This is a genomic window from Duganella radicis (genome assembly GCF_009720825.1).
In the GTDB taxonomy this organism is placed as follows: domain Bacteria; phylum Pseudomonadota; class Gammaproteobacteria; order Burkholderiales; family Burkholderiaceae_D; genus Rugamonas; species Rugamonas radicis.
In genome coordinates this window covers 517,310-747,995 of record NZ_WNKY01000001.1, presented here as the reverse complement: position 1 = coordinate 747,995, position 230,686 = coordinate 517,310, and the positions used below count along the sequence as shown (strand labels likewise).

Below are 230,686 nucleotides of genomic sequence, written 5' to 3'. Positions count from 1 at the left end.
GAGCGCGCCATGGCTGCGCGATCAGCAGTTCACCTCCGCCGATCTGCCGACGCTACACAAGCAAGTGGCAGCGGTGCAGCGTGACAAGCCGCTCAACCTCGTGATCGTGCTGGAAGAGAGTCTGGGTGCGACCTTTGTGGAATCGCTGGGTGGCCTGCCGGTCACGCCGGAACTGGAAAAGCTGAAGAAGGAAGGCTGGTGGTTCGAGCAGCTGTACGCTACCGGCACCCGATCGGTGCGCGGCATCGAGGCTGTGGTGGCGGGCTATCCGCCGACGCCCGCGCGTAGTGTGGTCAAGCTGTCGCTGGCGCAGCAGAACTTCTACACGCTGGCCGCAGGCCTGGGCAAACAGGGCTACCACACGGAGTTCGTGTATGGTGGCGAAGCACACTTCGACAATATGCGCAGCTTCTTCACCGGTAACGGCTTCCAGAAAGTGGTGGATCGCCGCGACATGAATCCGGTATTTGAAGGCAGCTGGGGCGCCTCGGATGAGGACTTGTTCGACAAGTCGCTGGAGCGTTTGAAAACCTTGCATGCCAGCGGCAAGCCGTTCTTCAGCCTGATTTTCTCGTCGTCCAACCACGAGCCGTTCCAGTTCCCGGACGGCCGCATCAAGCTGCACGATGCGGAAAAGCAGACCGTGAACAATGCCGTCAAATACGCAGACTATGCGCTGGGCCGCTTTATCGCCGAGGCGAAGAAGCAGGAATACTGGAAGGATACGGTGTTCCTGATCGTGGCCGACCACGATAACCGCGTGTATGGCGACAGCCTGGTGCCGATCAAGAAGTTCCACATCCCGGGCCTGATCCTGGGCGCGGATGTGCAGCCGAAGCGCATCACCACCATCGCCAGCCAGGTCGATCTGGCCCCGACGCTGCTGTCGCTGATCGGCCAGTCGACCGAGCATCCGATGATAGGCCGCGATCTGGCGCGCGATAGCGAAATGCCGGGCCGTGCGCTGATTCAGTTTGATAACTACTTCGCATGGCTGGAAGGTTCGTCCGCCACCATTCTGCGTCCGGGGCAGGCGCCGTTGGCTGGCCAGTACGACGCGGCGACCGGCGTGCTGACCACCGGCGGCGTGCCGGATGCGCAGCTGGTGGACAAAGCCATGTCGCATGTGGTGCTGCCCTCCATCCTGTACCGCGAGCAGCGCTACAAGCTGCCGCCTTCGGCGAAGTAAGTAGAAGGAAGCCGCCATGCGCTTGCTGCTGGTCGAAGACGATCCGATGATCGGCGAGAGCATCGAGGAAGGCCTGCGTGGCGAAAGCTACGCGGTCGACTGGGTGCGCAATGGCGGCGATGTTGAACTGGCATTGTCCGGCGTCGCCTATGACCTGATGCTGCTGGACCTCGGGCTGCCGGGCAAGCAAGGCATGGAAGTACTGCGCGCCGCCCGTGCGCGCGGCGACGACTTGCCGGTGCTGATCATCACCGCGCGCGACGGCACGCCGGCGCGCGTGGAAGGCCTTGACGCAGGCGCCGACGATTACCTCGTCAAACCCTTCGACCTGGATGAGCTGCTGGCGCGCATCCGCGCGCTGCTGCGCCGGCGCGTCAATCGCACGCGCTCCGTCATCGAGCACGGCGGCTTGAAGCTGGATCTTGCCAGTCATGAGGCCACGTTCGAGGGCCATCTGGTCAAGCTGTCGGCGCGCGAGTTCTCGGTGTTGCGCGCGCTGCTGGACCATCCCGGCAAGGTCGTCTCAAAGTCGCAGCTGGAAGAAAAGCTGTACGGCTGGAATGCCGAAGTGGAAAGCAATACCGTCGACGTTTACGTTCACCACCTGCGCAAGAAGTTCGGCTCGGACTTCATCAAGAATGTGCGCGGCGTAGGCTACAAGATCGCGGCGGTGCCGTGAAAACCATACGCCAGCAATTGCTGATTGGCTTGCTGGGCGCCACCGTGGTGTGCGTGTTGGGCGCCGGCGCTTTGCTGTATCGCTCTTTGCGGATGGAAACCAACGAACTGGCCGACCTGCAACTGCGCCAGCTGGCGGTGGCACTGCCTAACGAATTCGCGCCCGACAGTGGCTTGCCGGCAGCAGAAGATCCCGAAGAAGAATTTGTCCTGCAAGCCTGGGATGAGCAGGGCATGGAAGTGCATGCCACCCACGGCCTGCCGCCATTGCCGCGCTACGCGGTGCAAGGCTTCACCACCGTCAAGATCGACGGCCATCACTGGCGCCTGTACGGCGAGCAGCGGCGCGGACGCTATGTGCAGGTGGCGCAGCCGCTGGCGGTGCGCAACAAGCTGGCGGCGGAAATGGCGCTGCGTTCCGGTGCGCCGCTGATTGTGTTTGCGCTGGTGCTGGGCGTGTTGGTGGTCGTGGTGGTGGGGCGTGCCCTCGGCCCCTTGCATCGGCTGGCGCAAGCGGTGCAGGGGCGGTCGCCATCGGCGCTGGAACCGCTGCCCACCGACGATCTGTCGCCCGAACTGCGCCCGGTGGCGCTGGCGCTCAACACCCTGATGCGGCAGTTCGACGATGCCATGACCGCGCAGCGCACCTTTGTGGCCGATGCAGCGCACGAACTACGCTCGCCGCTCACCGCGCTGAAGCTGCAATTGCAACTGGTCGAACGCGCGCCCAACGATGAGGCACGCGCGCTGGCGCTGGCCAAGCTGGATGAGCGGCTGGACCGCAGCACCCATCTGGTGCGCCAGCTGTTAAGCCTGGCGCGCCACGAAACCTCACTGGCAGTGGCACCGCGCAAACCGGTCGATCTGGGCCAGTTGCTGGCCGATGCGGTATCGGATCATTCCACGCTGGCCGAGAGCCGCGACATTGACCTTGGCATCGAGGCGCCATGCCGGGTGCTGGTGGATGCCGACGAAGACAGTCTGCGCGTGCTGTTGAATAATCTGGTCGACAACGCCTTGCGCTATACCCAGCGCGGCGGCCGGGTCGATTTGCAGGCCGGCCTGGAGGAGGGCCGTCCGCTGCTGCGCGTGCGAGACAACGGTCCTGGCGTGCCGGCCGAATCCCGCAATCGCCTGTTCGACCGCTTCTACCGCCCGGATGGCCAGCAGGTGTGGGGCGCGGGACTGGGCCTGTCGATCGTGCGCAATATCGCCGATCATCACCATGCGGATATCGTTCTGGCCGCGGGGGACGGAGACCATGGTTTGAGCGTTACGGTACTGTTTCCCGCTACTCCGAAAATTTAATGCTGCGTTAATACTTGGTCAGGCAGAATGCCCGATCCTGAAATTAAGCGGTAGCGTTAAATGAAAAAAGTTCTCATTCTGGGCGTGAACGGTTTTATCGGCCATCACCTGTCCAAGCGTATCCTCGAAACCACCGACTGGCATGTGTACGGCATGGACATGAGCACGGACCGTATCGGCGATCTGCTGGGTCATCCGCGCATGCACTTCTTCGAAGGCGACATCACCATCAACAAGGAATGGGTGGATTACCACGTCAAGAAGTGCGACGTGATCCTGCCGTTGGTCGCCATCGCCACCCCGTCGACCTACGTGAAAGCGCCGCTGCGCGTGTTTGAACTGGACTTCGAAGCCAACCTGCCCATCGTGCGTTCGGCCGCCAAGTACGGCAAGCACCTGGTGTTCCCGTCGACCTCGGAAGTGTACGGCATGTGCCACGACGAGGAATTTGACCCCGAGAACTCGGAACTGATCTGCGGCCCGATCAACAAGCCGCGCTGGATCTACTCCAACGCCAAGCAGCTGATGGACCGCGTGATCTGGGGCTACGGCATGGAAGGCCTGAACTTCACCCTGTTCCGTCCATTCAACTGGATCGGCGCCGGCCTGGATTCGATCCACACGCCGAAGGAAGGCTCGTCGCGCGTGGTGACCCAGTTCTTCGGCCACATCGTCCGTGGCGAGAACATCTCGCTGGTCGACGGCGGCCACCAGAAGCGCGCCTTCACCGACATCGACGACGGCATCGACGCGCTGATGAAGATCATCGAGAACAAGAACGGCGCCGCCACCGGCAAGATCTACAACATCGGCAACCCGGTCAACAACTACTCGATCCGCGAGCTGGCCAACATGATGCTGGAACTGGCGCCGAAATACCCTGAGTACGCCGACGGCGCCGCCAAGGTCAAGATCGTCGAGACCACCTCGGGCGCCTACTATGGCGCCGGCTACCAGGATGTGAAGAACCGCGTGCCGAAGATCACCAACACCTGCGAAGAACTGGGCTGGAAACCAACCACCACCATGGCCGACGCGCTGAAGAAAATCTTCGACGCCTATCGCGGCCAGGTGGCCGCCGCCAAAGAACTGGTGAACTGACGCCGTGCGTTCGAAGACCGCGTGGTATCTGCTGGCCGCCGTTTTCATGGTGGCGTCGCTGCTCGTGCTCAACGTGCGGACCTTGCTGCCGCCGGATGAGGGCCGTTACGCTGAAATGGCGCGCGAGATGCTGCTCAGTGGCGACTGGATCACCACGCGGCTGAACGGCATCAAATACTTCGAAAAGCCGCCGTTGCATACATGGATGAGCGCCTTGTCGTTTGCGGTGTTCGGCATCGGCGACTGGCAGGCGCGTTTGTGGAATGGCGTGGCGGGCATTTTCGGCGTGCTGATGGTGGCCTATACCGGGACCCGCGTGTTTGGCGGCCGCGCCGGCGCGTATGCGGCCATGGTGCTGGCGTCGATGGTGTTCTGGGTCGGCGCATCGCAATTCAATTCACTGGATCTGGGTGTGGCCGTGACCATGGCGGCTGCGCTGTGTGCCTTGCTGATCGCACAGCAGGACGATGCCACAGTGGCGCAACGGCGGTGCTGGATGCTGGTGTGCTGGGCGGCGATGGCCTTGTCCTTGCTGGCCAAAGGCTTGATCGGCATTGTGCTGCCCGGCGGTGTACTGGTGCTGTATGCGCTGCTGAGCGGCGACCGAGGCATCTTGCGCCGCCTGCATATCGGTGTTGGCTTGCCCCTGTTCCTGCTGATCGCCTTGCCGTGGTTCCTGTTGGTGGCGGCGCGTAATCCTGAGCAGCCGGCGTTCTTCTTCATCCACGAGCATTGGGACCGCTTCTTCCTGAAAGAGCATCACCGCGAAGGCCCGTGGTACTACTTCCTCGTCCTGTTGCTGCCTGCCGCCACACCGTGGATCGCTATCGCGCCGGCCAGCGTGGCCGCCGCGCGCCACCGGCTGCCGGGGCGTTTTCAGCCGGCGATACTGCTGGCGATCTGGATCATCTTCATCCTCGTATTCTTCAGCTACTCCAGCTCCAAGCTGCCAGGCTACATGCTCCCGGTGTTTCCGGCGCTGGCGTTGCTGATTGGTCGTCAACTGGAATCCGCCTCGCGCGATACGGCGCTTGCGCTGGCCGTGCTGTTGGCTGTTATCGGCACCGCAGGCCTGTGCGGGGCGCTGTTTGCACCGGGCGTAGACAGCGTGCGTCACCTGCTGTTGGGCGCCAGCCTGGCGGCGCTGCTTGGGGCGGGCATGGCGTGGGCCGCTGAATGGCGTGGCATGCGCACGGCGGCGATCCTGTCCCTGGCGTGCTCCGGCTGGGCGCTGACGCAATTGTCGCTGGCCGCCACCGAGCCTTATGGCCGCGGCGAGGCGGGTGCCGCCATGGCGAAGGCTTTGCGGCCGGAGCTGACGCCGTCCACGCCGGTCTATTCGGTCGGCGCCTACGAACAGTCGATGACGTTCTACATGGCGCACAAGGTGATCACGGTGGCCTACACCGATGAACTGGCGTTCGGCCTGCAACAGGAGCCGCAACTCGGCATCCCGACGCTGGAGGAATTCATGGCGCGCTGGCGCGCCCGTGCCGCGCAGGGCCAGCCGCAGTATGCCATCATGCGGCCGGCCATGTATCGCGAACTGCGACAGCGCCAGTTGCCGATGCGCGTGCACGCCAGCGGCGAGCGGGTGCTGATCGTCGCATCGCTCTGAGATCAGCTTTTGATGCCACTGATCCGGATGTTTTCACCCGTGCAGCGTTTTGTCGATGGTGGCGCCGTAGAAATGTCAGTGCTATCCGGTGCGGCGTAGTATCTTCACGGAGAGTCTGTCTCGTTTTTTATCCAAAAATCTGCTTCAGTGTCTGCGCGGTCGGCAACGCATCGCTCCAGACTTCTATTTGTTCCAGGCTGGCTTGAGCGAGCTTCTTGCGGGTGGCTTGTGGTAATGCTCCGAAACGCCGCTCAAGTTGCCGTTCAAAAAGTGCGGCCGCGCCTTTCTTGCGGCCCGACTCCTCACCTTCCTGCCGACCTTGTTTGCGGCCTTGTTTGCGACCTTGCTTGACGCCTTGCTCGATGCCTTGCTTGATGCCTTGTTTCACGCCTTTTTTGATACCGTCGTCAACGAATGATTGCCACATTGGGCTAAGCACTAGTTTCATGGTCGGTTCCTTTCCAAATCGAAGGATGGCTTGCCGATAGCGTCGCTGGTACAGATCGGGTAAGGCCATCATCCAGTCGACTACATTGAGTAATACGATTATGCGCCGTTCGCGCCAGTCATGCTGGTACACCAGCCGTGTCAAGTACAGCTTGGCTGCATAGAGTTTGTCAGCATCATGATGAGCTTGCTGTGTCAGCAAGTGGGCCAGCGAGACCCAGGCTATCGGATTGTCAGACGCCGCCAGCGCCTGAAGATCCCCCGCATAGTCGAGTAGCTTGGCGGTGCCGAAGGAAAACTCAATCGTCGTTTCCGGCAATTGCTGATGAAAGCTGTTCGGACGCCAGTCGGGATCGTCGTCGGCCAATAGCACCAGGCTGGTTACCGGCAAGCCATACGTCTCCGCTATCCGATAGTTGTAGTCACGCATGCGTTGTGGCATTCGACATCCGCACAGTCTGCGCGCAGATCGTTCTCTGCTGTATGACAAAAGGCAAACAACTTTTTTGTCATGAGAGGTCTCGCACAGAAGGTGGGCTGCGGTGGGCAGACACTGTTCGTTCACTTTAAGGAGGACTCAATGGCTATCCGTTTGAAGAAACTCAGTTCACAAGTCATCGTCATCACCGGCGCCACCAGCGGCATCGGGCTGACCACCGCGCGCATGGCGGCGGGCAAGGGGGCGAAACTGGTATTGGCCGCGCGCGACAGCGAGGCGCTCGACAAGCTGGCCGCCGAGTTGCGCGCAGGCGGCCACGAGGCGCTGGCGGTGCCGACCGATGTCGGTTCGCACGACGAGATAGCGGCGCTCGGCCGTGCCGCCATCCAGCGCTACGGTCGCATCGACAGCTGGATCAACAACGCTGGCATTTCCATCTTCGGCCGCTATCTGGACGTGCCGCTGGAAGATCATCATAAACTGTTCCAGACGAATTTCTGGGGCGTGGTCAACGGCTCTCTGGTGGCGCTGAAGCTGATGCGCGAGAACGGCGGAGCCATTATCAATCTGGGCAGCGAGTTGTCGGAACGCTCGGTGCCGTTGCAGGGCATGTACTCCGCATCCAAGCACGCGGTCAAAGGCTTTACCGACAGTCTGCGCATGGAGGTGGAAAAGGAAGACTTGCCGATCTCGGTCACGCTGATCAAGCCGGCCGGCATCGACACCATGTTCGTGCCGCACGCGCGCAACTACATGAAGAACGAGCCGGAGCTGCCAGCGCCCTTGTACGCGCCAGAACTGGTGGCGGACGCCATCCTGTTCGCGGCCGAGCACCAGCAGCGCGACATCTTCGTTGGCGGCGCGGCCAAGATGGTGGCGCTGGAAGCGCAGGCCATGCCGCGCATGCTGGACAAAGTCATGAACCTGTTGATGTACCGTCAGCAGCAGAAACACCTGCCTTCGGCGCCGGACCGCAGCGATGCGCTGTACCAGCCTAACGGCATCGAGCTACAGCAGCGCCAAGGCGGCCACGAAAACCCGGTGCTGGAGCGTTCGGCCTACACCTATCTGACCACACGCGGCAAGCCGCTGGCGCTATCGCTGCTGGTTGGTGGCGCGGTGCTGGCGGCGTGGAAAATGAGCACGCCGGCAGCCGCACCCAAGTCGCAGACGCCTTAGAGCGCCTTGCTGCACAACTGGAATTCCGGATCGTCCTCGTAAGGACGCATCTGGAATCCCAGGCTGGTCATCAGCTTGAGCATGGGACGGTTCTTGCGCAACACCAGGCCGACGATCTCGGTCAGGCCGCGGTCGCGCGCCACGTCCATGATCTCCAGCATCAGGCGCGTGCCCAGGCCCTGGCCGCTGAATTTGTCGTCCACCAGCAGCGAGAACTCGCAGCTGCTGCGGTCCGGATTGGCGATGTAGCGCGACACGCCGATGATGCTTTCGGTCTCGTGGAAACTGCCGTCGTCTTCCACCGTGCGCGTGGTCAGCACCGCCACCAGCGCCATTTCCCGGTCATAGTCGATCAGCGAGTAGCGCGCCAGCATCTGCGCCGACAGTTCGCGCAGCGAGGAGGCGAAGCGGTTGTAGCGCGATTGCTCGGACAGGCCGCGCACCAGCGCTTGCAGCATCTCGGCATCGGTCGGCTGCACCGGGCGCAGGGCGTACTGGCCGCCGCCGCGCATCGGCCATTCGCTGGCGTAGTTGGATGGATACGGCATGATGGCCAACTGGTCGTAGCGCTGCGCCAGCGGCGGCGCGGCGCCGACCACCACGCGCGCATCCACCGCCAGCACGCCGTTCTGGTCGACGATCAGCGGGTTGATATCCAGTTCGCGCAGCTGCGGCAGTTCGCACACCATCTCGGATACGCGCAGCAGGATGTGTTCAATCGCTTGCAGGTCCACCGCCGGCGCGCCGCGCCATTCGCCCAGCGTGCTGGCGACGCGGGCGCGGGCGATCAGGCGCTGCGCCAGGAATTGGTTCAACGGTGGCAGTTCGACCGCGCGGTCGTTGAGCAGGTCGATCATGGTGCCGCCGGCGCCAAAGCCGATCACGGGCCCGAACAGCGGATCGCTGGCGGCGCCGATGTACAGCTCGCGGCCATCGCGCTTGCCGGCCATGCGCTGCACGGTCACGCCATTGATGCGCGCCTCCGGTTGCAGGCGCTGGACGTTGGCCAGCATATCGTTGTAGGCGGCAGAGAGGGCGGCGGCATCGCTCAGGTTCAGCACCACGCCCTGGACTTCGGATTTGTGGCTGATGTCGGGCGAGTCGATTTTCAGCGCCACCGGATAGCCCAGCTGCGCGGCGATCAGCTGCGCCTCGGCCGCACTGCGGGCCGGCATGGTGGGCGTGATCGGGATGTGGAAGGCGGCCAGCAGGGCCTTCGATTCCATCTCGGTCAGCACGCTGCGGCGCTCTGCCAGCACACTCTCGACCAGTCGGCGCGCACCATCCAGGTCCGGCTTGGCCAGCTGCGACAGCGGCGGCGGGGTTTGCTGGAGCAGCTGCTGGTTCTGATAGAACACGGCGATGCTGCTGAAGCCATCGACCGCCGCTTCCGGCGTGCGGAAACTAGCCAGTCCAGATTGCGCGATCAGGTGACGCGCCGGTGTCACGCGTTCGTCGCCCATCCAGCAAGTCAGCAGGGGCTTGCTCAGGCCACGTCCGGCTTCGGCCACGCCGCGCGCCACCGCCAACGGGTCGCCATCGAGCTTGGGCGAGTAGATCACCAGCAGACCGTCTATATTGGGATTCTGGGCGCAGGAGCGGATGGCGGCGGTGTAGTGTTGCGGGCCGGCTTCCTCGGACAAATCCAGCAGGTCGGTCAGGGTGGCGTGCTGCGGCAGCTCGGGCGCCAGCGCCTGCGCGGCTTCGGCGCCGGCCTGGCCCAGTTGCAGGCCCAGTTTCGCCAGCCAGTCGGCGGCCAGCACACCGGGGCCGCCGCCATTGCTGATCACCGCCAGGCGTGGACCCACCGGGCGATAGCGCGAGGCCAGGCATTTGGCGGCGGCGAACAGCTGGACGAAGGTGTCCACCCGCACCGCACCGGTACGCCGCAGCGCCGCGTCGAACACTTCGTCGCTGCCGATCAGGGTGCCCGAGTGGGTGGCCGCCGCGCGCGAGGCCGCCGCACCGTTGCCGGCCTTGATGATCACCACCGGCTTGGTGTTGGCCGTGCTGCGCAAGGCCGACAGGAAGCGGCGCGCATCGGTGATGCCTTCCATGTAGATGACGATGCTTTCGGTGGCCGGATCGGTGGCCAGGAAGTCCAGCGCCTGCGGCAGGTCGACCGCCGTATTCGGTCCCAGCGACACCACGGCGGACAGGCCGACCGCGTTGGAGCCGGCCCAGTCGAGGATGGCCGAGGTGAGGGCGCCGGATTGCGAGATCAGCGCCAGGCTGCCGGCTTGCGGCAGCTTGCCCGCAACGCCGGCATTCAAGTGCAGGCGCGGACGCTGGAAGCCCAGGCTATTGGGGCCCAGCAGGTGCATGTCATGCTTGCGGGCGATGGCGTGCAGTTCGGTCGCTTGCGCCGGCAGCACGCCGGTCGACACGATCAGCGCCGACTTGCACTGGATGCGGCCGGCCACTTCCAGCGCGAACGCCAGTTCATCGTTGGGCAGGGCGATCAGCGCCAGGTCGGCGCGCGACTGCACCAAGTCGGCCAGCGTGCCGGTCATGCTGACATCGAGGAAGGTCAGGCTGCCCTGGTAGCCGCCGTCGCGCAGCTGCGCGCAGATGGCGCGGCCGAACATGCTTTGGCGCTCCGGTTCATCGGGCGGTCCGGCAAATACCACGATGGATTTGGGCGCAAACAGCGGGCTTAGATAGTGCAGATCCATGACTTCCTTTTTCAACAGCGACAGGCAGACCACACTATACGACATCGTACGTCCTTCTTGCTAATGCAAGGTTCTTGCATTTGTGTATAATGCAGCCCACTTGCATTAATGAAAGGGATGTTCATGTACCGTACCGGGCTGGCTGTGTGTATCGCGGCTGTTTATCCTGTGTTGGCCGTGGCCGACGAGGTAGTGGAGATTGTGGCGCAGCGGCAGCCGTATCGCAGCCTGTCCGCCACCGGCGCCACCAGGACCGAGACCGACCTGAAGGACTTGCCGCAAAGCGCCCGTGTGCTGACGGCCGACATGCTGAACGACGCCGGCGTGAACCGCTTTGCCGATGCGCTGGATATGGGCAGCGGCATTTCGCGCCAGAGTAATTTCGGCGGAGTATGGGACAGCTACGCGGTGCGCGGCTTTACCGGCGATCCGAATTACGGCTCCGACTTTCTGGTCAACGGCTTCAGTTCCAGCCGAGGCTACAACGGCTTGCGCGACAGCGCCGATATCGGGAGCATCGAGATCCTGAAAGGCCCGGCTTCGGCGCTGTATGGACGCGGCGAGCCCGGTGGCATCATCAACATCATCACGCGCAAGCCGCTGTTTCAACCGGCATACACGATAGAGCAGTCGCTGGCATCGCACCATACGTGGCGCAGCGCGGTGGACTTGACTGGGCCGTTGAGCGAGTCGGTCGCGTACCGCCTGAACGCGGCGTATGAGAAAGGCGATAGCTTCCGCGATACCCTGTCTTCGCGGCGGCATATGGTGTCGCCATCGTTGATCTGGCGTTTGTCGGATCGGACCACACTATCGTATGAGCTGGAGGCTTTTGAGCAGCAGGCATACTTCGATCGCGGTGTGGTGGCGGTGAAGGGCGTGCTGGGCCTGATTCCGAACTCGCGCTTCCTCGGCGAGCGCGCCGACGGGCCGATGAAGGTCAGGTCCACCGGCCATCAGCTGTTTGTGCAGCATGACTTCAACGAAAACTGGTCGCTGCAAAGCGGTTTCTCGTACCGCGATAGTTCGATGATGGGCTTTTCAACCGAGGCCTCCACGTTGCAAGCGGACGGGCGCACCCTGTGGCGCCAGCGCCGCTATCGCGATTTCTCGGCGCAGGACTGGTCGGGCCGTATTGAGGTGCTGGGCAAGGTGGGCGCGCATCATATGCTGGCTGGGGTGGACGGCTATCGTTTCGTCGACGACCGCCTGCAACTGCGCAAGAGCCCCAATGCGGCGGCGCCTTACGCCATCGATATCTACGCGCCGGTGTATGGCGGCGTGCAGCCGGTGACGCTTGGGCCGTCGATCAATACCCGCGAACAGCAGTGGCAGACCGCGTTCTATGCCCAAGACCAGATTGATCTTGGCGCGCAGTGGAAGGCGCTGTTTGGCGTAAGGCGCGATGCGTATCGCCAGACCATCAGCAATTACAACCGGGGCGGCTTGCGGAATCACCAGGCGCTGGAGACCACCAGTCCTCGCTTGGGGATGGTGTATCAGCCGGACCGGCAGTTGACGCTCTACGCTTCGGTCGGCAAGTCGTTTCGGCCGAACAGTGGCATCGGCATCAACAACGAATCGTTCCCGGCCGAGAGCAGCCGCGCCTACGAAACCGGCGCGAAATACGATACGGCTGACGGCAAGGCAAGCGGCACGCTGGCGTTGTACTCGATCCGCAAGAAGAATGTGCTGACATTGAATCCGCTCGACACCAATTTTTCGCTGGCCGCCGGTGAAGTCGGCAGCAAGGGCGTGGAACTGGATGTGGCGGGCGAGATTGCGCCCAAATCGCAGCTGTCGTTCTCCTACGCCTATACCGACGCCAGGGTATTGCGCGACAACGTGCTGGCAGTCGGCGGTGCGCTGGCGAATGTGCCCAAGCAGAGCGCCAACCTGATGCTGGTGCGGACCGTGGGCAAAGCCACGCTGGGCGGCGGCCTGAATTACGTCGGCGAGCGCAATGGCGACGTGGCGATCAGCAGCACCTTCAGGCTGCCGGCCTACACCACGGCCAGGCTGGTGTCGTCATACTCGCCGACGCCGAAGCTGCGGCTGTCGCTCGACATCGATAACCTGTTCGACAAAGTGTACTACCCGAGTTCCTACCAACAAACGTGGGTGGCGCCGGGCGAAGATCGCCGCATCACTCTGAAAGTGCAGTACAAGTTATGAAACGTGTCGCCTCGATTGACGTGATGCGTGGCCTGGTCATGATGATCATGATGGTGGACCATGTGCGCGAAACCTTCTTCCTGCGCTGGCAGGTCAGCGATCCGATGAATGTGGCCGACACCGATCCGGGCTTGTTCTTCAGCCGTATCGCCGCGCATTTCTGCGCGCCGGTGTTTGTGTTACTCACCGGTTTATCGGCATGGCTGTATGCGCATCCTGCCAGCGGACCGCGTTCGCCGGCCGGTTTCCTGTTCAAGCGCGGTCTGTTCCTGATTGTGCTGGAGATTTGCGTGGTCAGTGTGGCCTGGTCGGGGCGCATACCGCCGCCCACCATCTACCTGCAAGTGATCTGGGCGATCGGATTGTCGATGATCGCGCTGGCAGTGCTGCATCGCTTGCCGCGCGGCGTGCTGATTGCGCTGGGGCTGATCATTGTGTTTGGCCACAACATGCTGACGCCGATCACCTTCCAGCCGGGCGACGCCGGCTACATTCCATGGACCGTCTTGCATGACCGCGGCTTCCTGGTGGCTGAAGGCGCCTTGAAGATCAAGGTGAGCTATCCGCTGCTGCCTTGGATAGGCGTGATTGTGCTGGGCTACGCAGCCGGACCGTGGTACGCGTCGGCCATCGCGCCCGAGCGGCGCCGTCGCTTGCTGGCCGGCGCCGGTGTGCTGGCGCTGGCGCTGCTGGCCGTGCTGCGAGGCCTTAACCTGTATGGCGAAACCTTGCCGTGGCAGCCGGGTGGGGATGCGCTGCACACCGCCATGTCCTTCCTCAACGTGACCAAGTATCCCCCGTCGCTGGCGTTCCTGCTGCTGACGCTGGGCGTGGGCATGCTGGTGCTGGCCTGGCTGGAGCCGCGCGACAACGCCTTCCTGCGCATCTGCGCCACCTTTGGCGGCGCGCCGATGTTTTACTATCTGCTGCACTTATTCGTGCTGCTGGCGTTGCAGACCCTGGCGGTCGCGGCGCTGGGCGCCAACCACGGCCAGCGCTATGAGTTCGACAGCCTGTGGCAAGTATGGGCCACGAGCGCTGTGCTGATACCGCTGCTGTACTGGCCGTGCCGCGCCTTCGGTAACTTCAAGCGCCGCACCGGCATGGCGTGGGTACGCTACCTCTGAGCATCCGTGGGCTGCCGCACATACAGGCGGCAGCCAGGCGGCGATGCTGTCTGTACTCAACACGGAAAGCTGCTGATGGATGACTGGCTCGACATGCTGCAATGGCCGGCGATGGTGGTCACGGTGGCGGCGGGGCTGCTGGTCGGCTCCAAGTCGCCAGGCCGCCGCATCGCAGGATTTTGTGTGTTCTTACTGAGTAATCTGCTGTGGGTCGTGTGGGGCTGGCATGACGATGCCTGGGCACTGATCGCATTGCAGCTTTGCCTGGCAGTGACCAATCTGCGCGGCATCTTCAAAAACGAAGATGCCGCTCCATGAATTCAACGCAGACGCGCACTTTGGCGGAACTGGCCAGCCGCTGCGGATACACTGCCCAGACATTGGCGCTCTGGGTGTACTGGGGCAGTACCTGTACAAGTTCGCCACTGTGCAGGTGCGGTTGGGCGTCCCACTGTGAACGCAGCACAATGCCGGCGCCGGCCACCGCCCATTGCAGCGCGATCTCGCCATGATTGGAGGATAGCGAGCCGGTGACCTTGACCGTTTCTTCGGCGCCGCCGGCGCTGCGCAGCGACCACACGCCGAACGGCAAATCGCGCTCCTTGATGGCCAGGCAGTTGTGTCCCGCCAGTTCCTGCAAATTGCGCGGCGTGCCGTGCTGCTTCAGATACGACGGCGCCGCACACAGGATGCGGTGGTTGGACATCAGCTTGCGGGCAATCAGATGCGGCGCGATGTCGTCGCCAATCCGGATATCGAGATCAAAACCCTCTGCCACGATGTCGACCAGACGGTCGAACACTTCAAACCGCACCTGTAGCGAGGGATGCGCCGCCACCAGCCGCGCCACCACCGGCGCCACCACGTTGCGGCCGAAGCCGAAGCTGCTGCTGATGCGCAGCAGGCCGCGCGGCACCTCGCGCCGCTCAGCCACTTCGTGCAGCAGGCTGTCGAGGTTTTCCAGTATCGTCATGGCGTGGGCATAAACCCGCTCGCCGTCCTCGCTGACCACCACCCGACGCGTGGTGCGGTGGAACAGGCGCACGCCCAGCGCGTGCTCCAGCAGGCCGATACGCTTGCTGACGTAGGCCGGCGACATGCCCAACTCCTCGGCCGCCGCCGCAAAGCTGGCCTTGCGCGCCGCTATGGCAAACACACGCAGGTCTTCGTTGTCGATTTGATTATTCACGATTCGTGGCTTATGGTATTACGATTTGACTGATTATAAACGCTGCCAATCGGTTTATGCTGTGGCTTTCCATGAGGGGAGCAGCCATGAAAGTACATAAAATCGCGGTGCTGGCAGGCGACGGCATCGGCAAGGAAGTCGCGCCGGAGGGCGTGCGGGCGGTGGAGGCGGCGGCGCGGCGCTTCAATTTCGCCGTCGAGTGGACCACTTTCGAGTGGCCCAGCTGCGAGTACTACCTCAAGCACGGCAAGATGATGCCGGACGACTGGATGGCGCAGCTGGCGGGCTACGACGCGCTGTTCTTCGGCGCGGTCGGCTGGCCGGAAACGGTGCCGGATCACGTGTCGCTGTGGGGATCGTTGCTGCAATTCCGCCGCCAGTTCGACCAGTACATCAATCTCCGCCCGGTGCGCCTGCTGCCCGGCGTGCCATGCCCGCTGGCGAACAAGCAGCCTGGCGATATCGACATGGTCATCGTGCGCGAAAATACCGAGGGCGAATACTCCAGCGTCGGCGGCCGCATGTTCGCGGGGACGGAGCGCGAGTTCGTGCTACAGGAAGCCATCTTCACCCGCACCGGCGTGGACCGCGTTTTGAAATTTGCGTTTGAACTGGCGCGGAAGCGGCCGAAGAAGCACCTGACTTCCGCCACCAAGTCCAACGGCATTTCGATCAGCATGCCGTACTGGGATGAGCGGGTCGACGCCATGGGCCTGAACTATCCGGAGATCAGGCATGACAAGTACCACATCGACATCCTGACCGCGCGCTTCGTGCTGTCGCCGGAACGCTTCGACGTGGTGGTGGCGTCCAATCTGTTTGGCGACATCCTGTCCGATCTTGGCCCTGCGTGTGCCGGTACCATCGGCATTGCGCCATCGGCCAACCTGAACCCGGAGCGGAATTTTCCGTCGCTGTTTGAACCGGTGCACGGCTCGGCGCCCGACATCTACGGCCGGAATATCGCCAATCCTATCGCCATGATCTGGTGCGGCGCCATGATGCTGGACTTCCTTGGCCACAGTGACGCGCACGATGCGATGGTGGCCGCGATCGAACGCGTGCTGGTCGAAGGCCCGCGCACGCCGGACATGGGCGGCACGGCCAGCACCACGGAGGTTGGCGCGGCCATCGCCGCACTCATTTAGTATCGATCAAGGGTTTGACGCTGAAGCCATGCACCAGTATCGACAGCATGATGACGCCGAGCGCGATGCCGGTCAGCTCCCGCGCCAGATTGGGCGGCAGGCCGGCCTGTATCGCAAACACCAGGTAGAAGATCGAGCCGATGCCGCGCACGCCGAACCAGCCTATCATGGCGCGCATGCGCTTGCTGACGCCACTGCCCATCAAACCAGTGTAGACAGCCAGCGGCCTGGCGATCACGAACAGGAAGGCGGCGACGCCGATGGTTTCGTAAGGCAGTTCTTCCAGCGAGATCATGCCGCCCAGGATCAGCACCAGCGTCAGCTCCGACAGGCGCTCAAGGTGCTCCTTGAAGACCAGCGCTTCGGCGCTGACCACCAGCGGCACTTCGCTGGCTTGCGCGACTTCGGATTTGGCCACGTCCGGCTCCAGCAATCCCTGACGGTCCTTGGGCGCGCCGGCCAGCACCAATTCGGTCTGGCGCAGCGCCACTGCCGCAAAAAACACGGCGAGGTAGCCGGAAGCCTTGACCATGCTGGCCACGCCGTACACGATGGCGATCAGGCCGAGTGCCACCAGGTCATCCATGATCTCGTGACGCGGCTTGACGATACGCAGCCGCCAGCCCAGGCGCGCCAGCCCGGCGCCGGCCATCACGCCCACCGCCACCGAAGCCGCCGTGGCCCAGATAACATCCACCAGCAGCCAGCGCAGGTGATGCTCGCCGGTGCCGCCGATGCCCAGCATGCCGAGACCCAGCAGCACGAAGGGGAAGGCGCTGCCGTCGTTCATGCCGGCTTCGCAGGTGAGGGTGAAGCGCAACTGGTCTTTGTCGCCGGGATGGCGCACTTGCACGTCGGTGGCCAATACCGGATCGGTGGGCGCCAGTATTCCACCCAGCAGGATGGCCGCGCCGGGTGGCATGTGCAGCACGTAGTGGGCAAACAGCGCCACCAGCGCCACGGTCAGCGTCATCGACAGCCACGCCAGCCGCAGCGGCGCATCCCAGCGTGACAGCTTGAACGGCACCGGCATCTTGATCCCGGCCGAGAACAGGGAGATCAGCAGGGCGATCTGCGTCATCATCTCCAGCAGGCCGGATTGCGCCGATGGATCGAAGCGCAACAGGCCGAAGAAACTGGGGCCAAGCAAGACGCCCACGCACAGGTAGACGATGGCCGAGGTGAACGGCGACCGTGAGATCGTCGTCGCCGCCAGGCCACGCGCCAGCATCAGCAGGCCGACCAGCAGGAACCATTGATTTGTGCTCATGCCGTCAGGCTAAGAGTATTTCTTCAACTTGTATGTGGGTTAGGGCACGGAGTAGCGGTTATACTCGGCCTACCATGAAAAAAATCCTGCTCTCCCTGTTTGGTGCGCTGCCGTTGATCGCATCTGCCGCGCCTTGCCTGCCTGCGCCCGCCCTGATCGAGCGCGATGCGCAATACGAAGAAGCGCTGCGCGTCGGGAACGTGCAGTTTTTGCAATCGCTGCTGGCGGAGGATTATGTGTGGGTGCACTCGCTCGGCTCGCAGATCGAATCGCGCGCCAGCCTGCTGGCTCGGCTGGCCAAGCCGGTGGTGTTCAAGGCGCGCGGCACCAGCGACGTGCATGTGCACGTGCAGGGCGATACTTCTGTTGTACGCGGCGTCAGCACCACCGAGCAGTGGAATGCCGACGGCACGACTTGGCGCACCAACCGCTACCAGTTCATGCGCACTTACGTCAACGTGAACGGTGAATGCAAGCTGCTGTCGGTCCAAACCATGAATCTGAAACAATGACGCGCGACGAACTGGAACAGCAACTGGCGCAAGGCGTGCGCCGTTTCGAGAATGACGCGTTTGACGATCAAGACCTGTCCCGGCTCGATCTGCAAGGGTGCGTGTTTGAGCGCTGTACCTTTGCCGGGACCTCGCTGTTTGCCAGCAAGCTGGCGCGTTCGCAGTGGCTGCGCTGCCGTGGCGGCGGCGCGGATTTTGAATCGGTCGATGCGGTGGATGCGCGTTTTGACGGTTGCGATCTGAATAACAGCAAATGGCGTCGTTCCAAGCTGGCCTCGGCCGCCTTCCACGGCTGCAAACTGACCGGCGCCTCGTTTGAAGAAGTGGCGCACCTCGGCATTCATTTTGAAGAGTGCTTGCTGGTGGGCGCGGATCTGCGCGGCTTCTCGTTCCGCAAGGCGACGTTGAAAGAGCTGGATTTTTCCGAAGCTTATCTCTCTGGCTGCGATTTTCGTGAGGCCGTGTTTGAAGGCGGCAGTTTGCGCAACGCGGTGCTCAAGCTGGCCAAGTTCCAGGGGGCCGACCTGCGCGCGGCCAGCATCGAAGGCGTGAGGCTGACCGAGGCAGGTTTGTTCAAAGGCGCGGTGATCTCGCACGCGCAGGCTGCCAGCTTCCTGCGCGAGCTCGATCTGATCGTGGTCTAAAGCCTACTCACAAGTGAAGTTGGCGGCGTCCTCGATGCTGCCGCTGCCCTTGTACTTGGCGGCTTTGGGATAAGGGCACAGCGGGCGGGTACGCGTGGCGGACCAGCCGGCCGGCAGGTCGGCATTGACGCCGCCCGCATTGCCCGCGCCGCGCACACTGGCCTGCACGCTGTCCGGCGCCTTGCCTTGCTCCACCCAACTGACCAATGGCGCCAGCATGTCGAACTGATCAGCCGTCGGGCCGCCGGCACAGTGGTTCATGCCGGGTACCGCGAAGAAGCGCGCAAAGTTGGACGCATCGCCGCCATTCGCGGTACGCAGCGCGTTATACCACGCCGTGGTATCGTCGCTGGAGAAGATAGGATCGCTGGTGCCGTGATAAACCATGATCTTGGCGCCGCGATTCCTCAACGTCGACAGGTCCGATGGATTCGGCGGCATCATGAACGACAGCGCGCTCTCGGTGAAGGTGGCGTTGGTCGCTCCCACCTTGGCCAGCATGCTGGCAAGGTCGCCGGTCAGCGCGAAATTCGGCCCGTTGAAGGTGGCCGGATCTTCCGGCGGCACCGACCAGATGATGCCCACCGCGCCGGTATCGAGCAGGAAGGAAGCGCTGAATTTCCACCACGCCCAGCCATCGGTCGCCAGCCCGGCGTCGTACGGGAAGCTCGAATAGATCTTCGCGCCGGCCGCCGTGGTGGCGCCGCTGAACAAGCCGCCGATGGCGGTCTTCTGCGTCGCGCTCAGGCAAGTGCCGTCGCGCGAGCCGCTGCAAGTCGGCACATCGCGATTCAGGTCGAAGGCCGCCTGGCAGGCTTGCGTGTTCTGCACCATGCCGTCGGTGGCGCCGTCGAGCGCATCGCACTTGGCCAGAATCGCCTTGGACACCAGCGTGCGCTCCGCTTGCGTGAAGCCGGTCGACAGGTCGCCCGGTGTGGAGGCCAGCGCATTGTAGGTCTTGGCGCCGGCGATATTCGCGATGGCCGCCAGCGGCAGGCGGAAACCGGGGTTCCCCACCAGGAAGCCGTCGTACTGGTCGCCGTAGCGCGCCGCCGCCACCATGGTGTGACGGCCGCCATTGGAGCAGCCGCCGATGTAGGAACGGTCCGGCTTCTTGCCGTAGGCGGTTTCGATGATGTACTTGGCCATCGGCGTCAGCTTGCCCACTGCCTGGTAGCCGTAGTCCAGCCGCGCCTGTGGATCGGTGCCGAAGAAGGGCGTGGCTGGCGCGTGGCCGGCGTCGGAGCTGATCACGGCGAAGCCCTTGTTGAGGGCATTATCGAGCACGCCGCCGCCACCCACTTCGCCGGTGGCCGTCACCACCGTGCCATCCACGCCGCCATTGGCCTGATAGAAGAAGCGGCCGTTCCAGTTGTTCGGCAGCCGCATCTCGAAGCCGATGGCGTAGCTCTTGCCGTCGACCGCGCTGGTGCGCTTGTACATCTGGCCCGTGACCTGGCAGTGCGCCGGCACCGGCTTGCCGCCGACAGTGAGCGTGCCGGCCGCGATGGCGTTGGCCGCCGTGATGGTGGTATTGGCGAAGTTGATTTTGCTCGCCAGGTCCGCGCAGTTGCTCAGCGTGGCGCCGGTGGCCGCGCTCAGTTGCGGCAGGCCGCCGGACGTGGTGGCTTTGGTGCCTGAACCGCCGCAAGCAGTCAGCAGGACGGCGACAGACGCCGCCACCGCGGTCAATCGGGTGTTTTTCATGTGGGTGTCTCCTCTATGCACAGGTGATGGACGTGCCGGCCCGCGCCGCCTTCTGTGGGCGGCGTCTGGACCGGCATCGGGGTACTACTCGGTTATCAGATCGGCGCGACGTCCTTGAGCACGCCGACAGGCTGGTTAATCAGCTTGCCATTGACCTTTTTCACTTCGCGGATGTACATGTTCTGCACGATGTCGCGCGTAGCAGGGTCGATGGAGATCGGGCCGCGCGGACTGTCCCACTTCATGTTGGACAGTATCTGCATGGCCTTGTCGCCGGTGACCGTGCCATTCAGCTTGCGGACGGTCTCGTAGATCATGCCCATGGTGTCGTAGGCGGCCACGGTGACGAAGGTCGGCGGCAGCGCCTTTGGCAGGGCGGCGGCATACGCGGCCAGGAAGGCTTTGTTGGCCGGGTTGTCCAGCGCGGTCGAATAGTTCAGCACCGTGACGGCGCCCAGTGCGCGATCGCCCAGGGCTTCCAGCGTCGGCGAATCGCTGGTCATGTCGCCCACGCCCAGGAACTTGATGCCTGCCTTGTCCAGGCCTTTGTCGCTGAAGGCTTTCAGCAGGGCGGTGCCGTCTTCGGCGCCCGGAGCGAAGAAGAACAATGCGTCCGGCTTCTCATCCTTTACACGCTGGATGAATGGGGAGTAGTCCGGATTCGCCAGCGGCACGCGCGAGGAGCCGACGATCTTGCCGCCGCCAGCCGTAAAGCCCTTGTTGAAGCGCGCCTCGGCGTCGATGCCGGTGCTGTAGTCGCTCACCAGGGTGTACACCTTGCCCACCTTGTTGGCCGCGCTCCAGGTGCCGAATGGCTCGGTCATCTGCTGCATGGTCATGCTGGTGCGCAGCATGTACGGCGACTTGGCGGTGATGCCGGTGGTGACGGCGTTCATCACGATCATCGGAATCTTGGCCTGGGTGGCGATCGGCGCCACCGCCAGTGCGCTGGGCGTCAGCGAGAAACCGATCAGGAAGCTGACTTTCTCACGCGTGATCAGCTCCTGTGCGGCGCGCTTGGACAGGTCGGCGTTGGAGCCGCCATCGTCGCGGTACACGATCTCGATCTTCTTGCCGGCGACCTTGTCGCCGTATTGCTGCATATAGGTCTTGATACCGTCTTCGAAGGGCTTGCCGATGTTGGCGAAAGGCCCGCTCAGCGCGGCGATGACGCCGATGCGGATGGTGTCCTGCGCGTGCACCACACCAGTCATCATCAGCGCCACGCCCAGCAATGCTACTTTTTTCAGTTTCATATTTGTCTCCTGTGGTTTTTATTTATGCAGCGATGATTACGTTGGGATCTGTACCTTCATAAAGCGATGCCACGATCGCCGCGCGCCGCGTGAGCACCGCCGCCTGGTTGATGGAACCCTTGTCGGTCATCTCGCGATGATCGATCGATGGCGGTTCCGCTTGCAGCAGCAGGCGGTCGATGCGCATCGAGGAACCGCTGGCATCCGCGTTGAGACGGTTCAGCAGCGACTGGAAGCGTTCGCGCACCGGTGCGCTGGCCAGTACTTGTTCCACGCTGGCGCCATCACCGAGTCCGGACAAGGTCTGGCAGTGCTCCAGGCGCGGGAACACCAGCAGGCCGATGGCGTTGCGGTCGATGCCGGTCACCACCACGTCCAGCACATGCGGTGCGGCCGCGCTGATCACGCGCGCGCGCAGCGGGCCGACGCTGACGAAGGTGCCGGTACTGAGCTTGAAATCCTCGGCGATGCGGCCGTCGAACATGAAGCCCAGTTCACGGTGATCGGGATCGACAAAGCGCAGCGCGTCGCCGGTGCAGTAGTAGCCGTCTTCATCGAAGGCGGCGGCGGTCAGGTCCGGCGCGCGCCAGTAGCCCGGCGTCACGTGCGGCCCGTGGAAGCGTGCTTCCAGCTTGTCGCCCGACGGCACCAGCTTGACCTTGCAGCCCGGCGCCGGCACGCCGACGTAGCCGGCCTTGATGATGCTGCCGGTGCCGAAGGTGCAGGATGGCGAGGTCTCGGTCATGCCCAGGCCCGTGATGATGCGGATCGATTCGCCCGATTCGGCGATGCCGGCTGCGTCGAGCCGGTCCCACGCCGCCTGCGACAGGCCGGCGCCGGCGCACAGGAACAGCTTCACGCGCGAAAAGAAGGTGGCGCTCAGCTGCTTGTCGGTGGCCATGGCGTCGGTCAGCATTTCAAATCCCTTGGGGATGTTGAAGTACATGGTCGGCGCGATTTCGGCCAGGTTGCGCAGCGTGGCGCCAAAATCGCGCGGCGTCGGCTTGCCGTCGTCGATGTACAGCGTGCCGCCGTTATACAGCACGATGCCGACGTTATGGCTGCCGCCGAAGGTGTGATTCCATGGCAGCCAGTCGACCAGCACCGGCGGCTCCTCGCCCATGAAGGGGAAGGTCTGCAACAGCATCTGCTGGTTGCTGCTCAACATGCCGTGCGTGGTGATGACAGCCTTCGGCTTCTTGGTCGAGCCGGAGGTGAACAGGAACTTGGCGATGGTCTGCGCGTTGACCTTGTCATGCGCCGCTTCCACGCTGGTCGGCTCGACGTCCAGCAGCGCGCTGAAAGGCGTGGCGCGCTGGCCAGCCACTTCGCCATGCGCCAGGATCAGTTCCGCATCGGACGGCATGACGGCGCTGATGGCGCGGGCGAAGGCATTGCCGTCGGAAGCGTACAGCGCGCCGGGCGTCAGTTGCGAGACCAATTCGGCCAGCTTGCCGTAGTCTGTGGCCACCAGCGAATAGGACGGCGACACCGGGGCATAGGGAATGCCCGCATACATCGCGCCCAGCGCCAGCTGGAAATGCTCAAGATCGTTACCGGACAGGATGAGCAGCGGGCGCTCGGCCGACAAGCCGCGATCGAGCAGCGACTGGCCGATGCGGCGCGCGCGCTCCAGCACTTCGGCGTACGACAGGCGTATCCATTCGCCGTCCGCGCCGCGGCGCGCCACCAGCGTGCGTTCCGGGTGCGCGATGGCGCCCGATTCCAGCCGGTCGGTAAAGCGGGGCGGGAAATCGCCTAGCGGCGTGACGGCGTCCACATGCCACAAGCCGTCGGCCTGATAGGCAGCGATCTCCGGGTTGCCCAGCTTGACCGGGCGGCGCCTGACTTCGGGCGCCGCAGTCCTTGCTTGGTTCATGCGCGGCTCCTTAGATCGGGTAGTGGCGTGGCGTGGTCTGGATGGTGATCCAGCGCAGGTCGGTGAACTCCGCGATCGCCGCCTTGCCGCCGAAACGTCCCTGGCCGCTGTGCTTCACGCCGCCGAACGGCATCTGCGCTTCGTCGTGCACGGTCGGACCGTTGATGTGGCAGATGCCCGATTCGATGCGCTTGGCCACCGCCATGGCGCGGCCGATATCGCGGCTGAACACCGCCGACGACAAGCCGTATTCGCTGTCGTTGGCGAGGCGGATCGCCTCTTCCTCGGTGTCGAAGCGCAGGATGGAGACGATAGGACCGAAGGACTCTTCCTGATACACCTTCATCTCGGCGGTGACGTTGTCGACGATGGCCGGCTGCATGATATTGCCTTGCACCTCGGACGAGGCTTGCAGCACGCGCGCGCCGCGCTGCCTGGCATCGGCCAGCATGGCGTTGACGCGTTGCGCGGCCGAGGAGTCGATCATGCCGGTCAGCGGTGCATCGGCGTGTGCGGCTTTCAGGCTGCGGGTCTTGGCTTCAAACTTGTCGAGGAAGGCGTCGGCGACTTTGTTGTCGACGATGATGCGGTCGGCCGACATGCAGATCTGGCCCTGGTTGAAGAAGGCGCTGAAGGCGGCGGCTTCCACTGCCTCGTCCAGATCGGCGTCTTCCAGCACGAGGAGCGGATTCTTGCCGCCCAGTTCCAGCAGCACCGGTTTCAGGTGCGTGGCGCAATGCTGGGCGATGATGCGGCCGACGTTGGTGGAGCCGGTGAAGTTGACGCGGCGGACAGCCGGCGCGGCGATCAGGCGTTCCACCACCTTGGGCGCATCCTGCGGCGCGTTGGTGATGACGTTGACCACGCCCGGCGGGAAGCCCGCGTCTTCAAACGCGGTGCCGATCAGGCGGTGCAGGGCAGGACACAGTTCCGACGCCTTCAGGATCACGGTATTGCCGCAGGCAAGCGGCATGGCGACGGCGCGGGTGCCGAGGATGACCGGCGCATTCCATGGCGCGATGCCCACCACCACGCCGCAAGCCTGGCGCACGCCCATGGCCAGCGAGCCCGGTACGTCGGACGGTATGACTTCGCCGCTGATCTGGGTGGTCATGGCCGCCGCTTCGCGCAGCATGTTGGCCGCCAGCGTGACATTGAACTGATACCACATCGGCGCGCCGCCGGCTTCTGCGACGCCGCGTTCGACGAATTCGGCGCGGCGCGCCTCCATCGCATCGGCGGCTTTCACCAGTAAGGCGCGGCGAGCGCCCGGCAGCATGGCGGACCACGCGGGGAAGGCCGCCTGCGCGGCTTGCACCGCGCGATCGACGTCCTCCAGCGAGGCGGCGGCGGCGCGGGTGGCCACTTCCCCGGTGGCGGGGTTGCGGCGCTCGAACACGGCGCCGTTATGGGCGGCGGCAGTGGCGCCGCCTATCAGCAGATCGGTATTGAACATGGCTGTCTCATCGTGTTTTTATTGTAGGGTTTAACCGCGTTTGTAGGTTTGCAGACCTGGCTTGATGGTCTTATCGTCCAGGAACTGTTTGAGGCCCTGGGCGCGGCCCTTTTCAGGATCGCGGTAGTTGGACTGGTCGACCTTGGCGTACAGGTAGTCTTCGTTCTGCTCCCAGGTCAGTTCACGGCAGCGTTTGAAACCGTTCTTGGCGATGCGCAGTACAGTTGGCGACTTGGCCAGCAGCTTGTCGGCCACTTCCAGTACAGCGTCGCGCAACTGTGCGCGCGGCACGCTCTTGTTGACCAGGCCCATGGCGGCGGCTTCCTGGCCGTTGAAGGTGTCGCCGGTCATGATGTAGTGCAGCGCCTGGCGGTGGCCCATGGTGTCGGCAACAGCCTTGCTGACCAGGTTACCCGGCGGGATGCCCCAGTTGATTTCGGACAGGCCGAACACCGCTTCATCGGCGGCGATGGCCAAGTCGCAGGCCACCAGCGGCGAGAACGCGCCGCCGAAGCACCAGCCATTGACCATGGCGATGGTCGGCTTGGAGTACATGCGCAGCAGCTTCCACTGCCATTGCGAGCAATCGCGGCGCAGGCGTTCCTGGAAAATCTCAGGCTTGCCGTCGTTCTCGCGGAAGTATTCTTTCAAATCCATGCCGGCGGTCCAGCTGTCGCCGGCGCCGGTCAGTACGATCACTTGCGCTTCGTCGTCCAGCTCCAGCGTTTCCAGCACGTCGATCATTTCGCGGTTGAGCGTCGGGCTCATGGCGTTGCGTTTTTCAGGGCGGTTGAGGGTGATCCAGCCGATGCTGTTTTCAATCTCGACCTTCACGGTTTCCCATCGGCCAGCGTATTTGGACATACAATATCTCCTGTGTGTGTGTAAGTTTGTTATCAGGCTGCCTGATATGTACCTTATACTATACCCACCTTTTACGTTTTTCAAGATGAATTTTTATGGTTAAAGCAAATTCCGATTCCAAGCCCGTGGGACTGGCCTATCTGGTGGGGCGGCTGGACCACATTTTGAACAAGCGCCTGCGCGATTGCGTGGCGCCGGCCGGGCTGACGGTGCCGCAATACACGGCCCTGTCGGTGTTCCGCGCGCACGGTTCGCTGTCGAACGCGCAGCTGGCGGTGCGCATCATGACCACGCCGCAGTCGGCCAATGAGATGGTGAAATCAATGGAGGGCAAGGGCTGGATCGAGCGCACGCCCGATCCGTCGCATGGACGCATCATCCAGATCACGCTGACCGAGGAGGGGCACGCGATCCTGGCGCAGTGCGATTCAAGGGTGCGTGAAGTGGAGATGCAGATGTTCCCCGGCACCACCGAGGAACAGCGCGCGCTGCTGCACGCGCAGTTGAAGGGCGCGGTGCGCGCCCTCAGTCTGGAGGGGATTTAAGCCAGCGCTTCTTCTTCGCGCAGTTGCACGCTCATGCCGTCGCAGCTGGCGGACCAGCGCGTCAGCCATTCCGGCAGCGCCGGCGATTGTTCCGGCATGCCGAGATCGCGCACGATATCGGCCGGCGGCACCAGGCCTTTCCCTGAACGGAATACGCCGCGCATCACCACCACGCCGGCGGCGCGGCCGTCCTTGACGAAGCGATGTTCGAGGAAGCTCCACTTGTCGTCCCAGCCCAGCATGCGGGTATGGATTTCAAACGTCTCGAACACCTTCAGCTCGCGCCGGAACTTGCCCCAGGCGTCGCCGACGATAGGCACGGCCTTGTGCCGTAGCGCGGTGCGGAAGGCGCCGGTTTTCAACACGTAGTCCATGCGGCCGATGTCGGCCAGCGTGAAGTAGCGGCCATTGGTGACGTGGCGGTTCAGGTCAAGGTCCAGCGGCCACACGCGCATGCGCACCACGGTGGTGGAAAAGGGATCGGCGCGCTGACGCCACGGGCGTTTCAGCAGCATCCAGAACAGTCGGAACCAGAGATTCATAGTGTACAGGTGAGTAGAGGATGGTCACCACTATAGGTGAGCGGAATCTGGTAAGGTAGGTGCGGAAATGACTTATTTCATGCGAAATCTGCCAATATGCACCTGACTTTGCTCTTTGCCGACCAGTGTTCGGCCGCCAGTGCCACCACCGCGCTGGAACTGCTCACCGCCGCCAATCTGTTTGCCGGCGAGCCGGTATTCGACGTCGTCACCGCTTCGCTGGACGGCAAGCCGGTGCGCACCCTGCGCGGCCAGACCTTGCAGCCGGAAGCGGCGCTGGCCGACATCACCCACACCGATCTGGTGCTGATTCCCGGCTTCCTGTTCACCCTGCGCGAAGCCTTGCCGGGCTTTGGCCGTTACAGCGCATGGCTGCGACAGCGGCACGCGCAGGGCGCGGTGCTGGCCACCATGTGCACCGCCACCTTCCTGCTGGCCGAAACCGGCCTGCTCGCGGGCACGCGCGCCACCACGCACTGGGCCTTCGCGGATCTGTTTCGCAAGCGCTATCCCGATGTGCGCATGGATGAACGTGAAACCCTGTGCGAAGACAATCGCCTCATCACCAGTGGCGGCGCCACCGCCGCCATGGACTTGCTGCTGCATCTGATCCGGCGCCACGGCTCGCTGGAGCTGGCGCAGAAATGCAGCCGCTACCTGTTGATCGATAACGCCCGCAGCGAACAATCGGTGTATGTGATGTGGTCCATGCCCAAGAGCCATGGCGATGCCGACATCCTGCGCGTGCAGAACTGGCTGGAGGAGCACTACGACCAGCCGCTATCGATCGACGAGCTGGCGCCGCGCTTCGGCTTCGGCGTGCGCAATTTCATGCGCCGCTTCAAGGAGGCCACTGGCTACACGCCGCTGTCCTACCTGCAAACGCTGCGCATCGAAAAAGCCAAGCACCTGCTGGAAGGCACGCGCATGAGCCTCGACAGCATTACCTTCAAAGTGGGATATGAGGACAGTAATTCGTTCCGCCGGCTGTTCCAGCAGCGGGTGGGACTGCTGCCTGCGGCGTACCGGAAAAAATTCCAGCCGCAGACAGCGTAGGGAGGGGCTTACTTGTTCAGCAGCGAGTGCTTGCGGGCGTAGCCGAAGTAGATCACCAGGCCGATCGCCAGCCAGATCATGAAGGCCACCCAGGTGAACCAGCTCAGGTAAGCCATCAGGGTGACGCAGAAGATCACCGCCAGCGCAGGCACCACCGGCACGCCAGGGCAGCGGAAGGCGCGCTTCAGGTCCGGACGGGTCTTGCGCAGGATGATGATGGCGATCGACACCAGGCTGAAGGCGGCCAGCGTGCCGATGTTCACCAGCTCATTCAGCACGTTCAGCGGCACCAGGGCGGCCAGCACGCCAAACACGATGCCGACCAGCCAGGTGCAGAAGAACGGGGTCTGGAAGCGCGGATGCACTTTCGACAGTTTGGCCGGCAGCAGGCCGTCGCGCGACATGGCGTAGATGATGCGGGTCTGGCCGAAGGCCATCACCAGGATCACGGTGGTCATGCCGAGGATGGCGCCCAGGTCGACGAAGCCGGCGAACCAGTTTTCACCGGCCTTTTGCAGCGCCAGCGTCACAGGGTGGTCGATGCCGAGGAATTCCTTGAATGGCACGATGCCGGTCATGATGCCCGAAACGATCACGTACAGCACGGTGCACACGGCCAGCGAGCCGATGATGCCGATTGGCAGATCGCGCTCCGGACGTTTCACTTCTTCCGCCGCCGAGGTCACGGCGTCGAAGCCGATGAAGGCGAAGAACACCAGCGCGGCGGCGCTCAGCGTGCCCTGCATACCGAACGGCATGAATGGCTGCCAGTTGGCCGGCGTCACGTGACGCGCGCCCACCAGGATAAACAGCAGCACCACGCTGATCTTGATGACCACCATGATGTTGTTCATGCGCGCCGATTCGCGCACGCCGATGCTCAGCATCGCGGTCAGCAGCATCATGATGCACAGCGCCGGCAGGTTGATGAAGGTGGTCACGCCCGGAATGGCGCCCGGCGCCGCGGTCAGCGCGACCGGCAGCTTCCAGCCGAAGCCGGACAACAGCGACTGGAAATAACCCGACCAGCCGACCGACACCGCCGAAGTGGCGAGGCCATATTCCAGCAGCAGGTCCCAGCCGATCATCCACGCGGCCAGTTCGCCCAGCGTGGCATAGGAATAGGTGTAAATGGAGCCGGCCACCGGAACGGTGGAGGCAAATTCAGCATAGCACAGCGCCGCGAAGCCGCAGGCGATGGCCGCGATCACGAAGGACAAGGTCAGCGCGGGACCGGCCGTGACAGCGCCCGTACCGGTCAACACGAAGATGCCGGTACCGACGATGGCGCCGATACCCATCAGGATCAGGTCAAAAGGACCGAGCACTTTCGCCAGGCCGCCCGGTTTTTGGGCAGTGGCGATCATGTCATCCAGATTCTTGGTTCTAAAGATGCTCAAAATGGCTCCAGTTTTATTGTGGTTATCGTGATTCCCGGCCTATGCCTTGTGAGCGTCGAAGGCCGGGCGACCGCAAATAATACAATATCGTGGAGCTGAAGTTGCCGATTAATCAGTGAAAAACACCCGCTATCGCCGGACGATGTTTCGTTTTAGTGACGGAATGTCCGTCAGGCATGACGATTGGTTTTGTATCACCGGCTGGTATCGGTGTTTTCGATAGTGAGCAGCGAGGAGAGGTACAGCAGGAAGCGGTCTTCCAGCCGGCCCATGTCCAGGCCAGTGATCTCGCCGATGCGGCGCAGGCGGTAATCCAGCGTATTGCGGTGGATGTGCAGGGCTTCTGCGGTGGCGGCGGGATGGCCGTCGTGGGTGAACCAGGTGTCCAGCGTGCGTCGCAGGAGTTCCCTGTTCTTGCCCAGTTTTGCGATGGGCGCGCGCAACTGCGCCGCCTGCCAGCCGGTGTTCAGGCCCGAGAGCAGTACAGGCAGGGCGTGGTCGTAGTAACTGTACAGCTGCTGGCCCTGACGCCCGGAAGTCCGGTCGTGGCCAGCGCGGGCGCGGGCGATGCGGGCGGCGGCTTGGGCGCTGCGGTAGGACGTTGCCACGCCGCCGGCGCCTTGCAGGGCGATGCCCATGGTGAGCGTGTGCGGCTGTGGGCAGATGGCGCGCAGGTCGGCGGCCAGTGCATGCAGCTGCCGGTCATGGCCGGGGCCGGGCGGATCGTAGAACTCCAGGATCGCCAGTTCCTGCGGGCCCGAGGCCGCCGTCAAGGCCGAGGGCAGGCGCGCTTGCAGGCGCAGTTGCAGTGCGTGCAGGTCGGCGCCATCCTCCAGTTCCAGCAGCGAGACCACGTGCATGCGCTCGAACTGCACGCCGAGGCGGTGTGCCCACGCCGCCAGATCGGCGGTGTTGGTCTGGTCGCCGTTGATCAGGTTCAGCACAAAGGCTTCGCGGTAGCGCGAATCGCGTTGCAGTTCGCCGGCCAGTTGTGCCTGTTCGAGGATCATTTCGGCCGTGAGCCGTACCAGTTCGCCGAACTGTCGCACTTCGTCCGGCGCGCCGCTCAGGCCTACCGCACCGCACAATTGGCCGTGTACCGTCAGCGGCAGGTTGATGCCCGGCTGGGCGCCATGCAGATTGCGGGCGCTGGCCTGGTCGATTTCAATGGTCAGTTTCTTGGCCAGAGCCAGCAGGGCGCCCGCATGCAGTTCACCGATGCGGGCCGGATTGCCGCTGGCGATGATGCTGCCGTTGGCGTCCATGACGTTGACGTTATAGGGAATGATGCGCATGGTCCGCGTAACGATGTCCTGCGCCAGTTCCGTGCTTAAAATATTCATGCTCGGTATTTTAGGGCATTTGCACAAGAATTGAAGGGGCACCGCTGTGAGATTCGGGCATCCGGCCAATGCTTTTTTGTGATCGATTCCAGATAATCGCCGTACCACTAAAAAAACATTGGAGACTCGTATGATCCTTGAAGGCGCATTCAAGAAAGCCAGCTGGCACCTCATTCCCTTCATCTTTGTCTGCTACCTGTTCAACTATCTGGACCGCGTGAACGTCGGTTTCGCCAAGCTGGAGATGCTGGACGCACTCAAATTGAGCAATACCGTGTACGGCCTCGGCGCCGGCATTTTCTTCATCGGCTATGTGTTGAGCGGCGTGCCAAGTAACCTGATCCTGCACAAAATCGGCGCGCGCCGCTGGATCTCGGTGATGATGATCGCGTGGGGCGGCCTGTCTGCCTGCATGCTGTTCGTGACCACGCCGACGTCCTTCTACGTGCTGCGCTTCTTCACCGGTGTGGCCGAAGCGGGCTTTTTCCCGGGCATGGTGCTGTACTTTACGCACTGGTTCCCGACCCGGAAACGCGGCCAGGTGATGGCGCTGTTCATGTCGGCGATTCCCATCTCGGGCCTGATCGGCGGCCCGCTGTCCGGCTGGATGCTGTCGCACTTCTCGGCCGGCCAGGGCGGCATGGCCGGCTGGCAGTGGCTGTTCCTGCTGCAAGGCTTGCCGACCGTGCTGCTGGGCGTGGGCGTCTACTTCTACCTGAACGACGGCATCGCCCAGGCCAAGTGGCTGAGCGCCGAAGAAAAAGCCGCCATGCAGGCCGCGCTGGCCGCCGACGAGCAGCAGCGCGCCGCCGCCAGCACCGTCGGCCAGTCCTTCGGCGCGGTGCTGCGCAATGGCAGCGTGTGGATGCTGGGCGTGATCTATTTCTGCATCCAGATGGGCGTGTACGCGATTAACTTCTGGCTGCCGTCGATTATCAAGTCGCTGGGCTTCGGGAACGCGGTCACGGTGGGCTGGCTGAGTGCCGTGCCTTATCTGTTGGCCGCCGTGTTCATGGTGTGGGCCGGCCGTTCCGCCGACAAGCACCGCGAGCGCCGCTTCCACGTCTCGCTGCCGATGGTCATGGGCCTGGTCGGCCTGCTGATGGCGGCCAACTTCTCCAGCAACGCGCTGGTCGTGATGATCGGCTTGAGCATGGCGACCATGGGTGCGCTGGCGGCGCTGGCGCAATTCTGGTCCCTGCCGGCGGCCTTCCTGGGCAGCGCCGCGGCGGCGGGCGGGCTGGCGCTGATTAACTCGCTGGGCCAGATCGCCGGTTTCGTCAGCCCCTTCCTGGTCGGCTGGATCAAGGATGCGACGCAAAGCACCGACATGGCGCTGTATATTTTGTCCAGTGTGCTGCTGCTTGGTGCGATACTGGTGCTGCGCATCCCCGCCAAACTGGTCAATCGTTAAGAGCATCCGATGAAAATAGTCATAGCGCCCGATTCGTTCAAAGAGAGCCTGACGGCGATGGCCGTCGCCAACGAGATCGAAGCCGGCTTCCGCGAGATTTTCCCCGACGCCGAATACCGCAAACTGCCGGTGGCGGACGGCGGCGAAGGCACGGTGCAAGCCATGATCGACGCCAGCGGCGGCCAGCTGCTGGCCTTGCAGGTCACCGGCCCGCTGGGCGAACCGGTATCGGCGTTTTACGGCTTGATGGGCGACGGCCAGACGGCGGTGATTGAAATGGCCGCCGCCAGCGGGCTGGAACTGGTGGCGCCATCGCAGCGCAATCCCCTGCGCACCACCAGCTACGGCACCGGCCAGCTGATACGCAATGCGCTCGACGCCGGTGCGCGCCGCTTCGTGCTGGGCGTGGGCGGCAGCGCCACCAATGATGGCGGCGCCGGCATGCTGCAAGCGCTGGGCGGCCGGCTGCTGGACGCGAACGGCGCCGAGCTGCCTGCGGGCGGCGGTGCGCTGAACCGATTGGACCGCATCGACCTGTCCGGCCTTGATGCGCGCATCGGAGACTGCGCGTTCGACGTCGCCTGCGATGTCAGCAACCCGCTGGTCGGCCCGCAAGGCGCCTCGGCCATCTTCGGCCCGCAGAAAGGCGCGACGCCGGACATGGTGGCGCAACTGGACGACAATCTGCGCCACTACGCCGCCGTCATCGCGCGCGACGTCGGGCAGGATGTGGCTGACGTGCCGGGCGCCGGCGCCGGCGGCGGCATCGGCGCCGCCATGATGGTCTTCCTCGGCGGCCGCCTGCGGCCGGGCAGCGAAATTGTCACCGCCGCCGTCGGCCTGGATGCGGCCATCGCCGATGCGGACCTGGTCATCACCGGCGAAGGCCGTATCGACGGCCAGACCATCCATGGCAAGACGCCGGTCGGCGTGGCGCGCGTGGCACAGCGCCACGGCAAGCCGGTGATCGCCATCGGCGGTTCGCTGGGCACGGGCGCCGAGGCGGTGCACGGGCATGGCATCGCCGCGGTGTTCGGCTCGGTCAGCCGTCCATGCACGGTGGAGCAGGCGCTGGCTGCCGCCGCCGGCAATGTACGCGCCGCCGCCCGTAACATCGCCGCCACGCTACGATTGGGAACCGGACTGCGCATGTGATAGAGTTGTCTCCCATGTAAGTGTGGGAAGGACTCTCATGGCGCGAGGCAGGCTGCCCTCGATTAAGGTGCAAATTTATAGTCTGGTATGGGCTTGCGCTTTGCCGGCCATCGTGGGCTTTGCGCTGCTCACCGCGCACTTCATCGACCGTGAGCGCGATCAGATCAAACGCGATACGCTGATCACGGCGCGCGCGCTGATACAGGCTGTCGACCGGGATCTCAACACCGGCATCACGCTGGCGTTGGCCTTGTCCCATTCTCCCAATCTGGACAGGGGCGACCTGGCTGCCTTCCATGAAGAGGCCAGGCAGGCCTTGCGTCCTGAATTCCCCGGTTTTAATTTCGTTCTCAGCGACCGCGATTCGGTGCAACTGCTGAATACCGTGTACCCCTACGGCACGCCGCTGCCCGATCCGGCCAGCGCGGCGCGCATCCGCAAGGTGTTCGATACCGGCAAGGTGGTGATTTCCGACGTGTTCATCGGCGGCGCCCTGAAACGGCCGCTGGTGGCCATCCATGTGCCGGTGCTGCGCGACGGTAAAGCCATCTACTGCATCTCGACCGCCTTCGTGCCCGAGCGGCTGGGGCAAGTACTGAAGGAGCAGCGCCTGCCGCCAGACCGCGTGATCGCCGTCTTCGATTCGCAGGGAGTGATCGTGGCGCGTTCGCTCGATCCGGAAAACTCGGTGGGCAAGAAGGGCGCGCCGTCGCTGCTGGCGCAGATGCCCGCCAGTATGGAAGCCGCCGTGGAGGCGACGACGCTGGAAGGCTTGCCGGTGTATTCCATGTACAGCCGTTCGCCGATGAGCGGCTGGGCGGTGGTGATTGGGGTGCCGCGCAGCGTGGTGTGGTCCGAAATGCTGGCCTCCGTCAAGTGGATAGGCCTGGGCGTGCTGCTACTGCTGCTGGCCGGCTTTTTCGCCGCCTGGATGTATGCCCGCAATATCAGCCGCTCGCTGGAGCAGGCCAATCTGGCCAAGGATGCTTTTGTCGCCAATATGAGCCACGAGTTGCGCACGCCGATGAACGCGGTGCTGGGGATGGCGCACCTGCTGGGCACCACCCAGCTGTCGCGGGAACAGAGCCGCTATCTGGAGATGATACGGGCTTCGGGCCAGTCGCTGCTCGGCATCCTGAATGACATACTGGACTTCTCCAAGATGCAGGCCGGGAAGGTGGAGCCGCATCCGGTGCGCTTCAAGCTCGATGAGGTGATGCACGCGGTGGCCACCATCATGAGCATGAGCGCCGGCGAAAAAGAGCTGGAACTGTGCATGGCGGTGGAGCCGGACGTGCCGCGCGTGCTGGTCGGCGATGCGCTGCGTTTGCAGCAGGTGCTGGTCAACCTGGCCGGCAACGCCATCAAGTTCACGGAGAAGGGCGAAGTCTCGGTGCTGGTGCAAAGGATGACGCGGTCGCCGCTGACGCTGCGCTTCTGCGTGCGCGACACCGGCATCGGCATGAACCAGGAACAGCTGGCGCGCCTGTTCTCGCCCTTCACGCAGGGTGACCTGTCGTTCACGCGGCGTTTTGGCGGCACCGGACTGGGGCTGACCATCACCAAGAACCTGATCGAGCTGCTGGGCGGGACCATTCAGGTGGACAGTGAGCCGGGCAAGGGCAGCGAATTCCGCTTCACGCTGGGGTTCACTGAGTCCACCGAGGCCGAGCCGGTGCGCACCCTCAACAAACTGCATGTGCTGGTGGTGGACGACAACCGCACCAGTCGCACCTTCATCAGCAAGACCATCGTATCGTGGGGCTGGAGCAGCGACCGCGTGGCGTCAGGCGAGGAAGCGCTGGCGCGGCTGCGCTCCGAAACACACTATGACGTGGTACTGGTCGACAGCCTGATGCCGGACATGGACGGCATGGCCACCATGCGCGCCATCCGCGAAATGGGGCCGGTACCGGTGATTTGCCTGGTCAACGCCTATGCGCGCGGGAAGCTGATGCAGGAAATGGCGGAATCCAGCGCGGCCGCCTTCCTCACCAAGCCGGTTACCGCATCCAGCCTGTTCGACGCCGTGCAAACCGCATTGGCGCCGGCAGCGCCGGATGGTGGCGATGCCGAGGCGCCACCGTTGCCGTCGCTGGATGGCGCGCGCATCCTGCTGGTGGAGGACAATCCAATCAACCAGAACGTCGCACGCGGCATACTGGAACAGGCGGGCGCCGTGGTCACAGTGGCGGACAATGGCCAGCTGGCGCTGGACGAATTGCGCGCCGGCGCCTTCGAGCTGGTGCTGATGGACGTGCAAATGCCGGTGATGGACGGCTTCACCGCGACCCGCAAGATCCGCGAGGAGCTGCATCTGACCCTGCCGGTGATCGCCATGACGGCCGGCGTGATGGAGTCCGAGCGCGAACAGTGCACCAACGCCGGCATGGACGACTTCATCGCCAAGCCGATCGACGTGGAGCAGATGTTCGCCACGCTGGCGCGCTACTTGTCAAGGCTGTAGCAACTCCACACCGTAAGGTTCGAGCGACACCGTCTTGCCGGCCTGCGTGACCTGTTGCGGCTTGGTGGTGGTATTGACGTACAGTGTGCGGCCCTGCACCTCGCGCGCATACACCCCTTCCGGCGTGACCGGTCCCGGCGCGATCCCGAGTTGCTGGTACAGGCTGCGGTAGAGCGCTTGCATGACCGGCCGCTGCGGCGCGGTCGCCACGTAGATGGCCTGGCCGCGTCCATAGTGGTTGAGCGTGATGGCCGGCGGCGCGCCGTCGGCATTAGTCAGGCGCGCCAGCACGCTGGCGCTGGCCGGCTCCAGCACTTCGTAGAAGGTGGTGGCGGTGACCAGTTTCTGGCCGTTGAACTCCACCTCCAGCGGGGTGGCGGCGTTATAGAAGGCGCTGGTACGCAGGCCGAAGACGTCGCTCAGGCTGCCGGGCAGGGCGGTGTTGAACCACTGGCCATGCTCATCGATCTTGGCCGAAAATGCCGTCATCACCACGGTGCCGCCGTCCTCGACATAGCGCCGCAGCGCGGCCGAGCTGCGCTGGTCCATCATCAGGCCGGCGGGAACCACCACCAGCTTGTAGCGCCGCAGGTCTTCGTGGCCGATATTGATGACGGCGGTATCGATATTGTCGTTGAGTACCGGCGCGAAGGCGTTGTGCAACTGATCCATATACGGCACGGAGAAGTAGTTGCGCATGGTGTTGGATGGACCGGGCGGCGTGGATGCGTTGCGGCTGTCGAACGAATAGGCGAAGGCGATCTTTGGCGCCGTGTAGCGCGGGAAGCCCATGCCTTGCAGGCGCTGGAATTCTTTGGCGATGGTGCCGAACTCGTCGAGCCGCCAGGATGGGCGGTCGTCATGGTCCAGCAAACCCATCAGCATCTGCTCCTCGCCGCCCAGATGGGAATTGAAGGTCCACGCCATCACGGCCTGCGATCCCAGCAGCAGGCCCAGGTGGGCCCACATGCGCGAGCGCCCCTTGGTGCCGTAATAGCCGGCCCCGCCTGCGGTAAATTCATTGAACCAGATCGGCGTCTCCATGCCGCCCTTCATCATCAGGGCTTCGAAGCTGGCGCCCACGGCGTCGCCCGGATAAAAGCCCATGGCGCCGTAGTGGGCGTACTGGCGATAACTGGACAGGTAGTCGAAACCCTTGCGCTGCGCGCTATCCCACAGGTTGGAGATGGCCGGCTTGTCGGGCGCATAGCGGGCGCGCACCTGTTCCAGGTCCTTCAGCACGGCGATGGTGTTGTCGGACCAGAAGCGGCGCAGGTCGAGATTGCGTTCGGCCGGGCCGGGACCGTCGGCATAGGGCAGCTCGACCTCCTCCCAATTGCCTACGCGGCGCGACCAGCGCTGGGTGGCCCAGGCGCGGTTGAGGGCGTCGAGCGTGCCGTACTTCCGCTTGAGCCAGGCGATGAAGCGGCCACGGTCGGCCCGCGAGTAGGACATGAAGGTGTTGCCGATTTCATTGTCGAAACCGATGGCGAACACCGCCGGGTGTCTGGCGTAGCGCTTGAGCAGGTGCTCGGCCAGGCGCACCGCCAGGCGCCGGTAGTCGGGATCGCTGATGTCCAGCATATAGCGCTCGGCCGGCTGCACCACGGCCCCCTGGGCGTTCACCAGATTGACTCCCGGATATTTACGATGCAGCCAGAGCGGCGCCGGCGTGCCCGGAATATCCAGGATCACCTTGATGCCATTCTCGCGCATCTGGTCGAGGATGCGGTCAAACGCCGCAAACGCGAATTTGCCGTCCTCCGGCTCAAAATAATCCCAGGACAGGTCGCCCATCCGCACCACGTTGAAACCGGCCTGCTTCATCAGGGCGATATCGGTGCGGATCTGTTCCGGCGTGCGGTCGACCGGCTGGTAGCAGGTGCCGACGTACAGCTGGCCGGGACCGGGCCAGCTTTGTTGGATCGGCGCGGCATCGGTGGCGGACCCAAGGGCACCGCCGCCCGTCAGCAAGGCCAGGGCGCAAACCATGGCGGCTGGGATCTTCATGTATTGACTCCTTTATATGTATTTTAAAGGTGTCAGCTTATGTTCCGGCCCTGCCTGAGACGTAGCGCCAGCGTGGCAATTCCTATCAAAATCCCGAAATTGCCATGATTTTGCCCGGAAATGCTAGCCGGCCTCGGCGGATTGCAGCGCCAGACTACGGAAGGCCTTGGGCGTGCAGCCGTATTCATCCTTGAACAGCTTGTTGAAGTAGGAGACGTTGGCGTAGCCGACCGAATACGCGATCTCGGCCACGGTGGCAGTGTTGCTGTCGGCCAGCAGGCGGGCCGCCTCGGTCAGGCGTAACTTGTTGAGGTAGGCGCTGAAGGTCATGCCCAGCTCCGCCTTCAGCACTTCGTTGACTTTTTTACGGTTGACGGCGGTTTCCGCGACCACGGTTTCAAGATCCAGCTCGGCGTTGGCATAGTTGCTGGCGATGAAGCGCAAGACGGCGGCCTTTTCCTTGTCGCGGTAAGGCTCAAGGGTCAGCTGCCGATAGGCCATCAGCGGCAAATCCTGCTTGAGCTGGGTATTCAGGCTGGCCAGCAATGCGCGCGCATGGGCAAAGAAAAACCAGACGCCAAAAGCCACGCCGCCGACCACCAGGAACACCACCAGCCCGGCGATATAGCGATAATCCCGGCCATTCAGTGAGAGCTCCGAGATTTCCACATAGGAATCAACGTTGCGCGGACTCTGGGAGCTGGTGCCAAAGCCGATCTTGGCCACACGCTCCAGCTTGTACATCTGGTGGGAGATATCCTGTTTCAGCATATCGAACCACCATTGCGGAATGTTCATGTGTGCCAGGTTCAGCTTGTTGCGCACACCTTGCTCATTACAGGCGAAAAAGGTCTGCGGGGACGGGTAGGTCAGCAGCTCGCCACGCCGCGAGAATTGCTCGTCGAAGGTGGGGATGACCATCGTCAGCGCATTGGCGGGGCTGCATTTTGCCACCAGTTCCACCGCGCTGTAGCGGGACAGGTCGATCAGCGCGGGCGCGCCGTTGCGGTCGATGAAGTGCAGGTCGGCTGAGGCGTATTCACCTTCGCCAGCTCCCAGGCTCGCGAGTCTGAAGTCGAAACGCAGTCTGTCGTTCCCGAGATCCACCCGGGCCTGGCGATTGCGGCCCTCCGACGCCAGCGGCAGGCGCCAGGGGAAGGGCGCAGCGTTTGCCGGCAGCAGGGAGGTACGAAGGTAGCTTTGATCAATGCAGACAGCTGTAACCAGCGCGTCCACAAGCAATAACAGCAGCAGGGCCACCAGGGCCCGTTTGTAAAACTTTTGCATAGTCCGGATCGGTAATTGTTTTCCTCAAACGCCTGACCGGATCATAACAGCATCGCTTACGCCACCGGGCGCCACTGCACGCGGTTGCGGCCTGATTTCTTGGCTTGATAGAGCAGGGTGTCGGCGGCGGTGAACAGTTCGGCGGCGGTTTCGGCGGCCGCGCTGTTGAGGGTGGCGCCACCGGCGCTAACTGTCAGCACCGGCGCTACGCCGGATGCTTCGTGCGGAATCTGCAACTCCGCGATCGCCGCGCAGATGGCGCCGACCACCTGCTGCGCCTGTGCCGCTTCGGTGTCTGGCAACAGCAGCACCATCTCCTCGCCGCCATAGCGGGCCGCCAGGTCGGCCGGGCGGCGCAGGCCGGATGCCGCCGTGCGCGCCACCGCCCGCAGCGCGCGGTCGCCAGCCGGGTGACCGTAGAAATCGTTGTACTGCTTGAAGGCGTCGATATCCAGCAGCGCCAGCGACAGCGGCCGGCCGCTGCGGCGGCTGCGCTGCCATTCTGCCTCGTACACCTCATCGAAGCGGCGGCGGTTGGCCAGCTCGGTCAGGCCATCGACGTGGGCCAGGTGCTCCAGCATGCGGCGCTGGCGTACCATCTGCAAGTGCATGGCCACGCGCGCCATCACCACGGTTTCGTTGAACGGCTTGGAAATGTAATCGGCCGCGCCCATCTTCAGGCCATTGGCCTCGTCCTCCGGCCGTCCCAGGCCGGAAATGAAAATCACCGTGATGTGCGCGGTTTGCGCGTCCGCGCGCAGGCGGCGCAGCACTTCGTAGCCGTCCATGTCCGGCATCACCACGTCCAGCAGGATCAGGTCCGGCAGGTGGCGCGCGGCGCGCTCCAACGCCTGTTCGCCATTTTTTGCCAGCAGCACGGTGTGTTCGGGCTTGAGCAGTTCCGCCAGCACTTGCCGGTTGACGATGTCGTCATCGGCCACCAATACTTTTTGGGTTCCCGCAAAATTCATCAGCTTACTTCCAGTTCGTTGTGCAGCGCCCGCGACAAGGCGCCCAGCGGCGCCAGCGCGCGCTGATATTCGATCTCGCCGACGGCCTGCTGGATCGCCGCCAGTTGCTCCGCATGGCGTAAGACCACCGGCAGCGCGCTCAGTTCCGCCAGCACGTCTTCGGCGCGCGCATCGTCGGTGCGCAGATAGGCTTCCAGCCGGGTGATCAGCAATGTCGCATCGCTGTCGCGATAGCGTGGCGGCGCCGCCGTTTCACCCAACTGCGCCAAACCGCCGACCACCAGATCGAGGCCATCGGCCAGCTCGCTGGCCAGCATGGCGATACGGTCGATGCGGTCATTGCGCATGGCCTGTTCCAGCGCCTGCGCCTGCGCGGCCAGATGCAGCGCGCCGATGTAGGCGGCGGTCGATTTCAGATTGTGGGTAAGACTGTACAGCACCTCATGGTGACCGCTGGCGATGGCCTCGCGCACCGTTTGCGCGGCCGGCTGGTACTCTTGCAGGAAGCCTCGGATGCGCTTGTCCAGCCGCCAGCGCTGGCGGTCCACGCTATCCAGCGCTTGTTGCCAGTCCACGCCCGGTACCGATGGCAGCGGCGCGCTGGCGCCGGCGTATTCGGCCGGAGGCGGCGCCATTTGCAGGGCGGCGCTGGACTGGGCACGGCGCGCGGCCAGGCGCGATGGCGGTATCCATTTGATCAGGGTGCGGAACAGATGTTCCGGCACGATAGGCTTGGTAATGTGATCGTTCATGCCGGCCGCCAGGCTCTTGTCGCGGTCTCCAGCCATGGCGTAGGCGGTCATGGCGACGATCGGCAGGTGTTTGCAGCGCTCGATGGCGCGGATGCGGCGGGTGGCGGTCAGGCCGTCCATCTCGCGCATCTGCACGTCCATCAGCACCAGGTCGTAATCGGTATGCTCGACCATGCGCAGCGCTTCGGCGCCATGTTCGGCGACGTCGATCTGCATGCGGGCTGCGGACAGGAAGTCCAGCGCCACTTCGCGGTTGTTGGCGTTGTCCTCGACCAGCAGGATGCGCGCGCCATCCAGCGCCGACAGATCGCGCAGCGCCAGGCCGGCGTTGTCCGAGCGGCGCAGTTCGCGCGCCGGCTGCTGGTGCTGGGGATGCAGCGGCCAGTCGACCGCCGCCGACTGCTGGCCGGCGATGCCGAGGCGGACGATGAAGCTGAAGCGGCTGCCGATGCCGGAGGTGCTCATCACCTGGATGTCGCCGCCCATCAGCTCCACCAACTGGCGCGAGATGCTCAGGCCAAGACCGGTGCCGCCGTATTTGCGGGTGGTGGTGGCGCCGGCCTGGTGGAACGACTGGAACAGGCCTTCCACCTGCGAAGGACGCATGCCGATGCCGGTGTCGCTGACCGAGAAGCGCAGCGCCACGATGTCCGCCGTCTTGTCCATCAATTCCACCGCGACGATGATTTCGCCGCGCTCCGTGAACTTGACCGCGTTGCTGGTCAGGTTGATCAGCACCTGGCTCAGTCGCAGCGGGTCGCCGACCAGGCGTGGCGGCACGTTGCTGTCCACGCGCATCTTGAATTCCACCCGCGCCGCGTCGGACTTGATGACGGTCAGGCTGGCCAGATGGTTCAGCATCTCCTGCAATTCAAACGGCACGGACTCCAGTCCCAGCTTGCCGGCTTCGATCTTGGAGAAGTCGAGGATATCGTTGATCACGCCCAGCAGATGCTCGCCGGCGGCGAGGATCTTGCCCAGATAGTTTTGCAGCTTGGGATTCGGCTCGGTCATCAGGGCCAGGCGGCTCATGCCGATGATGGCGTTCATCGGCGTGCGGATCTCATGGCTCATGTGGGCCAGGAATTCGGACTTGGTCCGGGTGGCTTCTTCCGCCCGCAACATGGCGCTCTGCATGGCCTTGGTGCGCAGGCCGAGGATGCGGGTGAAGATCAGCATGTCGAACATATTCCCGAACTGGAGCGCGTGCATGGTCCAGAAATTGGCGTCCACTTTACCGCTGATAACCTGGCTCAGTATCGCCGACGAAGCAAAGCTCACGCCCCAGCCAAGCAGGAAATAAATACCGACCGCGTCACCACGGCGCGCGCGGAAGTAGGCGCCCGGCAGGCCTAGCAGCATCGGCATCACGCCCAGCGTGCTGACCACCACCACCAGCGTTTCCACACTCATGATGTCGGTGACGTAGGCCAGTGCGCTGATCACGCACAGCGCCGCGCCGGTTTGCATCAGACGGCTGAAGATGCGGTCCTTGCCCGGCCGCGCCAGCGCCTCTTCCACGAACAGGTAGGCGCCGCAGGAGGCCAGCAGCGCGAAGATGCCGCCCGCGTGGATGCTCATCCAGGTATTGTTGGTCCACAGGTACTGGTTGCCAAGGCCGAAGAACTCGACCGAAAACAGGGTGGTGCCGAATACCAGCAGCGCGAACTTGCCGTACAGCGGCTCACGCAAGGTGCTCCACTGCGCCACGCTGTACAACAGCAGGCACAGACTCAGTCCGGTCAGCACGCCTTGCAGCATCTGCTCATTGAGCGCCGCGCCGTGGAAGTTGACCGGGCGCGCAAGGCTGATCGGCAAGATCATGGCGCCGACATTCTGCACCCGCAGCAGCAGGACATGCTCGGCGCCGGGCGCCAGATGCAGCAGCGCGGCCGGCACGCGGCCGCGTGCCACGCCATGGGCGTCCGGCTGCAAATTGCCGATCACCTGATGCTGGACGATCTTGCCGCTGGTGGTCACATAGACGTCGACGCGGTTGAGCACCGCATAGTCGATATTCAGTATCCAGTCGCCGTCGCTGTCGGCTGGCACCGAGACCGGAATGCGCAGCCACACCACATCCTTGTGCACGCCCAGCGTGGCGTAGGCGGAGTTGGGGACGGCGTAGTGTTCAACGGCGGCCAGCGCGGCTTCCGGCGCCAGCTTGCCTTCCGGGTCGCTCATGATGCGCACCACCGGCCACGCTTCGGCGTAGTCGCGCTGCGCGTCCAGCATCAGCGGTCCGGAACCCGCCCAGGCCGCGCATGGCGTCAGCGCCAGCGCGAAGATCAGCAACAAGTAGCGGGTCAGGTGGCGCAGCATGGGATCAGAAGCGGTAGTCCAGGCGCACGTCCACCGTGCGTGGGTCGCTCGGCGCCAGCATGCCGAAGCTGTCGATGTTGACCGGATGGACTTTGTTTTCGATGTTCTTCACGCGCGCGGTCACGCTCCAGACGGCGCCTTGCGGGCGATAGCGCACGGTGGCGTCGGTTTGCGTGTAGGCCGGCACGCGGTATTGCAGCAGCTGCGCCGGCACGGCGATGATGTAGGAAGCGCTGCGGCGCGCGCTGACGCCTGCCGACACTGGGCCGAAGCCGCGTTCATAGCCCAGTGTCAGCGTGCTGGATGGCGAGCGGTCCAGCTTATTACCGGCCCAGTCATGCACGCCATCCGGGCTATAGCGCACATAATGCGCATCCAGCAGCGACAAGGCGTAGTTGAAACGGTCGTGCGCGGTGGGCGCGAACTGGCCTTCAGCTTCCAGCCCTTTGACGCTGGCTTCACCGGCATTGCTGGTGACGAAGCGCGGCGCGCCGGCGACGATGGCGACGCTGGACAGTTGCAGGTTGTTGTAGTCGTACTTGAACACCGACAGATTCAGATTGGCCTTGTTGTCCCAGAAGCGCGTCTTCACGCCAGCTTCATGGGAGCGTACGGTTTCCGGCTGGTAGATCAGCGCCGCCGCCGGCACGGCCAGCGCGGCCGGGCAGCTCAGGCCCAGATGCGTCGAGCCTTCCAGGCAGCCGTCGTTAAAGCCGCCGGCCTTGTAGCCGGTGGAGATGGCGCCGTACAGCAGCGTGGCCGGCGCCAGGTCGTAATCGAGTCCGAGGCGCCAGGTGGTCTGGTGCGTGCTCATGGCGGCATCGTTCAACAGCTTGAAGTCGGTGGCCGGATTGAAGGCGGCGGCCTGCTGGAAGTTGGTCGAGCCCACGCGCGACTTGTCGTCGTTGGTGGCGCGCGCGCCAACGGTGGCGCGCAGCTTGTCCGTCACGCGATAGGTGGCCTGGCCGAACACCGCCTTGCTGGTGGCGATGGTCGGGCCGTGGTCGAACACGTAGTACGGCGGCAGGCCGATCAGATCGAGATCGCGGAAGGTGTATAGCTGTTTCGACTCTTCACGGAAGTAGTATATGCCCGCCTGCGCGCTGAGCGGGCCGTCGCCGTTGGTGGCCAGACGCAGCTCATGCGAATTCTGCGTGTAATCGCCGAGGAAGCTTTCGCGCACGTTGAGCGCCAGCGCTGGCTGCACGCGGTAGTAGAAGTTGGCCAGCTGGTCGTGATCGTAGTTGCGGTGCGAGCCAAGGTAATACAGCGTGGCCGCACCCAGGTCGAGCGTCAGGTCGGCGCTGATGCCGGAGGTGTTCTTGTAGCTGTGTGCCTGCACCGGCGGTGCGATGGCGGCGTTGGGCGCGACGAAGCCGTAGGTCAACTGCGTGTGGGTGCCGCTGCCGTAAGGTAGCGGATTGCCGCTGGCGACGCCGTGATAGAAATTGGTGTCTGGGACGTAGCTGTCGTTGTTGTCATCGACCTTGCTGCGATCGTAGCGCAGCACCAGCGTGGCGTCGCGTGTGATTTTCAGCTTGGCCGACAGGCGCGCCGACACGTCGTCGCGGTCCTTGCCCAGGGCGCGGCCGTTGTTCAGGCCATTGATCAAATAGCTGTCATGCCTGTTCCAGGACATGGCTGCACGCAGCGACAGCATCTCGTTGACGGGCAGGTTGACCATGCCGCTGATTTTGCGGCTGTCGTAGTTGCCGATTTCGGTGGCGATCCACGCTTCAAAGCGATTGACCGGCGTTTTCGAAATCACGCTGACCACGCCGGCGGTGGTGTTACGGCCATACAGCGTGCCTTGCGGGCCGCGCAGCACTTCCACCCGTTCCAGATCGTAGAAGCTCAGGTTCTGCGTTTGCGGACGCGCGATGTAGATCCCGTCCAGCAGGAAGGCGGCCGATGGATCGCCTTTCTCGGTGGTGTCGGCGTTGGAGACGCCGCGCATGGTGATGCGCAGGCCGTCGGTCGCGTAGTCCAGCTCCACGTTCGGCACGCGCGCGCCGATGGCGCCCGGCGTGTCGATGCCGGCGGCGTTCAACTGGTCGGCCGTCAGCGTGGTCATGGAAACTGGCGTTTTCGACTCCAGCGACGGCGAACGCTGCGCCGTGACGGTCACCTCCTGAATTTGCGCTTGCGCGGCACCTGCCAGCGACAGCGACAGGGCGATGATCTTGTTAACCATTGCTATTTTTAAACGATAGTTGCGTTTGAGATGCAAAGCCTGAGAGTGTATCAGCTTGCCTTGCATTTTCGTAGTTGATAAAGCAACTATCTGGATAAAAAACTCACAGTTAAAGCAGCGCCGGGTTCCGTTGCCAGATGGCGTAGCAGAGGCAGGTGGCAAAGCTCACCCAGCCGATGTAGGGAGCTAACAACACTCCGGCCCAACGGTCGCGCCGCCAGAACGCGACGATGGTGGCGGCGATCAAAAGCCACAGCAGGATAATGTCGCCAAACGCCGCCGCGCCATGATGCCAGGCGAAGAACAACCAGGTCCACAGGGCGTTCACCGCCAACTGCGCCACATACAGCGTCAATTCGGCACGCGCCGTACCGGGTGCCGCGACGCGCTGCACGCGCCACGCGGCGATGGCCATCAGCAGATATAGCGCGGTCCAGGCGGGGCCGAACAGCCATGCGGGCGGCGCCCATGACGGGCGGTCGAGCAGAAGATAGAAGTCGGCCGCCTGCGCGGAGGCATAGGCGCCAATCGCGGCGAAGATAAACGTCAGCAGCAGCCAGCCGGCGAGGGCGGGTAGATGCAAAGGGCGGTGTGGTGCGGTGGCGTGCGCAGTCATCGAGTGCTCCTCCTTGCGAATGGCTTAATGATGCGGCCCGTGGCACGGCGGGTCTGTGCGACATGGCACCCTGCGGGTCAACCGGGCCGGCGCCGCCACCAGGGCAGGCGATGGCCGGCATAAGCCGTGCGGGCCAAAAGCGTGATGGTAACGGTGGTGCCCGCATCTGGCGTACCGTCGATCAGCAGCGAGGCACCTATGCGCGCCGCCCGCTCGCGCATGCCGAGCAAGCCCCAGTGGCCGGGAGCCGCCGGCGCCGGCGGCATGCCGATGCCGTTGTCGCGCACCAGCAGCGTGAATTCGCCGGCGCCGTAACTGAGCTGGACCTCGATCTGCGTCGCCTGTGCGTGCTGATAGGCGTTGCGCACGGCTTCGCGGCCGATTTCGCTGATTTCCTCCGCCGCCTCTGCGCGCAAGGCCTGGCGCGCGCCGGTGACGCCGAGCGTGAACCGCACTCCCGGATAGCTGGCCGCCAGCAGGGCGGCGACGTCGCGCAGCTGGCATTCCATTTCATCGGCGCCGGCCGAGCGCAACTCATGTACCTGCGCGCGGCCCTCGCTGATGCTGTCGCGGGCGCTGTGCAGCACCGGCGCCAGCGCCTTGCGCGCGGCGCTGTCGTCGGGCAGGGCGTCGACCGCCGCATCGAGCCTGAGCACCACGCCCTGCACGGTTTGCAGGAAGGTGTCGTGCAGGGTGCGGGCGATGCGTTCGCGTTCGGCCAGCCGCACTTCCATGCGCTCCTCAAGCCGCGCCGTCACCACACGCAGACGGTACAGGTAGAGCGCATACAGCGCCGCCACCGCCGCCAGTATGCAAGCAGCCTTGAACCACAGCGTTTGCGTGAATCCCGGCGGAATTTCGACATCGACACTGGCCGGCTGCACGCTCCATACGCCGTCCTCATTGGCGGCGCGCACCTGGAAGCGGTAGGCGCCCGGCGATACATTGGTGTAGTAGGCGGTGCGGCGCGGGCCGGCATCCTGCCAGTCGCCATCCGCGCCATCGAGCCGGTACTGGAAGCGGACGTTTTGCGGCTGGCGCAAGCTGGCCGCCGAGTAGTTGATGTTGAAGTTCTGCGCGCCGGAAGGTAGCGTCAGCGCCGCCTGGCGTATCGGATAGGCCGCGCTGCCGGCGTGCACGCTGTGCAGGTTGACCACCGGCGCCACCGGATTGCGGGCGATGTTGCGCGTGTCAAAGCGCAGCAGGCCGCCGGTGCTGTTCAACCAGAGCTGCCCGTCCTTGTCCAGCTTTGCGGTGGGATGACGGTGTTCCAGCATGGCCTTGCCGACGTAACCGTCTTCCACGCCGAACAATTCGTAACGCAGCGGTAGGTCGGGGCGCATCAGCGCGTTGTTCCAGGCGTCGCGGGTGACGTGCACCAGGCCTTTGCCGCCGTTGAACCAGCGGTCGCCATCCGGCGTCACGGCCATGCCGGACACGTTTTGCAGCACTTCCGCATCATCCACTTGCAGCATGCGGAAACGGTCGCCGATCAATACCGCCACGCCTTGCTCGCCGCTGGCGACGATATCCTCGCCGGCGAACATACCGCGTCCCACGCCCAGAGAGGGAAGGGAATACGTGGTCAGCTTGTCGTTTTCGTCAATCAGGACCACTTGGCCGCCGGCGCAAAGCAACCAGGTCTGGCCGGGCTTCACACCGGGCGTGCCGAGGACGATCTTGTCCGGCAGGTTCATTCTGGCGCGCGGCACCCATGGGCCGTTGCCGGTCTTGATCACCAAACCTGTCTGGATGGTGACCAGCCAAAGCCGCTTGCCGTCGTCGGTCAGGCCCAGCACCATCAGGTTCTGCGGCTTGCCGTCCGGGCCTGGGAATTCGGGCATGGGGATTTTCTCCACCTTGCCCCGGTAGCGGTGTTCGATGTCGCGCGTCCATGGCAGCAGCAGACCACCCTCGCGGCTTTTTGCGGTGACCCATGCCGGCGTTGGATCGCGCTCCGGCTCGGCGCCGGCCCTCATCTTCCAGATGGTATTGGTATGGGGATTGGATACCCACAGCTGGCCGTTTTCATCGACCGTCATCATGTGCGTGGCGCGGCTGGTGGACAGGCGGTAGCGCTGCATGCGGGTATCGCGGTAACGGTCCAGTCCTTCCATGGTCGCCACCCAGATATTATGCTCGCGGTCTTCGATGATGGTGTTGCCCGCCAGCGCGGCGACGCCGGGCGCGATGCGCTGGTTCTCCGGCGCCGGCGGCGCCTTGATAAGGTTCGTCTTCTCGACCGCATGCGCTGGCGTCACGCACAAATCGCCGGGGCATTTCAGCTGCCACAGATTGCCATCGCGGTCAAAGCGCGCTATCCAGTTGGATCCGTAGCCTGGCGTGTTGATGATGTTCGGCGCCTGCATGGCGATGGAGGGATCGTCCGGCGCGGGCAGGGCTTCCACCTGATCGTAGTCGGCGGTCCAGATGCGGCCGTCGGGGGACTCGATCAGTTCCCCGGGCTTGGACAGTTTGCGCACCAGCTTGAAGCTATCCGTGGCCCGGTCATATAAATGTACGGTGTTCTCGCCGGCGGACCACAGGCGGTTATAACGGTCGATGCGGACATCGCCCGACACCACCGCCATATTGTTTTCGGGGACGTAGCGTTTGATCTGGCCCTTGCGTATGCGGAAAAGCCCAAGGGTGCTGGAGGCCCAGATATCGCCATTGCCGTCGAAGGCCAGCTGCGTCACCGGCGGCAGTTTGCCCAGCGGGACCAGCTCTTCCAGCTTGCCATCCGGATGCAGCACGGCGATGCCGCCAACGCCCGCATACGCGAGGTATAAATCGCCGTTCGGATGGGCGCGCACCATGCTGAATTGGAGGATGAGGCCTCTGTCGTTCAGCGGCATCTTGTACTGCTCGAAGCGCACGCCGTCAAAGTGGTACAGGCCAAACGGCGTCACCATCCACAGCCGGCCATCCTTGGCCTGCGCCATGCTGATGATGCCGGACGGCGCGCCGTCGCGATTGGTCCAGATAGTATGGTGATAGTCCGGCAGCGCGGTGTGTGGATTGAGCGCCTGCGCGAAGCTTGGGAGCAGGGTTAGCAGCAGGAGAAAACGAGATAGCATGATGAATCCCGAAAGACCGGCACGCGCCGGAGCATCCGGGATTCTAGCTTGAAAACGATATCAGGCAATTAAGCTTTTTTAACTCCCAGCTTATACCCCAAGGCCAGTACGCCCAGCCAGACCGGTATCAGATATACCGATAGTTGCAAGTCCGGCGTCAGATACATCACCACCATGATCCCCGCCAGGAAGGCCAGGCACAGGTAGTTGGTGAGCGGGTAGCCCAGGCTCTGGAACTGCGTGACTTGGCCTGCGGCCTTCTTCCGCGCGCGGAAGCGCAGGTGTATCCAGCTGATCAAGCCCCAGTTGATAATCAGGGCCGACACCACAAGCCCCATCAGGAAGCCGAAGGCCTTGGCCGGCATGAAGTAGTTGACCGCGACGCAGATGCCGGTGGCCAGCGCCGATACGCCCAGCGCCGTCAGCGGCACGCCGCGCGCGTTGACTTTCAGTAGCGCTTGCGGCGCATTGCCCTGCCTGGCCAGGCCATACAGCATGCGGGTGTTCGAGTACACGCCACTGTTGTACACGGACAGCGCCGCCGTCAGCACCACCACGTTCAGCGCATGCGCCACCACGTTGCTGTTCAGGGCATGGAAGATCAGCACGAACGGGCTGCCGCTGGTGACCACCTTCTCCCATGGGTACAGCGACAGCAGGATGCCCAGCGCGCCGATGTAGAAGATCAGGATGCGGTAAATGGCCTGGTTGGTGGCTTTCGGGATGGTGTGCGATGGATTGTCCGCTTCTGCGGCGGTGATGCCGATCAGTTCCAGCCCGCCGAAGGAGAACATGATGACGGCCATGGCCATCACCAGACCGCTGACGCCATTCGGGAAGAAGCCGCCGTGCTGCCACAGATTGGCCACCGTGGCCTGCGGGCCGGCGTCGCCGGAGATCAGCAGCCAGGCGCCGAACACGATCATGCCGACGATTGCCAGCACTTTGATGATGGCGAACCAGAATTCCATCTCGCCGAAGGCCTTCACATTAAACAGGCTGATGGCGTTAATGATGACGAAGAAGGCCAGCGCAGACATCCAGGTCGGCACCGCCGGCCACCAGTACTGGACGTAGATGCCGACCGCCGACAGTTCGGCCATGCTGACCAATACATACAGCACCCAGTAGTTCCAGCCCGCCATGAAGCCGGCCCAGTGGCCGCAGTATTTGTCGGCGAAGTAGCTGAAGGAGCCCGCCACCGGTTCATCGACCACCATTTCGCCCAGCTGGCGCATGATGAGGAAGGCGATCAGACCGGCCACGCCATACCCCAGCAGCACGGACGGACCGGCCATCTGGATGGTTTGTGCGATACCGAGAAACAGGCCGGTGCCAATGGCGCCGCCCAGCGCGATCAACTGAATATGCCGGCTTTTCAGGCCGCGCTTTAGTTCACTCATCTTCTTGCCTATGCGAGATTAAAAGTTGATTCTCGCATAACTCAGTCTTCGTGCACAGGCAAAGGCACGAACTTGTAATCGGCGCGCGCAAACTCGTGGCCGCGCTTCACGGTCAGCACCACGGAGCGCAGGTTGGCGATGTCCTGTAGCGGGTCCTGGCGCAGGAACACCATGTTGGCGTACTTGCCCACTTCCAGCGTGCCGAATTCCCGCTGCTTGCCCAAGGCTTCCGCGGCGTTGGCGGTGGCGGCGATGATGGCTTCCTGCGGCGTGAAGCCGGCGTACTTCACCAGTTTTTCCAGCTCGTGGTCCACCACCGGGAACGGGTCTTCGCCGGTGTTGTCGGTGTCGGTGCCGGCAATGATCTTGATGCCCGCCTTGTGCATGGCGCGCGTGATGTCACCGGCCAGTCCGATGTGGCAGTGCGGGCCGTCGCTCTTGTACACGCTCAGAGTGGCGTCCATGATGGTGCCGGACTTCGCCAGCGCGGCGATGTACCGTTGGATGCCCGGATCTTCCGCGTTCAGGCCTTCGTACGATGGCTCGCCGCTGTGGCCATAGGCCGATTTGCCGGCTTCGCGCACATGGCGCGCGATCATGCAGACGTGCGAGACGGAGGTCGCGCCCAGCGAATCGTAGGGCGAAGCAGGGTAGACCTGCATGTGCGTCCATACCGGGAAGTGCTGCGCTTTCGCTTCCGCGATCAGCTTGCGCACCAGTGTGCCGGGCAGGTTGGCGTAGATTTTCATGCCGGTGGCGCCGGTGCCGCGCGCCTGGGCGACGGCCAGCGGCAGTTCGGTCTTGTCGTCGACCGCGTACAGCCATGGCACAGTGCCCGGCTGCGTGCCCAGCGCCGCCACCACAGTGCGCGGGTCCTTGAAGAAGCTCGGGCCGGCCACCAGCGAGGCATAGAACACGTCCGGCGATGGAATGCGGTTTAGCAGCGCGTCGCGCGACAGGCCGGCCAGCTCGCGGGCATCGCCGGCCATGTCGCGCACGCCGGTCACGCCGCCATAAATATTGCGCTTCAATTCCGCTTCGGCGTAAGGGCGGTCCGGGTTGGTGGCGTAGTGGACGTGCGAGTCGATCAGGCCTGGCAGCACGTACTGGCCGCTGGCGTCGACCACCCGCGCCCCTTCGGCCTGCTGCGCTGTCAGCTGGGTGGCTGGCAGCACGGCTTCGATGCGGTCATCCTTGACGATGAGGGCCATGTGGGCGCGCGGCGCGGCGGCGGTGCCGTCGATCAGCGTGACGCCACGGTAAATCACGCGGCCCAGCGCCTTGCCATTCAGTTTATCGAGGCGTTCCTGCTGGGTGTTGGCCTGCACGCTGGCGCATAAGGCGGCGAGGGCGATGACTGCATATTTCAATTTCATCTTAGCTCCATACCGCATCGGCTACGCGCAGGAAGTTCGTGCCGAGGATTTTTTCAATGCGGCTGTTGCTGTGGCCACGCTTGGCGAGCAGGTCGGCCAGTTTCCAGAATTTGTCCCTGCCCACCAGGTCCGGCAGGAAGGGCACGATGTCAGGACGCTCGCCCGGGGCGCTGATGCCGGCGGCACGGCGCTGGCGCACTTCGTCTTCCAGATCCTTCATGTAAGTCTTCATGTCGTCGATCCGCGGCACGGTGCCGTCGGTGCCGATGCCAACGTGGTCTTCGCCGCAGATGTTGATGGCGTGCTCCATGTGGGTGATCAGGTCCGTCGCCATCGGCTGCCGGCCCACGGCCAGGAAGGGCATGAAGTAAATGCCGACAAAACCACCTTTTTCGGCGACCAGCCGCAGCTCCTTATCGGTCTTATTGCGTGGCAGGTCGGCCACGGCGCGGCAGCCGGTGTGGCTGATGATGATCGGCGCCTTCGACGCGGCGGCGGCATCGAGGCAGATTTGCTCGCCACTGTGGCTCAGGTCCACCAGGATGCGGTGGCGGTTCAGTTCCGCCACCACGTCATGGCCGAAGTCCGACAGTCCTTTGTTGGTCGGCACCATGGAGCCGTCGCCCAGCTGGTTCGGGCCGTTGTAGGTCAGTTGGATCACGCGCACGCCGCCCTTGGCGAAGACCTCCACGCGGCGCGCGTCCTTGCCCATCATGGCGGCGTTCTGGAAACCGAGGATGATGCCGATGCGGCCATCGGCCTGCGCGCGTTTGATATCGGCCGCGCCGCGCACCAGCAGCAGGTCGGCGGACTTCCTCTGAATGAAGGCGTTCCAGGCTTGTACATCGGCCAGCGTTTTTTCGTACGGATCGCCGTCGCCGAACACATAGCCGATGGTCATGTTGAAGGCGTTCAGGCCGGAGGCTTTTGCGTCCGCCAGTGCGCGCGCGTCGATGCCAAAATCGCTGGCGGCGCTATCGCGGATGGCGGCCGGCAGGTTGACGTTGTCGATGCTGCCCAGCGCATCGATGATGAGCGGGCGCCTGTCGCGCAGCGATGGGGCGGCGTGGGCGGGAATGCCCAGCGAGGCCAGGCCGGCGGCGGCTGCGCTGTGCAGGAAGGTACGGCGGTCGGTCATGCTTGCTCCGTTATTTATTTGTCGGTGCGTAGGCCACGCATTCCACTTCCACCTCGCCGCCCAGCGCCAGGCCGTTGGCGCCCAGCGCGCTGCGCGCCGGCAGGCGGCCCGGCTTGAAGTAGCTGACATAGACCTTGTTGAAGTCTCCCCACTTGCTCATGTCGGCCATCATGATGGTGCACTTGACGACATTGTCCATGCCCAGACCCATGCCCTTCAGGATGTCGGCCACGTTGTCCATGGCCTTGCGCGACTGCGCTTCAAAGCCGCCGGGCACCAGGCCTTTGTCGTCGGTGCCCAACTGGCCGGACAGGAAGACCAGATCGCCGGTGCGCACCGCCAGCGAGAACGGGCGTCCCGGTGGGTTGCCCTTGTTGTAGAACTCCGCATCGGCGGCGTTGGTGGCGGCTGTGCAGGTGAGCAAGGCCAGTGCGGCGGTGAAGTGTTTGAGTGTCATGACGGTCTCCTTTGGCAAAAAATTATAAACAGTTTGTTTAAAAAATGGGAAAATAAACGAATGAATCAACAAATTGTTGGGATGCGATGAAAGCTGTTTCATTAGCCGCCGAGCGCGCGGCTGTCATTAACGCCTTACGGCCGCTGGTGCCGATGCTGGCCGCCATGGCGGGGCCGCATCTGGAGGTGGTGCTGCACGATGTGAGCAAGCCCGAGAACTCGGTGATCGCTATCGCCAATGGCCATATCTCGGGCCGCGGCGTCGGCAGCTCGGTGCTGGAAGGACCGCAGAACGACAAGGGCTTTGCGGCGGCAACGCGCATCAAGTCGAAGGATGGCGCGGTACACAGCATCGTGGAGGATTATGTGACAGTGACGGCGGATGGGCGCGAGCTGCGCTCCGCCTCCGCCATCTTCCGCGATGCGGGCGGCGAGCCGTTTGCCACCTTGTGTCTGAACGCCGACCTGTCAGGCTTCCAGGCGGCGCATGGCTGGCTGTCGCAGATGCTTAAGCCGATGGTGCAGGCGGTGGCGCCGCCGGCGCCGGCGGCTGAATCGCAAATGGATGCGCTGATGCAGGAGATTATCAGCGCCGCCGTCGGTCCGGGCGGCAGTGCCGAGGCCTTGACGCGCGAAGGCAGGATACAAGCGGTGGATGCCATGCAGCGGCGCGGCCTGTTCATCGTGAAGGGGGGCGTGGAGCGTGCCGCAGCGGCGCTGCGCGTGTCGCGCTTCACCATTTATAATTACATGGAACAGTTGCGCCGCCGCGAATAAATCTCCGGCAAGCGGCGCCTTACCTGAGACAAGGAACAATGTATGACGAGTTTTGTTAAAGCGGTTCGCATGATCTGCGTGCCGCTGTTGGCGCTGTGCATGCAGATTTCAAACGCGGCCGAGGCGCCGCCGCAGGGCAACCTGCTGATCGCGGGCGGCGCGGTCCGTCCTGATAACACCATCATTTGGGAACGCCTGGTGCAGCTGGCCGGCGGCAAGGGCGCGCGCATCGCGGTCATGCCCAGCGCGGCCGGCAATCCGGAGCGATCCGGCACCAACCTGGTGAACACGCTGAATAAATTTGGCGCCACGGCTTTCGCGGTGCCAGTGGCGGTGAAGCTGAAGAACAGCGACTACCAGCGCGCCGCCGAAGACGAGACACTGGCACGTTCCATCCGCGAGGCGGGCGGCGTCTACTTCGCCGGCGGCGACCAGGGCCTGATCACCAAGGCGCTGGTGCGTCCGGACGGTTCGCGCACCGCTGTGCTGCAAGCGATCTGGGATGTCTACAACAAAGGTGGCGTGATCGGCGGCAGCAGCGCCGGTGCGGCCATCATGAGCAGCACCATGTATTACGAAGCGAGGACGGTGCTCGGCACGCTGGCGGCCGGCGTCAATGACGGCCGCGAACTGGCGCCGGGCCTCGGCTTCGTCGGCACCGACGTCTTCGTCGACCAGCATCTGCTGGCGCGTGGGCGCTTCGCCCGCATGCTGCCGGCCATGCTGAAGAAGAATTACAAGCTCGGTCTCGGCATCGATGAAAACACGGCGATGGTCATCAACGCCAAACGTGAAGTGGAGATCATCGGCTACCAGGGCGCGCTGCTGCTGGACCTGACCAAGGCCACCACCAACGGCGACATCAAGGAGTTCAACCTGACCAACGCCCGTATCAGCTACCTCGATCGCGGCGACCGTTACAATCTCGCCACCGGCCAGTACATGCCGTCGGCGGACAAGGTGGACGGCAAGCTGGACCCGGCCAAACCGTTCCTGAATGAGCAGGTCTACACAGCCGACATCCTGGCGCATAACATGGTGCTGGTGATGATGGAGAAGCTGATTAACAACACCAGCAACGAGGCGATCGGCATCGCCACCGCGCCGCCGGGCGAGGCGCGCGAGGATCTGGGCTTCGAATTCAAGCTGTCGCGCGACGCCAGCAGCGTCGGTTATGAATCCGCCACCACGGATGCCTACACCATCCTCAACGTGCGGATGGACGTGCGGCCATTGAAGATTACGCGCCCTTGGTATCGTTAAGGGATAATACTAGGTTCACAGTTGCCTGAAATGTACGTATGCTTACACCTTTTTAAGACAACTGGTGCGGCATGACAGCAGGTAGATCGGTTCCGACGGACGTCGCGTTTGTACAATCGGCGCTAGGCAAAGTGCTGGCCAGCGTGCGGGCCGAGGGCTCGGCCTCCCACCGCAGCATCGCGGATTACCTGATGCGCAACCCGATGCGCGGGACCGCCCTCAAGATCGAGGAGATGGCGGAGGGCTGCCAGGTTTCGACCGCCACCATCAGCCGTTTTGCCCGCGACATTGGCTTCGCCAGCTATGGCGCCATGCGCAGCGCGCTGGCCGAAACGCTGCACACGGCGATGCAGCCGGTTGAAAAACTGCGCACCTCGATCGCCCGCCGCAAGGCATCGCTGTCCGCCGGCGACGCCAGTCTCGAACAGGCCAAGGCCAATCTCGCCATCACGCATGGCGCCCATTCGCCGCAGGTGCTGGATGTGGTGGCCAATAAAATCAGCCGGGCGCGTACGGTGTATGTGCTGGGATTGGGCATGTCGTCCTGCCTGGCTTCGATGCTGACGCTGCATTTGCAGCCGTTCTGCCAGCATGTGGTGGAGCTGGCGGTGGCCGGCGGCACCGAGGTGGCGGCCGGCCAGCTGGTGCACATGCGCCGCGGCGATGTGCTGGTGGTGTTGTCCTTCCCGCGCTATTCCAGCGATGCCATGCGGCTGGCGCAGTTCGCGCGCAGCCAGAAGGCCAGCGTGGTGTCGATTACCGATAGCCCGTCGGCGCCGATGGTGAGCTTGTCGGATCATGTGCTGTACGCCAGCAGTTCGCACGGCGTGCTGCCGAGTAGCGGCGTGGCGGCGGTGGCCGTCATTGAAGCGCTGGTAGTGTCGCTGATGGTGTCGAACAAGGCCAATCTGAAGAAGGCGGCGCGCCTGAATGACGTCATTGCCGATTATCTTGTTTAGCTGATTTACTAAACATTCGCCCTTATTCGTTTTCCGGATTGACCGTGAACAGGGCAGGCGCTATAAAGTCGGGATGAGCGCGACTAAACTCCTTTCGGCTGGCGCGGCAGCGCTGGTCCTGGCCATTCCGGCGATCGCCACCGCCCAATCCACGCCTGCGGCGGCGGTCGATGTGTTCATCGGCACTGGCGGCGACGGCCACACCTTCCCCGGCGCCACGCGGCCGTTCGGCATGGTGCAGCTCAGCCCCGATACGCAGGTGCGGCCATTCCGCCAGAGCTATCCGTGGGCGGCCGGTTACCGCTACGACGACGATTCCATCCTTGGCTTTTCCCACACCCATTTTTCCGGCAGCGGCCATTCCGACCTGGGCGACGTGCTGCTGATGCCTTACAGCGCCGAGACCAAATGGGAGCCGGGCTATCCCGAGCGGCCGTTCAGCGGCTATCGCTCGCGCTTCAGCCACAAGGAAGAACGCGCGGAGCCGGGTTATTACGCGGTGCGACTGTCGGACAACGATGTGAATGTGGAGCTGACCGCCAGCGAACGGGTTGGCCTGCATCGCTATCGCTACGCCAAGGGGGCGGAGGCCAAGGTGATGCTGGACCTGCGCGCCAGCATTTACGATTACGCCGCCAAGAATCTGTGGTCGCGCCTGCGAGTGCGCGACAGCACGCTGATCACCGGCATGCGCGAGACGCGCGGCTGGGCGGCTGGGCGTCAGCTGTACTTCGCGATCCAGTTCTCGCATCCGCTGACCGCGCGCTCCCTGCGCAATATGGAGCGCGACGTTGAATACAAAGGCTTTGCCGGTCCCGCCACGCAGACCGTGGTGGAGGGCAAGGCGCTGGTCGGCGCGCTGGAATTCGGTGTGCCGGCCGATGGCCAGTTGCAGGTGAAGGTGGCGATATCGGGCGTGAGCGAGGACGGCGCCATCGCCAATCTCGCGGAGATGCCAGGCTGGGACTTTGACGCGGAACGCGCCAAGGCCAGCGCCGCATGGAATGAGGCGCTGGGCGCTGTGACCATCGAGGCCGGGCCGGAGATGCGCAAGATGGCTTACACCGCGCTGTATCACAGCATGCTTGCCCCCAGCCTGTTCATGGATCGCGATGGACGTTACCGTGGGCCGGACAATCAGGTGCATCAGGCGAACGGCTTCCGTTATCACTCCACCTTCTCACTGTGGGATACCTACCGCGCGCTGCATCCCTTGCTGACGCTGATCCAGCCGGAGCAGCGCAATGTGGACTTTGTGCGTTCGCTGGTGGAATCGCAAAAGCATAGTCCGTACGGCATCTTGCCGGTGTGGGCCTTCCATGGCCTGGAGACGTGGTGCATGATCGGCTATCACGCGGTGCCGGTGATCGCCGACGCGTACATGAAAGGCCTGAAAGGCTTCGATGCCGAAGAGGCGTTGAAAGCCATGACAGCCAGCGCGGAATATGGGCCTTACGGCGGTTTGCAGCACTACATGAAACTGGGCTACGTGCCGATCGACCTGGAGCCGGAAGCCGCATCCAAGACAGTGGAATATGCGTTCGACGACTGGACCATCGCGCGCATGGCGGAGAAGATGGGCAAGAAGGACATCGCCGCCCGCTACTACCAGCGTGCCCAGAACTACCGCAACTCGTTCGATGTGAAGACCGGTTTCCTGCGCGCGAAGAAATCGGACGGCAGCTTCCGCGAGCCTTTCAATCCGGTGCAATCCAACTTCGGTAGCGACTACACCGAGGGTAGCGCGTGGCAGTACTCATGGTATATGCCGCATGATAACGCGGGCCTGATCAAGATGCTGGGCGGCGACGCCGGCTTGCAAAACAAGATCGATCAGGTGTTCGACGCCAAGGTGGACGACAACGTCTACGCGCACATGGAAGACATCTCCGGCCTGATCGGTCACTACGCGCACGGCAACGAGCCGTCGCATCACGTGGCCTACCTGTACAACTACGCCGGCGCGCCGTGGAAGACGCAGCAGCGCCTGACGCAGGTGGTGGCCTCGCAGTACAACGCCACACCGGCGGGATTGTCGGGCAATGACGATCTGGGGCAGATGTCGGCCTGGCTGGCCTTCACCGCGCTGGGCTTCTATCCGGTAGCGCCGGGCAGCAACGAGTACGTGATCGGCCGCCCGTTCCTGGACAAGGCCGTGATGAACCTCCCGAACGGCAAGCGCTTCACCATCCGCGCTGTGGGCCTGAGCAAGGAGAACATCTACATTTCCGGCGTGACGCTGAACGGCAAGCCGCTGGCCCAGACCTATCTGCGCCATGAACAGATCACTGCTGGCGGCGAGCTGGTATTCACCATGTCCAGCCAGCCGAACAAGGACTGGGGCCAGGCGACCAATGCGCGGCCTTACACGCAAACGGCATATTGATTTTGTTTTTTTAGAACCTTTTCTGTGTTGTCTGGAATACACCGTTCCCATCAACGATATTTCGGATAACTGCCATGAAAAATTTCATTCTGAAGTCTCTCGCTGTCGCCAGTGTTGTTGTTGCTAGCAATGCGCAAGCGGTTGCTGATCCCGCCAACGATTTCCTGTCCGTCTACACTGGCAGCAAGGCTGCCGCTTTCGATGTGCTGTCGGCGGACGTGGGGTATAACGCCGCGACCAACGAGTTTGTGTTCCGCACCACCGCTGCGGGTGACATCGCTGGCGTGACGGGAGCGGCCTACGTATTCGGACTGGACGTCGGCGGTTCGACCAATGCGCCGTTCGCGTCGGTCGGCTTGCCTGGCGTGACTTTCAATTCGACCGTGACGTTGCGCTCTGACGGCACCGGCAACGCCGGCGCCAACGCTGTTACCACCCACATTGTCGGCAGCGAGATTTTCGCCACGGTTTCCGCTTCGCTGCTGCCATCCAAAGGCGCCGCATTCAGCGACTACACCTGGACTGTGTGGTCGATCGACAGCCGCGTTTCCGGCCTGGGCCGCCTGGCGGATTTCGCTCCGGACGCCAATATCAAAGTCAGCGCGGTACCGGAGCCTGGCGTCTACGCGATGCTGATGGCGGGCCTGGGCTTGATGGGCCTTGTCGCCCGTCGCAAAAAGCCGGGTTTGGACGCGTGAATTCGCATCACGCGGAGATTTCCGGTTCGCGGTTATAGAAGGTGAGGCGGTTGCCGGCCGGGTCTTTGATGGACATCTCGCGGCCGCCCCACGGTGCTTCTTCCACGCCAGGACGCGCGTGCTTGTATTCCTTGGCGATTAACTCGGCCTGATAGGCGTCGACGTCGGTGGTGGCGATGCGGATGGCGGCGCCGGGCGAGCAGTCGCCAAAGTGGCCCGACAGGTGCAGCAGGCAGCCGTCCTTGGATACCTGCATGTACAAGGGGAAGTTGCCCTCGAAGCGGTGTTCCCAGTCGACCTTGAAACCGAGGAAGTCCACATAGAATTCGCGCGTCATCGCTTCGTCGAAAATGCGCAGGATAGGTGTGACGGTGCCGAGGCTCATGGTGTCTCCTTGATCGAGGTTTATCGCAACGTCGCCCAGATGATGGCGATGCCGCCCATTAGTATCAGATAAAACAGCAGCGGCAGGATCAGGAACCATATCCGTGCCGGGTTTTTGTTGGCCGCGAATGCGGTGGTAGCCGCGCAGTAGCTGGTCCAGCATGACCACAGCAGGAACATCAGCAGGACGATGCCGTTGATATTGGTGGACTGCCACGCCTCGATGTAGTTATCGTAGCTGAACGAATCGACCAGCGTCCACACCATCAACGGCAGCACGTACACGAGGCCTTGCAAGGTGCTGACGGCGCGCGCGCGTTCCGGCGCCACCTCGGCGACACCCGACCATTCCAGCCGCTTGCGGTACCACCAGCCGCGGAAGTACCAGCTGATGACTGCACTGAACAGGCCCGCCACCAGCACCACAATCCAATAGTGCATCCACGACGAGGCGATCCAGCCGGCCAGCCCCTCCGCTCCTGCTTCGGCATTGCGGAAGTCCGCCTTGAGCAGGTTCTGGTCAATGCGTCCCATCACGTCGGCCATGCCGACGATGGCGGCGGCGAGCAGGATGCCGCGCTGGTCCGCCAGCAGGTCCGGCTGGGCAAAGTAGGCGCGGGGAGTGAGCAGCAGCGACACCAGGCGGTGCGGGCTGAAGACGGAAGGGGAGGATTCCGCGCCGGGGATGGCGCGGAGACTGTCGTCGCTGCTCATGGTTGCTAAATCCTGTACTGATGTTGGCAAGCTTAGCACTTTAGCAGCAACAGGAGGATTAATACACCTCAGGCACGATAATTTCTGGCGGTACCGGGCGGCGCACGTAGTCGTCGTGGTATTCGCGCTCCGGCAGGTGGATGGCCGGATGCTCGACTTCCTCGTACGGCATTTGTCCCAGCAGGTGGTGGATGCAGTTCAGGCGTGCTTTTTTCTTGTCCACGCCTTGCACCACCCACCATGGCGCTTCCGGAATATGCGTCCGCTCCAGCATGATTTCCTTGGCCCTGGTGTATTCCTCCCAGCGGCGGCGCGACTCCAGGTCCATCGGACTCAGTTTCCACTGCTTGAGCGGGTCGTGGATGCGGCCGAGGAAGCGCGCGTTCTGCTCTTCGTCCGAAATCGAGAACCAGTATTTGATGACCTGGATGCCGGAACGGACCAGCATGCGCTCGAATTCGGGCACGGTCTGGAAGAATTCCTCGTACTGGTCGTCGGTGCAGAAGCCCATCACGCGCTCGACGCCGGCGCGGTTGTACCAGCTGCGGTCGAACAGCACCATCTCGCCGGCGGCCGGCAGGTGCGAGACGTAGCGCTGGAAGTACCACTGCGTGCGTTCGCGGTTGTTCGGCGCCGGCAGCGCGGCCACGCGGCACACGCGCGGGTTCAGGCGCTGGACGATGCGCTTGATGACCCCACCTTTGCCGGCGGCGTCGCGCCCCTCGAAGATGATGACGACCTTGTGGCCGGTGTGGACCACCCAGTCTTGCAGCTTGACCAGCTCCGCTTGCAGGCGGAATAACTCGCGGAAGTAGAGGCGGCGGGCTTCCTTGGCCTCGTGGCTGCGCTCGCGCTCGACCACTTGCCGGGTGACCGGATCGATCTCGCGGTCTTCCAGCTCCATTTCCAGTTCTTCGTCGTAGCTGTCGGTCAGCTCGCGCTGGACGCGGTCCAGCAGGTCGTGCTCATTCAAATTCACGCAATACTCCTCATTTTGCAATGAGGAGCACCATACGCGAGGATTATGACGCGGTGATGACGATGCCCGGCAGCGCCGGTTCGGCCGGCTGCGGCGCGGCCACGTCTCCGGTGGCCAGCTCCAGTTCTCCGAAAGCGTCGTAGGTCAGCTGCATCAGGCGGTCCGGATCGGGTACCAGATCGGTGTCCACGAACAGCGCCAGCTGGATCTGGCCGGCGTAGGAGATGAAGGCCAGGCCGACACCCAGCTTGCCGGCCTGCGGCACCCAGCAGATCAAATCCGTCAGGCGCGAGCCGGCCAGATAGCGACGGCTGGACGGGCCTTCGATATTGGTCAGCACCACCGAGCCTTTGGAGGTGAACAGATTCAGCGCAAAGTGCTGTAAGGCGGTCGGCAGGCAGCCGGCGATCGACAGGAAGGCCATGGTGGCGCGCGGCTGGTGCGAGCGCTTGATGGCGGTCATGCGCTCGCTGGACTGGCGCAGGCGCAGCGCCGGGTCGTCGACATTGGTCGGCAAATCCACCGCCACCAGCCCGAACTCATTCCCGAGCTGGAAAGCGTTGGCTTTCTCGCGCAGATTGAAGGTGACGGCGGCGCGCAGGGCCCGGCCATCGGGACATTGTCCGCGTTCGCCCAGATACTGGCGCAGGGCGCCGGAGACGGCGGCCACCCAGACGTCGTTCAGTGTCACGCCCATGCGCTTGGACATGGCGCGCACCCGGTCCATCTCCAGCGGTGGCAGCCAGACCAGCTGCTTGGTGCCCGTCATGGGTGCCTTGAACTGCGTGTGCGCATCGGGCCACAGGATGGACAGGCGCGCCACGTGGGCGCCGATCTTCAGCCAGGACAGGCCGCGCACCACCGCCGAACACACTTTGTTGCTGGCGATGGCGCGGTGCGGATGGCCGACCGGCGACGGTGTCTTGCCATGCAGGCCATTGTCGTCGGTGAGATGGTTCAGCACATGCACCAGCCCCAGTCCATCGGTGATGCAGTGGTGGACGCGGAACACGATGGCATGGCCGCCGTTGACGCGGTCCAGCACCGTCATGTGCCACATCGGGCGGTCGCGCTCCAGCGGCAGGTGGGCCAGGCGGGTGAGATGGTCCTGCAATTCGGCGCGGTTGACATCGCGCTCCATGCGTTCCAGCTCGATGTGCCGGCGGATGTCGAACTGCTCGTCCTCCACCCAGTGCGGGCGGCCGCGCTGTTGCACCACTTTCTGCGTGAAGCGCGGATAGTTGGGCAGGCGGTGAGCGATGGTGGAGACCAGCCGCTCCATGTCCACCGGGCCTTCGAACAGCAGAATGCTGTTGATGACCATCAGATTCTTCTCCGTGTCCATGCGATGCCAGGCATAGTCGCGGCGCGTCATGGCGGCCTGCATGGCTTTGGATTTGCGCGGCCGCAGTGCGTAGCGGTTCAGGCCTGTCATGTGGATGCGGCCGAGATAATCGTGCCAGTCGATAGCGCTGGTGTCCACACTGTAACGCGCCCGGTCTTCGCTGCTGAAGCGCTGGGCCAGCGCTTGCAGACAGTCGTTCTGGAATACGTAGCGTGGCGCGGTGTAGAAGGAGAAGGTCAGGGCCAGCAGCTGCGTGGTGCGCAGCGCTTCCAGCTTGGGCGATTCGCCGGCGCCGAGCAGTTTGCGCACGGCGCTCCAGCCGCTGGCGCCAACGCGCATGGCGCGCAGCATCAGCAGGAACAGCGGTCGGCTGACCACGCGGAAGTCGTGTTTGGGCTCGTTGTAGAACAGACGCTCGTACTGGCGCCAGTTGCGCTGCGATTCGCCCTTGATCAAATCGATCACGCGGCCGACCGTTACCGGGTTGCTGGAGCCGGTGCAGGTCTGGTAAATCCGCGTGGCCGGCGCCGATTGCAGCGCCTCGGCGGCGGCCAGCACGATGCTGTTGGCCACCAGATCGGCAGGGATGATGTCCACCACCTCGTTCGGCCTGGCCGGGAAGAAGTTGGTCTTGCCGCGCGCGTAGGCAAGGATGATGGCGTCGGCCACCTTCACCCCTTCGATCCAGCCGGGCACCGGTTCCTGCAAGGTGCTTTCGATGATCGAAGGGCGCACGATGGTCAGCGAGCGGCCGCGCATGGCGGCCATGGCCAACTGTTCGCCCATCCATTTGGTGAAGGTGTAGGTGTCGTTCCAGCCGTGGTAATTGGCTTCGGCGATGCCGAGGTCCGTCAGGCGGCGTGCCAGTTCTTCGGGTTCGCTGGTCTCCGCGCGCACCAGGGCGATGCGATGGTTCAGATGCTGAAGCAAACTATATAAATCGTAATGGCCGTCGGCGTGGCGCGGAATGGCGGCGCGCGCCGGCGAGACGTTATGTTCATGCATCGCACCTCGGTTGTAGCCGTTGACGTAGCAGGTCGATACCTGAATCAGCGGCGCGTGGCCGGCGCGCGCCAGCTCGGTGATGTTTTGCACGCTGATGGTGTTGATGGCCAGCGCCTCGTCCAGCGCTTCGCGGAAGTTGACGCTGGCGGCGGCGTTGATAATCAGGTCGACGCGGCGCGCCAGTGCATGGAAGGCGTTGATCGGCAGGCCGAAGCCGGGCGCCGTCACCTCGCCGGTGACGCATTCGATCTTCTCGGCGAAGAACGCGGTCAGGAAGTCCGGGCGTTCGGCACGCAGGCGGTCGAAGATGGAAGAGGTGGCGATATCGCACTCAAAGCGCTGGCGGGCGTCGGCGCCGTTGCCGCCGGCGCGGATCAGCAGCACGATGCGGCCGATGTCGGGCACGCTGCGGATCAGCTTTTCCAGCACCACTTTGGCCAGGAAGCCGGTGCTGCCGGTAATCAGGACGCGCTTGCCCGAGAGTGCCGCTTGCACATTCAATGCTGGAGTCATAGGTTTCTCAGAAACGGTGTCAGAACTGCAATGAGCCGATCTTAGAGCGAAACCGCGGAGTGACTAGCTATTATGGACTGGCTTGGGAGGCCAAACGCATGGCGTGGGGAGTCAGCACTGGAGCGGCCGCAGGCGTGCGCCTGCGGCATTTGTACAACGGATCAGTTAGCGGCTACCGCGTCGAGGATGAGGTTGGCCACGTCATCCGGACGCGATACGTGAGGCGTGTGATCCGCCGGCAGGCTGACGGTCCTGGCTGAAATATTGCGCGCCATCGCCTTTTGCAATTCCGGCGCGATCATATGATCCTGCTCGCTCACCAGATACCACGACGGTTTGGTTTTCCACGCCGCCGCGCTCACCTTTTCCTGGAAGTTCAGGCCGCGTACCGGCACCTGGGTGGCCGCCATCATTCTGGTTTCCGCAACCGGAACGAACTGGGCGAGATGCTTCTGCACGCCTTCCAGGCTGAGGGTCAGGAAGCCTTCCTTGTCCGCCACCAGATGGGCGAAGCCTGATGGCGTTGGGTATCCCTGCGAGAGGGTGGTAATCGATTGGCCTTCGGCTGGTGCAAATGCCGCCACGTAGACCAGCGATTTCACGCGCTCATGCATGCCGGCCTCCGTAATGACGACGCCGCCCCAGGAGTTGCCGACCAGGACCACCGGGCCGGTCTGCATGTCGAGCACGCGGCGCGTGGCCGCCACGTCGTCGGCCAGTGAGGTGAGCGGATTCTGCACCGCGACCACGTGTAGGCCCTTGGCCTCCAGCCGGGTAATGACCTTGTTCCATATCGAGCCATCGACAAACGCGCCGTGCACCAGCACAACCGTCGGTTTCTGGGTGTCGGCCGCGCTGACTGGCGGCGTAGCGGCAGCCACCGCGCCACTCAGGGTGGCTGCTGCGATTGCTTTGGTGGCGATGTTTTTCATGGGATGTCCTTTCGGGTTCGTTGCGATGTATGCACTGTACATATGAAACGAATAAGGATAAATTGGCTAGTTGGATCAACATAGAAAACAATACATTTCAAATGGATAGACTGACGTGCATGCAGGTATTTGTCCGCGCGGTTGAGCTTGGCTCTATTTCCTCCGCCGCCGAGGATCTCAACATCTCGTCGCAACTGGCGGGCAAGCAGGTGCGCGCGCTGGAGCAGAGTCTGGGCATCAAGTTGCTGAACCGGACCACGCGCCGCCAAAGCCTGACCGACGTGGGGACGGTTTTCTACGAACGGGCCAGGACCATTCTGGCCGAGATGGAGGCGGCCGAAGCGCTGGTCGAGGACGCCCGTGCCCTGCCGCGCGGGCGGCTGCGCATCAGCGCGCCCATTACTTTCGGCAGTCGGGCGCTGGCGCCGGCGCTGGTGGAATATCTGCGCTTGTATCCGGACGTGACAACCGATCTCAGCTTGTCCAACCGGACCGTCGATCTGGTCGAGGAGGGGTTTGACGTGGTTTTCCGCACCGGCGAACTTCCGGACAGCAGCCTGGTGGCCCGCCGGCTGGCGCCGTACCGCATGGCGCTATGCGCCGCGCCCGCTTACCTGAAGGCCGCCGGAACGCCGCATAAGCCGGAGGACCTGCCGCGGCATGAATGTCTGGTGTTCTCCCACACGGCGCTGCGCACGCAATGGGAGTTTGACGGAGTGGAAGGGCGCGTATCGATTGCCATCAATGGCAGGTTCTCCACTGACAGCAGTGAAGCGCTGCGGGCGGCGGCCGTGGCCGGGCAAGGCCTGATCTTGCAGCCGCGCGAGCTGCTGAACGAAGACATGGCGGCTGGCCGGCTGGTGCGACTCATGCCGGATTACGAGCCAGTGGCGCGCGCACTGCACCTGCTTTACACCGCAGACAGGCGCATGACGCCCAAACTACGCAGCTTCCTCGACTTCGCCGTAGAAAAGTTCGGGCCGGTCAACGGCCAGGGAACAGTCCGTCCCACACTTCCTTGATGGTGGCGGTGACGATGCCGGTGGCGTCAGGGTCGCCGCGCAGCAGCGCGCGCAGGTAGTGGACCGCCTGCTTGGGCGAGACGTGCGGCGGCAATGGCGGCACGTCGGGGTCGGTCACCATTTCCAGCAGCGTCGGCACCGGCGATGCAAGCGCGGTTTCCCACGCTTCCGCGACCTGGTCCGGGTGGTTGACGCGGATGCCGCGCAGGCCCAGCAGTTCGGCGTAGGCGGCATACGGGAAGGTGGGCAGGTCCTGCGATGCCGGCAGCTTGGCGTCGCCTTCGGTGATGCGCTGTTCCCAGGTGACCATATTCAGATCGCCGTTGTTGAGGACCATGATGACCATGCGCGGATCGGCCCACTGGCGCCACAGGTGGGCCAGCGTGATCAGCGCATTCACGCCCAGCATTTGCATGGCGCCGTCGCCCAGCATGGCGATCACCGGCCGTTCGGGGTGGACACATTTGGCCGCCAGCGCGTACGGCAGTGCCGAGCCCATGGTGGCCAGGCCGCCGGATAGCGAAGCGCTCATGCCGGGCCGGATTTTCAAGTCGCGCGCATACCAGCTGGCGCAGCTGCCGGAATCGCAGGTGAGGATGGCGTTGTCCGGCAGGCGTGGCGACAGTTCCCAGAACACGCGCTGCGGGTTGAGCGGCCTGGCCTCGTTCATGGCGCGCGCTTCCAGCACTTGCCACCACTCTCTGACATTTTTTTCGACGCGCTCGCGCCAACTGCGGTCGGTTTTCTGTTCCAGCAGCGGCAACAGGGCCTCCAGCGTGGCCGCGCTGTCGCCGGTCAGGCAGACTTTCATCGGATAGCGCAGGTTGAGCATGCGGGCGTCGATGTCGATCTGCACGCCGCGCGCCTTGCCTTCCTTGGGTAAAAACTCGGAGTAGGGGAAGGCCGAGCCGACCATCAGCAGGGTGTCGCACTCGTTCATCAGGTCCCAGCTGGGTTTGGTGCCAAGCAGACCGATGGCGCCGGTGACGTAAGGCAGCGCGTCCGGCACGGCGGCCTTGCCCAGCAGCGCTTTGGCGATGCCCGCGCCCAGCTTGTCGGCGACGGCGATCAGCGCATCGGTGGCGTGCAACGCGCCGGCCCCGGCCAGGATGGCGACTTTCTTGCCGGTGTTGAGCAGGGCGGCGGCGCGTTGCAAGTCTTCGTGGCGCGGCGTGACGGCGTGGCCGGTGTAGCCGATGCCGCTGTGGACCGTGCCGTGTTCGCGCGGCGGCGTCTCGACCGCTTTCATCTCCTGCAAATCGTTGGGCAGGATCACGCAAGTAACGGTGCGGCGTTCGATGGCGATGCGCATGGCGCGGTCGATCAGGTGACGCACCTGTTCCGGCGTGGTGGCCATTTGCACAAACTCATGCGCCACGTCCTTGAACAGCGACATCAGATCCACTTCCTGCTGATAATCGCCGCCCAGTGCCATGCGGCTCTGCTGGCCGACGATGGCCACCACCGGCTGGTGGTCCATTTTCGCATCGTACAGACCGTTGAGCAGGTGGATGGCGCCCGGACCGGAAGTGGCCAGGCAGACACCGACTTCGCCACTGAACTTGGCGTGCGCGCACGCCATGAAAGCCGCCAGTTCCTCGTGCCGCGCCTGCACGAATTCAATGCCCGTGTCGCCATGGCCAAAGGCGCCGATCACACCATTGATGCCATCGCCCGGATAGCCATAAATACGCTTGACGCCCCACGCCGCCAGCCGCTTGAGTACAAAGTCGCCCACGGTTGCCATGACTCACCTCGCTTCGCTCGGATTGAGGCCCGATTCTAGCGAGGAAGACCACAATTGCGCAGCGATAACGTGCGCGGCCCTGCCGCACACTTGCTCGATTCGAGAAACAATCTGTCTCAGCCGCCGCTATTTCTGACGTGAATGAAAGCGGTTAAGCTTGCAAGCATTCTCCCGTAAAGGAACACCATGACCACCTTGCATTACATCTTTGATCCCCTGTGCGGCTGGTGTTACGCCGCCGCGCCGCTGATTTCGGCGGCGCGCAGCTTTCCCGGCATGCGCATCGAATTTCACGGCGGCGGCATGATGACCGGTCCGAACGCCCGCACCATCACCCCGGATTGGCGCGAATACGTGATGCCGCACGACCTGCGCATCAGGCAACTGACCGGCCAGCCCTTCGGCGCGGCTTACTTCGATGGCCTGCTGCGCGACACCACGGCGGTGATGGACTCGGCTCCGCCCACCACTGCCATCCTGGCCGCCCAGGAATTGGCCGGGCAGGGGCTGGACATGCTGCATCGTTTGCAGCACGCGCATTATGCCGAAGGCCGGCGCATCGCCGATTTGCAGGCTCTGGTTGAACTGGCGCTGGAAATGGGGTTGGACGAGACCGCCTTCGCCGCAGCCTTTGCGCGCCTGAGCGGGCCTGCGACCGATCGTCATTTTGCCGAAAGCCGCAAATGGCTGGCCCGCTGCGGCGGCCAAGGCTTCCCGACTGTTGCGCTCCAGCGCGACGATGGCGTGCTGGAGCGAATCGACCTGGGCCGCTGGCTGGGGCGGGTGGACGAATGGCGTGCCTATCTGGATAGCCAGGCGCCATCGGCAAGCCAGCCCTCGGCAGTCAATCCGGGGTGCGATACCGGCGGCTGCGCGATTTGATTGCTGCCCCGCAGCAACGTTGATAAATGCTCAAAACAACAACGGCCGCAAGCGCGGCCGTTGTTGTTTTTATGTTGCAGGAATGGTACTAGTTATCGCGGATGCTCCACGCGCGGTTGATGCTCAGCGCCGCCAGCGAGCTGACCGCGCCCGACAGCAGGTACAGGCCGGCATACGCCAGGCCGAAGTGCGAGGACACGCCCAAGGCCACCAGCGGGGCGAAACCGGCGCCCACCAGCCATGCCAGGTCCGACGTCAGCGCCGCGCCGGTGTAGCGGAAGTGCTGCGGGAAGTTGGAGGTCACCGCGCCGGCGGCCTGGCCGTACGACAAGCCCAGCAGCGAGAAGCCGATCAGGATGAAGGCGTCCTGGCCGTGCTCGCCACCATCGATCAGGAAGGGCACGAACAGGCTGAAGATGCCGATCATCGTCGCCAGCGTGCCCAGCGTGCGGCGGCGGCCGACGCGGTCGGCCACGTAGCCGGAGATGATGATGCCGATCGCCATCAGCGTCACGCCCACCATCTGCACTTGCAGGAAGCCCGCCAGCGAGCGCTGCGAGGTCAGGGTGATCCACGACAGCGGGAACACCGTCACCAGGTGGAACAGCGCATAGCTGGCCAGCGCGGCCAGCGCGCCGATGATGACGTTGCGCGACTGCGATTGCAGCAGCTCGCCCACCGGCACCGGATCGAGCTGGTGCTCGTCCAGCAGGTGCGAGTATTCATGCGTGGTCACCAGGCGCAGGCGGGCGAACAGGGCCACCACGTTGATGGCGAACGCCACGTAGAACGGGAAGCGCCAGCCCCAGTCGAGGAAGTCCAGCGAATTCAGCGTGCCCAGCATGTAGGAGAACAGGCCGGCCGCGATGACGAAGCCGATCGGCGCGCCGAGCTGACCCAGCATGGCGTACCAGCCGCGCTTGTGCTCTGGCGCATTCAGCGCCAGCAGCGAGGGCAGGCCGTCCCAGGAGCCGCCCTGGGCGATGCCTTGGCCGATCCGCAAAATTGACAACAAGATAATCGACCAGGTGCCGAGCGAGGCGTAGTCGGGCAGGAAGGCGATGCCGGCGGTGGACACGCCCATCACCATCAGGGCCAGCGTGAGCTTGGCTTCGCGCGTGAAACGGTGCTGAACTGCCATAAACGCCACAGTTCCAATCGGGCGTGCAATAAAGGCAAGCGCGAAAATGGCAAAGGCGTATAGTGTCCCGTCAAGTCGGCTTTCGTACGGGAAGAACACGGACGGGAACACCAAGGCCGAGGCAATGGCGTAGACGAAGAAGTCGAAATATTCGGAGGCGCGCCCGATGACCACGCCAATTGCTATTTCTCCGGGAGAGATATGCCCATCCCTGGCATTGATGCTGCGTGCACCAGGGCTCGTTTGATGATGTTCGTGGACGCCAGCTGCATGGACGTCACTGATAGAAGTCGTGTTAGCCATAGTCTCTTGTCTCGTGTTAGTTGTTATTACAAGGGCTGTCCAGGCGGGTAGGACAAAGTGTCCAATGGCAAGAACGGTCCTTAGTGATTACAGTAGCATGATCCCAACAATCTGTAACGTACATTACCGCATGATTCCTCCTATCGTTCGTCGTGGATTACTCCTCGCACCGTTAATGTGGCTCGCTGGCTGCGATACGGTCGTGCTGAATCCGTCCGGGGATATCGCAGCGCAGCAGGCACACCTTGTCGTTGTGTCAACCCTGCTGATGCTGTTGATTATCGTACCTGTCATGTTCCTGATCTGTCTGTTCGCTTGGCGCTATAGAAAGTCAAATACCGCCGCTGAATACAAGCCGGACTGGGACCACTCGACCAAGCTCGAACTGCTGATCTGGGGCGCACCGCTGCTGATCATCATCGTGCTGGGCCTGATCACCTGGATTTACACCCACTTGCTGGACCCATACCGTCCGCTGAGCCGCATCGATGAAAATCGTCCGGTCGCCGCCGGCGTCAAGCCGCTGGAAGTGCAAGTGGTGTCGATGGACTGGAAATGGATGTTCATCTATCCGGAGCAGGGCATCGCCACCGTCAACGAGCTGGTGACCCCGGTCGACGTGCCGGTGCGCTTCCACATGACTTCCACCTCGGTGATGAACGCCTTCTACATTCCTGCGCTGGCCGGCATGGTCTACACCATGCCGAGCATGGAAACGCAGCTGAACGCGGTCATGAACAAGGTAGGCGTGTACGACGGCTTCTCCGCCAACTACAGCGGTGCCGGCTTCTCGGACATGAAATTCAAGTACCACGGCGTATCGCAGGCGGACTTCGACGCCTGGGTGGCCAAGACCAAGGCCGGCGCCGGCACCCTGAACCGCGCTGAATTCCTGGCGCTGGACAAGCCGACCATCAAGCATCCGATCATGCACTTCGGTACTGTGGAAAAGGGTATGTACGACCTGATCCTGAACCGTTGCGTGGAAGAAGGCTCGGTCTGCATCAACACCCAGATGCACCAGGATGCCACCCGCATCAAGGCAGCCGCAGCAGCCAAGAAACTGCCAGAAGACGTGTGCGAACCGACCACCACCGTCGCCGCCACTGCTCAACCTACCCGTAAAGAATGACCATGTCTGATCTGAACCTGACCAATCTGATCATTGGACGGCTCTCGCTGGAAGCAATTCCGTACCATGAGCCCATCCTGATCGGCACCTTCGCCATGGTGGCGATCGGCGGCCTCGCGCTGCTGGCCGCCATGTTCAAATTCCGCCTGTGGGGCCCGCTGTGGCGCGACTGGATCACCTCCATCGACCACAAGAAAATCGGCATCATGTACATGGTGCTGGGTATCATCATGCTGCTGCGCGGCTTCGCCGACGCGCTGATGATGCGCGCGCAACAGGCCATCGCGTTTGGCGATAACCCCGGCTTCCTGCCGCCGCACCACTACGACCAGGTGTTCACCGCCCACGGCACCATCATGATCTTCTTCGTGGCCATGCCGCTGGTGACCGGCCTGATGAACTACGTGGTGCCGCTGCAAATCGGCGCGCGCGACGTCTCGTTCCCGTTCCTGAACAACTTCTCGTTCTGGATGACCACCTTTGGCGCCATGCTGACCATGGTGTCGCTGTTCGTCGGTGAATTCGGCAAGACCGGCTGGCTGGCGTTCCCGCCGCTGTCGGGCATCGCCGCCTCGCCTGACGTCGGGGTCGACTACTATATCTGGTCATTGCAGGTGGCGGGTGTGGGTACAACACTATCCGGTGTCAACCTGATCGCCACCATCGTCAAGATGCGCGCGCCCGGCATGTCGATGATGAAGATGCCTGTCTTCACCTGGACCGCCCTGTGCACCAACGCCCTGATCGTCGCGACCTTCCCGATCCTGACCATCACCCTGGCACTGCTGTCGCTGGACCGTATTGCCGGCTTCAACTTCTTCACCACCGAACTGGGTGGTAACCCGATGCTGTACGTGAACCTGATCTGGATCTGGGGCCACCCCGAGGTGTACATCCTGATCCTGCCGGTGTTCGGCGTGTTCTCGGAAATCGTCTCGACCTTCTCGGGCAAGCGCCTGTTCGGCTACACCTCCATGGTGTACGCGACCGTCGTGATCACCGTGCTGTCCTACCTGGTATGGCTGCACCACTTCTTCACCATGGGCTCCGGCGCGAGTGTCAACTCGTTCTTCGGCATCACCACCATGATTATCTCGATCCCGACCGGCGCGAAGATCTTCAACTGGCTGTTCACCATGTACAAAGGCCGCATCCGCTTCACCGTGCCGATGATGTGGACCGTGGGCTTCATGCTGACCTTCGTGATCGGCGGCATGACCGGCGTGATGCTGGCCGTTCCTCCTGCCGACTTCGTGCTGCACAACTCGCTGTTCCTGATCGCCCACTTCCACAACGTGATTATCGGCGGCGTGGTGTTCGGCCTGTTCGCAGGTATCAACTACTGGTTCCCGAAAGCCTTCGGCTACAAGCTGAACGAATTCTGGGGCAAGGTCTCGTTCTGGTGCTGGCTGATCGGCTTCTGGGTTGCGTTCACCCCGCTGTACATCATGGGCTTCATGGGCGTCACCCGCCGCATGAACCACTTCGATGACCCATCGTTGCAGATCTACTTCATCATCGCGGCGATTGGCGCGCTGATCATCGCCGGCGGTATCGGCGCCTTCATCCTTCAACTGTTCCTGAGCTGGAAAGACCGCGCCAAACTGCGCGACGTCAGCGGCGACCCATGGGATGGCCGTACCCTGGAGTGGGCGACCTCGTCGCCACCGCCAGACTACAACTTCGCCTTCACCCCTGTGGTGCACGACAGCGACAGCTGGTCGGACATGAAGAAGAACCACTACCAGCGTCCGCTGAAAGGCTTCGTGGACATCCACATGCCGAAGAACACCGGCGCCGGCTTCGTGATCTCGGCTCTGTCGTTCGCCTTCGGCTTCGCCATGGTCTGGCAGATGTGGATCCCCGCGGCACTGGCCTTCCTGGTCATGCTGGGTGCGATCATCGTCCACACCTTTAACTACAAGCGCGATTACTACATCAAAGCCGATGAAGTAACTCGTACCGAAGACGCACACACTCGTTTGCTGGAAAGCCATGTCTGAAATTAACGCTAACGGCGCCATGAGCGCAGATCCAAGCGCGCGTTACTACGTGCGTGAACACCATCCGGAGAACGGCACGCTGCTGGGCTTCTGGATCTACCTGATGAGCGACTGCCTGCTGTTCGCCGGCCTGTTCGCCACCTACGCAGTCCTGGGCCGCAGCTACGCGGGCGGCCCGTCGGGCGCGGAACTGTTCGACCTGCCGCTGGTGGCCCTGAACACCGGCTTCCTGCTGCTGTCGTCGATCACCTATGGCTTCGCCATGATCGCCTCGCAGCGCAAGAACCTGAAAGCCACCATCGCGTGGCTGCTGGTGACCGGCGTCTTCGGCCTGTGCTTCCTGTACCTGGAGGTGTATGAGTTCCTGCACCTGATCCACGAAGGCGCGGGTCCGCAGCGCAGCGCGTTCCTGAGCTCGTTCTTCGCCCTGGTCGGCACCCACGGCCTGCACGTGACCTTCGGTACCGTGTGGCTGGTGACCCTGTGCTTCCAGCTGGCCAAGCACGGCCTGACCCATGAAAACAACCGCCGCCTGATGTGCCTGTCGATGTTCTGGCACTTCCTGGACGTGATCTGGATCGGCGTCTTCACCTTTGTCTACCTGATGGGAGTCCTGCCATGAGCGCACCACACAACCACCATGAGCACGATGACCACGGCCATCACGGCCACGAGGGCGACGGCCACCACGGCAGCCTGAAGGACTACGCGATCGGCTTCATCCTGTCGGTGATCCTGACCGCGATCCCGTTCTGGCTGGTGATGACCCACCAGTTCGAAAAATCGAGCACCACCGCCATCGTCGTGCTGGCGTTCGCGGCGATTCAGGTGGTAGTCCACATGGTCTACTTCCTGCATATGAATGGCAAGGCCGAAGGCGGCTGGTCGATGCTGTCGACCGTGTTCACCGTCGTGCTGCTGTTCATCGTGCTGTCCGGTTCGATCTGGGTCATGTACCACATGAACAAGAACATGATGCCTTCCATGGGCAACGATGTTCACAACATGCAAGACATGCAATGATGACGGGCGCGAATAAGCGCCAACGTCCCCGCGCCCTGCGCGTCATCCTGGCCCTCGTGGCCGGGGTGATGTTTGCAGGGTTTTTTGCTTTAGGGACGTGGCAAGTCAGCCGGCTGCAATGGAAGCTGGCGCTGATCGAGCGTGTGAACCAGCGCGTGCATGCGGCGCCGGTGGCGGCGCCGGCCAAGGCGGAGTGGCCGAAACTGAACGCGGAGGCGGACGACTACCGCCGCGTGCAGCTGAGCGGCGTGCTGCTGGACGGCGCCACCACACAGGTGCTGGCGTCGCTGGAACGCGGCATCGGTTACTGGGTGGTGACGCCGCTGTGCACGGCGGATGGCATTGTGCTGATCAACCGCGGCTTCATCGAGGCGGGCGTGGGCGGCTGGAAGCCGCAGCCGGCGCCGCAGATGGCGGCGGCCGACGCCTGCGCCGCCGCTTCCGGGCCGACCGTGACCTTCAGCGGCCTGCTGCGGATGAGCGAGAAGGCAGGGCGCTTGCGCGCCAATGAGCCGGACCGCAATTACTGGTACACGCGCGACGTGCTGGCGATTGCGCAGGCGCGCGGGCTGGGCGATGGCACCGCTGTGGCGCCGTATTTCGTCGACGCCGACGCGCCGACCGCGCGGGCGGCGGGGGCGGTGGCTGGCGTGCAGCCGATCGGCGGCTTGACGGTTATTTCCTTCGTCAACAACCACTTGGTTTATGCTATCACCTGGTACGCACTGGCCCTGATGGTGGCCGCTGCGGTAGTCTGGGTTGTACGAGATGCGCGCAAACAAAAATCCTAATCCTTATGATCGTGGCCGGCCCGGCATGCCGGTGGTGGAGCCGCTGGCGGCGGTGAACGCTTCCGCCAACACCATCACCTCGGCGGCCGGCCACAAAAACATGCAGCAGCTGATCCAGCTGCGCTGGATCGCGGTGATCGGCCAGATCACCACCATCGCCACCGCCTCCATCCTGCTGGGTGTGCAGCTGCCGATGCCGGCCATGCTGAACGTGCTGGCCTGCCTGATCGCCTTCAACGTCGCCAGCATCCTGCGCTGGCAAGAGAACCAGGTGGTGTCCAACAGCGAACTGCTGCTGGCGCTGACGGTGGACGTGGCCAGCCTGACGGCACAGCTCTACCTGAGCGGCGGCGCCACCAATCCGTTCGTGTTCCTGTACCTGCTGCACGTGATCCTGGGCGCGGTGCTGCTGGAGACGTGGTCGACCTGGACCATCGTGATCGTCACCGGCATGTGTATCGCCGGGCTGGCGCTGTTCTCGGAACCGCTGCCGCTGCCGCAGGATCATGCGCTGGGCATCTTCAGCCTGTACGTGCAGGGGATGCTGATCTGCTTTATTCTCGATGCGGCGCTGCTGGTGGTGTTCATCACACGGATCACGCAGAACATGCGCGGCAGCGCGGCCAAGCTGGCGGACCTGCGCCAGCGGGCGGCGGAGGAAGAGCACATCGTGCGCATGGGGCTATTGGCATCCGGCGCCGCGCATGAGCTGGGGACGCCGCTGGCGACGCTGGCCGTCATCCTCGGTGACTGGAAGCGCATGCCGGAATTCAAAGGCAATCCGGAACTGCTGGAGGAAATCGCCGAGATGCAGACGCAGCTCAAGCGCTGCAAATCCATCGTCAGCGGCATCCTGCTGTCGGCTGGCGAGACGCGCGGCGAATCGTCGGCGGCCACCACCATCAACACCTTCCTCGATGAAGTGGTGGCCGAGTGGCGCGTGGGCCGGCCGGTGGTCGACTTTGAATTTGAAAACCGCATCGTGCCGGACCATCCGGTGGTGTCCGACTCCACGCTCAAGCAAATGATCTGTAATGTGCTGGATAATGCGCTGGAAGCGTCGCCCGCGTGGCTGCGCATGGAGACCAGCGTGGAAGGCGATACGCTGGTGCTGCAAGTAACGGACAAGGGCGCGGGCTTCGATCCGTCTATACTGGCGCAATTCGGCAAGCCATACAACTCCAGCAAGGGCCGCCCCGGCGGCGGGCTGGGGCTGTTCTTGGTGGTGAACGTGGCGCGCACGCTGGGCGGGGAAGTCACGGCGACCAACTTGTCGCAGGGCGGGGCGATGGTGCGCTTGACGCTGCCGTTGTCCGCCATCGAAATCGAATCGGAACAACAATGACGACAGAAGAAGAGCGCGTACTGCTGCTGGTAGAGGATGATGCGGCGTTCGCCCGTACTTTAGGGCGTTCTTTCGAACGGCGCGGCTACAAAGTGCTGCTGGCCGAGAACGTGGATGAGGCCAGCGCACTGCTGGTCGATAACTCACCCGGCTACGCGGTGGTGGACCTGAAACTGAAGGGCAACTCGTCCGGCCTGGCCTGCGTGCAGATGCTGCACGAGCATGACGAGGAAATGCTGATCGTGGTGCTGACCGGCTTCGCCAGCATCAACACGGCGGTGGAAGCGATCAAACTGGGCGCGTGCCAGTATCTGGCCAAGCCATCCAACACCGACGACATTGAGGCCGCGTTCGAACACGTGGCCGGCGCTGCGGACCTGGAACTGACCACGCGCGCAACCTCGGTGAAAACGCTGGAGTGGGAACACATCCACGCCGTGCTGGCGGAGACGGACTTCAACATCTCGGAAGCCGCGCGCCGATTGGGCATGCACCGCCGAACGCTCGCGCGCAAACTTGAAAAGCAGCGTGTCAAATGAGCCAGCAAGCCTCCCTGTTTGATTTCGAACCGCCGCCCAAGAACACCGACCGCCTGTTCTTTGCCGTCATGCCGGACCAGAATGCGATCGGCTCGATCCGCGCGCTGACGGCGGAACTCAAGGCGCAACATGCCATGAGCGGCCGGCCTATCGATGAAGCCAAGCTGCACGCCACCTTATGCGTGCTGGGCGACTTTCCCGGCATGCCGGATGCGCTGATCAAAACCGCCTCACGCGCGGCGGCGCTGGTGGCCGATAGCACGCTGCCGTTCAAAGTCAGCTTCGACACCGCGCAGACCTTCATCACCGGCCCGCGTCATCGTCCGCTGGTGCTGACTGGCGGCGACGGCGTCGTCGGCCTGAACGGCTTCTACAAAAACCTGTCCGGCGCGCTGCTGAAAACCAGTGGCCTGCGCAACCCGCCGGGCTACACACCGCACGTCACCATGCTGTACGACGACGTCACCGCGCCGCCACAAAGCGTGGCCCCGGTCGAATGGACCGTGCGCGAAATCGTCCTACTGCACAGCCACATCGGCCAAGGCCGCCCCTACAGCATCCTCGCCCGCTGGTCCTTTTAAAAAAAAACAACAACCCGGGGTCAGTTCTTGCAATCCAACACGAGCTCAACCGTAAGCTGCTTAACGGCTGTGCTCGTGTTGGATTGCAAGAACTGACCCCGGATTTGTGGTAGCGTTGGGGTGTCGATTTCTGTCGGGGGCATCATGCAAATCAGGCGTTGTGCTGTATTGTTTGTTGAGCCGCGCGAGGATCTGGATGTCGATTGGGCGGCGCTGTTTTCCGGCCGTGGCGCTATCGGCGCGACGGTGCAGTGGATCGCGCTGGCGCCGCATCTGGGCGAGGAGGTGGCGGTCGATGCCGCCGAACTGGCGGCGCTGGGCGGCATCAGTCTCACGCTGTGGCAGGATCGCGTGGCTTGCGAATCGCAATTCGGCGCCCGGCCGGTCGGACGCTTGCTTGAACTGGGCTTGCTGCTCAGCGATGCGCCCGAGGGCGCGGCCCTGCGCGAGCGCGATGAGGTGCTGCGCTCGCAGCATTGGCGTCCTTTGTCCGCCACCATCCACATGTTCAGCCGCTGGGCCGATATGCGCGTCGACAAGGGCATGCAGTTCCCCAGCTTTGAGGAGCTGGTCGATAATTACGGCACGCCGCCCGGTCCCACCATCGATCGCCGCGGCGACGGCCAGACCATCGTGCTGCCGCAGCCGGAACGCGCGCGCCTCGACGATACGCTGTTTCAACGCTACACCGGCCGCAATTTCGATCAGCAGGCGGTGCTGCCGTTGGCGACCGCATCGCGCCTGCTGCAACGCGCCTTCGGCTCGCAGGGTGAACGTGAAATGGCGCCCGATGCCTATGTGCTGAAGAAGCTCAGTCCCTCCGCCGGCGGTCTGCATCCCACCGAGGTGTATGTGCTGGCGCAGCGCGTTCAGGGCATCGCGCCCGGCTTGTATCACTATCAGCCGGTGCGCCATGCGCTGGAGCCGCTACAGGAGATGGCGCCGGCCGAAACCGAGGAACTGGCGCTGCGCATGGTGGCCGATCAGGACTGGTTCCAGCCGGCGCCGATGCTGGTGGTGCTGGTCACGCGGGTGGAGCGTAATTTCTGGAAGTACCGCAATCACGCCAAGGCTTACCGCGCCGTGCTGCTCGACGCCGGTCATTTGTCGCAGACGTTTTATTTGCTCGCCACCGAGGCGGGCATGCCGGCCTTCGTCACGGCCGCCGTCAACGAGATCGATATCGAACGCGCCCTCGGCCTCGATCCGCTCAAGGATATGGTGGTGGCGGTGTGCGGCTGCGGCCCGGCGTCCGGCGCGCAGAATACGGTGGAGTTACGCTACGAAGAATAAAAAAAGCCCGGTCCTGCAGGACCGGGCGTTCTGCCGGGAAGGAGCATTAACGCTGACCGGACAGGAAAAACGGAATCGCACCGGCGGCGTTTTCCACTTTGCCTTTGATGGCGTGGCGGCTGGCGGCGATCACTTCTTTCGCCGGCAGGCTGCGCGTGGTCGGGATCTGGCTGGCGTCGAGCTTGATGCCCAGGCCGCCCAAGGCCAGTTGCGGGTCTTTCAGGAAACTCTGGCGGAAGCTGTCATCGCCAGACAGTTTGGACAGCAGCAGGTCGAGATCTTGTGGGGAATGCGTGGCCATGTCTTACCTTTCGTATTGGGGAGGAGAACTATGCGTGTGGGGAACGCAACTCCATCGTAGGCCATGCACGATACGATCTCAAGGCATTTCGAGCCTTGCAAATTGCTAGGAAGCGGGGGCGGTTTCGGCCTCGTTCGGCGCCTCCTCATGCCGCGCGCTTTCCATGACAACGTCGAACGCCTGCACAAACGCGCGCAGCAAATCGGCCAGCGCCGCCGGCTCCTCTCTGAGACGGCCTTCCAGCGCGGTTGACGTTTTAAAAAGTTCGTTTGCAGAAAGATTACCCGCCGCGCCGCGGATTCTGTGCACCAGATCGGCCGCGCGCAACAATTCGCCGGAGTGGATTGCATCTTGAATCTGTTGCAAACTGGTGTCAAAGTCGTGGGCGAACACGTTGAGCAATTGCGACAGCAGGGCGTCCTGGCCGCCCAGCCTTTCCATGGCCGCGTGCACGTCGATGCCGGGACGCGGCGTTACCGGCGCGCTCGGCCGGCGCGGCAGTGGTTCGATCTCGGCCGCGGCCGCCCGGCTCAGGTCCGGCGTCACCCAGGTGGCCAGCACGGCGTACAGCGTGTCCGGATCGATCGGCTTGGTGACGTAGTCGTTCATGTCCATTTCCAGGCAACGCTCGCGGTAGCCGGCGACGGCGTGCGCGGTCATGGCGATGATGGGCAGCGCGGCATGTCGGGTCTCGCCGCGGATCAGCGCCGTGGCCTGGTAGCCGTCCATGTCCGGCATCTGGATGTCCATCAGCACCGCGTCGTAGCTGCCGGCGTTGACCATGCGCGCCGCTTCCTCGCCGCTGCCGGCGACGTCCGCGCGCACGCCCGCGCGGTGCAGGATTTCGCTGGCGACCTGCTGGTTGATGGCGTTGTCGTCCACCACCAGCACATGCGCGCCACGGATGCGCTGCACCGCCACCGGGGGCGGCGCTGTCATGGTCACCACCTGCTGGGCCGACTCCAGCCCCAGCGCCGACAGGATGGCGTTGCGCAGCAGCTGCGGATTGGCCGGCTTGTCGATGAAGGGCATGAGGCGGGTCTGTTCGATGGTTTTCTTGTCATGCTCGCGCGCATAGGCGGTCACCATCAGCACCGCCGGCACGGCCGCCAGTTCCGCGTCTTGCGCAATCAGGTGCAGGGTGTCGATGCCGTCCAGGTCGGGCATGTCGGCGTCGATCAGCAATACGTCGAAGCGTTCCAGCTGCATGGCCGCCACCGCCGCCGTGCCCGACGCCACGGCGCGCGCGTTCAGGCCCATGCCCAGCAGCTGGATCTTGAGCGTATGGCGCGTGGTCTCGCAATCGTCCACCACCAGGATGCGCTTGCCCTGGGCGGCGGCCGGCACCGGCGGCAGCGGCGCGGTCTGCTCCTGCGCCGCTTGCAGGTGCACGGTGAAGCTGAAGCTGCTCCCCACGCCCGGTTCGCTGTCGACCTTGATCTCGCCGCCCATCTTGCGCACCAGTTGCTGCGAGATGGCCAGTCCCAGCCCGGTGCCGCCGTACAGGCGCGTGGTGCTGGCGTCGGCCTGCGCGAAGGCCTGGAACAGGCGCGCCTGCTGCTCCTGGCTGATGCCAAGGCCGCTGTCCTCGACCGTGAAGCGCAGCACCAGCGGTCCGCCCGGGGTGACGTTGGGCGTGGCCGCGTCCAGTTCGACCCGCAGTTCGATATGGCCGCTGGCGGTGAACTTGAGTGCGTTGCCGACCAGGTTCACCAGGATTTGCCCCAGCCGCAGCGGGTCGCCCAGCAGGTTGGACGGGACGTCGGGCGCGGACCAGATCACCAGTTCCAGTCCGCGTTCGGCGGCGCGCCATGAGAACAGGTCGGCGATGTGGTTGAGGGTGTCGGGCAGGTCGAACGGCAGGGCCTCCAGTTCCAGCTTGCCGGATTCGATCTTGGAGAAGTCCAGCACGTCGTTGATGATCTGGAGCAGGCTTTGGCCGGCGCGGCTGATCTTGCGGAAGTAGTCGAGCGGCTGCGCCGGCAGGTCGAGATGTGTGCCCAGTCCCGCGAAGCCGAGGATGGCGTTCATCGGCGTGCGGATTTCGTGGCTGATGTTGGCCAGGAAGTCGCTCTTGGCGCGCGTGGCCGCTTCGGCGTTGGTGCGCGCCTGTTCGATCAGGCGCATGGAGCGCGCCTTGTGGAAGGCCGAGACGAAGGGTTCTTTCAGCGCCTTGAGCAGATCGAGGTCGCTGGCGGCAAACGTGGCCTGGTACTGGTAGTTCTCGAAAATGAGATAGCCCTCGACCTGGCCGTCGATCACCACCCGCACCGACAGCAGCGCGCATACGTCGCCCGGCAGCGAGTGCGGATGGTGCACTTCGAAGATGTCCGGCGCGATCATGTCCTGCGGCGGCGCGTAGCGCGTTTCGGCCTGGCGCAGGTCGATGCGGTAGGCGTCGGCGGCGGCGTCGATGCGGCCCCACGCGGCGCGCAGGGTGAGGGTCTCGCTGCCATCCTCGCGCACCAGTGCCAGCGCCGAGTCGATCCCTTTGATGATGGTCGATTCATGCAGGATGGTGTGCAGCAGGGCGTCGAAATCGATTTGCTCGTTGATGGATTTGACGATGGCGTTGAGTTTTTCCAGGTGCTGGGTGCGCGAGTAGACCAGTGCCTGCAAGGCTTCTCCCTTGCGGTGCAGCTGCCGCACGCGCCAGCGCACCAGCGCCCACGCCAGCGCGCAGGTGGCCAGGAAGTAGCCCAGCCATGCCCACCAGGTCTGGTGCCATGCAGGCAGCACCGCCACATGCATGGTCAGCTCGTCGGAATTCCACAGGCCGTCGCGATTGCTGCCGCGCATGCGCAGCAGGTAGTGGCCGGGTGGCAGGTGGCCGTAGTTGACGATGCGGCGCGTGGCGTCGACTTCGGTCCAGCGCTGATCGAAGCCCTCCAGCAGATAGGAATAGCGGTTGCGTTGCGGCGCCGAGAAGTCCAGCGCCGCCAGTTCCACCTCGAAGCCCTGCGCGCCGGGAGGCAGCACCAGCGTCGGCCCGTTCTTGTTCGCCAGCTCGGAGGGCGTCAGTGTGCGCTGGTCCAGCCGCACCGCGCTGATGACCAGCGGCGGGCGGTAGGCCCAGTCGCTCAGGCGTCCCGGATAAACCACCGCCATGCCGGCGGTAGCGCCGAATAACAGATCGCTTTCCTGCGTCACGGTGCTGGCGCCGATGTAGAAGGTGCGGAAGGCCAGGCCGTCCGCGCGGGTCAGGGCGCGTGCGCGCAGACTGCCGGAATCGATGACGGCGATGCTGTCCGAAGTGGCGGCCCAGATGCGGCCCACCGGGTCGGCTTGCAAGGCCATGATGGTGCCGTTTTTCAGCCCGGCCGAGGTGCCCACTCGCGCGAACACCGGCTCTCCCAGCGCATCGCGCCCGGTCATCACGCTGATGCCGGCGCCGTAGGTGCCGACCCACAGCCGGCCGCGCCGGTCCAGCACCAGTGAGCTGATGATGTCTTCGGCCAGCGTGGCCGGACCGGCCTTGACCTGTTCCACCTTGCCGCTGTCCGGATCGAGGCGGTTCAAGCCATTGCGGGTGGCGATCCACAAGGCGCCGTCGCCGTCGGGCACCACGGCGTGGATGCGGTTGTCGGTCAGGCCGCCGCCTTCCTGCTGCCCCTGCACGTAGCGCATCAGCGCACCGGTGCTTGGGTTGTAGCGCAGCAGTCCTTCGAAGGTGCCCAGCCATAGCTCGCCCTTGCGGACCAGAATGGTGCCGATGCGCGGATAGGGATTTTGCTGCGGCAGCGGCACGCGCTTGACGGCGGTGCCCTTGCGGCTGGTGCGGTACAGGCCCAGTTGGGTGCCGATCCACGCCTCGCCCGGTTCCGCCTCGGCCAGCGACAGCACCATGCGATTGGGCAGCGCGCTGTCCGGCTTGTGCGGATCGGGGCGTAGCGCGGCACGGCGCGCGCCGTTGGGCGGCACGATGTCGATGCCTTGGTCGGCCAGGCCGATCCAGACGTCGCCATGGCTATCGGTCATCAGCGCGGAGACGGCGGCTTCCTGCGCCCCTTCGGCGCCGAACACCGAATCGATCGCTTCGCTGTGCGGGTCGTAGATGTCGACCCCGCGCTCGGTGGTCACCCAGATCATGCCGCTGCGGTCGCGCAGCAGGGCGGCGGTGCGGTCGTTGCTCAGGCTGAAGGATACCGCCGGCTGGTGCAGGATGCGCATGCTGCGGTTGCTGTCGGTGCGGTACTCGATCACGCCGCCGCCGTAGGTGCTGGCCCACCAGATGCCGGGCGTGGTCTCGGCCACCGCCAGCACCATGTTGGCCTGTACGTCTTTCACGCCGCGCAAGGTGACGATGCGGCCGGCGTCGGCCACCGCGTCGACCAGGCCGATGCCGCTTTTCAGCGTGCCGAAGGCGATTTGTCCGCGGCTGTTCTCGCCCAGCGTCATGACGGTGTCGCTCCATGTGCCGGCGCCGCCGTCGGCGCTGACCGGGATGCTGGCGATGCTGCCGCCGGGCCGCATGCGCGACAGGCCGGTGGCGCTGCCGATCCACAGGTTGCCGGCGCGGTCGCGCAGCAGGGCGCGGATCTGGTTGTCCGGCAGGCCGGGCGTGTCCTCGTGACTGTAGCGGCGGATGGTCTTGTGGACGATATCGTAGTATTTCAGGCCGTTCGGTGTGCCGATCCACAGATTGCCCTTGTCGTCGCTGCTGATGGCGCTGACCAGGCCCCGGCTCAGCTCATCGTTGAGGCGGACGAAGCGTTCGGTTTGTTTGTCGTACATGGACAGGCCGGCGGCCGCAGTGCCGATCCACAGGCGGCCCGCCACGTCCACATGCAGTACTTGTATGAAGTCGCCGGGCAGGCTGGAGGGATCGCTGGCGTCGTGGCGGAAGCTGCGCACGCGGTAGCCGTCCCAGCGCGCCAGGCCGCTCTGGGTGCCGATCCAGATAAAGCCGTCGCCGTCCTGCGCCAGCGCCATGCCGACCGGATGCGGCAGGCCCTGGTCCAGTCCCAGATGCTCGAACAACGGCGTGGCCAGTTGGTCCCAGCGTTCGGCGCCGGCCAGGGCCGGGCCGCAAATGCCCAGGCAGGCCGCCAGCACAATGGCGGCCCAGGCGGTCCGGGTGAAGGTAAGAGCCCTTTCTATCATCATTCAAGCATACGGAAATGCTGACTGAAAGTCTATGAGGTACAACGGGAAATCCACAGCGCTTGTACAATCACCACAGGCAAACCGGAGTAGGTACGAATATGAAACCTGAAGTATTGGTCATGGCGGCCAGTCCATCGGCCAGCGTCATGGCGCAGCTGGAGCAGCATTTTCAGTGCCATCATTTGTGGCAGCAGCCGTTGGAGCAGCAGGCCGCGTGGCTGCAAGGCGTGGCGGGCGGCGTGCGCGCGGTGCTGACCACCGGTGCGATCGGCATCAACGCGGCGCTGCTGGCGCAGTTGCCAAAAGTGGAAATCGTCGCGGTGAATGGCATCGGCACCGACGCGGTGGACCTGGCGGCGACCCGTTCGCGTGGCATTTTTGTTACTAACACTCCCGGCGTATTGACCGACGATGTGGCCGACCTGGCCCTGACGCTGCTGCTGTCGGCTGCGCGCCGCCTGCCGGCGCTGGACTTCTACGTGCGCACTGGCGCATGGGAGGCGGGCAGGCCGCTGGCGCCGTCGCGCGCCCTGCGCGGTAAGGTGTGCGGCGTGTATGGCTTTGGTCGCATCGGCCAGGCGATTGCGCTGCGGGCGCAGGCCTTTGGCATGGAGGTGCGCTACTTCCAGCCGCGCGCCATCGGCGGCGTCACGGTGCCGCGCGCGGATTCGCTGCTGGCCCTGGCCGAGGCCAGCGATTATCTGGTGGTGGCGGCGCCGGGTTCGGCGGCCACGCGCCACACGGTGAATGCCGAAGTATTGGCGGCCTTGGGGCCGCAAGGTACGCTGGTGAACATAGCGCGTGGCTCGCTGGTGGACGAGGAAGCGCTGATCGCCGCGCTGCGCGATCGTACCCTGGGCATGGCGGCGCTGGACGTCTTCGCCGATGAACCGCGCGTGCCGGCCGCGCTGCGCGAACTGGAAAACGTGGTGCTGACGCCGCACGTCGGTAGCCTGACGGTGGAGACGCGCCACGCCATGGGGCAACTGGTGGTGGATAATCTGCTGGCCCATTTTGCCGGCCAGGCGCTGCTGACGCCTGTCGCATAATCGTTTCACTGCTGTGCTGTAATCATGATGTAAGTCATTGAATATGCTATATTTAACGCAATTAAATCGTTTCATATAGCGTTTCATATGGCTGATGTCTTGCAAATCCTCCGGCTGGCGCGGGTGATCACTGGCGCCGAGCTGCTGCTACGCTTGCAGAAAAGTCGCCCGACGCTCAGCCGCGCCACCATGATGCGCATGGTGCGCGAGTTGGGCGACAAGGTGGTGGTGCGCGGCGCCGCCCGCCGCACCAGCTATGCGGCGCGGCGCCCGCTGCGCGGCAGCAGCGCGTCGCTGCCAGTGTATCGTGTCGACCGCAAAGGACGCGGTGAGCAGATCGCCACGCTGGACCCCATCTATCCGGCCGGCTGCGCGCTGCGCTACGAGCAGCCGCTGGAATGGCCGCTGGCGCCCGAAATGCGCGACGGCTGGTTCCCCGGCCTGCCATATCCGATGGACGACATGCGGCCGCAGGGTTTTTTAGGCCGCAACTTCGCCCGCAACTACGCCAGCCTGCTGCAAGTTGGCCCGGACCCGCAGAAATGGCCGGAAGACGACATCCTCTACGTGCTGGCGAATCTCGGCCACGACACCGCCGGCAATTACATCATCGGCGAAGCCGCCTATCGCCGCCATCTGGAAGCCATGCGCCGCAGTCAGCAGCGCGTGACGGAACCGGATTATCCGCAACTGGCGGCGGCGGCCATGCAGGCTGGCGATGCCGGCTCCTCGGCCGGCGGCGAGTTCCCCAAATTTACCGCGTACCGCGAACTGGATGGCGATGGCGCGCACGTCATCGTCAAGTTCTCCGGCAACGATCACACGCCTGGCGTGCAGCGCTGGTCGGATTTGCTGGTGTGCGAGCACCTTGCGCTGGAAACCATCGCCGGCGAACTGGGATTGCCGGCGGCGCGCAGCCGCATCTGCCGCGCGGAGCACCGTACCTTCCTTGAAGTGGAGCGCTTCGACCGTCACGGCGAATTTGGCCGTTCCGCCGTCTGTACCTGGGCCGCGCTGGATGCCGCCTTGTTCGGCATGGCGGGCGAGAACTGGAGCAGGGCGGCGGCGCGGCTGCTGGCCGAACGCTTCATCAGCGCCGATACGCAGGCACGCATCAACCGCCTGTGGCACTTCGGCCGCCTGATCGCCAACAGCGATATGCACGAGGGGAACCTGGCCTTTGTGCCGGGCGCCGAAGGCCAGTCGCCGCTGCAACTGGCACCGGCCTACGACATGCTGCCCATGCTGTACGCGCCGGTGCGCGGGGTGGAGCTGCCGCAGCGCGAGTATGCGCCGGCCTTGCCGCTGCCGGCGGAGCGCGACGACTGGCTGGCGGCGGCCGATGCGGCGCTGGTGTTCTGGCATGCGGCCGGCGCGGATGAACGCATAGGCGCGGGCTTCCGCGCCGTCTGCAAGGCTAATGGCAGGGAGTTGAAGCGTCTGCGGGCGCTGGTGGTGTAGCGGCTTGCGTGGCCGGCAGCGGCAGCTGGGAATATACTTTGACGCAATTGCGGCCGGCGCGCTTGGCGGCGTACAGCGCCTCGTCGGCACGGCTGTAGGCCAGCTCGAAGCTGATGCCCATGGTGTTCCAGCTCACGCCTACGCTGGCGGTGATCTGGCGGTCGATCGGCGCCTCGAACACCTGGTCGGCGATGGCGTCGCAGATGCGGATGGCGACTTCGCGCGCTTCTTCCACATCGGACGTCGGCCAGATGACGGAAAACTCCTCGCCGCCCACGCGGCCCACCGCCACCTCCGGGCCAAGCAGCGTGCGCAGGCAGCTCACCACGGTTTTGATGACGGCGTCGCCGGCCGGGTGGCCGAAATCGTCGTTGATCCACTTGAAGTGGTCGATATCCAGCACGATCAGCGCCATGTCGGCGGCTTGCAGGCAGGCGCCGGCCTTGTCGATGACGGCGGCGCGGTTCAAGGCGCCGCTCAGCGGATCGTGGGTGGCGCGGTATTCCAGCTGCTGCGCCAGTTCGTGCAACTGGCGGTTCATCTGGTTCATGTCCAGCTCCGCGCGGTCGCTGCGGCGGATCAGGCGGCGGCTCTCCCGCATCAGGCGCTCGTAGTGGACGATCATTTCGCCCAGGGCCGCGCGCGGATCGGCACGCGGATCGTCATACGCCGCCCTGGCATTGGCCAGCGCGGCGTTTTCCAGCGCAAACAGGTCGGCGTCGGCCATGGGTTTCATCAGTTGCTCACTGCGTGGTCGTGGAAGTCGAGCGCGCCGAAATCGTCTTGCAGCTCCTGGCCGAATTCGAGGATGGTGTCGTCGTCCTCGTCGTGATACCAGTTCAGGCGCACCTGATTGCCGGCCATGGCGGCGTTGTTCAGCGCTTCAAAGAAGGTGAACAGCATCTTGGTGCTGGAGCTGTTGAAGTAGGCCAGCGAGACGTTGACGGTGATCTCGGCCTCCTTGCAGCCATCGAGCCATGCCTGCACGCGCGCGATCACCGGGCCGTAAAAGGCGGCGGCGTTTTCCGGATAGGATTCGCCCTTGATCGACAGCGTGTGCTGGTCGAAGCGGAAGTCGACTTCCGGCGAGGTGGGCGAGGCGGCGATAAAAAGTGGTTCCATTTGTCGTTCTCAGTATTTGGTTCAGATAATCGCTTTGATGCAGAAGATGGTCGAGTCGGGATTGCGCGCGTCCTTGACGAACTCGAACTCCAGCGGCTCGCTGGCGTCGCGCGCCATGGTCAGGAAGCCCAGGCCCGCGCCCTTGCTGTCGGCCGGCGTTTCATCGCGCAAGGCCTTCTTGTAGGCGGACTTGATCTCTTCCATGGTCATGGTGTGCAGCGGCTCCAGGCGGCTGCTGATGCGCTCCACGTTGCCGCTGTCGACCGGATTGGCGCACAGCAGGAAGAAGCTGTCGCCCTTCATGCCGATGCAGAACGAGCCGCGGCGGATCTGGTTCTCGGCCTGCTCGTCGGGCGTCAGCGTGTCGGACGAGTAGTGCATGATGTTTTGCGACATTTCGACAAACGACGAGAAGATGCGGCGGCGCGTCGGCCCGGCCGCGCCGGCGACGTCAAGGCGCGCCTTGATGGTCTCCGAAATGGCCGCCACCACGTGCTGTGAGAAATAGCCCACGTAGAAAAAGATGATGTGGCGCTTGCGTGCCACGTCAAAGAAGTCGCTGAATTCTTCGTACAACAAAACGTATTCCTCTCAGGGACGTAAACAGAAAAAGGTCAGGTCGTCGCGGCGCGGCTGTTCGCCTTGCCACGCCTGGTAGTCGTCCAGCATGGCCTGCGAGACGTGGCGCGCGCACTCGGTGCGTTTGGCCAGCAGCACATCGCGCATGCGGCGCTTGCCGTAGGCGATGTCCTTGGCGCCGCCGATCTGGTCGATCAGGCCATCGGTGGTCAGGAACAGCAGGCTGCCTTCGGGGATGTCGATGATCTTGTTGGTCCACCGGTAGTCCAGCGGCGTGTCGGTGTAGCCGACGCCCATGCGTTCGCCGTCCACCGTTTGCACCGCCTGCTGGTCCGGATCGAGCTGGAACAGCGACAGCTTGGCGCCGGCGAAGTGCAGCCGGCGGGTGGCGTTGTCGAACCAGAGGAAGGCGGCGTCCATGCCATCGTTGGATTCGGTGTGGCCGTGGCCTTCCACCTGTCCCAGCATGCCTTTGACGCCACGATTGACTTCCGCGATCAGCCGGGCAGGATCGCGCGGGCCCAATTGCTGCAAGGCCTGCGACAAAGTGGAGGACGAAATCAACGTCATGAACGCGCCCGGCACGCCGTGGCCGGTGCAGTCGGCGATGGCGGCGAACCAGCCGTCTTCGTATTTTGCGAAGTGATAGAAATCGCCGCCGACCACGTCGCGCGGCTGCCATTCGAGATGGGCGTCGTCCAGCGCGTCGGACAGGGCCAGGTTGGAAGGGCGCAGCAGCGAGCGCTGGATCACGCTGGCGTAGTCGATGCTGTGCATGATCTGGCGGTTTTTCTCGGCCTGCATATTGGCCACCACATTCATCAGCTGCAAACCGAAGCCGACACCGGCCAGCGCGCCGTCCCTGGTGACGATGAAGCCGTCGGCCAGCGCTTTCTCGCCGGATTCCACGGCGCGGAAAGTCAGCGCTTCGATGGTCATGGCGGCATCGACGATCAGCGGCTCCTTGTCCATGAAGGCGATGCAGCTCTTCTTGCCGTACAGCTCGTGATAGAAGGGCTTGGACATCTGCGACATGAAGATGTTACGACTGATCAGGCCGATGGGACGGCCGGCCTCGATCACGGGCAGGCTCATCAGGTCGCGGCGCTCGGGGAACAGGTCGAGCACGGCAAAGTTGGTGGTATCGGACAAGACAGAAATGGTTTCCACGCACAAATCGGCCGCAACCGACAAGCGAAAACGGGGCAGGTGCAAACGAGAGGCATTGAACTCCACGGGCGGAAACCTTTATCAATACAGAGCCATGGATGCTAGTAGAAAATTGTTACCCCTTCATTACATCTTAACTAGAAGAAAATACTGTTGTCGCAATTGCCTTACGGTAATGCCGCTGTCATATTCGGTGTGTAAATTGGAGAGATTCGTGCATTAGGCACTTTTCTTTTTTATCGAATTGTTATGAAATTCCCTCAACTGAATACGGGTATGCGTGTGGTGGCGTCGTTTGCGGTGCTGCTGTTGGTGATGGCTTGCATGTCGGGCGTGTCGCTGTGGCGGCTGCAATCGGCCAACGACACGGCGTCCAACCTGGTGAATGAGAAACTGGCGCGGCAGCAGCTGACCTCGGAACTGCTGGGCGTGACCGAGCTGAATGGCCTGCGCGCCATGTCGATCGGCCGCAGCGACAGTCTGGAGGTATCGGACATTTTCCAGGCCCAGCTGACCGCCGGCGAAAAGGTCGCGGCCGAGATGGAGCGGAAGCTTGCGGCCATGCCGGCTGAAGGCGACGAGGGCGCGCTGCTGCGCGCCGCCGCCGAGAAAAAAGCCGCCTTCCTGGCGCTGCGCGGCGAACTGTTCAAATTCAAGGACAGCGGCCGCATTCAGGAAGTAAGCGACCTGCTGGACAACAAATGGCCGGGCGTGTTCAAGGCCTACACCGGCGCGCTGGAAAAACTGCTGACTTACCAGACGTGGCAGGCCAAGGCGCTGGCGGAGGAATCGGCCAGCCAGTTTCAGGGCAGTCGCGCGTTGCTGATCGGCCTCGGCGTGGCGACCTTGGTGCTGGGGGCATTGCTGGCCCTGGCGCTGACGCGCAGCATCGTGCGTCCGTTGACGCAGGCGGTGGAGCTGGCCGAGCAGGTGGCTGGCGGCGAACTGCACGTAGCCATCGCCCACGGCCGCAGCGACGAAATCGGCCAGCTGTTCGATGCGCTGTCGCACATGACCGGCCGCCTGTCGGACACCGTGGGCCGCGTGCGCGATGGCGCGGTGGCGATCGATTCGGCCTCGCGCGAAATCGCCAGCGGCAATATGGACTTGTCGCGCCGCACCGAACATCAGGCGGGCGCGCTGGAGGAAACCGCGTCGGCGATGGAGGAACTGACGGCGGCGGTGAAGCAGAACAGCGGCAACGCGCGTCAAGCCAATCAACTGGCCATGTCGGCATCCGAAGTGGCGGGCAAGGGCGGGGCGGTGGTGACCGAAGTGGTGGAGACCATGGCCAGCATCAACGAGTTCGCGCACAAAATCGTCGACATCACCAGCGTGATTGACGGCATCGCGTTCCAGACCAACATCCTGGCCTTGAACGCGGCGGTGGAAGCGGCGCGCGCTGGTGAACAAGGGCGTGGCTTCGCGGTCGTGGCGGGCGAAGTGCGCAACCTGGCGCAGCGCTCGGCGGAAGCGGCCAAGGAAATCAAAAAACTCATCAACGACTCAGCCGAACGCGTGGCCAGCGGCAGCGAACTGGCCGCGACGGCTGGCGCGACCATGAGCGAAATCGTGACCAGCGTGCAGAAAGTAACGACCATCATCGGCGCCATCAGCGCCGCCAGCGCGGAGCAGGAACACGGCATCGAGCAAGTCAACGCCGCCATCAGCGAGATGGACGACGTGACGCAGCAGAACGCCGCGCTGGTGGAGGAAGCCGCCGCCGCCGCGGCAGCGATGCAAGCCCAGTCGCGCGCGCTGGCCGAGCTGGTCGGCTCCTTCAAAATCGAGACCCGGCAAGCCGCCATCCAGCACCTGCCGCAACGTGCCGCCTTGGCCCTCCCAGCAGCACCCCAACTGCGGCAGGCCGCCTAAAACCAGTTTCGTCATAAGGCGGTCATAAACGTTTGCTATCTTGCAAGCCTTTATAACAAGTCGGATTGACGATATGAACCGTAAGTCTCTTTTGATCGCCGCGTTGAGCGCTGCTTTCCTGGCTGCTTGCAGCAGCAGCGATAACCCGTCCACTTCCACGCCAACCACGCCGCCTGTCGCCGCCGCACCGAAGAATGTGATTTTCTTCCTCGGCGATGGCATGGGCATGACCACCATGACCGCCGCGCGTATTTATTCCGTCGGCGAAGACGGTGAGCTGACCATGGATACGCTGCCGGAGACGGCGTTCGTCAAGACTTTCTCCAACGACGCCCAGGTCACCGACAGCGCGCCTTCCATGGCCGCTTACATGACCGGCGTGAAGATGAATAATGAAGTCATTTCGATGTCGCAAAACACGGTCGCCATCGATCCGATCAACGATTCCGCCGGCAATAAGCTGGGCAACAACTGCGGCGCCAGCAACGGCACCGCCGCCACCACGCTGCTGGAACTGGCCAAGGCCGCAGGCCTGTCGGCCGGTGTGGTCAGCACCGCGCGCGTGACCCACGCCACGCCTGCCGCCACGTACGCCCACATCTGCCACCGCGATCTGGAAAATGACATCGCCGCCGCGGCCGTGCCAGGCGGCACCGGCTACAACAGCGCCCTCGGCACCACCGGTCTCGATGTGCTGATGGGCGGCGGCAGCCAGTTCTTCAAGCCTGTCAAGGACGGCGGCAAGCGCGCCGACGGCCGCGATCTGATCGCCGAACTGAAAGCCAAGAGCTACGCCTACGCCAGCAACACCACCGAGTTCAACGCCATCGACGGCACCAAGACCGACAAGCTGCTCGGCCTGTTCACCTCCAGCCACATGAGCTATGACCTGGACCGCGATCCAGCCAAGGAACCTAGCCTGGCCGAGATGACCACCAAAGCCATGGAGGTTTTGGCCCGCAACAGCAAGGGTTACTTCCTGATGGTGGAGGGCGGCCGCATCGACCACGCGCTGCACGAAACCACCGCCAAGAAGGCGCTGCAAGACACCGTCGCTTTCGACAACGCCATCAAGGCCGCCATCGCCAAGGCCAAGCTGACCGATCCAACCCTGGCCAACACGCTGATCGTAGTCACCGCCGACCACGATCACACGCTGGTCCTGAACGGTTACGCCAAGCGCACCGGCAAGACCACCACCGGCAACGCCGGCGTGCTGGGCGTGGTGAAGAATTACGTCACCGGCGCGGTCGACAAGGATCTGGACGGCGCGCCGTACTCGATTATCGGCTTCGGCAACGGCGAGAGCCGCGTGCAGGCCAGCCGCGCCAGCCAGTCGTCGCTGGACGACAGTGTCACCAGCGGTAACACCTACCATCAGGAAGCAGTGGTGCGCGTCGGCGTCGGCGCCGAGACCCACGGCGGCACCGACGTGTTCCTGGGCGCCATCGGCAAGGGCGCGGACACGTTCAACGGCACCATCGACAACACCAAGGTCTTTGGCCTGGTGAAGAGCGCAGCTGGCCTGTAAATCATTTAAGAACGGAATAACGCACATGAAACGCACTTTTATCGCAGCCGCGCTGACGCTGACTTTCGCCCAGGCTGCCCACGCGGCCGGCGAAGCCAAGAACATTATTTTCTTCCTCGGCGACGGCATGGGTCCATCGACCGTCACCGCCTCGCGCATTTACAAATACGGTGAAGCCGGCAGCCTGACCATGGATACGCTGGAACGCACCGCACGCATCAAGACTTATTCGAACGACGCTCAGACCACCGACAGCGCACCGTCGATGGCCGCTTACATGACCGGCGTGAAGATGAATAACGAGGTCATTTCGATGTCGCCGGAAACCGTGGCCACCAATCCGGGCAAGGACGCCAACGGCAATCTGGGCGTGAACAATTGCGCCACCACCGGTAACGGCACCTCGGTCCCGACCATCCTGGAACTGGCCAAGGCCAAGGGCAAGGCCGTCGGCGCCATCACCACCACGGAGCTGACCCACGCCACGCCAGCCGCCACCTACTCGCACATCTGCAACCGCAATGCGCAGTACCACATCGCGGCGCAACTGGTGCCGGGCGGCGCTGGCTTCAACTCGGCGCTGGGCGACGGCGTCGATGTGCTGATGGGCGGCGGCCGCAATCACTTCACGCCGTACGACGCCACCAGCAACAAGACCGGCCGCGCCGATGGCCGTAATCTGCTGGCCGAGCTGGCGGCGAAAGGCTATGTGGTCGCCGCCAACAAGACCGAGATGAGCGCCGCGGCCGCAGGCAAGAAATTCATTGGCCTGTACAGCAGCAAGAGCCATCTGGAATATGAACTGGACCGCACCGCCACGCCGCCAGTGGGCGAAGGCGCGGCCCAGCCTAGTCTGGCCGAGATGACGGTCAAGGCCATGGATCTGTTGTCGGCCAATAAGGACGGTTACTTCCTGATGGTGGAAGGCGGCCGTATCGACCACGCGCTGCACGGCACCAACGCCAAGCGCGCGCTGACCGATACCATCGCTTTCGATGACGCCATCAAGGCGGCGCTGGACAAGGCCAAGGCCACCGATCCGACGCTGGCCAACACGCTGATCGTGGTCACCGCCGACCACGATCACACGCTGGCCTTCAACGGCTACGGCAAGAAGGGCAATCCCATCCTCGATATCAATCGCGGCTACAAGGATAACCAGCCGAGCAAGGATGCCGACGGCAACACCTACACCACGCTGGTATTCGGCAATGGCCCGAACCGCCCGAACGTGCGCGCGAATCTGGACAGCGCAACCGTGCTGGCGGATAACTACCTGCAAGAGACCGGCGTGCGCCTGGCCAGCGAAACCCACGGCGGCGGCGACGTCAAGCTGTTCGCCACCGGCGCGGGCGCCAAGACCTTCAAAGGCACACTGGATAACACCAAGGTGTTCGCCCTGTTGAAATCTGCCTTTGGATTCTGATGAAGCGTCTGTATCTGTTGATGGCCGCGCTGTGCGCGGCCGGTTCCGCCGCCGCGACCGACCTGGATGTGAAGATCGCTTATTACAGCAAGGTGGTCACGGCGGAAGGTGTCACGCGCGAGGCGCGCTACGAGGAGAAAATGCTGCGCCGCGCCGGTCATGTGTGGACGGCGCGCGTGCTGCCTGCCCATGCCGACGATGATCACAAAGGGGGCGCGCACAAGCACTTCAATCACGTGGTGCTGCCGCGCCATGTGATGCTGGAGAATGGCAAACCGCGTGTGGAATTCATCGATGCGCACAGCCGCGAAGTGGTGCTGGTGCCGCCGGCCGAATACGACAACATCAGTTTCGACGGTTCGTGGGATCACGCTTACTATCTGCTGGACAGCAAGCGCCTGAAAGGGATGCCGTTGTCGTCGCGTGCGTCCACCGTGGCCGGCGCCCGCTGGCGTGAACGCGAAGAGAAAGGCTTGTTCGAGCGCGTGCTGTGGGATGATCAGAAGCAGATCCCGCTGGTGATCGAAAGCGGCGACAAGGCCGCCACCTTCTTCAATCGCACCGAGCTCACGGTGCAAGCCGGCGTCACGCGCGACCTGCCGTGGCAAAAGCTGAAAGGCTATTCGCAGAAAGAGTATTCGGACTTTCTCGACTGACGCCTTTCAGATGATGACATCGACCACGCCGCCGTCCACCCGCAGGGCGGCGCCGGTGGTGGCCGACGCCTGCGGCGAGCACACATAGACCACCATGTTCGCCACTTCCTCCGGCGTTGCCACGCGCTGGATGAGGGAGGTGCCGCGGTGTTCCTTGACGAAGGCATTGGCTTCGCGCAGCGCGGCGTCGTAGCCTTCGCCCGGCGCCACCAGATCCTGCACGCCTTCCGACAAGGTGGGACCGGGCAGCACGGCGTTGACGGTGATGCCGGTACCGGCCACGCTCTTGGCCAGCCCGCGCGAAATCGCCAGGTTGCCGGTCTTGGTGAAGCCATAATGGATCATGTCGGCCGGGATGTTGACGCCGGACTCCGACGAAATAAACACGATGCGGCCCCAGTTCTTTTGCCGCATGCCGGGCAGGTAGGCGCGGCTGGCGCGCACCCCGGACATGATGTTGATCTCGAAGAAGCGCGTCCATTCGGCGTCGGGAATCTCCTCGAACGGTTGCAGTTTGAAGATGCCGAGGTTATTCACCAGGATGTCCGCCACCGGTTCGGCTTTTTGCAGTACCGCGAAGCCTTCCGCGTTGCCCAGGTCCGCCGCCACGCCGCGCAGCTGTGCGCCCGGCACGGCGTCGCGCAGTTTGCTCAACGCCGCGTCGACGTCGGCCTGCTTGCGGCCGGTGATGACCACGGTGGCGCCGGCGCCGGCCAGTCCGGCCGCGATGGCGTAGCCAATGCCGCGCGTTGAACCGGTGACGATGGCGGTCTTGCCTTTCAAATCGATATGCATGGCGCGTCCTTTCAGATGGGATGAATGGTCATCCATCCTAGCTGAAAGAACGGGCGGGATAATCTGCCTTACGGCCTATGCGCCGTTTACCCTAGCGGGTCTGGATTGAGGCTTGCAATGAGATGGCACGCGGCGCCATCGGCAGATCGTAGGGCAGGCTCAGGCCCGGCGCCGGACTCGGTTCGCGCACGTCGGTGTTGAAGACGTTGCGCAGGGCCGCCGAGAAGTTCCACTGGTTGCGGCCATTGCGAGTGGCAAGCGTCAGATCCAGCGTGGTGTAGTCGTGCAGCGGCGCGCGCAGGTCGCCGGCGGCGCGTTTGCGTCCCGCCACCCAGTTCACCTGCGCGCCCGTTTGATAGCCGCTGGCGAAGGCCCACTCGCCACGGCCGTACAGATGGTTGCGCGGCGCGTAGCCGGCGTCGGTGTGGGTGGTTTCGTCGGTCGAGCGCTGCCAGGCGTAGTTGCCGGACAGGCGCAGGTCGCGGTTCACGGTCCAGGTGGACTCGACTTCGACGCCATGGCCGGTCTGGTTGCCGGTGTTGGCGTAGGTGGCGCCGGTGCCGGCCAGCGCGTTCGGCACGGTGCGGATGATGTTCTTCATATCGTAGCGATAGAAGGTCAGGTTGACCGTCGCGTCGTTGCGCGCCTGCCAGGCAAACGATAACTCGGCGGTCGCGTTGCGTTCCGGCTTCAGGTTGGGATTCCCCAGCGCCACCGGATTGGTGATGCCGTAGCTTTCCGCGAAGGCCGGCGCGCGGAAGGCGCGGCCGTACAGCAGCTTGGCGGTGAGGTCGAAGCTGGCGTCCCACACCAGCGCCATGCGCGGATTGGTGGTGCCGCCGAAGTCCGAATACTGATCATGGCGCACGCCGGCGGTCAGGTTCCAGTCGGCGGCGAAGTTCCATTCGTCCTGCAAATACACGTAGTCGATCTTGCGCCGCTGCGGACGGATGAAGGGCGTGGTGTAGGTGGTCTCCACCACGGCAGGCAGCGGGATCGGCGTGCCGTTGGCGGTGTAGTTGAAGTTGCGGTGCTCGCGCACCCGGTATAAATCGATGTCGTCATGGCCGGCGCCCAGGCGCAGGTGATGGCCTTGCAGCCCGCTGTAGTCGGCATAGACGGAGAAGCGGTAGGCGCGCTCCCAGGTTTCGGGCGCCGCGATCATCCCGTCCGGGAAGGCGCCGGTCGGCAGCACCGTGCCCGGCGGCAGCAGGCGATACAGGGTCGACATGTCCTGCGTATATTGCTGGGTACTCAGGCTGGCGCCCAGCCCGAGATCGCGCGTCACCTGCGGTTCGGTCCAGCTCAGGCTGGAGGTAATGCGTTCGCTTTGCTGGCGGCCGACCGGGTCGAGCGCCGAGGCGATGCCGGCGCCGCTGCCCATGTCGTAGCGGCGCTTGTAGCCAAAGCGCGCGCGCCATTGGCCGTAGATCAGGTCCAGGTTGGCGTCGATCGCCTTCAGCTGGTTATTCAGCTGGCCCGGCGCCAGCGAGGCGTGTGTGCCGAACAGTTTGTCGTTGCGGCTTTGCGCATCGGCTTCCAGGTTGCTATGGAAGCCGTCGGTCGAGCCCACGCGCAGGTAGGCCGCCACGTCCACCGCGCCTATCTTGCCGCCGTGTTGCACCCAGCCGTCGTAGGTGCTGAAGGAGCCGGCGCGGGCGCCGATCTCGGTGCCCGGGGTTTCGGCGGCGCTCTTGGTGATGATGTTGATCACGCCGGAGAAAGCGTCCGAGCCATACAGGGCCGAGCCGGGACCGCGGATGATTTCAATGCGCGCGATATGCTCGACCGGGTAGCCGCCCCAGATATTGCCCTTGTTGCCGACATAGGCGGTGGTGATCGGCACGCCGTTTTGCAGCATCAGGATTTGCGGCCCGTACGGGCTGATGATGCCGCGTACCACGTACAGCGGCGAATAGCTGTTGGGCGTGCGGTTGACGTGGATGCTGGCCACGCTTTCGAGGATCTGGTCCAGGTCCGTCGCGCCCATGGCGGCGATATCGGCCGCCGTGACCACCGACGCCACCGCCGGCGCGCGGCGCAGCGATTGCAGGTTGCCGGTGGCGATGCTGACGTTGTCGCCGGCGCCGTAGACCAGCGCCAGTTCGTCGTCTTCACCCACCGGGGCGGCATGGGCTGACATCAGCGGCAGTGCCAGTGCCGCCGTGGCGTACAGCCGTCGGGCGCGCGGCGTGTTCAAGAGGCTATCTCCCTGTTTATTTTTTTAATGACGCGCCGCGCCAGGTCTTCGAACTGGTCCGCCGGGACGGCCGGGCTAAGGTGGTAGCCCTGCATCAGATCGCACGAGCGGCTGCTGAGGAAGGCCAGTTGCTGGTCGGTCTCCACGCCTTCGGCCACCACTTCCAGCCGCAGGCTGTGCGCCAGCGCGATGATGGCGCTGACGATGGCCGCGTCGTCCGAATCCTGCGGCAGGTCCTGCACGAAGGAACGGTCGATCTTGATGATGTCGACCGGGAAGCGCTTCAGATAGGACAGCGACGAGTAGCCGGTGCCGAAATCGTCGATCGACAGGCGCACGCCCAGCTCGCGCAGGCGGTGCAGCGCGGCCAGCGTGTCCTGGGCGTTTTCCATCAGCGTGCTCTCGGTGATCTCCAGTTCCAGCAGATGCGGCGGCAGGCCGGTATCGGCCAGCACCGCTTCCACCGAGGCGGCAAAGTCTTTTTGCAGCAGCTGGCGCACCGACAGGTTGACCGCCACCCGCATCTCCGGCAGGCCGTTGCGGATGAACTGCTGGAGCTGGGCGCAGGCGGTGCGCAGCACCCAGTCGCCCAGCTGGTTGATGATGCCGGTTTCCTCGGCCAGCGGGATGAAGTCGGCCGGCGGTATCATGCCGCGCGTCGGATGGCGCCAGCGCACCAGCGCTTCCATGCCGATGATGTGGCGGCTGGACAGGCTAGCCTGCGGCTGGTAATGGACTTCCAGCTGGTGCTGCTGTTCCATGGCGCGCCGCAGGTCGCTCTCCAGCCGCACGTGTTCGGAGATGGAGTGCTCCATCGACGGTTCGTAGAACTGGAAGCCGGTGTTGGTGCGCTTGGCGCGGTACATGGCGCTGTCGGCATGCTTGACCAGGCTGGCGACGTCGCCGCCGTCATGCGGGAACATGGCGATGCCGACGCTGGCGGTGACGAAGATGTCGTGGCCGTCGATCGGGAAGGGCGCCGCCAGGGCGCGCACGATGTTGTGGGCGGCGGTGGCGGCCGCCGCCGGGCTGTCCAGCTCATTCAGCACCACGGTGAATTCGTCGCCGCCCAGGCGCGCCACCGAATCGGCCGAGCGCACGGTCTGGCGCACGCGCTGGGCCACGCCTTGCAGCAGGCGGTCGCCGACGTCGTGGCCCAGGTTGTCGTTGACGTATTTGAAGCGGTCCAGATCCATGAACAGCACCGCCACCTGCTGGCCAGCCGCGCGCGCGTGGTCGATGCTCTTGCCCAGCAGTTCGAAGAACAGGGTGCGGTTCGGCAGGTTGGTCAGCACGTCGTTGTAGGCCAGGTGGCGGATGCGCTTCTCCGCGCGGTTGGCCTCGATGATGCGACGCACGCGCTGCGACAGCACGGCGTAGTGGATCGGCTTGGGAATGTAGTCGCTGGCGCCGGCGGCGAAGGCGCGCTCCACCGAGGAGTTGTCTTGCAGCGCGGTGATCATCAGTACCGGGATGTCGGCGCCGTTCGGCAATTCCTGCATGCGGGCGCAGGCCGTGAAGCCGTCCATCACCGGCATCATGGCGTCCATCAGGATCACGTCCGGCTGGAAGCGGGTCAGCATGGCCAGCGCCTGCTGGCCGTCCGAGGCTTCCTCCACGCGGAAACCGTCGCGCTGCAAGGTGTGGCGCAGGGTGCTGCGGGTGCTGCGGTCGTCGTCCACCACCAGCACTTGCGGCGTGTCTTCGCTCAGGTGCAGGTCTTCCGGCTCGGCGTAGCTCAGCTCCGCGCGCAGGAATGCGGCCAGCGCCAGGAACTGTTCGTTCATTGGCTTCAACAGCGGTGTGATGTGTTCCGGTTTGCCGGCGGCGGCGAATTGTTCCGCCTCCAGCGCCAGTTGCGCCAGCACGGTGGCGCCGAAATTGCCGGACGAGCCCTTGAGCGCGTGGGCGCGGTTGCGGGCGGTGTTCATGTCGCCGCTGCGCACCGACTGCGCCAGTTCGTCCAGGCAGACCGGCGTGTCTTCCAGGTAGGGCGTGACGGCGTGCGGCAGCGAGTCGCCCAGTACTTCGCGTAATTTGTCGAAGATGTCCAGATCGACCGGCGCGTTGCCGGCGGCCCGCACGGCGTGGCGGCGGGCTGCTTGCGCGTGGTCCAGCACCGGCGTGCCGGCCGGCGCGCCGGCATCGTCGGCGCCGGCGCCGGCGGCACTGGTGGCACTGGTGGCACCACCGGGGGCGCCGTGCGGCAGCCATTTCTCCAGCTTGTGGCGCAGTTCGACCAGGGTGATCGGCTTGGCCAGATAGTCGTCCATGCCGGCGGCCAGGCATTTTTCGGCATCGCCGATCTGGGTGTTGGCGGTCATGGCGACCAGCGGCGTGCGCCGACCCATCGCCTGCTCGGCGATGCGGATGTGGGCGGTGGCTTCGTAGCCGTCCATCTCCGGCATGCTGCAATCCATCAGGATCAGGTCGAAGCGCTCGCGCTGGGCGGCGCGCACGGCTTCCACGCCGTCGGCGGCGAATTCGCACACGCAGCCGTTCATGGCCAGCATGCCGGCCGCCACCATCTGATTGGTGCGGTTGTCTTCCGCGATCAGCACGCGGAACTGGCGCTGCGGCAGGGCGCGCGGCGGCGCATGCGGCACGGTGGCTTGCAGCAGCTGCGCCGGCTGTATGGCTGGGGCCTGTTGCGCGGCGCGGCATGGAATCGAGAAGGTGAAGGTGGTGCCGCTGCCCAGCATGCTGCGCACGCCGATCTCGCCGCCCAGCAGTTCCACCAGTTGCTTGCAGATGGCCAGGCCCAGGCCCGTGCCGCCGTAACGGCGCGTGGTGCTGGGGTCGGGCTGCACATAGGCTTCGAACAGGCGGCGCTGCACCTCTTCGCTCATGCCGATGCCGCTGTCGCGCACCTCGAACGACAGCAGCAGCGGCTCGGCGGCGGCCAGCGATACGGTGATGGTCACTTCACCGCGTTCGGTGAACTTGACGGCGTTGCCGGTCAGGTTGATCAGGATCTGGCGCAGGCGCAGGGCGTCGCTGACGACGCGCGGCGGCACCGCGTCGGCCACCACCCAGCTCACGCCCACGCCTTTTTGCTGCGCCGGACGGGCCAGCAGCTCGGTCACTTCGGACAGCAGCACGGCCAGGCTGAATTCCGTTTCCTCCAGCGCCAGCTTGCCGGCTTCCATCTTGGAGAAGTCGAGAATGTTGTTAATCAGCGCGATCAGGGTGCGCGAGGAGTTCCATGCGACATCGACGAATTCCTGCTGGCGTTGGGTCAGGCGGGTTTCCTTCAGCATGTCCAGCATGCCGACCACGCCGTTGAGCGGGGTGCGCACCTCATGGCTGACAGTGGCCGCGAACTGCGCCTTCATCTGCGCCATGTTGACGGCGGCGTCGCGCGATTCCTTCAGCTCCGCCTCGCGCTGTTCCAGCACATTCATCATCTGGTTGAAGGCCTGGCCCATTTCGATCAGGTCGCGCGGGCCGGCCGGGGTGGCGCGCATGCCGGATTCGCCGGCTTCCGCGCTGCGCATCAGTCGCGACAAGGCGTTCAGGGGATTCAGCATGTGGCGCGTGAGCAGGCGCGCCAGCACCAGCAGAATCACGGCGAACGACAGCGTCAGGCCCAGGTTCCCCAGCAGCAGGGACCAGGTGAGCTGGTTCAGGGTTTCCTTGGACAGCTGGACGTGCACATAGCCCAGCAACTGCTGCTGGTGCTCCTGCAATTCAAACGGCGAGGCTTCGCTCTGGCCGCCGTACACCGGCGCCACGAATACCCAGCCTTTCGCGCTTTCTCCGACCATGCCGGCGCGCGATGGCGGCGCGGCGCTGAACAGCGCGGCATCCAGCTGGGCGCCGTTCTGCGCGCGCGACAGCAGCACCGCGCGGCGCGCGTCCATGATCTGCAAGCCGGCGACGTCCGGGAAGGCCAGCGTGGCGTTGACCACGTCGCGTGCGTTTTCGGCCGAATGGAACAACAGCGCCAGTGTGCTCTGGCGCGCCAGGTTGTCGGCAATGCGCTGGCCCTGGCCGACGAAGTGGTCGCGCATGCGCGAATTGGCGGCCCAGGCGTTCATCAGGGCCGAGAACACGGCCAGGCCGAGAATCGCCGCCGACACCATGATGGTCAGCTGGCGTTGGAACCCGGTGCGGCGTAAAAAATTGCGGAACATATTCATCGCGCTCAGGGTTGGGGATAGACGAAATCGAAGCTGCGCTGCTGGAGCGCGCCCAGATTCAGGCCGATATGGCTGGCGGTACGCAGGTTGATGGCGGTTTGCAGCTCGCGCAGCGGCACCAGCGGACGGCGCCGCACTTCGCCGGCGATCACGCCCATGGCCGATGCGGCCAGCGTGCGGCCCAGTTCCACGTTGTCCGGCACCATGGCGAACAGCGCGCCTTTTTTCACGTGCAGCACATTGCTGGAGAACAGCGGCAGGTTGCTGTTCCACGATTCGCGCAGCACCAGCGGCAAGATGGTGCTTTCCTCTACCGTGGTGCTGTCGTGCGGCAGCCAGACCGCGTCATGGCGGTTGTCGGCGGCGGCGATCAGCTGGCTATACAGCTTGGCGGCGCCGGCCAGGTCGCCCGCCACGTGGGCCGACAGTTCCAGGTTCTGCGCCTTGGCCGCCTCGCGCGCCAGCTTGATCAGCCAGTCCGACTTGGCCGGGTTGTAGACCACGATGATGCGGCGCAGCTCCGGCAGCAGCAGGCGCAGGCGCGAGAACAGCATGGCCGGATCGGGCGTCATGCTGATGCCCATGACGTTTTCCGATTCCGACAGCAGCAGCACGCCGCCGGCCAGCACCGAGATTTCGCGGTCGAGGCCGGCGGTGGCGTTCAGGCCCTGGCGGCCCAGCGCGATCACCACCTTGGTGCCGCTGCGTTTGAGGGTGTTGTTCAGTTCGGCGGTATCGACCCTGGGATCGACCGGATAGCTGCGCACCTTGAGCTTGATGCGGTCCTCGATGCCCTGGATCATGGCCAGGAAGGCGGAGCGGAACGGCTCCTCCACATTGGGGTAGACCACCGCGATGCTGCCCTTGTTGAGCGAAGCCTGCACCTCGGGGCGGCGCAACTGGTCCTCCAGCTGCGCCAGCGTGACCGGACGCACATCGGCGCGCAGCGGCGCCGGAATGGTGACCACGTCCATGATCGGTTCGATCAGCATGCCGGAATCGGCGGCTGTGGTGGCGGCAACGACGCTGGACTGTAGAGCGGAACCAGTCGCTAGCGCGGCCCCGCCCGGTGCCAGCAGCGCGAGGGCGGCGAACAGGGCAATTGTAATATTTTTCATCAGGCTATCGTTGCTGCATCCGTGGGCGGACGGCGCCCGCAAGATGCTTTCATAGTATAAGTCGAGTCTTTGCTAAATCGGAAACTAAATCGCCCCCATTGCGTTGTTGGCTGGCTACATGAGGTAAAGTAACGGAAGTTGCAATAATTCCTAAAATTCACTATGCCAGCCACCAAGCAGCCGATCCGCTCGCCGCCCATGTTCAACCTTGCGTGGCCTTTGCTGGTCGAACTGGGGTTGGCGATCGTCGCCAGCGTGGTCGGCACGGCGCTGGCCTCGCGCATTTCCGACGAGGCGGGCGGCGCGTTTGCCATCGCCAGCCAGGTGTCGGCGGCGCTGTTCATCCTGTTCCGCATCATCGGTGCCGGCGTCAGCGTGGTGGTCACCCAGAACCTGGGCGGCGGCCAGCGCGAGGCGGCCAACCAGGTGGCCTGCGCGGTGGTCGGCGCCAGCACCTGGCTGGGCGCCATCACCGGCCTGATCGCCATGCTGGGCGCCACGCCCTTGCTGCATCTGCTGAACACCCCGGCCGAAGTGTTTCCGCTGGCGGCGCCGTTTCTGGTGGCGCTGGGGCCGGCCATGCTGTTCGACGCCTGGAACGCCTCGATGGCCGGCGTGATGCGCGCCCACCTGCGCACGCGCGACACGCTGGTGGTGCTGATCATCATGCACGTCACCCATCTGCTGCTGGCCCTGCCGCTGATGTATGGCTGGGGGCCGCTGCCGGCGCTGGGCCTGCCCGGCTTTGCGTTCGCGCTGACCTTCAGCCGCATGGTGGGGCTGGCGCTGCACCTGCTGATGTGGCGCGTGCACCTGCATATCAGTGTGCGGCGCGATGACTGGTGGCGCCTGCCGCGGCGCGAACTGGCGGCGGTGCTGCATATCGGCCTGCCGGGAGCGGCCGAGAACATCGCCTGGCGGCTGGCCTTCATGGTCAGCGTGGCGACGGCGGCGGAACTGGGCGCCAAGGCGCTGGCCACGCAAGCCTATGTGCTGCAACTGATGGGCGGGGTGATGATGTTCAGTATCGCCACCGGGCTGGCGGTGGAAATCGTGGTCGGCTACCTGATCGGCGCCGGCCAGCTGCGCGAGGCGCACCGCGTGGTCAGGCGCTCGCTGGCGCGCGGCCTGGTGGTGTGCGTGCTGATTGCCGCCGCCGCCGCGCTGCTGGGCCGCTGGCTGCTTGGCTGGTTCACCCAGGATCATGAGATTATCGCGGCCGGCGCCACGCTGCTGTGGATCACGGTGCTGCTGGAGCCGGGCCGCACCTTCAATCTGGTGGTGATCAATGCGCTGCGGGCGGCCGGCGACGCGCGCTTCCCGGTGATGGCGGGCGCGTTCTCGATGCTGTTCGTGCTGGCCGGCGGCAGCTGGCTGCTCGGCGTGGTGCTGGGCTGGGGCCTGCCGGGTGTGTGGATCGCCTACGCCGCCGATGAGTGGATACGTGGCCTCATCATGTGGCGGCGCTGGCAGACCCACGCCTGGGTGCCGCATGCGCGCACTTCGCGCAAGCGGCTGCGGCCCGCCATTGTGGTGGAGGGCTAGGATTACGGCACCGTCAGGATCACCTTGATGCTGTCGTCCACCGCCGACTTCTCGATGTAGCCGATGGCGTTGGCGTCGGCCGCCACGGCTTTCTTCACCTCCGCGCTGGAGCCGTACTCCTTGGGCGCGGTGGCCTTGCCGGTGAACACCAGCTTGGACCAGATGGCCTTGACCTGCGTGGCGTCCTTGTCCAGCACCTTCTTGTAGAACTCGTTGCGCAGCGGGCCGTCAGCGTGTTCGACCGGCGTGAACAGCGTCGATTTGCCAAGAAAGAACTGGGCGGCCTGCTCGCTGAACATGCGGGTCGCGGGGTTCTTGGGATTGACGATGACCACGATCTCGGTCGCGAACGCGGGCGCGGCGGCCAGCCAGACGCCGGCCGCCAGCAGCAGTTTGCCGATAGTCGTATGCATGGCGGCCTCCTTAGAAGACGAAATCGACCGCGGCCGCGTAGACGGTCACGGGACCGCTGAAGCCTGGCTGGGTGTTGATGAAATAGCCGGCGCCGTCGCGCGGACGGACGCGGTCGATCTGCACCTTGAAGGCGGCCGACTTGTAGAAGTCCCAGCGCAGGCCGACGGCGTCGGTGGTTTGCAGCCCGGCCTTGATGGCGCCGTTGACGCCGGCGCTCAGCGCCGCCAGCGGTCCTGTGGTCGGCAGGCCGGAGAAGCTGCGGATGCTGTCCTGTTTGGCGTTGCCGTGCACGTAGTAGGGCACGAAGGCGCCCCAGCGGTAGCCCAGCATCAGATACCACGAGGTGGTGTCGGGGATCAGGCGGGTGTCGGTTTTGCGCTTGGCATACTCGGCCTGGGCCAGCACGTTCTTGTAGTCCATGATCAGGCCGAGCGAGGTGAACTTGCCGGTGAAGTCGATGACGTTCAACTGGTCGGCAATGCCGAGCCTGGCGGCCTTGACGCCGGCCACCAGTTGCTCCAGGGCGGGGCTGTGGACGCTGACATTGGCGCGCGCATGGCCGAGGCGATAGGTGAACGGGCCGTTCTCCAGTGTCAGTGAGGCCACCTGGGAGCTGGAGTTGACGGTGGTGCCGCCGCGCGAATGGTCCTTGGCGACGCCCAACGCGAATTGGGCGGTGGCGGTGGTATCGCCGAAACTATGCTGGTAGATCACGTCGCCGCCGTTGGCGTTGTCCAGCGGCACCTGCTGGTACACCTCGGTGGGCGGGCGCAGCATGGTGTTGGCAAAGCCGATGTTGCGCGAATCGGAGATCATGTAGATCGGCAGGCCAATGCGGCCCAGCCGCACCGAGAAATCGTCATTGGCCTTGAATTTGGCAAATGCCCAGGCCAGCTCGGCGGTGTACTGATCGGTGTCGCCATGCTTGCGCGCCAGCCCCTGCGCCGTGAACGAGATCTGGTCATTCCATTTGGCCGTGGCCTGCACGCCGAAATCGGAGTCGACCCCGGTGCGGGCATCCTTGCCGGCGCCGGCGGCCTGGCCGGTGCGCGCGAATTCACCCAGGTCGTTGTTGGTCTTGGTGAGTGCCGCCGTGCCGAAGCCGGCGATCGTAACGGGGGATGTGTCTTGCGCCAAAGCGGATGAGAAGGTGCCGCATGCTGCCAGGGTGGATATCGCCAGCGTGGTCTTGATCATTGTTTCCCTCCTTTGTTGTGGTCGCATCCCGGTTTTGGCCCGGGTGCGAGGTCAGTGTGGACCGGAGGGCAGCTTGTGTGTACTCTTTTCTGCGGAATTGTGACATTTCCGTTGTGGTCGGGCAACGACTGGCAACATGAAATCGTATTCACATGATGCAAACGGCAAGCTTGCCGCAAGGGTTTCCGCGCTAGCGGCCGGATGCCGCCTGGCGCGCGGCGGGCAGATTGCGGATGATGACGCGCAGCATTTCGTCGACGTCGATCGGCTTGGCGATGAAGTCATTCATGCCGCACGCGAGGCATTGTTCGCGCTCGGATTCCATCACGCCGGCCGTCATGGCCAGTACCGGCAGATGCAGTCCCAGTTCGGCGCGGATGCGGGTGGTGGCCTCGAAGCCGTCCATCTCCGGCATCTGCACGTCCATCAGCACCAGGTCGTAGCGGTGGGCGTCGGTGCGCAGACGGTCGACCGCGGCGCGGCCGTTGTCGACCGCTTCGATGTCGGCGCCGGCATGGGTGAGCATGCTGCTGGCCACCAACTGGTTGACCGGATTGTCCTCCACCAGCAGCAGCCGCACGCCGTCCAGGCGCTGGCCGCCGGTGTCGGCATCGGCGGAGGACGGGCTGCCAGCCGCTTCGCGCGCGCTGGCCTGCGCCTGTTGCAGCGTCTCGACCAGGCGGGTGCTGGTGACCGGCTTGAGCAGCACCGCATCGGCCGCCTGCGCGCCGTCGGTGTGCAGCAGCTTGCCCTGGCCGAAGGCGCTGATCATCAGGATCACCGGCAGGCGCGCGATGGCGCTGTCGGAACGGATGGCCTGCATGGTGGCCAGGCCGTTCATGCCGGGCATGTCCCAGTCCACCAGCACGCCGTCGTAGCGCACCGTCTGGCTGCGCAGCAGCGTCAATGCCTGTTCGCCGGTGCTGGCGCTGTCGCAGCTCCAGCCGCGCGCGCGGATGGTGCGGCACAGGTAGTCGGCGCTGGTGCTGTCGTCGTCGACGATCAGCAGATGCTGCACCGGACCGAGGGCGGGGGCGTGGTCGGCGCCGGCCTGCAAGGGCACGGTCAGCACGAACTCGCTGCCCGTGCCCGGCGTGCTGCGCACGTCGATCGTGCCGCCCATCAGCGCGGCGATGCGGCGCGAGATGGCCAGGCCAAGACCGGTGCCGCCAAAGCGGCGCGTCATCGAGGCGTCGGCCTGCGAGAACGGCGCGAACAACTGCGCCAGGCGGTCGGCCGGTATGCCGATGCCGCTGTCGCGGATGGTGAAGCGCAGCGTGGCCGGCGCCTCGGCCAGTTCCACCAGCACCGACACCGCGCCTTTTTCCGTGAACTTGATGGCGTTGCCGACCAGGTTGATCAGCACCTGCTGCAAGCGGTGGCCGTCGCCCACCAGCGCCTGCGGCACGCCCGGCTGCACGCCGATGGCCAGCTCCAGGTCTTTTTCGCCGGCGTTGACGGTCATGATGGTGGCAATCGCTTCCAGCATGGCGGCCAGCTGGAACGGCGCCGGCGCCAGCTCCATGCGGCCCGCTTCGATCTTGGAGAAATCCAGCACGTCGTTCAGGATGCTGAGCAGCGAGTTGCCCGACGACCGTATCATGTCCACATATTTGAGCTGCTCGGCCGCCAGCGAGGTATTGCTGAGCAAATGCGTCATGCCCAGCACCGCGTTCAGCGGCGTGCGGATCTCGTGGCTCATGTTGGCCACGAACTCGCTCTTGGCGCGGCTGGCCGCCTCGGCCTGGTCGCGCGCGGCGATCAGCGAGCTTTCCGATTTGCGCAGCGCCGCCGTCATCTGATTGGCCAGCGCCGTGGCATAGGCCTGGCGTGCCGTCAGCGCGCGCACCACGCCAAAGAACAGCAGGCTGATAATCACGCCGGCCAGCAGCACGATGTGCGATTTCTGGCGGTCGATGGAATTCTCGAACGAGGGCTGCGAGGCGAAACGCAGCGTCCACTGGTGCTGTAGCAGTTGCAGCTTGAGCGTGCGCCGATAGGGATTGGGATACTGCTGCGTATCGGCCGGCTCTCCCGCGCTGGCAAACAGCAGCGCACCCGGTGCGGTGCTGTCGCCGTCGAAAATCTCCGTTCGCACGGTCTGGTCGGCGGGGCCAAGCAAGTCCTGCATCAATTCGTCGGCGCGGATCGGGCTGTAGGCAAAGCCCTGCAAGACCGCCATGCGCTGCTCGATGTCGCTGTCGGCCTTCAACTGCGCCTGTTTGCGGTAGATCGGGAAGTACACGAGGAAGCCGGGCAGGCCGCCTTTCTGCTCCTCCTGCACCAGCACCACTTTGCCGGTCATGGCCGGCAAACCGCTGCGCGCCGCCTGCTGCAAGGCGACGCGGCGTATCGGCTCGGACATCATGTCGTAGCCGAAGGCGCGCAGATTGCGGCCGGCGAACGGCTCCAGGTACATGACAATGACCGAGGCGCCGGGATCGTCGGCGCCATTGTTGTTGTTCCAGATGTGGAAATCCTCATAGCCCTGGTAGCGGATCTCCCGCTCCGTGGCCGCGCGCTGGTCGGCGCGCAGATACATGCCGTAGCCCAGTCCCATCACGCCGGGGAAGTTGTTGTGCAGGTCCATGCCCTCGACGAAATCGCGCCACTGGTCGCGGGTTGGCTCCTGCTGCGCCTTGAACAGCGCTTGCGCACCGCGCAGGCCGGATTCGTACAGCACCATGCGGCGGTTGATGCGCTTGGCGATGTCGGCGCATTCGGCGTCGAATTGCTCCTGCGCGCGGCGCTCGGTGCCAACCGACAGCAGGTGCCACACCGCCACCGTCAGGCCGACGCCGATCAGCAGCGTGCCCCACTGGGCCGCGTTGTAACTGGTGGTGTCGTTGCCGGCGCGCTTGCGCTCACTGGCATCCGCGCACAGCACCATGGCGATCAGGCTGCACAACATGGTGAAGCTGGCCAGCGCGATCAGCGCGTCGTTCAAGGTGCCGACCGCGAACGGCCCGCGTCCGTGGATGGTGCCCATCACCGCGCTGCCGGCGGCGATGATGCAGACCATGCCGGCGCCGCGCAGCCCATGGCGGTACGACGACCAGGCGATGGCCAGCACAAACAGGTAAGGCATCCATCCCAGGCCGTCCTCGTAGGAGTAGCGGCGGCCGAACACCAGCCATGCCAGCCCCGCCAGCACCAGCAGCGAGACGGCGATTTCCAGTGCGCCGCGCCAGTTCCACCGCGGCGGGCGGCGCACGCACCAGATCAGGATCGCAGGGCCAAACAACAGCACGCCGGCCGTGTCGCCCACCCACCAGGTGAGGGCGATGGTGTTGTAGGCGGCTGCCGGCGCCAGGCCGAGTAGCACCAGGGTGCTGCTGCCGATGCCGGCGCTGACGGTGGACATGGCCATGGCGACCATGGCGAATTTGTAGACGTTCTGCTGCTGCCCCATGGGCTGCTTGATGTCGAAGTAGCGCCGCACCAGCCACACGCCGGACAGCGCCTCCAGCGTGTTCCCGCCGGCGATCAGTAGCGAGGCCACGGCCATATTCCCGCCGACAGGCAGGCCGTTGGCATGGAAGGCGGCGAGGTTGGCCAGCAGGGCGCCGGCAAAGATGGCCGGCCAGGCGCGATATCCCATCAGCAGCAGCGCCGCGAAGGCGATGCCCGATGGCGGCCACACCGGCGTCGCGTTGGTATGTGCGAACGCCAGCAGCAGGCTGGCGCGGGCGATCAAGGCATAGCACAGCGTGAGAAGCATCAACGCGCGCATGGCGGTTTCGTGGGGTTGTCAACGATGAGCCACTATAGCGTAAATATTGTCAGAATGGTTTGGCATTAAAGCCACGGCCGAGTTATATTTTCTCATCCTGTTCATAGCGAGTCTAAACCTTGTCCCTGCCTTCCAACGATGCGCTGATTGTGTCGGCATCCGTGCTATTCGCCACGCTGGTCGCGCTGCTGTCGGTGGTGAGCATCGCCCGCCAGAAGACCGAGCGGGAGGCGGCGCAGCGCCGCGGCAGCGAGAGCGAGCGGCGCGCCCGGGTGCTGGCCGATACGCTGCCGCTGCTGATCGCCTACCTGGACCGCGACCTGCGCTACCGCTTCGCCAACGCTTATTACCGCACCCAGTGGGGCATCGCCCCCGAAACCATGATCGGCAAAACCGTCAGTGAGGTGTTTGGCGCGGCGGCGGAGCCGTGGCTGGAAGAGCTGCGCGCGGCGCTGGACGGGCGCCGCTTGCATTTCGAGCGCGACTTCCACGGCCCCGATGGCGTGCACCACTTCCTGGTGGATCTGGTGCCGGATCTGGCGCCGGACGGCAAGGTGCTGGGCTTTTACCTGACCGCGATGAATATCACGGACCGCAAGAACAGCGAGCAGCGTGCCGAAGCGGCCAGCCGCGCCAAGAGTGAATTCGTGGCCAATATGAGCCATGAGATCCGTACGCCGATGAATGCGGTGCTGGGCGTGGCCTACCTGCTGGAGAATACCGCGCTCAGCGCCAGCCAGCAGGAGTACGTCGGCATGATACGGTCGTCCGGCCAGGTGCTGCTGGGGATTCTGAACGATGTGCTGGACTTTTCCAAGATCGAGGCCGGCCGCATGGAGCTGGCGCCGGCCGCGTTCCGCCCGCGCGAGGTGCTCGATTCGGTCGCCAATGTGATGACGCTGAACGCCAGCGCGCGCGGCATCGGCTTGTCGATCGGCGCCGATGCGGACGTGCCGCCGGTGCTGGTGGGCGACGCCATGCGCTTGCAGCAGATTCTCATCAACCTGGTCGGCAATGCGATCAAGTTCACTGAACGTGGCGGCGTGACGCTGCGGGTGGCGTCGCAGCCGTACCAGGGCGAGGGCGTGCGCCTGCGTTTCTCAGTGCGCGACACCGGCATAGGCATGGACACGGAACAGCAAAGCCGGCTGTTTTCCGCTTTCAGCCAGGCCGACGCTTCCACCACGCGGCGCTTTGGCGGCACCGGGCTTGGGCTGGCGATCTGCCGCCGTCTGGCTGAGCTGATGGGCGGCGACATCACGGTACGCAGCATGCAGGGCGCCGGCAGCGAATTCGTGGTGACGCTGCCATTTGTGGTCGGCGACGCCAATGCCAGGGTTGAGCCGCCAGTGTGGCAAAACGCGCCGACGCAAGGCTGGCTGCTGGACGAGCCGCAAACCCCGGCGCCAGCTCCGGTGGCGGTCGTGGCGCCGGCCATGGAAGACACGCCGCGCTTGCAGGGCGTTCGCCTGCTGCTGGTGGAGGACCATCCACTCAATCAGGTGGTGGCGCGCGGCATGCTGGAACACGCCGGCGCCAGCGTCGACCTGGCGGAAAACGGCCAGCTGGCGGTGGAGCGTTTGCGCGACCGTGCGGCCGATTACGACATCGTGCTGATGGACGTGCAGATGCCGGTGATGGACGGCTTCGAGGCCACGCGCCAGATACGGCGGCAACTGGGCCTCAAGCTGCCGATATTGGCGATGACGGCCGGCGTGATGCAATCGGAGCAGGACCAGTGCATTGCCGCCGGCATGGACGATTTCATCGCCAAGCCGGTCGATGTGGAGCAGATGCTGGACATCATTTCGCGCCACTGGGACGCGATTCGCGCGCGCTAGGCGCATTTCGTCGCAAGCCGGCGCGGACTGGCGCGGTGCTGGATAAAGTGGCATCACACTTCATCCACACAGGAGCCCAGCATGTCCAGGTTTATTCTCGCCGCACTGTTTGCGGCCGCCGCGCCGGCGTTTGCCGCCGATCTGACCATCAACGTGGAGGGCGTGTCCAGCGCCGACGGCCAGGTGATGGTCGCCATCTACAACTCCGCCGAGACTTTTCCCACCAAGCCGCTGCGCGCCCTGACGGCGCCGGCCCACGACGGCACGGTACAACTGGTGGCGGCGGAACTGCCGGCCGGAGAATATGCGTTCGCGCTGTATCACGACGCCAATGGCAACGGCAAGCTGGATCGCAATCCGGTTGGCATGCCGATCGAGGACTACGCTTTCAGTAACAACGCCATCGGCAAGCGCGGCGCCCCGCACTTTGAGGATGCGCGCATCGTGCTGCCGGCCGGCGGCGCCAGCACCACCGTCAACCTGCGCTAACCGGAGGCTGACATGACCAACCGCCGCCAATTCCTTGGCTTTGCCGCCATGTGTCTCGCCTCCTTCCCGGCGCTGGCCGACAGCGCCGGCGACTTGTCCGGCAGCGCCACCGTGCTTGGCCGCCTGCCGCCGGACCTGAACGGCATCTTCTACCGCAATGGGCCGGGGCGCTATGCGCTGGGCGGCGAACGCTATCACCATCTGTTCGATGGCGACGGCTTCGCGCAGCGCTGGCAGATCGCCGATGGCAAGGTAAGCCACATTGGCCGCTACGTCGCCACGCAAAAGTTTGAGGAAGAGAGCAAGGCAGGGCGCTTTCTGTATCCGGCTTTCGGCACCTATGTCGGCCGCAAGGGCGTAAAGAATAATGACACCATCAACGTCGCCAATACCAATCTGCTGCCGTTCAACGGCGGCTTGTACGCACTGTGGGAAGGTGGCTCGGCCACCGAGATGGACCCGCAAACCCTGGCCACGCGCGGCATCAAGACCTGGCGCAAGGATCTGAAGGCCATGCCATTTTCCGCGCATCCCAAAATGGACCCGGAGGGCGGCTTGTGGAACTTCGGGAATATGCCGGGCGCGGATCAGCTGCTCATCTATCGCCTGAACCAGCGGGGCGAAGTCACCCGCACCGCCATGATCCCGGTGCCCCAGCTGAACATGGTGCACGACTTCGTGGTCAGCGGGCGTCACCTGATCTTCCTGCTGGCGCCTTACGACATGCGCCCAGGCCCGGAGCGCAGCCTGGGCGAAAGCCTGTACTGGGAGGGCGACAAGCGACCGTTGCGCGCGGTGGTGGTCGCCAAGGACACGTTGACGCTACGCCAGGTCTTCGAGCTGCCGGCGCGTTCGGTTTTCCATCTGGGGAATGCCTACGAAGACGGCGCCTGTACGCGGCTGGACGCGGTGCTGCACGATGGCGACGCACTGGTCAAGACGGCGCTGGAAGTGCGTGGACAGATACGCCCGGTCAGCGCGTACGGCAGCAACACGGTGCAGATCACGCTGGATTACGCCAGCGGCCAGGCACGCGAGGCGCGCCTGTTCGGCGTAAGCGAATTCCCGCGCGTGGCGCCGCAAGTGGTGTCGGCGCGCCACCGCAAGCTGCTGGTGCTGGGCGCCAGCGGACGCGAACTGATATTGGACAGCGTGAACCTGATCGATACCGATAGCGGAAAAGTCGACGGCTACGCCTTCGGCGCCGGCTGGGAAGTGGAAGAGCATGTGCTGGTGCCGCGCCGTGGCGCGCGTTCGGAGACCGACGGCTACGTGGTCGGCGTGGCGCAGGACAAGCATCACGGCCAAACCGTGCTGACGGTGTTTGATGCGCACAACATCAAGGCCGGTCCAATGGCGTTGGCGCGCCTGCCATATCGCGCGCCGCTTTGCTTTCATGGTAACTTTCTGGCGACATGAAAAATACCGACCATATTCCCTCGCTGGCCCACCCGTTGGAGTTGATACCGCTGTTTCGCCGCTGGCCGCGTTCAACCGCCCGCGACATGCTGTACACCGTCATCTGGAGCAGCGGCATGGGCCTGACGTTTGCCGCGCTGGAGGCGGTGCTGCTGCGCCAGGACGCGCTGGCCGCGCAAAACATCTGGCCTTTGCTGCTGATGTCCAACCTGATTGGCGCCATGATTCATGCCGGCTCGGTGCTGTCCAACCGCTTCCTGCATGGCTGGCCGCGCCGCGCGCGCGGACTGCCGCGCGTTTTATTCAGCATGGCGCTGATGGGCGTCAGCGTCCCGCTGGGCATCGCGCTGGGGAACCTGATCTGGCGCGGCACCAATCCCCTCAAGCTGCTGACCAATCGCAGCGTGATGACCGAGGCGCTGGTGATCGGCGCGGTGGTGGCGCTGCTGCTGTATATGGTGCGCCGCGCCGCCGACCAGCGCGCCGCCAAGGCGGTGGAGGAGGCGCGCCAGAAGGAATTCCTCGCCTCCAGCGCGCGCATGCTGGCCGAAGCGCGGCTGCGCGCCTTGCAGGCGCAGATCGAGCCGCACTTCCTGTATAACACGCTGGCCAATGTGGTCAGTCTGATCGGCCCGCGGCCAGCGCAGGCGCAGCACATGCTGGAACGCTTCATCGATTATCTGCGTGCCAGCCTGGCGGCCAGCCGCAGCGAGGAAGCCACGCTGGATTCCGAGAGCAAGCTGATAGCGGCCTATCTGGATGTGCTGGCGGTGCGCATGGGTGAGCGCCTGCGCTACCGCATCGAACTGCCGGACGAGCTGCGGCAGTTCCGTATCGCGCCGATGCTGCTGCAACCGGTGGTGGAAAACGCCATCGCCCATGGCCTGGAACCGAAAGTGGAGGGCGGCGAGATCGTCGTCAGCGCGCGGATAGAGGGGGCGCAGGTCGCCATCCGCATCAGCGATACCGGCGCGGGACTGAACGAAGCGGCGTCGCGCAAGCCGGGCGGCGGCGTAGGCCTGAGCAATCTGCGCGAGCGCCTGCGCAGTTTGTACGGCGCCGCCGCTAAGGTAGAATTATCGGAAAATCAACCTTGCGGCATGACGGTGCGCCTGATGCTGCCTTTGAATGCGAGTCCAACATCGATACCATCCGTGCCCTGATCGCCGACGACGAAGCCCATTTGCGGGAATACCTGGAAGGCCAGCTGAAGACTGTGTGGCCCGAACTGCGCGTGGTGGCGCGCGCCGCCAACGGCATTGAAGCCCTCGGCATGATCGATACCGAAGCGCCGGACGTGGTGTTCCTCGATATCCGCATGCCCGGCCTGACGGGGATCGATGTCGCCGCACGGCTGGCCAGCGGCGCGCGGCCGCCGCACATCGTGTTCGTCACGGCCTACGACCAATACGCGGTGGAGGCGTTCGAACATTCGGCGGTGGATTATCTGCTCAAGCCCGCGAGCCTGGAACGTCTGGAGAAAACCGTGGCCAAGCTGAAGGCGCGCCTGGCCAGGCCGGCGGAGGCGGTGCCGGCGGCTGCCTTGCAGGCCTTGCTGGCGCAATTGAGCGGCGCCGCGCCGGCAGTCGTACCCGCCGCCGCGCCGCTGCAATGGATACGCGCCTCGCACGGCGATGAAACGCGCCTGATCCCGATCGAGGATGTGATCTACTTCCAGAGCAACGACAAATACACCAGCGTGTTCGTGGCGGATGGCGAAAGCCTGATACGCACGCCGATCAGCAAGCTGCGCGAGCAGCTCGACGAACAGCAGTTCTGGCAGATACACCGCAGCGTGATCGTCGCCGCGCGCCACGTGGCGGGCACGCGGCAGGACTTTCGCGGACGCTTGATGGTGCAGCTGAAAGGCCGCCCGGAACAGTTGGTCGTCAGCCGTAACTACGTCGATCTGTTCCGGGGGATGTGATTACTTCCTGATGACTGGCTTGACGCGCGATGCCGCTTCCTTGGCGTTCACACGCGCGGTTTCCACGTCGCCGGCGGTGGCCAGCGCCACGCCCATGCGGCGGCGGGCGAACGATTCCGGCTTGCCGAACAGGCGGATGTCGCTGTTGGGCACGCGCAGCGCATCGGCCACGCCTTCAAAGGCGATGCCCGCCGCTTCATGCTGGCCATAGATCACGGCCGAAGCGCCAGGCGCTTTCAGCGCGACGTTGACCGGCAGGCCGAGGATGGCCTTGGCGTGCAGTTCGAATTCGCTTTGCACCTGGGTCGCCATGGTTACCATGCCGGTGTCGTGCGGACGCGGGCTCACTTCCGAGAACCACACCATGTCGTTCTTGACGAACAGCTCGACGCCGAACAGGCCCAGGCCACCGAGGTCGCCGGTCACCTTGGCGGCGATGTCGCGCGCGCGTTCCAGCGCCACCGGGTCCATGCGGCACGGCTGCCAGGATTCGACGTAGTCGCCATGCACCTGCACGTGGCCGATAGGATCGCAGAACTGCGTCACCACCTTGCCGTCTTCGCCCAGCGAGCGCACGGTCAGCAGCGTGATTTCGTAGTCGAAGTCGATGAAGCCTTCAACGATCACGCGGCCGGAATCCACGCGGCTGCCGGCGGCGGCGTAGTCCCATGCGGCTTTGACGTCGGCGGCGGAGTCCACCTTCGACTGGCCTTTGCCCGACGACGACATCACCGGCTTGACCACGCAAGGGAAGCCCACTGCGGCGGCGCCGGCTTCGAGTTCTTCCAGGCTGCTGGCGAAACGGTAGGGCGAGGTGGCCAGGCCCAGCGTCTCGGCGGCCAGGCGGCGGATGCCTTCGCGGTTCATGGTCAGCTGCGCGGCGCGCGCGGTCGGAATGCAGGTGATCTTGCCGGCCGCTTCCAGCTCCGCCAGTTTATCGGTGGCGATGGCTTCGATCTCAGGCACCACCAGATCCGGCTTCTCCTGCTCGATCAGCGCGGCCAGCGCGGCGCCGTCGGTCATGTTGATGACGTGGGCGCGGTGCGCAACCTGATGGCCAGGCGCGTTCGGATAGCGGTCCACGGCGATCACTTCCACGCCCAGGCGTTGCAGCGCGATGATGACTTCCTTGCCGAGTTCACCGGAGCCCAGCAGCATGACTTTGGTGGCGGTTGGAGACAGGGGGGTACCGAGAGTGCGTGGAGTGTTCATGGATTTTCTTGAAGTTAGAAGGAGTAAACCAGCGTTACCGAAGTCTGGGTATCGGTGTTCTTTTTATCGGCCGGCACGTTGGTGTCGTTGCGGATGTTGTAGGCCGCCTTCATCTGCATCGTGCTGTTGATTTTGGTGAGCAGCGCGGTTTCGGCCATCGAGTGGATATTCGAGGTCCCGCGTTCGACGCTCATGGTCTGGCGGAACTGGGCGCTGTCGCTCAGCTTCCATTTCAGGTTGGCCGCGCCACGGATGGTCATGCCGTTTTCGGTATTGCCTTCCGAGCGCACGCCACGGAAGTAGCCCGGACCGATTTCCACGTCCAGCGTGTGGGTGTCCGATTGATAGGTCTGGGTGCCGTAGCCGACGCCGATGGTCGAGTAGCGGGTGTAGGCGCCGAAACGGTCGTCGACGTGGGTGGCGAGGGCGAACAGTTTGCCGTGATCGTCGTGCAGCAGTTTGTAGCCCGCTTTGGCGGACAGCGAATAGCGCTGCGCCGAACGCTCGCGGATTTTTTCGCCGTCGTCGCCGGTGACTTCCTCGTCCTTGAAGTAGCCCGACAGGATGTATTCATTGCTCCACTTGGCGGTTTCCTGCTTGGCGTCGATTTTGCCGGTGACCGAAGTGCCTACCGTGTTGCCCGAGGTGGAGATCGCGCCCAATTCCGCCGAGGTATTCCAGCCGTGGGCAGTGGCCGGGTCGATCGAATCGGCTGCCGCGTGGCCTGCCGCCAGCGCGCCGAGGATGAGGAGATATTTCATTGGGACCTGCGTCATGCTGAGAGAAGGCGATATTGTAACCGACATAGAGCGACAATGCCGCCTCATAGGCGTGCGGACTCGCACAGACGGCGGCCGCGCGCGGGCCGATGATAGTGTCACTTGTTAAAGGGGCATCGATCATGAAACTCATCTTATGCGCGGCATTGGCCGCGACGTGCGGCACGGCTGGCGCCGCGGTGAATAAATGCGTGGACCCGGAAGGGCATGTGTTGTACACGGATGTGGACTGCCCGCAGGGGGCGACCATGCAGGCGCAGGAGGACGAACGCCCGGACGTGCAGGCCGCGCCGCCGGTACTGCCGCCTGTGACCACGCCGGCGCCGCGCAGCCGCTGGGCCGATCTGCCGCGGCCATTGGTGCGCAAAGCCAGCATCGACATGACCACGCTGAAGGCCGCGCACGAAAACATGCAGTTGGAGGAAGCGCTGCACAAGTCGCGCCGGCTGCTCACTTCCCGTTGATGTAATCTTCCAGCCCGGCGGCCAGCGCAGTGTAGACGGCGGAGCAGGCCGGATTGCTGCGCAGGTTTTCGTGCATGGCGAGCCAGGTTTCCAATGGAATGGTCAGCAGGCCGGGAATCACGCGCACCAGCGACGGATCGCGCTCGGCCAGCCGCACCTGGCAAATGCCGATGCCGAGTCCAGCGCGTATCGATGCCAGATGTACCAGATCGCTGTCGCTGCGGACGGCATAGCTGCCGCCTTCCAGGGCGGACAGCAGCGGCATGATATTGCGCGTGCGCGCGCTTTCGCGATCGATGCCGATCAGCGCGTGCCGCGCCAGTTCCTGCCATGTGGCCGGCGTGCCGTGGCGTTCCAGATAATCGCGGTGCGCATGGAATCCCAGATCGATATTGCCGACGCGCCGCGCCACCAGCACATCCTGTTCCGGGCGCTGCATGCGCACCGCGATGTCGGCGTCGCGCCGCAGCAGATTCTCGATGCGGTTGGACACCGCCAGCTCAATCGTGATGCCGGGATGGGTGGCGCGCAGCCGCGCCAATATCGGCGGCAGCACTTCCACGCTGACCACTTCACTGGCGGTGACGCGCACCGAGCCTTTGAGTTGTGCATTTTCGCCGCGCCCCAGGCCGGAGGCGGCGCGCAGCAGAGCGGAGGAGGCGGATTCCAGCGTCTCCGCATATGGCAGCAGGGCGTGGGCGGCGTCGGTGGCGATAAAGCCGGCCTGCGAGCGGGTGAACAAGGACATGCCCAACGCCTGTTCCAGCGCATCGACATGCCGCCCGATCGTGGGTTGCGTCAGGCCGAGCGCACGCGCCGCGCCCGAGAGCGAGCCTTCCCGCAGCACGGCGAGGAAGGAGCGGTAGAGGTCCCAGTTTGGTTCGGTCATACGAAATTGTATAGCGGCTATGCGGCTTTCGGTAATTTTCTTTTAGCTCGCGGCGGGAGACACTGCCTGCATCGACAAACAAGGGAGATCATCATGGAAGCATTGGTACTGGGGGCGACTGGCGGCATCGGTGGCGAAGTGGCGCGTTTGCTGGTGGCGCGCGGCTGGAAGGTGAAGGCGCTGAACCGCGCGCCCAAACAGGGCGACGGCCTGCACTGGATCGTTGGCGACGCCATGAAGCGCGACGATGTCATCAGCGCGGCGCAAGGCGTGCAGTTGATCGTGCATGCGGTGAATCCACCGGGCTACCGCAACTGGGGCAGGCTGGTGCTGCCAATGATGGACAACACCATCGCCGCCGCCCGCGCTTGCGGCGCGCGCATCCTGCTGCCGGGGACTGTCTACAACTACGGCCCGGACGTGCTGCCACATATTCATGAAGATGCCCCGCAGCGGCCAATCACGCGCAAAGGCGTCATCCGCGTGGAGATGGAACGCCGCCTGAAGGACAGCGGCCTGCCGGTGCTGATCGTGAGGGCGGGGGATTTCTTCGGTCCTAAAGCCGGCAACAACTGGTTCGCGCAAGGCTTGATCAAGCCGGGCAAGCCGGTTACGGCGATCGCCAATCCGGCCGCACCGGGAGTGGGCCATCAATGGGCGTATCTGCCGGATGTGGCGGAAACCATGGTGCGGCTGGTGGAGCGCGCGGAAGCGCTGCCGCTGTTCGCCAACTATCAGATGCAGGGACACTGGGATGCGGACGGCACGCAGATGCCGGCGGCGATTGCGCGCGCCGCCGGCAAGCCGGAACTGCGCGCCAGCGCCTTCCCGTGGTGGCTGACACTGGTGGCCGCGCCGTTCGTGCCGGTGTTCCGTGAGTTGCGCGAGATGCGCTATCTGTGGCGCCAGCCGGTGCGCATGTCGAACGCGCGCCTGCTGGCGGTGTTGGGCAGCGAACCGCATACGCCTTTGGACGTCGCGGTGCGCCACACCCTGGAAGGATTGGGCTGCCTCACATCCGGGGTTCGCCCGTCTTACTGTTAACCGCGATGGTATTGCCCGGCGGCGTGCTCATTTGCACGCGGTGGTTCACGCCACGGTAGTTGTAAGTCACGTCCCAGTACTCGGGCGTCTGATTGGCGATGTTTTCGCAGCGGCGCACATCGCGCGAGTAGCTGTTGTTCTGGTTGGCGACGTTGTTGCCGATGGCCGCGCCGGCGATCGCGCCGCCGGCGGTGGCGACATCACGTCCGGTGCCGCCACCGACCTGGTGACCCAGGATGCCGCCGATCAGCGCACCGGCAATCACGCCGCCGGCGTTGGGACGCGACGGCTCCTGCACCTGCTGACGCTCGACCCAGCAGCGCTGCTCGGGTGTGCCGACCACCGCGCGCACCGAATCCACCGGCACCTGCACGATGCGTTCGCTCGGACGGCGGCGCCATTCGTAGCTTGGTTGCGCGATCGGTGGCGGCGCTTCGTTGTCATAGCGGTCACGCAGCTTCACCGGACGCACCGACGAGATGCGGTTGTTCAGGCCCATGCCGCTCAGCGATTCATAGCTGCCACGGCGCAGCACCATGCATTGGCCGCGGAAGTTGGCGTCTTCGCAGACTTCCCATTGGCCGCGATCCACCACGACCGAAGAGGCGCGGTCATTGAAGCCATTGCGCGACAGGTCGCGCACCTGGCTGTTGGCGGTGAAGGCGCGGCCGCGCAGCCCATCGCCTTCATAAAAAGTGATCTGCGCAAAAGCGTGCGCTGTCATGCCCATGGCGGCAGCCGCCACGGCGATCCTGATCGTCTTGTTCATTGTCTTCTCCTTGATGGGATGAAGCTTGAATATGGACGATATCGCCAGGGGACTCTGTACGCTTACGCACAATGTCAGGGTTCGACCGAATGGGTGCGCTTCAGGCAGCGCAGCACGAAGGTGGAGCGGCTGTGCTTCAGGCCCGGCAGCTTGTAGAGCTTCTTGCGCAGGAATTCCTCATAACCGGCGGTGCCGGCCACGGCCACCTTGATCAGGTAGTCGTAGTCGCCAGTCAGCAGGTAGGCTTCCATCACCTCCGGCAGCGTGGCCAGCGCGCGGCCGAATTTCTCAAAGATTTCGTCATCGTGCCGGTCCAGCGTGACTTCGATGATGACGGTGTCGGGGTAGCCCAGCGCGGTCTGGCTGATCAGCGCCGTATAGCCCTCGATCATGCCGCCTTCCTCCAGCGCGCGCACGCGGTTCCAGCAGGGCGTGGTCGAAAGACCGACCTTTTCGGCCAGCTTGGTGTTACTCAGGCGGCCGTCGTTGCGCAGCTCGCGCAGGATGCGGCGATCCAGTTCGTCGATTTCCATCAGGATGAAATTCCATTAAATTTAATCTGAATAGGAGAATCTACTACATCTGAGCGAAATAGACGTAAATTCAGGAAGCCTATTTTTTGGCTTTCTGGCTATGCTGGTAGCATGAATACCACACAAAAAAGCTACCGATTCCGCATCGAGCCGGATGCGCCCATCGCCACGCTGGAAGCGGCGTTGCAAGTGGTGCGTCGCTTGAATATTGAGTTGCGCGCCTTGCGCACCACCGCCGTTCCGCATGGAATGGAGGTACAGATGCGCCTTGCGGCCGAAGAGGAAGATATTCTGACGCTATGCCGCATGCGCCTGCATAACCTGATCGGCGTGCTGCCGATCAGGGAAATGCCGCCGTCAGGCCGCGACGTAGCTGTACTTGATCAGGAAAACCACCGCAATCACCCATACCACCGGCTTGACCTGGCGCGCCTGGCCGGTCAGCAGTTTCAGGCCGGCGTAGGTGATGAAGCCAAACGCGATGCCGTGGGCGATGGAGTAGGTGAACGGGATCACCAGCGCGGTGATCGCGGCCGGCACGCTTTCGGTGGTGTCGCTCCAGTCCACGTCGACCAGGTCGCGTAACATCAGGCAGGCCACGAACAGCAGCGCCGGTGCGGTGGCGTAGGCCGGCACCACGCCGGCGATCGGGGCGAACAACAGGGCCGCCAGGAACAGTAGCGCCACCACCAGCGCGGTCAGGCCGGTGCGGCCTCCGGCCTGCACGCCGGCCGCGCTTTCAAGATACGCGGTGGTGCTGGAAGTGCCCAGCACCGAGCCGGCGACGATGGCGCAGCTGTCGGCCAGCAGCGCCTTGTTCAGGCGCTCCATGCGGCCGTTGACCAGCAGGCCGGCGCGCGAGGCCACGCCCATCAGGGTGCCGGTGGCGTCGAACAGTTCAACCAGGAAGAACACCAGCACCACATTGAACAGGCCCAGATTCAGGGCGCCTTGCAGGTCGAGGTGGAACAGCGTCGGTGAAATCGACGGCGGCAGCGACATGAAGCCGTGGAAGGTATTCCCGCCGAAGAAGAAGCTCAGCACCGTCACGCTGACGATGCCGATCAGCAGCGCGCCCGGTATTTTCAGGCGGTCCAGCGTGACGATCAGCAGGAAGCCGAAGATGGCCATGATGGTGTGCGGGTTGTGCATGTCGCCCACGCGCACCAGGGTTTCCGGATTGGCCACCACCAGGCCGGCGCTCTTCATCGCGATCAGGGCCAGGAACAGGCCCAGACCCACGGTGATCGCCACCCGCAGCGAATGCGGTATGCCGTTCACGATATGTTCGCGCACCTTGAACAGGCTGACCACGATGAACAGGCAGCCGGAGATGAACACCGCGCCCAGCGCCGATTGCCACGGCACGCCCATGCCCAGCACCACGGCGTAGGCGAAGTAGGCGTTCAGGCCCATGCCCGGCGCCATGCCGATCGGGTAGTTGGCGTACAGGCCCATGATGATGGTGCCCAGCGCCGCGGCCAGGCAGGTGGCGACGAACACCGCGTCCTTGGGCACGCCGGCATCGCCCAGAATGGCGGGGTTGACGAAAATGATATAGGCCATCGTCAGGAAGGTGGTGACACCTGCGACGACTTCGGTACGGACGTTGGTGCCGTGCTCCGGGAGCTTGAAAAATTGGTTAAGTGACGGCATGCGCGCTCCTGCAAATACATCAAGGGCGAAGAATAGCATGGATGGGCGCAACACTAGGTGGTGTCAAAAGGATAAAAAAATGTGATAATGAGAAAATAGTTGTATAACGCACGCCAAGGCATCATTATGGAACTACAGCCAAAACAAGAGGGCCGCACGGTTGTCTTGAGCCCCGCCGGCCGCATCGATCACACCCATGCCGATGCTTTTAAACTGGCGCTCGACCCGCATCTGGCGGACTGCCGCAAGGACGGCGCGCCGCTGGTTATCGATTTTTCCGATATCAGCTACATCAGCAGCATCGGCCTGCGCGCGCTGATGGTGGCGATCAAGCAGGTCAAGGGACAAGGTGGGCGCATGGTGCTGGCGGCTTTGCAGCCGCTGGTGCTGGAGGTGTTCACCATCAGCCGTTTCGACATGCTGTTCGAGATTTTCCCTGATCGCGCGGCAGCCGTGTCGGCGGTGGCCGCATGAAAGCACGCATCTGGGGCGCGCGCGGCTCGCTGCCGGTGGCTTTGACCCACAAGCAGGTCCGCGCCAAGCTGGTGAAGGCGCTGCAAGGCGCTGTCGGCCGCGATCTCGATACGCCGCAAAAAATCGAAGACTACATCGATAACGACCTCGGTTTCGAGGTGGCCGGCACCTATGGCGGCAATTCCAGCTGTGTTGAAGTGGAGGCCTGGGATACGGACGCCATCCATGAACACATCGTGCTCGACCTCGGGTCGGGCGCGCGTCCGCTGGCCGGCTCCAAGCTGGCCAGGTACGGGCCGGGCAAGCCGCAGACCTATCACGTCTTCATGTCGCACCTGCACTGGGACCACATCATGGGGTTCCCGTTCTTTACGCCGGCTTACATTCCGGGCAACCGCATCATCATTTACGGCTGCCATAAGGATCTGGAGACGGCGTTCCGCCGCCAGCAGGAGCCGATCAGCTTCCCGGTGGCCTTTCATCAGCTGGGCGCGACCATCGAGTTTGTGACCATGGAACCGGGTGTGCCGCTGACGGTGCGCGATGTGACGGTGACCGCCAAGCTTCAGCTGCACGCGGGCGATTCGTACGGCTACCGCCTGGAGCACGGCGGCAAGACGCTGATCTACTCCACCGATTCCGAGCACAAGCTGGATAACGCGGCCGAACGCGTGGCCTTCGTGGACTTTTTCCGCGACGCCGATCTGGTGATTTTCGACGCCATGTATTCGCTGGCCGATTCGATTTCCGTGAAGGCCGACTGGGGCCACTCCAGCAACGTGGTCGGCGTGGAGCTGTGCCAGTTGGCCGGCGTGCACAAGCTTTGCCTGTTCCACCATGAGCCGATCTACGACGACGCGCAGATTTCGCGCGTGCTGGCCGAAACGCGGCGCTACGCGGAGATTACCGGCGAGGCCCCGCTGGAGATTGTGTCCGCCTACGACGGCATGGAAATCGAGCTGTAAGCGCCGCCATGCTGCGACGTTTGCAAACTCGCGCCTGGGGTGGCGTGCGTGCCGGGCAGGGTCGGCCTCTGGCCTTGCTGTTGGCGCTGGTGCTGGCTTTGCTGCTGGCGCGCGGCGGCGACGGGCCGCTGCCGGCCTTGCGGCTTGCCTTGTTCGATGCCTACCAGGTGCATCTGCCGCGTCAGCGGCTTTCCGGTCCGGTCCACGTTGTCAATATCGATGAAGCGGCGCTGAGCGAGTACGGCCAGTGGCCCTGGCCGCGTACCTTGTTCAAGGAGCTGCTGGCGCAGATCGCGACCCAGCATCCGCTGGCCATCGGCCTGGATATCCTGATGCCTGAGCCGGACAACACCTCGCCCGACGCGCTGGCTGCGCGCATGCCGGAAGGGCGTCTGCATGATGAATTGGCCAAGCTGCCGTCGCATGATGCGCTGTTGGCGGAGCAGATGCGCCACGCGCCTATCGTGCTGGGTACAGCAGGCTTCATGCATGCCGAAGCGGGCACCAGCGACGCCGTGCGCGTGTGGCCTATGCGCGTGCATGGCGCGGCGGCCGGCGGCAACGCGGCGCTGCCGGTGATGCGCTTCCCGCAGGCGATGTCCAGTTTGCCGATGTTGCAGGCGGCGGCGCACGGGCAGGGTTTGCTGTCGGCGAATCTGGAGAAGGGCATTGTGCGGCGCGCGCCGCTGGTGGGCGCGGTCGGCGAGACGCTGGTGCCGTCGTTGTCGATGGAGCTGCTGCGCGTGGCCACCGGCAGCCCGGCCATCGAAATCGAAGCCGATGCCGACGGCGTGCATAGCGTATCGGTTGGCGACCTGCGCGTGCCGACCCTGCCGGATGGCGCGGTGTGGGTGAATTTTTCCGCGCCGGCGCAAGACCGCTACATCTCTGCGCTGGACGTGATGCGCGGCCGTCTCGATCCCTCCGCCTTGCAGGACAAGATCATCATCGTCGCCATGACAGGACTTGGCCTGAGCGACTACAAGACCAACGCGCGTGGCGATCTGCTGCCCGGTGTCGACACGCACGCGCAAATGATCGAGAGCTTCTTCGACGGCGCTTTCCTGCGCCGTCCGCAGCGGATGCGCTGGTCCGAGGTGGCGGCGTTTGCCGCGTGCAGCCTGCTGACCATCTGGCTGCTGCCGCGCCAGCGCTTGCGGGTCGGCGTGCCGATGGCGATTGCGCTGGGCGTGGCCTTGTTCGCCGCCGGCGCCTTGCTGTTCTCGCGTGCCGGCTTGCTGTTCGACGCGGGTGCTGTGGCGCTGGGCTATGCCGCCATTTGTCTCAGCCTGTTGACCAGCATGCTGGCGGCGGCGGTGCGCGACCGCAAACTGTCGGAGCGCGCCTTGCAGCTGGCGCGGGAGTCGGCGGCGCGCACCGCCGGTGAGCTGAATGCCGCGCGGCGGATTCAAATGGCCTCGCTGCCGCAGGCCGCGACCTCATTCCCGGGCGAGCGGCGTTTCGAGCTGGATGCCTTGCTGGAGCCGGCGCGCGAAGTGGGCGGCGATTTGTACGACTTCTTCAAGCTGGATGACGACCGCGTGTTCTTCATGGTCGGCGATGTGTCGGGCAAAGGTTTGCCGGCCAGCCTGTTCATGGTGGTGGCCAAGGCGCTGTCGCGCAGCATCGCCTTGCGCGGCGAGGCCGATATGGCTGCCATCATGAACGGCGCCAATCGTGAGCTGGTGCGGGAAAATCCGGAGATGCTGTTCGTGACCAGCGTGGCGGGCATACTGGATGCCGCCACCGGCCAGGTCACGCTGTGCAACGCCGGCCACGATGCGCCGCGCCGCATCACCGCCGATGGCCGGGTCGAATTGCTGCAAGCGGCGGACGGCCCGCCGCTGTGCGTGATGGACGATTTTGAATATCCGGTCCAGCAATATCGATTGCAGCCGGGCGAGAGCCTGTGCCTCACCACCGATGGCATCAGCGAGGCCATGAACGAGGCAGGGGAGTTGTACGGGAATGAGCGACTGAACCAGCTGCTGGCGGGTGTCGCCACCACCGCGCCGGCCGCCGTGGTGCAGGCGGTGCGCGATGATGTGCGCCGTCACGTGGACGGCGCCGAGGCTTCGGATGATTTGACCTTGCTGGTATTGCGCTGGAACGGCCCTGCTTAACGCACGCGGATTTCGACGCGGCGGTTGCGCGGTTCGTCCACGCCGTCCGCGGTCTGGATCAGCAGTTCGCGCTCGCCGCGCCCCTGCACCACGATCTGGTCTGGCGCAATGCCGGCTTCCACCAGAATACGCTTCACGGTTTCGGCGCGTTTCAGCGACAGGGCATCGTTGTATTCGCGCTTGGCGACGGTGTCGGTGTGGCCGATGACGATGATTTCCGGCGCCGGGCGCGAAGCCAGTTGCTCCTTGATCTGCGCCAGCTGCGCCGACGATTCCGGCGTCAGGTTGTCGCTGTCGGTGAGGAAGTAGACGACGAACACCGCCGCGCGCTGCGGCAGGGTGTCCAGCAGCGCGCCATAGCGTTTTTTGATCTCCGCGCTATCGCCGTTTGTGGCAACCGCGCCATGGCTATCGACGGCGGCGGTTTGATACGGTTTGTCCAGCACCGTGTCCTTGCCGGCCGAGGTGATGATCACCGCGCTCGGTTTGCCATCCTGATTCGGCAGCAAAGTGATTTGCTCGGTCGGTCCGCGTTGTAGTTGCGAGACAGCGGCCAGCAGGCACACAGCCCAAAGCAGCAGGGCCATGGCTTATTCCCCATCCTTGACGTCGATCACAAACTCGGTGCCGCGCACGCCCAGGATCGAGGTCGGCGTGCGGAATTGCACCGCGCCTGGCGACTGCTTGGACAGCTTGCCCGAGATGACGCCCAGCGTCCCTTTCTTCACCGTGGCATCCAGCTTGCCCTCATGCGAGGTCGGATCGAAGGCGTACTTCTCCAGCCACACGTTGCTGTTCGGGCCTACAGCCAGCAGGGTTTCGTCGCGCAGCGTGATGCCCACGCTGCCGTCGGCGCCCGTCACCACGCGGTCGCTGGCCATCAGCGCGGCGCCGGTTTTGGCCGGCGTTTTCTGGCCTTCGCGTTCGATGGCGGCGTTGCCTTTGGCGGTTTTAATCATGCCAGCCGGCAGATCGGCGGCGTTTGCAAGCAGCGAGATGGAAGCTGCAAGCATCGTTATTATTGTTTTCACGGTTCTTCTCCTAGCATAAACATTCCGATAATATGCTTGAATGGACGAAAAAGAAACCGGTATCGCACATCTGCTGCGTTTTCCGGCACGGCTGGATGCTGTTCCCGGCGCCATGGCATTCGCCGCCATGGCCCTGACGCAGTCCGGGCTGGCGCCGGGCGCGGTCGCGCGCGCCGAATTGATCCTGGAGGAGCTGCTGCGTAACAGCATCCTGCACGGCTACGGCGGCGACTCCACTCATGACGTGTGGGTGGGCGTGCGCGGCCAGGTGTTGTGCTACGAAGACGCCGCACCGCCATTCAATCCGCTGACCGAAGGCCCGCCGCCGCCCGATCCGACCCTGCCGCCGGACGAGCTGCGGGTGGGCGGCATTGGCCTGCTGCTGATACGCCAGTTGGGCAGCGCGGTGGCCTATGCCTACAGCGCAGGACACAACCGCATCGAGATCACCTTACAATAACGTCCGCGATCAACATCACACAGGACCACGCATGACCGAGTTTTCCACCGATATCTACACCGAACCGCATCCCATCGACGTCAACACACTGAACAACCTTGGCCCGCTGGCGCCAATGGCCGGCATCTGGAAGGGCGAGCGCGGTCTGGATATCAAACCCAAGGCCGATGGCGCGCGCAAGCAAGCCTACGTCGAGCGCATCGAGCTCTATCCCATCGACCCTGTCACCAACGGTCCGCAGCTGTTCTATGGCTTGCGCTACCTGATCATCGTGAACAAGCCGGATAACGTGAAGACCTACCACGAGCAGGTCGGCTACTGGCTGTGGGAACCGAAGACCAAAACCGTGATCCAGACGCTGGGTATCCCGCGCGGCCAGATCGCCATGGCCTCCGCCGTGGTGGAGCCGGATGCGAAGGAGTTTGAACTGGTGGCGCGCCTGGACTCCGATACCTACGGCATCCGCTCCAATCCTTTCCTTGAATACGGCTTCAAGACGGTGGAGTACCGCATCAAGGTGACCATCAACGACGACGGCACCTGGGGCTACGAAGAAGACACCGTGATGCTGCTGCGCGGCGAGGAGGAATTCCACCACCGCGACCGCAACCTGCTGCACCGCGTGGCCGAGCCGGTGCCGAATCCGCTGGCCAGCGGCGTCCCGGCCTGATGCTGCGGGCGATTTTATGGGATAACGACGGGGTGCTGGTCGATACGGAGCGGCTGTTTTACGAGGCCAACCGGGAGCTGTTCCTGCCACTGGGGCTGGAGCTGAGCGCGCAGCACTTTTTCGACTGGTATCTGGCCGATAACTGCGGCGCATGGCATTTGCTGGAGCCGCGCCTGTCCGAGGCGCAGGCCGAGGAACTGCGCCAGCAGCGCAACCAGCGCTATGCGATACGGCTGGCGTCCGAGCATATCCCTGCCATCGACGGCGTGGCCGAAACGCTGGCCGCCTTGTCGCCGCGCCTGCGCATGGGCGTGGTCACCAGTTCCAATTGCGATCACTTCGAGATCATTCACCAGCGCCTCGACCTGCTGCCGTATTTCGAGTTCGTGCTGACGCATGAATCCTACACCCACAGCAAACCGTCGCCGGAGCCGTATCTGCTCGGTCTTGAGCGCATGGGCGTAAGCGCAGACGAGGCGCTGGTGATTGAAGATTCGCCGCGTGGCTTGCAGGCGGCGACGGCGGCGGGTATCCGCTGCATCATCCTGCGCAATGCGCTGACGCGGCATCACGATTTTCCCGGCGCCTGGCGCGTGGTCGACACCATGGCGCAGGTGCAAGCGGAAGTGGAAGCGCTGCTATGAGCCACATCCACCTGTGCTGGGAGCTGGGCGGCGGGCTGGGTCACGCCGGCCGGCTGAAGATGCTGGCGCAGGGGCTGCTGGCGCGCGGCCACCGCGTGACCATGAGTTTGCGCGATCTGATGGCGACGCACGCCATGCTGGCCGATCTGGACATCCTCAAGCTGCAGGCGCCGGTGTGGCTGCACGATGCGGTGGGTTTGCCGCCATCCGCCAATCTGGCCGAGATCCTGTTCAACTGCGGCTATCTGGAACCGGCCGCTCTGCGTGGCATGGTGGCGGGATGGCGCGCCATGTTCGGGATTTTGGCGCCGGATCTGGTGGTGGCCGATTACGCGCCCACCGCCTTGCTGGCGGCGCGCAGCATGGGCTTGCGCAGCGCGTCGGTGGGCAATGGTTTTTACAGTCCGCCACCGGGGCAGTCCCTGCCGGCGTGGCAGCAAGCGCCCGCGGAGCGGCTGGCGTCTTCGGAAGCGCGCATGCTGGCGACGGCCAATGCGGTGCTGACGGAATATGGCGCGTCGCCGTACCAGCATGCGGCCGATGTTTTTCTGGGCGATTTGCCGCTGCTGTGCACATGGCCGGAACTGGATCACTGCGAGCCTGCGTCGCGTGGCGCTGCGGAGTGGCTGGGGCCCAGCTTCGCGGCGCAAGGCGGCATCGCGCCGCATTGGCCCGAGGGCGAAGGGCGCAGGGTGTTCGCCTATCTGAAGGCCTCGCATGCGTCGCATGGCGCGGTGCTGAACGCCTTGGTGGAGGAGGGCTGCCGCGTGCTGGCCTACGTGCCCGAGGTGGCGGCCGGCGCGGCGCCGCCGCTGGTCAGCGATCGCGTGTTGTATGCGGATGCGCCGGTGGCGCTGCCGCAAGCATTGGCACAGGCCGACCTTTGCGTTTGCCATGCCGGCGAGGCCACGCTGGCGCAATCGCTGCTGGCCGGCGTGCCTTTGCTGATGCTGCCGTCGCATACCGAACAATTTTTAAGCGCGCGTCGCGTCGCCATGTCCGGTGCCGGCTACAACGCCGCGCTGCTGACGCCCGCATCGGACTGGCGTGCCACGTTACGGCCTTTGCTCAATGATGCGAGCTACCGCGAGGCGGCGCGGGCTTTCGCCGCCCGCCACCAGGGATTCAGCCAGCAGTGGATGAACCAAGCGCTGGCAGTACGGCTGGAGCGTCTACTGGCTTAACGCCACGGCGCCCGGCGCCACTCAATTTGAACACGCTGACCGCGCCCACCAGGTTCGACGCCTGCTCCTGCATGGTGATGGCCGCCGCCGAAGCCTGCTCCACCAGCGAGGCGTTCTGCTGCGTGCTCTGGTCCATTTCGGTGATGGCGCCGTTGATATGTTCAATGCCGGTCAGTTGCTCCTGGCTGGCGGAGGCGATTTCGCTCATGATATCGGTCACGCGGCGCACGCTGGCGACGATTTCTTCCATCGTGGCGCCGGCCTGGTCGACCAGCCGCGCACCCGCATCCACCTTGTCGACCGAGTCGCCGATCAATTCCTTGATTTCCTTGGCCGCCGCGGCCGAGCGCTGCGCCAGGTTGCGCACCTCGGACGCCACCACCGCGAAGCCGCGCCCCTGTTCGCCGGCGCGCGCCGCTTCCACCGCCGCATTCAGCGCCAGGATATTGGTCTGGAAGGCGATGCCGTCGATGACCGCAATGATGTCGACGATCTTGCGCGCCGAGGCGTTAATCGAGGCCATGGTGTCCACCACCTGCGCCACCACTACGCCGCCTTTGCCCGCCACGTCGGAGGCCGACATGGCCAGCTGGTTGGCCTGACTGGCGTTGGCGGCGTTCTGCTTGACGGTGGACGTCAGCTGTTCCATCGACGAAGCGGTTTCCTCCAGCGAGCCAGCCTGGCGTTCGGTGCGCTCGGACAGGTCGAGATTACCGGCGGCGATTTCCGCCGACGCGGTGCCGATCGAATGCGTCCCTTTGCGCACTTCGGAGACGATGGAAATCAGGCTGGTGTTCATGTCCTTCAGCGCGGCGGACAACTGGCCGATTTCGTCGCGGGTGCGGATCTGGATTTCGGAACTGAGGTCGCCGTCGGCCACGGTGCGGGCCACGCGCACGGCGTAGCGGATCGGCCGCACGATGGTGCCGGTGACGTACCAGCCGGCGAAAACGCCAAGCCCCGCGCCGGCCACGCCCAGCGCGATCATCAGCAGGCTGGCGTTGCTGGCGGTCGTCCCCGCGCTGGCGCCGGATTCTTTCATCAACTGCGCCTGGAATGCCACCAGCTTGTCCAGCGACGCCACGTAGGCCGCTTGCGCCGGACGCACTTTTTGCAGCAGCAGCGCGGTCGCGGTGGCCTTGTCGCCAGCGCGCGCCGCAGTCACCATCTGGTCGCGCAGCGGCGAATAGGCCGCGCGCGCGTCGTTCACCAGCTGGTACAGCGCCAGCGCTTCCGGGCGATGGATGATACCGCCCAGCTGGTCGAGCAGGGCGCGGATATCCTTGCTGCGTTGTTCGATGGCGGCAAATTCAGCGCCGGCGTCGGCGGCATCGAGCAGCAGCACGTCGCGCAGGCTGCTTGACTGCTGTGCCACGTTGTCCTTGATCTGGTTGAGCAGGCTGATTTTCATGTAGCGGTCGTTGACCGTCAGGTCAACTTCCTTGCTGGTGGCGCGCAGCCCCAGAGCACCGACCACGACCACCATGGTCAGCAACAAAGTGGTCAGGGAAAAGGCAATCGTCAGGCGGTGGCCAATCTTCAGGTTCGCAATGTTCATGAGAGATGGTAGTTGCTTATAGGAATACCAAATGTATATCGGAAAACACATGCCTTGTCAGCAATCTTGCTTAACAACATGAACATATGCGTGGATAAAGCAACAACGCTGATGTATAATGGCTACGTAAGTTATCGCATCAAAAGAAATATCAAAACATTGCCTCTGGTAGGGCTGGATGTTTGAAAGGGCTGGCGCCATCAAGGGCCGGCCCTTTTTGTTAGAATGCCCGGTCTGTAATGTTTCTAGGATGTTATGTTTCTGATTCAACGATCTTTGGCTGTCGCCGCCTTGCTGACGGCCAGCCTGGCCTCCGCCGGCGAATGCCCGGTTCACTATGTCGACGGCCGCCTGCCTGAAATCCGCAATCCCAAAATGACGGCCGCCACCACCGAGTTGTGCTACGGTGTATTTGGCGTGATGCATTCCGGGATCACGCGCACGCCGCTGTGGTCGGCCGAGCACCTGACCGCGCAAAACATCGATGCCGCCAAGACCCTGTCGCGCGAAAATTCCTTCCATCCCGAGGCACGCCTGCCAGCCCGGGCGCGCGCCGAGCTGGCCGATTACGCCCGCAGCGGCTATGACCGCGGCCACATGGCGCCGAACGGTGACATGCCGGACCGCGAAACCCAGCACGAAAGCTTCACGCTGGCCAACATGGTGCCGCAGGACTCGGAAAATAACCGCCACGTCTGGGCCGGCATCGAAGGCGTGGTACGCAAGCTGGCGCAGAAGGAGGGCGACCTGTATGTGATCACCGGCCCGGCCTTCATCGGCGGCAACCTGCAAAAGGTCGGCAACGTGCTGGTGCCGACGCATTTGTATAAACTGGTGTACAGCCCGCGCCAGCGCGCCGGCGCCGCCTTCTTCATCGAAAACCGTGGCGACGCGCAGTATGAAATGCTGAGCGTGGCGCAGCTGGAAGACAAGGTCGGCATCAATCTGCTGCCATCGCTGTCGCCGGCGCAAAAGCAGGTGATGCTGCGCCTGCCGAAGGTGAGACAACGTAAAGACGGGAGCAAAAGATGAGCAAATTCGTGCCTTACAAAAATGAGTCGGACGTGCTGCACATCGGCGGCCTGACCATCGAGAACCGGCTGGACCGCGTCACCATCGCCGGCGATATCGACCTGACCGCCGACCAGGCCGGCCTGAAGGACGCGCGCGCCTTGCAACAACTGCTGACCGAGGTGGTGGCCAAGCTGGAAGCGCAAAAACTGCCGGCCACGTTGCCGCCTGCAGCCAACACCATCGTCGCCAATCCTTTCGAGTAAGCTCAATCCGCGCCCGGCAGACTGATACGGTTGCGGCCCATGTGCTTGGCGCGGTACAGCGCCGAGTCGGCCGTCGCCACTAGCTGGCTGGGATCGTTCTCGGGCGCTGCCAGCGCGGTGGCCGCGCCTATGCTCACCGTCACCACATGCTGTTTGCTGCCGAGATTGGGCAAGTGCAGCTGCTCGACCCGGCAGCGGATGCGCTCGGCCACGATGGCCGCGCCTTTCAGTGACTGGTTGGGCAGGATCACAGCAAATTCCTCGCCGCCGTAGCGCGCCACCAGATCGTTGGCGCGCATTTCGCTGGAGACAGCGGTGGCGATGCGTTGCAGGCATTCGTCGCCGCCCAGGTGGCCGTAGGCGTCGTTGTACTGCTTGAAGTTGTCGACGTCCACCATCAGCAAGGACAGGGGCTGCTGCTGGCGCAAGGCGCGCTGCCACTCGGCGTTGAGGGTGTCGTCGAAGCAGCGGCGGTTGGCCAGTCCGGTCAGGCCATCGCGCGTGGCCAGCTGCTCCAGCGCCACCTGCGCGCGCTTTTCGTCGGTGACGTCGCGCAGGGTTTCCACCACCGCCACCAGCTTGCCGTCGCTGTCGAAGATGGGGCTGGCGTCGGCGGCCAGATAGCGGCGCCGGCCCACGCGCGGCATGTCGCACCAGTTTTCGGCGCACAGATTGTTGTCGGTGTCGTTGCGGCGCGCGTGCTGGCGGTACAGCCGGTGCAGGTCGGCGGCGCGGCCCTGGATCACCAGGTCGGCCAGGGTGGGGCGCTGCTCCTCATAGAAGCTTTTCCAGTGATCCGAGGTACCCAGCACTTCCCACGCCGCCACGCCGGTCAGGCGCTCGCACGCCAGGTTCCAGATGATGACCTTGCCGTTGATGTCGAGGACGAAGGTGGGGATCACCAGCAGCTCCATCAGCTTGAGCGCAAAGCCGTGCTGCTGGTCTGCCTGCGAAAACTCCATCAGGTGCTGGATTTTTTGTGTTCCACTCATGGACGCCGCCTTATATTATTGGATGGGGAAAGACATGGTGAGCGCCGTGCCCGTGCCGGGCGTGCTGGCGATATCGAAGCGGCCGCCGGCCTCGCTGACGCGCTGGGCAATGCCACGCAAGCCGTGGCCGCGCCGGGCCACCGGTTGCGGCAAGCCGACGCCGTTGTCGCGCACGGTCAGGCTCAGGCGCTGGCCGTGGCGGCACAGGCCGACGCAGACCTCGGAGGCGTGGGCGTGGCGGACAATGTTGCTCAGCGATTCTTGCAGTACCCGGTACAGCACGGTTTCCATGCCGTCGCCGGGGCGGGAGTCGAAGGCTTCCGGCTCGGCGTCCAGCCGGCAGCGGATGCCGCTCAGGCGCGAAAACTGGGCGATTTGCTGCTGCACCGCGTCTTCCAGCCCGGCGTGCAACGCTTCGTCCGCCAGGTCTTGCACCACGGCGCGCATGGCGCGGGTGGCCAGCTGGATGCGCTGGTCCAGCTGGATCAGCGATGCGTGCAAGGCCGGATGGCGGGCGGCCAGCGCGCTGGTGTCGAGGCTGAGCGCCAGCAGTTGCTGGCCAAGGTCGTCATGCAGGTCGCGCGCGATGCGGCGGCGCTCGGCATCGCGCAGCGAATGCTGACTGGCGCTGAGACGGCAGATTTGTTGGCGTGCCTCGATCAGTGCGCGCGTGGCGTGAACGCGCTGACGCCACCACAGCAGCAGGCAGGCGGCACAGGCCAGCACCCACGCGCTGGCGCAGACGATATCGATTTCAAGCAGGGGCGGCGCGTATCTCATGGTGTATCTTCCTGTGATGGCCACGAGTCAACATATCGTGCTTGCCCATTGGAAGCATTGTGAAATGTCAATATCAGGCGGTTCTAGCTGGAAACTGTGGTGTGGGATATAATTGAGGGTTGTCCTATCAGGAACTATCGTGACTTACAGCATCAAAGAGATTTTCTACACGTTGCAGGGTGAAGGCGCCCACGCCGGCCGCCCGGCCGTGTTCTGCCGCTTCTCCGGCTGCAACCTGTGGACCGGCCGTGAAAGCGACCGCGCCAGCGCCATTTGCCAGTTTTGCGATACCGATTTTGTCGGCACCGACGGCGAAGGCGGCGGCAAGTTCAAGACGCCGCAGGAACTGGCCGAGACCATCAACGCGCTGTGGCCGACGAGCTATACCGCCAGCAAATACGTGGTGTTCACCGGCGGCGAACCACTGCTGCAACTGGACAAACCGCTGATCGACGCGATGCACGCGGTCGGCTTCACCATCGCGATTGAAACCAACGGCACGTTGCCGGTGCCGGAAGGCGTGGACTGGATCTGCGTCAGCCCGAAAATGGGCTCCGAGCTGGTGGTGAAGAAGGGTAGCGAAATCAAGGTCGTCATCCCGCAGGCGAATCAGGACCTGTCGGTGTATGAACAGCTGGACTTCGAGAATTTCTACGTGCAAGCCATGGACGGCCCGCTGGCCGAGTTCAATACCAAACTGGCGATCGAAACCTGCAAGCGCAATCCGAAATGGAAACTGAGCCTGCAAACCCATAAACTTTTACAGATACCATAATGTTGACCATCACCCGCAAGCTGGAATTCGACGCCGGCCACCGCATTCCCGATCACAAAAGCCAGTGCCGCAACCTGCACGGCCACCGCTACACGCTGGAAATCACCCTGACCGGCAATATCATCGATGTTGAAGGCAATTCCGACAACGGCATGATCATGGATTTCTCGGATATTAAAGCGTTGGCCAAGGAGCATCTGGTCGACGTCTGGGACCACGCCTTCATCGTCTACGAAAAAGACGCTGCCGTGCGCGATTTCCTGGCCACGCTGCCGAATCACAAAACCGTGGTGATCGACCGCATCCCGACCGTGGAAAACCTGGCCCACGTGGCGTTCGCCATTCTGAAGGCGGCCTACAAGGACCGCTACGGCACCGGCCTGCACCTGCACAAGCTGGTGCTGCACGAAACCCCGAACTGCTGGGCCGAGATCACCGATGGTGTCTGATACGGCCTTCATGCGGCTGGCGCTGGAACAGGCGCAGCAAGCGTGGGACCTCGGCGAGGTGCCGGTCGGCGCCGTCGTCGTCAAGGATGGCGAGGTGATCGCGGTCGGTTGCAACCAGCCGATCGGCAAGCACGATCCGACCGCGCACGCGGAGATCGTGGCCTTGCGCGCCGCCGCCGAAAAACTCGGCAATTACCGCCTGCCGGGTTGCGAATTGTACGTGACGCTGGAGCCGTGCGTGATGTGCTCGGGCGCCATGATGCATGCGCGCCTGGCGAAGGTGGTGTACGGCGCCGCCGATCCGAAGACCGGCGCCTGCGGTTCGGTCGTCAACCTGTTCGAGCAGGAACAGCTGAATCACCACACCGAAATCGAAGGCGGTGTCATGGCCGAGGAGTGCGGCGCCATGCTGAAGAACTTCTTTGCCGCCCGCCGCGCAGCGGCGGCCGCTGCCAGACGCGCCACGCAGGAATAAAAATGGTATGCTAAATCCCAGGTTCGATCTGGGAGATGGTCTTGGCTACCGCGCAAGCAAACGGCATCACGATTGCCTATGAAACCAGCGGCAATCCGCTTGATCCACCGGTACTGCTGATCATGGGGCTGGGCATGCAGCTGATCGCCTGGCCGCAGGATCTGGTGGATGGCCTGGTGGAGCAGGGCTATTACGTGGTCCGCTTTGACAACCGGGATATCGGCCTGTCCAGCAAACTCCATCAGCACAAGAAGCCCAACCTGCTGTGGGCTTATGTCAAATCCTTGTTCGGCTTGCGGCCGGCTTCCGCTTACACTCTCAACGATATGGCCGACGATGCGCTCGGCCTGCTCGATGCGCTGGCCATCAGCCGCGCGCATGTGGTCGGCGTGTCGATGGGCGGCATGATCGCGCAAATCTTCGCTTCGCGCTTTGCCGGACGCACACTGAGTCTCACGTCCATCATGTCCACCAGCGGCAGGCGTGGCTTGCCTGGCCCGACAGCGGCGGCGCGCAATGCCATGATGCGGCCGGCCGACCCGAACGACCGCAAGGCCGTGGTCGAGCGGGCGCTGCATGTCTACCGGACGATAGGCAGCCCCTCGTTTCCGACGCCGGAGCGCACGCTGCGGGCCGGCATCGAACGCGCGGTCGAGCGCGGCACCAGCCCTGACGGCGTGGCGCGGCAACTGGTCGCCATCGTGGCTTCAGGCGACCGCACGCCGTTGCTGCGCAAGATACGTTGTCCGGCGCTGGTGATCCACGGCGCCGCCGATCCGCTGGTGCCGGTGGCGTGCGGCGTCGATACCGCGCAATCGATTCCGGGGGCACGCCTGCACGTGATCGAGGGTATGGGCCACGATCTGCCGCAGCAGTTGATCGAGCGCCTGCTTGCCTTGCTCGACCAACACCTGCACGGTAATATGACGCCGGAACTTCCCCCGCAAGCCGCGCATCGTGCCGGCAGCGGCACCCATCACTGACAGAGACATTTTGAGCACATCGACAATCGGCATCGCCATCGCGGCGCCCAGCGGCCGCCCGCCCGACATCGAGGCCTACAAGCTGGGCGTACAACGCCTGCAACAGCAGGGCTTCCTGGTCCACGACTACTACGACGACGACAAGAAATTCCAGCGCTTCGGCGGCACCGACGAGGTGCGGCTGGCGCAGTTGAATGCGGCGGCGGCCGATCCGGAGGTGCAGGTGGTGGTGGCGCTGCGCGGCTCGTATGGCATGTCGCGCCTGCTGCCCATGATCGATTTCCGCCAGATGGCCGACAGTGGCAAGCTGTTTGTCGGCTACAGCGATTTCACCGCCTTCCAGATGCCGCTGTTCAAGCAAACCGGCCGCATCAGCTTTGGCGGGCCGATGATGTGTGACGACTTTATCCGCCCGGAGCCGGTGCGGTACACGCTGGATCAGTTCTGGAACTGTCTGCGCGGCCCGGTGCACACGGTGCGCGGCGCGGTGGCCGAGGGCGGCGCCGACAATCCGCGCATCGATGTCAGCGGCAGGCTGTGGGGCGGTAACCTGGCGATGATGGTGAGTTTGCTGGGCACGCCGTATTTCCAGGCGCCGGAGCAGGGCATCTGCTTTATCGAGGACGTCGGCGAGCATCCGTACCGCATCGAGCGCATGGTGCTGCAACTGTTGTACGCCGGCGCGCTGGACGGTCAACGTGCGCTGGTACTGGGCGATTTCTCGGGCTACAAACTGAACCCGGTGGACAATGGCTATGATTTCGAGGCCGTGCTGGCTTATCTGCGCCAGCGCCTGCCGATTCCGGTGCTGACCGGCCTGCCGTTCGGCCATATCAAGGAACGCGCCACGCTGCCGTATGGCGGCATGGCGCAACTGGTATCGGATGCGCGCGGATTCGACCTGACGATCAGCGATTACCCGACGCTGTAATCACTGCACCCGGCGCACGCGCGGCGCCTGGTTGGCGCCTTCGATTTCCAGGAACATGGTGCCAATGCCGTTGCGGGTGATCTTGACCTTGGGATTTTCCACTTCGGTGACGTAGCCGCTGCTGTCGTCGGCCACGCGCCAGATCTGGCCGTTGGCGAGGCGGAACTGCGTGCTTGGGCTCCAACCTTCGATACGGCCGAGCAGGGTGCTTTCGATGGCGTTGGGCTCATCCGACTTGCGCATCTGGCTGGCGGACAGGCCGAAGTTGGCGGCAGGGTCGGCGGCCGGCGCGGCAACGGCCGCAGGGGCCGCGGTGGCGACAGGCGCGACAGGCACGGTTTTGGCAACTGGTGCGGGAGCGGTGGTGGCGACGGGAATCGCGTCGTAGCAGGCCACACGGCTGGAAACATCGGGGATGGCGCGGCAACGCAACAAGTCGGCGTCACTGGCCAGGGCGGAACCGGATACTGCGAGCAAAACAAGCAAAGCTTTCATCAAACTCTTTCCAGGTAACGGGCGCCGCGAGCAGCGGCGCCCTCTGTTCCGGATTATATCCAGAACAAGCCTGGCAGTCAGGCTTGACGGCGACGACGGGCAGCGAAGCCCACCAGGCCCAGGCCGGCGATCAGCATGGCGTAGGTTTCTGGCTCTGGAACGGCGGTGACGGTGAAGTCATAGCCGATCGAGATTTGCTGGCCTTTGGCCAGGTTGCCGAAGTTGTAGCCCAGCGCGATGCTGCTGTCCGAGTACGAGTCGCCGGTAGCCACGGTGGCCAGGGTGTATGGGTTGGTTTCCCATGGCTGGGTGATGCTGGCATTGGCCGACCAGCCGCCGGTGCTGCTCAGCGTCACGTTGAAGCCGGTGTTGTAGCCCAGGGCCGATACCGCGCCGCCCACGCCTTGGCCCAGGATGGTGTTCTGGGTGTCATACACGCCGTAGGTGTTGGCATCCTGGTCAGGGTCGAAGCCGACGCCATACGCCACGTTGTTCAACGTGCCGCCCGAAACGTTGGTCAGCACCACGTTGGTGTGGATGATGTTCGAGGTGTTGTCGAAGGTGATGGTCTGGGTGATTTTCAGGCCGTTGTAGGTGCCGCCCGAGGTTGCCACATAAGTGGTGCCAGCCAGCGCCAGGCTGCCGGTCCACGAGCCGAAGGTGTTCGAGCTACCGCTGGCGGTTGCGACCGAGCCGTCCACGCCCAGGGAGTAGAAGGCGAAGGGCGTGCCTGGGGTCAGGAAATCGACACCATTGCTGAAGTTGCCGGTGCCGCTAGGGTCATACTGCAAACCGGTAAAGCTGGTGAAGTCGATCAGCGCGCCGTTGTTGCCAACGCCGAACTTCAGATAATCGCCAGTCACCGTAATATCTGCTGCCATTGCCGACGCTGCGCCCATAGCCAGGACCGCCGACACCACTGCTTTGCGTAGAATGTTTTTCACTGCTGTTCCCCTTTAATTAACGTCATTAACATCGTAGGTGAGACTAGAAGTATCCTCGTTAACCCATAACGAGTAGCCATTGTCCAACAGGGTTTTAACTTTTACAACTAAAATATAGAAATGATAACGAATTTGTTTGCATAACGTTATTTGTTCGCCACAGTACATATAAAAAAGCCCGCCTTGTGACAAGGCGGGCTGAATGGCCTGAAAAAGCGGTGTTCAGGCTTGTTTGCGACGGCGGGCGGCGAAGCCCACCAGGCCCAGGCCGGCGATCAGCATGGCATAGGTTTCCGGTTCAGGAACCGCGCCGGCGATGGTGTAGTCATAGCCGATCGAGACTTGCTGGCCAGCGTGCATGTCGCCGAACTTGTAGCCCAGCGCGATGGCGTTGTCACCGTCGCCGACGTTGGTGACGCCGGAGGTCAGGAAGTAAGGATCGGTCTGCCAGTTGTTGACCGAGGCGGTGGTGTCCACCCAGCCGCTGGTGTTGCTCATCGTGACTTGCAGGCCGGTGTACGCGCCCAGTGCGGATACCGATGCGCCTACACCCTGGCCATTGATGGTGTTGATGGTGCTGTAGACCCCATAGCCCGGGGCGTCCTGGTCGGGATCGAGGCCGGTGCCGTACACCACATTTTTCAGCGTACCACCCGAAACGTTGGTCAGTACCACATTGGTGTGGATGATGTTGGAGTTCAGGTCGAAGGAAATGACCTGGGAGAGCTTCAGGCCATTGTAATTGCCGTTCGACGTGATGACGAAGGTCGTGCCTGCGCCGTTGAAGGTGCCGGTCGTCGAGGTAAACGGGTTGTAGGATGGGCTGTAGCCGCCAGCCGTGTCCCAGCCGCCGTTGACGCCGAGAGAGAAGTAAGAAAACGGGATGCCTGGCGTGATGAAGTCAGGGCTGCTGCTGAAATTGCCCGTCCCGGTAGGGTCGAACTGGATGCCGGTCAACGTGCCGAAGTCGATCAGCGAGCCGTTGTTGCCCACGCCAAACTTCAGATAATCACCGGACACCGTGACGTCCGCCATTGCCGACTGGGCCCCTAACAGCATGACCGCCGACACTACTGCACTGCGTAGAATTTTATTCACTTTGTTCCCCTGTAATAGTTGAAATCCTAAGTGAAACTGGAACTACCCTCGTTAACCCCCTTAACGAGCTTTGATTGTCCGCCTGAGTTTTAATTGATGCAACTAAAATGTACTAATGATAATGAAAATTAAGATAGAACGTCATATGTACGCCACATGACATACAGCAACAGGAACCCTTATAGATAAAGGCTTTCTTTGTTAGCGCTAGCCTCGTATTACGCTGCGGCAGCACTCGCGCGCCGGGGCGAAAGTCCGCATCGAATAAACTTCGTAAGTGCTTGTTTTATATATGGCCCGGCACGCGGTTTGGCGTGCTTGCTGTATAATTCCGCCTTTCCGCATTACCTAATCCGCAAAGTCCAATTCCAATATGCTCTCTACAGCAAACATCACGATGCAATTCGGCGCCAAGCCGCTGTTTGAAAACATCTCCGTCAAGTTCGGCGATGGCAACCGTTACGGCCTGATCGGCGCCAACGGCTGCGGCAAGTCCACTTTCATGAAAATCCTTGGCGGCGACCTGGAGCCGTCGGCCGGCAACGTGATGCTGGACGTGAACGAACGCCTCGGCAAGCTGCGCCAGGACCAGTTCGCCTATGAAGAGATGCGCGTGCTGGACGTGGTGATGATGGGCCACACCGAGATGTGGGCCGCCATCGCGGAGCGTGACGCGATCTACGCCAATCCCGACGCCACCGACGACGATTACATGAAAGCCGCCGACCTGGAAGGCAAGGTCGCCGAGTATGACGGCTACACGGCCGAAGCGCGCGCCGGCGAGCTGCTGCTGGGCGTGGGCATCTCCATCGACCTGCACCAGGGCCCGATGAGCAATGTGTCGCCGGGCTGGAAGCTGCGCGTGTTGCTGGCGCAGGCGCTGTTCTCGAATCCGGACATCCTGCTGCTGGACGAACCGACCAATAACCTGGACATCAACACCATCCGCTGGCTGGAAGATGTGCTCAACGAGCGCAACTCCACCATGATCATCATCTCCCACGATCGCCACTTCCTGAATCAGGTGTGCACCCACGTGGCCGACATGGACTACGGCACGCTGAAGATCTACCCGGGCAATTACGATGACTACATGCTGGCGTCGACGCAGGCGCGCAACCAGCAGCTGGCCAACAACGCCAAGGCCAAAGAGAAGGTCGCCGAATTGCAGGAATTCGTGCGCCGCTTCTCGGCCAACAAGTCCAAGGCCCGCCAGGCCACCTCGCGCGCCAAGATGATCGACAAGATCAAGGTGGAAGACATCAAGCCATCCTCGCGCGCCTATCCGTTCGTGCGCTTCGAAGGCGAGAAGAAGCTGCACCGCCTGGCCGTGGAAGCGGAAAACCTCAGCAAGAAATACGACCGCCAGCTGTTTAACAATTTCAGCATCATGGTGGAAGCGGGTGAGCGTATCGCCATCATCGGCGCCAACGGCGCCGGCAAGACCACCATGCTGCGTTGCATCGGCGGCGACGATATCGCCGGCCTGCATGCCGATCACGGCACCGTGAAGTGGGCGGAAAACGCCAATGTCGGCTACATGCCGCAGGATCCGACCGAGGACTTCGCCACCGATATCAACCTGACCGACTGGATGGGCAAGTGGACCAAGGAAGGCGACGACGATCAGGCCGTGCGCTCGATCCTCGGCCGCCTGCTGTTCGGCGGCGACGAGGTGAAGAAGTCGGTGCGCGTGCTGTCCGGCGGCGAGAAGGGCCGCATGATGTACGGTAAGCTGATGCTGGGCCGTCACAACGTGCTGCTGCTGGACGAGCCGACCAACCACATGGACATGGAATCGATCGAGTCGCTCAACATCGCGCTGGAAAAATACGCCGGCACCCTGATCTTCGTGTCGCACGACCGTGAATTCGTGTCGTCGCTGGCCAACCGCATCATCGAGATCAAAGAAAATGAAGTCGTCGATTTCCGCGGCGGCTATGAAGAGTATCTGACCAGCCAGGGTATCGCCTAAGCCATCATGCAAGCCATCGAGATCAAACCCGTCGAGTATGAACATCCACAAGACGGCGCCAGCTGCGTCGCCCACGCCTGGGCGCGCACGCCGGCCACGCCGACCGCCGAACAGCGCGTCGAGCTGAAAGAGCGCATCAAGCGCCTGTTGAAGGAAAAAGAAGCGGTGCTGGTGTCGCACTACTATGTCGACGCCGACCTGCAAGACCTGGCCGAGGAAACCGGCGGCTGCGTGTCCGACTCGCTGGAGATGGCGCGCTTCGGCCGCGATCACCCGGCCAAGACGCTGGTGGTGGCGGGCGTGCGCTTCATGGGCGAGACGGCCAAGATTCTCAGCCCGGAAAAGCGCATCCTGATGCCGGACCTGGACGCCACCTGCTCGCTGGACCTGGGCTGCCCGGTGGATGAATTCAGCGCTTTCTGCGACCAGCATCCGGACCGCACGGTGGTGGTGTACGCCAACACCAGCGCCGCCGTCAAGGCGCGCGCCGACTGGATGGTGACCTCGTCGATCGGCCTCGATATCGTCAAGCACTTGCACGAGCAGGGCAAGAAGATTCTGTGGGCGCCGGACAAGCATCTGGGCTCCTACATTCAGAAGCAGACCGGCGCCGACATGCTGCTGTGGCAGGGCTCCTGCCTGGTGCACGATGAATTCAAGGGCGTGGAACTGGAGCTGTTGAAAGCCCAGTACCCGCAGGCCAAGATTCTGGTGCATCCGGAATCGCCGGCCAATGTGGTGGCGCTGGCCGACGTGGTCGGCTCGACCACGCAGATCATCAACGCCGCCGTGGAATCGGACTGCGACACCTTCATCGTCGCCACCGACAACGGCATCCTGCACAAGATGCGCGCCGCCGCGCCGGGCAAGCGTTTCATCGAAGCGCCGACCGCCGGCAACAGCGCCACTTGCAAGAGCTGCGCACACTGCCCATGGATGGCCATGAACGGCTTGCAAAACCTGGCCGACGTGTTGGAAAACATGGACAACAGCAGCGCAAACGAGATCTTCGTCGATCCGGAAATCGGCCAGCAGGCCGTGACCTCGATCACGCGCATGCTGGATTTCGCGGCGGCCAAGAAGGCTAAAGTGCAGCCCGGTCCGGATCTGGCGAAAGAAGCTAAACTGTTTTCGGGAATCGGTCCTGCATGAGCACTTTGTTGAACAAGTTCGCGCCGTTTGACGACGCGCTGAAATCCGCCTTCGAAGCCAATCTGCTGGCGGCCTTGCTGGAAGACGTGGGCAGCGGCGACCTGACCGGCCTGTTGGTGCCGGAAGGCGGCCGCGCCCAAGCCCGCGTGATCGTGCGAGAAGACGCGGTGCTGTGCGGCGCGCCCTGGTTCGAAGGCATCATGAACTGCATGCAGGCCGGGATTGAAATCGACTGGAAGTACGCGGAAGGCGATTTGATGAAGGCCGACAGCGTGGTCTGCACCATCGTCGGCCCGGCGCGCGCGCTGCTGACGGCGGAACGCGCTGCCTTGAACTTCCTGCAATTGCTGTCCGGCGTGGCCACCGCCACCCGTAAATACGTGGACGTGATTGCCGGCACCCGCGCCCGCATCCTGGACACCCGCAAGACTTTGCCGGGCCTGCGCCTGGCGCAGAAGTACGCGGTGCGCGTCGGCGGTGGCCAGAATCAGCGCCTGGCGCTGTACGACGGCATCCTGATCAAGGAGAACCACATCGCGGCGGCGGGCGGCATCACCAACGCGGTGCTGGCGGCCAAGGCGCTGAACAAGGGCGTGTCAATTCAGGTGGAAGTGGAGTCGCTGGGTGAGTTGAAGGAAGCGCTGGATGCGGGCGCCGTCTCCATCCTGCTGGATAATTTCGACACCGGCATGATGCGCGAGGCAGTCACCATCAACGCCGGCCGCGCGCTGCTGGAAGCCTCGGGCGGCATCAACTTCGACACCGTGCGTGCCATCGCCGAGACTGGCGTGGACCGCATCTCGATCGGCAGCCTGACCAAGGACATCCGCGCCACGGATTATTCTTTACGTATTGTCGGGTAATCAAACTTTATTGTTGAGTTCGCCCGCGCACGATTGGAATTATCAAAAAAAGTATTAAATAAAACAATAAAATCTAGGCTCTTTTTAACAAAGGAGCAATCTAGATGAAACTAAAATACGTTGCGGGTGTAGTGGGGATGTTGATGCTGGCGGGCGTAGCGCATGCGGACAGCTTCGTCAACGGCGGTTTTGAGAATGGCGATACCAGCGGCTGGACCACCGGCGGCGGTTATCGCGGGCTGATCGGCAACAGCGATCTGACGCCCGCGCAGTTTCTGCCAGGCGGCACCCTGAACAGCGATGACGGCAGCCGCGGCGCCGTCATCGACGGCAGCTATGTCGATCCCCACCTGGGCAGCCTGCTCGGCTCGACCATCTATAGCGGCAAATACGCCTATCGCGCCGAGGACACCTCGACCGGCGGCTATGCCACCGCCATCAGCCAGAAAGTCAATAACTACACCGACTCGCAAATCGTTTTCGCCTGGAAGGCAGTGCTGGAGAACGGCGGCCACGAAGAGAACGATTCCGCTGTGATGAAGCTGACGCTGGTCGACGACACCACCGGCCAGTTGCTGGTCAGCCGCACCTACAATGCGGGCTATACCGGTTCGGGTGTCGATTCGCGCTTCCTGAACGACGCCAGCACCGGCTTGTTCTACACCCCGACTTGGCAGGTTGAAACGCTGAGCATCGACTCGTCCTTGGCGGGTCACAACTTCACGCTGTCGTTGCTGGCGGCCGATTGCAGCCCTACCGCGCACACTGGCTATGCTTACCTCGACGGCTTTGGCGCGGCGCTGCCAGTACCTGAGCCGACCACCTACGGCATGATGCTGGCCGGCCTGGGCATGCTGGGCATGGTGGCGCGCCGCAAAAAGTCGGCATAAAATAGTCTCCAGCCGGATCGCCCGGCGCGGGGAGGTCGCTTGATCATGCATGGTTCTGTCAGCCGGCGGCGTGCGTTGATAAGCCTGTGCGGCATGGCGCTTGGCGCCTTGCCGCATTTTTCATGGAGCCGTCCGCCGGCTGAACACGAACTGGTGGTGATCGGCACCCGCTTCGAAAATATTTACGAGCGCCGGCCCAACGGCGAATTCGGCGGCATGGGTGTGGATCTGCTGCGGCTCTTCGCGCAACGCCACGGCTACCAGTTGCGGTTTGAAATTTATCCGTGGCGGCGCGCGCAAGAACTGATCAACGGCGCGCGGGCCGATGTGCTGGTCGGGCCTTACAAAACGGTGGAGCGTACCCGCACCATGCTGTTCAGCGGCCAGGCCTTCTTTCAGGATCAGGTGGCGTTCTACGTGCGCGCCGATGCCATGCCGGTGTGGGAGGGCGATTACCACATGCTGCGCGGCCGCCGCATCGTCACGCTCAACGGCTGGAACTACGGTCCGGCCTTCACCAAGGCTGCGCCGCAGCTGAATATCAGCGTGACCAACTCTGTGGAAAACGGCTTGAAGATGCTGACTGCCGCGCATGTGGAAATGTTCGCCACCAACCGGCGCGACACCGACCCTGTGGTGGCGGCCTTGGGCATGCAGGACAAGGTGATGGCGCTGGCGCCGCTGATTGATGTGCAGGATGCGTATTTTGCGTACCCACTGTCGCCACGCTTTCGCGACATGCCGCGGCAGATGGACCAGATGCTGGCCGAGATGAAGGCGCGTGGCGAACTGCAAAAGCTGGCGCGCCGCTACGGCGTTATTCCACCTTGATGGATTTGCGCATTTTGGCCAGCGGAACTTTCACGTTATCCGGCAGATCCAGTTCGATGTGCTCGACCACCTCGAAACCGCAAGCCATGTAGAGCGGCACGCCAGGCATGGTGGCCGCCAGTTCCAGCGTGTGGAAGCCGCCGGTTGCCGCCGCGTCGGTGCAATGCTGGAGCAGCAAACGTCCCAGCCCTTGCCGCGCCGCCGATGGATCGACAAAGAAGGCGCGGATGCGGGCTGGCTCGCGTGCTGGATCGAGCAGGGGATCGGCGCCTTGCTTGGTGCGGTCGGCGCCGAACAAGGTGCTGCGCTTGCTCCAGCCGCCGCATGCCGCAAGCTGGCCGTTCTTTTCGATGACAAAGTAGGTCTGGTCCGCCACCAGTTGGGTGTCCACACCGAACACGTGGCGCGTGACGGCTTGTGCCTGTTCGGCGGTGTAGAAACCTTCACTCAACGCGATGCCGGAGCGCTTGATCAACGCTTCCATGGCAGGAATGTCGGCCGGGGTGGCGTGGCGGACGGCGATCGTCATTTGCGTCGCGGCGGCGTGAGGATGGTCGGCAGGGCCTTGGCCAGCGTCTCGGGATAGTCGCGGCTGAAATGCAGGCCGCGGCTTTCACGGCGCAGCAGCGCGCTGTTGACGATCAGGCTCGCCACCTCCACCAGGTTGCGCAGTTCCAGCAGGTCGTGCGTGACGCGGAAGTTCTGGTAGTACTCGTCGATTTCTTCCTTGAGCAGCGCAATGCGGTGCTGGGCGCGTTCCAGACGCTTGGTGGTGCGCACGATGCCGACGTAGTTCCACATGAAGCGGCGCAGTTCATCCCAGTTGTGGGCGATGACCACTTCTTCATCGGCGTCGGTGACGCGGCTTTCATCCCAATCCGGCAGGTAGGGCACTTCGCCTTTTTCGCGGCTGGTGATGTCCAGCGCGCAGGCGCGGCCGATCACCACGCACTCCAGCAGCGAGTTGCTGGCCAGGCGGTTGGCGCCATGCAGGCCGGTGCAGGCGGTTTCGCCGACAGCATACAGGCCTGGCAGGTCGGTGCGGCCATGCAGGTCGGTGACGATGCCGCCGCAGGTGTAGTGCGCCGCCGGCACGATCGGAATTGGTTCCTTGGTGATGTCGATGCCGAGCTCCATGCAGCGCGCATAGATGGTCGGGAAGTGCTCGATCAGCCATTCGGCCGGCTTGTGGCTGATGTCCAGGTGGACGTAATCCAGGCCGCGCTTCTTGATTTCAAAGTCGATGGCGCGCGCCACCACGTCGCGCGGCGCCAGTTCGGCGCGTTCGTCGTGCGACAGCATGAAGCGCTGGCCGGCGGCGGTGCCGGCTTCCGGCGGCAGCTTGAGCAAGCCGCCTTCGCCGCGAATCGCTTCAGTGATCAGGAACGACTTGGCGTAGGGGTGGTACAGACAGGTCGGGTGGAACTGGATGAATTCCATGTTCGACACGCGGCAGCCGGCGCGCCACGCCATGGCGATGCCGTCGCCGCTGGCGGTGTCCGGATTGGTGGTGTACAGGTACACCTTGCCGGCGCCGCCAGTGCACATGATGGTGTGTTCGGCGGCGAAAGTGTGCACCTGGCCGGTTTGCTCGTCTTGTACATACAAGCCGTAGCACTTCGGCTGGGCATTGCCTTTTTTGACAGGGTGCAGCTTGTCCGAGGTAATCAGGTCGACCGCGCAGTGATGCTCGAACAGGGTGATGTTCGGATGGGCGCGGACTTTTTCTTCCAGCGTGGTTTGCACCGCGTTGCCGGTGGCATCGGCCGCGTGAATGATGCGGCGCTGGCTATGGCCGCCTTCGCGCGTCAGGTGGAAGCCCAGTTCCGCCGATTCGTCCCTGGTGAAGGGGACGCCTTGTTCGATCAGCCATTCGATCGCTTCACGGCCGTGCTCCACGATGTAGCGGGTGGCGCCTTCGTCGCACAAGCCGCCGCCGGCGATCAGGGTGTCGTTAATGTGCTCGGTGTGGCTGTCGCCCGAATCCAGCACGGCGGCAATACCGCCCTGGGCCCAGTTGCTGGCGCCGTCCTTGAGGGCGCGCTTGGAAATGATCGCTACGGTACGGGTTTCGGCGAGGTGCAGGGCGACCGAGAGGCCGGCCAGGCCGCTGCCGACAATTGCAACATCAAATTTCATGATTACGTGAGTGATTAGACACTAAAGAAGTATGACTATAGACCATTTGTCATAGTCGCGTCACAAATAGCCCTTTTCTTGACGGGGAATGCGATACGGTTGTTGTCGCTCAAAACGGTTTGATACGGCCTCCTCATGATGAAAGTTCTGTCGGGGAGGCCGCCATGATCCGCATCTTTCATCATTATGTGTCCAGGATAGCGTTCATGCTGCTATTGCTGGAGTTGTCGATTCTGCTGGCGGCGGCCGTGACCAGCGCGCCTTTGTGGCCGGCGCTGGCGTTTGCGCTGGTGATGGTGGTCAGCATGGGCACACTGGGCATGTACCAGCACGACCAGTCGCGCGAGGATATCAAAAGTACACTGCTGCGCATTACGCCGTCGTTTGTACTGGGCTTTGGCCTGATGCAGCTGCTGGCCGGGCTGCTGCCGGGGATACGCCTGGGGAGCGTGGTATTCCTGCTGGGCGCCGGCGCGGTGCTGCTGGCGCGGCTGCTGGTGTTCACGTCGGCGCAATCGAGCATACTGGAACAGCGGCTGATTATCGTCGGCGATGGTGCCATCGCGCGCGAATGCATGGAGCTGGCGGGCAGCAGCATCGGCTTTCATCCGTTCCGGGTGGTGGGATTTGTGCCGGTGTCCGGCGAGCTGCGGGCGGTGCCGCCGGCCATGCTGCTACCTTCCGATTTGCCTTTGCTGTCACTGGCGCGGCGCTATGCGGCCGACGAAATCGTGGTGACGGTGGGCGATCGGCGTAATGGCGCTTTCCCCGTGCGTCAATTGCTGGAGTGCGCGCTGGGCGGGGTGCCGGTCACCGATGCCGCCACTTTCTTTGAGCGCGAGGCTTGCCAGATCAGAGTCGACTCGCTGCAACCGAGTTATCTGATTTTCGGCGGCGGTTTTGACCAGAGTCTGATGCGGGCGCTGGTCAAGCGCTTGTTCGATTTGCTGGCCAGCCTTGCCATCGGCTTGCTGGCGGCGCCGGTGATGCTGCTGACGGCCATCGCCATCAGGATGGAGGACGGCGGACCGGTGTTTTACCGGCAGGAGCGCGTCGGGCGCGGCAACCGCCTGTTCAAGGTGCTGAAGTTTCGCAGCATGCGGCAAGATGCCGAAAGCGACGGGCGGCCGCAGTGGGCGGCGCAGGATGATCCGCGCGTGACGGCGGTGGGCCATTGGATACGCAAGCTGCGCATCGACGAGCTGCCGCAGATGTTGAATGTCTTTAAAGGGGAGATGAGTTTTGTCGGCCCGCGTCCGGAGCGGGAGTATTTTGTCGAGCAGTTGTGCGGGCAGATTGCGTACTACAACGTGCGGCACGGGATCAAGCCTGGCATCACCGGGCTGGCGCAGGTGCGCTATCGCTACGGCGCTTCGGTGTCGGACGCGCTGCAAAAGCTGCAATACGATTTGTACTATGTGAAGAACAACAGCCTGTTTCTCGATCTGCTGATACTGGTGGACACGGTGCAGGTGGTCTTGTTCGGCAAAGGTAGCCGCTGATGCAATGGGGCGGCGTACCGGCGGTGGCGGTGGTTAGCCATGGCGCGGCGGTGCTGGCGTTTGGGGCGCTGGCGGCGTGGCTGCTGGTGTGTGGCCGAAGTGGCGCCGGTCGACCCATCTTCCGCACGCGCGGCCATGGTCAGCCTGGCCTCCGCAGGCGCGGTGTCGGCGGGCTTTGGGGCGGCCAGGATAGCGCCGTCGGCTGGGCGGCACTGGCGACTGCGCTTTGGGCGTCGCTGGCGATCGTCGCAGTGCTGAGCGAGGCCGCGGCTCCCGATATGTTGCTGAACGCCGCCGAAGCACTGCGCAGCGCCGGCTGGCTGGCGGTGCTGTTGCTGCTGTCCGGTGCGCGCTGGCGGGTGCAGGTATTGATCCTGCTACTTCCGCTGGCCGGCCTGTCGCTAATGGCAGCTGTGGACTTGCCGCCGTTGCTCCTCGCCGTGCCACCGCTGGCCTTGTCGGTACTGGGCATGCTACTGGTGGAACACGTCTACCGCGCCGCGCCGGAAAAGGCGCGCTGGGGGATTAAATTCGCCTGCCTGGCCATCGGCGCCTTGTTCGTCTTCGATTTTTACCTGTACAGCGACGCCATGCTGTTCCGCCGCCTGCATCCGGACATCTGGGCCGCACGTGGCATCGTCAACGCATTGAGTGCGCCCATGCTGGCCATCGCCATGGCGCGTAATCCAGTGTGGACGCCGCGCTTGCAGCTCTCGCGCCAGATCATGTTCCACTCGGCCGCCTTGCTGGGTTCCGCGCTGTACTTGCTAGCGATGGCGCTGAGCGCCTGGTATCTGCGCTTTGTGGGCGGCGCCTGGGGCGTTCTGATGCAGGTCGCATGCCTGTGTGGCGCGGTTCTGTTGCTGGCGGCCGTGCTGTTCTCCGGCACCATGCGCGCGCGTCTCAAACTCTTCATCAGCAAGCATTTTTACAAAGGCCGCTACGATTATCGCGAAGAGTGGCAGCGCTTCACTCACGCACTGGCCGATGATGCCGCCGGCTTGCCGGAACGCGCCATCCAGGCGATAGCGGGCCTGGTCGAAAGCCCGGCCGGCATCCTGTGGCGGTGTCACGACGACGAGAAATTCCAGCCTGTCGCACGCTGGAACATGCCCTTGCCGCAGGCTACCGAGAGCGCTAACGCGGATCTGTGTGCGTTGCTGGCATCGCGCAACTGGGTCATCGAAGTGCCGGAATGGCACGCGCAGCCGGAGCGCTATGGTCATCTGCCAGCGCCCGGATGGGCCGAGGAGCTTTGGTTGATCGTGCCACTGATGCTGGAACGCCGCCTGTTCGGCTTTGTGTGTCTGGCCCCGCCACGCACGCGGTTGCAGCTGAACTGGGAAGTGCGCGACGTGCTCAAACTGGCCGCCAGCCAGGCCGCAAGCTATATTGCCCATCGTGCTTCGGCCGACAGTCTGGCGGTGGCGCGCCAGTTCGAGTCATTCAACCGCATGTCCACCTTTGTGGTGCATGACCTGAAGAACCTGGTTTCGCAACTCTCGCTGCTGCTGGTGAACGCCGAAAAACACAAAGCCAATCCCGCCTTCCAGGACGACATGCTGGAAACCCTGTCCCACTCGTTGGCCAAGATGAGGCACATGCTGCTGAAACTGCGGCGCGACCAATCGCAGGACGTGAACGCGCCGCTGCATCTGGATCAACTGCTGATGCGCGTGATGCACGTCCATGCAGGTAGCGAGCCTCGTCCCTTGCTGGAGCTGCGCGCCACCGGCCTGACCGTGCTGGCGGATGCACGACGGCTGGAGCGCGTGATCGGGCATCTGATCCAGAACGCGGTGGAAGCCACGCCGCGCTCCGGCCATGTTCTGGTCTGCCTGCGCGTGGGCGAAGGGACGGCCGTGGTTGAAATCAGCGACACCGGCCATGGCATGAGCGAGCAATTCATTCACGAACGGCTGTTTCAGCCGTTCGTGTCCACCAAGGCCGCCGGCATGGGCATCGGCGTGTTTGAAAGCCGTGAATACCTGCGCGAGATCGGCGGCCAGTTGCAGGTCACCAGCGTGCCATCGCAAGGCACGACCTTTCGCGTGACGCTGCCGCTGCATAAGGAGCCTGACCATGGGGAAGAATAAATTGCTGGTGGTCGAAGACGACGCCGGCCTGCAAAAACAGCTGCGCTGGATACTCGACGCCTACGAGGTCGTCACGGCCGATGACCGCGACAGCGCGCTGGCGCAACTGCGCCGTCATCAGCCGGCGGTGGTTACCATGGACCTGGGCCTGCCCCCGGACCCGGACGGCGCCAGCGAAGGCCTGGCCTTGCTGTCGCACATCCTCGCCGCCGCGCCGGACACCAAGGTGATTATCCTGTCCGGCAACCAGGAGCGGGCGTTCGCGTTGAAAGCCATCGCCCTGGGCGCTTACGATTTTCACCAGAAGCCGCTGGATGCCGACACGCTGTCGCTGGTGATCGCGCGCGCCTTTTATCTGCACGCCATGCAGCAGGAGAACCGGCGCATGCTGCAAATCCAGTCCGATTCGCCGCTGGCCGGCATCATCAGCCGCGATCCGGTGATGCTGAAGCTGTGCCGTGTCGTCGAAAAGGTGGCGCCATCGTCGGCCACCGCCATGCTGCTGGGCGATTCCGGCAGCGGCAAGGAATTGATCGCGCGCGGCCTGCATCAACTCAGCGCGCGTCACGACAAGCGATTCGTCGCCATCAACTGCGCAGCGATTCCCGAGCATCTGCTGGAAAGCGAATTATTCGGCTACGAAAAGGGGGCTTTCACCGGCGCGCAGCGGCAAACGCACGGCAAGCTGGAATTGGCGCACGGCGGCACGCTGTTCCTCGACGAGATAGGCGACATGGCGATGGCGCTGCAAGCCAAGCTGCTGCGCTTCTTGCAGGAGCGGGTGATCGAGCGTGTCGGCGGGCGCAGCGAAATCCGTGTCGACGTGCGTGTAGTCTGCGCCACCCATCGCAACCTGAAAGCGATGGCGGCGGAAGGCGCGTTTCGTGAGGATTTGTATTATCGTCTCAGTGAAATTGTGCTGACCATTCCGCCGCTGCGCGAGCGCGCCGGCGACCGCGCCTTGCTGGCGCATCACTTCCGTAACAAGTTCTGCGCCAGCGAGTCCCGTTCGATGCTGGCCTTCAGTCCGGAAGCGTTGGCGGCGATCGAGGCCTACGCGTGGCCTGGCAATGTACGCGAGATGGAGAACTGTATCCGCCGCGCTGTCATTATGGCTGACGGGCCGCAGATCATGCCGGCCGATCTTGGTTTGCCGGACGGCGTGGAGGAGAACCTGAATCTGCGCGCCAGCCGGGAAGCCGCCGAATACCGCGTGATGGTGCAGGCGCTGGGGCGTTCGGACGGGAATATCGTCAAGGCGGCCGAATTGTTGGGCGTGAGCCGTCCCACCTTGTACGATTTGATGAATTACCACGGCCTCAAATAACTCACTCGCGCCATTCTCCGGCGGCTATCAGCTTGTTTTTCAGGCCAGGCAGCGGGAAACCCATGCCATAGGCCTTCTGCGCGCTGGCGCGGGCTTTGTCGTAATCCTTCCTTTTCACGTACAACAGACCGAGATTGTAGTGGGCCGTGGAGTTGTCCGGCTCCAACCGGGCGGCATGTTCCAGCTGTTCCAGCGCACTGTCGGTCTGGCCCAGCGCCAGCAGGTAGCTGCCGTACAGGGCGTGCACGCGGGCGTCGTCGGGTCGATAGCGCAGTGCGCGGTCGAAATAGCATTCGATGGTGTAACGGGCGCCGTTTGGCTTGCGGTTCTTGTCGCGCAGCGCGAGCCTGGACATGGCAGCCAGCGCGCGATGGTGATTGGGAAAGTGCTCCAGTGTGTAGCTGATGTCGGCACCCAGCGCGCCGGTGGCGCCGCGCACCAGTCGTTCCACGTTGGGCGTGAAATGGAAGTTCTCGACCACGGCGAGTCCCTGGCGGTCGTCGGCGTTGGTGTAGTCGCCACCGGGATCGTGCTTGACGTAGGCGGGGCAGTCATCGGCGGCGTAAGCGGCCGTGCAAAGCAGGACCAGGAGCAGGAAGAGGATTTTCATGATGGTTCCTTGTGATGGACGCGATCCAACAGCGCCGCCAGTTGACGGGTGCGAGCCGAGCGCGAATGGTCCTCCATCAGCGGCAACGGCACCAGCGGCGCTTGCCGTTCGCGACAAAGATGAAGGAAGCGGGGAAGCGTGGCGGCGATTTCCTCAGCGGAGTCCAGCCGGGCGATGGTGTCGATGCCGGTCCGTCGCAGGGCGCAGGCGGTGTCGCCGTCCGGATGCGTGAGCGCCAGCAGCGGGCGGTGGGCGCGCAGGTATTCATAGAGCTTGGCGGGAATCTGGTTGTTGCAGTTGGCGGCTTGCAGCAGGAGCAGACCGTCGGCGTCGAGCATTTCGGCCAGACCTTGGTTGTATGGCATCGGCGGAGCCAGTTCGATGATGTCTTCCAGGCCGCGCATCAGGCCTCGCAGATAATCGTCATGACCGGTGGCGCGCAGCACCAACCGGAAATTGGCGGCGTTGATGCTGCCGGTGGCGCGCAGCTTTTCCAGTGCCGCGAACAGGGCGCGCGGATCGCGTTCGGATGGGTAGATCACGCCGCTGTGCAGCAGGCGGAATGGTCCGTCTGACGGCCATCGGGGTGCGCGCATCACTTCGGCGGCGATGAAGCTGGCTTCATCGTAGCCGTTCTCGATCAAGGTGATCTGGCCGGCAGGTGCGGGGAAGCGGGCGTTCAAGTCGCGCACCGCGCCGGGTGTGGTGCAGACAACGGCGGCGCTGCGTTCCATAGCCTGCCGCTCTATCCAGCGGTGAATGCGGAAACGGCGTGGGTCCGGTGGATAATCGTGGTCGATCATCGGGTCGCGCTGGTCGGCAATCCATGGCAGGCCGCTGAGACGATGCAGGGTCAGGCCGATCAGGTGGGCGGTGGCGATCGGATAGCTGGACCAGATAACGACGGGGCGATAGCGGCGTATCAGCCGCAGGCCGGCTGGCACGGCGCTCAGCCACCATGACGCCCAGCGGTCCGGCTGCGCCAGCAGGGAGGGATACCGTCCGCGTATCGCCAGATGGCGCGCGGCGTCCAGCGCAAAGCTGCGGTGTGCCTGCACGCCGGCTGCGGTGTCATAGTCCGGATAGGCGTTCGGCGTCACCGTCAGCACCAGCGGCTCCCAGCCGGAACGGGGCAGATACTGCGTGAAGGACAGCGTACGCTGGATGCCGCTGCCGCCGCGCATGGGCGGGTAGTGATAGGCGATCATGAGCACGCGCTTTACCATGTTCCTATCCATTTCGTGCAGATGTCGGCCACTTCATCGCGCCAGATCTGGCGGGCGAAGGTGTGATTGGCGTTGGCGATGACGGTTTGTCGCATGCGCGGCAGGGCCAGCAACGTGCGCCAGTGCTTGTGCTGTCGCGGCAGTGCCATGAATTCGCGCGCGCCAAGATCGGCTCCGCTCAGGATGATCAGCACCTGGCCGCGAAAGCGCTGGAGCGCGAGGTGCAGGCGATCCGGCAGCGATGCGGCTTGCGGCGACGGGGCGCGCGCGGCGGCGCTGAGTTGGCGCAGCGAGTTCACCGCGCCACGCAAGCCGAAGCGACCACGCGCCAGCTTGCGCCAGAATTCGGCCTCGCGCAATCGTTGCAGGTAATAGTGGCGCAGCGTGGTGCGGGCCTGGCCTTGTTCCGTTCGCACCCATGGATTGGCCAGCACCAGCCCTGTGATGCGCGGATCGCTGGCGGCGTGGAAGGCGGCAGCGGTAGCGCCGTCGCACAGTCCCCACAGCACCAGTTCCTTCATGCCCGGCATGGTGGTGAAGAATTCGCCAATGGCCGCTTCCAGATCGTCTTCGATGGATTCGAAGTCGCGCATGTCGCCTTCGCTGTCGCCCATGCCGCGGTAATCGAAGCGCATGACCGGGATGTGATGTTCGGCCAGATGGCGCGCCAGCAGGACGAACTGGCGGTGGCTGCCGACCCGGTATTGCGGGCCCCCGGTCACAATCAGCACCCCGCGGGTCGATGGCTCGTCCGGCACATGCAGGATGCCGATCAGCCAGCAGCCCTGGCAGCGGAACCGGAGTACGCGTTGATGCGTCATCACGCAGGCTCCGCGCCGATGGCTGCGTTGCTGGCGTCCAGCAGAGAGGAGACCACGCCGATTTCGGCGCTGCTCCAGAATGGCTCGCCGTGCAGCGGATAAGCGTCAACCAGCGCGCCATCGCTGCGCCAGCGGTCGATCAACAGCGACGATGCGGCTTGCAGCGCAGGACGGGCACCGCCTGCCGCCGCCGCATAATCGGCCGCTGCGTCTTGTAAGGGCCAGCTCAGTTCCATCCACTGCACCGGGCAGCGCGGCGTCAGGGCGCCGGCATCCAACTGGTTGATGGCGTTGGACAGCGCAGGCGCCATCAGGTAGCCGGCGATTTCCGAGTCTTGCTCGACGGCCGGCGCGCTGGAAAACAGCCGCGCCGCGCTTTGCAGACGGGCGAACTGGTTGAGATGCGCGCGTCCGCTCAGCGCCGGCTGCCACAGGATCAGCGCCTGCGGGCGCACGCGCGTGGCCATGTCCAGCGCCAGCAAGGCGCCCAGCCGCAGCCCCCACAGGTAGCGCGGACCGAGGTTGCGCTCCGCCAGCCAGTGCCAGGCGCGTGTGAGATCGCTCAGCCAGATGTCCCAGCTGGCCTTGGACAGATCGCCGCTGCTGTCGCCGCAACCGTATAAATCGATTTGAAGCACGCCGAAACCCGCCTGCGCGTAGGTGCGCGCTTGCAGCGCCACCATGCGTCGGCTTTTGTTCAATTCTTCGGCAAAGGGATGGATGTAGAGGATGGCGCCGCGCGCGGGCACGCCTGGTTCCGGTTCGTGATACAGACAAAAGCGCTCGCCCTCGTCGGCGCTGAGGAAGAATGGCAGGGCGCTCAAGGAGGCCGCGTCCACGATCAGCCCATTTTGCTGGCGACGAAGCTCGCGAGCGAGCCGACCGTGGCGAAATGGCGGGCGCTGATTTCGTCGTCCCGCACTTCAAAGCCGTAGTGCTGTTCGAGTGCGATAATCAGGCTGGCCACCGCCATCGAATCCAGTTCCGGCATGGCGCCCAGCAGCGGCGTATGTTCGTTGAGCGGTTGCTGGCCCAGGCCCAGCGTGGTTCTCAGTATCTGGCAGACTTGTTGGATGAGGGGCATGGCGGCTCCTGTGATGGGATGTCGAACACCAGTTGGGGAAAGGATGCGGGATTGCGCGACAGGTGGAAGTAGGGATGCAGGCTGGCGATCATCCATTGCCACGCTCCGCAGCGCAGGAACACGGCGTGGCCGAGCCGCACCACACCGATCCGCGCGTGCGCGCGCAGCGAGGCGGCGTTGAAGGCGGAGATGCGGCTGCATGTCCAGTGCACACCGCGCCGACGCAAACGTTGCCGCGCCGCCTCCCACAAGCGGCGGAATACCCAGCCGAGACGCTGTTCCGGCCGCACCCACACGTCAAAGTCCCAGCCGGCGCGCGATGAGGCAAGGCGGTAGCGTACGCGCACTTCGTCCTCCTGATAGGCGTCCGCAATCAGCCAGAGGAAACCGGCCAGCTCCCCGTTGCGCCAGGCCTCCAGCGTTTGCGCGCCTTGCGCGTAGCGGTCGCGCACCACATGTGGTGGACGCGGATAGCCTGAAGGAAGGCCGTCGCCGGAGCGGCGCTCGCGGATGTGAATGTCGGCGCCGCGCATCGGCGTCAGTGGCATGTCGCTGATGTACTGGGCGACGAAAATGTAGCGCAACAGCGTCCAGCGTCCGCCGCTGAGCCGCGCCAGCAGGCGCGCCAGCACGTACCAGGCGGTATTCAACCATCCCAGTTGCGCGAGGGTGTAACGCAGGCCGGTCGTCATGTCTATCGGTCCAGTGAGGGCGGGATGTTGATTAGACTATGACCTCTAACGATCCGGTTTGCGCCAGCACAAGCGCGCGCATTGTTTGATCGACATCAAGAACGGCTGTGCCGATTGTCCGGATGATGGAAGACCCGTCCATCTTGAAGGCCTATCGTCATGGCGCAGCTTATCCACGAATTCATTTTATCTTCCGCGCGCGAGATGCCGGAGCGGCAGGCCCTGTCGTATCAGGGCGTGGGCCTGAACTACGCGGCGCTGGCGCACATGGTGCGGCAGGCGGCCGATGCCTGGCTGAATCACGGCCTCGGGCGCGGCGAGCGGCTGGCGGTGTTCCTGGAAAAACGCGAGGAGGCGGTGGTGGCGATGTTCGGCGCCAGCGCGGCCGGCGGCGTGTTCGTGCCGGTGAATCCGGTGCTGAAGCCGGAGCAGGTGGCGTACATCCTGGCCGATTGTAATGTGCGCATCCTGGTAACGTCGCGCGAGCGCTTGAACCAGCTGGCTGAGGTGCTGGCCGCCTGCCCGGACCTGCGCACCATCATCGTGATCGGATCGATGGAAGGGCTGGCGCCGCTGGAGGGCGTGCAGTTGCACTCATGGCGGGAAAGCATGGCAACGGCGCCGGCGCGTGCGGCGCATGCCTGCATCGATACCGACATGGCCGCCATCCTGTACACCTCCGGCAGCACGGGCAAGCCCAAGGGCGTGATCCTGTCGCACCGCAATCTGGTGGCGGGGGCCAACAGTGTGTCGAGCTATCTGGCCAACACGCCAGAAGACCGCATCCTGTGCGTGCTGCCGCTGAGTTTTGATTACGGCCTGAGCCAGCTGACCACGGCGTTTGCGGTCGGCGCCTGCGCCGTGCTGTTGAATCATCTGCTGTTGCGCGACGTGCTGGACGCTGTCGACCGCGAGCGTATCACCGGCCTGGCGGGCGTGCCGCCGCTGTGGATACAGTTGGCTGACCTGAGCTGGAATCACGCGCGGCGGCTGCGCTACATCACCAATTCCGGCGGCGTGATGCCGCGGCACACCATCAAGGCCTTGCGCCGCGCCTTGCCACATGTGCAGATTTACCTGATGTACGGGCTGACCGAGGCCTTCCGCTCCACCTATCTGGCGCCGGAACAGCTGGACATCCGGCCCGACTCCATCGGCAAGGCCATCCCCAATGCCGAAATACTGGTGCTGCGGCCGGACGGTTCTTCCTGCGCCCCCAACGAGCCGGGCGAACTGGTGCATCGTGGCGCGCTGGTGTCGATGGGCTACTGGAATGATGTGGCGCGCACGGCGGAACGTTTCCGCCATTTGCCGCCGCGCGACGGTTTGCCGCTGGCCGAGCTGGCGGTCTGGTCCGGCGACACGGTGCGCGCCGACGACGAGGGCTACCTCTACTTCATCGGCCGCAGCGACGACATGATCAAGACTTCCGGCTATCGCGTCAGTCCGGCCGAGGTGGAGGAGGTGGCCTACGCCAGCGGGCTGGTGACGGAAGTGGCGGCGTTCGGCGTGCCACATCCGCTGCTGGGACAATCGATTGTGCTGGTGGCCGTGGGGGATGCGCTGGACGGCGACGCCGTGCTGGCCGCCTGCAAGCGCGGCCTGCCAGCCTACATGCTGCCGGCCCGGATCGAGATGCGCAACAGGCCGCTGCCACGCAATCCCAACGGCAAGATCGACCGCAAGCTGCTGGCGCAGGAACTGGAGGTTCGCGTATGAGCCCGGCACACACGGAACAGCGGCAATTCCCGGTACTGGAGGATTGCCTGCAATTGGGCGGCATCACGCTGACACGGTTGGCCGAGCGGGTCGGCCGCACGCCGTTTTATGCCTACGAGCGCGAACACATCCAGTCGCGTATCGCGCTACTGCGCAGCACCTTGCCACCGGAATTGCAGCTGCATTACGCCATCAAGGCCAATCCCATGCCGGCGCTGGTGCAAATGATGGGCTCGCTGGTGGATGGCTTCGACGTCGCTTCCGGCGGCGAGCTGAAAACCGCGCTGGATGCAGGCATGCCACCGTCCCACATCAGCTTTGCCGGCCCCGGCAAGACCAGTAGCGAGCTGCGTTGCGCGATTGCGGCCGGCGTTTTGTTGCATCTGGAGTCGGAAGAGGAAATGGCGCGGGCGGCGCGCATCGGCGAACAGATGGGCCTGACACCGCGCGTGGCGGTGCGCGTCAATCCGGAATTCGAGCTCAAATATGCGGGCATGAAGATGGCCGGCGGCGCGCGCCAGTTTGGCGTCGATGCCGAGCGCGTGCCGGCCATGTTGCGCAAGCTGGGCGCACTGGGGCTGGATTTCCAGGGCTTTCACTTGTTTTGCGGCGCGCAGAATTTGTCTTCCCGGGCGATCTGCGAAGCGCAGCGCTTGTGCGTGGAGCTGGGATTGCGATTGGCCGCGCACGCGCCTGCGCCGCTGCGCGTGCTCAACATCGGCGGTGGCTTTGGCGTCCCGTATTTCCCCGGCGAACGGGCACTGGACTTGCCCGCCGTAGCCGATGGCTTGCACGAAACCATGCTCGGCCTGACCGCGGAATCGCCGCAAACCCGGCTGGTGCTGGAACTGGGCCGCTATTTGGTGGCCGAGTCCGGTGTCTATGTCTGCCGCGTGCTGGAACGCAAAGTTTCACACGGTCAGGTTTTTGTGATTACCGATGGCGGCATGCACCACCATCTGGCAGCATCCGGCAACTTCGGCCAGGTGATCCGCAAGAATTATCCGGTGGCGATCGGCAACCGCATGCAGGCGGGGCCGCGTGAAATCGCCACCGTGGTCGGCCCGCTGTGCACGCCGCTTGACACGCTGGCCGACAGCATGGAACTGGCACGCGCCGAGCCGGGCGATTTTGTGGTGGTGTTCCAGTCCGGCGCCTACGGATTGACGGCGAGCCCGACCGCGTTTCTCAGCCATCCCTTGCCGCTGGAGGTGCTGGTATGAGCGGCCTGTGCGGTTACTGGAATATGCCGATGCCGGTGGATGCCATCGCCGGGCCGGGTGGCCATCCACTTCTCAAGCTGAGAGACGGCCCCAGCGCGCTTGCTGTGGCGGCGCCTGGCGACAGCGTCAGCCTGCATCAGGCGCCAGGCCTGCTGGCGGCGGTTTGGGGACGGGCCACGCTGGATGGCAGCCGCGAGCAAGTGGCGGCGCGGCTGGCGGCGGCGTGGCGCGCGCGCGGAGCACAGGCTTGCGCCGAGTTGCACGGTCACTTTGCGTTATGCGTCATCGACAACGCGTCCGGACAGGTATTGCTGGCTGTGGACCGCAGCGGCGTGCATGCCATGCACTATCGGCGCGGTGCGCAGGGATTGCAATTCGCCAGCTCGGCCGACGCGCTGCCGTCGGGCGAGCTCGACCCACAGGCCTTGTACAACTACTTGCACTTCCACGTGATTCCGGCGCCGCGCAGCATCTACCGCCATCAGCATCGCCTGCTGCCGGGCGAATATGTGCTGGTGCGACGCGGCCGGATGGAGCGCGGCGTCTACTGGCGCATGCGGTTCCGCGAGGAGGCGGCATCGCCGTTCAAGGTGATGCGGCGGCAGTTTCTCGGCATCCTGAACGACGCGGTTCGCGACGCCGCCGATGGCGAAACCGGCGCCTTCCTCAGCGGCGGCACGGACAGTTCCACGCTGGCCGGCATGCTGGGCAAAGTCAGCGGGGTCGCGCCGCGCACTTATTCGATCGGCTTCGAGGTGGCAGGCTACGATGAGATGGCTTACGCGCGCATCGCCGCCCGCCATTTCCAGACCCGCCATCACGAGTATTATCTGACCGCTGGCGACGTGGCCGAGGCCATCCCGCGCATTACCGCCGCTTGCGATCAGCCGTTCGGCAACTCCTCGTTGGTGCCGGCCTATTTCTGCGCGCAGATGGCGCGTGCCGACGGCGTCACTCGGCTGATCGGTGGCGATGGCGGCGACGAGCTGTTCGGCGGCAACGAGCGCTACGCGCGCCAGGCCGTGTTTGCGCGCTATGAGCAACTACCGTCCAGCTTGCGGCAACTGGCGCTGGAGCCTTTGCTGTTCGGGCTGACGGGCAAGCTGGACTTGCGCCTGCTGCGCAAGGCGCGCAGCTACGTCGAGCAGGCGCTGGTGCCGATGCCGGCACGGCTGGAAACCTACAATCTGTTGCATCGCTACGGCCCCGGGCAAGTGCTGGAGGCGGATTTCCTGGCCGCGGTGGACGAAGGAAATCCGCTGGCGCAGTTGAACGCTTGCTATTGGGAATCTCACGGCCTCAGCCAGATTAACCGCATGCAGGCGCTGGATCTGCGCTACACGCTGGCCGACAACGATTTGCGCAAGGTGACCACGGCCTGCGATCTGGCCGGCGTAGAGGCGGCGTTTCCCTTCCTCAGCGACGACATGCTGGCCTTTTCGGCGCGTCTGCTGCCGCGCGACAAGCTGAACGGCACGCGCTTGCGCTATTTCTTCAAGCACGCGCTGCGTCACCATTTGCCGGCGGAGATCCTGCGCAAGAAGAAGCATGGCTTCGGCATGCCTTTCGGGCAGTGGCTGCTGAAAGACGGCCATCTGCGGGCGCTGGCCTACGACAGCCTGGCCGACCTGAAGACGCGCCGCATCGTACGTGCCGGCTTTATCGACCAACTGACAGGCAAGCTGGTGCAGGAGCATCCGGCCTACCACGGCACCATGGTCTGGGTGCTGATGATGCTGGAGCAGTGGCTACAGCATCACGCTACACCGCGTGCCAGCGTTGTTCCAGCAGACGCAGCAGAAACCGTGGCCGATCCGGCTCCCAGGGCGTGAAGCGCGGCAATTGCAGCAGGTCGCTGCCTTCGTAGGCGGCGCCAGCCACTGTGGTGACGGCGCCATCGAAGCCCAGTTCGCGCACCATGTCGACGTGGCGCTGGTGGTAATCGGCGCCCGGCTTGCCATTCGGGTAGGCGAACAGGCTGACCGGCTTTTGTGTGATGTTTTCCAGCTCGGTGCGGCCTTGCACAATGTCGGCCAGCGCCTCCGCATCCGGCACCGTGGCCAGGATGGGATGGCGGTGCGTGTGGGCGCCGATTTCCATGCCGGCCGCAGCCAGCTTTTGCAGTTGTGCCGTGGTCATCATCAATTCCTCGCCGCGCGGCGGCGCCATGGTGCGCGCGGCCCGCAGGCGCTGTTCGAATGGCAAATACTTGAGTTGTTGCAGCAACTGGTCCAGCGATTGCGGGCTGAGGCCGTTATGGCGCGCGTGCGCGATCACGTCGTCGTTCCACATCTGGCCGCCGTTGAGGTAGCCGCTGGCAATGAAGAAGGTCGCGCTCAGGCCGTGGCGTTGCAGGATGGGAAGGGCAAGCCCGGCGTTGTCGGCGTAGCCGTCGTCGAAGGTGATGGCGGCGGCGCGCGACGGCAGGCGGTTTTGTTGCAGGGATCGCACCGCCATGCTCAGCGGCAGCACGCGAAAATAGCGCTTGAGCAGCGCCATCTGGCGGTCGAAACGACGCGCGTCGGGCAAACTGGGCAGCAGTGGATCGGGCTGAGCCAGTACGCGGTGGTAGATCAGGATTGACAGGCGGGTCATGGCAAGGTCCCGGTTTTGCGCTGCGCCAGCCGCTGCTCGGTCAATGCGCGCAGGGCGACCACGGCGGCCATCAGATAGTAGGGAACATCGAAGTACAGCAAGCTGAGGAAGGCGCCGCCAACCGCAAAGCCGATCAGGCTGGACTGGATCATCTTGGACAGATTGCTGGCCCACACCAACTCCGGATCGTTGCGGCTGTTGCGCACCACCCAGGCTGCGGAGCGCCAGGTCAGCATCCCCACCAGCAGGTACAGGCCCAGACCGATAAAACCATGCTCGCCCAGCGCCTGGAAATAAATGCTGTGCGCGGCGTGCACATCGGCCGGATTGGGCGCGTACTGGTAGAACACGGACGGCTCGGCGATCTCGAAACCGCCGCCAAAGAAGCGGTCCCTGGCCAGGTTGAAGGCCATGTTCCAGGCGTTGATGCGGCCCATGGCGGAATTGTCGGCCTGATAGTCGCCGATGCTGTCCATGCGCTCGGTCCAGCGCTCGGGCATGAACAGCAGGGCAAACGGGGCGAAGACGGCAATCAGCAGCGCGCCCAGCATTTTCTTCTGGCTCTTCATCCACATCAGGCCCATCATGGCGGCGATGGCCAGCAGCGCGCCGCGCGAGTACGAGCCCAGCGCCGCCATGGCCGACAGCAGCATGGCGGCCGTCCAGCCACGCCTGACCCACAGCTGGTCGCTGCTTTGCTGCAAATAGCGCATCAGCGGAATGGCGATGATGAGCGCCAGCGCGATTTCGTTGTTGCCGCCGATGAAGGTGCCGGTCGGTCCCCAGACGCGGAAATTACCGCCTTCGCGCACGGTGAAGATGCCGCCTTTCACGCCGTAGAAGCCCAGTGAAATCGCCAGTACCCAGATCATGCGGTGCACGTCCTGGCGGCTGCGGATGACGATCATGGTCACCAGACTCATCAGCATGATTTTCATGACCTTGCCCAGTTGGAGCAGCGAGGCGGCCGGGAAGATAGCGAACAGGGTGGTGACGTTCATCCACAACACCATGGCCAACAGGGCGAAGGTGATGCCGCTGGCTGGCAGCAGCTTCGGCGCGCGCGAGGTGACCAGGCTGAAGATGGTGACCACAGCAATGATCTGAGCGAAAGGAAAGGTGGTGGCGAAGCCCCAGCCTTGGGTGTGCGGGTTCATGACGCTGATCCAGATCCACATCAACACACCATTGACGGGGTTTTTCAGGATCAGCGGCAAGCTGGCAAACACGATGAGGGTGATGAGGATGTCGCGCATGGCACTCATTGATGCGGCTCAACGATGCGTTTGAGCCTGTTAGTACACTGGCCTTTTACTCTAGCGATCTTAGAACAAGGGAGGCCAGGCTTTGTTGACCGTACTCATGGCAACGCGCGATGGCGCCGGGACTTTGCCCAATGTGCTGGAGGCATACTGCCGGCTGACGCCGCCGCCGGGTGGCTGGCGTTTGCTGGTGGTTGACAACGGCAGCACGGACCTGACCGCCACGCTGCTGGCGAACTACACGCCACGCCTGCCGCTGCGCCGTCTGCACGAGGCCGAGGCGGGCAAGAATCGCGCCTTGAATCGCGCGCTGGAAAACGCGCTGGCCATGCCGGGTAATGGCGGCGACCTGTTCATCTTCACCGATGACGACGCCGCGCCGGAGCCGGACTGGCTGCTGCAATGGCAGGCCTGCGCCGATGCCCATCCGGATGACAGCGTGTTCGGCGGCGCCATCGTGCCAGACTGGGCGGAGGCGCCGCCCTCTTGGCTTTTGCCACTGATTCCCACCGGATTGACCTACGGTCTGACCTCGCCTTCGCTGCCGGACGGCCCGGTGTTTCCCGGGCTGGTGTGGGGCGCCAACATGGCGATACGACGCAGGGTGTTCGAGGATGGCCACCGTTTCGACTTGTGCATCGGCCCCAACGGCGCGGATTACGCCATGGGCAGCGAAACCGAGCTCACGCGCCGGCTGGCGACGCTGGGCTATCGCGCCCGTTTTTGCCGCGCGCCGCAGGTGGCGCACCACATCCGCCCGCATCAGGTACGGATCGACTACATCTTGCAAAAAGCGCGGCGCTTCGGACGCGGCAAGTTCCGGCAAGAGCTGCCCGGCCGGTTTGCCGAATGCCGGGGCGTGCCGCGCTGGATGCTGTTGCGTTACTTGCTGGAGCTGGCGTCGTGGACTGGTGCGGCGTTGCGCGGCGACGCCGGCCGCAAGTTCCGACATCGCTGGGAGCTGGCCTTCCTGCGCGGATACTTTCATGAAGCCTGGCGGGGCGTACCGCGCGCGGGCGCACGGGTGCTGGTGACCAGCTACTCAGGCGAGCTGGGCGGCATGGAGTTGCGCATGGCGCAGGAAGTGCGCTATCTGCAACAGGCCGGCCACACAAGCATGCTGGCCTTGCGCCGCTTCGACGGGCTGGTGGAATGGACGCAGCGCCTGGCGCGCGAGCAAATTATTGCGGCGGAATTCAGCCCGCCGCCATTTTTCGAGAGCGACTGGCGCTGGCGACAGTGGCGGCTCCGGCGTGCACAATGGCTGGCGGCGGACCGCTTGCGTACCTTCGGTGCGGATCTGGTGCACGTCGCCATGTGCTGGACGCATTACGGTGCGTCCATGCTCTGGCTGGCCCGGCATTGCGGCGTGCCGGCCGTGATCAGCGTGCACAACGCGTTTCCAGCGCCTGGCCATACCGATTGGCACGATCAACTGCTGAACCAGGCCTTCGGCGGCGTGCGCGGAATTTATGCGGTGTCGGAATCGGCGATGGCGCATTTCTTGGCCGCATATCGGCCGTATATATTAGCGTCCACCCGGCTGGCGGTGATACCGAACGGCGTGGACGTCGAACGCTTCCGGCCGTCGGCGGCGGCACGAACGCTGGCGCGCCAACGGCTGCAACTGCCGCGGCAGGCCCTGGTGATCGGCACGGTGGCGCGGCTGTCGGCGCAGAAGCGGCCGCATTTGATGATCAACCTGCTGGCCTTGTTGCGCGAGCAGTTTCCCGAACTGCATCTGGTGCTGGCAGGCAGCGGGCCATTGGAGGCGGAGCTACGGACCCAGGCGGAACGCATGGGCTTGCTGCCGTGGATTACCTTCACCGGCTTCGTGGAAGCGGTGCACGAGCTGATGCCAGCGCTGGATTTGCATCTGCTGATGAGCCGCAACGAAGGCTTCGGCATCGCCACCATCGAGGCGATGGCGTGCGGCATCCCGGCGATCGCCACCGACGTGCCGGGTAGCGCGGATATTTTGCGCAACAGCCGGGCTGGCCTGCTGGTTCCGGCCGACGATCTGCAGGCTGCGGCGGCCACGGTCGTGCAATTGCTGGCGGACCCCGCACGCCGTGCCGTCATGGGTCGTCACGGACGGGAGGAAGCCGAGCTGCGCTACAGTCACGCCGTGATCGGACGGCAAGTAAGGGCGTTCTACGAAGGCCTGCTATGACGCCGCGCACCTCCTTCCTGTTCTCGTTTGCCGAGAAATACACGCTGCTGGTGCTGAATACGGCCGGCGCCATGGTGCTGGCGCGCTTGCTTACACCGGCCGAGGTCGGCGTCTATTCCGTCGGCGCGGTGCTGGTGGGGCTGGTACAAGTGCTGCGAGACTTCGGGGTCGGGGCGTATGTGATCCAGGAACAGGAGCTGAACCGCGACAAGCTGCGCGCCGCACTCAGCGTCAGCCTGCTGGTGGCGTGGCCGCTGGCCTTGCTGGTGCTCGTTGCCAGTTGGCCGGCGGCGTGGTTCTACCACGAGCCACGTTTGCGCTTCGTGCTGCAACTGCTGTCGATTAACTTTTTGTTGATACCCTTCAGTGCCGTTGCGCTGCCTTATTTGCGGCGGCAGATGCGCTTCCGATCGATTTTGGCGATCAATGTCAGCCAGTGCGTGGCACAGACCGGCTGCGCGGTGCTGCTGGCGAAGCTCGGCTGGGGTTATCTGAGCCTGGCGCTGGGCGCGGTGGCCGGCGCGGTGGCGACCTTGCTGACCACTTTGTACTGCCGGCCCAGGGATCTGCCCTGGTTGCCTTCATGGCGAGGTGTCCGCCAGATCCTTTCTTTCGGCACCATTTCCACCGCCGGCACCCTGATCGACGAAGCCGGCGTGGCCGCGCCCGACCTGATCATCGGCAAGCTGGCCGGCGTGGCGGAGGTCGGCATCTACGGCAAGGCCATGGGCGTCATCAATGTGTTCAACCAGCTGGTGACGGCGGCGATCTCGCCCGTGATTTTCCCGCTGTTTTCCGCCCAGGCGCGCGAGGGTAGGGATGTGCGGCGTGCTTATCTCACCACCGTCAGTTACATGACGGCGCTGGCTTGGCCGTTCTTCGGCATCGTGGCGCTGATGGCGCAACCGCTGGTGCGTCTGCTGTACGGCAACCAGTGGGACGCGGCCGTGCCGTTGATCCGCGTGATCTGCATCGGCTCGGCCTTGTACAGCATGTTCAGCATGGCGCGCTATCTGTTTGTGGCGATGGGCGAGGTCAGAGCGCAGGCGCGGCTGGATGCGTTCTCGGTGCCGGTGCGCGTGGCGGCGGTGCTGGCTGCGGCGCCTTTCGGATTGTACTGGGTCGGCTGGGCCGTGGTGGTGGGCGCGCTGTTCCGCAGCGGCCTGACGTATTTCTATCTGCGCCGCCTGACCGGGCTGCGCATCGGCGATCTGGCGGGCGCGACCTGGCGCAGCGTGGCATTGGCGGCCTGCTGCCTCGGCGCGACTGTGGCGCTGCAACGATGAGAGGCGGTTATGCGTGTTGGCATCTTGTCCTATCCCATGTTGTTCCAGCGCGAAGGTGGCTTGCAGGTGCAGGTGCGTTCGACCATTGAAGCGCTGCGCCAGTTGCCGCTCGACGTGGCTTTGGTCGATCCCAACCGCGAGCGGCTGGATAGTTTCGACGTGATTCACGTCTTTTCGGCAATCAATGGCAATTACCGGGTGGTGGAGCTGGCGCAGGAAATGGGCGTGCCGGTCGTATTGTCGGCCTTGCTGTCGCCGGGATGGAACCGCCACACGGCACTGCGGGCGCGCATTGCCGAGCGGCTGACCGGCCGGCTGACACAGTGGAGCGTGCAGACCAGCTACGCGCAGACCAAACGCGCGCTGCAACTGGCGCAGTTGGTGGTGGCGCTGGGGCCGGCTGAGCAGACGGCGCTGATCGAAGGCTTCAAGGTCGATCCCAGCCGCATTCGTTTGCTGCCAAATGGCGTGGGCGAGCATTTTTTCCGCGCGGAGGGGTATCTGTTCCGCAGCCGCACCGGCATTGCAGGGCCATTTGTTTTGATGGTGGGATCGATTTCTCCGTACAAAAATCAGCTGGGACTGGTGCGAGCGCTGGCCAGGCTGGACTTGCCGGTGGTGCTGGCCGGACAGGCACAACGCCAGCATCAGGACTATTTGCAGCAGGTGCTGCAATCCCCCAGGGTGCATTGGCTGGGCCAGTTGGATCATCGCGATCCGCTGCTGGTAAGCGCCTATGCGGCGGCTTCGGTGCTGGCCTTGCCGAGCCAGGGCGAAGTCTATCCCTTGTGCGTGCTGGAGGCGTTGGCTGCCGGCACGCCGGTGGTGATGACGGACGAGAGCGCCCTCAGCCTGCCGGGCAGCGACTTCGCCCTGAAACAGCTGCGCTGGAACGACACCGCTGCCCTGTGCCGGGAGATCCAGCAGTTCGTCGCCGCGCCGCCCAGGCGGCAGGAGGTGACGGCGCTGGTGCAGGCTTTTACCTGGCAGCGCGTGGCGCTGCGGATCGCTGACTGTTATCGGGAGCTGGCCGATGCTGTTTAACTCGTTCAGCTTCCTGTTCCTGTATCTGCCGGTGGTGCTGACCGGCTACTTCGCGCTGCTGCGTTGGCAGCCGCGCTGGACCGCGGGCTGGCTGGCACTGGCTTCGCTGTTTTTCTACGGTTATTGGGACGCGCGTTACCTGCCTTTGCTGCTGGGCTCGATCTTGTTCAACTTCTGGTGCGCGCAGCACCGGCGCTGGCTGCTGGTTGGCGTGGCGGCTGATCTGGCATTGCTGGGCTATTTCAAGTATGCCAATTTCTTCATCGACAGCATTGGTCTGCACGGGTATGGCTGGGCGATTGTCCTTCCGGTGGGGATTTCATTTTTTACCTTCACCCAGATCGCCTATCTGGTCGATTGCTATCGTGGCGGCGCCGGCGAATACCGGCTGGTGCAGTACACCTTGTTTGTCAGCTATTTCCCGCACCTGATCGCCGGCCCGGTGCTGCATCACAAGGAAATGATGCCGCAGTTTGACCGCCCGACGCGCTTCGATGTGGCCGATATCGGCATCGGCCTGTCGATTTTTGTGGTCGGGCTGGCCAAGAAAGTGCTGCTGGCCGATCCAATTTCCGTGCTGGTGGGGCCGGTGTTCGCGCCGCACGCGCAGCCGCAGCTGGTGGAGGCGTGGATCGGTACGCTGGCCTACACTTACCAGCTATATTTTGACTTTTCCGGCTACTCCGACATGGCGATCGGGCTGTCGCGGCTGTTTGGCGTGCACCTGCCGCTGAATTTCACCTCCCCGTACAAGGCCGCGAATATCAGCGAGTTCTGGCGGCGCTGGCACATGACGCTGTCGCGCTTTCTGCGGGACTACCTGTACGTCCCTTTGGGCGGCAACCGGCATGGTCCGCTGCAACGCTACCGCAATCTGCTGCTGACGATGCTGCTGGGTGGCTTGTGGCACGGCGCGGGCTGGACCTTCGTGGTATGGGGCGCGCTGCATGGCGTGTATCTGGTGCTGCATCACGCCTGGCAAGCGCTGCGGCCGGGACGGGCGCCGCGCTGGTGGGGGCACTGGCTGACGATGCTGGCGGTGATGCTGGCGTGGGTCGTGTTCCGTGCGCCGGATCTCGCCACGGCCGGCGAGGTGATGCAAGGACTGGCGGGGACCAACGGCGTGTCCTTGCCACGCGGTGCGGCGCCCTGGGCTGGTATGTTGTCGGCCTTGGGCTGGCACGCCAGCTTTGACGGCATCCGGTGGATCGATTTCAGCGGTCCGGCGGTGCCGGCGCTGTTGCTGGCGATGCTGCTGGCGTTCACGGCGCCGAATACACAGGAAATCTTCAGCCAGCCACTGCGCTGGACACCGGCAAAATGGCGCGGCACGGCGATGGCGCTGCTGTTTCTGGGCTGCCTGTTCAATATGAACCGAGTCAGCGAATTTCTCTATTTCCAATTCTGACCATGGACACTCAAGCCGAATGGCGCAGCTACGTCTTACTTTTTTGCGGCGTCAGCCTGCTGGTGACGGGCGCCGTGGGTACGCTCAATTATCAGGTCGATCCGTACCTGACGCATCAGTGGGACACGCCACACTTGCAGCGCCTGCTGCCGGGGCGGGAAAAGCTCAGCCCGTGGGGCAAGACCTACGCGCTGGCGCACTTGCGGCCACAGGTGCTGTATGTCGGCAATTCGCGCACCGAACTGGGACTGCCGGTGCAAACAGACTGGTTCGGCGGACGGCGCGTGTTCAATGCCGCGCTGTCGGGCGCCTCGCTGGGCGATGCGGCGGCGATGGTGCGGCATGCTGCCGCTGTCAGCCGGCTGGAGACTGTGGTCTGGGGCATCGACGCGCCATCGTTTTCCATGGAAATCGGCAATACCGACTTTGACCGCGATCTGGTGGCGGCGGATGGTTTTTATTTGTGGCGGCGCTGGCTCATCAACCTCAAGCGCGCGCTGAGTGTGGACATGACGCTGGATTCCATCCGTGTGCTGCGTGGCACGTTCGGACGGGTGTGCCAGTCCAGCCTGGCCCTGCTTGGCCAGCGCGACGGTCGTTGCGTGCGCGACCGGATCGACAGTCTCGGCGGCACCAGCGCCGCCATCCTGCCGCGCGTGGCCGATTTTGCGCGCGGCGGCGGGCCGACGCCGGATGCCATGCAGGAGCTGGAGCGCAGCGTCGCGGCGTTGTGCCGCGACGGCACGCAATTGCGGCTGTACGTGAATCCCACCCACGCCATGACCAGCGACGCGCTGTACTGGAAAGGCAAGTGGCCGGCGTTGGAATCATGGCAGGGCCGGTTGACGGCGCTGGCCGACCATCATCGGCGACAAGGGTGCGATGTGCGGTTGTTTGATTTTTCCGGTTTTAACAGCGTGACGACGGAAGCGCCGCCGCAGGTCAGCGGCCAGCCGGATATGACGAATTACTGGGAAACCTCGCACTACCGCGTGAATGTCGGCGCGATGATACTTGCCCGTATTTTCGGGCAGAAGGATTTTGGTGTGGAGCTGACGCCAGCCTCGCTGGCCGGGCATCAGGCCGCGCAGCGCGAAGCGCGCGAGCGGTATCATCGTGAACATGCCGCCGAGACCGCCATGGTCAGATCGGTTTTGTAAGCACGGCGCAGCCTTTTTCGCAGGTGCGCGTGGCATGGACCAGCGCCGGATATTCGCGCTGCCAGCGCTGCACGACGGCGGTTTCATCGCTGCGGGCGGCGTCATCGAGAAAGACGCTTGCTCCGGCGCTCAGACGTGGGAACAACAGGGGGCCGGCGGGATAGCGCGCCATGCTGCCGGTGGCTTGGGGCGGACCGTCGATTACCAGCAGGTCGATGCTCAGGCCGTCGGGCAAATCATCCGTGCCATACCAGGACCAGGCGTCGCCGCCCAGTGTGTGCTCCTGTAGCGGCGCCTCCAGGACCTCCGCCCAGTCCTGCAAGCCGTGATGCCGCAGTTGTGCGCGCGTTTGCGCGGCGTAATGGGGATCGTGTTCCAGACTCAGCACTCGGCCAGCGCCGTTCAGCTGCATGCAGCGCGCCAGCACCAGCGTTGAGGCACCGCTGCTGCATTCCACCACGCTCAGCGGCCGCGCGGTGCGTGCGTGGCGGGCCAGTTCCAGCAGAAAATCCGGCGACGCCGCCCAGCCACGTGTCGGCGGCAGGCTGGTTTTCAGGTCGAGCTCGGCGTACAGGCCTTGCAACGCTTCCAGTTGGCGGAACAGGTCGGCGTTGTCTTGCCGCGACTGGTCGCGCAGTTCAAACAGCAGCAGATGGGCGCGGCGCAGCTTGTGCAGGGTGTAAGCCAGCAGCAAGATGGTCAGGGTGCTGAGGATTAAGGGCATGAGGGCGCTCCCACTTTGCTGATGACGTAGCGATGTTTGCCGGAAGCCTCGGCCGGAATGACCGATACTTCTTCGATCACAATTTCCACCGACTCGCCGAGGCGCGCACGGAACTGGGTGACGATGCTGAGCCGCAGCGAGGGTGGCAGGCCGTCAACGCTCACCAGCAGCACACGCGTGCAGTCGAGGCTTTCCTGGATAATCTTGAAGGCGCGCACTTGCGGCAAGTCGCGCAGGATGTAGATCAGGGCCAAGCCGTGCATGACGGTGCCATCGCGGGCTACGACGAAATCGCTGGTGCGGCCTGCAACCCGTTGCAGCAGCGGCAGGCCGCGTCCGCACGGGCAGGGACGCGGATCGAGCGCGCCGACGTCGCCGGTGGCGTAGCGGATCAGCGGGAAATCACGGCTGGCCAGGTGGGTGATGACGATGGCGCCGTCCTGGCCGGGCGCGACCGGCTGGCCTTGCGCATCGAGAATCTCGACGATGATGTCTTCGGCCGTGATGTGCATGCCGCCCTCCGGGCATTCATGCGCGATGAAACCGGCGTCGCGGCCGCCGTAGCCGTTGGCGACCGGCGCGTTGAAAGCTTCGGTCAGCGTGGCGCGCTGTTCTTCATACAGGCGCTCGGCGGTGACGAACACCACACGCACGCCAAGCCGGTCCAGCGCGACCCCTCGCTGCCTGGCATGTTGCGCGAGCAGGCTCATCACTGACGGATAGCCGAACAGCATGGCCGGGCGCTGCTTTTGCAGGCGGGTGAGATATTCGTCCAGCCTTGCCGGGGACAGGTCGAAGGCAGGCAGCAGATCGCTACGCATCAGCCGGTCGCGGCGCGCGCGCCACAGGTCCTGGGCGTGTAGCTCAATGGGGGAGCCCCACATCACCGCCTCGCGGTCGCCAATGTCGACGCCCCACCAGCGCGTTGCGCGCCACTTGGCGGCCACGTCGTGGCTGATGCGCTGCTTGCCAAGGTAGAAAATCAGCGGTTCACCGCTGGAACCGCCGGTGGTCAAGCGCTTGAGCTCGCCCGCATCGTCCGCAATGAAGTCGTCGCGGTTGTCGTTGATGTGAGTCTTGCGCAGCACGGGCAGGCAGCGCAGGTCGCGCACATCGTGCACACGGGTGGCGTCGAAGCCGATACGGGCAAACATCTGGCGATAATAAGGCACATGTTCCGAGGCATTTAGCAACAGGGCCCGCAGGCGTTCGACTTGCAGGCCTTCGATGTGTTCAAGCGGCCACCACTGGCTGGCCTCCATCGGCCCCAGCAATGCCGCGCTGTCGTGGCGCTTGAAGCGTTCGTGCAACGGAAACAATAGGCTGGACACCAGCGCCGTATAGCCAGAACGCGGCGGACGCCGGAGCACGCGCCGATATTGGGCCTGCAATAGCGGCGCAACCCGTTGCCAGCTGTAGCGTTGCGCGCTTTGCCAGCCTGCCGTTGCCAATCGTTGCGCCTCCGGTGCGCTGGTCAGCAGGCGCAACATGGCGGCCGCCATGGCCTCGGCATCGCCGGGTGGCACCAGCAGACCATCCACGCCGTCGCGGATCAGATCCGGCACGCCACCGACATTGGTGCTAACCACCGGCACACCGCTGGCCCACGCCTCCAGCACGGAATTGGGCATGTTGTCGGCCAGGCTGGGATTGAGCGCGAGATCGGCCTGCCGGTAACGCGAGGCCATGGCGGCGCGATCAGCCTTGCCGGCAAAATGCACGGCGGTTTGCAGTTGCAGGCTGAGCGCCAGCATGCGCAAGCGTGGCAGTTCCGGGCCTTCGCCGCAGATGATCAGCCGGGCGTTTGGCAGGCGCTGACGTAGCAGCGCGAAGGCGTGCAGGGCAGTAGCGTGGTCGTAAAGCGGCTCAAGATGGCGGGCGATCAGAATCTGCGCAGTGCCGGGCCGGCGTGGCGCCGGCCGGAAGCGTGCCAGATCGACGACGTTCGGCACGATTTGCGTGCTGATGCCGTATCCCCTGAACAGCCGCGCCAGGTAAGCGGATGGAACAATGACGGCATGCGCCCGGCGCAGGCTGAAGCACACCAGGGTGGCGCTGCGCGCCATGAAGGCTGGCGCCTCGCCGCCGCGGTAATTGAGCACCACAGCCTTGCCGCGCAGCCACCCGACCCAGATCGCCGGCGCCGCTTGCAGATGCCAGGACCAGCCGGAATTGGCCATCACGTGCAGCAGCTGCGCCCGGCCGGCGGCGCACCACAGTTGCCAGAGATAGGGCGGCAGCCTCAGCGCAGCGCGCACGCCGCGTATCTGCGCCGTCCACGCCGGCCGCCAGGGGGGATTGACCTGCACCAGTTCCACCGTGGCGCCGGCTTCGCGCAACAGTGTGGCCAGTTGCAGGGTCTGATTGGCGATGCCGCCGGCTGGGGGCGGCAACGGACCAATCAGGGCGATGCGCAGGCCTTTCATGGCACGGGCGCCAGCAGGCGCTGGTAAATGCCGGCGTAGCGGCTGACGCTGGCGCTCCAGTTGCGCTCACGCTCGACGTAGTCGCGGGCCTGGCGGCGCAGCGCCGGCCACAGCTCGGTGTGCTGCGCCAGATGGATCACCTGGCTGGCCAGCGCTTCCGCATCGCCAGCCTTGAACAGCATGCCGGTTTTGCCGTGCTCGATCATTTCGCGGTGACCGCCAACGTCGGAAGCGACGATCAGCCGGCCTTGGGCCATGGCTTCCAGCGGTTTCAGCGGCGTGACCAGTTCGGTCAGGCGCATCGGCAGGCGCGGATAGACCAGGATGTCGATCAAGCTGTAGTACTCGGCGATCTGGTCGTGCGGCGCGCGGCCGGCGAAGCGGACTTTGTCGCGCAGGCTGAGGCGTTCGACTAGTGCCCGCAGTTCCACTTCCTGCGGACCGCCGCCGACCAACAGCAATTGCAGCGTCGGCAGGGCCTGTAGCATGCGCGGCAACGCTTGCACCAGCAGCGCCAGGCCTTCATAAGCGTAGAACGAACCAATGAAGCCGATCAGCGGCTGGCCGCGCAATTCCAGCAGCCGGGCCAGCATGCGGTTGACCGGCGGCGCGGCGCGGAAGCGATGGCTGTCGACCGCGTTGGGGATGACAGTGATGTGCGAAGCCGGGATGCCGCGCGCGATGATCTCTTCGCGCAGGCCTTCGCAAATGGTGGTAACTGCGGCCACACGGCGCAGGGCGTAGGTTTCCAGCGCGCGGCTGAGCCGGTAGCGCAGGCCGCCGGGGCGGCTGGTGCCGTGATCGGCGGCGGCGTCTTCCCAGAAGGCGCGGATTTCGTACACGACAGGAATCTTCAGCGCCCGGCCCACGCGCAGAGCGGCGATCGCGTTCAGCGAAGGCGAATGTGCATGCAGCAACTGCGGCTTGGTGGTGCGGGCGATTTGCAGCATGCGCCGGCTCAGGCCGCTGATGATAGACAACTGCCCCAGCAGCGGCAAGCGCGTCCACCAGCGCCGCGCCGGCGGAGTGCGGAAGAAGTGCCAGCCGTCGATTTCCTGTTCGCCGCCGTCCGGACCGTGTTTGGCGCTGGTCAGGTGGATAGTGTGCCAGCCCATCTTGCGCTGCTGGGCCAGGATGGACAGCGTGCGAAAGGTGTAGCCGCTGTGCAGCGGCGCGGAATGATCGAGTATGTGCAGGATGCGCATCATGCCGCCTGTCGTTCTGCGCTGTGCCCGGGTTCTTTCAGCAACTGGCGCAGGAAGGATTCAAACATCATCAGCGACCACAGGGGGGCGCTGTGGTCGCGCCGGCCGCTCTGGTGCTGGTGCAGCAGTTGCTGGATATAGCCGAGATTGAACATGTCGCAGCCGGCCAGCACCGGGCTGGCGAGGCTGGCTTGCAGGCGCGCTTTTAGCGGCCCCCGGAACCAGTCGGCCAATGGCACGGAAAAGCCCATTTTCTGGCGGTACAGCAAATCGCCGGGCAGATACGGCGTCAGCGCCTGCTTGAACAGGTATTTGCCGACGCCGCCTTGCAGCTTCAGGTCCGGCGGCAGCCCGGATATCCATTCGACCAGCTTGTGATCGAGCAGCGGCACGCGCACCTCCAGCCCGTGCGCCATGCTGGCGCGGTCGACCTTGGTCAGGATGTCGCCTGGCAGGTAGGTTTTCAGGTCAAGATATTGCACTTGCGACAGCGGATCGTCGGCCGGGCACGTGGCCGCATGGCGGCGCAACACGTCGATGGCACGGTACTCGCCGAGGTCGCGCTTGAGCGAGGAACTGAAGAGTTGCTCGCGCATCTCGTCTTTCATGATGCTGACGCCGTGGAAATAGGCCGCCACCGAATCGCGCGCCAGCGCCTCCAGCGTGCTCTTGGCACGCAGTGGCCGTGGCGCCCAGTCGGCCTTGGGATAAAGCTTGCCCAGCGCGCTGAACACCGGCTTGCGCAAGCCCAACGGCAACAGCGCACGCATGCGTTCCTCGTGCAAGTGCCAACGGTAGCGGCGGTAACCGGCCAGGTTTTCGTCGCCGCCATCGCCGGACAGGGCCACCGTCACACGCTTGCGCGCGAGTTGGCAGACGCGGTAGGTGGGCAGGGCGGAGCTGTCGGCGAACGGCTCGTCGTAGAGGTTGACCAGGGTGTCGACCAGGCTGGCGTCGTGCTGTTGCACGCGCTCGGTGTGATGGCTGGTGCGATAGCGCTCGGCTACGATGTGGGCGTAGGGCGACTCGTCGAATCCGGCATCGTCGAAGGCGATGGAGCAGGTGTTGACCGGTGCATCGGAGGTTTGCGCCATCATCGCCACCACAGCGCTGGAATCCACGCCGCCGGACAGGAAGGCACCCAGCGACACTTCGGCCACCATGCGGATGCGCACGGCTTCGCGCAGGCGGGTGATCAGCTCGTCGGCCGCGTGCTCGGGACTGATGATGCTGTGCCGCTGGAACGGCACGTCCCAGTAGCGGCGTGGCTGACCCGGCGCGCTGCCGTGGCGCACCAGCAGAGTGTGGCCCGGCTCCAGTTTGCGGATCTGGCGAAACACGCTGCGCGGTTCGGGGATGTAGCCGTAGGCGAAATAGTCTTCGATGGCCAGTGGATCGAGATCGCGGCGCAGCTGGTCGTGTGCCAGCAGGGCTTTGATTTCCGAGGCGAAGATCAGATGGCCGTTGTCCAGCACGGCGTAGTGCAGGGGCTTGACGCCGAGACGGTCGCGCGCCAGGAACAGGCTGCGCTGGCGGCGGTCCCACAGCGCAAAGGCGAACATGCCGCGAAAATGCTCGACGCAACGCGTGCCCCATTGTTCCCAGGCGTGGACGATCACCTCGGTGTCGCACTGGGTACGGAAGATGTGGCCGAACTGTTGCAGTTCGCGCATCAGGGCCGGAAAGTTATAGATCTCGCCATTGTAGACCACCACCACGCTGTGGTCTTCGTTGAACAGGGGCTGCTGGCCGCCGGACAAGTCGATGATGGACAAGCGCCGGTGGCCCAGGCCGACACCCGGCTCGCGGTGCAGGCCGCGCTGGTCCGGGCCGCGGTGTTGCTGGATGTCCGTCATGCGCTGCAACAAGGCTGGATCGATGTCGGCCTGCTGGTAGAGATCAAAAATTCCGGCGATCGCGCACATGGCTATCCTTTCGATGGCTGGTGGGTAAGGCGGTCGTACACGGCCAGGTAGGCGTCGGCCATGGCGGTCATGCTGAACTCGTTCAGGACGCGGCGGCGGGCGCGCGCGCCATGCTGTGCGGCGAGGCCGGGAATGCGGTAGTAATCGGCGATGGCAGCCGCCAGCTCGGTGGGATCGTGCGGCGGCACCAGGGTGCCGGTCCAGCCGCTCTGGATCAGCTCCGGATTGCCGCCGACCGCCGTGGCCACCACCGGCAGACCGCTGGCCATGGCTTCCAGCACGGTATTGGAGGCGCCCTCGGCCAGCGAAGGCTGGACGAAAATGGTCATGGCGCGCATCAGTTGCGGGATGTCGTGGCGCACGCCGGGCAGCCAGGCCTGGGCGGCGACGCCGGACGCGTGCAGCAGTTCCAGGCAAGGCTCGCGGCAAGGGCCGTCGCCGATGATGACCAGCCGCAGCCGTTCGGGATTGAGATGGGCTTGCGCCAGCAGGTCGACAAAAGCGCGCACCAGCGTGAGGTGGTCCTTGACTTCGGCCATGCGGCCCACGCAGCCGATCACGAAGGCTTGCTCGTTGACGAAGCCCGGCGGCCCGATCGCGGCGCGCGGAGCCAGGCGGGGATGAAACTGCAAGCTGTCGACGCCATTGCAAATGTGGGTGACGCGCTGTGGACGCGCGCCGATGCTGCTCACCAGCCAATGCTCCAGCTCCTTGCTGACGGCGATGAAGTGGCCGATCAGCGGCAGCAGCAGCTTGCGCAGCAGGCGGTAGCGGCGCTTGCTGCCGTCGAGATCGTTGATGTCGCGGCCATGCTCGCCGTGGATGCGCAGGCGCACGCCGGCCGCGGCCGCCAGCAACTGCGCCTCGATCCCGGGGAGGTTGCGGGTGTGAATCAGTTGCGGCTGCAAGCGTTTGAGCGTGTGGAACAGGCGCAGGTAGTGGGCCCAGTCCTTGCCTTGCCGTTTGTTGAGGCTGACGATTTCCACGTCCGGCCGCGTGATGCGCAGACGAAAGTCGCTGGAATCTTCCAGGCAGACGATGGCGTGGCGGTAGCGCCCGGGCGGCAGGTGGTTGATCAGGTTGACCAGCCCGTTCTCCAGCCCGCCGACATCCAGCCGGTGGATCAGATGCACGATCAGCGGCGCGCTCTCAGTGTTCGACATGGCGCAGACTCCGGTCGATGGCGGGCAACATGGCGGCCAGCAAATCGTGCATGGCGGCTTCGGCTGAGGCGGGTTGTTCGTCGTAGGCGGCGGACAGGACGATTTCCGCACCGGCGTCGGCACCACCCAGCAGGCGCGACTTGGCCAGCAGTAGCTTCACGTGTTGTGGACTGACGGTTTCCACCCCAGCCTGCCGGTACCAGCGCCACACCAGCAGCTTGTAGCTGGCGGCCTGCTGCACGGACTGGCGCACGGTCAGGAGACGGCTGCCCACGCGCAGGGTGCGCCGCTCGCTGTGGACTTCTTCCCATTGCGGCATGCCGGACACCACCGTGCGCCGTACCGGCGCCAGCAGTTCCGCCCCCTCCGATTGATGGCGGTACCAGGTCAGTTGCAGCGAAACCGCACGATGGCCGTCGCGGTAGGTGTTGGAAATGCGCTGTGGTTGACCGCGATGCATAACTTGCCAGTCGCCGGGCCGCATGGCGCCGGCGCGCCATGGCGGCGGCGGCGGGCCGAGCGAGAGTTCCGGTTCGGATGACAGGTCCGCAGCGGGCGCGCGCAGAACTATGCCGGCCAGCAGCGGCCAGACTGCGCCGATGGCGACCGCCGCCGCAGCGATGCCGGCGAAGCGGCCGCCGGAGGCGCTATGGGCGGCCACGGCGCTTTGCAGCGAAGGCGGCTGAGGCGGATCGCTCCACCCGGCGCCGCACCAGAACAGCAAGGCCATCACGATGCCGAAAAATACCCAGCCGTAGACCAGATGATCGACGCCGGTGGCCAGTTTCATATCGCTCCAGTGGCCAATTAGCACCACGATGCAGGCGCGCAAGCCGTTGGCGATCACCGGCAGCACCAGCGCCACGGCGATGAAAACCAGCCGCTTGAGCGCACTCTGATAACTGACGGCGGCATACAGCATGCCCAGCGCAAGCGAAGCGATCAGGTAGCGCAAGCCGCTGCACGCGTCCGCCACCGCCCAGTTTCCGCTGGGTAGGGAGATGAAATTGTTTTCGTGGAATACGGGGATGCCACTGACCTGGAGCAACGTTACGGTGAAACGGGCGGTAAAATCGATCAGCGGCGGGATCATGACTTCGCCAAACGGCACCGCCAGTAGCGTGTAGGCCAGCGGGAAGGCGATGGCGCCGGCGAGCGCCGGTCCCAGCACGGCGACAACTGAAGTGATGCACATCAGGACCAGGCAATATTGCTGCAACACTTGTACGTTGGCGGCGGCCGACAACATCCAGAGCGCTCCCAGCGCGGTCAATGGCAATAGCGCGAGCGGCCAGGGTTGTAGCGTGACGGCCGCCAGTTGTTCACGGCGGCGCGCGATCAACCAGCCAGCCACGGGCAGGATCAGGAAACCGTGGTTGAAAGTAGGCGAGCGCCACCAGATGCTGACGATGGCACTGGTTGTAGGCAGGTAAATCAGCAGCAAGGCCAGCAGGGCCACGAACAGGGAGACGTGCGCCCAGCTTGTCGATGGCAGCGGCCGCCCAGCCGGCGATGGCGGGCGCGGCGACAGCAGCGCGGCGCGGCCGGCGTTCATGGCGTCGGCTCCATGGCAGGCGCTTGCGCTTCCACGCCGAGCACGCGTCCGAGCCGCTGCAAATTCAGGCTCCAGCGATAGTCGTCAAGAATACGCCGGCGGGCGGCGATGCTGATGCGCTGGTCCGGTGCGTGCAGTTGCTGGCAGATGGCGCTGATAAATTCCGCGCCACCCCGGGCGCAAATCACTTCTTCGCCGGCCGCCGCCTGAATGCCTTCCAGCGCCTGGGGCGAGGCAATCACGATTTTCTGCATCGCCATCGCTTCCAGCACCTTGTTCTGGATGCCGCGCGCAATGCGCAGCGGCGCGACGACCAGCGCGGCATGCTGGAGATACGGCCGCACGTCCGGCACGGTGCCGCTGACGCGCACGCCAGGCCAGCGTTGCAGCTCGCGCACTTGCGCCACCGGCCGCGAGCCGACGATGTGAAATTCCAGATCCGCGTGCTGCGTGCGCAGCGGAGGCATCACGCGCTCGGCAAACCAGCTGACGGCGTCAATATTGGGTTCGTAATCCATGGCGCCGGTGAAGACGATGGCGCGCGCGGCGCCAAACGGCGATGGATGCCCGGCGTGCGGAGAGAAATAGCCGCTGTCGACGCCGTTGCTGTAGTAATCAATCTTGTGCGCGGATTCCGGCGCGCGCTGGCGGAACAGCTCGGCCTCGGCCGGGGAAACCAGCATCACGCGGTCGAATTCGGCGGCGGCCTTGCGTTCGAAATCCAGCAACAGGCGGCCTTCGCGCCGGTACAGGGCGGAAAGCGGCCAGGGCTTGTTGTCGGCATAGCCATGCCATTTTTCGGAATCGACATCGACCAGATCCAACACTCGCCACAGCGGCCCGTGCGGCGAGCTGAACGGCACGTACTGCGCCATCGGCCCAGAGTACGCGAGACAGGCGCTGACGGGGTGTTGCGCAAGCGTCTTGCCAACCCAGCGCTGCAAACTGGCGTTGCGGAAATACGGCAGGCTGAGCGCTTCATCGCGCAGCAGGGCCGACACGCCGGACAGACGCGCCCAGTGCGGCGGCATGCGCACGAAACAGCTGCTGGCGCAATCGGCGGCCAGTTGGTCGGCGTAGCCGGCGTCTTCCTCGCTGTCGATAAAGCTGCCCAGATGCACGCGGAAATGCCGCCGCAGGTATTGCAGCGCGTGGTAAGCGCGGATCTTTTCCCCCTTGTTGGGCGGGAATGGCAGGCGATGGCAGAGGAAGAGCAAGTCGCGCATGATGGCTATCCCAGTTGACGCACGATATGCGGGCCGATCAGGTTGGCCAGCGGCAGCGGCAGCAGGCGCCAGGCCTTGATCAGGGGCTGGAAGCCTGGATTCAGCGGTTGCACATCACGCAGCTTGCTGCCCCGGTACAGCCGGTAGTCGTAGTGCAGCGTCTGCGGCTCGAAGCCCCAGTTTTTCTTGAAGGCAAAGGCGCCGCTGCCGTATTTGCTGCGGCCGAAGTCGAACAGGGTGCAACCGTCGGCGCAGGCGCGCCGCATCACTTCCCAGTACATGAAGTCGTTGCCGGCCAAGGCGCGCGCCTGCTCGCCGCCGCCGCCGTAGTAGGGCAGGATTTCGTCGCGAAAACGGAAGCTGAGCACCGCGCACACCGGCCGCCGCGCCTGCTCGATGCACAGCACTTCGCAGTCCTCGGCAAACACCTGTTGCAGCAGGCTGAAGTAGCGGCGGCTGAATACCGGCGTGCCGAGCCGGTGCACGCTGCGGGCGTAACAATCGAAAAAGCGGCGGGTGTCGGCCTCCAGCGTACTGGAGAGACCGGCTGCCACGCCTTTGCGCACCATGGCGCGCTGCTTGCGCGGGATGGCCAGCATATTGACGTCGGGTTCGGCGTGCAAGGGCTTGCGGAAGGTAGCGTAGATGGGGCGATGTTCCCAGTCGGCATGGCGCGCCTGGGTGTGGCGGTATTCCAGATGGTCGACTTGCAGCCGCCCGGCCAGCTGTTGTGCCGCTTCATCCACCGCCTGGGCGGCGGCCGGGTCGGTAGCGGCTATCCCGCCGTAGACGCAGAACGGCAGCGAGCACAGGGTGTTGCCGAACCAGCGGCTGTTGATTTGCGCCAGCGGCAGGATCGCGCGGATGTGCGCGCCGTCGGCCGCGTACATGAACCAGGTGGGATGGCCAAAGCCTTCTTCGATCACCCGTTGCCAGCCGGCGCGGTGGAAGAAGGTCGCGTCCGGGCAGCGCTGGACGAAATCATCCCAGCGCGCGCGGTCTTGCGATCCCATCAGCCCGACGGTGTAGTGCGGCATTATGCGTTTCCCAGAAAGATGTGGTCCATGCGTCCCCAGCGGAAGTCGGCCAGCAGCCGGTGCAGGCGCGCTTCCGTGCGCCGCAGGTTGAGGTAGTGGCGCAGCCGGGTTTTCAGGCCGATGCCTTGCGGCACAGGCTGGTCTGGATCGAGTTCCCAAGGGTGAAAGTAAAATATGCCAGCTTGCCCATCGCGCGAATTGATGCGGCGCAAAGCCCAGCGCGAGACCGCATACGGCAGCAGGCGAAAGTAGCCGCCACCGCCGGCCGGCAGATTGCGTCCGAGCAGGCGCACGGTGCTGACCGGCAGTTCCAGCACGCCGGATTGCCCGGCCGGATGCCAGGCGAAGCGTGGTGCGTCGGGCATGCCGTAGTGGTCGTGGCGGATCGGGTAAATGCTGGAGCTGTAGCGGTAGCCCGCGGCATGCAGGCAATCCAGCGCCCACATATTGCGCCGACCGATGGAAAAGCTGGGCGCGCGGTAGCCCAGCACGGCCTGACCGGACAGCTGCTCCAGCAGTTGCTTGCTAAGGTCGATGTCGTGGCGAAACTCGGCCGGGGTTTGTTCGCTGGCGCGCAGATGGTGGTAGCCGTGGCTGGCCAGCTCGTGGCCCTGATCGACGATGCGGCGCACCAGGGCAGGATAGCGTTCAGCAATCCAGCCCAACGTGAAAAAGGTGGCGTGCACGCCGTGGCGTTCCAGCAAGCCAAGGATGAGGTCGACATTGCGCTCGATCCGGCACGGCCAGTGCGGCCAGTCGGTACGCGGTATGTGGTCGTCGAAGGCGGAGACCTGGAAGTAGTCTTCAACGTCGATGGTCAGGGCGTTCATGGCCGCCGCTCCCGGCGGTTTTGTAGCCAGGTGGTGGTGACGGCGGCCACCCGCTCGGCGGCGCGGCCGTCCCAGTACTGCGGAATGCGGCCGACCTTGCCCCCGTAGCGCAGGATGTCACGGCACAGCGCCAGAATGACGGACGGGTCGCGCCCGGCGATGGCGTTGCTGCCCTCGGACACCGTGACCGGGCGTTCGGTGTTGTCGCGCAGGGTCAGGCAAGGCACGCGCAGGACGGTGGTTTCTTCCTGCACGCCGCCGGAATCGGTCAGGACCATGCAGGCGTTCTTCATCAGGCCCAACATGTTCTGGTAGGACTGCGGTGGCAGGCAGGCCAGGCGCGGCGCGTCCATCAGATGCGCCAGGCCGAAGTGCTTGAGCATGTTGCGGGTGCGTGGATGCAGCGGAAACAGCACGGGCACGTCCTCGCTGAGCTTGACCATGGCCGTCATCAGGGCACGCAGGCGTTGCGGATCGTCCACGTTGGCGGGACGGTGCAGGGTCAGCAATGCGTACGGGGTGCCGTCGGTGAAGAATCCGGCCAGATGCGCCTGGCGCAGCACATCTTCAGTGGACGGCGCGCTGGGCAGCTGGCGCAGCAGGGTGTCGATCATCACGTTGCCGACGAAGTGCACGCGGTGCGCCGCCACGCCCTCGCGCAGCAGATTGCTGGTGCCGCTGGTCTCGCTGGTGAACAAAAGCTCCGACAACTGGTCGGTCAGCACGCGGTTGATTTCTTCCGGCATGCTGCGGTCGTAGCTGCGCAGGCCGGCCTCGACGTGCAGCACCGGGATGTCCTGCTTGGCTGCGGTCAGCGCGCAAGCCAGGGTGGAGTTGACGTCGCCCACCACCAGCACGGCGCTGGGCACGGTTTGCTCCAGCACTGGCTCGAATCGACGCATGACTTCGGCGGTTTGCACCGCGTGGCTGCCGGAGCCGACATCGAGGCGGAACGCCGGCTGGGCCAGTTCCAGCGCGTCGAAGAACTGGGCATCCATGTCGGCGCCGTAGTGCTGGCCGGTGTGGACCAGAATGGTTTCGACCTGGCTTTCCTGCGGCGCGAAGGCACGCAGCAGCGGCGCCATTTTCATCAGATTGGGGCGGGCGGCGATGACACAGACGATGCGGTAGGGCCGTAGCATGGCGAGCTCCGGTTAAAACGTCATGTTGAGGGCAATGCCGGCGCCGTTTTCACGGTAGTTGCCGCCGGCGCTGCTGGTGTGTCGCACATGGCGCAGGTCGGCGCTGGCGCTGATGCGGCTGGACAATTGGCGCGTCAGGGTCAGCGTCAGCGCGGTGTTGCGGTCGGAACGGCCGGTGCTCAGCGAGCGGGCGCGGCTGTGGCTGGCGCCCACGGTCAGGTTGCCGCGCGCCGACGTGCGCCAGTTCCAGCCCAGTTGCACGCTGTCCTGGCGGGTGCGGTCGGTCAGCGTCAACTGGTCGGGGCCGGTGAGGACGCTGTCGATGGCGCTGCTGGTTTGCGCGGTGCGGCCGGTGCTGGCCAGGTGCAGCGCCAGTGCCGTGCGCGGCGTGCTGTACACGCCGGACAGCCGCGCCTGCTTTTGCAGGTAGTAGCGGTGGCTGAAGAAATTGACGTTGCCATCCTTGCCCATGGCCTGCGAAATCGCCAGGAACAGCTGGATGGTTTTGATGCGCAGTTGCGGGTCCGGAATGCGCGTGGCCCACAGCTCATATAGAAAATCGCTGAGCCCGGTTGGCGGAATGCTGAGGAATTCACCGTGGTTGGTGGTGATGTCTTCGTTGTAGCTCAAGGTCCAGAACATGCTGCGCAGCCGGTAGCTGGCGTCCAGACTCCAGGTCTTGCCGAAATAGCGATGGCCGAGGCTGGCGGCCAGGCGGGTGCGCGGGGATGGCGTCCACACGCCGCCCAGCGAGCCGAACTGGCCCTGCGGCTGGGCGCTGACTGAATGGTAGTCCTGTTTTTCGTAGCCGGCCGTCACGAAGGATGACAGGCTGCTGTTGAAGGGATAGCTGAGCGTCAGGCTGGCGTTGCTCATGGTCACCGGAGGGAGTGCGGCGTCATCCATTTCCGTGCGGCGCAGGCTGAGATCCCAGTTCCAGCCTTTGCCGCCGTTGTCACCGGTCAGCAGCAGGCTGGCGGCGTTGCTGCGCACATCGAGCAAGCCGCCGCTGCCGACCCGCTGGTAATCGTAGCGCAGCGTTGCGGTGGCCAGACCGCGAAAATAGTGGTGCAGGTAGGGACTGATGGCGGTGCTGTGGACGGTACTGCTATTGCCGGTTTGCTGGGTCGGATCGATCAGCTGCGGACCAAAGGCCGATACATTGCGCTGGCTGATGCCGCTGCGGGCGTCGAGGAACAGCCAGTCAGGCAGCACCTCGGCGTGGCTGCTGGCGTCCAGTTGCTGGGCAGTGCGGTCCGGCTGGCGCGTGTAGGCGATTTTTTGCAGGGTGTAGGACAGCGCCAGTTGCAGCCTGGGGCTGCTGGAAATGACTTGTACCCCGGGCGAGATTTCGCTGGTGAATTGGCTGCGTGCCTGTTCGGGCGCGGCCAGGTTCATATTATCGCTGTAGCTGCTGCGCAGGCGCAGGGTGGGCGTGACGTTCAAGTCGGACGGCATCGCGGCCACCGGCAAGGTCAGCAGCACCAGCACGGTCAGGCCACGCGGCTTGAGGCTAATCATAATAACCATGATATTCAGTGCCCGGGAAAGCCGTGCTTTTGTTGTAGATCAGGTGAACGTGCGGGCAGCGCTCAAGATGGCGCAACGCCTCGGTCACGGCGTGCTGGCTGGTGCGCTCGGATTCCACCACCAGCAGCACCTGGCCCATTTGCCCCGCCAGCACGCCGGCTTCGGTGGTCATCAACAGCGGCGGCGAGTCGAAAATCACGATGCGGTCGGCGTAGCGCTCGGCGATTTCGGTCAGCAGTTGGCGCATATTGCGGCTGGCCAGCAGTTCGGTGGCATGCTTGTTGGCGCGGCCAGCGGGCAGGAGACTCAGGGTCGGCACGTTGGTGCGCAAAATGACGTCGGCCAGGCCGGTTTTATCGCCCAGCAGGATGTCCATCAAGCCCGGTTCCGGTTGCAGGCCCAGCACCTTCAGCACCGAGGGCCGCGCCACGTCGGCATCCACCAGCAGCACGGTGATGTCCATTTCCATGGCGATGCTCATGGCCAGGTTGACCGCGCAATAAGTTTTGCCTTCACCCGGCATGGCGCTGGTGACCACGATCAGGTTGCCGTGGTGGACGGCCGGCGTTTCGTGGTCGCCGCGCGCGTTGCGTAGCAGAGGCCGCTTGATGATGCGGAAGTCCTCGGCCACCGCCGTACGGCCGCCTTCCTGCGTCACCATGCCGAGCTGGTGCAGACGGGCCAGATTCAGTTCTACATGGCGCATGCGCATCTCCTAGTAGCGCAACATATTGGCGACCAGCACCACGCCGTAGGCCGCAAACAGGCAGGACAGGGCGATGCCAAACAGGTATTTGCTGCGCCGTTGCTTGCCGCGTTGCGCGTCGGTCCAGTTCATGGACACGGTGCCCAGCACGTTGAGGCCGGTACGATTGCGTAATTCGGCCGGGCTGAGAAAAGTGGGCCGGACCTGGCTGATCAGCAGCGCGGTTGCCACGCCCATCAGCAGCGCCGCGCCCAACGTGACCGAGTACAGCAGCACGCGATTGGGGCCGATGGGCGTCAGCGGCACGGTGGGCGGATCGATGATCTTAAAGCTCATCATCTCGGTGGTGGAGCTGAGGTCCCCCGACAGCTTGGCCGCCTCGCGCCGGCCGATCAGTTTTTCGTAATTGTCCTTGTTGATCTGGTAGTCGCGGTTGAGCTGTGCCAGTTCGGTTTCCACCTCCGGCACGGCGTTGACCTGGGCCAGCAAGCGCTGATGGCGCAGGGTGAATTCCTGCACCCGCGCGGTGATGGCGGCTACCCGCGCCTCGGCCTCGGTCTGCGCCACCTTCAGTTGTTGCAGCATGGGGCTGTAATTCTTGCCGGGGTCGCCGTTCTGCTTGAGCTTGCTTTCTTCGATCTTGCGTTCCTCCAGCTGCGCCACCAGCCGCTTGGCGGCGATGATGTCGGGATGCAGTTCGGTGTATTGCATCCGCAGCGCGTCCAGGCCTTTGTTGAGGGTGGAGATGCGGGCGTCGAGTTCGGGATTGTCGATGGCGGCCGGCGTCACGTCCGCGCCAAGGATGGGCTCGTCTCCGCTGATCTGGTTGGCGATGGCCTTGCGCGCCTGTTCGGCCTCGGCCAGCTCCAGCCGGGCGGCGTTCAGGGCGTCCGACGATTGCATCAACTGACCGCTGTAATCCACGCCCTGGCGCGGCAGCAGGCCGTTGTTTTTCAGGCGGAATTCCTTGACGCTGTTTTCGGCGGCGGTGAGCTTGTCTTCGTAGGCCTTGATCTGCTCGTCAATGAACTGGACCGCCTTGCGCGTCTCGCCGCTTTTGCCCTTGAAGCTGCCTTCCACGAAAATCGTCAGCAGCGACTGCACCACGTCGCGCACCATGCGCGGATTGCGGTTGTTGTAAGTGATGGTGTAGATGTCCAGGTTGCCGGTGCCGTTGATGCGGATCTTGCCCATCAGCTCTTCCAGCTGTTGTTGCTGCTCGCGCGGGGTGCGGGCATTGATGTCCAGGTCCACCATGCGCATCACGCGCTCGACATTGGGACGGCTCAGCAAAGTACGGCTCATGATGGAAACCTGCTGTTCGATATTCGGTACACTGGTCATGCCCGCCAGCAGGGGTTTGAGAATGCTTTGCGTGTCGACAAACACGCGCGCGGTGGTCTGGTAGTCGTCCGGCAGCAGGGTCACCTTGACCCAGCCGGCGGCGGCCACCAGCCAGGCGACCGAAATGGCGTACCAGCGGTACTTCCAGATCCCTTTCAGGCTGGATATCAGCTGGCTGATCAGTTCCTCCATGTTCCGATTCCCCCAACGTAGGCCGCAGGAATTCCGATTATATTTTTCTCAACTGGACAGTCGTTGAGGCATATCAAGCAGAGGCCGGCGGGATTTCTGAATCATGATGGCGAGGAGGATTCATCATGCGTGCTTTGATTTATTTGTTGGCGGCGCTGGCGACTGGCTGCGCCCATCGCGTTGCGCTCGATGTGCCCGAGACGCTTCCGGAACAGCGCGATTACCAGATCGGCGCCGGCGACGTGGTCAATATCAATGTCTGGCGCAACCCCGAAGTGTCGCTCAGCGTGCCGGTGCGCCCGGACGGCAAGATCACCACCCCGCTGGTGGAGGACTTGCAGGCGGCGGGCAAGACGTCCACCGAACTGGCGCGCGATATCGAAAAGGCGCTCGGCAAATACATCCAGCAGCCGATGGTGACGGTGATCGTCACCAGCTTTGTCGGCCCGTACAACCAGCAAATCCGCGTGATCGGCCAGGCGGCGCGGCCGCAGGCGCTGGCTTACCGGCAAGGCATGTCGCTGATGGATGTGCTGATCGCGGTCGGCGGTATCACCGATTTCGCGGCAGGCAACAAGGCCAATATCATCCGCACGGTGGATGGAAAACGCCAGAGCGTGCCGGTACGATTGCGTGATTTGCTGCGCGATGGCGATATTTCAGCCGATATCGCGGTACTTCCGGGCGACATCCTGGTCATCCCGGAGGGCTGGTTCTAGCTTTTGCGAAATTTTTTCAATTTCATGGGAACTTTCTGGCTGAGCGGGGTGTCTCAGGAGTATGAACCACCAGACAGGAAGCCCACCGTGCAACATGAAGACGCTATCGTTTCTTTTGAGGTCAGCACAGGTTTGCGAGACCTCGTGGTCGGCGAAGGCCAGGCCGAAGCCGCATTGGATCATCCCTTGGACCAGCAAACTTTCCACATCCGCATGGCCAACTCGCAAGGCCGGCGCGAGGCAGCCAGCCTGCTGCTAAAAAAAATGTATGGCTGGCGCGGCTACGCCGTGGACCCCGGCGTGATGCATTCGCCGAATAAAATCACGTTGTTTGCCGAAACCGGCGGCGAGACCGTCGGCACCATGTCGCTATGCCTGGACAATGACGAGGTCGGCCTGCCGGCTGACGAAAATTTCCGCGACAAACTCGATGACCTGCGCAGCCAGCATCGCCGGCTGTGCGAGCCTTCCCGGCTGGCCATCGACAAAGGCGTTTCCAAGCGCGTATTTGCTGCGCTGATACACATTTCCTATATTTATGCCCACAACATCCACGGTTACACCGATTACGTGATCGAGGTCAATCCGCGCCATGTGATGTTCTACAAGCGCATGCTGGGCTTCCGCGACTTTGGCGGAGAGCGCGAGTGCACCCGCGTGGGCGCGCCGGCCGTGCTGCTGCGGCTGGAGCTGGACTATATGGGCGAGCAGATCCGCAAGTTTGGCGGCCTGATGGAGCAGCACGGCAACGAGCGCTCCTTCTATCCGTATTTCTTCCCGACATGGGATGAGCCGGGTATCACCGGCCGTCTGGTGGCGGGGCGGCTTTGAGGTAGTTGGCTGGCACGGCGTAGGTGATGCCGCTTGGCGCGCTGATGGCCGACTCCTTCACGCCTTTGACGAACACCATGTTGACGACGCCGACCACCTCGCCGGTGGCCGGGTCGAACAACGGGCTGCCGCTGCTGCCTGGATAGGCGGTGCCGTCCAGCTGGAACACCGCGTACACCGGCTTTTGCAGCTGGCGCGCGGCCTTGGGGTCGAGTTGGCGCGCGGTGATGGCCGGCGTGGCCAGCGGCGTGATGGCGGAGACGATGCAGCGGTGCGTCACGTGGTGCAATCCCAGCACCATGCCGAGCGGAAAGCCGGTGAAAGCCAGCGCCTTGCCCTCGCGCACCTTGCTGGAATCACCGATTTTCAGCGGCGGCAGGGCCGGGCCTTTGATGCGCAGGCGCGCCAGGTCGTGGTCCTTGTCTAGTGTAGCGACGGTGGCGGCGCGGAATTAGGCGCTGTCGCCGGCGCGTATCAGCACGCCCAGTGTGGCGCTTTGGCCGCTGTTGATGAGGTCGTTCACCACGTGGGCGGCGGTGATCACCGTCAGGCCATCGTCGACGGCGAAGCCGGTGCCAACGAAACCGATCGCCGGTCCGCGCATCTGTTGCAGGCTGCCGATGCCGACCACGGATGGCTTGATGTCGGCGATGGTCTGGATCAGTTCGTCGGCACGGGCTGGCGTCAGCAGAAATAGCAGGGAGAGCAAGAGTTTCATGTCGGTTCCTTGGCTTGCAGGGTGGCTGCGCACAGCAGCAGCATGGACAGAAGGGTGATGCGCGGCACCTCGAGCAGGCTGTCGAACAGGCCAACGATGTGGAAGGCTGCGAATGCGGCCAGCAAGGCCGTGTCACTGCGCCTGAGCAGCACGGCGGTGGCGCTGAACAGCAGCAAGCCGTAGGCGCCGAGGCCCAGCCAGCCCGTTTCGAAATACAGGTTCAGGGCAAGATTCTTGAGGTGCCATGGCAGGTGGTTGCGGTCGCTGCTGAAGAACCAACCGGTGTTGGCGTTTGAAAAGCTGCCGTTGCGCAGCAGTTCGTGGCCATCCGGTACGGCGCGCAGGCTGACGTTGTCGATGTCGAGCATGGCTTGCTGGCCTTCGGCGGCGATTTCCAGCTTGAGCGGCAGCTTGTTGTTGCCAAGCGCGCCCGAGTTGATGGGGTAAAAGTAGCGCTGCCATTCCGGCGCGTGCGGGATTTGCCGCAGCGGCACGGCGACGCAGTTTTGTGGATAAAGCAGTTGCCGCTGGCACAGGTTGATGTGCAGGAAGGCTGGCGGGCCGCTGTTCGATACGTCCACCGCCACCAGATATTGCTGGCGAGGCTGCACCGTCACGTCTTGCAGCATGCGTAGCAGTTCGCCGTAGCCTGCCGCGTAGAGACCGGCCGACAGGCGCAGATGGCGGTTGCCGGCCTGGTCGATGAATTGGTAGCCGGGCGGTACTTCGCGCTGCGGATTGTGCCAGTAATAGCGGGTGGGAAAGGTGCCCAGTCCCATGCCGAACAAGCTGTTGTTTACCATTGCCAAGGCGTTTTGCCAATGCCGGACGCGTGTCGCCCAGTCCTTGTCGACGCTGGCGAAACGGACATTGGTGTAGTAGCCGTGATAGATCGGGATGGCGCAGCCCAGCAGCAGTAGCGCCGCCAGCGATATGGCCGCGTGCTGGCGAGCGGCAAGTATGAGCACGCCCAGCAGGAGCAGGAGTGGCAGGAAGGCGCGGTAGCCGCCGGAGCGAAATGCCGCGTCGAGCAACAGAACCGCCAGTGCCGCGCCGATTGCCAGCGCCACAGCGCGCGTCCCCAGTGTCGTCAGCCCGCGAGCGGCGAACATCGCCGCAGTCACAACCAGCCCTAGATAGAGGCCGCGTGAGAAGGTGGCGAGCGCGACGTACCAGGCCAACGGCAACAAGAGTAGCGCCACGGTCTTGCGCAGCGCGCCCATGTGAGGCGCCAACCACATGGCGATCAGCGGGATGGTCAGCGCCAGATAGCCATCCAGCGCGGCGCCGCCTGTGTGCATGGCCGAAAATGGCGCGCTGATGCGGTAGTCGCTGGAAAAATTCAGCAAGCCTGTGAACTGCACGCGCTCGCGAATCGCCGCAGCCGCCACCAACGCCAGGCCGAGCAGCATGCCGGGAATCAGCCGTTGACGCACTCCTTCCAACTGGGGGCCGACGGCCTGGCGCAGCGCCGGCAACAGCACCAGCGCCCAAAACCATGCCTTGCCGACACGCAGGGCGTTGGCCGGGCTCAGGTAGTTGTTGAAGGTGTTGGCGTCCACTGCCGGCCAAGGCTGCAAGCCGCGCCACAGCCCAAGCGCGACAGCCGCACCCAACAGCAGCAAGCCCACGCGAAACAGCGGCGGCCAATGCGGCAGGTCGGTGGCGCCGGGCTGTCGTTGGCCCACCTGGCCGCGCGGCGCGCGATTGCCGGATAGCGAAGGACGGGGATGGCGCCAGTAGGCGAAGCCTGCCGTCAACATGAGCAGCAGATCTATCTCTTCGAGGAAGAACCAGCCGGTGTACGGAGCGAGGTCCAGCACCGGCAACAAGGCAGGCAAGGCAAGCAGCCACAGGTCGGCGCGCCACCACAGCAGGCACGCATAGGCCAGCAACACGACGGGCAGCCATGTGTCGCCCATCGGATACACGCCGGCTGCCCAGACGAAGGCGGCGAAGAAACCGAGCGCCGCCGCGCGAGCCCACAACATCCGCATCACTGCGCCAACAAGGCTTTGACGACGTCGCGCCGTTCGTACTCCTTGAGCGCCAGGAGCGGCTCCAGCTGCACGCGGGCGCCGGCACGATCGCCGGATTTGGCCAGCGCCGCGCCGTAGTGATAGCGGACCTCCGTGCTGGCAGGCGCCAGCGTGGCGGCATGCTTGAGCAAGGGCAGGGCGCGCTCGAACTTGCCTTGCTCCGCCAACAGCCAGCCTAGCGTATCGCAGACCGCGGGATTGTCCGGCGCCGCCTTGTAGGCCTGCTCGGCGTAGGACAGCGCGCGTGGATCGCGTTGCTGCTGGTACAGCCACGCCAGATTATTCAAGGCCACAAACTGGCCCGGCGCCTGCCGCAGCACTTCCTCAAACTGCGCTGTGCTGGCAGCATAGTCCTTCAATGTCAGCAAACTGCTGGCGTAGTACAACCGCGATACCTGATCGTTTCCGTGGTCCGCCAGCCATTTCTGCATGCGCGAGCGGGCATCGGCCGTTTTGCCAGCCTGAATCAGCGCGCCGTACCAGGCCTGCACGGTCTGGGGCGACGGCCTGGTCTCGTAAGCACGTTGATACAAGGCCAGCGCCTTGCCCAGCGCTTGCGCCGCACCCTCGGCATCGTTCACCGCCGTACGCGCCGCAGCCAGGCGCAGCTGAATATCCGGCGACTCCGGCTGTAGCTTGGCCAGCTTGTTCCAGTTATCGAGCGCGCCATCGGCTTGCCCGCTGCTGCCCTGCAAGGAAGCCACCAGGGCCATCAACTGCGTGTTGGACGGATTCGACGCCAGCAATTTCTGCCCCAGCATCAAGGCCTTGGCGGTTTCCTGATTGCGGGCGTAGAAATTCGCCAGCCGCATCGAAGGTTCGAGCACTTCCGGCTGGGCTTGCGCGGCACGCTCGAACCAGCCGCGCGCCACCGTCAGCCGGCCCTGGCTGATGGCCAGGTTGGCGAGCGTGGTCATGATGTCGCTGTTATTCTTGTCCTTGGCCAGCGCGGCTTCCAGGCGCAGGCGGGCTCGTTCGTGTTTTTTGTCTTTGATGTCCATGGTGGTCAGGTTGTCGAGTGCGGGGAAGAAAAGCGGGTCCAGCTTGAGCGCCTGCTCAAAGGCGGCGCGGGCGCCGGACAGATCGCGCTTCACCAGCAGCACGCCGCCCTTGAGGTTCTGCACCATCGGGTTGTCGGGGTGCTGGACTTCCATGCGCTGGGCGGCGGCCAGCGCCTTGTCGTATTGGCGATTGCGCAAATGGCTCAGCACCAGCAGGGTACCGACGCGCGAGGATTTCGCATCCAGTCCGGCTGCCTGTTCCAGATCGGCCACGGCGCGGTCGTTGTCGCCCATGCCCAGATGGCTCATGGCCAGGGCGGCGCGCACCATGCTCGCCTGCGGCGCCAGTTTGCTGGCCCGCTCGAAATAGTCGGCCGACTTGTTGTATTGCCGCAGGCGCAGATACAGCTCGCCCGCGAGCGACATCATTTCCACATCCTGCTGCTGGCTTGGCAACAGCGGTTCGACCAAGGCCAACGCCTGTTTGGCATCGCCTGTATTCAGCAGCGTAGAGGCCAGCAGCTTGCTGGCATAGGCATGCCCCGGATTCGCTTCCAGAAACTTGCGCAGATGCTGCTCGGCCTGCGTGTAAGCGCCTTTGCTGCGCAGCACCGCCCCCATCAGGAGATTGCTGGGCAGATGCTCGGGCGCGGCGCGCAACACCAGCGCCAGATGATCCTGGGCCGCGGTCATTTTGTTTTCCTTGAATTCCAGCAGCGCCTGCGTGTAAATCAGCAACAGGCTGGCCGGCGCGGACTGGCGGGCGATGCTCAGCTCCTTGCGTGCCTGGTCCAGCTGGCCGAACTGAATGTACAAATTGGCCAGATCCACATGCGCCTGCACTTGCGCCGGACGCAGCTTGAGAATCGCCTGATAGGCCGCCAGCGCCTCGGTATTCTTGCCCAGCAAGCGCAGCACGTCGCCTTGCAGGCGCAGGGCGTCGATGTTATCGGCTTGCAGCGTCAGCGCCTGGGCGATCAGCGTCAGCGCCTCGTCCATGCCGCCAGCCAGCAGGGCGATGCGCGCCTGTCCCAGCAGCGCCGGCACGCTGCCCGGATGCCGCAAGCTGATTTGCGCGAACACCGCACGGCCTTCATCAACATGGTTCAGGCCCAGCAGGGCGTGGCCGCGCAACGCCAATAGTTGCGGTTGTTGCTCGTCGGCGGGTAGTTCGTCCAGCAAGCGCTGATACTGGCCTTGCAGCAGCAAGGCCTTGCCGAGCAGCGGCAGCACGTCGCCCGGATTCACCTTGAGTTCCAACGCGCGCCGCAATTCCTTTTCCGCCGATTGCACCTCGCCGATATCCAGATACAGCTGTCCCAGCATCAGCCGCGCTTGTCCATGCGCAGGTGTTTGCTGCAACACATTCTTCAGCTGGATCACGGCCGCCTTGGCCTCGCCACGCGCGGCGTACTGTCGCGCTTGCGCCATCAGATCGGTTTCGCTTTGATGGCGGCCGCAGGCGGCCAGCATTAATAACAACAACATTCGCAGCAGCGGCATGGCGATCTCCCCAAAAGCCCTAGAGTAGGAACGATCGGCGTGGCACTCGTTGATCGACCGCAAACGGCAGAGCAAAAGGCGCTCGTAGAATCGGCTGACGCAGGTCGTTATCACTCTCTTAAAAGGTGCCGATATGGAAGTTGTCGCCGTGGTGGGACTTGGATACGTGGGTTTGTCGCTGGCCGTGGCGTTTGGTGCGCAGCGCCGCACCATCGGCATCGATCTGTCGGCACGCAAGGTGGCCAGCTATCGCCGGGGCGTCGATCCCGGCGGCGAGGTCAGCGCCGCGCAATTCGCCGAAGCGCGCTGGCTGGAAATGGGCTGCGATCCGGTGGCATTGGCCGAGGCCGACTACATCGTGGTGGCGGTGCCGACACCGGTGGATCACGCGCACAACCCGGATTTCTCCGCGCTGATGAGCGCCAGCCAGTCGGTCGGCCGGCATATGAAAGCCGGCGCGGTGGTGATTTACGAATCCACCGTGTATCCGGGCGCGACCGAGGAAATCTGCATCCCCATCCTGGAGCAATGCTCGGGGCTGCAATGGCAGCGCGACTTTCACGTCGGCTTTTCACCCGAGCGCATCAATCCAGGCGATACCGAACACCGGCTGGCCTCGATTCGCAAGGTCGTGTCCGGCGATGACGCGGTCACGCTGGAGCGTGTGGCGCGGCTGTACGAGGGCGTGGTACAGGCCGGCGTGCACCGCGCCTCCAGCATCAAGGTGGCCGAGGCCGCCAAGGTCATCGAAAACACCCAGCGCGACCTCAATATCGCCCTGATGAACGAACTGGCCATCATTTTCGACCGGCTGGATATCGACACGTTGGAAGTGCTGCAAGCGGCCGGCACCAAGTGGAATTTCCTGCCATTCCGGCCAGGGCTGGTGGGCGGACACTGCATCGGCGTCGATCCCTACTATCTGACGCACAAGGCGGTGATGTCCGGCTACCACCCGGACGTGATCCTGGCCGGGCGCCGCATCAACGACAGCATGGCCAAGTTCGTGGCCGAGAAAACCGTCAAGGAAATGGTGCGCGCCGGCTTCAAGCTCAAGGGCTGCCATGTGAACGTACTGGGCCTGACCTTCAAGGAAAACTGCCCGGACCTGCGCAATTCCAAGGTGGCCGACCTGATCCGTGAACTGGAATCTTACGGCCTGCAAGTCCACGTCCACGATCCCGTGGCCGACGCTGACGAAGCCCTGCACGAGTACGGCGTGCGGTTGCGAGCCTGGGAAGACTTGCCGTGCGCCGAAGCCATGATCAGCGCCGTGTCCCACCGCGAACTGTCGGCCAGGCCGCTGCGACAGATACTGGACAAGATGGTCGCCGGCGGTTGTTTCGTTGATCTGAAATCGCAATTCGATCCCGGCCCGCTGCGCGACAGCGGCCTCAGCGTGTGGAGGCTGTGATGAGCGACTACGAAAACGGCACGCCCGCCACCAGCATCTACCAGTTGGTGCGCGAACAGCTGGAGCACGAGCAGTACCGCTGGGTGGTCACCGGCGCGGCCGGATTTATCGGCTCCCATCTGCTGCATACGCTGCTGGAGCTGGGTCAGCAAGTGGTCGGCGTGGACAATTTTCTTACTGGCCACAAGCGCAATCTCGATCAGGTGCGCGATCTGGTGGGCGCAGCCGCGTGGCGCAACTTTGTGCTGATCGATGGCGATGTGCGCGACCTGTCCGTGTGCCGCAAGGCTTGCGTCGATGCCGACTACGTGCTGCATCAGGCCGCACTGGGCTCGGTCGGCCGCTCGCTGGCCGAGCCGCTGCTGTGCAACGACATCAACGTCTGCGGCCAAATCAACGTGCTGGACGCGGCGCGCCTGACCGGCGTGCGACGGGTGGTGTACGCTGCCTCCAGCTCCAGCTACGGCGACCACCCGGCGCTGCCCAAGCAGGAGGCGCAGATCGGCCTGGCCTTGTCGCCGTACGCGCTGAGCAAGCACATCAACGAGCTGTACGCTGGCGTGTATGGGCGCTGCTACGGGCTGGAAACCATCGGCCTGCGCTATTTCAACGTCTTCGGGCCGCGCCAGGACCCGAACGGCGCCTACGCCGCCGTGATTCCGCAATGGGTGGCGGCCATGCTGGCCCGGCGCCAGGTGGTGATCAACGGCGACGGTGAAAGCAGCCGCGATTTCTGTTATGTGGCCAATGTGGTGCAAGCCAATCTGCTGGCGGCGCTGACCGACCGCCGCGCCGCCATCAATCAAGTCTACAACGTGGCCCTGAATGCCCGTACCACGCTCAACGAGCTGTATCTGCTGCTGCACGAATTGCTGGCCGAGCGTCATCCGCATCTGCACGACGCCCAACCCAGCTATGGGCCGTTCCGCCCCGGCGATGTGCGCCACTCGCAGGCGGACATCGGCAAGGCCATGCATCTGCTCGGCTATGCGCCGACCCACGATCTGCGGCGCGGCCTCATGCAGGCCTTGCGCTGGTATGAACAACATCCTGCTGGGTGATATGGAGAGTGCGCGCCGTCCCGCGAAAATCAGCCGTGTGCAAAGTGACCGGCCGCCGCCAGACGCGCGCCACGTAGCGCATCACTTGCTCAGCCTGCACCAGGGCCAAGCCGCGGCCATCGCGCTGATGGTCGTGGCGCAGCACCAGACTGAAGTCGTCGCTCATGCTTTCCACCGTGATGCAAGGTGCGCCGTAATTGTATTTGGGGCCGAGGATGGCTTCACGCACATCGTGAATATCGCGGCTGCTCACGCGGGTGTCGCCGTCGGCGCGCGCCTGATAGCTGAACAGGTCCAGCTTTTCCGCCAGTTTCGCGCTCAGGTGGTTGCGGATGAAGCCGAAATCGTCCTCTTCGGCACAGATGCGGCGCGCGCTTTCCAGGCTGTCGCGCTCGATGATGTCTTCCCAGATCGCGAAGCCGAGGTGGTAGGGATTGATCGCCAGTGCCATTTGCTGTTCATTACCGTAGGGACGGACCACGTCGGAGTGCGCGCGCAAGGCTTGCAGATAGCGTTCGTGCGGCAGGAAGTCGGCCTCGCGCAGCAGGCGTGCGTGCCAGTAGGAAGCCCAGCCTTCGTTCATGATCTGGCAGGCGTGGACCGGGTAGAAATAGAAGGCTTCCTCGCGCACGGCCAGGAAAATGTCGCGTTCCCAGTCTTTCAGCTCGGGGGCATAATGGGCGATGAACCACAGCAGGTCGGCTTCCGGCCGTGGCGGCAGATGCCGGCGCCGCGGCCCGGCCGGCACCAGGTCCGGTTCGCCCGGCAGGCTCCGGTAGCGCTGGCGGAAGACGTCCGGTTGCGGTGGGGTGGCGGTTTCGGCGGGCTCGGGATAGGGAGGCCGGTACAGCGCCTGCTGGATATCGATGTGCGGCTCCAGCGCCAGCGCGGCGTCCAGCACGGTTTCCACCGCGCGTTGGCCGTGGCGCAGCCGGGCCTGATCCAGGCTGTGGGCGCGAGCGGCGCTTTGCTCCAGAATGTGGCCGCCGGCCATGCGCATGAAACGGGAAAACAGCGCATTGCGCTTGATGAAGTCGGCGTGGCCGATCACATGCGCTGTCACCAGCGTGTTTTCGGCCAGCGAATTATTGTCCATCATGAAGGCGCGGCAGGGATCGCCAGGGAACATGACTTCGAAGATGCGCGAATGTCCCATGTGCTGATGCAGCAACTGGTGAATGTAGCGCAGACCGAACGACCAATGGTGCATGCGCACCGGCATGCCGTAGACGGCGATTTCCAGCATGAAGTTTTGCGGCACCAGTTCAAAATCGACTGGGTAGTGGTCCAGCCCGAGTTCGGCGGCCAGTGCCAGCAGCCTGGCGGTGGTGTCGTCCAGATTCATGGCGTGGCCTGGCGCACAAGGAACTGGCGCAGCGCGGTGAAGACGTCGTCGGCGCCGGAGAGCAGGGCGCTGGACATGGGCAGGCCCTGCCGTTCGTAATCGCTCCACAGGCGGCGCATTTCGCTGTCCTGCATGCGCGGCATGCCGGGCAGGGTTTCCACGTAGGCCAGATAGTTCATGTGCCGCGCCAATGCGGCCAGCACGGTGCCGGCCGTCATACGGTCCTCCGAAAAATTGTCGCCGTCCGAGGCGTAAAACAGATAGCTATTCCATTGCGCCGGGTCGTAATGGCGCTGTAGCAGCTCCAGCGCCATGGCAAATCCGGTCGAGGCCATGGTGCCGCCCAGTCCGCTGGCCTCGAAGAAATCGGCCTCGTTGAATTCCCAGGCGTTGGCGGCATGCGCCAGGAAGCGGGTTTCGATGTGCTGGTACTTGCGCCGCAAACCCTGCAAGGCGAGGAAGAAAAACGTCTTGGCAAGCTTGCGTTCTGCGGACGTCATGCTGCTCGACACGTCCAGCATGAAAAACAGCACGGCGCTGCTGCTGGGCCTCGGCTGCGGCCTCAACTGACGGAAGCGCAGATCGTCATTGGTGAACGGCGCCGGTTCGGTCTGCACGGCGCGGCGCTTCACGGCTTCCTTGACGGTGCGGCGCCGGTCCAGCCGCGACGGCGCGCCGCGCTTGTCCCAGCCGGCGCGCACCACCTCGGACTGGTCGATGGCCGCGCGGCCACGCGGCTCCAATTGCGGCAGCTGGAGGTCTTCCCACAGCCAATCCATGATTTCATCAATGGAGAACTCCATCAGCAGCGTGATGGCGCCGCCTTCGCTGCCGGCGCCATTGTCGTCGTCATCGTCGAAGTAGGGCGAGCGCAGGATATCGCCCGGCTGGCCCGGCCCCTGTCCCGCGCCCGTGGTGCTGTGCTCATCGGACAGGCGGAAACGCGCATGCTCCAGCAGCTTGAGCGGCACCTGGATGCCGCGCCGCGCCGGCCCGGTCATCAGGTCCGGGCCGGACAGGGCTTCCGGCAGATGCTGGCGCACCGCCTCCCGCACCTTGTCGTTGTGGCGCAGCCAGTCGCGCGAGCCGCGCGAGAACAGGTCGTACCAATCGTTACGCATATCACTCCTGTGCCAGCAAGGTGGTGACATAATTCAGCGCTTCGCGCGCGGAATGGCTGTCGTAGCCGTACTCGTCCACCAGACGCTGCTCGACGGCGGAAATCTTGGCGCGCACCTCGTCATCCGGGCGCTTGGACGAGCTGACCAGCCGCAGCACATCGCGCCGCTGCTCGAACAGGTATTGCTGCAAGGCGTCGCGTAGCTGGGCGTGGCTGCCGAGGCCGAAACGCTCGCCGCGCTTGTAGGCGCTCATGGCCTTGCGCACCACCTCCTGCCGGAACGATTGCTTGCCGGAGTCGGAAATGTGGATCTTTTCCTCCACCGCGCGCAGGAAGCGCTCGTCCGGCCGCCGCTCTTCGCTGGTGATCGGGTCCTTGACCTGACGGTTGTCCAGCATGGCTTCCACCTCGTCCAGGTATTTGTCCAGCAAGTCCGACACTTCCTGCTCAAACGACACGAACAAGGCCTTGTGCACGTCTTCCTTGACCCAGCGGTTGTAGAAATCCTTGCGTGTCAGCACCAGATAATCGACCCAGCGCCGCTTGCGCGATGCCTCGATGCGGGCATCGCTTTCAATGGCATCCTTCAGCGCCAGCAGCAAATCCATGGTGCTGATGCTGTTGCGCGAGGACTGGATGATGGCGTGCGACAAGCCGTTGATCACGAAGCGCGGCGACACCCCCGACAAGCCCTCGTCCGGCGCCTTCTCCTTGTTACGCACGCGCAGCGCCTCGGACGGATGCACGCCGTCGACATCCTCGCCGCCATGGATGCGCACCCGCTTAGCCAGCTCGGTATCGCGGTCCTCGCCTTCGTGCAGACGGCTGAGCACGGCAAACACGGCGGCGGCATGCAGCACATGCGGATCGAGATGCACATCGCGGAAGGCCGGCGCGGACAAAATCAGCTTGCGGTAAATGCGCGCCTCCTCGCGATAATCGAGGGTGTAAGGCACTTGCACGATGACCATACGGTCCAGCAAGCCTTCGTTCTCGCTTTCCTGCAAAAACTTGCGGAACTCGGCCAGGTTGGTGTGGGCCAGGATGGTTTCGTCCAGATAAATCAGCGGGAAACGGGCCACCTTGACGTTTTTTTCCTGCGTCAGCGTCAGCAGCAGGTACAAAAATTCCCGCTTCACCTTGAGGATTTCGATCATCTCCAGCAAGCCGCGACTGGCCGCGTACACCGTGCCGGACCACGACCACGCGCGTGGATCGCCCTCATCGCCAAACTCCGCCACCCGCGACAAATCCACCGAGCCGACCAGATCGGCGATATCGGCGGTATTGGGGTCGTGCGGCGCGTAAGTGCCGATGGCGCTGCGGCCGGCCTCGGAAATGAAAATACGCTCGACCGGCATGCGCAGGAAATCGCCGCCCAGCTCATGCTCCAGCCGCATCCGGCAATGCGGACAGAGTTCGCCAGCCGCATCCACGCCGTAGCTTTCGCGGAAGCCGGCGCGCAAAGTATGCGGCACCAGATGCAGCGGCGATTCCCGCACCGGACAGCCGGCGATGCCGTACAGGGCGCCGGCCGCGGTGTAGCTGTATTCCTCCAGCCCGCGCTTGAGGCGGATCACCAGGGTCGATTTTCCGCCCGACGGTGGCCCCAGCAGCAACAGCAGGCGGCGGCCGACCTCCGAGCCGGCGGCCGCCGCCTTGAAATAATCCGTCACGCGGGCGAGGGCGGGATCGATACCGAACAGCTCGTCGGCAAACAGGCTGCCGCTCCAGCGCAGCATGTCCCAGATGTATTGATGCGAGCTGCGCGCGAACTGCGCCGGCGCGGCGGGCAGCACCTGATCCATGAATTCGGCAAAGCTGCCGCTCCAGTGGCCGGCGCGATGCTGCTGCGTGAAAGCCTTCAGCTGGTCACGGAACTGCTCCTGAGATGCACTGGCGATCATTAGCTGTCCTCCGAAAGATAGGAGTATCCGCGCTGGCGCGGCATGAACAGATGATCTGCCTCAAACGAAAAAGGGGAACTTCAGTCGGTGATGTCCCACGGCGTGCCGGCCAGCTCGCGCACCAGAAAATCGATCATCACCCGCACCTTGGCGCTGAGATGGCGACGGCTGGGATAGACCGCCAGCACCTCCATGTCCGGCATGTGATATTCCGGCAGCACGCGTTGCAGGCGGCCGGCGCGCAGATCGGCCCCCACCAGGAAGGTCGGCTGCCAGATGACGCCCATGCCGCCCAGTGCCGCCGCGCGCGCGGTGTCGCCGTTATTGGTGTGCATCACACAGCTGACCTTGACGGCGTGCGGCTGGCCGGCGGCATCCAGCATCTGCCATTCGTCGGCGGTGGCGGCGTAGCTGTAGCCGATGCAGCGGTGATGCAGCAAATCCGGCGGCGATTGCGGCATGCCGTTCTGCTGGAGGTAATCCGGGGAGGCGCACAACACGTTGCGCGAGGTGGCCAGCTTGCGCGCCACATTGGAGCTGGAGCCGGCGCGCGAAATGCGCACCGCCATGTCGTAGCCTTCCTCGACGATATCGACCACGCGGTCGATCAGCGACACATCCAGCTGCACCTCGGGATACAAACGCATGAACCTGGCCCACAGCGGCGCCAGGTGCAGTACGCCAAAGCTGAGTGGGGCGTTGATGCGCAGCACGCCGTGCGGCTGCAAGGCGGCGGAGGAAACGATGGCTTCGGCCTCGGCCACATCGTCCAGGATGGCCTTGGCGCGCACAAACAGCGCCTCGCCGCTGGAGGTCAGCGACATTTTGCGGGAACTGCGGTTCAGCAGGCGGGTTTGCAGATGCGATTCAAGATCGCTGATGTAACGGGTGACATTGGCCGGCGAGGTATCCAGCGCCTCGGCCGCGCGGGCAAAGCCATCGCGCCTGACGACTTCCACGAACACTTCCAGTGCACGCAGGCGGTCCATGCGGCGCGCTTAGTGTGCCACGTAGTTGGCAGTCGCGGCTTCCTTGATGACGCGGCTGGCGCGGTTGTCGTGTTCCATGCCGACCAGTCCGACGGCGGCTTGCGCATCGCCGGCACTGGCGGCGCGCTCAAACAACTCCATGGCTTCGCGGCGCTTGGCCGGGTTGGAGAGGTAACGCAGGGCCAGTTCGCGCTGGGCGACCGGCGAACCCTGAGCGGCCCATTCTTGCAGGCGGCGCTCGGCGGCGAGGTGGCCCGACGGGCCGATTTGCATGGCGGCAGCTTCAATCACAGTCGGGGAGGGGATGGCGTCTTCCCGGGCCTGGCAGGCAATCAAGGCACCCACCAGCACCAGCACCGACGATACCAATACACCAGACTTGTTGAATAAATCCATAAATTAAATACCCTTGATTAAAGCATGGCTGCCTGACTTGGCCGGTCACGATGCATTGCACCATTATACTTGCGCCAAAGCAATTTGTAAAATACGCAATAGTACCGAGGTAGGAAACCGGAAGAACCGGCTTGATTACCAAGTTGCTGGCGATATTAGCATGAAGCTTTTATGCAACTCGTACAGAGTTCTGTCGTGCGGGGTAACAATTGTAACCATTCGTTAGTGGCAAGAATTTACGCCAAGGCAAGGATTTGCTGTGCAACGCAGCAAATCCTGGGCTTCATAAATCGTGAACGATGGCAGGTGGGTCAGGCGGCGTTGCGTCGCAGCCAGGCGTCGGCATCCCGTAATACCAGTTGGTATTCGGATTCCAGTGCGGCAAACAGGGAAGGAATGCTGTCGGTGCTTTGTTCGGCGATGGCTCTTTCCAGTTCCAGCGAGGCCGCGACCAGGCGCTTGGCGCCCAGCGTGCCGATCGAACCACGCAGGCTGTGGAAGATCTTGCCGGCATCGGGCAGGCGCTGTTCGCGCAAGGCCGCGCCGGCCTGTTCGAACGGCGCCATGCCGGGCGCGCAGGCGTCGCGCACGATCTTGGCGACGATAGTGCGCGCCTTGTCGTCATTGCCCATGTATTTCAACAGGGTGTCTACAGAAAAAATACCCTCTTCACTCATGTATTGCTCCAGGACAGGTTGCCTTTATCCTATCATACGCCATCAACGCACCGGCCTGATTACTGTTGCCCATCGTGAAATTGTTGCGACAGGGTCTGCAAAGGCGTTTGAGATACCGCCGGTATGGCAATATTGCCGGGAGGCGCCACCCGTACCGGCTTGCTGCCCGTGTTGGCCGAATGCAACACATTGCCTGGCGTTTCGGGCGCGGCGTTCCAGACCGGCGCCTCGAGCCCTTCGAAAACGCGCTTCAGTTGATGACCCCAGGTGCTGCGGATCATCTGGAAATATTCGTTACGGTCATCAATTGTTACAAAATGGGTGACCGCCAGCTTGTCCGCCTCGTACACCAGCAGGTCCAGCGGCAGGCCGACCGAGACGTTCGAGCGCAGGGTGGAATCCATCGAGATCAGCGCGCATTTGGCGGCGTCATCCAGGGTGGTGGCCGGCGTCACCACGCGGTCGATGATGGGCTTGCCGTATTTGGCCTCGCCGATCTGGAAATAGGTGTTCTCGTCGTGCGATTCGATGAAATTGCCGGCCGAGTAGATCTGGAACAGGCGGCAGCGCTCGCCCTTGATCTGGCCGCCAAAGATGATGCTGACATTGAATTCGATGCCAAACGCCGACAGCGACTCCGCATCGCGCGCATGCACCTGGCGCACCGCCTCGCCCAGGATGCGCGCCGCCTCGTACATATTCGGCGCATTCCAGATGCTGTGGCCGTCCTCGGTCTTGAGCTCGGACACCAGCTGGCGGATCGACTGCGAAATCGACAGGTTCCCGGCCGTCATCATGACCATCATGCGGTCGCCGGGGATTTCAAACACACTCAGCTTGCGGAAGGTGCCGACCTGGTCCACACCGGCATTGGTGCGTGAATCGGAAAGAAAGACCAGCCCGGCATTCAGGCGCATGCCCACACAATAAGTCATGGTTGCTCAATATCGTAGAAGAAGGCCCATTTTACTGCGGGACGATCTGGACGTCGACGCTGAGCGACTCGACGCCGCCGCCGCGCCGCACGCCCCGCACCGGCGCCGCGCCGTCGTAGTCGCGGCCGATGGCCAGACGGCAGTAGGCGTCGGTCATCAGGCGCGCATGGGTGACATCGATGCTGACCCAGCCGCTGTAATCCTTGTCGTCCGCCCAGGCGTCGACCCAGGCATGGCTGGCGGCGTGGTCGCTGTTTTCCGGATCGATGTAGCCGGACACATAGCGCGCCGGAATGCCATGCGCATGGCAGCAGGCCAAAAACAGGTGGGCATGATCCTGGCAGACGCCTTCGCCCAGCGCCAGCGCGGCGCTGGCCGTGGTTTCCACCCCGGTCGCACCGCTTTGATACCGGACCGCACCAAAGATGTGCTCGGCCAGGCACATGAGGTCGCGCGTGGCCGCCCGGCCGTCCGGCAGGCAGGAGGCGGCCAGCTCCAGAATGGCGGGGGTGGGGGCGGTCAAGCGGGTCGGCACGGTGAAGATCAAGGGCGATAAGGTATCGCCATTGGGCAGGCGTCCCCGGTCCGGCGCCGTGGTCTCGATCACGCCGCTGGCGACGATGGACAGCGCCTGATGCGGCGTATCCATGGTCATCATGTGCGACAGGTTGCCGTAGGCGTCAGTGTAGGCGTGCACATGGCCGGGCGTGGACAGCTGCCACGACAGCACATGCTGTTGCGCCTCCACCCGCGGCGTCAGATGCAGCTGCTGGATGGTGTAGGCCAGCGGCAGGCTATAGGTGTAACGGGTTTCGTGCCGGATGTTCAGTTGCATGGGATGCCTTTCACGCCGCCAGCGGCACCAGGAAATCGCGGCTGACGCGGTTGCCCAGTTCGTAGATGTCGGCCAGGAAGCGGGTCAGGGTGTCGTGCAAGCCTTCCGCCAGGATGTCTTCGATCTTGCCGAACTGGAGCTCGGCGCGCAGGCGGCCGGCGAAGCGTTCGGTATCAGCCGAAACGTCATTGCGCACTTCGTGCAGATTGGAGACCACCTCGTCCATGCAAGCCAGCAGCGAGCGCGGCATGTCGGCGCGCAGCATCAGCAGCTCGGCGATGCGGGCCGGGGTGATGACGTCGCGGTAAACCTTGCGGTAGATCTCGAAGCCGGACACCGAGCGCAGCATCGCGCCCCAGTAGTAAAAGTCGCGCTGGCTCATGCTTTCGCCGCTTTCGGGCGCGCCGCTGTGGTACTTCACGTCGAGAATACGCGCGGTGTTATCGGCCCGCTCCAGGAAAGTCCCCAGGCGGATGAAATGCACCGCCTCGTCCCGCAGCATGGTGCCCAGGGTGACGCCGCGCGACAGGTGGGAGCGGTATTTGACCCATTCGAAGAATTTGCTGGGGTCGGTTTCCAGCAAATCGCTTTGCAGGCGGCGCTGCATGTCCAGCCAGGTCTGGTTCTGGGTTTCCCACACTTCCGTGGTGAGCGTGCCGCGTACCGCGCGGGCGTTTTCGCGGGCCGCCGTCAGGCAAGCCACGATCGACGACGGATTGCCGGGATCACGCACCATGAAGTCGATCACTTCACGGCCTTCCAGCGACTGGTACTTCTGATCGAAGGCGTATTGCAGCTCGGAGATGCCGAGCAGGGCGCGCCAGCCCTGGGCGTTTTCCTTGTCGGATTGCGGCAGCATGGACGTTTGCACGTTCACATCCAGCATGCGGGCGGTGTTTTCGGCGCGCTCGGTGTAGCGCGCCATCCAGAACAAATGGTCGGCGGTACGGCTCAGCATGATTTATCTCTCCAGAATCCAGGTATCTTTGGTGCCGCCGCCTTGCGACGAGTTCACCACCAGCGAGCCCTCTTGCAGCGCCACGCGGGTCAGGCCGCCCGGCACCATGGAAATGGTCTTGCCGGACAGGACGAAAGGCCGCAAGTCGATGTGGCGCGGGGCGATGCCGCTCTCAACATACGTCGGGCAGGCCGACAGGGCCAGCGTCGGCTGGGCGATATAGCCGTCCGGCTTGGCGATCAGGCGCTGGCGGAAGTCTTCGATCTGCGCCTTGGTCGAGGCCGGCCCGACCAGCATGCCGTAGCCGCCGGCGCCGTGGACTTCCTTCACCACCAGGTCCGGCAGATTGGCCAGGGTGTAGGCCAGGTCTTCCTTTTTGCGGCACTGGTAGGTCGGCACATTGTTCAGCACCGGCTGCTCCGACAAATAAAACTTGATCATGTCCGGCACATACGGATAGATGGACTTGTCGTCCGCCACGCCTGTGCCAATGGCATTGGCCAGCGTGACGCGGCCGGCGCGGTAGACCGACAGCAGGCCCGGCACGCCGAGCGAGGAATCCGGCCGGAAGGCCAGCGGATCGAGGAAATCGTCGTCCAGCCGGCGGTAAATCACGTCGACACGCCTGGGGCCGCGCGTGGTGCGCATGAACACGGTGTTATCGCTGACGAACAAGTCCTTGCCCTCGACCAGTTCCACGCCCATCTGCTGGGCCAGGAAGGCATGCTCGAAGTAAGCCGAGTTGTACATGCCGGGCGTCATGACCACCACGGTGGGGTCATTGATGCCCATCGGCGCGACCGAACGCAGGTTATCGAGCAGCATGTCCGGGTAGTGGTCGACCGGGGCGATCTTGTTGCGGGCGAACAGTTCCGGGAACAGCCGCATCATCATCTTGCGGTCTTCCAGCATGTAGGAGACCCCGGACGGCACCCGCAGATTATCCTCCAGCACGTAGAACTCGCCCTGGCCGGCGCGCACGATGTCGACCCCGGCAATGTGGGCGTAAATGTCCGACACCACATTAATGCCTTGCATCTCCGGCCGGTACTGGGCATTCCGGTAGATCTGTTCGGCCGGGATGATGCCGGCCTTGATGATGTTCTGTTCGTGATAAATATCGTGAATGAACATATTCAGCGCCTTGACGCGCTGGACCAGCCCGGTTTGCAGCTGCTTCCACTCGCCTGCGGGAATAATGCGCGGGATGGTATCGAAAGGAATCAGCCGCTCGGTACCGGCATCGTCGCCATAAACGGCAAAGGTGATGCCGACGCGGCGGAAAGCCAGATCCGCCTCGGCGCGCTTGCGTTCCATGGTTTCCGTCGACTGGCGCTGGAGCCAGCCGCAGAACTCGCGGTAGTGTTCACGTATCTCGGCACTGGCAGTGTGTGCCAGGCCGTCAGCAGTCATTTCATTGAAGAATTTGGCCATATCGAACATTCCCTATTGAGCACGTTTATTCTTCTATCAAGAAGTGTGCCAGTGGAAATGCCCGGTTTTGGTGCGCGAGTGGCGTAAATACTTTATTTTGTAAGCTCGATTTGCCAGAAACCGTTGGCGGCGTCGGTCTTGCGCGCTGCCAGCGCTGGCGGCAGGCTCACTTTCAGGGCTTCCAGCCGGGCCGGATCGACCAGCACGGTCGGCGTTTCCTGGCGCAGGATGGGCAGCACGTCCGGCTTGGTGCGGCGCTTGAGGATTTTCACCGCCTGGGTACCGGCCAGCTGGCCGACCTGCTTGAAGTCGGCGCCGATGTACAGCGCCGCGCCGGGCACGCGCACCATGGCCAGCGTCACCACCGGGATCTTGTTCTCGATGCCGAAGTCGCCCAGATCCATCGAGGCTTCATAGCGGTGCAGGCCGTAATAGGTATCCAGCGGCACGGCGAACATCTCGGCGCCGGCGGCGTACAGTTCTTTCAGCCTGGGCGCGATGTGCTCGTTCTTGTTGACTAGCCGCGCGTTCACATCCAGCCCCAGCGGCTTGCCCTTGAGCGTGGCGGCCGCGACGTTGGCCACGCCGTTTTCATCATCGCTGTGCACCATGCCGATGCGGTGCACATTGGGGAACACGTCCTTCACCAGTTGCAGCGAATCGGTCATGTCGGTGTACAGGGTGGAGCCGGTGGCGCCTTCGCCCGCGTCCACCAGCGAAACGCAGCCGGCATCCTCCGGGTTGGCGACGGCGGTGAATACCAGCGGAATACGCGCATCGGTCATCATGCCGCGTGCATACTTGGTTGCCGGCGTGCCGATGGTCAACACCAGATCGGGCTTGGCCTCGACAATGCGCGCCGCCTCATGGCGGATGCGCATCAGCACGCCCAGCTTGCTCCAGAAGCCGCCGTTTTCCACGTCAAAGTCGATGGTGGTCTTGTGCAGGCTGAGATTTTTGCCGTCCACCAGCCCGCTGGCTTGCAGCGATTTGAGGAAACCGTTCAGCGCATCGCGGTAGGGTTCGATATCGGTGACCTGCAAGACCTCCACCTTGAAGACGCGCGTGTCGTCCATGGTGTCGGCGGGCAGGGGTTCAAAAGCATGCGCGGGCAAGGCCGCGGCCAGCAGAAGGAGTGCGAGTAGTTTGTGCATACGGCGATTAAACCAGAGATGCCCGCCAGGCATGCGTGCTATCGCATGCCTTGGCGAGCCAATGTGTGCGCCGTATAGGCCAGACTCAAATCACAGATTGCCCATATTGCCGCTGCCCGAGCCCCGCGTGCCGCCGCTGCTGCTGCCGTAACCCGGATCGCTTTGCAGGCTGCCGCTGCTGCTGCCCATCACGCTGCCGCTGGCGGTGACGCCGCCGGGTACACTTTGGCGGGTGCCGTAGAAATTGTGCAGTTGCGTGTTGAACTCCGTACTGGCCATGTCCGGCCAATCGTCCTTGTCAAAGCCCGGAGCGTTTTTCAGGTGTTCTTTCGACACGTCCAGCAGGAAGCGCTTGTTGGCGGTGTCCAATTCCAGCGCCTGCCAGGGCACGGCGAACAGCTTGTCGCCCATGCCCAGCCAGCCGCCGAAGGACAGCACGGCATAGGCCACCTGGCCATTGCGCATGTCCAGCATGATTTCCTTGATATCGCCCAGGTCTTCGTCCTGGCGGTTGTAGACATCCTCGCCGATCAGCGTGTCCGCGCCCATCAGACGCGGGCCAGGGCCGGTGGTGTCGTCGTTGCTGTAAATGCCATAGGTATCGCGGTCTAGATAGCTCATGATGGTCTCCAAATGGTTAGTGATGTCTCGCGTCACGCGACGCGCTGACATCCAACATCATGCGGGCGGCGCGACGGCAGAGGTATAGGTGCGCGTGCGGTGTGGCTGTAGGACAGGGCTTAGTTCCGGGGGAACCTAGTGGTACACTGTCGCCCTCGTTAAATTGGAAGATGAAGATGCCAGTCCCCGCCGAACTCCGCACCCGCGCGCTGCAATGCCTGATCGAGCCCGATCCCGCGGCCAAGGTGGCGGCCGTGTATGCGATGGCGGAGGCGTCGCGGGAAGGCGCCTGCATGCCCGATCCTTCGGCGCCATTGTCATCGACAGCGGAGATTCCGGGGCGACCCGACAAGCCGGAACTGGTGCCGCCGCTGCAAGTGGGGCGGCGGGCCATGAACACGCCCGAAGGCCGGGCCATGCTGATCCACGCGCTGGCCCATATCGAATTCAACGCCATCAACCTGGCGCTGGACGCGGTCTGGCGTTTTCCCGGCCTGCCGGCCGGGTACTACACCGACTGGCTGCAAGTGGCGCGCGAGGAGGCTTACCATTTTTCGCTATTGCAAGAGCATTTGCAGCGGCTGGGCTACAGCTACGGCGATTTCATCGCCCACGACAGCCTGTGGGAGATGGTCGAACGCACCTGCGGCGATGTGCTGGCGCGCATGGCGCTGGTGCCGCGCACACTGGAGGCGCGCGGCCTCGACGCCAATCCGCCGCTGCGCGCCAAGCTGGCCCAGGCCGGCGACAAGCAAGCGGCCGCGATTCTGGACATCATCCTGCGCGATGAAATCGGCCACGTGGAGATCGGCAACCGCTGGTACGGCTACCTGTGCCGGCAGCGCGGGCTGGAACTGATCCCCACTTACGCCGACCTGGCGCGCCAGTACCGCGCCCCCACGCCGCGCGGCCCGTTCAACCTGGAAGCGCGCCGCCAGGCTGGTTTTACGGAGGGCGAACTGGCGGCGCTCCAGAATAACAACACTAGCGAAACGCTAGCAAAATAACAACGCGATCCGCATGCTACATTGTCCGGGCCTTAAAAAACTCAGATAGAAAGGGTAGAACATGGCTGCGGACTTCCAGGTTGTAGGTACCAACGATGACGCCCCCTTTGAATTGAAAATCCACCGGGGTGAAGGCATGGCTTTGCTGGCCATGAACTGGCGCGATGGCGAACCGCCCGACGATTTTGTCGGCTTCGCCATCGAGTATCGCGAACCCAGGGGCAAGCGCTACTATCCACTCAAGAACCGGCTGGCATTCCGCAAGCTGGATGGGGAATTCAACCCCAACGCGCTATCCACCTTGCTGTCGCCGATACAGAAATTCCGCTGGGTGCACTTTCCCCGCAACGCGGAACTTCCGGGCGACTTTACCTATCGTGTCACACCATTGTTCATGGACCAGGCGGGATCGCTGAGCTACGGCGAGGCGCAGCTGGCCGATATTCAGCTGGCGCGCGAAACCCATGCCGGCAAGATCAATGTGGCTTTTACGCGCGGCTTCGTGTCGTCCCAAGCCTTCGTCGACCGCTACGAAAAATACGGCCCGATCTCGGAACTGCTGCCGGATAGGGCGAAAGACGGGCTGGATTTCGAGCCCACGCATCCCAAGGCCGCGGAGGCGTACAAGTGGATGGGCTTTGAAGCCCGCTCCGCCATTATCGAAGCGCTGGACAAGGCGGTTGCCGACGAAACGGCAAGTGTCAGGTTCATCGCCTTCGATCTGAACCTGCCGGAAATCGTCACCCGGCTGGAGCAGCTGGGCGAACGTTTGCGCATCATCATCGACGACAGCAAGGACCACGGCGCCCCTGACGATGCCGAAACCGCGGCGGAAACACGCCTGAAAGCGTCGGCCGGCGCGCACAACGTGCTGCGCCAGCACATGGGAGACCTTCAACACAATAAGATGATGGTCATCGACGGAAAGGAAAAGCTGGTGGTGTGCGGCTCCACCAATTACAGCTGGCGCGGGTTCTATATTCAGTCGAATAACGCTGTGCTGCTGCGTGGCGCCCATCCGGTCAAGGTATTCAGCGCGGCGTTCGACCAGTACTGGGACGGCAGCGCCACATTCCGCTCGTCGGCATCGGCCGAGTGGATACCGCTCGACCTGGGCGGCCCGGATCTGCAAGTGAGCTTTTCGCCGCATGGCGACAACAACGCCAAGCTGCATGAAATCGCCGACGACATGGAGAGCGCGAAATCCAGCGTCCTGTATTCGCTGGCCTTCCTGAACCTGATCAAGAAGGGCGGGGTGCGCGCGGCCGTGGAAAAACTGACAGGGCGCGATGACATTTTCATGTACGGCATCTCGGATCGCAAGGTCGGCGGGCTCGATGTGCAAAAGCCGGATGGGACGTTCGCTCCGGTGTATGCCGAGGCATTGAAGAAGGACGTTCCGGCGCCGTTCTCCAAGGAGCCGGCAGGTGGCGGCGGTCCACGCATGCATCACAAATTCGTGGTGCTGGATTTCGACACGCCGGACGCGCGGGTCTACACAGGCTCCTATAATTTTTCCAACCCGGCCGATACCTCCAACGGCGAGAACCTCCTGCTGATCCGCGACCGCCGTATCGTCACCGCCTACATGGTGGAAGCACTGCGCATTTTCGATCACTATCATTATCGGGTGAGCCAGCAAAACGCGCTGATCGCCAATAAGGAACTGGTGTTGAAGCGGCCACCCGGCGAAGGCGAACGCGCATGGTGGTACGAGGATTACAACGACGCCCGCAAGATCAAGGACCGGGAATTGTTCAGTAATTGAATACTCGCGAGGTATCAAAGGCATACTAAATCGGTGTTGGACCGTCTCCCGTAACTTGTCTACTCTGCGACAAAGACAAAAACACGGGAGACACCCATGCAACCATCATTGGCCGCGCAGCGCTGGGCCGATAGTTCCGTATCGGCGATCGCCGCCGGCTTCCTGGCGGTGCTGGTATCGCTGGCCGGTCCGCTGGCGATTTTTTACCAGGCCGCGCAAGCAGGCCAGATGTCGAATGAGATGTTTGCCTCGTGGGTGTGGGGCATCACGCTGGGCGCGGCGCTGGCCGGCATCATCCTGAGCTGGACGCTGAAGGCGCCCATCATCACCGCGTGGTCCGCTCCCGGCACCGCGCTGCTGATTCCTCTTTTTCCCGGGCTGTCGATCCACGAGGCGGTCGGTGCCTACCTGACGGCGTCCTTGCTGCTGCTGGCGATCGGCCTGAGTGGCGGCTTTGAACGCCTGATGTCGCACGTGCCGAGGGGCGTGGCCAGCGGCATGATGGCGGGGATATTGCTACCGTTTGGCCTGAACGCTTTCAAGGGCATGTCCACGCTGCCGCTGCTGGTGTGCGGCATGCTGGCCGCGTACCTGATCTTCAAACGCCTGTATCCGCGCTACAGCGTGGTGCTGCTGCTGGCGGCAGGCATTGCCATCGCCGCGCTGACCGGGCAGACGCATCTCGGCGGCGTGCACTTGCAACTGGTCACGCCGCAGTTCATCACACCGGAATGGAGCTGGTCCAGCACCTTCAGCCTGGCATTGCCGCTGGTGCTGACCACCCTGAGCGGCCAATACCTGCCAGGCATGGCCATCCTCAAAGGCGCCGGCTACGACGTGCCGGTGCGACGCGTGGTGGTGGTCAACAGCATCGCATCCTTCATCACCGCTTTCGCCGGCGGCATCACGATCGCCATCGCCGCCATCACCGCCGCCATGTGCACCGGCCGCGACGCGCATGAAGACCCGTCCAAACGCTACGTGGCCGGCATCGCCAACGGCGTGTTCTACCTGCTTGCCGGCTTGTGCGGCGGCTCGGTGGTGATGCTGTTCGCCGCGCTGCCGAAAGAACTGATCGTCACGCTGGCCGGGCTGGCGCTGATCGGCCCGATCAGCGCCAATCTGGCACAAGTCGCCAACGCGCCGGAGCGCGAAGCGGCGGTGCTGACTTTCCTTGCCACGGCTTCGGGCATGACCTTCCTCGGTCTGGGCTCGGCCTTCTGGGGCATCCTGATCGGCATGGCGGCACATCGCCTGCTGCGTCCCGCGATATGAATTCCACCACCACTACTACAACACGGAGACTAGCATCATGCAGCACATCGACATTCACAAACTAGCGGACAACGCACGTTTCAACCGCTTCCACGCCGGCATCCTGGCGTGGTGCGCCATCATCATCATTTGCGACGGCTATGACCTGGCCGTCGCCGGCATCGCGCTGCCATCCATCATGAAAAGCATGGGCGTGACGGCGCAAAACGCCGGCTTCATGGTCAGCTCCGCGCTGTTCGGCATGATGTTTGGCGCGATTTTCCTCGGCACGGTGGCGGACCGCATCGGCCGGCCACGCGCCATCGCCATTTGCCTGGCCTTGTTCAGTGTCTTCACCGCCGCCGCCGGCCTGACCACCGATCCCTACGTGTTCAGCGCCATGCGCTTCCTCGCCGGCCTGGGCATCGGCGGGGTGATGCCGAATGTGGTGGCGCAGATGACGGAGTACTCGCCACGCAAAATCCGCTCGACCATGGTGACGCTGATGTTCAGCGGCTACGCGGTCGGCGGCATGCTGGCGGCGCTGCTGGGCAAGGGCATGATCGAGGCCTACGGCTGGCAGTCGGTATTCCTGGCAGCCGGCGTGCCCGTCGTGCTGATTCCTTTCATCCTGAAGACGCTGCCGGAATCGATGCCGTTCCTGATCCGTCAGGCCCGCATCGGCGAACTGCAAAGCATCCTGACGCGCATGGAGCCCCAGTATGTGGTCGGTGCCACCGACCGCTACGCCGTGCCGGCGCATGACCGCGCGGAAGGTGCGCCTATCGGTAAGCTGTTCCAGGATGGCCGTGGCTTCAGCACGGTGATGTTCTGGATTGCCTTCTTTATGTGCCTGTTCATGGTGTACGCCTTGAGCTCGTGGCTGGCCAAGCTGATGGCCAGCGCAGGCTACAGCCTTGGCTCCGCGCTGACCTTTGTGCTGGTGCTGAATTTTGGCGCGGTGATCGGTGCGGTCGGCGGCGGCTGGCTGGCGGACCGTTTCCACATCAAGTACGTTTTGGTGGGCATGTATGCGCTGGCGGCGGTGTCCATCACGCTGCTGGGCTACAAAGTGCCGACCGAGGTGCTGTATGTGCTGGTTGGCCTGGCTGGCGCTTCCACCATCGGCACGCAGATCGTGACCTATGCCTACGCAGGCCAGTTCTATCCAGCGGCGGTGCGCTCGACCGGCATCGGCTGGGCGTCCGGTGTGGGGCGCAGCGGTGCGATCCTGGCGCCGATTGTGATCGGCACGCTGGTCGGCATGCAACTGCCGCTGGAGCAGAACTTTGTGGCCATCGCGATTCCGGCGGTGATTGCGACCGTCGCCGTGTCGCTGATCCGCCATGGCCGCTCGGCCTCCGCCGCAGTGCAGGCGCCACAAGCGCAAGCCGCTTAAAGCGTCTCGCGGATGTAGCTGATGCCGGCCGCGTCGTACACATCGTAGATCACGGCCAGCATCTTTTGCAGTTCTTCCGTGCGATCCAGTTTGCGCACGCTGAACATCACCGGCGACACCGCATGCCGGTCGGTGAGGGCGCGAAATACCACGTCATCCCGCCGCATGCCTTGCACGCTTTCCGGCACGATGGCCACGCCCTGGCCGGCGGCGACCAGGCCAATCGCGATTTGCAATTCGCGTACTTCGATAATCTTCAACGGCACAATCGCCCGCTCGGACAGCACCGACAGCACTTGGTCGGCAAAGCTCGGGCGCGGCGTCTTCGGATAGACCAGCAGGGTTTCCGATTGCAGGTCGACGAGACTCAAGGGATCGGACGATGCCGCGCGCGGATGCGCGGCCGGCAGCGCCATCACCAGCCGTTCCTCGCGCAACACGATGCGGCGGATGTTCGGGTCTTCGCTTTTCACGCGTCCAAAGCCAACATCGATCACGCCATCCTTCAGCGCCTGTATCTGCTGCATCGTGGTCAGTTCGTGGAAGGTCACATCCACTTCCGGATGCAACATGCGGTAGCGCCGCACGATGCGCGGCAACAGGCCATACAGCGTGGACGCCACAAAGCCGATCGACAAGGTGCGTTCGATTTTGCCCACACGCTGGGTCATGGTTTTGAGTTCCGCCGCTTTGGCCAGCAGCTCCTGCGCATGCGCGTGGAAGAAGGCGCCGGCCTCGGTCAGCTTCACCGGCCGCGTGCCTTTTTCAATCAGTTCCACGCCCAGTTCCTCCTCCAGTTGCTGGATCTGGCGGCTCAGCGGCGGCTGCGCGATATGCAAACGCTCGGCGGCGCGGGTGAAATTCTTCTCGTCGGCGACAGCGACGAAGTATCGTAAATGACGTAATTCCATTGCATACCTTCCGGGTATGAAAATCATGCTAAATCGGTGTTGGACGGCAAGCTTCTTGAAGAATATTGTGTACTTATCCGATCAATTATACAAACTAAATATGATTCAGAACATCGAAGTCATCCTCGCCGAGGTGCCGACCATCCGTCCGCACAAGCTCTCGGTCGCGACGATGAATACGCAAACGCTGGTGCTGGTGCGCGTCACCTGCGCCGACGGTATCGAGGGTTGGGGCGAGGCCACCACCATCGGTGGATTGAACTACGGCGAAGAGAGCCCGGACAGCATCAAGGTCAATATCGACACCCACATCGCGCCGCTGCTGATCGGCATGGAAGCGAGCGAGGTAGCCAAGGCCATGGCCAAGGTCCGCAAGATCATCCAGGGCAACCGCTTCGCCAAATGCGCTATCGAGACCGCGCTGCTGGATGCGCAGGCGCGCCGCCTCGGCATACCACTCAGCGAATTGCTCGGCGGCCGTGTGCGCGATGCGCTGCCGGTGGCGTGGACGCTGGCCAGCGGCGACACCGCCAAGGACATCGCCGAAGCGGAGCTGATGCTGGAGAAGCGCCGCCACCGCATCTTCAAACTCAAGATCGGCGCGCGCCCGGTGGCCGACGATGTGAAGCACGTGCTGGCGATAAAGAAGGCCTTGGGCGACGCCGTCAGCGTGCGGGTAGACGTCAACCAGGCGTGGAGCGAGCTGGAAGCGGTGCAGGGCATCGCCGCGCTGGAAGCCGGCGGCGTCGATCTGATCGAGCAGCCGGTGCGCGCCGAGAACACCGCCGCCATGGCGCGGCTGGCACAGCGCTACGCCGTCTCCATCATGGCCGACGAAGCTCTGCATGGCCCGCAGGATGCACTGGCTTTCGCCAACGCCTCCGCCGCCGATGTCTTCGCGGTGAAGATCACCCAGTCCGGCGGCTTGATCCCGGCCACGCAAGTCGCCACGGTGGCACAGCTGTCCGGCGTCAGCCTGTACGGCGGCACCATGCTGGAAGGCGGCGTCGGCACGGCGGCATCGGCGCACTTGTTTTCGACTTTCACCGACCTGTCGGCCGGCACCGAGCTGTTTGGTCCACTGCTGCTGACCGAGGAAGTGCTGCGCACGCCGCTGGTCTACAAGGACTTCATGCTGCAAGTGCCCACCGGACCGGGACTCGGCGTCGACATCGACATGGAAAAACTGGCGTACCTGCGCCGCAAGTAAGAGGAGACTGCAATGCTGTTCCACGTACGTATGGACGTCCAGCTGCCGCCGGCCATGCCGGCCGCGCAAGCGGATGAACTCAAAAAGAATGAGCGCGAGCTGGCGCAAGGCCTGCAACGCAGCGGCAAGTGGCGCCACCTGTGGCGCATCGCCGGGCAGTACGCCAACTACAGCGTGTTCGACGTCGAAAGCGTCGACGAGCTGCACACGCTTCTGACTTCGCTGCCGCTGTTCCCCTACATGAAGATCGAAGTAAGCCCCATGTGCCGGCATCCATCCTCAATCCGCGATACCGACACTTAAATTCACACACCAAAAGGAGACAAACATGAACCATCAAGAAATCGACGCACTGGTAAAAAGCTGGATCATCGACAGCGCCACCAAACCCGCCAATCCGCGCGTGCAGCAAGTCGTCGCTGGCCTGGTCGGCGCCCTGTGCAAAACCATCGAAGACCTGGACATCCAGGCGACCGAATTCTGGGCCGGCCTGGAATATCTGCGCGAAGCCGGCGTACGCAATGAACTGGGCCTGCTGGCACCTGGCCTGGGCCTGGAACGCTTCCTCGACATCCGCGCCGACGAAGCGGAAGCCAGGGCCGGCCTGACAGGCGGCACGCCGCGCACCATCGAAGGCCCGCTGTACGTGGCCGGCGCGCCGGAAAGCAAAGGCTACGCGCGTCTCGATGACGGAACGGAAGTCGACAAGGCCGAAGTCCTGTTCATGCAAGGGACGGTGCGCGACGAGCAAGGCAAGCCGCTGGCCAACGCCAAGGTCGAGGTCTGGCACTGCAATCTGATGGGCGGCTACTCCTTCTTCGACAAGACCCAATCGCCATTCAACCTGCGCCGCACCATCTACACCGATGGCGAAGGCCGCTACCAGTTCCGCAGCTTCCTGCCGGTCGGCTACAGCTGCCCGCCGGACGGCACCACCCAGCGCCTGCTGGACCAGTTGGGACGCCATGGCCATCGCCCGGCGCACATCCACTTCTTCATCAGCGCCGAAGGCCAGCGCAAGCTGACCACCCAGATCAACATCGATGGCGACGAATACCTGTGGGACGATTTCGCCTTCGCCAGCCGTGAAGGCCTGGTGCCGGCCGTGCGCCACATCACGGATGCCGCCAGGATCAGCGCTAAAGGCCTGGACAAGCCATACGCAGAAATCGACTTCGATTTCTGCCTGTATGCCGAGCGCGAGGCCGCACCGGCAGCGGAAGTAGAGCGCGTGCGCGCCGTGGCATAAGAGGCGAGCCATGATCCCGATCCATAAAGCCAAGCCATCCATCGACCAGTATCTGGTCGAGGATCACGACAAAGGCGATTACCGCCTGCACCGCGCCGCCTTTACCGATCCTGAATTGTTTGAACTAGAGATGAAGCACATCTTCGAGGGCAACTGGATTTATCTCGCCCACGAAAGCCAGATCCCGAACAACAACGATTACTACACCACGCACATCGGCCGCCAGCCGATCTTCATCGCGCGTAATCGACAGGGCGAGCTGAATGCCTTCATCAACGCCTGCACGCATCGCGGCGCGCAGTTGTGCCGCCACAAGCGCGGCAACAAGGCGACCTACACCTGCCCATTCCACGGCTGGACCTTTAACAACAACGGCAAACTGCTGAAAGTGAAGGACCCGGAAGACGCAGGCTATCCGGACTGCTTCAACAAGGAAGGCTCGCACGACCTGAAACGTGTGGCCCGTTTCGAGAGCTACAAAGGCTTCCTGTTCGGCAGCCTGAATGACGACGTGGCCCCGCTCAAGGACTTCCTCGGCGAAGCCGCCAAGATCATCGACATGATCGTCAACCAGTCGGCCGACGGGCTGGAGGTGCTGCGTGGCTCCTCGACCTACACTTTTGAAGGCAACTGGAAGCTGCAAGCCGAAAATGGCGCAGACGGCTATCACGTCTCGGCGGTGCACTGGAACTACGCGGCCACCACCAACCGACGCAAGGAAGAAGCGGCGCGCGAAGACAAGATCAAGGCCATGGATGCCGGTAACTGGGGCAAGCAGGGCGGCGGGTTCTACGCCTTCGAGCACGGCCACCTGCTGTTGTGGACCCAGTGGGCCAATCCACAGGATCGTCCCAACTATCCGCGCCGCGCGGAATACGCCGAGCAGTTTGGCGGCGCCACGGCGGACTGGATGATCGAACGCTCGCGCAATCTGTGCCTGTATCCGAATGTGTACCTGATGGACCAATTCGGCTCGCAAATCCGCCTGCTGCGTCCCATCTCGGTCGATAAAACCGAGGTGACCATCTATTGCATCGCACCGAAAGGCGAATCGGACGAAGCCCGCGCACGCCGCATCCGCCAGTACGAAGACTTCTTCAACGTCAGCGGCATGGCAACCCCGGACGATCTGGAAGAATTCCGCGCCTGCCAACAGGGCTACAAGGGCATCGCGTTGGAATGGAACGATATGTGCCGTGGCGCGAAACACTGGGTGCAGGGCGCCGATGCCGCCGCCCGCGAGATCGGTCTCCATCCTGTGCTGAGCGGTGTGAAGACCGAAGACGAGGGCCTGTACACCATCCAGCACCGCTACTGGCTGGACGTGATGAAGAAGGCCATGAAGGCGGAAGGAGCAGCGAAATGATTCAGGATATCTGCGCCTTCCTCTACCGCGAATCGCGCCTGCTGGACGACGAACAGTGGGATGACTGGCTGGAGTGCTACCACCCGGACGCGCAGTTCTGGATGCCGTCCTGGGACGATGACGATCAACTGGTGACCGATCCGCAGCGCGAAATTTCGCTGATCTTCTATCCCACCCGCCAGGGCCTGGAAGACCGCGTATTCCGCATCAAGACCGAACGCTCCAGCGCCACCATGCCGGACACGCGCACCAGCCATAACATCGCCAACGTGGAGATCGAACAGCAGGAGGGGCGCGTCTACACTGTGCGCTTCAACTGGCATACGTTGAGCCACCGCTACAAGACGGACTTCAGCTACTTTGGCATGTCGCGCTACGTGATCGATTTTTCCGGCGAGCGTCCGCTGATCCTCAATAAATACGTGGTGCTGAAGAACGATTACATCAATCAGGTCATCGACATCTATCACATCTAAGGAGACGACGATGAGCTACAACATCGCCCTTCAATTCGAAGACGGGGTGACCCGCTTCATCTCGTGCAACGAGAATGAAAAGCTGGCCGACGCGGCGTATCGCCAGAAGGTCAACATTCCGCTGGACTGCCGCGACGGCGCCTGCGGCACTTGCCGCGGCCTGTGCGAATCCGGCAGCTACGACATGCCGGAATCCAGCTACATCGAAGACGCGCTGACGTCGGAAGAAGCGGCGCAGCGCCAGGTGCTGGCCTGCCAGATGAAGCCGACCTCCGACTGCGTGGTGAAGATTCCCGCCACCTCGGCGGCGTGCAAAACCGGCGTGTCGCGCTACACCGGCAACCTCGCGACCGTGCAGCAACTGTCAGCAACCACGCTGGGCTTCGCGATAGAACTGGAGCAGGGCGCCGATGTGAGCTTCCTGTCCGGCCAATACGTCAACGTCGAAGTACCTGGCACCGCGTTGTCACGCTCCTACTCGTTCAGCTCCGCGCCCGGCGCGCGCCGCTTCGAATTCGTGGTGCGCAATGTGCCGCAAGGCCGCATGAGCACTTTCCTGGCGAAAGACGCGCAAGTCGGCCAGCCGATTGCCTTCTCCGGTCCATACGGCAGTTTCTATCTGCGTGAAGTGCAGCGGCCCTTGTTGCTGCTGGCCGGCGGCACCGGCATCGCGCCATTCCTGTCGATGTTGCAGGTGTTGGCCGCCGGCGGCATGCGCCAACCGGTGCGCATGGTGTTCGGCGTGACCAACGATGTCGATCTGGTGGCGATCGAGCACTTGCAGCGCATCGCGGCGGCCCATCCGCAGTTCAGCTTCCGCACCTGCGTGGCGTCGGACGACAGCGCCCATCCGCGCAAAGGCTACGTCACGCAGCACGTCGACCAAGAGTGGCTGAACGGCGGCGATGTCGATATCTACCTGTGCGGCCCGGTACCGATGGTGAATGCGGTGCGGCGCTGGCTCAAGGATTGCGGTGTGACGCCGGCGAATTTCTACTTCGAGAAGTTCTCTGCCAGCAGCGAGGTGGCGGCATGAGCGCGCGCCGTTTCGAAGGCCAGGCGGTGATCGTCACCGGCGCCGGACAAGGCATCGGGCGCGGCGTGGCGCTGGCACTGGCGCGCGAAGGCGCGCGGCTGGTGCTGGCCGACCGCTCGGCCATCGTGGAGGAAGTGGCGGCCGAGGTGCGGGAACTGGGCGCCACGGGCGTGGTGGCGCGCGGCGATCTGGAAACGTGGGAGGGCGCGACGGAATTGAATGACATCGCCATTGCCGCTTTCGGCCGCGTGGATGTGTTGATCAATAATGTCGGCGGCACCATCTGGGTGCAGCCTTACGAGGAGTACAAGCCGGAACAGATCGAGGCCGAAATCCGCCGCTCGCTGTTTCCCACCCTGTGGTGCTGCCGCGCCGTACTGCCGCACATGGTGAAGCGCAAGCAGGGTGTGATCGTGAACGTCTCGTCGGTGGCAACGCGCGGGATCTACCGGATTCCGTATTCGGCGGCCAAGGGTGGCGTCAATGCGTTGACCGCCAGTCTGGCGATGGAGCATGCGCAGGACGGCATCCGCATCAACGCCGTGGCCACCGGCGGCACGGAAGCGCCGCCGCGCAAAGTGCCGCGCAACGCGCAGCCGCTGAACGAACAGGAACAGCGCTGGTATCAGGGCATTGTCGACCAGACCAAGGCCAGTAGCCTGATGCAGCGCTACGGCACCATCGCGGAGCAGGTCAACGCCATCCTGTTTCTGGCGTCGGACGAGTCCTCGTACATCACGGGCAGCGTGCTGCCGGTGGGCGGCGGAGACCAGGGATGATGCACTATCGGATTGACGGCCAGCGCGGCAAGCCGTGGCTGATGTTCTCCAACTCGCTCGGCACCGACATGAGCATGTGGGATGCGCAGACCGCGTTCTTCAAAAACGACTTCCGCCTCCTGCGTTATGACACGCGCGGCCACGGCGGTTCCGGCCCCCGGCCAGGACCGGTCACGCTGGCGGGCCTGGGCCAGGACGTGCTGTCGCTGCTCGACAGGCTGGAGATCGGGCGCGTGCACTTCTGCGGCCTGTCGATGGGCGGCGCGATCGCGCAGTGGCTGGGCATCCATGCGCCGCAGCGCTTGAATAAGCTCATCATCGCCAATTCCGCGCCGCGCATCGGCACGCCGCAAGGCTGGCAAGACCGCGCGGCGCAGGTGAGGGCGGGCGGGCTGGATGCGGTGGCCGACGGCGCGGCGGGCCGCTGGTTTACGCCGGATTTCGTGCGGCGCGAGCCGCAGCGCGTCGCCTCGCTGGTGGCAACGCTGCGCAACAGCAGCCCGGAGGGTTATGCCGGCTGCTGCGACGCGCTGGCCGAGGCCGACCTGCGCGCACAGATCCATGGCATCACCATACCCACGCTGTTGATCGCCGGCGCCAGCGACCCGGTCACCACCGCGGCCGATGCCGAAGCCATGCGCCAATACATCCCACATTCGCGCGTGGCGACGCTGGCCGCCTCGCACATTTCCAACATCGAAGCTGAGCACGCATTCAATCAGGCGCTCACGGATTTTCTGTCTGAATAGCCGGGCTAACTCTACCATTTTGATAGTGTTGCGCGAGATTGGCGGATTTAGGGCCAATCCGACAATAGTACAAATTAGCGTACTAAAATTGCTAACACTCTTCGCAGTGGAGCGAGCAAATGGCGAGCAAAATCTATCCCTTCGGCGTCGGCAATCCGCTGGACAACAGCTTCAAGCTGATCCTGGTTGCAGAAGGTTTCACGGCGGCCCAGAAGGCTGACTTTGCCGCCCTGTGCCAGGACTTGCTGGACGCCTTGCTGGCCACCACGCCCTTCAACGTCACGCGTGCCCACCCGGGATGGCTCACTGTGCTCAAGGTATTTGCGCCCAGCGCCAACGCCGGTCCGCGCATCGGCGCCGGAGGCGGCCATTCAACCGTGCTCGGCTCGTTCGTCGATAGCAGCACCAACCGGCTGGTGGTCGACCACGCCTTGCTGTACGCGCTGCTGAACGTTCAGGTGGTGACCGACAGCGCCGGCACCCGCAAGCTGAGCGAACTGGTCAGCCCCGGCGACATCATGATGGGGCCAACCGGCGCGGTGATCGCCGTCATCACGCCGGCCACGGCCAATCCGGCCCAGGGCGCGGACGACCATGTGCGGCCCGTCGACGACACCACCTACCATCTGGTGGCCACCACCGCCAATGGCCTGTGGCATCAAGTGGTGCTGCGCGGCATAGCGGCCGCGCTGGGCCTGGCCGATGAATTCGAGCGCCCCGACGCCGCCTATGCCAGCGCCTCGGACAGCAACAAGGAATTCCTCAACACTCCCAACGTGATTTTCCGCGATACCCCGCCCACCCTCAATTCGGATGTGCCGGCCTGGCGCCACGTCATGTCCGGCACGGAATGGCTGGCGCCGGCCGTGGTGCACGCCCATCCCCCCAATGACCTGCCCAACACCGCCGTGCCGGCCGCGCCCTCGGTGGCAGGGAAGATCGAATTCTGGGAGGGCGGCGCCGGCTACCGGCGCAAGAGTTACCGCTCCGCCGAAGACTGTCTGATGCGGCGCGCGCCCGGCCTCGGCTACCTGCCGGCTCGCAATCAGGCCGTGGCGTTTTGCCCGGTCTGCCTGGTTCATCTGCGTTCCATGCTGAGGTGAGCCATGGCTTATACCGGCGGCAAAACACTGGCCACGCAAACCACCATGTTCGAAGAAATCACCTGGGAGGAGGGCCCGGCCTCCGACTGGGTGCGCGACGCCGACGTCGGCGTCGCCGGCGCGCCGCCCGGCGTGAGCATGGGCTTGCCGGCCACCTCGGAAGAGGCCATCGACGGCCGCACGCCGTACTGGGAGTTTACCTACCGCATCGACAGCGCCGAAGGGCTGGTGATCACCAACGCGGTGGCGCGCGGCACCCAGCACTCGACCAGCGGCACGCTCAGCACGGAACGGGTGTTCCAGCGCATCGACTTCACCGACCTGGTGATCACCTTTGCCGACAACAGCAGCGCCACCTTCAACGTGGGCCGCGCGCTGACGGACGCCCGCTCCAGTTTCCAGTTCCGCCGCCACGGCGCCCGCCACACCGTCACGCCGAATGACCGCCTGATGCAATACGGACTGTGCCTGACCCTGTTCGACAATGTGCTGAGCGGCAGCGGCACCTGCGATGTGCGGCTGGAGATGGTGGTGGTATTCCGCGGCGCGATCAACGATTTCGATCCCGGTGGCGTGCCGGTGGCCATGGGCTGCTACCCGCAGTTGGCCTGGACCTGGTCGGCCGAAAACGCCAGCAAGCGGGTCGAGCGCTTCCGTGGCAGCGTGCGCCTCACGGTCGATAACGTGATGGCCGGCGAGCACACCGGCCACGGCGGCGGCCACGCGCCGGCCGCCAACATCGCCGGGTTGTACGCCGACAGCAACGCCTCGTTCATGAACCTCGGCAAGATGTTCTCGCTGGACGACGCCATCTTCAACAGCCGGGCCTCGGTCTACGGCCTGACCACCATCGGCGGCCGGCTGATGGGCTTGCCCGCGTCGTGGGGCATGGTGTTCGACTACATCAAGGCCAACTTCACCACGGAAAAAGAAGTGGTCGGCGTGTACGGGCCGAACGACGGCAATTTCTACCGCGCCACCACGCTGCGCCGCGCCAATTATGTGTGGCCGGCCGGACCGGTGCTGTTGCAGTACAACGCCTTCGTGGTCATCAAGGTCGACCGCCAGGGCCAGTACGACAATATCCACCTGCACGCCGACATGGGACGGCCCGACAAGCAAGGCAACATCCAGATCCATGCGCCGTTCTGCGGCCACAGCTGCGTGCACATGCACTGGCGCTGGTCCGGCATCGCCGGGCGCGGCGGCGGCGACCGCGCCTGGTACTACAATGGCTGGTCCAATCCGGCGGGCGGGGTGCCGGCCGCCCACACCACGCCCGGGGCGCCGCTGATCCCGCCCAACCAGCGCCTGCACGTGGCCATTTGCGCGCCGCGCGCGGCCCGGTTCAACGTCGACCACATCATCAATCCGGCGGCGCCGGCCGCGCTGCCGGTCCGCAACAAGGTGATCTGGTATTGCTCGGACATCCTGCAACCGGCGGCGGGGCAGAGGCAGGTGATTTGCGAGCACGGCATGGGCTGGGCCTACCGCTACGCCATGCAAAACGAGTCGGCGGCGGTGGATGGCATGACCGGCATCACCGCGTTCCGGCCGCTGCTGGTGTCGGCGCCGGCCACCCAGGCCGAGATGTCGGATTTCTTTGAAGAGTACATCTATCCCGGCTTCCGCTACTACAACTCGGCCGGCACCATGATCAACCAGGTTCCCGACGGCACCTACGACCGCACCCACGTCTGGGGCGGCACCACGCCAGCCACGCCCATCAAAGGGGAGGATCTATGAACGACCTGCTGATCGCGGTGCTGCGCGAGTTCCTCAACATCGTCGCGCCGTTCCGCACCGCCATTTCCGCGCCGGCCGAGATCGAAGCCCTGCTGGCGCGCTACGGCTGGGATGTGGAGGTGGGCGGCAACCAGCTCAATCCGCTGTCGGCCGCGTTCGCGCTCGATCCGCTGATCCAGCAACTGGCTTCGCGCACCGATCAACTGATCAGCGGCACCGACCAGCAGCGCTTGCACGCGCTGGTCGACGTGCTGCAATCGATCAAGGACACGGCCGCGCGCTTCTCCTCGCTGCAAGGCGCCTCGGTGGGCAGCGCGCCATTCAACCAGCCCGGCTTCTGGTCCGAACTGGCCGGGGCCATGCTGGACGATCTGCTGGCGGTGTATCTGGAGCGCCACCAGCCCCTGATTTTCTCCATCCTGCACGCCTTCGGCATCCAGCGCTACGAGCGCGTGACGCCCGCCGGCGCCAACCGCATGCCGTGGACCCGCAGCGTGCTGGACCTGGGCCAGTTGGGCAAGCTGTTCACCAATCCGGGCGGGGTGCTGCGCGATTTGTACGGCTGGGGCGGTCCCAGCCTCAACCATGCACGCCTGTTGGCCACGTTTGAGCGCATCGCCCTGGCGATGGGCGGCCAGGCCACCTTGCTGCCGCCGCGCCGCACCCTGGCCGACGGCCAGATCGCGCTGCCGCTGGCGGCCAGCCAGCACGTCCAGCAGCTGGACTGGATGCTGCTCGATGGCGTGGACAGCGCCACCCAGTCGCGCTGGCGGGTCGGCGTCTCGGTACTGCCGGTGCCGCCCAGCGCCGGCGCCGGGGTGCCGGGCGGCCTGTTGTTCGCGCCGGTGCTGGACGGCGCCGCCGGCCTGACGCTGCCGGTGGGCCAGGATGTCACACTGAAGATCGATGGCGCGTTCGGCGCCGGCGACGCGATCAGGCTGCGCCTGTTCCCCAACGACGTCCATGCAGTGGCCGACGCGGGCGCGCTGGAGCTGGCCGGCAAGCTCAGCGTGCGCGGCGCGCCGGACCAGCCGTTCCTGCTGTTTGGCAAGCGCGACAGCACCCGGCTGGAACTGGACGGTTTTCTGGTGGAGGGCGGCTTTGCCGGCACGCTGGCCAATCCGGAGGTGTTCTTCCGCGCCAATACCGGCGCGGAGCAGGGCAAGCTGCGGCTGTTCGTCGGCTTCACCGAGGCGGACGGCTTCATCAGGAAAGTGCTGGGCGACGGCTTTAGCGCCGATTTCGGCATGGACTTGCTGTGCTCGTCGCGTTCCGGAGTCAGCATCGCCGGCAGCGGCGGGCTGGAATTCCAGTTGCCGCTGAATATAGACCTCAGCTTCTTCAAGCTGGCCACGCTGTACGTCAGCGCCCGCGGCGGCAACAATGGCGTCGACCTGTCGCTGGGCGCCGGCTGCTCGCTGCATCTGGGGCCGTTACAGGCGATGGTGGAAAACATCGGCATCAAATTGTCGCTGGTGCCGGCGCCGGCCGGGCGCGGCGCCATCGGTCCGTTCGATCTGGCGGTGGCCTTCAAACCGCCGAACGGCATCGGCCTGTCCATCGACGTCGGTGTGGTGCGCGGCGGCGGCTATCTGTTCATCGACGCCGACCGCGGCGAGTATGCCGGCGCGCTGGAGCTGACCTTTGCCGGCTTCCTCAGCCTGAAGGCGATCGGCATCCTCACCACCCGCATGCCGGACGGCTCGGACGGCTTCTCGCTGCTGCTGATTATCACCGCCGAGTTCGGCTCCACCGGTTTGCAGCTGGGTTACGGCTTCACTTTGCTGGGCGTCGGCGGGCTGGTGGGGCTGAACCGCACCATGCAGCTGGAGGCGCTGGTGTCCGGCGTGCGCACCGGCGCCGTCAACAACGTCATGTTCCCGCGCGACATCGTCGCCAATGCGCCGCGCATCATTTCCGACCTGCGCGACTTCTTCCCGCCGGCACTGGGCACCTTCCTGATCGGGCCGATGGCCAAGCTGGGCTGGGGCACGCCGACGCTGGTGTCGATTTCGCTGGGCGTGATCATTGAAATCCCCGGCAATATCGCCATCCTGGGCGTGCTGCGGCTGGCGTTGCCGGCGGAAATCGCGCCGCTGGTGGTGATCCAGGTCAGCTTCATCGGCGCGCTGGAGTTCGACCGCCAGCGCATCTACTTCTTTGCCACGCTGTACGACTCGCGCGTGCTGTTCATCACCATCGACGGCGACATGGGCCTGCTGGCGGCCTACGGCGAGGATGCCAATTTCGTGCTCAGCGTGGGCGGCTTCCACCCGCGCTACACGCCGCCACCGTTGCCGTTCCCGGTGCCGGCGCGGCTGGGCATCACCATCCTCAACGAAAGCTGGGCGCGGGTGCGGGCCGAGGGCTATTTCGCGGTCACCTCCAACACGGCGCAGTTCGGCGCGCGGGTGGAGATTTACTTCGGCTTTGAAGTGCTGAGCGTGGAAAGCACCACCAGCTTCGACGCCTTGCTGCAATTCTCGCCGCTGTATTTCGATGTCGAGATTTATTCCAACTTCTCGGTCAAGGTGTTCGGGCTGGGCGTGTGGGGCCTGTCGATCCGCGTGCGGCTGGAAGGACCGGCGCCATGGCACGCGCGCGGCGAGGCCAGCATATCGCTGTTGTTCTTCGATGTCGACGTCTCGATCGACGTGACCTGGGGCGAGCCGCGCGGCGAACCGCTGCCCGACGTGGATGTGCAGCCGCTGCTGGCGGCCGAGGTCGGCAAGCTGGCCAACTGGCGCGCCTTCAATCCCACCGGGCGCGCCGGACTGGTCACCATGCGCAGCATCCCGCCGGAAGAGGCGGGCCTGATCCTGCATCCAAGCGGCACCTTGCAGATCGCGCAAAAACTGGTGCCGCTGGACGTCCCGGTCAGCAAGCTGGGCGGCAGCAAGGTGCGCGACGGCAAACGCTTCACGCTCTCGGTCGCCGGCGGCGCCCTGAACAAATCGGCCGACGTCAAGGAACGCTTCGCCGCCGCCCAGTTCAACGA

The 230,686-nt window shown here is 64.0% G+C and carries 193 protein-coding genes (2 of these 193 cut by a window edge); 96 read left to right on the top strand and 97 right to left on the bottom strand.

Going from position 1 to position 230,686, the window contains the following annotated elements:
* The 5 genes in view from GM676_RS03020 to GM676_RS03000 are tightly spaced (at most 60 nt apart) and all read left to right on the top strand, a layout consistent with a single transcriptional unit that may run on beyond the window.
* A protein-coding gene (locus tag GM676_RS03020) for an LTA synthase family protein (RefSeq protein WP_155461880.1) crosses the window boundary here: on the top strand, positions 1-1,189 show its 3' portion. It extends 785 nt beyond the left edge of the window; 1,189 of the gene's 1,974 nt are visible here — the last part of the coding sequence; its start codon lies off the left edge, out of view; the stop codon is at positions 1,187-1,189.
* Positions 1,190-1,205: 16 nt separating this feature from the next.
* Entirely contained in the window at positions 1,206-1,868 is a 663-nt protein-coding gene (locus GM676_RS03015; RefSeq protein WP_155461879.1) for a response regulator, read from the top strand.
* On the top strand, positions 1,865-3,175 hold the full coding sequence (locus tag GM676_RS03010; protein ID WP_155461878.1) for an ATP-binding protein: 1,311 nt from the start codon (positions 1,865-1,867) through the stop codon (positions 3,173-3,175). Before GM676_RS03015 ends, GM676_RS03010 begins: the two co-directional genes overlap by 4 nt.
* A gap of 60 nt (positions 3,176-3,235) precedes the next feature.
* Positions 3,236-4,276 carry a bifunctional UDP-4-keto-pentose/UDP-xylose synthase gene (locus tag GM676_RS03005; protein WP_155461877.1) on the top strand — a complete coding sequence of 347 codons (1,041 nt, stop codon included), beginning with the start codon at positions 3,236-3,238 and terminating at the stop codon, positions 4,274-4,276.
* 4 nt (positions 4,277-4,280) lie between these two features.
* Positions 4,281-5,894 (top strand): glycosyltransferase family 39 protein, encoded by a 1,614-nt coding sequence (locus GM676_RS03000; protein WP_371866080.1) that lies wholly within the window; start codon positions 4,281-4,283, stop codon positions 5,892-5,894.
* A 127-nt stretch (positions 5,895-6,021) separates the two neighbouring features.
* On the opposite strand, the gene GM676_RS02995 is transcribed toward GM676_RS03000, so the two are convergent.
* Complete coding sequence (locus GM676_RS02995; protein WP_155461876.1) at positions 6,022-6,783, bottom strand: DUF4351 domain-containing protein; 762 nt, start codon at positions 6,781-6,783, stop codon at positions 6,022-6,024.
* Between the two features lie 138 nt (positions 6,784-6,921).
* Between GM676_RS02995 and GM676_RS02990 the strand changes: the two genes are divergently transcribed.
* The gene (locus GM676_RS02990; RefSeq protein ID WP_155461875.1) at positions 6,922-7,959 is read left to right on the top strand and encodes an SDR family oxidoreductase; all 1,038 of its coding nucleotides are present in this window, start codon (positions 6,922-6,924) and stop codon (positions 7,957-7,959) included.
* Here the strand turns inward: GM676_RS02990 and GM676_RS02985 are convergent.
* Positions 7,956-10,634, bottom strand: a complete 2,679-nt coding sequence (locus tag GM676_RS02985) for a bifunctional acetate--CoA ligase family protein/GNAT family N-acetyltransferase (protein ID WP_155461943.1) — start codon at positions 10,632-10,634, stop codon at positions 7,956-7,958. The genes GM676_RS02990 and GM676_RS02985 overlap by 4 nt on opposite strands.
* 117 nt (positions 10,635-10,751) lie before the next feature.
* Between GM676_RS02985 and GM676_RS02980 the strand changes: the two genes are divergently transcribed.
* The 3 genes from GM676_RS02980 to GM676_RS02970 all read left to right on the top strand — a co-directional run bounded on the left by GM676_RS02980 (position 10,752) and on the right by GM676_RS02970 (position 14,254).
* Positions 10,752-12,809 (top strand): TonB-dependent siderophore receptor, encoded by a 2,058-nt coding sequence (locus GM676_RS02980; RefSeq protein WP_155461874.1) that lies wholly within the window; start codon positions 10,752-10,754, stop codon positions 12,807-12,809.
* Positions 12,806-13,936: an acetyltransferase domain-containing protein gene (locus GM676_RS02975; RefSeq protein ID WP_155461873.1), complete on the top strand. Its 1,131-nt coding sequence runs from the start codon at positions 12,806-12,808 to the stop codon at positions 13,934-13,936. Before GM676_RS02980 ends, GM676_RS02975 begins: the two co-directional genes overlap by 4 nt.
* Positions 13,937-14,011: 75 nt before the next feature.
* Positions 14,012-14,254 carry a hypothetical protein gene (locus tag GM676_RS02970; RefSeq protein ID WP_155461872.1) on the top strand — a complete coding sequence of 81 codons (243 nt, stop codon included), beginning with the start codon at positions 14,012-14,014 and terminating at the stop codon, positions 14,252-14,254.
* On the opposite strand, the gene GM676_RS02965 is transcribed toward GM676_RS02970, so the two are convergent.
* Positions 14,229-15,125, bottom strand: a complete 897-nt coding sequence (locus GM676_RS02965) for a LysR substrate-binding domain-containing protein (RefSeq protein WP_371866079.1) — start codon at positions 15,123-15,125, stop codon at positions 14,229-14,231. The two genes, GM676_RS02970 and GM676_RS02965, sit on opposite strands and share 26 nt — an antisense overlap.
* 86 nt (positions 15,126-15,211) lie before the next feature.
* Between GM676_RS02965 and GM676_RS02960 the strand changes: the two genes are divergently transcribed.
* Positions 15,212-16,273 (top strand): tartrate dehydrogenase, encoded by a 1,062-nt coding sequence (locus tag GM676_RS02960; protein ID WP_155461871.1) that lies wholly within the window; start codon positions 15,212-15,214, stop codon positions 16,271-16,273.
* Here GM676_RS02960 and GM676_RS02955 read toward each other — a convergent pair.
* A complete protein-coding gene (locus GM676_RS02955) occupies positions 16,266-17,543 on the bottom strand; it encodes a cation:proton antiporter (RefSeq protein WP_155461870.1) in 1,278 nt (425 codons plus the stop codon). The two genes, GM676_RS02960 and GM676_RS02955, sit on opposite strands and share 8 nt — an antisense overlap.
* Positions 17,544-17,617: 74 nt before the next feature.
* On the opposite strand from GM676_RS02955, the gene GM676_RS02950 reads away from it, so the two are divergent.
* Positions 17,618-18,055, top strand: coding sequence for a nuclear transport factor 2 family protein (locus tag GM676_RS02950; RefSeq protein WP_170304198.1), 438 nt, complete (start codon positions 17,618-17,620; stop codon positions 18,053-18,055).
* Positions 18,052-18,699, top strand: coding sequence for a pentapeptide repeat-containing protein (locus GM676_RS02945; protein WP_308936668.1), 648 nt, complete (start codon positions 18,052-18,054; stop codon positions 18,697-18,699). Before GM676_RS02950 ends, GM676_RS02945 begins: the two co-directional genes overlap by 4 nt.
* A gap of 3 nt (positions 18,700-18,702) precedes the next feature.
* On the opposite strand, the gene GM676_RS02940 is transcribed toward GM676_RS02945, so the two are convergent.
* The 5 genes from GM676_RS02940 to GM676_RS02920 form a co-directional block, all read right to left on the bottom strand.
* The gene (locus GM676_RS02940; RefSeq protein WP_155461867.1) at positions 18,703-20,406 is read right to left on the bottom strand and encodes a tannase/feruloyl esterase family alpha/beta hydrolase; all 1,704 of its coding nucleotides are present in this window, start codon (positions 20,404-20,406) and stop codon (positions 18,703-18,705) included.
* 95 nt (positions 20,407-20,501) lie between these two features.
* Positions 20,502-21,662: an ABC transporter substrate-binding protein gene (locus GM676_RS02935; RefSeq protein WP_155461866.1), complete on the bottom strand. Its 1,161-nt coding sequence runs from the start codon at positions 21,660-21,662 to the stop codon at positions 20,502-20,504.
* 22 nt (positions 21,663-21,684) lie between these two features.
* On the bottom strand, positions 21,685-23,541 hold the full coding sequence (locus GM676_RS02930; protein ID WP_155461865.1) for a feruloyl-CoA synthase: 1,857 nt from the start codon (positions 23,539-23,541) through the stop codon (positions 21,685-21,687).
* Between the two features lie 10 nt (positions 23,542-23,551).
* The gene (locus GM676_RS02925) at positions 23,552-24,997 is read right to left on the bottom strand and encodes an aldehyde dehydrogenase (RefSeq protein WP_155461864.1); all 1,446 of its coding nucleotides are present in this window, start codon (positions 24,995-24,997) and stop codon (positions 23,552-23,554) included.
* Positions 24,998-25,027: 30 nt separating this feature from the next.
* Entirely contained in the window at positions 25,028-25,861 is an 834-nt protein-coding gene (locus GM676_RS02920; protein WP_155461863.1) for a p-hydroxycinnamoyl CoA hydratase/lyase, read from the bottom strand.
* 95 nt (positions 25,862-25,956) lie between these two features.
* Here GM676_RS02920 and GM676_RS02915 point away from each other — a divergent pair, with 95 nt between their 5' ends.
* A complete protein-coding gene (locus GM676_RS02915) occupies positions 25,957-26,406 on the top strand; it encodes a MarR family winged helix-turn-helix transcriptional regulator (RefSeq protein ID WP_155461862.1) in 450 nt (149 codons plus the stop codon).
* Here the strand turns inward: GM676_RS02915 and GM676_RS02910 are convergent.
* The gene (locus tag GM676_RS02910; RefSeq protein WP_155461861.1) at positions 26,403-26,948 is read right to left on the bottom strand and encodes a thioesterase family protein; all 546 of its coding nucleotides are present in this window, start codon (positions 26,946-26,948) and stop codon (positions 26,403-26,405) included. The two genes, GM676_RS02915 and GM676_RS02910, sit on opposite strands and share 4 nt — an antisense overlap.
* 96 nt (positions 26,949-27,044) lie before the next feature.
* On the opposite strand from GM676_RS02910, the gene GM676_RS02905 reads away from it, so the two are divergent.
* Positions 27,045-28,004, top strand: coding sequence for a GlxA family transcriptional regulator (locus GM676_RS02905; RefSeq protein ID WP_155461860.1), 960 nt, complete (start codon positions 27,045-27,047; stop codon positions 28,002-28,004).
* Positions 28,005-28,012: 8 nt separating this feature from the next.
* On the opposite strand, the gene bcaP is transcribed toward GM676_RS02905, so the two are convergent.
* Positions 28,013-29,404: a branched-chain amino acid transporter BcaP gene (gene bcaP, locus GM676_RS02900; protein WP_308936667.1), complete on the bottom strand. Its 1,392-nt coding sequence runs from the start codon at positions 29,402-29,404 to the stop codon at positions 28,013-28,015.
* A gap of 194 nt (positions 29,405-29,598) precedes the next feature.
* Positions 29,599-30,747, bottom strand: a complete 1,149-nt coding sequence (locus GM676_RS02895; protein ID WP_155461859.1) for a sugar diacid recognition domain-containing protein — start codon at positions 30,745-30,747, stop codon at positions 29,599-29,601.
* A 130-nt stretch (positions 30,748-30,877) separates the two neighbouring features.
* Here GM676_RS02895 and GM676_RS02890 point away from each other — a divergent pair, with 130 nt between their 5' ends.
* The 3 genes from GM676_RS02890 (at position 30,878) to GM676_RS02880 (ending at position 35,783) form a co-directional block, all read left to right on the top strand.
* Positions 30,878-32,161, top strand: a complete 1,284-nt coding sequence (locus GM676_RS02890; protein ID WP_155461858.1) for an MFS transporter — start codon at positions 30,878-30,880, stop codon at positions 32,159-32,161.
* A 9-nt stretch (positions 32,162-32,170) separates the two neighbouring features.
* Positions 32,171-33,316 carry a glycerate kinase gene (locus GM676_RS02885; protein ID WP_155461857.1) on the top strand — a complete coding sequence of 382 codons (1,146 nt, stop codon included), beginning with the start codon at positions 32,171-32,173 and terminating at the stop codon, positions 33,314-33,316.
* A gap of 67 nt (positions 33,317-33,383) precedes the next feature.
* Positions 33,384-35,783, top strand: coding sequence for a hybrid sensor histidine kinase/response regulator (locus tag GM676_RS02880; protein WP_371866078.1), 2,400 nt, complete (start codon positions 33,384-33,386; stop codon positions 35,781-35,783).
* On the opposite strand, the gene GM676_RS02875 is transcribed toward GM676_RS02880, so the two are convergent.
* The 11 genes from GM676_RS02875 to GM676_RS02825 form a co-directional block, all read right to left on the bottom strand.
* Positions 35,772-37,793 (bottom strand): beta-galactosidase, encoded by a 2,022-nt coding sequence (locus GM676_RS02875; RefSeq protein ID WP_155461855.1) that lies wholly within the window; start codon positions 37,791-37,793, stop codon positions 35,772-35,774. The genes GM676_RS02880 and GM676_RS02875 overlap by 12 nt on opposite strands.
* Positions 37,794-37,916: 123 nt before the next feature.
* The gene (locus tag GM676_RS02870) at positions 37,917-39,053 is read right to left on the bottom strand and encodes a helix-turn-helix domain-containing protein (protein ID WP_371866077.1); all 1,137 of its coding nucleotides are present in this window, start codon (positions 39,051-39,053) and stop codon (positions 37,917-37,919) included.
* A gap of 83 nt (positions 39,054-39,136) precedes the next feature.
* On the bottom strand, positions 39,137-40,051 hold the full coding sequence (locus GM676_RS02865) for a diguanylate cyclase domain-containing protein (protein WP_155461853.1): 915 nt from the start codon (positions 40,049-40,051) through the stop codon (positions 39,137-39,139).
* On the bottom strand, positions 40,051-43,125 hold the full coding sequence (locus GM676_RS02860) for a hybrid sensor histidine kinase/response regulator (RefSeq protein ID WP_155461852.1): 3,075 nt from the start codon (positions 43,123-43,125) through the stop codon (positions 40,051-40,053). Before GM676_RS02860 ends, GM676_RS02865 begins: the two co-directional genes overlap by 1 nt.
* Positions 43,126-43,129: 4 nt before the next feature.
* Complete coding sequence (locus GM676_RS02855; protein ID WP_155461851.1) at positions 43,130-45,319, bottom strand: TonB-dependent receptor; 2,190 nt, start codon at positions 45,317-45,319, stop codon at positions 43,130-43,132.
* A 109-nt stretch (positions 45,320-45,428) separates the two neighbouring features.
* Positions 45,429-45,935 carry a TspO/MBR family protein gene (locus tag GM676_RS02850; RefSeq protein WP_155461850.1) on the bottom strand — a complete coding sequence of 169 codons (507 nt, stop codon included), beginning with the start codon at positions 45,933-45,935 and terminating at the stop codon, positions 45,429-45,431.
* A gap of 77 nt (positions 45,936-46,012) precedes the next feature.
* Positions 46,013-49,015: a sensor histidine kinase gene (locus GM676_RS02845; RefSeq protein WP_155461849.1), complete on the bottom strand. Its 3,003-nt coding sequence runs from the start codon at positions 49,013-49,015 to the stop codon at positions 46,013-46,015.
* Between the two features lie 68 nt (positions 49,016-49,083).
* On the bottom strand, positions 49,084-50,418 hold the full coding sequence (locus GM676_RS02840; RefSeq protein WP_155461848.1) for an amino acid permease: 1,335 nt from the start codon (positions 50,416-50,418) through the stop codon (positions 49,084-49,086).
* Positions 50,419-50,459: 41 nt separating this feature from the next.
* A complete protein-coding gene (locus tag GM676_RS02835) occupies positions 50,460-51,794 on the bottom strand; it encodes an amidohydrolase family protein (RefSeq protein WP_170304197.1) in 1,335 nt (444 codons plus the stop codon).
* Between the two features lies 1 nt (position 51,795).
* Positions 51,796-52,932: a dipeptidase gene (locus tag GM676_RS02830; RefSeq protein WP_155461846.1), complete on the bottom strand. Its 1,137-nt coding sequence runs from the start codon at positions 52,930-52,932 to the stop codon at positions 51,796-51,798.
* A gap of 10 nt (positions 52,933-52,942) precedes the next feature.
* Entirely contained in the window at positions 52,943-53,389 is a 447-nt protein-coding gene (locus tag GM676_RS02825) for a RidA family protein (protein WP_155461845.1), read from the bottom strand.
* 86 nt (positions 53,390-53,475) lie between these two features.
* On the opposite strand from GM676_RS02825, the gene GM676_RS02820 reads away from it, so the two are divergent.
* From GM676_RS02820 to GM676_RS02800, 5 genes are all read left to right on the top strand, one after another.
* Positions 53,476-54,165: a helix-turn-helix transcriptional regulator gene (locus tag GM676_RS02820; RefSeq protein ID WP_155461844.1), complete on the top strand. Its 690-nt coding sequence runs from the start codon at positions 53,476-53,478 to the stop codon at positions 54,163-54,165.
* A gap of 42 nt (positions 54,166-54,207) precedes the next feature.
* Entirely contained in the window at positions 54,208-55,428 is a 1,221-nt protein-coding gene (locus tag GM676_RS02815; RefSeq protein WP_229262487.1) for a cyanophycinase, read from the top strand.
* 71 nt (positions 55,429-55,499) lie between these two features.
* On the top strand, positions 55,500-56,387 hold the full coding sequence (locus GM676_RS02810) for a MurR/RpiR family transcriptional regulator (RefSeq protein WP_155461843.1): 888 nt from the start codon (positions 55,500-55,502) through the stop codon (positions 56,385-56,387).
* Between the two features lie 73 nt (positions 56,388-56,460).
* Positions 56,461-58,773: a GH92 family glycosyl hydrolase gene (locus GM676_RS02805; protein ID WP_155461842.1), complete on the top strand. Its 2,313-nt coding sequence runs from the start codon at positions 56,461-56,463 to the stop codon at positions 58,771-58,773.
* Between the two features lie 74 nt (positions 58,774-58,847).
* On the top strand, positions 58,848-59,471 hold the full coding sequence (locus GM676_RS02800; protein ID WP_155461841.1) for a PEP-CTERM sorting domain-containing protein: 624 nt from the start codon (positions 58,848-58,850) through the stop codon (positions 59,469-59,471).
* A 7-nt stretch (positions 59,472-59,478) separates the two neighbouring features.
* On the opposite strand, the gene GM676_RS02795 is transcribed toward GM676_RS02800, so the two are convergent.
* The 5 genes from GM676_RS02795 to GM676_RS02775 form a co-directional block, all read right to left on the bottom strand.
* Positions 59,479-59,856, bottom strand: coding sequence for a glyoxalase superfamily protein (locus GM676_RS02795; RefSeq protein ID WP_155461840.1), 378 nt, complete (start codon positions 59,854-59,856; stop codon positions 59,479-59,481).
* Positions 59,857-59,876: 20 nt separating this feature from the next.
* Positions 59,877-60,569 (bottom strand): hypothetical protein, encoded by a 693-nt coding sequence (locus GM676_RS02790; protein ID WP_155461839.1) that lies wholly within the window; start codon positions 60,567-60,569, stop codon positions 59,877-59,879.
* 58 nt (positions 60,570-60,627) lie between these two features.
* Complete coding sequence (gene ppk2, locus GM676_RS02785; RefSeq protein ID WP_371866090.1) at positions 60,628-61,473, bottom strand: polyphosphate kinase 2; 846 nt, start codon at positions 61,471-61,473, stop codon at positions 60,628-60,630.
* Positions 61,474-61,591: 118 nt separating this feature from the next.
* Positions 61,592-64,411, bottom strand: coding sequence for a wax ester/triacylglycerol synthase family O-acyltransferase (locus tag GM676_RS02780; protein ID WP_155461838.1), 2,820 nt, complete (start codon positions 64,409-64,411; stop codon positions 61,592-61,594).
* 161 nt (positions 64,412-64,572) lie between these two features.
* A complete protein-coding gene (locus tag GM676_RS02775) occupies positions 64,573-65,343 on the bottom strand; it encodes an alpha/beta fold hydrolase (protein WP_155461837.1) in 771 nt (256 codons plus the stop codon).
* A 101-nt stretch (positions 65,344-65,444) separates the two neighbouring features.
* Here GM676_RS02775 and GM676_RS02770 point away from each other — a divergent pair, with 101 nt between their 5' ends.
* Positions 65,445-66,365 (top strand): LysR family transcriptional regulator, encoded by a 921-nt coding sequence (locus tag GM676_RS02770; protein WP_155461836.1) that lies wholly within the window; start codon positions 65,445-65,447, stop codon positions 66,363-66,365.
* Here the strand turns inward: GM676_RS02770 and GM676_RS02765 are convergent.
* Positions 66,328-68,112, bottom strand: a complete 1,785-nt coding sequence (locus tag GM676_RS02765; protein ID WP_155461835.1) for a thiamine pyrophosphate-requiring protein — start codon at positions 68,110-68,112, stop codon at positions 66,328-66,330. The genes GM676_RS02770 and GM676_RS02765 overlap by 38 nt on opposite strands.
* 186 nt (positions 68,113-68,298) lie before the next feature.
* Here GM676_RS02765 and GM676_RS02760 point away from each other — a divergent pair, with 186 nt between their 5' ends.
* On the top strand, positions 68,299-68,994 hold the full coding sequence (locus GM676_RS02760) for a DsbA family protein (RefSeq protein ID WP_155461834.1): 696 nt from the start codon (positions 68,299-68,301) through the stop codon (positions 68,992-68,994).
* 88 nt (positions 68,995-69,082) lie between these two features.
* On the opposite strand, the gene GM676_RS02755 is transcribed toward GM676_RS02760, so the two are convergent.
* Positions 69,083-70,438, bottom strand: coding sequence for an MFS transporter (locus tag GM676_RS02755; protein ID WP_155461833.1), 1,356 nt, complete (start codon positions 70,436-70,438; stop codon positions 69,083-69,085).
* Between the two features lie 130 nt (positions 70,439-70,568).
* On the opposite strand from GM676_RS02755, the gene cyoA reads away from it, so the two are divergent.
* The 9 genes from cyoA (at position 70,569) to GM676_RS02710 (ending at position 79,145) form a co-directional block, all read left to right on the top strand.
* On the top strand, positions 70,569-71,570 hold the full coding sequence (gene cyoA, locus GM676_RS02750; protein ID WP_155461832.1) for a ubiquinol oxidase subunit II: 1,002 nt from the start codon (positions 70,569-70,571) through the stop codon (positions 71,568-71,570).
* Complete coding sequence (cyoB, locus tag GM676_RS02745) at positions 71,567-73,573, top strand: cytochrome o ubiquinol oxidase subunit I (protein ID WP_371866076.1); 2,007 nt, start codon at positions 71,567-71,569, stop codon at positions 73,571-73,573. The genes cyoA and cyoB overlap by 4 nt, the downstream gene beginning before the upstream one ends.
* A complete protein-coding gene (gene cyoC, locus GM676_RS02740) occupies positions 73,566-74,195 on the top strand; it encodes a cytochrome o ubiquinol oxidase subunit III (protein ID WP_155461830.1) in 630 nt (209 codons plus the stop codon). The genes cyoB and cyoC overlap by 8 nt, the downstream gene beginning before the upstream one ends.
* Complete coding sequence (cyoD, locus tag GM676_RS02735; RefSeq protein ID WP_155461829.1) at positions 74,192-74,596, top strand: cytochrome o ubiquinol oxidase subunit IV; 405 nt, start codon at positions 74,192-74,194, stop codon at positions 74,594-74,596. The genes cyoC and cyoD overlap by 4 nt, the downstream gene beginning before the upstream one ends.
* Positions 74,596-75,387 (top strand): SURF1 family protein, encoded by a 792-nt coding sequence (locus GM676_RS02730; protein ID WP_229262486.1) that lies wholly within the window; start codon positions 74,596-74,598, stop codon positions 75,385-75,387. Before cyoD ends, GM676_RS02730 begins: the two co-directional genes overlap by 1 nt.
* Before the next feature lie 25 nt (positions 75,388-75,412).
* Positions 75,413-76,732, top strand: a complete 1,320-nt coding sequence (locus GM676_RS02725; protein WP_155461938.1) for an ATP-binding protein — start codon at positions 75,413-75,415, stop codon at positions 76,730-76,732.
* The gene (locus tag GM676_RS02720; RefSeq protein WP_155461827.1) at positions 76,729-77,271 is read left to right on the top strand and encodes a response regulator transcription factor; all 543 of its coding nucleotides are present in this window, start codon (positions 76,729-76,731) and stop codon (positions 77,269-77,271) included. The genes GM676_RS02725 and GM676_RS02720 overlap by 4 nt, the downstream gene beginning before the upstream one ends.
* A complete protein-coding gene (locus tag GM676_RS02715; protein ID WP_155461826.1) occupies positions 77,268-77,852 on the top strand; it encodes a 2'-5' RNA ligase family protein in 585 nt (194 codons plus the stop codon). Before GM676_RS02720 ends, GM676_RS02715 begins: the two co-directional genes overlap by 4 nt.
* A gap of 144 nt (positions 77,853-77,996) precedes the next feature.
* Positions 77,997-79,145, top strand: a complete 1,149-nt coding sequence (locus GM676_RS02710) for a putative peptide maturation dehydrogenase (protein ID WP_155461825.1) — start codon at positions 77,997-77,999, stop codon at positions 79,143-79,145.
* Between the two features lie 46 nt (positions 79,146-79,191).
* Here GM676_RS02710 and GM676_RS02705 read toward each other — a convergent pair whose 3' ends face one another.
* A complete protein-coding gene (locus GM676_RS02705; RefSeq protein WP_155461824.1) occupies positions 79,192-79,446 on the bottom strand; it encodes an NHLP-related RiPP peptide in 255 nt (84 codons plus the stop codon).
* Positions 79,447-79,551: 105 nt separating this feature from the next.
* Positions 79,552-84,552: a hybrid sensor histidine kinase/response regulator gene (locus tag GM676_RS02700; protein WP_155461823.1), complete on the bottom strand. Its 5,001-nt coding sequence runs from the start codon at positions 84,550-84,552 to the stop codon at positions 79,552-79,554.
* Positions 84,553-84,650: 98 nt separating this feature from the next.
* On the opposite strand from GM676_RS02700, the gene GM676_RS02695 reads away from it, so the two are divergent.
* Together GM676_RS02695 and yjjJ are read left to right on the top strand one after the other, a co-directional pair.
* On the top strand, positions 84,651-85,601 hold the full coding sequence (locus tag GM676_RS02695) for a 2-hydroxyacid dehydrogenase (protein ID WP_155461822.1): 951 nt from the start codon (positions 84,651-84,653) through the stop codon (positions 85,599-85,601).
* 87 nt (positions 85,602-85,688) lie between these two features.
* The gene (gene yjjJ / locus GM676_RS02690; protein ID WP_155461821.1) at positions 85,689-87,062 is read left to right on the top strand and encodes a type II toxin-antitoxin system HipA family toxin YjjJ; all 1,374 of its coding nucleotides are present in this window, start codon (positions 85,689-85,691) and stop codon (positions 87,060-87,062) included.
* On the opposite strand, the gene GM676_RS02685 is transcribed toward yjjJ, so the two are convergent.
* Genes GM676_RS02685 through GM676_RS02670 form a run of 4 tightly spaced genes read right to left on the bottom strand, consistent with a single transcriptional unit; the run spans position 87,019 to position 89,933 of the window.
* Entirely contained in the window at positions 87,019-87,789 is a 771-nt protein-coding gene (locus GM676_RS02685; RefSeq protein ID WP_155461937.1) for a GGDEF domain-containing protein, read from the bottom strand. The genes yjjJ and GM676_RS02685 overlap by 44 nt on opposite strands.
* An 8-nt stretch (positions 87,790-87,797) precedes the next feature.
* Entirely contained in the window at positions 87,798-88,184 is a 387-nt protein-coding gene (locus GM676_RS02680) for a DUF1987 domain-containing protein (RefSeq protein WP_155461820.1), read from the bottom strand.
* Positions 88,185-88,205: 21 nt separating this feature from the next.
* On the bottom strand, positions 88,206-88,763 hold the full coding sequence (locus GM676_RS02675; RefSeq protein WP_155461819.1) for a SiaB family protein kinase: 558 nt from the start codon (positions 88,761-88,763) through the stop codon (positions 88,206-88,208).
* A gap of 12 nt (positions 88,764-88,775) precedes the next feature.
* The gene (locus GM676_RS02670; protein WP_371866075.1) at positions 88,776-89,933 is read right to left on the bottom strand and encodes a SpoIIE family protein phosphatase; all 1,158 of its coding nucleotides are present in this window, start codon (positions 89,931-89,933) and stop codon (positions 88,776-88,778) included.
* 249 nt (positions 89,934-90,182) lie between these two features.
* On the opposite strand from GM676_RS02670, the gene GM676_RS02665 reads away from it, so the two are divergent.
* The 4 genes from GM676_RS02665 to GM676_RS02650 all read left to right on the top strand — a co-directional run bounded on the left by GM676_RS02665 (position 90,183) and on the right by GM676_RS02650 (position 95,421).
* Positions 90,183-91,808 (top strand): methyl-accepting chemotaxis protein, encoded by a 1,626-nt coding sequence (locus GM676_RS02665; RefSeq protein ID WP_155461817.1) that lies wholly within the window; start codon positions 90,183-90,185, stop codon positions 91,806-91,808.
* 73 nt (positions 91,809-91,881) lie between these two features.
* Positions 91,882-93,339: an alkaline phosphatase gene (locus tag GM676_RS02660; protein ID WP_155461816.1), complete on the top strand. Its 1,458-nt coding sequence runs from the start codon at positions 91,882-91,884 to the stop codon at positions 93,337-93,339.
* A gap of 25 nt (positions 93,340-93,364) precedes the next feature.
* Positions 93,365-94,765 carry an alkaline phosphatase gene (locus tag GM676_RS02655; RefSeq protein ID WP_155461815.1) on the top strand — a complete coding sequence of 467 codons (1,401 nt, stop codon included), beginning with the start codon at positions 93,365-93,367 and terminating at the stop codon, positions 94,763-94,765.
* Positions 94,765-95,421 (top strand): hypothetical protein, encoded by a 657-nt coding sequence (locus GM676_RS02650; protein WP_155461814.1) that lies wholly within the window; start codon positions 94,765-94,767, stop codon positions 95,419-95,421. The genes GM676_RS02655 and GM676_RS02650 overlap by 1 nt, the downstream gene beginning before the upstream one ends.
* A gap of 6 nt (positions 95,422-95,427) precedes the next feature.
* On the opposite strand, the gene GM676_RS02645 is transcribed toward GM676_RS02650, so the two are convergent.
* The 4 genes from GM676_RS02645 to GM676_RS02630 all read right to left on the bottom strand — a co-directional run bounded on the left by GM676_RS02645 (position 95,428) and on the right by GM676_RS02630 (position 103,676).
* Positions 95,428-96,216 (bottom strand): SDR family NAD(P)-dependent oxidoreductase, encoded by a 789-nt coding sequence (locus GM676_RS02645; protein WP_155461813.1) that lies wholly within the window; start codon positions 96,214-96,216, stop codon positions 95,428-95,430.
* A gap of 91 nt (positions 96,217-96,307) precedes the next feature.
* Entirely contained in the window at positions 96,308-98,416 is a 2,109-nt protein-coding gene (locus GM676_RS02640; RefSeq protein ID WP_229262485.1) for a TonB-dependent receptor plug domain-containing protein, read from the bottom strand.
* Complete coding sequence (locus GM676_RS02635; protein ID WP_155461812.1) at positions 98,413-102,552, bottom strand: EAL domain-containing protein; 4,140 nt, start codon at positions 102,550-102,552, stop codon at positions 98,413-98,415. Before GM676_RS02635 ends, GM676_RS02640 begins: the two co-directional genes overlap by 4 nt.
* 11 nt (positions 102,553-102,563) lie before the next feature.
* Positions 102,564-103,676 carry an ABC transporter substrate binding protein gene (locus GM676_RS02630; RefSeq protein WP_155461811.1) on the bottom strand — a complete coding sequence of 371 codons (1,113 nt, stop codon included), beginning with the start codon at positions 103,674-103,676 and terminating at the stop codon, positions 102,564-102,566.
* A 162-nt stretch (positions 103,677-103,838) separates the two neighbouring features.
* On the opposite strand from GM676_RS02630, the gene GM676_RS02625 reads away from it, so the two are divergent.
* On the top strand, positions 103,839-105,221 hold the full coding sequence (locus GM676_RS02625) for an MATE family efflux transporter (RefSeq protein ID WP_155461810.1): 1,383 nt from the start codon (positions 103,839-103,841) through the stop codon (positions 105,219-105,221).
* 2 nt (positions 105,222-105,223) lie between these two features.
* Here the strand turns inward: GM676_RS02625 and GM676_RS02620 are convergent, their stop codons facing one another.
* The 3 genes from GM676_RS02620 to GM676_RS02610 form a co-directional block, all read right to left on the bottom strand.
* Positions 105,224-105,634, bottom strand: a complete 411-nt coding sequence (locus GM676_RS02620; protein ID WP_155461809.1) for a type 2 periplasmic-binding domain-containing protein — start codon at positions 105,632-105,634, stop codon at positions 105,224-105,226.
* Between the two features lie 10 nt (positions 105,635-105,644).
* Positions 105,645-106,832 carry a hypothetical protein gene (locus GM676_RS02615; protein WP_155461808.1) on the bottom strand — a complete coding sequence of 396 codons (1,188 nt, stop codon included), beginning with the start codon at positions 106,830-106,832 and terminating at the stop codon, positions 105,645-105,647.
* Between the two features lie 190 nt (positions 106,833-107,022).
* The gene (locus GM676_RS02610; RefSeq protein WP_155461807.1) at positions 107,023-110,565 is read right to left on the bottom strand and encodes a CHASE domain-containing protein; all 3,543 of its coding nucleotides are present in this window, start codon (positions 110,563-110,565) and stop codon (positions 107,023-107,025) included.
* A 119-nt stretch (positions 110,566-110,684) separates the two neighbouring features.
* Here GM676_RS02610 and GM676_RS02605 point away from each other — a divergent pair, with 119 nt between their 5' ends.
* From GM676_RS02605 to GM676_RS02585, 5 genes are all read left to right on the top strand, one after another.
* Positions 110,685-112,406 (top strand): ATP-binding protein, encoded by a 1,722-nt coding sequence (locus GM676_RS02605; RefSeq protein WP_155461806.1) that lies wholly within the window; start codon positions 110,685-110,687, stop codon positions 112,404-112,406.
* Between the two features lie 81 nt (positions 112,407-112,487).
* On the top strand, positions 112,488-112,895 hold the full coding sequence (locus GM676_RS02600) for a DUF2141 domain-containing protein (RefSeq protein ID WP_155461805.1): 408 nt from the start codon (positions 112,488-112,490) through the stop codon (positions 112,893-112,895).
* Between the two features lie 12 nt (positions 112,896-112,907).
* On the top strand, positions 112,908-114,314 hold the full coding sequence (locus tag GM676_RS02595) for a carotenoid oxygenase family protein (RefSeq protein ID WP_155461804.1): 1,407 nt from the start codon (positions 112,908-112,910) through the stop codon (positions 114,312-114,314).
* Positions 114,311-115,477 carry a sensor histidine kinase gene (locus GM676_RS02590; RefSeq protein ID WP_155461803.1) on the top strand — a complete coding sequence of 389 codons (1,167 nt, stop codon included), beginning with the start codon at positions 114,311-114,313 and terminating at the stop codon, positions 115,475-115,477. The genes GM676_RS02595 and GM676_RS02590 overlap by 4 nt, the downstream gene beginning before the upstream one ends.
* Before the next feature lie 20 nt (positions 115,478-115,497).
* A complete protein-coding gene (locus GM676_RS02585; RefSeq protein WP_229262509.1) occupies positions 115,498-116,241 on the top strand; it encodes a LytR/AlgR family response regulator transcription factor in 744 nt (247 codons plus the stop codon).
* Here GM676_RS02585 and purT read toward each other — a convergent pair whose 3' ends face one another.
* Together purT and GM676_RS02575 are read right to left on the bottom strand one after the other, a co-directional pair.
* Positions 116,242-117,453 (bottom strand): formate-dependent phosphoribosylglycinamide formyltransferase, encoded by a 1,212-nt coding sequence (gene purT / locus GM676_RS02580; RefSeq protein ID WP_155461801.1) that lies wholly within the window; start codon positions 117,451-117,453, stop codon positions 116,242-116,244. It abuts the gene before it with no gap.
* A gap of 14 nt (positions 117,454-117,467) precedes the next feature.
* Entirely contained in the window at positions 117,468-118,214 is a 747-nt protein-coding gene (locus tag GM676_RS02575) for a DUF481 domain-containing protein (protein ID WP_155461800.1), read from the bottom strand.
* A 140-nt stretch (positions 118,215-118,354) separates the two neighbouring features.
* On the opposite strand from GM676_RS02575, the gene GM676_RS02570 reads away from it, so the two are divergent.
* Positions 118,355-118,696: a DUF4124 domain-containing protein gene (locus GM676_RS02570; RefSeq protein ID WP_170304196.1), complete on the top strand. Its 342-nt coding sequence runs from the start codon at positions 118,355-118,357 to the stop codon at positions 118,694-118,696.
* Here GM676_RS02570 and GM676_RS02565 read toward each other — a convergent pair.
* Positions 118,683-119,585, bottom strand: coding sequence for a LysR family transcriptional regulator (locus GM676_RS02565; RefSeq protein WP_155461798.1), 903 nt, complete (start codon positions 119,583-119,585; stop codon positions 118,683-118,685). The genes GM676_RS02570 and GM676_RS02565 overlap by 14 nt on opposite strands.
* A gap of 93 nt (positions 119,586-119,678) precedes the next feature.
* Between GM676_RS02565 and GM676_RS02560 the strand changes: the two genes are divergently transcribed.
* Positions 119,679-120,629: an NAD(P)H-binding protein gene (locus GM676_RS02560; protein WP_155461797.1), complete on the top strand. Its 951-nt coding sequence runs from the start codon at positions 119,679-119,681 to the stop codon at positions 120,627-120,629.
* On the opposite strand, the gene GM676_RS32730 is transcribed toward GM676_RS02560, so the two are convergent.
* The 3 genes from GM676_RS32730 to GM676_RS02545 form a co-directional block, all read right to left on the bottom strand.
* Positions 120,598-121,398, bottom strand: coding sequence for a beta/gamma crystallin-related protein (locus GM676_RS32730; protein WP_155461796.1), 801 nt, complete (start codon positions 121,396-121,398; stop codon positions 120,598-120,600). The genes GM676_RS02560 and GM676_RS32730 overlap by 32 nt on opposite strands.
* 74 nt (positions 121,399-121,472) lie before the next feature.
* A complete protein-coding gene (locus tag GM676_RS02550) occupies positions 121,473-121,931 on the bottom strand; it encodes an Lrp/AsnC family transcriptional regulator (RefSeq protein WP_155461795.1) in 459 nt (152 codons plus the stop codon).
* 357 nt (positions 121,932-122,288) lie between these two features.
* Complete coding sequence (locus GM676_RS02545; RefSeq protein WP_155461794.1) at positions 122,289-123,587, bottom strand: NCS2 family permease; 1,299 nt, start codon at positions 123,585-123,587, stop codon at positions 122,289-122,291.
* A gap of 126 nt (positions 123,588-123,713) precedes the next feature.
* Here GM676_RS02545 and GM676_RS02540 point away from each other — a divergent pair, with 126 nt between their 5' ends.
* Genes GM676_RS02540 through GM676_RS02530 form a run of 3 tightly spaced genes read left to right on the top strand, consistent with a single transcriptional unit; the run spans position 123,714 to position 127,149 of the window.
* Entirely contained in the window at positions 123,714-124,061 is a 348-nt protein-coding gene (locus GM676_RS02540) for an STAS domain-containing protein (RefSeq protein WP_155461793.1), read from the top strand.
* A complete protein-coding gene (locus GM676_RS02535) occupies positions 124,058-125,026 on the top strand; it encodes an MBL fold metallo-hydrolase (RefSeq protein ID WP_155461792.1) in 969 nt (322 codons plus the stop codon). Before GM676_RS02540 ends, GM676_RS02535 begins: the two co-directional genes overlap by 4 nt.
* An 8-nt stretch (positions 125,027-125,034) precedes the next feature.
* Positions 125,035-127,149, top strand: a complete 2,115-nt coding sequence (locus GM676_RS02530; RefSeq protein ID WP_155461791.1) for a SpoIIE family protein phosphatase — start codon at positions 125,035-125,037, stop codon at positions 127,147-127,149.
* Here the strand turns inward: GM676_RS02530 and GM676_RS02525 are convergent.
* Both GM676_RS02525 and GM676_RS02520 read right to left on the bottom strand, forming a co-directional pair.
* Entirely contained in the window at positions 127,146-127,736 is a 591-nt protein-coding gene (locus tag GM676_RS02525) for an OmpA family protein (RefSeq protein WP_155461790.1), read from the bottom strand. The two genes, GM676_RS02530 and GM676_RS02525, sit on opposite strands and share 4 nt — an antisense overlap.
* 3 nt (positions 127,737-127,739) lie before the next feature.
* On the bottom strand, positions 127,740-128,180 hold the full coding sequence (locus tag GM676_RS02520) for a FecR family protein (RefSeq protein WP_371866074.1): 441 nt from the start codon (positions 128,178-128,180) through the stop codon (positions 127,740-127,742).
* Positions 128,181-128,220: 40 nt separating this feature from the next.
* Here GM676_RS02520 and GM676_RS02515 point away from each other — a divergent pair, with 40 nt between their 5' ends.
* From GM676_RS02515 to GM676_RS02500, 4 genes are read left to right on the top strand one after another with little or no spacing between them, the layout of a single operon-like run.
* The gene (locus tag GM676_RS02515) at positions 128,221-128,640 is read left to right on the top strand and encodes an ATP-binding protein (protein WP_155461789.1); all 420 of its coding nucleotides are present in this window, start codon (positions 128,221-128,223) and stop codon (positions 128,638-128,640) included.
* A 31-nt stretch (positions 128,641-128,671) separates the two neighbouring features.
* Positions 128,672-129,310: an FABP family protein gene (locus GM676_RS02510; protein ID WP_155461788.1), complete on the top strand. Its 639-nt coding sequence runs from the start codon at positions 128,672-128,674 to the stop codon at positions 129,308-129,310.
* Positions 129,310-129,954: an HAD family hydrolase gene (locus tag GM676_RS02505; protein WP_155461787.1), complete on the top strand. Its 645-nt coding sequence runs from the start codon at positions 129,310-129,312 to the stop codon at positions 129,952-129,954. The genes GM676_RS02510 and GM676_RS02505 overlap by 1 nt, the downstream gene beginning before the upstream one ends.
* A complete protein-coding gene (locus GM676_RS02500; protein WP_155461786.1) occupies positions 129,951-131,138 on the top strand; it encodes a glycosyltransferase in 1,188 nt (395 codons plus the stop codon). The genes GM676_RS02505 and GM676_RS02500 overlap by 4 nt, the downstream gene beginning before the upstream one ends.
* Here the strand turns inward: GM676_RS02500 and GM676_RS32725 are convergent.
* Positions 131,080-132,696 carry a methyl-accepting chemotaxis protein gene (locus tag GM676_RS32725; RefSeq protein WP_155461785.1) on the bottom strand — a complete coding sequence of 539 codons (1,617 nt, stop codon included), beginning with the start codon at positions 132,694-132,696 and terminating at the stop codon, positions 131,080-131,082. The two genes, GM676_RS02500 and GM676_RS32725, sit on opposite strands and share 59 nt — an antisense overlap.
* Before the next feature lie 255 nt (positions 132,697-132,951).
* On the opposite strand from GM676_RS32725, the gene GM676_RS02490 reads away from it, so the two are divergent.
* Together GM676_RS02490 and GM676_RS02485 are read left to right on the top strand one after the other, a co-directional pair.
* Positions 132,952-133,728 carry a DNA/RNA non-specific endonuclease gene (locus tag GM676_RS02490; protein ID WP_155461784.1) on the top strand — a complete coding sequence of 259 codons (777 nt, stop codon included), beginning with the start codon at positions 132,952-132,954 and terminating at the stop codon, positions 133,726-133,728.
* Complete coding sequence (locus GM676_RS02485) at positions 133,725-133,973, top strand: hypothetical protein (RefSeq protein WP_155461783.1); 249 nt, start codon at positions 133,725-133,727, stop codon at positions 133,971-133,973. The genes GM676_RS02490 and GM676_RS02485 overlap by 4 nt, the downstream gene beginning before the upstream one ends.
* Positions 133,974-133,975: 2 nt before the next feature.
* Here the strand turns inward: GM676_RS02485 and GM676_RS02480 are convergent, their stop codons facing one another.
* Positions 133,976-134,965 carry a sensor domain-containing diguanylate cyclase gene (locus tag GM676_RS02480; protein ID WP_229262484.1) on the bottom strand — a complete coding sequence of 330 codons (990 nt, stop codon included), beginning with the start codon at positions 134,963-134,965 and terminating at the stop codon, positions 133,976-133,978.
* 15 nt (positions 134,966-134,980) lie between these two features.
* Positions 134,981-135,745, bottom strand: coding sequence for a sensor histidine kinase (locus GM676_RS02475; protein ID WP_155461782.1), 765 nt, complete (start codon positions 135,743-135,745; stop codon positions 134,981-134,983).
* Positions 135,746-135,884: 139 nt separating this feature from the next.
* On the opposite strand from GM676_RS02475, the gene queE reads away from it, so the two are divergent.
* Genes queE through GM676_RS02450 form a run of 5 tightly spaced genes read left to right on the top strand, consistent with a single transcriptional unit; the run spans position 135,885 to position 139,358 of the window.
* The gene (queE, locus tag GM676_RS02470; protein WP_371866073.1) at positions 135,885-136,520 is read left to right on the top strand and encodes a 7-carboxy-7-deazaguanine synthase; all 636 of its coding nucleotides are present in this window, start codon (positions 135,885-135,887) and stop codon (positions 136,518-136,520) included.
* Positions 136,520-136,969, top strand: coding sequence for a 6-carboxytetrahydropterin synthase QueD (queD, locus tag GM676_RS02465; protein WP_155461780.1), 450 nt, complete (start codon positions 136,520-136,522; stop codon positions 136,967-136,969). Before queE ends, queD begins: the two co-directional genes overlap by 1 nt.
* Entirely contained in the window at positions 136,959-137,444 is a 486-nt protein-coding gene (tadA, locus tag GM676_RS02460) for a tRNA adenosine(34) deaminase TadA (RefSeq protein ID WP_155461779.1), read from the top strand. The genes queD and tadA overlap by 11 nt, the downstream gene beginning before the upstream one ends.
* Positions 137,445-137,485: 41 nt before the next feature.
* Positions 137,486-138,427, top strand: coding sequence for an alpha/beta fold hydrolase (locus tag GM676_RS02455; protein ID WP_155461778.1), 942 nt, complete (start codon positions 137,486-137,488; stop codon positions 138,425-138,427).
* A gap of 10 nt (positions 138,428-138,437) precedes the next feature.
* Entirely contained in the window at positions 138,438-139,358 is a 921-nt protein-coding gene (locus GM676_RS02450) for an LD-carboxypeptidase (protein WP_155461777.1), read from the top strand.
* Here the strand turns inward: GM676_RS02450 and GM676_RS02445 are convergent, their stop codons facing one another.
* The 3 genes from GM676_RS02445 to GM676_RS32000 form a co-directional block, all read right to left on the bottom strand.
* Positions 139,359-139,853, bottom strand: a complete 495-nt coding sequence (locus tag GM676_RS02445; protein WP_155461776.1) for a hypothetical protein — start codon at positions 139,851-139,853, stop codon at positions 139,359-139,361.
* A gap of 77 nt (positions 139,854-139,930) precedes the next feature.
* Positions 139,931-140,734 (bottom strand): FxDxF family PEP-CTERM protein, encoded by an 804-nt coding sequence (locus tag GM676_RS32005; protein ID WP_155461775.1) that lies wholly within the window; start codon positions 140,732-140,734, stop codon positions 139,931-139,933.
* A 285-nt stretch (positions 140,735-141,019) separates the two neighbouring features.
* The gene (locus tag GM676_RS32000) at positions 141,020-141,856 is read right to left on the bottom strand and encodes a PEPxxWA-CTERM sorting domain-containing protein (protein WP_229262483.1); all 837 of its coding nucleotides are present in this window, start codon (positions 141,854-141,856) and stop codon (positions 141,020-141,022) included.
* A 412-nt stretch (positions 141,857-142,268) separates the two neighbouring features.
* On the opposite strand from GM676_RS32000, the gene GM676_RS02430 reads away from it, so the two are divergent.
* The 5 genes from GM676_RS02430 to GM676_RS02410 all read left to right on the top strand — a co-directional run bounded on the left by GM676_RS02430 (position 142,269) and on the right by GM676_RS02410 (position 147,606).
* Entirely contained in the window at positions 142,269-143,870 is a 1,602-nt protein-coding gene (locus GM676_RS02430) for an ABC-F family ATPase (RefSeq protein WP_155461774.1), read from the top strand.
* 6 nt (positions 143,871-143,876) lie between these two features.
* A complete protein-coding gene (gene nadA / locus GM676_RS02425) occupies positions 143,877-145,022 on the top strand; it encodes a quinolinate synthase NadA (protein ID WP_155461773.1) in 1,146 nt (381 codons plus the stop codon).
* Positions 145,019-145,885, top strand: coding sequence for a carboxylating nicotinate-nucleotide diphosphorylase (nadC, locus tag GM676_RS02420; RefSeq protein WP_155461772.1), 867 nt, complete (start codon positions 145,019-145,021; stop codon positions 145,883-145,885). The genes nadA and nadC overlap by 4 nt, the downstream gene beginning before the upstream one ends.
* Before the next feature lie 104 nt (positions 145,886-145,989).
* The gene (locus GM676_RS31995; protein ID WP_155461771.1) at positions 145,990-146,775 is read left to right on the top strand and encodes a PEP-CTERM sorting domain-containing protein; all 786 of its coding nucleotides are present in this window, start codon (positions 145,990-145,992) and stop codon (positions 146,773-146,775) included.
* A gap of 45 nt (positions 146,776-146,820) precedes the next feature.
* A complete protein-coding gene (locus GM676_RS02410; protein ID WP_155461770.1) occupies positions 146,821-147,606 on the top strand; it encodes a substrate-binding periplasmic protein in 786 nt (261 codons plus the stop codon).
* On the opposite strand, the gene GM676_RS02405 is transcribed toward GM676_RS02410, so the two are convergent.
* Both GM676_RS02405 and nadB read right to left on the bottom strand, forming a co-directional pair.
* Positions 147,593-148,135 carry a GNAT family N-acetyltransferase gene (locus tag GM676_RS02405; RefSeq protein ID WP_155461769.1) on the bottom strand — a complete coding sequence of 181 codons (543 nt, stop codon included), beginning with the start codon at positions 148,133-148,135 and terminating at the stop codon, positions 147,593-147,595. The two genes, GM676_RS02410 and GM676_RS02405, sit on opposite strands and share 14 nt — an antisense overlap.
* A complete protein-coding gene (gene nadB / locus GM676_RS02400) occupies positions 148,132-149,745 on the bottom strand; it encodes an L-aspartate oxidase (protein WP_155461768.1) in 1,614 nt (537 codons plus the stop codon). Before nadB ends, GM676_RS02405 begins: the two co-directional genes overlap by 4 nt.
* A 164-nt stretch (positions 149,746-149,909) precedes the next feature.
* Between nadB and GM676_RS02395 the strand changes: the two genes are divergently transcribed.
* Genes GM676_RS02395 through prsR form a run of 3 tightly spaced genes read left to right on the top strand, consistent with a single transcriptional unit; the run spans position 149,910 to position 154,670 of the window.
* Positions 149,910-151,247, top strand: coding sequence for a TIGR03013 family XrtA/PEP-CTERM system glycosyltransferase (locus tag GM676_RS02395; RefSeq protein ID WP_155461767.1), 1,338 nt, complete (start codon positions 149,910-149,912; stop codon positions 151,245-151,247).
* Positions 151,247-153,343, top strand: coding sequence for an XrtA/PEP-CTERM system histidine kinase PrsK (gene prsK / locus GM676_RS02390; RefSeq protein ID WP_155461766.1), 2,097 nt, complete (start codon positions 151,247-151,249; stop codon positions 153,341-153,343). The genes GM676_RS02395 and prsK overlap by 1 nt, the downstream gene beginning before the upstream one ends.
* A complete protein-coding gene (prsR, locus tag GM676_RS02385; RefSeq protein WP_155461765.1) occupies positions 153,330-154,670 on the top strand; it encodes a PEP-CTERM-box response regulator transcription factor in 1,341 nt (446 codons plus the stop codon). The genes prsK and prsR overlap by 14 nt, the downstream gene beginning before the upstream one ends.
* Position 154,671: 1 nt before the next feature.
* Here the strand turns inward: prsR and GM676_RS02380 are convergent, their stop codons facing one another.
* From GM676_RS02380 to GM676_RS02355, 6 genes are read right to left on the bottom strand one after another with little or no spacing between them, the layout of a single operon-like run.
* A complete protein-coding gene (locus GM676_RS02380; RefSeq protein ID WP_155461764.1) occupies positions 154,672-155,280 on the bottom strand; it encodes a tetratricopeptide repeat protein in 609 nt (202 codons plus the stop codon).
* Positions 155,277-156,506, bottom strand: coding sequence for a glycosyltransferase (locus tag GM676_RS02375; protein WP_155461763.1), 1,230 nt, complete (start codon positions 156,504-156,506; stop codon positions 155,277-155,279). Before GM676_RS02375 ends, GM676_RS02380 begins: the two co-directional genes overlap by 4 nt.
* On the bottom strand, positions 156,500-157,327 hold the full coding sequence (locus GM676_RS02370) for a hydrolase 1, exosortase A system-associated (protein WP_155461762.1): 828 nt from the start codon (positions 157,325-157,327) through the stop codon (positions 156,500-156,502). The genes GM676_RS02375 and GM676_RS02370 overlap by 7 nt, the downstream gene beginning before the upstream one ends.
* Positions 157,327-158,166 (bottom strand): hydrolase 2, exosortase A system-associated, encoded by an 840-nt coding sequence (locus GM676_RS02365; RefSeq protein WP_371866072.1) that lies wholly within the window; start codon positions 158,164-158,166, stop codon positions 157,327-157,329. Before GM676_RS02365 ends, GM676_RS02370 begins: the two co-directional genes overlap by 1 nt.
* A gap of 2 nt (positions 158,167-158,168) precedes the next feature.
* Positions 158,169-158,411, bottom strand: coding sequence for an acyl carrier protein (locus GM676_RS02360; RefSeq protein ID WP_155461760.1), 243 nt, complete (start codon positions 158,409-158,411; stop codon positions 158,169-158,171).
* A complete protein-coding gene (locus GM676_RS02355) occupies positions 158,378-159,103 on the bottom strand; it encodes a GNAT family N-acetyltransferase (protein WP_155461759.1) in 726 nt (241 codons plus the stop codon). Before GM676_RS02355 ends, GM676_RS02360 begins: the two co-directional genes overlap by 34 nt.
* A gap of 159 nt (positions 159,104-159,262) precedes the next feature.
* On the opposite strand from GM676_RS02355, the gene GM676_RS02350 reads away from it, so the two are divergent.
* Genes GM676_RS02350 through GM676_RS02340 form a run of 3 tightly spaced genes read left to right on the top strand, consistent with a single transcriptional unit; the run spans position 159,263 to position 163,877 of the window.
* Complete coding sequence (locus GM676_RS02350) at positions 159,263-160,822, top strand: acyl-CoA ligase (AMP-forming), exosortase A system-associated (RefSeq protein WP_155461758.1); 1,560 nt, start codon at positions 159,263-159,265, stop codon at positions 160,820-160,822.
* Complete coding sequence (locus GM676_RS02345) at positions 160,819-162,045, top strand: pyridoxal-dependent decarboxylase, exosortase A system-associated (protein WP_155461757.1); 1,227 nt, start codon at positions 160,819-160,821, stop codon at positions 162,043-162,045. Before GM676_RS02350 ends, GM676_RS02345 begins: the two co-directional genes overlap by 4 nt.
* On the top strand, positions 162,042-163,877 hold the full coding sequence (locus tag GM676_RS02340) for an asparagine synthetase B family protein (protein WP_155461756.1): 1,836 nt from the start codon (positions 162,042-162,044) through the stop codon (positions 163,875-163,877). Before GM676_RS02345 ends, GM676_RS02340 begins: the two co-directional genes overlap by 4 nt.
* On the opposite strand, the gene GM676_RS02335 is transcribed toward GM676_RS02340, so the two are convergent.
* Both GM676_RS02335 and GM676_RS02330 read right to left on the bottom strand, forming a co-directional pair.
* Complete coding sequence (locus tag GM676_RS02335) at positions 163,807-164,640, bottom strand: polysaccharide deacetylase family protein (RefSeq protein ID WP_155461755.1); 834 nt, start codon at positions 164,638-164,640, stop codon at positions 163,807-163,809. The two genes, GM676_RS02340 and GM676_RS02335, sit on opposite strands and share 71 nt — an antisense overlap.
* Complete coding sequence (locus GM676_RS02330; RefSeq protein WP_155461754.1) at positions 164,637-165,896, bottom strand: putative O-glycosylation ligase, exosortase A system-associated; 1,260 nt, start codon at positions 165,894-165,896, stop codon at positions 164,637-164,639. The genes GM676_RS02335 and GM676_RS02330 overlap by 4 nt, the downstream gene beginning before the upstream one ends.
* Before the next feature lie 91 nt (positions 165,897-165,987).
* Between GM676_RS02330 and GM676_RS02325 the strand changes: the two genes are divergently transcribed.
* Genes GM676_RS02325 through GM676_RS02305 form a run of 5 tightly spaced genes read left to right on the top strand, consistent with a single transcriptional unit; the run spans position 165,988 to position 172,973 of the window.
* Positions 165,988-168,075 carry a glycosyltransferase gene (locus GM676_RS02325; protein WP_229262482.1) on the top strand — a complete coding sequence of 696 codons (2,088 nt, stop codon included), beginning with the start codon at positions 165,988-165,990 and terminating at the stop codon, positions 168,073-168,075.
* Positions 168,072-169,361, top strand: coding sequence for a lipopolysaccharide biosynthesis protein (locus GM676_RS02320; RefSeq protein ID WP_155461753.1), 1,290 nt, complete (start codon positions 168,072-168,074; stop codon positions 169,359-169,361). The genes GM676_RS02325 and GM676_RS02320 overlap by 4 nt, the downstream gene beginning before the upstream one ends.
* A gap of 9 nt (positions 169,362-169,370) precedes the next feature.
* Positions 169,371-170,405: a glycosyltransferase family 4 protein gene (locus GM676_RS02315; protein ID WP_170304195.1), complete on the top strand. Its 1,035-nt coding sequence runs from the start codon at positions 169,371-169,373 to the stop codon at positions 170,403-170,405.
* Complete coding sequence (locus tag GM676_RS02310; protein ID WP_155461752.1) at positions 170,395-171,813, top strand: MBOAT family O-acyltransferase; 1,419 nt, start codon at positions 170,395-170,397, stop codon at positions 171,811-171,813. The genes GM676_RS02315 and GM676_RS02310 overlap by 11 nt, the downstream gene beginning before the upstream one ends.
* A gap of 2 nt (positions 171,814-171,815) precedes the next feature.
* Positions 171,816-172,973: a hypothetical protein gene (locus GM676_RS02305; RefSeq protein ID WP_155461751.1), complete on the top strand. Its 1,158-nt coding sequence runs from the start codon at positions 171,816-171,818 to the stop codon at positions 172,971-172,973.
* Here the strand turns inward: GM676_RS02305 and GM676_RS02300 are convergent.
* From GM676_RS02300 to GM676_RS02240, 13 genes are read right to left on the bottom strand one after another with little or no spacing between them, the layout of a single operon-like run.
* A complete protein-coding gene (locus tag GM676_RS02300) occupies positions 172,957-173,697 on the bottom strand; it encodes a class I SAM-dependent methyltransferase (RefSeq protein ID WP_155461750.1) in 741 nt (246 codons plus the stop codon). The genes GM676_RS02305 and GM676_RS02300 overlap by 17 nt on opposite strands.
* Positions 173,688-176,123, bottom strand: a complete 2,436-nt coding sequence (locus GM676_RS02295) for a glycosyltransferase (RefSeq protein WP_155461749.1) — start codon at positions 176,121-176,123, stop codon at positions 173,688-173,690. The genes GM676_RS02300 and GM676_RS02295 overlap by 10 nt, the downstream gene beginning before the upstream one ends.
* Complete coding sequence (locus tag GM676_RS02290) at positions 176,120-177,328, bottom strand: TIGR04063 family PEP-CTERM/XrtA system glycosyltransferase (RefSeq protein ID WP_155461931.1); 1,209 nt, start codon at positions 177,326-177,328, stop codon at positions 176,120-176,122. Before GM676_RS02290 ends, GM676_RS02295 begins: the two co-directional genes overlap by 4 nt.
* Entirely contained in the window at positions 177,328-179,253 is a 1,926-nt protein-coding gene (locus GM676_RS02285) for an XrtA/PEP-CTERM system amidotransferase (RefSeq protein WP_155461748.1), read from the bottom strand. The genes GM676_RS02290 and GM676_RS02285 overlap by 1 nt, the downstream gene beginning before the upstream one ends.
* 2 nt (positions 179,254-179,255) lie before the next feature.
* The gene (locus GM676_RS02280; RefSeq protein ID WP_155461747.1) at positions 179,256-180,416 is read right to left on the bottom strand and encodes a TIGR03088 family PEP-CTERM/XrtA system glycosyltransferase; all 1,161 of its coding nucleotides are present in this window, start codon (positions 180,414-180,416) and stop codon (positions 179,256-179,258) included.
* Positions 180,403-181,971, bottom strand: coding sequence for an exosortase A (xrtA, locus tag GM676_RS02275; protein ID WP_155461746.1), 1,569 nt, complete (start codon positions 181,969-181,971; stop codon positions 180,403-180,405). The genes GM676_RS02280 and xrtA overlap by 14 nt, the downstream gene beginning before the upstream one ends.
* Complete coding sequence (locus GM676_RS02270) at positions 181,968-183,197, bottom strand: TIGR03087 family PEP-CTERM/XrtA system glycosyltransferase (RefSeq protein WP_155461745.1); 1,230 nt, start codon at positions 183,195-183,197, stop codon at positions 181,968-181,970. The genes xrtA and GM676_RS02270 overlap by 4 nt, the downstream gene beginning before the upstream one ends.
* 5 nt (positions 183,198-183,202) lie before the next feature.
* A complete protein-coding gene (locus tag GM676_RS02265; protein WP_155461744.1) occupies positions 183,203-184,234 on the bottom strand; it encodes a FemAB family XrtA/PEP-CTERM system-associated protein in 1,032 nt (343 codons plus the stop codon).
* Positions 184,234-185,064: an XrtA system polysaccharide deacetylase gene (locus GM676_RS02260; protein WP_155461743.1), complete on the bottom strand. Its 831-nt coding sequence runs from the start codon at positions 185,062-185,064 to the stop codon at positions 184,234-184,236. The genes GM676_RS02265 and GM676_RS02260 overlap by 1 nt, the downstream gene beginning before the upstream one ends.
* Positions 185,061-186,206, bottom strand: a complete 1,146-nt coding sequence (wecB, locus tag GM676_RS02255) for a non-hydrolyzing UDP-N-acetylglucosamine 2-epimerase (protein ID WP_155461742.1) — start codon at positions 186,204-186,206, stop codon at positions 185,061-185,063. The genes GM676_RS02260 and wecB overlap by 4 nt, the downstream gene beginning before the upstream one ends.
* A gap of 12 nt (positions 186,207-186,218) precedes the next feature.
* Positions 186,219-187,736, bottom strand: a complete 1,518-nt coding sequence (locus GM676_RS02250) for a TIGR03016 family PEP-CTERM system-associated outer membrane protein (RefSeq protein WP_155461741.1) — start codon at positions 187,734-187,736, stop codon at positions 186,219-186,221.
* The gene (locus GM676_RS02245; RefSeq protein WP_308936666.1) at positions 187,720-188,442 is read right to left on the bottom strand and encodes an XrtA-associated tyrosine autokinase; all 723 of its coding nucleotides are present in this window, start codon (positions 188,440-188,442) and stop codon (positions 187,720-187,722) included. Before GM676_RS02245 ends, GM676_RS02250 begins: the two co-directional genes overlap by 17 nt.
* A 9-nt stretch (positions 188,443-188,451) precedes the next feature.
* Positions 188,452-189,978 (bottom strand): XrtA system polysaccharide chain length determinant, encoded by a 1,527-nt coding sequence (locus GM676_RS02240; RefSeq protein ID WP_155461739.1) that lies wholly within the window; start codon positions 189,976-189,978, stop codon positions 188,452-188,454.
* Positions 189,979-190,103: 125 nt separating this feature from the next.
* Between GM676_RS02240 and GM676_RS02235 the strand changes: the two genes are divergently transcribed.
* A complete protein-coding gene (locus tag GM676_RS02235) occupies positions 190,104-190,697 on the top strand; it encodes an XrtA/PEP-CTERM system exopolysaccharide export protein (RefSeq protein WP_155461738.1) in 594 nt (197 codons plus the stop codon).
* A gap of 186 nt (positions 190,698-190,883) precedes the next feature.
* Positions 190,884-191,528 carry an N-acyl amino acid synthase FeeM domain-containing protein gene (locus GM676_RS02230; protein ID WP_229262481.1) on the top strand — a complete coding sequence of 215 codons (645 nt, stop codon included), beginning with the start codon at positions 190,884-190,886 and terminating at the stop codon, positions 191,526-191,528.
* Here GM676_RS02230 and GM676_RS31990 read toward each other — a convergent pair.
* From GM676_RS31990 to prsT, 4 genes are read right to left on the bottom strand one after another with little or no spacing between them, the layout of a single operon-like run.
* Positions 191,497-191,922 carry a trypsin-like peptidase domain-containing protein gene (locus GM676_RS31990; protein WP_371866089.1) on the bottom strand — a complete coding sequence of 142 codons (426 nt, stop codon included), beginning with the start codon at positions 191,920-191,922 and terminating at the stop codon, positions 191,497-191,499. The genes GM676_RS02230 and GM676_RS31990 overlap by 32 nt on opposite strands.
* 57 nt (positions 191,923-191,979) lie before the next feature.
* A complete protein-coding gene (locus GM676_RS31985) occupies positions 191,980-192,246 on the bottom strand; it encodes a serine protease (protein WP_229262480.1) in 267 nt (88 codons plus the stop codon).
* Positions 192,243-194,237 carry a hypothetical protein gene (locus GM676_RS02220; protein WP_155461736.1) on the bottom strand — a complete coding sequence of 665 codons (1,995 nt, stop codon included), beginning with the start codon at positions 194,235-194,237 and terminating at the stop codon, positions 192,243-192,245. The genes GM676_RS31985 and GM676_RS02220 overlap by 4 nt, the downstream gene beginning before the upstream one ends.
* A gap of 5 nt (positions 194,238-194,242) precedes the next feature.
* Positions 194,243-196,789 (bottom strand): XrtA/PEP-CTERM system TPR-repeat protein PrsT, encoded by a 2,547-nt coding sequence (gene prsT, locus GM676_RS02215; protein WP_155461735.1) that lies wholly within the window; start codon positions 196,787-196,789, stop codon positions 194,243-194,245.
* 133 nt (positions 196,790-196,922) lie between these two features.
* Between prsT and GM676_RS02210 the strand changes: the two genes are divergently transcribed.
* Positions 196,923-198,203 carry a nucleotide sugar dehydrogenase gene (locus tag GM676_RS02210; protein WP_155461734.1) on the top strand — a complete coding sequence of 427 codons (1,281 nt, stop codon included), beginning with the start codon at positions 196,923-196,925 and terminating at the stop codon, positions 198,201-198,203.
* Entirely contained in the window at positions 198,203-199,264 is a 1,062-nt protein-coding gene (locus GM676_RS02205; RefSeq protein ID WP_155461733.1) for an SDR family oxidoreductase, read from the top strand. Before GM676_RS02210 ends, GM676_RS02205 begins: the two co-directional genes overlap by 1 nt.
* Here the strand turns inward: GM676_RS02205 and GM676_RS02200 are convergent.
* The 12 genes from GM676_RS02200 to GM676_RS02145 form a co-directional block, all read right to left on the bottom strand.
* Positions 199,221-200,609 (bottom strand): SpoVR family protein, encoded by a 1,389-nt coding sequence (locus tag GM676_RS02200; protein ID WP_155461732.1) that lies wholly within the window; start codon positions 200,607-200,609, stop codon positions 199,221-199,223. The genes GM676_RS02205 and GM676_RS02200 overlap by 44 nt on opposite strands.
* The gene (locus GM676_RS02195; RefSeq protein ID WP_155461731.1) at positions 200,606-201,730 is read right to left on the bottom strand and encodes a DUF444 family protein; all 1,125 of its coding nucleotides are present in this window, start codon (positions 201,728-201,730) and stop codon (positions 200,606-200,608) included. Before GM676_RS02195 ends, GM676_RS02200 begins: the two co-directional genes overlap by 4 nt.
* A 1-nt stretch (position 201,731) precedes the next feature.
* Positions 201,732-203,636, bottom strand: a complete 1,905-nt coding sequence (locus tag GM676_RS02190) for a serine protein kinase (protein ID WP_155461730.1) — start codon at positions 203,634-203,636, stop codon at positions 201,732-201,734.
* Positions 203,637-203,716: 80 nt separating this feature from the next.
* The gene (locus tag GM676_RS02185; RefSeq protein ID WP_155461729.1) at positions 203,717-204,625 is read right to left on the bottom strand and encodes a LysR family transcriptional regulator; all 909 of its coding nucleotides are present in this window, start codon (positions 204,623-204,625) and stop codon (positions 203,717-203,719) included.
* A gap of 9 nt (positions 204,626-204,634) precedes the next feature.
* Positions 204,635-205,021 (bottom strand): hypothetical protein, encoded by a 387-nt coding sequence (locus GM676_RS02180; RefSeq protein ID WP_155461728.1) that lies wholly within the window; start codon positions 205,019-205,021, stop codon positions 204,635-204,637.
* Positions 205,022-205,332: 311 nt separating this feature from the next.
* Positions 205,333-205,698, bottom strand: coding sequence for an Hpt domain-containing protein (locus GM676_RS02175; RefSeq protein ID WP_155461727.1), 366 nt, complete (start codon positions 205,696-205,698; stop codon positions 205,333-205,335).
* A gap of 59 nt (positions 205,699-205,757) precedes the next feature.
* A complete protein-coding gene (locus GM676_RS02170) occupies positions 205,758-206,633 on the bottom strand; it encodes a proteasome-type protease (RefSeq protein ID WP_155461726.1) in 876 nt (291 codons plus the stop codon).
* Positions 206,634-206,664: 31 nt separating this feature from the next.
* The gene (locus GM676_RS02165; protein ID WP_155461725.1) at positions 206,665-207,468 is read right to left on the bottom strand and encodes a transglutaminase family protein; all 804 of its coding nucleotides are present in this window, start codon (positions 207,466-207,468) and stop codon (positions 206,665-206,667) included.
* A gap of 10 nt (positions 207,469-207,478) precedes the next feature.
* Complete coding sequence (locus GM676_RS02160) at positions 207,479-208,426, bottom strand: alpha-E domain-containing protein (RefSeq protein ID WP_155461724.1); 948 nt, start codon at positions 208,424-208,426, stop codon at positions 207,479-207,481.
* 3 nt (positions 208,427-208,429) lie between these two features.
* A complete protein-coding gene (locus GM676_RS02155) occupies positions 208,430-209,860 on the bottom strand; it encodes a circularly permuted type 2 ATP-grasp protein (protein ID WP_155461723.1) in 1,431 nt (476 codons plus the stop codon).
* Positions 209,861-209,952: 92 nt separating this feature from the next.
* Positions 209,953-211,014, bottom strand: coding sequence for an ABC transporter substrate-binding protein (locus GM676_RS02150; protein ID WP_155461722.1), 1,062 nt, complete (start codon positions 211,012-211,014; stop codon positions 209,953-209,955).
* A 90-nt stretch (positions 211,015-211,104) separates the two neighbouring features.
* Positions 211,105-211,635, bottom strand: coding sequence for a PRC-barrel domain-containing protein (locus GM676_RS02145; RefSeq protein ID WP_155461721.1), 531 nt, complete (start codon positions 211,633-211,635; stop codon positions 211,105-211,107).
* Positions 211,636-211,811: 176 nt separating this feature from the next.
* Here GM676_RS02145 and GM676_RS02140 point away from each other — a divergent pair, with 176 nt between their 5' ends.
* The 4 genes from GM676_RS02140 (at position 211,812) to GM676_RS02125 (ending at position 217,063) form a co-directional block, all read left to right on the top strand.
* Positions 211,812-212,642 (top strand): ferritin-like domain-containing protein, encoded by an 831-nt coding sequence (locus GM676_RS02140; RefSeq protein ID WP_155461720.1) that lies wholly within the window; start codon positions 211,812-211,814, stop codon positions 212,640-212,642.
* A 61-nt stretch (positions 212,643-212,703) separates the two neighbouring features.
* Entirely contained in the window at positions 212,704-214,410 is a 1,707-nt protein-coding gene (locus GM676_RS02135; protein ID WP_155461719.1) for a phospholipase D-like domain-containing protein, read from the top strand.
* A 96-nt stretch (positions 214,411-214,506) separates the two neighbouring features.
* Complete coding sequence (locus GM676_RS02130; RefSeq protein ID WP_155461718.1) at positions 214,507-215,685, top strand: benzoate/H(+) symporter BenE family transporter; 1,179 nt, start codon at positions 214,507-214,509, stop codon at positions 215,683-215,685.
* A gap of 37 nt (positions 215,686-215,722) precedes the next feature.
* Entirely contained in the window at positions 215,723-217,063 is a 1,341-nt protein-coding gene (locus GM676_RS02125) for an MFS transporter (protein WP_155461717.1), read from the top strand.
* On the opposite strand, the gene GM676_RS02120 is transcribed toward GM676_RS02125, so the two are convergent.
* On the bottom strand, positions 217,060-217,974 hold the full coding sequence (locus GM676_RS02120; RefSeq protein ID WP_155461716.1) for a LysR family transcriptional regulator: 915 nt from the start codon (positions 217,972-217,974) through the stop codon (positions 217,060-217,062). The genes GM676_RS02125 and GM676_RS02120 overlap by 4 nt on opposite strands.
* A gap of 100 nt (positions 217,975-218,074) precedes the next feature.
* On the opposite strand from GM676_RS02120, the gene GM676_RS02115 reads away from it, so the two are divergent.
* The 11 genes from GM676_RS02115 to GM676_RS02065 all read left to right on the top strand — a co-directional run.
* Positions 218,075-219,184: a muconate/chloromuconate family cycloisomerase gene (locus GM676_RS02115; RefSeq protein ID WP_155461715.1), complete on the top strand. Its 1,110-nt coding sequence runs from the start codon at positions 218,075-218,077 to the stop codon at positions 219,182-219,184.
* 12 nt (positions 219,185-219,196) lie between these two features.
* Positions 219,197-219,487, top strand: a complete 291-nt coding sequence (gene catC / locus GM676_RS02110; protein ID WP_155461714.1) for a muconolactone Delta-isomerase — start codon at positions 219,197-219,199, stop codon at positions 219,485-219,487.
* Positions 219,488-219,512: 25 nt separating this feature from the next.
* Positions 219,513-220,433 carry a catechol 1,2-dioxygenase gene (catA, locus tag GM676_RS02105; protein ID WP_155461713.1) on the top strand — a complete coding sequence of 307 codons (921 nt, stop codon included), beginning with the start codon at positions 219,513-219,515 and terminating at the stop codon, positions 220,431-220,433.
* Between the two features lie 10 nt (positions 220,434-220,443).
* Positions 220,444-221,799, top strand: coding sequence for a benzoate 1,2-dioxygenase large subunit (gene benA / locus GM676_RS02100; RefSeq protein WP_155461712.1), 1,356 nt, complete (start codon positions 220,444-220,446; stop codon positions 221,797-221,799).
* Complete coding sequence (benB, locus tag GM676_RS02095) at positions 221,796-222,275, top strand: benzoate 1,2-dioxygenase small subunit (RefSeq protein ID WP_155461711.1); 480 nt, start codon at positions 221,796-221,798, stop codon at positions 222,273-222,275. The genes benA and benB overlap by 4 nt, the downstream gene beginning before the upstream one ends.
* Positions 222,276-222,285: 10 nt before the next feature.
* On the top strand, positions 222,286-223,311 hold the full coding sequence (gene benC, locus GM676_RS02090) for a benzoate 1,2-dioxygenase electron transfer component BenC (RefSeq protein ID WP_155461710.1): 1,026 nt from the start codon (positions 222,286-222,288) through the stop codon (positions 223,309-223,311).
* Complete coding sequence (gene benD, locus GM676_RS02085; protein ID WP_155461709.1) at positions 223,308-224,090, top strand: benzoate diol dehydrogenase BenD; 783 nt, start codon at positions 223,308-223,310, stop codon at positions 224,088-224,090. The genes benC and benD overlap by 4 nt, the downstream gene beginning before the upstream one ends.
* Positions 224,087-224,839, top strand: a complete 753-nt coding sequence (pcaD, locus tag GM676_RS02080) for a 3-oxoadipate enol-lactonase (protein WP_155461708.1) — start codon at positions 224,087-224,089, stop codon at positions 224,837-224,839. The genes benD and pcaD overlap by 4 nt, the downstream gene beginning before the upstream one ends.
* 119 nt (positions 224,840-224,958) lie before the next feature.
* A complete protein-coding gene (locus GM676_RS02075; RefSeq protein ID WP_155461707.1) occupies positions 224,959-225,942 on the top strand; it encodes a M64 family metallopeptidase in 984 nt (327 codons plus the stop codon).
* Between the two features lie 3 nt (positions 225,943-225,945).
* Positions 225,946-227,688, top strand: coding sequence for a hypothetical protein (locus GM676_RS02070; RefSeq protein ID WP_155461706.1), 1,743 nt, complete (start codon positions 225,946-225,948; stop codon positions 227,686-227,688).
* Positions 227,685-230,686, top strand: partial view of a DUF6603 domain-containing protein gene (locus GM676_RS02065; protein WP_155461705.1) — the 5' portion only. The gene runs 454 nt beyond the window's last position; only the first 3,002 of its 3,456 coding nucleotides appear in the window; the start codon lies at positions 227,685-227,687; its stop codon lies off the right edge, out of view. The genes GM676_RS02070 and GM676_RS02065 overlap by 4 nt, the downstream gene beginning before the upstream one ends.

Coding starts and splice junctions, on each gene's coding strand:
- GM676_RS02925 (WP_155461864.1), bottom strand. CDS start 24,997: ATGTTCAATACCGATCTGCTGATAGGCGGCGCCACTGCCGCCGCCCAT.
- GM676_RS02975 (WP_155461873.1), top strand. CDS start 12,806: ATGAAACGTGTCGCCTCGATTGACGTGATGCGTGGCCTGGTCATGATG.
- GM676_RS02875 (WP_155461855.1), bottom strand. CDS start 37,793: ATGAAGATCCCAGCCGCCATGGTTTGCGCCCTGGCCTTGCTGACGGGC.
- GM676_RS02990 (WP_155461875.1), top strand. CDS start 6,922: ATGGCTATCCGTTTGAAGAAACTCAGTTCACAAGTCATCGTCATCACC.
- GM676_RS02250 (WP_155461741.1), bottom strand. CDS start 187,736: ATGGTTATTATGATTAGCCTCAAGCCGCGTGGCCTGACCGTGCTGGTG.
- GM676_RS02370 (WP_155461762.1), bottom strand. CDS start 157,327: ATGACGCATCAACGCGTACTCCGGTTCCGCTGCCAGGGCTGCTGGCTG.
- GM676_RS02515 (WP_155461789.1), top strand. CDS start 128,221: ATGGACGAAAAAGAAACCGGTATCGCACATCTGCTGCGTTTTCCGGCA.
- GM676_RS02335 (WP_155461755.1), bottom strand. CDS start 164,640: ATGACCCGCCTGTCAATCCTGATCTACCACCGCGTACTGGCTCAGCCC.
- GM676_RS02210 (WP_155461734.1), top strand. CDS start 196,923: ATGGAAGTTGTCGCCGTGGTGGGACTTGGATACGTGGGTTTGTCGCTG.
- GM676_RS02770 (WP_155461836.1), top strand. CDS start 65,445: ATGGATAGACTGACGTGCATGCAGGTATTTGTCCGCGCGGTTGAGCTT.
- GM676_RS02700 (WP_155461823.1), bottom strand. CDS start 84,552: ATGATGATAGAAAGGGCTCTTACCTTCACCCGGACCGCCTGGGCCGCC.
- GM676_RS02835 (WP_170304197.1), bottom strand. CDS start 51,794: ATGAAATTGAAATATGCAGTCATCGCCCTCGCCGCCTTATGCGCCAGC.
- GM676_RS02540 (WP_155461793.1), top strand. CDS start 123,714: ATGGAACTACAGCCAAAACAAGAGGGCCGCACGGTTGTCTTGAGCCCC.
- GM676_RS02885 (WP_155461857.1), top strand. CDS start 32,171: ATGAAAATAGTCATAGCGCCCGATTCGTTCAAAGAGAGCCTGACGGCG.
- cyoD (WP_155461829.1), top strand. CDS start 74,192: ATGAGCGCACCACACAACCACCATGAGCACGATGACCACGGCCATCAC.
- GM676_RS02150 (WP_155461722.1), bottom strand. CDS start 211,014: ATGCACAAACTACTCGCACTCCTTCTGCTGGCCGCGGCCTTGCCCGCG.
- GM676_RS02955 (WP_155461870.1), bottom strand. CDS start 17,543: ATGAGCACAAATCAATGGTTCCTGCTGGTCGGCCTGCTGATGCTGGCG.
- GM676_RS02960 (WP_155461871.1), top strand. CDS start 15,212: ATGAAAGTACATAAAATCGCGGTGCTGGCAGGCGACGGCATCGGCAAG.
- GM676_RS02570 (WP_170304196.1), top strand. CDS start 118,355: ATGAAACTCATCTTATGCGCGGCATTGGCCGCGACGTGCGGCACGGCT.
- GM676_RS02980 (WP_155461874.1), top strand. CDS start 10,752: ATGTTCATGTACCGTACCGGGCTGGCTGTGTGTATCGCGGCTGTTTAT.
- GM676_RS02920 (WP_155461863.1), bottom strand. CDS start 25,861: ATGTCCAAATACGCTGGCCGATGGGAAACCGTGAAGGTCGAGATTGAA.
- GM676_RS02565 (WP_155461798.1), bottom strand. CDS start 119,585: ATGACCGAACCAAACTGGGACCTCTACCGCTCCTTCCTCGCCGTGCTG.
- prsT (WP_155461735.1), bottom strand. CDS start 196,789: ATGCCGCTGCTGCGAATGTTGTTGTTATTAATGCTGGCCGCCTGCGGC.
- benC (WP_155461710.1), top strand. CDS start 222,286: ATGAGCTACAACATCGCCCTTCAATTCGAAGACGGGGTGACCCGCTTC.
- GM676_RS02285 (WP_155461748.1), bottom strand. CDS start 179,253: ATGTGCGCGATCGCCGGAATTTTTGATCTCTACCAGCAGGCCGACATC.
- GM676_RS02610 (WP_155461807.1), bottom strand. CDS start 110,565: ATGCGCGCGTTGATGCTTCTCACGCTGTGCTATGCCTTGATCGCCCGC.
- GM676_RS32000 (WP_229262483.1), bottom strand. CDS start 141,856: ATGCTGTTAGGGGCCCAGTCGGCAATGGCGGACGTCACGGTGTCCGGT.
- GM676_RS02995 (WP_155461876.1), bottom strand. CDS start 6,783: ATGCCACAACGCATGCGTGACTACAACTATCGGATAGCGGAGACGTAT.
- GM676_RS02280 (WP_155461747.1), bottom strand. CDS start 180,416: ATGTCGAACACTGAGAGCGCGCCGCTGATCGTGCATCTGATCCACCGG.
- GM676_RS02380 (WP_155461764.1), bottom strand. CDS start 155,280: ATGAAAATCCTCTTCCTGCTCCTGGTCCTGCTTTGCACGGCCGCTTAC.
- GM676_RS02630 (WP_155461811.1), bottom strand. CDS start 103,676: ATGAAAAATATTACAATTGCCCTGTTCGCCGCCCTCGCGCTGCTGGCA.
- GM676_RS02685 (WP_155461937.1), bottom strand. CDS start 87,789: ATGGCCGACGCCGACCTGTTTGCGCTGGAAAACGCCGCGCTGGCCAAT.
- GM676_RS02755 (WP_155461833.1), bottom strand. CDS start 70,438: ATGGCTAACACGACTTCTATCAGTGACGTCCATGCAGCTGGCGTCCAC.
- GM676_RS02790 (WP_155461839.1), bottom strand. CDS start 60,569: ATGAGCAGCGACGACAGTCTCCGCGCCATCCCCGGCGCGGAATCCTCC.
- benB (WP_155461711.1), top strand. CDS start 221,796: ATGATTCAGGATATCTGCGCCTTCCTCTACCGCGAATCGCGCCTGCTG.
- GM676_RS02180 (WP_155461728.1), bottom strand. CDS start 205,021: ATGGATTTATTCAACAAGTCTGGTGTATTGGTATCGTCGGTGCTGGTG.
- GM676_RS02800 (WP_155461841.1), top strand. CDS start 58,848: ATGAAAAATTTCATTCTGAAGTCTCTCGCTGTCGCCAGTGTTGTTGTT.
- GM676_RS02305 (WP_155461751.1), top strand. CDS start 171,816: ATGGACACTCAAGCCGAATGGCGCAGCTACGTCTTACTTTTTTGCGGC.
- GM676_RS02190 (WP_155461730.1), bottom strand. CDS start 203,636: ATGATCGCCAGTGCATCTCAGGAGCAGTTCCGTGACCAGCTGAAGGCT.
- GM676_RS02650 (WP_155461814.1), top strand. CDS start 94,765: ATGAAGCGTCTGTATCTGTTGATGGCCGCGCTGTGCGCGGCCGGTTCC.
- GM676_RS02560 (WP_155461797.1), top strand. CDS start 119,679: ATGGAAGCATTGGTACTGGGGGCGACTGGCGGCATCGGTGGCGAAGTG.
- GM676_RS02235 (WP_155461738.1), top strand. CDS start 190,104: ATGCGTGCTTTGATTTATTTGTTGGCGGCGCTGGCGACTGGCTGCGCC.
- GM676_RS02505 (WP_155461787.1), top strand. CDS start 129,310: ATGCTGCGGGCGATTTTATGGGATAACGACGGGGTGCTGGTCGATACG.
- GM676_RS02135 (WP_155461719.1), top strand. CDS start 212,704: ATGGCTGCGGACTTCCAGGTTGTAGGTACCAACGATGACGCCCCCTTT.
- GM676_RS02935 (WP_155461866.1), bottom strand. CDS start 21,662: ATGAAACTGAAAAAAGTAGCATTGCTGGGCGTGGCGCTGATGATGACT.
- GM676_RS02940 (WP_155461867.1), bottom strand. CDS start 20,406: ATGAAAAACACCCGATTGACCGCGGTGGCGGCGTCTGTCGCCGTCCTG.
- GM676_RS02680 (WP_155461820.1), bottom strand. CDS start 88,184: ATGGAACCACTTTTTATCGCCGCCTCGCCCACCTCGCCGGAAGTCGAC.
- GM676_RS02245 (WP_308936666.1), bottom strand. CDS start 188,442: ATGCGCCATGTAGAACTGAATCTGGCCCGTCTGCACCAGCTCGGCATG.
- GM676_RS02195 (WP_155461731.1), bottom strand. CDS start 201,730: ATGCGTAACGATTGGTACGACCTGTTCTCGCGCGGCTCGCGCGACTGG.
- nadB (WP_155461768.1), bottom strand. CDS start 149,745: ATGAAATTTGATGTTGCAATTGTCGGCAGCGGCCTGGCCGGCCTCTCG.
- GM676_RS02490 (WP_155461784.1), top strand. CDS start 132,952: ATGTTTCTGATTCAACGATCTTTGGCTGTCGCCGCCTTGCTGACGGCC.
- benA (WP_155461712.1), top strand. CDS start 220,444: ATGATCCCGATCCATAAAGCCAAGCCATCCATCGACCAGTATCTGGTC.
- GM676_RS02410 (WP_155461770.1), top strand. CDS start 146,821: ATGCATGGTTCTGTCAGCCGGCGGCGTGCGTTGATAAGCCTGTGCGGC.
- prsR (WP_155461765.1), top strand. CDS start 153,330: ATGGGGAAGAATAAATTGCTGGTGGTCGAAGACGACGCCGGCCTGCAA.
- GM676_RS02760 (WP_155461834.1), top strand. CDS start 68,299: ATGACCACCTTGCATTACATCTTTGATCCCCTGTGCGGCTGGTGTTAC.
- GM676_RS32005 (WP_155461775.1), bottom strand. CDS start 140,734: ATGGCAGCAGATATTACGGTGACTGGCGATTATCTGAAGTTCGGCGTT.
- GM676_RS02525 (WP_155461790.1), bottom strand. CDS start 127,736: ATGGCCCTGCTGCTTTGGGCTGTGTGCCTGCTGGCCGCTGTCTCGCAA.
- GM676_RS02120 (WP_155461716.1), bottom strand. CDS start 217,974: ATGGAATTACGTCATTTACGATACTTCGTCGCTGTCGCCGACGAGAAG.
- GM676_RS02510 (WP_155461788.1), top strand. CDS start 128,672: ATGACCGAGTTTTCCACCGATATCTACACCGAACCGCATCCCATCGAC.
- GM676_RS02310 (WP_155461752.1), top strand. CDS start 170,395: ATGCTGTTTAACTCGTTCAGCTTCCTGTTCCTGTATCTGCCGGTGGTG.
- GM676_RS02330 (WP_155461754.1), bottom strand. CDS start 165,896: ATGCGCGACATCCTCATCACCCTCATCGTGTTTGCCAGCTTGCCGCTG.
- GM676_RS02265 (WP_155461744.1), bottom strand. CDS start 184,234: ATGCCGCACTACACCGTCGGGCTGATGGGATCGCAAGACCGCGCGCGC.
- GM676_RS02200 (WP_155461732.1), bottom strand. CDS start 200,609: ATGAATCTGGACGACACCACCGCCAGGCTGCTGGCACTGGCCGCCGAA.
- GM676_RS02910 (WP_155461861.1), bottom strand. CDS start 26,948: ATGAATCTCTGGTTCCGACTGTTCTGGATGCTGCTGAAACGCCCGTGG.
- GM676_RS02595 (WP_155461804.1), top strand. CDS start 112,908: ATGACCAACCGCCGCCAATTCCTTGGCTTTGCCGCCATGTGTCTCGCC.
- GM676_RS02405 (WP_155461769.1), bottom strand. CDS start 148,135: ATGACGATCGCCGTCCGCCACGCCACCCCGGCCGACATTCCTGCCATG.
- GM676_RS31995 (WP_155461771.1), top strand. CDS start 145,990: ATGAAACTAAAATACGTTGCGGGTGTAGTGGGGATGTTGATGCTGGCG.
- GM676_RS02350 (WP_155461758.1), top strand. CDS start 159,263: ATGGCGCAGCTTATCCACGAATTCATTTTATCTTCCGCGCGCGAGATG.
- GM676_RS02865 (WP_155461853.1), bottom strand. CDS start 40,051: ATGAATTTTGCGGGAACCCAAAAAGTATTGGTGGCCGATGACGACATC.
- cyoC (WP_155461830.1), top strand. CDS start 73,566: ATGTCTGAAATTAACGCTAACGGCGCCATGAGCGCAGATCCAAGCGCG.
- GM676_RS02535 (WP_155461792.1), top strand. CDS start 124,058: ATGAAAGCACGCATCTGGGGCGCGCGCGGCTCGCTGCCGGTGGCTTTG.
- GM676_RS02170 (WP_155461726.1), bottom strand. CDS start 206,633: ATGACTTATTGTGTGGGCATGCGCCTGAATGCCGGGCTGGTCTTTCTT.
- GM676_RS02895 (WP_155461859.1), bottom strand. CDS start 30,747: ATGAATATTTTAAGCACGGAACTGGCGCAGGACATCGTTACGCGGACC.
- GM676_RS02220 (WP_155461736.1), bottom strand. CDS start 194,237: ATGTTGTGGGCTCGCGCGGCGGCGCTCGGTTTCTTCGCCGCCTTCGTC.
- tadA (WP_155461779.1), top strand. CDS start 136,959: ATGGTGTCTGATACGGCCTTCATGCGGCTGGCGCTGGAACAGGCGCAG.
- GM676_RS02205 (WP_155461733.1), top strand. CDS start 198,203: ATGAGCGACTACGAAAACGGCACGCCCGCCACCAGCATCTACCAGTTG.
- GM676_RS02355 (WP_155461759.1), bottom strand. CDS start 159,103: ATGACGACCGGCCTGCGTTACACCCTCGCGCAACTGGGATGGTTGAAT.
- GM676_RS02710 (WP_155461825.1), top strand. CDS start 77,997: ATGCAAATCAGGCGTTGTGCTGTATTGTTTGTTGAGCCGCGCGAGGAT.
- GM676_RS02395 (WP_155461767.1), top strand. CDS start 149,910: ATGATCCGCATCTTTCATCATTATGTGTCCAGGATAGCGTTCATGCTG.
- GM676_RS02810 (WP_155461843.1), top strand. CDS start 55,500: ATGACAGCAGGTAGATCGGTTCCGACGGACGTCGCGTTTGTACAATCG.
- GM676_RS02115 (WP_155461715.1), top strand. CDS start 218,075: ATGATTCAGAACATCGAAGTCATCCTCGCCGAGGTGCCGACCATCCGT.
- GM676_RS02175 (WP_155461727.1), bottom strand. CDS start 205,698: ATGAGTGAAGAGGGTATTTTTTCTGTAGACACCCTGTTGAAATACATG.
- GM676_RS02575 (WP_155461800.1), bottom strand. CDS start 118,214: ATGAAATATCTCCTCATCCTCGGCGCGCTGGCGGCAGGCCACGCGGCA.
- GM676_RS02375 (WP_155461763.1), bottom strand. CDS start 156,506: ATGGTAAAGCGCGTGCTCATGATCGCCTATCACTACCCGCCCATGCGC.
- GM676_RS02705 (WP_155461824.1), bottom strand. CDS start 79,446: ATGGCCACGCATTCCCCACAAGATCTCGACCTGCTGCTGTCCAAACTG.
- cyoA (WP_155461832.1), top strand. CDS start 70,569: ATGATTCCTCCTATCGTTCGTCGTGGATTACTCCTCGCACCGTTAATG.
- GM676_RS02950 (WP_170304198.1), top strand. CDS start 17,618: ATGAAAAAAATCCTGCTCTCCCTGTTTGGTGCGCTGCCGTTGATCGCA.
- GM676_RS02985 (WP_155461943.1), bottom strand. CDS start 10,634: ATGGATCTGCACTATCTAAGCCCGCTGTTTGCGCCCAAATCCATCGTG.
- GM676_RS02185 (WP_155461729.1), bottom strand. CDS start 204,625: ATGGACCGCCTGCGTGCACTGGAAGTGTTCGTGGAAGTCGTCAGGCGC.
- GM676_RS02600 (WP_155461805.1), top strand. CDS start 112,488: ATGTCCAGGTTTATTCTCGCCGCACTGTTTGCGGCCGCCGCGCCGGCG.
- GM676_RS02155 (WP_155461723.1), bottom strand. CDS start 209,860: ATGGCCAAATTCTTCAATGAAATGACTGCTGACGGCCTGGCACACACT.
- nadA (WP_155461773.1), top strand. CDS start 143,877: ATGCAAGCCATCGAGATCAAACCCGTCGAGTATGAACATCCACAAGAC.
- GM676_RS02795 (WP_155461840.1), bottom strand. CDS start 59,856: ATGAGCCTCGGCACCGTCACACCTATCCTGCGCATTTTCGACGAAGCG.
- GM676_RS02445 (WP_155461776.1), bottom strand. CDS start 139,853: ATGAAAGCTTTGCTTGTTTTGCTCGCAGTATCCGGTTCCGCCCTGGCC.
- GM676_RS02625 (WP_155461810.1), top strand. CDS start 103,839: ATGCCAGCCACCAAGCAGCCGATCCGCTCGCCGCCCATGTTCAACCTT.
- GM676_RS02165 (WP_155461725.1), bottom strand. CDS start 207,468: ATGCAACTGAACATCCGGCACGAAACCCGTTACACCTATAGCCTGCCG.
- GM676_RS02945 (WP_308936668.1), top strand. CDS start 18,052: ATGACGCGCGACGAACTGGAACAGCAACTGGCGCAAGGCGTGCGCCGT.
- purT (WP_155461801.1), bottom strand. CDS start 117,453: ATGAACACTCCACGCACTCTCGGTACCCCCCTGTCTCCAACCGCCACC.
- GM676_RS02480 (WP_229262484.1), bottom strand. CDS start 134,965: ATGAGTGGAACACAAAAAATCCAGCACCTGATGGAGTTTTCGCAGGCA.
- xrtA (WP_155461746.1), bottom strand. CDS start 181,971: ATGAACGCCGGCCGCGCCGCGCTGCTGTCGCCGCGCCCGCCATCGCCG.
- GM676_RS02840 (WP_155461848.1), bottom strand. CDS start 50,418: ATGAGTGAACTAAAGCGCGGCCTGAAAAGCCGGCATATTCAGTTGATC.
- GM676_RS02830 (WP_155461846.1), bottom strand. CDS start 52,932: ATGACCGACCGCCGTACCTTCCTGCACAGCGCAGCCGCCGCCGGCCTG.
- pcaD (WP_155461708.1), top strand. CDS start 224,087: ATGATGCACTATCGGATTGACGGCCAGCGCGGCAAGCCGTGGCTGATG.
- GM676_RS02720 (WP_155461827.1), top strand. CDS start 76,729: ATGACGACAGAAGAAGAGCGCGTACTGCTGCTGGTAGAGGATGATGCG.
- GM676_RS32725 (WP_155461785.1), bottom strand. CDS start 132,696: ATGAACATTGCGAACCTGAAGATTGGCCACCGCCTGACGATTGCCTTT.
- GM676_RS32730 (WP_155461796.1), bottom strand. CDS start 121,398: ATGAACAAGACGATCAGGATCGCCGTGGCGGCTGCCGCCATGGGCATG.
- GM676_RS02290 (WP_155461931.1), bottom strand. CDS start 177,328: ATGCGCATCCTGCACATACTCGATCATTCCGCGCCGCTGCACAGCGGC.
- GM676_RS02860 (WP_155461852.1), bottom strand. CDS start 43,125: ATGCTGCGCCACCTGACCCGCTACTTGTTGCTGATCTTCGCGCTGGCG.
- GM676_RS02715 (WP_155461826.1), top strand. CDS start 77,268: ATGAGCCAGCAAGCCTCCCTGTTTGATTTCGAACCGCCGCCCAAGAAC.
- prsK (WP_155461766.1), top strand. CDS start 151,247: ATGCAATGGGGCGGCGTACCGGCGGTGGCGGTGGTTAGCCATGGCGCG.
- GM676_RS02845 (WP_155461849.1), bottom strand. CDS start 49,015: ATGCTATCTCGTTTTCTCCTGCTGCTAACCCTGCTCCCAAGCTTCGCG.
- GM676_RS02655 (WP_155461815.1), top strand. CDS start 93,365: ATGAAACGCACTTTTATCGCAGCCGCGCTGACGCTGACTTTCGCCCAG.
- GM676_RS02070 (WP_155461706.1), top strand. CDS start 225,946: ATGGCTTATACCGGCGGCAAAACACTGGCCACGCAAACCACCATGTTC.
- GM676_RS02775 (WP_155461837.1), bottom strand. CDS start 65,343: ATGAAAAACATCGCCACCAAAGCAATCGCAGCAGCCACCCTGAGTGGC.
- GM676_RS02500 (WP_155461786.1), top strand. CDS start 129,951: ATGAGCCACATCCACCTGTGCTGGGAGCTGGGCGGCGGGCTGGGTCAC.
- GM676_RS02665 (WP_155461817.1), top strand. CDS start 90,183: ATGAAATTCCCTCAACTGAATACGGGTATGCGTGTGGTGGCGTCGTTT.
- GM676_RS02970 (WP_155461872.1), top strand. CDS start 14,012: ATGGATGACTGGCTCGACATGCTGCAATGGCCGGCGATGGTGGTCACG.
- GM676_RS02930 (WP_155461865.1), bottom strand. CDS start 23,541: ATGAACCAAGCAAGGACTGCGGCGCCCGAAGTCAGGCGCCGCCCGGTC.
- GM676_RS31985 (WP_229262480.1), bottom strand. CDS start 192,246: ATGAAACTCTTGCTCTCCCTGCTATTTCTGCTGACGCCAGCCCGTGCC.
- GM676_RS02890 (WP_155461858.1), top strand. CDS start 30,878: ATGATCCTTGAAGGCGCATTCAAGAAAGCCAGCTGGCACCTCATTCCC.
- GM676_RS02615 (WP_155461808.1), bottom strand. CDS start 106,832: ATGATCAAGACCACGCTGGCGATATCCACCCTGGCAGCATGCGGCACC.
- GM676_RS02430 (WP_155461774.1), top strand. CDS start 142,269: ATGCTCTCTACAGCAAACATCACGATGCAATTCGGCGCCAAGCCGCTG.
- GM676_RS02550 (WP_155461795.1), bottom strand. CDS start 121,931: ATGGAAATCGACGAACTGGATCGCCGCATCCTGCGCGAGCTGCGCAAC.
- GM676_RS02320 (WP_155461753.1), top strand. CDS start 168,072: ATGACGCCGCGCACCTCCTTCCTGTTCTCGTTTGCCGAGAAATACACG.
- GM676_RS02780 (WP_155461838.1), bottom strand. CDS start 64,411: ATGACTCCAGCATTGAATGTGCAAGCGGCACTCTCGGGCAAGCGCGTC.
- GM676_RS03015 (WP_155461879.1), top strand. CDS start 1,206: ATGCGCTTGCTGCTGGTCGAAGACGATCCGATGATCGGCGAGAGCATC.
- GM676_RS02590 (WP_155461803.1), top strand. CDS start 114,311: ATGAAAAATACCGACCATATTCCCTCGCTGGCCCACCCGTTGGAGTTG.
- GM676_RS02340 (WP_155461756.1), top strand. CDS start 162,042: ATGAGCGGCCTGTGCGGTTACTGGAATATGCCGATGCCGGTGGATGCC.
- GM676_RS02545 (WP_155461794.1), bottom strand. CDS start 123,587: ATGCCGTCACTTAACCAATTTTTCAAGCTCCCGGAGCACGGCACCAAC.
- GM676_RS02815 (WP_229262487.1), top strand. CDS start 54,208: ATGACGAGTTTTGTTAAAGCGGTTCGCATGATCTGCGTGCCGCTGTTG.
- GM676_RS02485 (WP_155461783.1), top strand. CDS start 133,725: ATGAGCAAATTCGTGCCTTACAAAAATGAGTCGGACGTGCTGCACATC.
- GM676_RS02130 (WP_155461718.1), top strand. CDS start 214,507: ATGCAACCATCATTGGCCGCGCAGCGCTGGGCCGATAGTTCCGTATCG.
- GM676_RS02825 (WP_155461845.1), bottom strand. CDS start 53,389: ATGACACTCAAACACTTCACCGCCGCACTGGCCTTGCTCACCTGCACA.
- catA (WP_155461713.1), top strand. CDS start 219,513: ATGAACCATCAAGAAATCGACGCACTGGTAAAAAGCTGGATCATCGAC.
- GM676_RS02125 (WP_155461717.1), top strand. CDS start 215,723: ATGCAGCACATCGACATTCACAAACTAGCGGACAACGCACGTTTCAAC.
- GM676_RS02805 (WP_155461842.1), top strand. CDS start 56,461: ATGAGCGCGACTAAACTCCTTTCGGCTGGCGCGGCAGCGCTGGTCCTG.
- GM676_RS02295 (WP_155461749.1), bottom strand. CDS start 176,123: ATGAAAGGCCTGCGCATCGCCCTGATTGGTCCGTTGCCGCCCCCAGCC.
- GM676_RS02635 (WP_155461812.1), bottom strand. CDS start 102,552: ATGTTCCGCAATTTTTTACGCCGCACCGGGTTCCAACGCCAGCTGACC.
- GM676_RS02695 (WP_155461822.1), top strand. CDS start 84,651: ATGAAACCTGAAGTATTGGTCATGGCGGCCAGTCCATCGGCCAGCGTC.
- GM676_RS02140 (WP_155461720.1), top strand. CDS start 211,812: ATGCCAGTCCCCGCCGAACTCCGCACCCGCGCGCTGCAATGCCTGATC.
- GM676_RS02160 (WP_155461724.1), bottom strand. CDS start 208,426: ATGCTGAGCCGTACCGCCGACCATTTGTTCTGGATGGCGCGCTACACC.
- GM676_RS02915 (WP_155461862.1), top strand. CDS start 25,957: ATGGTTAAAGCAAATTCCGATTCCAAGCCCGTGGGACTGGCCTATCTG.
- GM676_RS02765 (WP_155461835.1), bottom strand. CDS start 68,112: ATGGCAACCGTGGGCGACTTTGTACTCAAGCGGCTGGCGGCGTGGGGC.
- GM676_RS02855 (WP_155461851.1), bottom strand. CDS start 45,319: ATGGTTAACAAGATCATCGCCCTGTCGCTGTCGCTGGCAGGTGCCGCG.
- GM676_RS02260 (WP_155461743.1), bottom strand. CDS start 185,064: ATGAACGCCCTGACCATCGACGTTGAAGACTACTTCCAGGTCTCCGCC.
- yjjJ (WP_155461821.1), top strand. CDS start 85,689: ATGGCTGATGTCTTGCAAATCCTCCGGCTGGCGCGGGTGATCACTGGC.
- GM676_RS02300 (WP_155461750.1), bottom strand. CDS start 173,697: ATGCCCTTAATCCTCAGCACCCTGACCATCTTGCTGCTGGCTTACACC.
- GM676_RS02270 (WP_155461745.1), bottom strand. CDS start 183,197: ATGCGCGACTTGCTCTTCCTCTGCCATCGCCTGCCATTCCCGCCCAAC.
- nadC (WP_155461772.1), top strand. CDS start 145,019: ATGAGCACTTTGTTGAACAAGTTCGCGCCGTTTGACGACGCGCTGAAA.
- GM676_RS02730 (WP_229262486.1), top strand. CDS start 74,596: ATGACGGGCGCGAATAAGCGCCAACGTCCCCGCGCCCTGCGCGTCATC.
- GM676_RS02820 (WP_155461844.1), top strand. CDS start 53,476: ATGAAAGCTGTTTCATTAGCCGCCGAGCGCGCGGCTGTCATTAACGCC.
- GM676_RS02725 (WP_155461938.1), top strand. CDS start 75,413: ATGCCGGTGGTGGAGCCGCTGGCGGCGGTGAACGCTTCCGCCAACACC.
- benD (WP_155461709.1), top strand. CDS start 223,308: ATGAGCGCGCGCCGTTTCGAAGGCCAGGCGGTGATCGTCACCGGCGCC.
- GM676_RS02345 (WP_155461757.1), top strand. CDS start 160,819: ATGAGCCCGGCACACACGGAACAGCGGCAATTCCCGGTACTGGAGGAT.
- GM676_RS02530 (WP_155461791.1), top strand. CDS start 125,035: ATGCTGCGACGTTTGCAAACTCGCGCCTGGGGTGGCGTGCGTGCCGGG.
- queD (WP_155461780.1), top strand. CDS start 136,520: ATGTTGACCATCACCCGCAAGCTGGAATTCGACGCCGGCCACCGCATT.
- GM676_RS02905 (WP_155461860.1), top strand. CDS start 27,045: ATGCACCTGACTTTGCTCTTTGCCGACCAGTGTTCGGCCGCCAGTGCC.
- GM676_RS02660 (WP_155461816.1), top strand. CDS start 91,882: ATGAACCGTAAGTCTCTTTTGATCGCCGCGTTGAGCGCTGCTTTCCTG.
- GM676_RS02240 (WP_155461739.1), bottom strand. CDS start 189,978: ATGGAGGAACTGATCAGCCAGCTGATATCCAGCCTGAAAGGGATCTGG.
- GM676_RS02850 (WP_155461850.1), bottom strand. CDS start 45,935: ATGACTGCGCACGCCACCGCACCACACCGCCCTTTGCATCTACCCGCC.
- GM676_RS03005 (WP_155461877.1), top strand. CDS start 3,236: ATGAAAAAAGTTCTCATTCTGGGCGTGAACGGTTTTATCGGCCATCAC.
- GM676_RS02645 (WP_155461813.1), bottom strand. CDS start 96,216: ATGCATATCGATTTGAAAGGCAAGACCGCCATCGTCACCGGTTCAACG.
- cyoB (WP_371866076.1), top strand. CDS start 71,567: ATGACCATGTCTGATCTGAACCTGACCAATCTGATCATTGGACGGCTC.
- wecB (WP_155461742.1), bottom strand. CDS start 186,206: ATGCTACGGCCCTACCGCATCGTCTGTGTCATCGCCGCCCGCCCCAAT.
- GM676_RS02620 (WP_155461809.1), bottom strand. CDS start 105,634: ATGCATACGACTATCGGCAAACTGCTGCTGGCGGCCGGCGTCTGGCTG.
- GM676_RS02315 (WP_170304195.1), top strand. CDS start 169,371: ATGCGTGTTGGCATCTTGTCCTATCCCATGTTGTTCCAGCGCGAAGGT.
- ppk2 (WP_371866090.1), bottom strand. CDS start 61,473: ATGGAGCTGGAAGACCGCGAGATCGATCCGGTCACCCGGCAAGTGGTC.
- GM676_RS02145 (WP_155461721.1), bottom strand. CDS start 211,635: ATGAGCTATCTAGACCGCGATACCTATGGCATTTACAGCAACGACGAC.
- GM676_RS02075 (WP_155461707.1), top strand. CDS start 224,959: ATGGCGAGCAAAATCTATCCCTTCGGCGTCGGCAATCCGCTGGACAAC.
- GM676_RS02360 (WP_155461760.1), bottom strand. CDS start 158,411: ATGCCCCTCATCCAACAAGTCTGCCAGATACTGAGAACCACGCTGGGC.
- catC (WP_155461714.1), top strand. CDS start 219,197: ATGCTGTTCCACGTACGTATGGACGTCCAGCTGCCGCCGGCCATGCCG.
- GM676_RS02475 (WP_155461782.1), bottom strand. CDS start 135,745: ATGAGATACGCGCCGCCCCTGCTTGAAATCGATATCGTCTGCGCCAGC.